198 protein-coding genes, 2 tRNA genes and 5 pseudogenes (1 of these 205 cut by a window edge) are annotated in these 227,461 nt (G+C 71.6%); 121 read left to right on the forward strand and 84 right to left on the reverse strand.

Going from position 1 to position 227,461, the window contains the following annotated elements; translation table 11 throughout:
* From BKI49_RS19170 to BKI49_RS19180, 3 genes are all read left to right on the forward strand, one after another.
* Window positions 1-374: the 3' end of a molybdopterin molybdotransferase MoeA gene (locus tag BKI49_RS19170; RefSeq protein ID WP_095935492.1), read on the forward strand. The gene continues 991 nt to the left of window position 1, outside the view; the window shows 374 of its 1,365 coding nt (coding positions 992-1,365); its start codon lies beyond the left edge, outside the window; its stop codon occupies window positions 372-374.
* 92 nt (window positions 375-466) lie between these two features.
* On the forward strand, window positions 467-1,573 hold the full coding sequence (locus BKI49_RS19175; protein ID WP_095935493.1) for a potassium channel family protein: 1,107 nt from the start codon (window positions 467-469) through the stop codon (window positions 1,571-1,573).
* Window positions 1,574-1,693: 120 nt separating this feature from the next.
* Entirely contained in the window at window positions 1,694-2,674 is a 981-nt protein-coding gene (locus tag BKI49_RS19180) for an NAD(P)H-quinone oxidoreductase (protein WP_095935494.1), read from the forward strand.
* A 195-nt stretch (window positions 2,675-2,869) separates the two neighbouring features.
* Here BKI49_RS19180 and BKI49_RS19185 read toward each other — a convergent pair whose 3' ends face one another.
* The gene (locus BKI49_RS19185) at window positions 2,870-3,574 is read right to left on the reverse strand and encodes a hypothetical protein (protein WP_095935495.1); all 705 of its coding nucleotides are present in this window, start codon (window positions 3,572-3,574) and stop codon (window positions 2,870-2,872) included.
* Window positions 3,575-3,872: 298 nt separating this feature from the next.
* On the opposite strand from BKI49_RS19185, the gene BKI49_RS19190 reads away from it, so the two are divergent.
* A complete protein-coding gene (locus BKI49_RS19190; RefSeq protein ID WP_095935496.1) occupies window positions 3,873-4,415 on the forward strand; it encodes a bacterial proteasome activator family protein in 543 nt (180 codons plus the stop codon).
* 87 nt (window positions 4,416-4,502) lie between these two features.
* On the opposite strand, the gene BKI49_RS19195 is transcribed toward BKI49_RS19190, so the two are convergent.
* The gene (locus tag BKI49_RS19195) at window positions 4,503-6,134 is read right to left on the reverse strand and encodes a protein kinase domain-containing protein (protein WP_095935497.1); all 1,632 of its coding nucleotides are present in this window, start codon (window positions 6,132-6,134) and stop codon (window positions 4,503-4,505) included.
* Window positions 6,135-6,513: 379 nt separating this feature from the next.
* Here BKI49_RS19195 and BKI49_RS19200 point away from each other — a divergent pair, with 379 nt between their 5' ends.
* Window positions 6,514-8,073, forward strand: a complete 1,560-nt coding sequence (locus BKI49_RS19200; protein WP_095935498.1) for a protein kinase domain-containing protein — start codon at window positions 6,514-6,516, stop codon at window positions 8,071-8,073.
* 140 nt (window positions 8,074-8,213) lie between these two features.
* Here BKI49_RS19200 and BKI49_RS19205 read toward each other — a convergent pair whose 3' ends face one another.
* From BKI49_RS19205 to BKI49_RS19215, 3 genes are all read right to left on the reverse strand, one after another.
* Window positions 8,214-9,218, reverse strand: coding sequence for a phosphotransferase (locus tag BKI49_RS19205; protein WP_095935499.1), 1,005 nt, complete (start codon window positions 9,216-9,218; stop codon window positions 8,214-8,216).
* Window positions 9,219-9,321: 103 nt separating this feature from the next.
* Window positions 9,322-9,849 carry a pyridoxamine 5'-phosphate oxidase family protein gene (locus BKI49_RS19210; RefSeq protein WP_095935500.1) on the reverse strand — a complete coding sequence of 176 codons (528 nt, stop codon included), beginning with the start codon at window positions 9,847-9,849 and terminating at the stop codon, window positions 9,322-9,324.
* Window positions 9,850-9,961: 112 nt separating this feature from the next.
* The gene (locus BKI49_RS19215; protein ID WP_095935787.1) at window positions 9,962-10,627 is read right to left on the reverse strand and encodes a response regulator; all 666 of its coding nucleotides are present in this window, start codon (window positions 10,625-10,627) and stop codon (window positions 9,962-9,964) included.
* Between the two features lie 413 nt (window positions 10,628-11,040).
* On the opposite strand from BKI49_RS19215, the gene pdhA reads away from it, so the two are divergent.
* From pdhA to BKI49_RS19235, 4 genes are all read left to right on the forward strand, one after another.
* Window positions 11,041-12,294 carry a pyruvate dehydrogenase (acetyl-transferring) E1 component subunit alpha gene (gene pdhA, locus BKI49_RS19220; RefSeq protein WP_095935501.1) on the forward strand — a complete coding sequence of 418 codons (1,254 nt, stop codon included), beginning with the start codon at window positions 11,041-11,043 and terminating at the stop codon, window positions 12,292-12,294.
* Between the two features lie 2 nt (window positions 12,295-12,296).
* A complete protein-coding gene (locus tag BKI49_RS19225) occupies window positions 12,297-13,277 on the forward strand; it encodes an alpha-ketoacid dehydrogenase subunit beta (protein WP_095935502.1) in 981 nt (326 codons plus the stop codon).
* A 10-nt stretch (window positions 13,278-13,287) separates the two neighbouring features.
* Window positions 13,288-14,712, forward strand: a complete 1,425-nt coding sequence (locus BKI49_RS19230; RefSeq protein WP_095935503.1) for a dihydrolipoamide acetyltransferase family protein — start codon at window positions 13,288-13,290, stop codon at window positions 14,710-14,712.
* A 316-nt stretch (window positions 14,713-15,028) separates the two neighbouring features.
* A complete protein-coding gene (locus BKI49_RS19235; RefSeq protein ID WP_095935504.1) occupies window positions 15,029-15,574 on the forward strand; it encodes a hypothetical protein in 546 nt (181 codons plus the stop codon).
* 91 nt (window positions 15,575-15,665) lie between these two features.
* Here BKI49_RS19235 and BKI49_RS19240 read toward each other — a convergent pair whose 3' ends face one another.
* Entirely contained in the window at window positions 15,666-16,562 is an 897-nt protein-coding gene (locus BKI49_RS19240; RefSeq protein WP_095935505.1) for a D-alanyl-D-alanine carboxypeptidase family protein, read from the reverse strand.
* Between the two features lie 201 nt (window positions 16,563-16,763).
* Here BKI49_RS19240 and BKI49_RS19245 point away from each other — a divergent pair, with 201 nt between their 5' ends.
* Together BKI49_RS19245 and BKI49_RS19250 are read left to right on the forward strand one after the other, a co-directional pair.
* The gene (locus BKI49_RS19245; protein WP_373557564.1) at window positions 16,764-17,495 is read left to right on the forward strand and encodes a GntR family transcriptional regulator; all 732 of its coding nucleotides are present in this window, start codon (window positions 16,764-16,766) and stop codon (window positions 17,493-17,495) included.
* Window positions 17,492-18,787: an MFS transporter gene (locus BKI49_RS19250; protein WP_095935506.1), complete on the forward strand. Its 1,296-nt coding sequence runs from the start codon at window positions 17,492-17,494 to the stop codon at window positions 18,785-18,787. Before BKI49_RS19245 ends, BKI49_RS19250 begins: the two co-directional genes overlap by 4 nt.
* Before the next feature lie 59 nt (window positions 18,788-18,846).
* Here the strand turns inward: BKI49_RS19250 and BKI49_RS19255 are convergent, their stop codons facing one another.
* The gene (locus tag BKI49_RS19255; protein WP_095935507.1) at window positions 18,847-19,671 is read right to left on the reverse strand and encodes a maleylpyruvate isomerase family mycothiol-dependent enzyme; all 825 of its coding nucleotides are present in this window, start codon (window positions 19,669-19,671) and stop codon (window positions 18,847-18,849) included.
* Window positions 19,672-19,825: 154 nt separating this feature from the next.
* On the opposite strand from BKI49_RS19255, the gene BKI49_RS19260 reads away from it, so the two are divergent.
* Complete coding sequence (locus tag BKI49_RS19260; RefSeq protein ID WP_095935508.1) at window positions 19,826-20,626, forward strand: carbon-nitrogen family hydrolase; 801 nt, start codon at window positions 19,826-19,828, stop codon at window positions 20,624-20,626.
* 35 nt (window positions 20,627-20,661) lie between these two features.
* On the opposite strand, the gene BKI49_RS19265 is transcribed toward BKI49_RS19260, so the two are convergent.
* Together BKI49_RS19265 and BKI49_RS19270 are read right to left on the reverse strand one after the other, a co-directional pair.
* Window positions 20,662-21,156, reverse strand: coding sequence for an LURP-one-related/scramblase family protein (locus BKI49_RS19265; RefSeq protein WP_095935509.1), 495 nt, complete (start codon window positions 21,154-21,156; stop codon window positions 20,662-20,664).
* Window positions 21,153-22,202, reverse strand: a complete 1,050-nt coding sequence (locus BKI49_RS19270) for a GlxA family transcriptional regulator (RefSeq protein WP_257004866.1) — start codon at window positions 22,200-22,202, stop codon at window positions 21,153-21,155. Before BKI49_RS19270 ends, BKI49_RS19265 begins: the two co-directional genes overlap by 4 nt.
* A 51-nt stretch (window positions 22,203-22,253) precedes the next feature.
* Here BKI49_RS19270 and BKI49_RS19275 point away from each other — a divergent pair, with 51 nt between their 5' ends.
* Both BKI49_RS19275 and BKI49_RS19280 read left to right on the forward strand, forming a co-directional pair.
* Window positions 22,254-22,646, forward strand: a complete 393-nt coding sequence (locus BKI49_RS19275; RefSeq protein WP_095935511.1) for a cupin domain-containing protein — start codon at window positions 22,254-22,256, stop codon at window positions 22,644-22,646.
* A gap of 29 nt (window positions 22,647-22,675) precedes the next feature.
* The gene (locus BKI49_RS19280) at window positions 22,676-24,505 is read left to right on the forward strand and encodes an NHL domain-containing thioredoxin family protein (RefSeq protein ID WP_095935512.1); all 1,830 of its coding nucleotides are present in this window, start codon (window positions 22,676-22,678) and stop codon (window positions 24,503-24,505) included.
* Window positions 24,506-24,575: 70 nt separating this feature from the next.
* On the opposite strand, the gene BKI49_RS19285 is transcribed toward BKI49_RS19280, so the two are convergent.
* The 3 genes from BKI49_RS19285 to BKI49_RS19295 form a co-directional block, all read right to left on the reverse strand.
* Entirely contained in the window at window positions 24,576-24,821 is a 246-nt protein-coding gene (locus BKI49_RS19285) for a DUF6458 family protein (RefSeq protein WP_028799315.1), read from the reverse strand.
* 126 nt (window positions 24,822-24,947) lie between these two features.
* On the reverse strand, window positions 24,948-26,243 hold the full coding sequence (locus tag BKI49_RS19290; protein WP_095935513.1) for a M18 family aminopeptidase: 1,296 nt from the start codon (window positions 26,241-26,243) through the stop codon (window positions 24,948-24,950).
* A 134-nt stretch (window positions 26,244-26,377) separates the two neighbouring features.
* Window positions 26,378-28,204, reverse strand: coding sequence for an acyl-CoA dehydrogenase (locus BKI49_RS19295; protein ID WP_095935514.1), 1,827 nt, complete (start codon window positions 28,202-28,204; stop codon window positions 26,378-26,380).
* A gap of 142 nt (window positions 28,205-28,346) precedes the next feature.
* Here BKI49_RS19295 and BKI49_RS19300 point away from each other — a divergent pair, with 142 nt between their 5' ends.
* From BKI49_RS19300 to BKI49_RS19310, 3 genes are all read left to right on the forward strand, one after another.
* Window positions 28,347-28,838, forward strand: coding sequence for an SseB family protein (locus BKI49_RS19300; protein ID WP_095935515.1), 492 nt, complete (start codon window positions 28,347-28,349; stop codon window positions 28,836-28,838).
* A 142-nt stretch (window positions 28,839-28,980) separates the two neighbouring features.
* The gene (locus BKI49_RS19305; protein ID WP_095935516.1) at window positions 28,981-29,949 is read left to right on the forward strand and encodes a pirin family protein; all 969 of its coding nucleotides are present in this window, start codon (window positions 28,981-28,983) and stop codon (window positions 29,947-29,949) included.
* 179 nt (window positions 29,950-30,128) lie between these two features.
* Complete coding sequence (locus BKI49_RS19310) at window positions 30,129-31,184, forward strand: AI-2E family transporter (protein ID WP_095935517.1); 1,056 nt, start codon at window positions 30,129-30,131, stop codon at window positions 31,182-31,184.
* Between the two features lie 21 nt (window positions 31,185-31,205).
* On the opposite strand, the gene BKI49_RS19315 is transcribed toward BKI49_RS19310, so the two are convergent.
* A complete protein-coding gene (locus BKI49_RS19315) occupies window positions 31,206-33,395 on the reverse strand; it encodes a SpoIIE family protein phosphatase (protein WP_095935518.1) in 2,190 nt (729 codons plus the stop codon).
* 154 nt (window positions 33,396-33,549) lie between these two features.
* Here BKI49_RS19315 and aspS point away from each other — a divergent pair, with 154 nt between their 5' ends.
* Both aspS and BKI49_RS19325 read left to right on the forward strand, forming a co-directional pair.
* Window positions 33,550-35,313: an aspartate--tRNA ligase gene (gene aspS, locus BKI49_RS19320; RefSeq protein ID WP_095935519.1), complete on the forward strand. Its 1,764-nt coding sequence runs from the start codon at window positions 33,550-33,552 to the stop codon at window positions 35,311-35,313.
* Between the two features lie 116 nt (window positions 35,314-35,429).
* Window positions 35,430-36,383: an intradiol ring-cleavage dioxygenase gene (locus tag BKI49_RS19325; protein ID WP_095935520.1), complete on the forward strand. Its 954-nt coding sequence runs from the start codon at window positions 35,430-35,432 to the stop codon at window positions 36,381-36,383.
* Window positions 36,384-36,451: 68 nt separating this feature from the next.
* On the opposite strand, the gene BKI49_RS19330 is transcribed toward BKI49_RS19325, so the two are convergent.
* The 5 genes from BKI49_RS19330 to BKI49_RS19350 form a co-directional block, all read right to left on the reverse strand.
* Window positions 36,452-36,928, reverse strand: coding sequence for a hypothetical protein (locus BKI49_RS19330; RefSeq protein WP_095935789.1), 477 nt, complete (start codon window positions 36,926-36,928; stop codon window positions 36,452-36,454).
* A gap of 201 nt (window positions 36,929-37,129) precedes the next feature.
* Window positions 37,130-40,342 (reverse strand): FG-GAP repeat domain-containing protein, encoded by a 3,213-nt coding sequence (locus BKI49_RS19335; protein ID WP_095935521.1) that lies wholly within the window; start codon window positions 40,340-40,342, stop codon window positions 37,130-37,132.
* Window positions 40,343-40,477: 135 nt separating this feature from the next.
* Window positions 40,478-40,843 (reverse strand): PH domain-containing protein, encoded by a 366-nt coding sequence (locus BKI49_RS19340; RefSeq protein WP_095935522.1) that lies wholly within the window; start codon window positions 40,841-40,843, stop codon window positions 40,478-40,480.
* 198 nt (window positions 40,844-41,041) lie between these two features.
* Window positions 41,042-42,757, reverse strand: a complete 1,716-nt coding sequence (metG, locus tag BKI49_RS19345) for a methionine--tRNA ligase (protein WP_095935523.1) — start codon at window positions 42,755-42,757, stop codon at window positions 41,042-41,044.
* Between the two features lie 171 nt (window positions 42,758-42,928).
* A complete protein-coding gene (locus BKI49_RS19350; protein ID WP_095935524.1) occupies window positions 42,929-44,755 on the reverse strand; it encodes a VWA domain-containing protein in 1,827 nt (608 codons plus the stop codon).
* Between the two features lie 231 nt (window positions 44,756-44,986).
* Between BKI49_RS19350 and BKI49_RS19355 the strand changes: the two genes are divergently transcribed.
* The gene (locus tag BKI49_RS19355) at window positions 44,987-47,050 is read left to right on the forward strand and encodes a PhoX family protein (RefSeq protein ID WP_095935525.1); all 2,064 of its coding nucleotides are present in this window, start codon (window positions 44,987-44,989) and stop codon (window positions 47,048-47,050) included.
* Window positions 47,051-47,177: 127 nt separating this feature from the next.
* Here BKI49_RS19355 and BKI49_RS19360 read toward each other — a convergent pair whose 3' ends face one another.
* The gene (locus BKI49_RS19360) at window positions 47,178-48,116 is read right to left on the reverse strand and encodes a LysR family transcriptional regulator (protein WP_095935526.1); all 939 of its coding nucleotides are present in this window, start codon (window positions 48,114-48,116) and stop codon (window positions 47,178-47,180) included.
* Between the two features lie 186 nt (window positions 48,117-48,302).
* On the opposite strand from BKI49_RS19360, the gene snpA reads away from it, so the two are divergent.
* Window positions 48,303-49,007 (forward strand): snapalysin, encoded by a 705-nt coding sequence (snpA, locus tag BKI49_RS19365; protein WP_095935527.1) that lies wholly within the window; start codon window positions 48,303-48,305, stop codon window positions 49,005-49,007.
* Window positions 49,008-49,121: 114 nt separating this feature from the next.
* Here the strand turns inward: snpA and BKI49_RS19370 are convergent, their stop codons facing one another.
* The 4 genes from BKI49_RS19370 to BKI49_RS19385 all read right to left on the reverse strand — a co-directional run bounded on the left by BKI49_RS19370 (window position 49,122) and on the right by BKI49_RS19385 (window position 53,703).
* Window positions 49,122-51,056, reverse strand: coding sequence for an FUSC family protein (locus BKI49_RS19370; protein ID WP_095935528.1), 1,935 nt, complete (start codon window positions 51,054-51,056; stop codon window positions 49,122-49,124).
* Window positions 51,057-51,146: 90 nt separating this feature from the next.
* Window positions 51,147-52,154, reverse strand: a complete 1,008-nt coding sequence (locus tag BKI49_RS19375; RefSeq protein ID WP_095935529.1) for an endonuclease/exonuclease/phosphatase family protein — start codon at window positions 52,152-52,154, stop codon at window positions 51,147-51,149.
* Between the two features lie 86 nt (window positions 52,155-52,240).
* Window positions 52,241-52,690 carry a DUF7144 family membrane protein gene (locus BKI49_RS19380; protein ID WP_095935530.1) on the reverse strand — a complete coding sequence of 150 codons (450 nt, stop codon included), beginning with the start codon at window positions 52,688-52,690 and terminating at the stop codon, window positions 52,241-52,243.
* A gap of 215 nt (window positions 52,691-52,905) precedes the next feature.
* Window positions 52,906-53,703 (reverse strand): alpha/beta fold hydrolase, encoded by a 798-nt coding sequence (locus BKI49_RS19385; RefSeq protein ID WP_095935531.1) that lies wholly within the window; start codon window positions 53,701-53,703, stop codon window positions 52,906-52,908.
* A gap of 74 nt (window positions 53,704-53,777) precedes the next feature.
* On the opposite strand from BKI49_RS19385, the gene BKI49_RS19390 reads away from it, so the two are divergent.
* The gene (locus tag BKI49_RS19390) at window positions 53,778-55,109 is read left to right on the forward strand and encodes an aminotransferase-like domain-containing protein (RefSeq protein WP_095935532.1); all 1,332 of its coding nucleotides are present in this window, start codon (window positions 53,778-53,780) and stop codon (window positions 55,107-55,109) included.
* Here BKI49_RS19390 and BKI49_RS19395 read toward each other — a convergent pair.
* Both BKI49_RS19395 and BKI49_RS19400 read right to left on the reverse strand, forming a co-directional pair.
* Complete coding sequence (locus BKI49_RS19395) at window positions 55,024-55,923, reverse strand: hypothetical protein (RefSeq protein ID WP_095935533.1); 900 nt, start codon at window positions 55,921-55,923, stop codon at window positions 55,024-55,026. The two genes, BKI49_RS19390 and BKI49_RS19395, sit on opposite strands and share 86 nt — an antisense overlap.
* Window positions 55,924-56,443: 520 nt before the next feature.
* Window positions 56,444-56,881 carry a hypothetical protein gene (locus BKI49_RS19400; RefSeq protein WP_095935534.1) on the reverse strand — a complete coding sequence of 146 codons (438 nt, stop codon included), beginning with the start codon at window positions 56,879-56,881 and terminating at the stop codon, window positions 56,444-56,446.
* A gap of 139 nt (window positions 56,882-57,020) precedes the next feature.
* Between BKI49_RS19400 and BKI49_RS19405 the strand changes: the two genes are divergently transcribed.
* The 3 genes from BKI49_RS19405 (at window position 57,021) to BKI49_RS19415 (ending at window position 60,192) form a co-directional block, all read left to right on the forward strand.
* On the forward strand, window positions 57,021-57,662 hold the full coding sequence (locus BKI49_RS19405) for an NAD(P)-dependent oxidoreductase (RefSeq protein WP_095935535.1): 642 nt from the start codon (window positions 57,021-57,023) through the stop codon (window positions 57,660-57,662).
* A 4-nt stretch (window positions 57,663-57,666) separates the two neighbouring features.
* Window positions 57,667-58,824 (forward strand): PP2C family protein-serine/threonine phosphatase, encoded by a 1,158-nt coding sequence (locus tag BKI49_RS19410; RefSeq protein WP_373557565.1) that lies wholly within the window; start codon window positions 57,667-57,669, stop codon window positions 58,822-58,824.
* A gap of 129 nt (window positions 58,825-58,953) precedes the next feature.
* Window positions 58,954-60,192, forward strand: a complete 1,239-nt coding sequence (locus tag BKI49_RS19415) for a hypothetical protein (RefSeq protein WP_095935536.1) — start codon at window positions 58,954-58,956, stop codon at window positions 60,190-60,192.
* A gap of 8 nt (window positions 60,193-60,200) precedes the next feature.
* On the opposite strand, the gene BKI49_RS19420 is transcribed toward BKI49_RS19415, so the two are convergent.
* Together BKI49_RS19420 and BKI49_RS35355 are read right to left on the reverse strand one after the other, a co-directional pair.
* Window positions 60,201-61,445: an amidohydrolase gene (locus BKI49_RS19420; RefSeq protein WP_095935537.1), complete on the reverse strand. Its 1,245-nt coding sequence runs from the start codon at window positions 61,443-61,445 to the stop codon at window positions 60,201-60,203.
* Window positions 61,446-61,691: 246 nt separating this feature from the next.
* Window positions 61,692-61,853, reverse strand: coding sequence for a hypothetical protein (locus BKI49_RS35355; protein ID WP_179332497.1), 162 nt, complete (start codon window positions 61,851-61,853; stop codon window positions 61,692-61,694).
* 151 nt (window positions 61,854-62,004) lie between these two features.
* Between BKI49_RS35355 and BKI49_RS19425 the strand changes: the two genes are divergently transcribed.
* Complete coding sequence (locus BKI49_RS19425; RefSeq protein ID WP_095935538.1) at window positions 62,005-63,348, forward strand: helix-turn-helix domain-containing protein; 1,344 nt, start codon at window positions 62,005-62,007, stop codon at window positions 63,346-63,348.
* 126 nt (window positions 63,349-63,474) lie between these two features.
* Here the strand turns inward: BKI49_RS19425 and BKI49_RS19430 are convergent, their stop codons facing one another.
* Both BKI49_RS19430 and BKI49_RS35890 read right to left on the reverse strand, forming a co-directional pair.
* Window positions 63,475-63,753 carry a ribosomal protein L7/L12 gene (locus tag BKI49_RS19430; RefSeq protein ID WP_095935539.1) on the reverse strand — a complete coding sequence of 93 codons (279 nt, stop codon included), beginning with the start codon at window positions 63,751-63,753 and terminating at the stop codon, window positions 63,475-63,477.
* 11 nt (window positions 63,754-63,764) lie between these two features.
* Window positions 63,765-64,166, reverse strand: a complete 402-nt coding sequence (locus BKI49_RS35890; protein ID WP_107469399.1) for a MarR family winged helix-turn-helix transcriptional regulator — start codon at window positions 64,164-64,166, stop codon at window positions 63,765-63,767.
* A gap of 286 nt (window positions 64,167-64,452) precedes the next feature.
* On the opposite strand from BKI49_RS35890, the gene BKI49_RS19440 reads away from it, so the two are divergent.
* Window positions 64,453-65,271: an alpha/beta fold hydrolase gene (locus tag BKI49_RS19440; protein ID WP_095935541.1), complete on the forward strand. Its 819-nt coding sequence runs from the start codon at window positions 64,453-64,455 to the stop codon at window positions 65,269-65,271.
* Window positions 65,272-65,370: 99 nt separating this feature from the next.
* Here BKI49_RS19440 and BKI49_RS19445 read toward each other — a convergent pair whose 3' ends face one another.
* Window positions 65,371-66,078 carry a L,D-transpeptidase gene (locus tag BKI49_RS19445; protein ID WP_179332498.1) on the reverse strand — a complete coding sequence of 236 codons (708 nt, stop codon included), beginning with the start codon at window positions 66,076-66,078 and terminating at the stop codon, window positions 65,371-65,373.
* Window positions 66,068-66,580, reverse strand: a complete 513-nt coding sequence (locus tag BKI49_RS19450; RefSeq protein ID WP_095935542.1) for a SigE family RNA polymerase sigma factor — start codon at window positions 66,578-66,580, stop codon at window positions 66,068-66,070. Before BKI49_RS19450 ends, BKI49_RS19445 begins: the two co-directional genes overlap by 11 nt.
* Window positions 66,581-66,691: 111 nt before the next feature.
* On the opposite strand from BKI49_RS19450, the gene BKI49_RS19455 reads away from it, so the two are divergent.
* From BKI49_RS19455 to BKI49_RS19495, 10 genes are all read left to right on the forward strand, one after another.
* A complete protein-coding gene (locus BKI49_RS19455; protein ID WP_095935543.1) occupies window positions 66,692-67,642 on the forward strand; it encodes a L,D-transpeptidase in 951 nt (316 codons plus the stop codon).
* A gap of 127 nt (window positions 67,643-67,769) precedes the next feature.
* The gene (locus BKI49_RS19460) at window positions 67,770-68,378 is read left to right on the forward strand and encodes a hypothetical protein (RefSeq protein WP_306453561.1); all 609 of its coding nucleotides are present in this window, start codon (window positions 67,770-67,772) and stop codon (window positions 68,376-68,378) included.
* A 92-nt stretch (window positions 68,379-68,470) separates the two neighbouring features.
* Window positions 68,471-69,022, forward strand: coding sequence for a SigE family RNA polymerase sigma factor (locus BKI49_RS19465; protein ID WP_095935544.1), 552 nt, complete (start codon window positions 68,471-68,473; stop codon window positions 69,020-69,022).
* The gene (locus BKI49_RS19470; RefSeq protein ID WP_095935545.1) at window positions 69,019-69,765 is read left to right on the forward strand and encodes a hypothetical protein; all 747 of its coding nucleotides are present in this window, start codon (window positions 69,019-69,021) and stop codon (window positions 69,763-69,765) included. Before BKI49_RS19465 ends, BKI49_RS19470 begins: the two co-directional genes overlap by 4 nt.
* Complete coding sequence (locus BKI49_RS19475; RefSeq protein ID WP_095935546.1) at window positions 69,762-71,480, forward strand: transglycosylase domain-containing protein; 1,719 nt, start codon at window positions 69,762-69,764, stop codon at window positions 71,478-71,480. The genes BKI49_RS19470 and BKI49_RS19475 overlap by 4 nt, the downstream gene beginning before the upstream one ends.
* A gap of 71 nt (window positions 71,481-71,551) precedes the next feature.
* Window positions 71,552-71,773 (forward strand): hypothetical protein, encoded by a 222-nt coding sequence (locus BKI49_RS19480; RefSeq protein ID WP_095935547.1) that lies wholly within the window; start codon window positions 71,552-71,554, stop codon window positions 71,771-71,773.
* Between the two features lie 61 nt (window positions 71,774-71,834).
* A complete protein-coding gene (locus BKI49_RS19485) occupies window positions 71,835-73,673 on the forward strand; it encodes an alkyl/aryl-sulfatase (protein WP_095935548.1) in 1,839 nt (612 codons plus the stop codon).
* Between the two features lie 169 nt (window positions 73,674-73,842).
* Window positions 73,843-73,995: a hypothetical protein gene (locus BKI49_RS35360; protein WP_179332499.1), complete on the forward strand. Its 153-nt coding sequence runs from the start codon at window positions 73,843-73,845 to the stop codon at window positions 73,993-73,995.
* A gap of 178 nt (window positions 73,996-74,173) precedes the next feature.
* The gene (locus tag BKI49_RS19490) at window positions 74,174-74,890 is read left to right on the forward strand and encodes a sigma-70 family RNA polymerase sigma factor (RefSeq protein ID WP_143658470.1); all 717 of its coding nucleotides are present in this window, start codon (window positions 74,174-74,176) and stop codon (window positions 74,888-74,890) included.
* Window positions 74,891-75,037: 147 nt separating this feature from the next.
* On the forward strand, window positions 75,038-75,562 hold the full coding sequence (locus tag BKI49_RS19495; protein WP_143658472.1) for a hypothetical protein: 525 nt from the start codon (window positions 75,038-75,040) through the stop codon (window positions 75,560-75,562).
* Window positions 75,563-75,651: 89 nt separating this feature from the next.
* Here BKI49_RS19495 and BKI49_RS19500 read toward each other — a convergent pair whose 3' ends face one another.
* Complete coding sequence (locus BKI49_RS19500) at window positions 75,652-76,482, reverse strand: hypothetical protein (RefSeq protein WP_095935551.1); 831 nt, start codon at window positions 76,480-76,482, stop codon at window positions 75,652-75,654.
* Between the two features lie 109 nt (window positions 76,483-76,591).
* Complete coding sequence (locus BKI49_RS19505) at window positions 76,592-77,011, reverse strand: ATP-binding protein (protein ID WP_257004867.1); 420 nt, start codon at window positions 77,009-77,011, stop codon at window positions 76,592-76,594.
* A 214-nt stretch (window positions 77,012-77,225) separates the two neighbouring features.
* Here BKI49_RS19505 and BKI49_RS19510 point away from each other — a divergent pair, with 214 nt between their 5' ends.
* Window positions 77,226-78,158: an FkbM family methyltransferase gene (locus BKI49_RS19510; RefSeq protein WP_095935552.1), complete on the forward strand. Its 933-nt coding sequence runs from the start codon at window positions 77,226-77,228 to the stop codon at window positions 78,156-78,158.
* Between the two features lie 58 nt (window positions 78,159-78,216).
* Here BKI49_RS19510 and BKI49_RS19515 read toward each other — a convergent pair whose 3' ends face one another.
* The 3 genes from BKI49_RS19515 to modA are packed head-to-tail and all read right to left on the reverse strand — an operon-like array spanning window position 78,217 to window position 81,130.
* The gene (locus BKI49_RS19515; protein WP_095935553.1) at window positions 78,217-79,395 is read right to left on the reverse strand and encodes an ABC transporter ATP-binding protein; all 1,179 of its coding nucleotides are present in this window, start codon (window positions 79,393-79,395) and stop codon (window positions 78,217-78,219) included.
* Between the two features lie 26 nt (window positions 79,396-79,421).
* A complete protein-coding gene (locus BKI49_RS19520) occupies window positions 79,422-80,300 on the reverse strand; it encodes an ABC transporter permease (protein WP_095935554.1) in 879 nt (292 codons plus the stop codon).
* The gene (modA, locus tag BKI49_RS19525; protein WP_095935555.1) at window positions 80,297-81,130 is read right to left on the reverse strand and encodes a molybdate ABC transporter substrate-binding protein; all 834 of its coding nucleotides are present in this window, start codon (window positions 81,128-81,130) and stop codon (window positions 80,297-80,299) included. Before modA ends, BKI49_RS19520 begins: the two co-directional genes overlap by 4 nt.
* Window positions 81,131-81,303: 173 nt before the next feature.
* Here modA and BKI49_RS19530 point away from each other — a divergent pair, with 173 nt between their 5' ends.
* Window positions 81,304-81,780 (forward strand): molybdopterin-dependent oxidoreductase, encoded by a 477-nt coding sequence (locus BKI49_RS19530; RefSeq protein ID WP_257004868.1) that lies wholly within the window; start codon window positions 81,304-81,306, stop codon window positions 81,778-81,780.
* Between the two features lie 42 nt (window positions 81,781-81,822).
* Here BKI49_RS19530 and BKI49_RS19535 read toward each other — a convergent pair whose 3' ends face one another.
* On the reverse strand, window positions 81,823-82,218 hold the full coding sequence (locus BKI49_RS19535; RefSeq protein WP_095935557.1) for a TOBE domain-containing protein: 396 nt from the start codon (window positions 82,216-82,218) through the stop codon (window positions 81,823-81,825).
* A 398-nt stretch (window positions 82,219-82,616) separates the two neighbouring features.
* On the opposite strand from BKI49_RS19535, the gene BKI49_RS19540 reads away from it, so the two are divergent.
* The 6 genes from BKI49_RS19540 to BKI49_RS19565 all read left to right on the forward strand — a co-directional run bounded on the left by BKI49_RS19540 (window position 82,617) and on the right by BKI49_RS19565 (window position 89,390).
* On the forward strand, window positions 82,617-84,737 hold the full coding sequence (locus BKI49_RS19540) for a xanthine dehydrogenase family protein molybdopterin-binding subunit (RefSeq protein ID WP_095935793.1): 2,121 nt from the start codon (window positions 82,617-82,619) through the stop codon (window positions 84,735-84,737).
* 10 nt (window positions 84,738-84,747) lie between these two features.
* Complete coding sequence (locus tag BKI49_RS19545; protein ID WP_095935558.1) at window positions 84,748-85,203, forward strand: (2Fe-2S)-binding protein; 456 nt, start codon at window positions 84,748-84,750, stop codon at window positions 85,201-85,203.
* A 295-nt stretch (window positions 85,204-85,498) separates the two neighbouring features.
* Window positions 85,499-86,005 carry a SigE family RNA polymerase sigma factor gene (locus BKI49_RS19550; RefSeq protein WP_095935559.1) on the forward strand — a complete coding sequence of 169 codons (507 nt, stop codon included), beginning with the start codon at window positions 85,499-85,501 and terminating at the stop codon, window positions 86,003-86,005.
* A gap of 11 nt (window positions 86,006-86,016) precedes the next feature.
* Entirely contained in the window at window positions 86,017-86,553 is a 537-nt protein-coding gene (locus tag BKI49_RS35365) for a hypothetical protein (RefSeq protein ID WP_095935560.1), read from the forward strand.
* Window positions 86,554-86,748: 195 nt separating this feature from the next.
* On the forward strand, window positions 86,749-88,080 hold the full coding sequence (locus BKI49_RS19560; protein WP_095935561.1) for a bifunctional glycosyltransferase family 2/GtrA family protein: 1,332 nt from the start codon (window positions 86,749-86,751) through the stop codon (window positions 88,078-88,080).
* Between the two features lie 125 nt (window positions 88,081-88,205).
* Window positions 88,206-89,390, forward strand: a complete 1,185-nt coding sequence (locus BKI49_RS19565) for a hypothetical protein (protein WP_095935794.1) — start codon at window positions 88,206-88,208, stop codon at window positions 89,388-89,390.
* A gap of 26 nt (window positions 89,391-89,416) precedes the next feature.
* Here the strand turns inward: BKI49_RS19565 and BKI49_RS19570 are convergent, their stop codons facing one another.
* Window positions 89,417-89,797, reverse strand: a complete 381-nt coding sequence (locus BKI49_RS19570; RefSeq protein ID WP_095935562.1) for a MerR family transcriptional regulator — start codon at window positions 89,795-89,797, stop codon at window positions 89,417-89,419.
* Between the two features lie 157 nt (window positions 89,798-89,954).
* Here BKI49_RS19570 and BKI49_RS19575 point away from each other — a divergent pair, with 157 nt between their 5' ends.
* The 5 genes from BKI49_RS19575 (at window position 89,955) to BKI49_RS19595 (ending at window position 95,141) form a co-directional block, all read left to right on the forward strand.
* Window positions 89,955-91,205 carry an MFS transporter gene (locus BKI49_RS19575; protein WP_373557566.1) on the forward strand — a complete coding sequence of 417 codons (1,251 nt, stop codon included), beginning with the start codon at window positions 89,955-89,957 and terminating at the stop codon, window positions 91,203-91,205.
* Window positions 91,206-91,350: 145 nt separating this feature from the next.
* Entirely contained in the window at window positions 91,351-92,064 is a 714-nt protein-coding gene (locus BKI49_RS19580) for a hypothetical protein (RefSeq protein WP_257004869.1), read from the forward strand.
* A gap of 162 nt (window positions 92,065-92,226) precedes the next feature.
* Window positions 92,227-92,472 (forward strand): ferredoxin, encoded by a 246-nt coding sequence (locus BKI49_RS19585; RefSeq protein WP_095935564.1) that lies wholly within the window; start codon window positions 92,227-92,229, stop codon window positions 92,470-92,472.
* Complete coding sequence (locus BKI49_RS19590; protein WP_095935565.1) at window positions 92,462-93,853, forward strand: NAD(P)/FAD-dependent oxidoreductase; 1,392 nt, start codon at window positions 92,462-92,464, stop codon at window positions 93,851-93,853. The genes BKI49_RS19585 and BKI49_RS19590 overlap by 11 nt, the downstream gene beginning before the upstream one ends.
* A 58-nt stretch (window positions 93,854-93,911) precedes the next feature.
* A complete protein-coding gene (locus BKI49_RS19595; RefSeq protein ID WP_095935566.1) occupies window positions 93,912-95,141 on the forward strand; it encodes a cytochrome P450 in 1,230 nt (409 codons plus the stop codon).
* Window positions 95,142-95,335: 194 nt separating this feature from the next.
* On the opposite strand, the gene BKI49_RS19600 is transcribed toward BKI49_RS19595, so the two are convergent.
* Complete coding sequence (locus tag BKI49_RS19600; RefSeq protein ID WP_095935567.1) at window positions 95,336-95,659, reverse strand: DUF6191 domain-containing protein; 324 nt, start codon at window positions 95,657-95,659, stop codon at window positions 95,336-95,338.
* A gap of 236 nt (window positions 95,660-95,895) precedes the next feature.
* Window positions 95,896-96,084, reverse strand: a complete 189-nt coding sequence (locus BKI49_RS34790; RefSeq protein WP_179332500.1) for a hypothetical protein — start codon at window positions 96,082-96,084, stop codon at window positions 95,896-95,898.
* Window positions 96,085-96,325: 241 nt separating this feature from the next.
* Between BKI49_RS34790 and BKI49_RS19605 the strand changes: the two genes are divergently transcribed.
* Window positions 96,326-97,096, forward strand: a complete 771-nt coding sequence (locus BKI49_RS19605; RefSeq protein WP_095935568.1) for a calcium-binding protein — start codon at window positions 96,326-96,328, stop codon at window positions 97,094-97,096.
* 71 nt (window positions 97,097-97,167) lie between these two features.
* Here BKI49_RS19605 and BKI49_RS19610 read toward each other — a convergent pair whose 3' ends face one another.
* Window positions 97,168-97,818 (reverse strand): TetR/AcrR family transcriptional regulator, encoded by a 651-nt coding sequence (locus BKI49_RS19610; protein ID WP_095935569.1) that lies wholly within the window; start codon window positions 97,816-97,818, stop codon window positions 97,168-97,170.
* Between the two features lie 180 nt (window positions 97,819-97,998).
* On the opposite strand from BKI49_RS19610, the gene BKI49_RS19615 reads away from it, so the two are divergent.
* A complete protein-coding gene (locus BKI49_RS19615) occupies window positions 97,999-98,769 on the forward strand; it encodes an SDR family NAD(P)-dependent oxidoreductase (RefSeq protein ID WP_095935570.1) in 771 nt (256 codons plus the stop codon).
* A gap of 298 nt (window positions 98,770-99,067) precedes the next feature.
* On the opposite strand, the gene BKI49_RS19625 is transcribed toward BKI49_RS19615, so the two are convergent.
* On the reverse strand, window positions 99,068-101,080 hold the full coding sequence (locus BKI49_RS19625) for a DUF11 domain-containing protein (protein ID WP_095935796.1): 2,013 nt from the start codon (window positions 101,078-101,080) through the stop codon (window positions 99,068-99,070).
* A gap of 475 nt (window positions 101,081-101,555) precedes the next feature.
* On the opposite strand from BKI49_RS19625, the gene BKI49_RS19630 reads away from it, so the two are divergent.
* The 3 genes from BKI49_RS19630 to BKI49_RS35550 all read left to right on the forward strand — a co-directional run bounded on the left by BKI49_RS19630 (window position 101,556) and on the right by BKI49_RS35550 (window position 104,471).
* Window positions 101,556-102,803, forward strand: coding sequence for a glycosyltransferase family 2 protein (locus BKI49_RS19630; protein WP_179332501.1), 1,248 nt, complete (start codon window positions 101,556-101,558; stop codon window positions 102,801-102,803).
* A gap of 91 nt (window positions 102,804-102,894) precedes the next feature.
* Window positions 102,895-103,080 carry a hypothetical protein gene (locus BKI49_RS19635; RefSeq protein ID WP_095935572.1) on the forward strand — a complete coding sequence of 62 codons (186 nt, stop codon included), beginning with the start codon at window positions 102,895-102,897 and terminating at the stop codon, window positions 103,078-103,080.
* Window positions 103,081-103,676: 596 nt separating this feature from the next.
* The gene (locus tag BKI49_RS35550) at window positions 103,677-104,471 is read left to right on the forward strand and encodes a DUF2637 domain-containing protein (RefSeq protein WP_218835039.1); all 795 of its coding nucleotides are present in this window, start codon (window positions 103,677-103,679) and stop codon (window positions 104,469-104,471) included.
* 578 nt (window positions 104,472-105,049) lie between these two features.
* On the opposite strand, the gene BKI49_RS19645 is transcribed toward BKI49_RS35550, so the two are convergent.
* Together BKI49_RS19645 and BKI49_RS19650 are read right to left on the reverse strand one after the other, a co-directional pair.
* A complete protein-coding gene (locus BKI49_RS19645; RefSeq protein WP_095935573.1) occupies window positions 105,050-105,472 on the reverse strand; it encodes a PIN domain nuclease in 423 nt (140 codons plus the stop codon).
* Complete coding sequence (locus tag BKI49_RS19650; protein WP_095935574.1) at window positions 105,469-105,684, reverse strand: type II toxin-antitoxin system VapB family antitoxin; 216 nt, start codon at window positions 105,682-105,684, stop codon at window positions 105,469-105,471. The genes BKI49_RS19645 and BKI49_RS19650 overlap by 4 nt, the downstream gene beginning before the upstream one ends.
* A gap of 266 nt (window positions 105,685-105,950) precedes the next feature.
* Here BKI49_RS19650 and BKI49_RS19655 point away from each other — a divergent pair, with 266 nt between their 5' ends.
* Window positions 105,951-106,172 carry a type II toxin-antitoxin system VapB family antitoxin gene (locus BKI49_RS19655; protein WP_179332503.1) on the forward strand — a complete coding sequence of 74 codons (222 nt, stop codon included), beginning with the start codon at window positions 105,951-105,953 and terminating at the stop codon, window positions 106,170-106,172.
* Window positions 106,169-106,579 (forward strand): PIN domain-containing protein, encoded by a 411-nt coding sequence (locus BKI49_RS19660; RefSeq protein ID WP_095935576.1) that lies wholly within the window; start codon window positions 106,169-106,171, stop codon window positions 106,577-106,579. Before BKI49_RS19655 ends, BKI49_RS19660 begins: the two co-directional genes overlap by 4 nt.
* Window positions 106,580-106,989: 410 nt before the next feature.
* Here the strand turns inward: BKI49_RS19660 and BKI49_RS19670 are convergent, their stop codons facing one another.
* Window positions 106,990-107,583, reverse strand: coding sequence for a malonic semialdehyde reductase (locus BKI49_RS19670; protein WP_095935578.1), 594 nt, complete (start codon window positions 107,581-107,583; stop codon window positions 106,990-106,992).
* Between the two features lie 421 nt (window positions 107,584-108,004).
* Window positions 108,005-108,576: pseudogene (locus BKI49_RS19675) on the reverse strand (CoA transferase subunit A); the annotation flags it as partial.
* A 398-nt stretch (window positions 108,577-108,974) separates the two neighbouring features.
* Between BKI49_RS19675 and BKI49_RS19680 the strand changes: the two are divergent.
* The 4 genes from BKI49_RS19680 (at window position 108,975) to BKI49_RS19695 (ending at window position 114,068) form a co-directional block, all read left to right on the forward strand.
* Complete coding sequence (locus BKI49_RS19680; protein WP_095935579.1) at window positions 108,975-110,108, forward strand: maleylacetate reductase; 1,134 nt, start codon at window positions 108,975-108,977, stop codon at window positions 110,106-110,108.
* Window positions 110,101-110,970, forward strand: a complete 870-nt coding sequence (locus tag BKI49_RS19685; protein ID WP_095935580.1) for a dioxygenase family protein — start codon at window positions 110,101-110,103, stop codon at window positions 110,968-110,970. The genes BKI49_RS19680 and BKI49_RS19685 overlap by 8 nt, the downstream gene beginning before the upstream one ends.
* A 258-nt stretch (window positions 110,971-111,228) precedes the next feature.
* On the forward strand, window positions 111,229-111,717 hold the full coding sequence (locus tag BKI49_RS19690) for a flavin reductase family protein (RefSeq protein ID WP_257004870.1): 489 nt from the start codon (window positions 111,229-111,231) through the stop codon (window positions 111,715-111,717).
* A gap of 134 nt (window positions 111,718-111,851) precedes the next feature.
* Window positions 111,852-114,068, forward strand: coding sequence for a helix-turn-helix transcriptional regulator (locus tag BKI49_RS19695; protein ID WP_095935582.1), 2,217 nt, complete (start codon window positions 111,852-111,854; stop codon window positions 114,066-114,068).
* A gap of 20 nt (window positions 114,069-114,088) precedes the next feature.
* Here the strand turns inward: BKI49_RS19695 and BKI49_RS19700 are convergent, their stop codons facing one another.
* Window positions 114,089-115,603, reverse strand: a complete 1,515-nt coding sequence (locus tag BKI49_RS19700) for a 4-hydroxyphenylacetate 3-hydroxylase family protein (protein ID WP_257004871.1) — start codon at window positions 115,601-115,603, stop codon at window positions 114,089-114,091.
* 209 nt (window positions 115,604-115,812) lie between these two features.
* Between BKI49_RS19700 and BKI49_RS19705 the strand changes: the two genes are divergently transcribed.
* Window positions 115,813-118,611 (forward strand): helix-turn-helix transcriptional regulator, encoded by a 2,799-nt coding sequence (locus BKI49_RS19705; RefSeq protein WP_179332504.1) that lies wholly within the window; start codon window positions 115,813-115,815, stop codon window positions 118,609-118,611.
* Window positions 118,612-119,421: 810 nt separating this feature from the next.
* Window positions 119,422-119,661: pseudogene (locus tag BKI49_RS35895) on the forward strand (nitroreductase family protein); the annotation flags it as partial.
* 191 nt (window positions 119,662-119,852) lie between these two features.
* Here the strand turns inward: BKI49_RS35895 and BKI49_RS19715 are convergent.
* Window positions 119,853-119,926: transfer RNA gene (locus BKI49_RS19715), tRNA-Gly, on the reverse strand.
* Window positions 119,927-120,414: 488 nt separating this feature from the next.
* On the opposite strand from BKI49_RS19715, the gene dcd reads away from it, so the two are divergent.
* The 4 genes from dcd to BKI49_RS19735 all read left to right on the forward strand — a co-directional run bounded on the left by dcd (window position 120,415) and on the right by BKI49_RS19735 (window position 123,051).
* Entirely contained in the window at window positions 120,415-120,990 is a 576-nt protein-coding gene (dcd, locus tag BKI49_RS19720; RefSeq protein ID WP_028799257.1) for a dCTP deaminase, read from the forward strand.
* A gap of 20 nt (window positions 120,991-121,010) precedes the next feature.
* Entirely contained in the window at window positions 121,011-121,520 is a 510-nt protein-coding gene (locus tag BKI49_RS19725; RefSeq protein WP_095935800.1) for a phosphoribosyltransferase, read from the forward strand.
* A 53-nt stretch (window positions 121,521-121,573) separates the two neighbouring features.
* A complete protein-coding gene (locus BKI49_RS19730; protein WP_095935584.1) occupies window positions 121,574-122,056 on the forward strand; it encodes a PH domain-containing protein in 483 nt (160 codons plus the stop codon).
* Window positions 122,057-122,265: 209 nt separating this feature from the next.
* Window positions 122,266-123,051, forward strand: coding sequence for a single stranded DNA-binding domain-containing protein (locus tag BKI49_RS19735; RefSeq protein WP_095935585.1), 786 nt, complete (start codon window positions 122,266-122,268; stop codon window positions 123,049-123,051).
* 93 nt (window positions 123,052-123,144) lie between these two features.
* On the opposite strand, the gene BKI49_RS19740 is transcribed toward BKI49_RS19735, so the two are convergent.
* From BKI49_RS19740 to BKI49_RS19770, 7 genes are all read right to left on the reverse strand, one after another.
* Window positions 123,145-124,155, reverse strand: a complete 1,011-nt coding sequence (locus tag BKI49_RS19740) for a Yip1 family protein (protein ID WP_095935586.1) — start codon at window positions 124,153-124,155, stop codon at window positions 123,145-123,147.
* A gap of 56 nt (window positions 124,156-124,211) precedes the next feature.
* Window positions 124,212-125,645, reverse strand: a complete 1,434-nt coding sequence (locus BKI49_RS19745) for an FG-GAP and VCBS repeat-containing protein (protein ID WP_095935587.1) — start codon at window positions 125,643-125,645, stop codon at window positions 124,212-124,214.
* A 94-nt stretch (window positions 125,646-125,739) separates the two neighbouring features.
* Window positions 125,740-127,176 (reverse strand): FG-GAP-like repeat-containing protein, encoded by a 1,437-nt coding sequence (locus BKI49_RS19750; protein ID WP_095935588.1) that lies wholly within the window; start codon window positions 127,174-127,176, stop codon window positions 125,740-125,742.
* A 60-nt stretch (window positions 127,177-127,236) separates the two neighbouring features.
* Window positions 127,237-128,592: an FG-GAP and VCBS repeat-containing protein gene (locus BKI49_RS19755; protein WP_095935589.1), complete on the reverse strand. Its 1,356-nt coding sequence runs from the start codon at window positions 128,590-128,592 to the stop codon at window positions 127,237-127,239.
* Between the two features lie 104 nt (window positions 128,593-128,696).
* Window positions 128,697-130,190 (reverse strand): FG-GAP and VCBS repeat-containing protein, encoded by a 1,494-nt coding sequence (locus BKI49_RS19760; protein ID WP_095935590.1) that lies wholly within the window; start codon window positions 130,188-130,190, stop codon window positions 128,697-128,699.
* 526 nt (window positions 130,191-130,716) lie between these two features.
* The gene (locus tag BKI49_RS19765; RefSeq protein WP_257004872.1) at window positions 130,717-131,994 is read right to left on the reverse strand and encodes an FG-GAP repeat domain-containing protein; all 1,278 of its coding nucleotides are present in this window, start codon (window positions 131,992-131,994) and stop codon (window positions 130,717-130,719) included.
* Window positions 131,995-132,550: 556 nt separating this feature from the next.
* Window positions 132,551-134,842 (reverse strand): (Fe-S)-binding protein, encoded by a 2,292-nt coding sequence (locus BKI49_RS19770; protein WP_095935591.1) that lies wholly within the window; start codon window positions 134,840-134,842, stop codon window positions 132,551-132,553.
* Window positions 134,843-135,170: 328 nt separating this feature from the next.
* On the opposite strand from BKI49_RS19770, the gene BKI49_RS19775 reads away from it, so the two are divergent.
* From BKI49_RS19775 to BKI49_RS19805, 7 genes are all read left to right on the forward strand, one after another.
* Window positions 135,171-136,310: an MraY family glycosyltransferase gene (locus BKI49_RS19775; protein ID WP_095935592.1), complete on the forward strand. Its 1,140-nt coding sequence runs from the start codon at window positions 135,171-135,173 to the stop codon at window positions 136,308-136,310.
* A 172-nt stretch (window positions 136,311-136,482) separates the two neighbouring features.
* Window positions 136,483-138,333, forward strand: a complete 1,851-nt coding sequence (dnaK, locus tag BKI49_RS19780; protein WP_028799240.1) for a molecular chaperone DnaK — start codon at window positions 136,483-136,485, stop codon at window positions 138,331-138,333.
* The gene (grpE, locus tag BKI49_RS19785; RefSeq protein WP_095935593.1) at window positions 138,330-138,992 is read left to right on the forward strand and encodes a nucleotide exchange factor GrpE; all 663 of its coding nucleotides are present in this window, start codon (window positions 138,330-138,332) and stop codon (window positions 138,990-138,992) included. The genes dnaK and grpE overlap by 4 nt, the downstream gene beginning before the upstream one ends.
* A gap of 33 nt (window positions 138,993-139,025) precedes the next feature.
* The gene (gene dnaJ, locus BKI49_RS19790; protein WP_095935594.1) at window positions 139,026-140,204 is read left to right on the forward strand and encodes a molecular chaperone DnaJ; all 1,179 of its coding nucleotides are present in this window, start codon (window positions 139,026-139,028) and stop codon (window positions 140,202-140,204) included.
* Between the two features lie 5 nt (window positions 140,205-140,209).
* Complete coding sequence (locus BKI49_RS19795) at window positions 140,210-140,656, forward strand: heat shock protein transcriptional repressor HspR (protein ID WP_095935595.1); 447 nt, start codon at window positions 140,210-140,212, stop codon at window positions 140,654-140,656.
* 616 nt (window positions 140,657-141,272) lie between these two features.
* Window positions 141,273-142,352 (forward strand): sugar ABC transporter substrate-binding protein, encoded by a 1,080-nt coding sequence (locus BKI49_RS19800; RefSeq protein WP_095935802.1) that lies wholly within the window; start codon window positions 141,273-141,275, stop codon window positions 142,350-142,352.
* Window positions 142,353-142,476: 124 nt separating this feature from the next.
* Complete coding sequence (locus BKI49_RS19805; protein WP_257004888.1) at window positions 142,477-142,968, forward strand: hypothetical protein; 492 nt, start codon at window positions 142,477-142,479, stop codon at window positions 142,966-142,968.
* Here the strand turns inward: BKI49_RS19805 and BKI49_RS19810 are convergent.
* A complete protein-coding gene (locus tag BKI49_RS19810) occupies window positions 142,946-143,725 on the reverse strand; it encodes an AraC family transcriptional regulator (protein WP_095935597.1) in 780 nt (259 codons plus the stop codon). The genes BKI49_RS19805 and BKI49_RS19810 overlap by 23 nt on opposite strands.
* Before the next feature lie 120 nt (window positions 143,726-143,845).
* Between BKI49_RS19810 and BKI49_RS19815 the strand changes: the two genes are divergently transcribed.
* Entirely contained in the window at window positions 143,846-145,276 is a 1,431-nt protein-coding gene (locus tag BKI49_RS19815; RefSeq protein WP_095935803.1) for an MFS transporter, read from the forward strand.
* A gap of 360 nt (window positions 145,277-145,636) precedes the next feature.
* Window positions 145,637-146,680: a helix-turn-helix transcriptional regulator gene (locus BKI49_RS19820; RefSeq protein WP_095935598.1), complete on the forward strand. Its 1,044-nt coding sequence runs from the start codon at window positions 145,637-145,639 to the stop codon at window positions 146,678-146,680.
* Here BKI49_RS19820 and BKI49_RS19825 read toward each other — a convergent pair.
* Both BKI49_RS19825 and BKI49_RS19830 read right to left on the reverse strand, forming a co-directional pair.
* On the reverse strand, window positions 146,634-147,635 hold the full coding sequence (locus BKI49_RS19825; protein ID WP_095935599.1) for a helix-turn-helix transcriptional regulator: 1,002 nt from the start codon (window positions 147,633-147,635) through the stop codon (window positions 146,634-146,636). The two genes, BKI49_RS19820 and BKI49_RS19825, sit on opposite strands and share 47 nt — an antisense overlap.
* Entirely contained in the window at window positions 147,636-148,580 is a 945-nt protein-coding gene (locus tag BKI49_RS19830; RefSeq protein ID WP_095935804.1) for a helix-turn-helix domain-containing protein, read from the reverse strand. It abuts the gene before it with no gap.
* A 380-nt stretch (window positions 148,581-148,960) separates the two neighbouring features.
* Between BKI49_RS19830 and BKI49_RS19840 the strand changes: the two are divergent.
* Window positions 148,961-149,297, forward strand: a pseudogene (locus BKI49_RS19840) (hypothetical protein).
* Between the two features lie 134 nt (window positions 149,298-149,431).
* On the opposite strand, the gene BKI49_RS19845 reads toward BKI49_RS19840, so the two are convergent.
* Window positions 149,432-149,845, reverse strand: a complete 414-nt coding sequence (locus BKI49_RS19845; protein ID WP_095935600.1) for a pyridoxamine 5'-phosphate oxidase family protein — start codon at window positions 149,843-149,845, stop codon at window positions 149,432-149,434.
* Between the two features lie 131 nt (window positions 149,846-149,976).
* On the opposite strand from BKI49_RS19845, the gene clpB reads away from it, so the two are divergent.
* Window positions 149,977-152,574 carry an ATP-dependent chaperone ClpB gene (gene clpB / locus BKI49_RS19850; protein WP_095935601.1) on the forward strand — a complete coding sequence of 866 codons (2,598 nt, stop codon included), beginning with the start codon at window positions 149,977-149,979 and terminating at the stop codon, window positions 152,572-152,574.
* Window positions 152,575-152,807: 233 nt separating this feature from the next.
* Window positions 152,808-153,338 carry a YbjN domain-containing protein gene (locus tag BKI49_RS19855; protein WP_028799227.1) on the forward strand — a complete coding sequence of 177 codons (531 nt, stop codon included), beginning with the start codon at window positions 152,808-152,810 and terminating at the stop codon, window positions 153,336-153,338.
* 106 nt (window positions 153,339-153,444) lie between these two features.
* Here BKI49_RS19855 and BKI49_RS19860 read toward each other — a convergent pair whose 3' ends face one another.
* Together BKI49_RS19860 and BKI49_RS19865 are read right to left on the reverse strand one after the other, a co-directional pair.
* Entirely contained in the window at window positions 153,445-154,644 is a 1,200-nt protein-coding gene (locus BKI49_RS19860) for a hypothetical protein (protein WP_373557567.1), read from the reverse strand.
* A gap of 183 nt (window positions 154,645-154,827) precedes the next feature.
* Complete coding sequence (locus BKI49_RS19865; protein WP_095935603.1) at window positions 154,828-156,015, reverse strand: pyridoxal phosphate-dependent aminotransferase; 1,188 nt, start codon at window positions 156,013-156,015, stop codon at window positions 154,828-154,830.
* Window positions 156,016-156,201: 186 nt separating this feature from the next.
* Here BKI49_RS19865 and BKI49_RS19870 point away from each other — a divergent pair, with 186 nt between their 5' ends.
* From BKI49_RS19870 to BKI49_RS19905, 8 genes are all read left to right on the forward strand, one after another.
* Entirely contained in the window at window positions 156,202-156,516 is a 315-nt protein-coding gene (locus BKI49_RS19870; protein ID WP_179332506.1) for a hypothetical protein, read from the forward strand.
* Between the two features lie 588 nt (window positions 156,517-157,104).
* Window positions 157,105-157,623: a DUF2617 family protein gene (locus BKI49_RS19875; protein ID WP_095935604.1), complete on the forward strand. Its 519-nt coding sequence runs from the start codon at window positions 157,105-157,107 to the stop codon at window positions 157,621-157,623.
* 107 nt (window positions 157,624-157,730) lie between these two features.
* Complete coding sequence (locus BKI49_RS19880) at window positions 157,731-159,380, forward strand: polyamine aminopropyltransferase (protein WP_095935605.1); 1,650 nt, start codon at window positions 157,731-157,733, stop codon at window positions 159,378-159,380.
* Window positions 159,381-159,447: 67 nt separating this feature from the next.
* On the forward strand, window positions 159,448-160,473 hold the full coding sequence (locus BKI49_RS19885) for an SRPBCC family protein (RefSeq protein WP_095935606.1): 1,026 nt from the start codon (window positions 159,448-159,450) through the stop codon (window positions 160,471-160,473).
* A 35-nt stretch (window positions 160,474-160,508) separates the two neighbouring features.
* The gene (locus BKI49_RS19890; protein WP_095935607.1) at window positions 160,509-161,300 is read left to right on the forward strand and encodes an aldose epimerase family protein; all 792 of its coding nucleotides are present in this window, start codon (window positions 160,509-160,511) and stop codon (window positions 161,298-161,300) included.
* A 31-nt stretch (window positions 161,301-161,331) separates the two neighbouring features.
* Window positions 161,332-161,883 (forward strand): orotate phosphoribosyltransferase, encoded by a 552-nt coding sequence (pyrE, locus tag BKI49_RS19895; protein ID WP_179332516.1) that lies wholly within the window; start codon window positions 161,332-161,334, stop codon window positions 161,881-161,883.
* Between the two features lie 231 nt (window positions 161,884-162,114).
* Window positions 162,115-163,137, forward strand: coding sequence for a class II fructose-bisphosphate aldolase (gene fbaA, locus BKI49_RS19900; RefSeq protein WP_095935609.1), 1,023 nt, complete (start codon window positions 162,115-162,117; stop codon window positions 163,135-163,137).
* A 119-nt stretch (window positions 163,138-163,256) separates the two neighbouring features.
* Window positions 163,257-164,783, forward strand: a complete 1,527-nt coding sequence (locus BKI49_RS19905; RefSeq protein ID WP_095935610.1) for an MFS transporter — start codon at window positions 163,257-163,259, stop codon at window positions 164,781-164,783.
* Here the strand turns inward: BKI49_RS19905 and BKI49_RS19910 are convergent.
* Complete coding sequence (locus BKI49_RS19910; RefSeq protein ID WP_095935611.1) at window positions 164,780-165,337, reverse strand: hypothetical protein; 558 nt, start codon at window positions 165,335-165,337, stop codon at window positions 164,780-164,782. The genes BKI49_RS19905 and BKI49_RS19910 overlap by 4 nt on opposite strands.
* 152 nt (window positions 165,338-165,489) lie before the next feature.
* Here BKI49_RS19910 and BKI49_RS19915 point away from each other — a divergent pair, with 152 nt between their 5' ends.
* The 11 genes from BKI49_RS19915 (at window position 165,490) to BKI49_RS19965 (ending at window position 178,131) form a co-directional block, all read left to right on the forward strand.
* The gene (locus BKI49_RS19915; protein WP_095935612.1) at window positions 165,490-165,903 is read left to right on the forward strand and encodes a DUF3151 domain-containing protein; all 414 of its coding nucleotides are present in this window, start codon (window positions 165,490-165,492) and stop codon (window positions 165,901-165,903) included.
* 168 nt (window positions 165,904-166,071) lie between these two features.
* On the forward strand, window positions 166,072-166,917 hold the full coding sequence (locus tag BKI49_RS19920) for a tryptophan 2,3-dioxygenase family protein (protein ID WP_095935613.1): 846 nt from the start codon (window positions 166,072-166,074) through the stop codon (window positions 166,915-166,917).
* Window positions 166,910-168,124, forward strand: coding sequence for a kynureninase (gene kynU, locus BKI49_RS19925; RefSeq protein WP_095935614.1), 1,215 nt, complete (start codon window positions 166,910-166,912; stop codon window positions 168,122-168,124). Before BKI49_RS19920 ends, kynU begins: the two co-directional genes overlap by 8 nt.
* Window positions 168,125-168,682: 558 nt before the next feature.
* Complete coding sequence (locus BKI49_RS19930; RefSeq protein WP_095935615.1) at window positions 168,683-169,618, forward strand: alpha/beta hydrolase; 936 nt, start codon at window positions 168,683-168,685, stop codon at window positions 169,616-169,618.
* Between the two features lie 471 nt (window positions 169,619-170,089).
* Window positions 170,090-170,986 carry an alpha/beta hydrolase gene (locus BKI49_RS19935; protein ID WP_373557568.1) on the forward strand — a complete coding sequence of 299 codons (897 nt, stop codon included), beginning with the start codon at window positions 170,090-170,092 and terminating at the stop codon, window positions 170,984-170,986.
* 136 nt (window positions 170,987-171,122) lie between these two features.
* On the forward strand, window positions 171,123-172,355 hold the full coding sequence (locus BKI49_RS19940; protein ID WP_095935617.1) for an acyltransferase family protein: 1,233 nt from the start codon (window positions 171,123-171,125) through the stop codon (window positions 172,353-172,355).
* Window positions 172,348-173,832: a sensor histidine kinase gene (locus BKI49_RS19945; protein ID WP_095935618.1), complete on the forward strand. Its 1,485-nt coding sequence runs from the start codon at window positions 172,348-172,350 to the stop codon at window positions 173,830-173,832. The genes BKI49_RS19940 and BKI49_RS19945 overlap by 8 nt, the downstream gene beginning before the upstream one ends.
* Window positions 173,829-174,509, forward strand: coding sequence for a response regulator (locus BKI49_RS19950; protein ID WP_095935619.1), 681 nt, complete (start codon window positions 173,829-173,831; stop codon window positions 174,507-174,509). The genes BKI49_RS19945 and BKI49_RS19950 overlap by 4 nt, the downstream gene beginning before the upstream one ends.
* Before the next feature lie 137 nt (window positions 174,510-174,646).
* A complete protein-coding gene (locus tag BKI49_RS19955) occupies window positions 174,647-175,993 on the forward strand; it encodes a sensor histidine kinase (RefSeq protein ID WP_257004875.1) in 1,347 nt (448 codons plus the stop codon).
* The gene (locus BKI49_RS19960) at window positions 175,990-176,664 is read left to right on the forward strand and encodes a response regulator (protein ID WP_095935620.1); all 675 of its coding nucleotides are present in this window, start codon (window positions 175,990-175,992) and stop codon (window positions 176,662-176,664) included. Before BKI49_RS19955 ends, BKI49_RS19960 begins: the two co-directional genes overlap by 4 nt.
* 246 nt (window positions 176,665-176,910) lie before the next feature.
* Window positions 176,911-178,131 (forward strand): cytochrome P450, encoded by a 1,221-nt coding sequence (locus BKI49_RS19965; protein WP_095935621.1) that lies wholly within the window; start codon window positions 176,911-176,913, stop codon window positions 178,129-178,131.
* Between the two features lie 73 nt (window positions 178,132-178,204).
* Here the strand turns inward: BKI49_RS19965 and BKI49_RS19970 are convergent, their stop codons facing one another.
* Window positions 178,205-179,815 carry an ABC transporter permease gene (locus BKI49_RS19970; protein ID WP_095935622.1) on the reverse strand — a complete coding sequence of 537 codons (1,611 nt, stop codon included), beginning with the start codon at window positions 179,813-179,815 and terminating at the stop codon, window positions 178,205-178,207.
* Window positions 179,812-180,750, reverse strand: coding sequence for an ABC transporter ATP-binding protein (locus BKI49_RS19975; RefSeq protein WP_095935623.1), 939 nt, complete (start codon window positions 180,748-180,750; stop codon window positions 179,812-179,814). Before BKI49_RS19975 ends, BKI49_RS19970 begins: the two co-directional genes overlap by 4 nt.
* 116 nt (window positions 180,751-180,866) lie before the next feature.
* Between BKI49_RS19975 and BKI49_RS19980 the strand changes: the two genes are divergently transcribed.
* Entirely contained in the window at window positions 180,867-181,364 is a 498-nt protein-coding gene (locus tag BKI49_RS19980) for a GbsR/MarR family transcriptional regulator (protein WP_095935624.1), read from the forward strand.
* A 554-nt stretch (window positions 181,365-181,918) separates the two neighbouring features.
* Here the strand turns inward: BKI49_RS19980 and BKI49_RS19985 are convergent.
* Entirely contained in the window at window positions 181,919-182,776 is an 858-nt protein-coding gene (locus tag BKI49_RS19985) for a diacylglycerol kinase family protein (protein ID WP_095935625.1), read from the reverse strand.
* Between the two features lie 191 nt (window positions 182,777-182,967).
* Between BKI49_RS19985 and BKI49_RS19990 the strand changes: the two genes are divergently transcribed.
* The 4 genes from BKI49_RS19990 (at window position 182,968) to BKI49_RS20005 (ending at window position 188,306) form a co-directional block, all read left to right on the forward strand.
* Window positions 182,968-184,254, forward strand: a complete 1,287-nt coding sequence (locus BKI49_RS19990; protein ID WP_095935626.1) for an adenylosuccinate synthase — start codon at window positions 182,968-182,970, stop codon at window positions 184,252-184,254.
* Window positions 184,255-184,860: 606 nt separating this feature from the next.
* Window positions 184,861-187,080, forward strand: a complete 2,220-nt coding sequence (locus tag BKI49_RS19995) for a glycoside hydrolase domain-containing protein (protein WP_095935627.1) — start codon at window positions 184,861-184,863, stop codon at window positions 187,078-187,080.
* An 18-nt stretch (window positions 187,081-187,098) separates the two neighbouring features.
* Window positions 187,099-187,557 (forward strand): hypothetical protein, encoded by a 459-nt coding sequence (locus tag BKI49_RS20000; protein WP_095935628.1) that lies wholly within the window; start codon window positions 187,099-187,101, stop codon window positions 187,555-187,557.
* Window positions 187,554-188,306, forward strand: coding sequence for a hypothetical protein (locus tag BKI49_RS20005; RefSeq protein WP_095935629.1), 753 nt, complete (start codon window positions 187,554-187,556; stop codon window positions 188,304-188,306). Before BKI49_RS20000 ends, BKI49_RS20005 begins: the two co-directional genes overlap by 4 nt.
* Window positions 188,307-188,421: 115 nt before the next feature.
* Here the strand turns inward: BKI49_RS20005 and BKI49_RS20010 are convergent, their stop codons facing one another.
* The 3 genes from BKI49_RS20010 to BKI49_RS20020 all read right to left on the reverse strand — a co-directional run bounded on the left by BKI49_RS20010 (window position 188,422) and on the right by BKI49_RS20020 (window position 191,458).
* Window positions 188,422-189,072: a hypothetical protein gene (locus tag BKI49_RS20010; protein WP_028799191.1), complete on the reverse strand. Its 651-nt coding sequence runs from the start codon at window positions 189,070-189,072 to the stop codon at window positions 188,422-188,424.
* A 162-nt stretch (window positions 189,073-189,234) separates the two neighbouring features.
* A complete protein-coding gene (locus BKI49_RS20015; RefSeq protein ID WP_095935630.1) occupies window positions 189,235-189,948 on the reverse strand; it encodes a GntR family transcriptional regulator in 714 nt (237 codons plus the stop codon).
* A 154-nt stretch (window positions 189,949-190,102) separates the two neighbouring features.
* Window positions 190,103-191,458 carry an aspartate aminotransferase family protein gene (locus BKI49_RS20020; protein WP_095935631.1) on the reverse strand — a complete coding sequence of 452 codons (1,356 nt, stop codon included), beginning with the start codon at window positions 191,456-191,458 and terminating at the stop codon, window positions 190,103-190,105.
* 783 nt (window positions 191,459-192,241) lie between these two features.
* Here BKI49_RS20020 and BKI49_RS20025 point away from each other — a divergent pair.
* The 4 genes from BKI49_RS20025 to BKI49_RS20040 all read left to right on the forward strand — a co-directional run bounded on the left by BKI49_RS20025 (window position 192,242) and on the right by BKI49_RS20040 (window position 197,117).
* Window positions 192,242-192,859: a type 1 glutamine amidotransferase family protein gene (locus BKI49_RS20025; protein WP_095935632.1), complete on the forward strand. Its 618-nt coding sequence runs from the start codon at window positions 192,242-192,244 to the stop codon at window positions 192,857-192,859.
* A complete protein-coding gene (locus BKI49_RS20030; RefSeq protein ID WP_095935633.1) occupies window positions 192,856-193,335 on the forward strand; it encodes a MarR family winged helix-turn-helix transcriptional regulator in 480 nt (159 codons plus the stop codon). The genes BKI49_RS20025 and BKI49_RS20030 overlap by 4 nt, the downstream gene beginning before the upstream one ends.
* Window positions 193,336-193,414: 79 nt before the next feature.
* Entirely contained in the window at window positions 193,415-195,457 is a 2,043-nt protein-coding gene (locus tag BKI49_RS20035; protein ID WP_095935634.1) for a protein kinase domain-containing protein, read from the forward strand.
* Window positions 195,458-195,584: 127 nt separating this feature from the next.
* Window positions 195,585-197,117 carry a substrate-binding domain-containing protein gene (locus tag BKI49_RS20040; RefSeq protein WP_095935635.1) on the forward strand — a complete coding sequence of 511 codons (1,533 nt, stop codon included), beginning with the start codon at window positions 195,585-195,587 and terminating at the stop codon, window positions 197,115-197,117.
* 141 nt (window positions 197,118-197,258) lie between these two features.
* Here BKI49_RS20040 and BKI49_RS20045 read toward each other — a convergent pair whose 3' ends face one another.
* Window positions 197,259-197,999 (reverse strand): SLATT domain-containing protein, encoded by a 741-nt coding sequence (locus BKI49_RS20045; protein ID WP_095935636.1) that lies wholly within the window; start codon window positions 197,997-197,999, stop codon window positions 197,259-197,261.
* A 276-nt stretch (window positions 198,000-198,275) separates the two neighbouring features.
* Between BKI49_RS20045 and BKI49_RS20050 the strand changes: the two genes are divergently transcribed.
* The 3 genes from BKI49_RS20050 to BKI49_RS20060 all read left to right on the forward strand — a co-directional run bounded on the left by BKI49_RS20050 (window position 198,276) and on the right by BKI49_RS20060 (window position 199,980).
* The gene (locus BKI49_RS20050; protein ID WP_095935637.1) at window positions 198,276-198,620 is read left to right on the forward strand and encodes a YbaB/EbfC family nucleoid-associated protein; all 345 of its coding nucleotides are present in this window, start codon (window positions 198,276-198,278) and stop codon (window positions 198,618-198,620) included.
* 108 nt (window positions 198,621-198,728) lie between these two features.
* On the forward strand, window positions 198,729-199,328 hold the full coding sequence (gene recR, locus BKI49_RS20055) for a recombination mediator RecR (RefSeq protein ID WP_095935638.1): 600 nt from the start codon (window positions 198,729-198,731) through the stop codon (window positions 199,326-199,328).
* On the forward strand, window positions 199,321-199,980 hold the full coding sequence (locus BKI49_RS20060; protein ID WP_095935639.1) for a DUF5063 domain-containing protein: 660 nt from the start codon (window positions 199,321-199,323) through the stop codon (window positions 199,978-199,980). Before recR ends, BKI49_RS20060 begins: the two co-directional genes overlap by 8 nt.
* Before the next feature lie 243 nt (window positions 199,981-200,223).
* Here the strand turns inward: BKI49_RS20060 and BKI49_RS20065 are convergent, their stop codons facing one another.
* Window positions 200,224-200,880, reverse strand: a complete 657-nt coding sequence (locus BKI49_RS20065) for a TSUP family transporter (protein ID WP_373557573.1) — start codon at window positions 200,878-200,880, stop codon at window positions 200,224-200,226.
* Window positions 200,881-201,331: 451 nt separating this feature from the next.
* Between BKI49_RS20065 and BKI49_RS20070 the strand changes: the two genes are divergently transcribed.
* The 4 genes and pseudogenes from BKI49_RS20070 (at window position 201,332) to BKI49_RS20085 (ending at window position 205,928) form a co-directional block, all read left to right on the forward strand.
* A complete protein-coding gene (locus tag BKI49_RS20070) occupies window positions 201,332-202,609 on the forward strand; it encodes an aspartate kinase (protein ID WP_095935641.1) in 1,278 nt (425 codons plus the stop codon).
* Window positions 202,609-203,691 (forward strand): aspartate-semialdehyde dehydrogenase, encoded by a 1,083-nt coding sequence (locus BKI49_RS20075; RefSeq protein WP_095935642.1) that lies wholly within the window; start codon window positions 202,609-202,611, stop codon window positions 203,689-203,691. The genes BKI49_RS20070 and BKI49_RS20075 overlap by 1 nt, the downstream gene beginning before the upstream one ends.
* 543 nt (window positions 203,692-204,234) lie before the next feature.
* Window positions 204,235-204,810: pseudogene (locus tag BKI49_RS20080) on the forward strand (SigE family RNA polymerase sigma factor).
* Window positions 204,811-204,893: 83 nt separating this feature from the next.
* Window positions 204,894-205,928: a hypothetical protein gene (locus BKI49_RS20085; protein ID WP_306453562.1), complete on the forward strand. Its 1,035-nt coding sequence runs from the start codon at window positions 204,894-204,896 to the stop codon at window positions 205,926-205,928.
* Window positions 205,929-206,076: 148 nt separating this feature from the next.
* Here BKI49_RS20085 and BKI49_RS20090 read toward each other — a convergent pair whose 3' ends face one another.
* Complete coding sequence (locus BKI49_RS20090) at window positions 206,077-206,952, reverse strand: SURF1 family protein (RefSeq protein WP_095935644.1); 876 nt, start codon at window positions 206,950-206,952, stop codon at window positions 206,077-206,079.
* A 142-nt stretch (window positions 206,953-207,094) separates the two neighbouring features.
* On the opposite strand from BKI49_RS20090, the gene BKI49_RS20095 reads away from it, so the two are divergent.
* The gene (locus BKI49_RS20095) at window positions 207,095-208,942 is read left to right on the forward strand and encodes a S9 family peptidase (protein WP_095935645.1); all 1,848 of its coding nucleotides are present in this window, start codon (window positions 207,095-207,097) and stop codon (window positions 208,940-208,942) included.
* A 265-nt stretch (window positions 208,943-209,207) separates the two neighbouring features.
* On the opposite strand, the gene BKI49_RS20100 is transcribed toward BKI49_RS20095, so the two are convergent.
* From BKI49_RS20100 to BKI49_RS20135, 8 genes and pseudogenes are all read right to left on the reverse strand, one after another.
* Window positions 209,208-211,334, reverse strand: a complete 2,127-nt coding sequence (locus BKI49_RS20100; protein ID WP_095935646.1) for an NAD-binding protein — start codon at window positions 211,332-211,334, stop codon at window positions 209,208-209,210.
* A gap of 130 nt (window positions 211,335-211,464) precedes the next feature.
* Window positions 211,465-211,773, reverse strand: a complete 309-nt coding sequence (locus BKI49_RS20105) for a hypothetical protein (protein WP_107469382.1) — start codon at window positions 211,771-211,773, stop codon at window positions 211,465-211,467.
* Window positions 211,774-212,160: 387 nt separating this feature from the next.
* A complete protein-coding gene (locus BKI49_RS20110; protein WP_095935648.1) occupies window positions 212,161-213,141 on the reverse strand; it encodes a CU044_5270 family protein in 981 nt (326 codons plus the stop codon).
* Entirely contained in the window at window positions 213,138-213,737 is a 600-nt protein-coding gene (locus tag BKI49_RS20115) for an RNA polymerase sigma factor (RefSeq protein ID WP_095935649.1), read from the reverse strand. Before BKI49_RS20115 ends, BKI49_RS20110 begins: the two co-directional genes overlap by 4 nt.
* Before the next feature lie 106 nt (window positions 213,738-213,843).
* Window positions 213,844-214,077, reverse strand: a pseudogene (locus BKI49_RS20120) (TetR/AcrR family transcriptional regulator); the annotation flags it as partial.
* Window positions 214,078-214,515: 438 nt separating this feature from the next.
* Window positions 214,516-214,589 (reverse strand) — tRNA-Pro (locus BKI49_RS20125).
* A 67-nt stretch (window positions 214,590-214,656) separates the two neighbouring features.
* Window positions 214,657-215,421 (reverse strand): Pr6Pr family membrane protein, encoded by a 765-nt coding sequence (locus tag BKI49_RS20130; protein ID WP_107469390.1) that lies wholly within the window; start codon window positions 215,419-215,421, stop codon window positions 214,657-214,659.
* A 247-nt stretch (window positions 215,422-215,668) separates the two neighbouring features.
* The gene (locus BKI49_RS20135) at window positions 215,669-216,595 is read right to left on the reverse strand and encodes a metallophosphoesterase (RefSeq protein WP_095935650.1); all 927 of its coding nucleotides are present in this window, start codon (window positions 216,593-216,595) and stop codon (window positions 215,669-215,671) included.
* A gap of 226 nt (window positions 216,596-216,821) precedes the next feature.
* Here BKI49_RS20135 and BKI49_RS20140 point away from each other — a divergent pair, with 226 nt between their 5' ends.
* Window positions 216,822-217,286, forward strand: a complete 465-nt coding sequence (locus BKI49_RS20140) for a GatB/YqeY domain-containing protein (protein ID WP_095935651.1) — start codon at window positions 216,822-216,824, stop codon at window positions 217,284-217,286.
* A 529-nt stretch (window positions 217,287-217,815) separates the two neighbouring features.
* Here the strand turns inward: BKI49_RS20140 and BKI49_RS20145 are convergent.
* The 3 genes from BKI49_RS20145 to BKI49_RS20155 form a co-directional block, all read right to left on the reverse strand.
* On the reverse strand, window positions 217,816-218,121 hold the full coding sequence (locus BKI49_RS20145; RefSeq protein ID WP_257004876.1) for a helix-turn-helix domain-containing protein: 306 nt from the start codon (window positions 218,119-218,121) through the stop codon (window positions 217,816-217,818).
* A 185-nt stretch (window positions 218,122-218,306) separates the two neighbouring features.
* The gene (locus tag BKI49_RS20150; protein WP_028799161.1) at window positions 218,307-218,807 is read right to left on the reverse strand and encodes a hypothetical protein; all 501 of its coding nucleotides are present in this window, start codon (window positions 218,805-218,807) and stop codon (window positions 218,307-218,309) included.
* 176 nt (window positions 218,808-218,983) lie between these two features.
* On the reverse strand, window positions 218,984-221,251 hold the full coding sequence (locus BKI49_RS20155) for a transglycosylase domain-containing protein (protein WP_095935652.1): 2,268 nt from the start codon (window positions 221,249-221,251) through the stop codon (window positions 218,984-218,986).
* Window positions 221,252-221,657: 406 nt separating this feature from the next.
* Here BKI49_RS20155 and wblA point away from each other — a divergent pair, with 406 nt between their 5' ends.
* Window positions 221,658-221,996 (forward strand): transcriptional regulator WblA, encoded by a 339-nt coding sequence (gene wblA / locus BKI49_RS20165; protein ID WP_028799159.1) that lies wholly within the window; start codon window positions 221,658-221,660, stop codon window positions 221,994-221,996.
* A 30-nt stretch (window positions 221,997-222,026) separates the two neighbouring features.
* On the opposite strand, the gene BKI49_RS20170 is transcribed toward wblA, so the two are convergent.
* Both BKI49_RS20170 and BKI49_RS20175 read right to left on the reverse strand, forming a co-directional pair.
* On the reverse strand, window positions 222,027-223,562 hold the full coding sequence (locus BKI49_RS20170; protein ID WP_095935653.1) for an ATPase BagB: 1,536 nt from the start codon (window positions 223,560-223,562) through the stop codon (window positions 222,027-222,029).
* Window positions 223,559-224,536 (reverse strand): ATPase BagA, encoded by a 978-nt coding sequence (locus BKI49_RS20175; protein WP_095935654.1) that lies wholly within the window; start codon window positions 224,534-224,536, stop codon window positions 223,559-223,561. Before BKI49_RS20175 ends, BKI49_RS20170 begins: the two co-directional genes overlap by 4 nt.
* A gap of 95 nt (window positions 224,537-224,631) precedes the next feature.
* Between BKI49_RS20175 and BKI49_RS20180 the strand changes: the two genes are divergently transcribed.
* The 4 genes from BKI49_RS20180 (at window position 224,632) to BKI49_RS20195 (ending at window position 227,457) form a co-directional block, all read left to right on the forward strand.
* Entirely contained in the window at window positions 224,632-224,793 is a 162-nt protein-coding gene (locus BKI49_RS20180) for a Sp36 family protein (protein WP_075033571.1), read from the forward strand.
* A complete protein-coding gene (locus BKI49_RS20185) occupies window positions 224,790-225,260 on the forward strand; it encodes a RidA family protein (RefSeq protein ID WP_095935655.1) in 471 nt (156 codons plus the stop codon). The genes BKI49_RS20180 and BKI49_RS20185 overlap by 4 nt, the downstream gene beginning before the upstream one ends.
* Before the next feature lie 500 nt (window positions 225,261-225,760).
* On the forward strand, window positions 225,761-226,630 hold the full coding sequence (locus BKI49_RS20190; RefSeq protein WP_095935656.1) for an NUDIX hydrolase: 870 nt from the start codon (window positions 225,761-225,763) through the stop codon (window positions 226,628-226,630).
* Window positions 226,627-227,457, forward strand: coding sequence for an MBL fold metallo-hydrolase (locus BKI49_RS20195; protein WP_095935657.1), 831 nt, complete (start codon window positions 226,627-226,629; stop codon window positions 227,455-227,457). Before BKI49_RS20190 ends, BKI49_RS20195 begins: the two co-directional genes overlap by 4 nt.
* Window positions 227,458-227,461: the final 4 nt, after the last annotated feature.

Raw genomic sequence — 227,461 nt, forward strand, 5'->3', positions numbered from 1 at the left:
TGCTGCTGGCGCGCACCAAGGAGGACCAGCATCTCGTCGGCCTGCCCGGCAACCCCCTGGCCGCCGTTTCCGGGCTGCTCACGCTCGCCGAACCCCTGCTGCGCACCCTCGCCGGACGCGTGGCCCCCGAGCCGTACACGCTGCCCCTCCAGGAAGCCGTGCACGGCCACCCGTACGACACCCGGATCGTCCCCGTGGCGCTGCGTGCCGACCGGGCCGTGCCCCTGCACTACAACGGCCCGGCGATGCTGCGGGGCATCGCGGCGTCCGACGCCCTCGCCGTGATCCCGCCGGGCGGGGCGCGGGCGGGGCAGGAGCTCGAACTCCTGGACTTGCCCTGGGCAACCGCGGGTATCGACGTGTGCGTCACATGATTCCGAGCGGGATCCGGTCCCGGTGAACGCGAGCGGCGTACAGACCTGAAGAGCCCGAGACGGGGGGCGGTTCCGATGAGACCGAACGGGGTGTGTTTCACGTGAAACTTCCGGGCCATGATGCGATCGCCCGCCAAGCGGGCGAACATCTCGTGACCCATCGGGTGAAGCTCCCGCGGAAAGTCGTGGAACGCCCGATCCGCCAGGTCGTCAAACGTCTGGCGATGGCTCTGACGCTGCTGGTCGCCACGGCGGTGATCGTCTGGGCGGACAGGGACGGCTACAACGACAACTCGGACGGCTCCGTCGATTTCCTGGACGCCCTGTACTACGCGACCGTCACCCTCTCCACCACGGGATACGGCGACATCACCCCGGTCAGCGACGCCGCCCGGCTCACCAACATCTTCGTCATCACGCCGCTGCGTGTGTTGTTCCTGATCATCCTGGTCGGCACCACGCTGGAAGTCCTCACGGAACGGACCCGTGAGGAGTGGCGGCTGAACCGCTGGAGGGCGGCCTTGAGGGATCACACCGTCGTTGTCGGTTTCGGGACCAAGGGACGGTCGGCCATCGAGACCGTCTGTGCGACCGGGCTGAAGAAGGAGCAGGTCGTGGTCGTCGACCCGAGCTCCAAGGTGATCGAGGCGGCGACGGCCGACGGCTACGCCGGAGTGATCGGCGACGCGACGCGCAGCGATGTGCTGATGCGGGCCGAGGTCCACAAGGCGCGGCAGATCATCATCGCCACCCAGCGGGACGACACCGCCGTACTCGTCACGCTGACCGCCCGGCAGCTCAACCGCTCGGCGAAGATCGTCGCAGCGGTGCGGGAGGAGGAGAACGCGCCGCTGCTCCAGCAGTCCGGCGCCGATGCCGTCATCACCAGCGCCAGCGCCGCGGGCCGACTGCTCGGGCTCTCGGTGCTCAGCCCCGCCGCGGGCATGGTCATGGAGGACCTCATCCAGCAGGGCACCGGCCTCGACATCGTCGAACGACCGGTCATAAAGGCCGAGGTGGGCAAGGGCGTTCGCGAGACGGACGACCTGGTGGTGAGTGTCGTACGGGGACACCGGGTGCTCGGCTACGACGATCCGGCCGTCGGATCACTCCAGTTGACGGACCGTCTCATCACCATCGCGCGGGCCACCCCCGGCACCCAGGTCACCCCCGACATCCGGCCGCTGCCGCGGACCTGAGCCGCCGGTACCCGGCCCGGACGGCCGGTCGGGGGCGGTGACGCCGCGCGCCGCGGCCGGTGACGCCGCGCGCCGCGGCCGAGCCGCGTCGCCGCGTTCTCGAGGAGTAGCGTCCCCCTCATGTACGCGATCACGATTCCTGAACCTGGTGGGCCCGAGGCGCTGGTGTGGGACGAGGTCCCGGACCCCGTACCCGCCGATGGAGAAGTGCTGGTGGAGGTGGCGGCCAGCGCGGTCAACCGCGCCGATCTGCTGCAGCGGCAGGGCCTGTACGACCCGCCTCCCGGGGCGTCCCCGTACCCGGGACTCGAATGCTCGGGCCGTGTCGTCGCCCTCGGTCCCGGCGTCTCGGGCTGGGCGGTCGGCGACGAGGTGTGCGCGCTGCTCGGGGGCGGTGGATACGCCCAGAAGGTCGCCGTGCCGGCCGGGCAGCTGCTGCCCGTGCCCGCGGACCTGGACGTCCGGCAGGCCGCCGCGCTGCCGGAGGTGACCTGCACCGTCTGGTCGAACGTCTTCATGGTGGCCCATCTGCGCCCCGGCGAGACCCTGCTGGTGCACGGCGGATCCAGCGGCATCGGCACCATGGCGATCCAGCTGGCGAAGGCGGTCGGCGCGAGGGTCGCGGTGACGGCGGGCAGCAAGGAGAAGCTCGACTTCTGCGCCGAACTCGGCGCGGACATCCTGATCAACTACCGCGAACAGGACTTCGTCGAGGAGATCAGGCAGGCCACGGACGGCGCGGGTGCCGACGTCATCCTCGACAACATGGGTGCCAAGTACCTCGACCGGAACGTGCGGGCCCTCGCCGCCAACGGACGGCTCGCGATCATCGGCATGCAGGGCGGCATCAAGGGCGAGCTGAACATCGCCACGCTCCTCAACAAGCGTGCCGCCATCAGCGCGACCTCGCTGCGCGCCCGTCCGCTCGGCGAGAAGGCGGCCATCGTGGCGGCGGTGCGGGAGCACGTGTGGCCGCTCATCGACTCCGGTCATGTACGTCCGATCGTCGACCGTGAGCTGCCGATGAGCGAGGCGGCGGAGGGCCACCGGGTCCTGGAGGCCAGCGGGCACATCGGAAAGGTGCTGCTCGTGACCTCCTAGCGACCACTCGGCCGCGCGGGGCACGTCACGGTGCTCGTGCCGCTCACGGAACTTGCGCCGCTCACGAGGCTCGTCCCGCAGGGCTCGGCCGTTCGGGTCACCTCCCGTTCGGCCGGGCCCCGCACGGGCCCGCCTCGCGAGGTTCCGCCATACGGGTCGGACCCCGCGCGGGGCCCCGTGCCGCGGGAGCCCGTCTCAGCGGACGCGGACCCGCAGCGCCAGGAAGGCCAGGCCGAGCCCGAGGCCGATGAGGATGAGCCCGCTGCCCAGCGGCAGGATCTCGAGCACCGGCTCGGACTCGGGCTCGGGGTGCGCGACGTTCTGCGGCTCGGACGCCGGGTCGCTTCGTGACGGCTCGGGGGCGATGCCCGCCGCCGAGCTGTCCGGGACGGCGGCCTCGGGATCGCCGCTCGGGTCCGTGTCGGAGCCGGGGTCGGTGTCGCCGTACGTGGGCTCGGTGTCCTCGTCCCCGGTGTTCCCGGCCTCGTCGGTGTCCCCCGTGTCCTCGGCGTCGGAGGGGTCCGAGGGGTCCGTGGGGTCCGTGGGGTCCGGGTCCGGACGCCCGGGGCGGACGCGTCCCTCGCCCGCCAGGCTCCCCGCGCGGGAGGAGTCGGCGCTCGGGGCGGACTTCGTGGCGCGCGGCGTGGGGGTGCCGGTGGACGCGGCGGGGTCTGCCGACCGGGACGTGGAGGCGGAGGCGGAGGCGGAGGCGGTGGCGTGCCCCGCGGGGTCCCCGGACCGGGGCGCGGAGGCGCTGCCGTCCGGGGTGGGTGCGGCGTACGGTGCCGGGCCGGGCGCGTGCGGGACGGGCGCGGCGGCGTACGAGGGGTGATGACCGGCGGCGGTCAGGATGACCAGCAGCAGTCCGGTCGTGTGCAGCGTTCGAAGCCATGGAGTCACACCGGTGACCCCCTCCCGGTACGGGTCGGGTCGCGGAAGTCGGACGGGATCAGCCTCACATGACGCGGTGCACGCGGCATCTCGACGGAGCGTGACGGTCCACCTCGGTGCATGAGCGGAACGTGGTCGCCTTCCCGCGGGAATCTCCACGGAGCGTGACCGGTGTCCGCCGAGTCACGTCGACGGACCGTGACCGTCGCACGGCGCGCGGTGGAAGACGGAGCCCGCGTACGGGGTGGATCATCCCGCGTGGGGGGCACCACCGTGATGGGGTGGAGGCGTGCGAGAGAATGGCGGCATGGAGATGCCGAGGAACGACAGGTCGCCGGAGAACCCTCAGATCCTGGTCGTCGGCCAGGACGGGATGGCTCTCGGCGGCACCGGAGACGAGGACTCCCGCGAGGTCCCGGTGACTGAGATGGTGGAACAGCCGGCCAAGGTGATGCGCATCGGCAGCATGATCAAGCAGCTGCTGGAGGAGGTGCGTGCAGCACCTCTGGACGAGGCCAGCCGGGTGCGGCTCAAGGAGATCCACGCGAGCTCCGTGAAGGAGCTGGAGGACGGACTGGCGCCGGAGCTCGTCGAGGAACTGGAGCGGCTCTCCCTGCCCTTCACGGACGAGGCGACCCCCAGCGACGCCGAACTGCGGATCGCGCAGGCTCAGTTGGTGGGCTGGCTGGAGGGACTCTTCCACGGGATCCAGACGACGCTGTTCGCGCAGCAGATGGCGGCCAGGGCCCAGTTGGAGTCGATGCGCCGTGCTCTCCCGCCCGGGGTCGGCGGTGTCGAGGGCGACGAGGACCCTCGCTCCGGCGGCCGTTCCGGCGGACCGTACCTGTAGGCACCGGCTCCACCCCTGACGAGACGGAACGGGCCCGGCACCGAAGTGCCGGGCCCGTTGCCGTGGTCGTGCGGGGCGTCGCCGGGGTCAGGCCGGGTCGCCCGAGGAGACCTTGAGCTCGATCTCGGGCATGTTCTTCGGGTCGACGTCCGTGTCGGCGGAGGGGAACTGATCCATGATCGTGTCCTCGCCGTAGGTGTTCTCGTCGACGCGGGTCACCTTCATCTGCCAGCCGGCCGCCTGGAAGCAGGACTTCACCGACTTCAGGTTCTTGTACTGGAAGTCCGGGACCTGGATCTTGTCCGGGTCGTCGTAGGCCTCCTGGGGGTCGGTGCACTTCTCCGTGTCGATCGTCTTCGACGTGTCCGGACCCTTGTGCCCCGCCACCACGGTCGGCGACTTGCTGGCGTCACCGCCGCCCTTGTTGTTGTCGTCGCTGCCGCCGTTCATCGCGATCGCCGTGATCAGGCCGCCGATCGCGACGAGAGCCACCACGATCGACCCGATGACGATGCCGCGGTTGCTCTTGCGGCCGGAGCCGCCCGAGGCGGGCGACGAGGTCTGGGGCGACAGGTTGTACGGCGGGGGCGTCGACGTGCCCTGCTGCGGGGAGTAGGCGGAGGTCTGCGGGGGCGACTGGTAACCGCCCTGCTGCGGATAGCCGTACGCGGGGGACGGCGTCGGCGCGGGGGTCGGCGTGCCGTACGGGCCGGGCTGGTACGGCGTCTGCACGGGGCCCGGAGCCGGGGTGCCCTGGTCGACGGGCGGGAAGACGGCGGAGCCGACGCCCGCGCCGCTCGACGTCTGGGCACCCGGCACGATGCTCGGCGCGACGGCGTGGAACGACTGGGCCACGCGCAGGCACTCGTCGCGCATCGACTCGGCGCTGGGGAAGCGCTCGTTCGGGTTCTTCTTCAGGGCGCGGGCGACCAGCGCGTCCACCGCCGGGGGCAGCGAGCGATTGACCGAGGAGGGCGCGACCGGCTCCTCCTGGACGTGCGCGTAGGCGATGGCCAGCGGCGAGTCCGCCTCGAACGGCAGGCGTCCGGTGACCAGTTGGAACAGCATGATGCCGACGGAGTACAGGTCCGACCGGGCGTCCACGCCGCGGCCGAGCGCCTGCTCCGGGGAGAGGTACTGCGGGGTGCCGACGACCATGCCGGTCTGGGTCATCGAGGTGACGCCGGACTGCATGGCGCGGGCGATGCCGAAGTCCATCACCTTGACGACGTTGCGCTTCGTCATCATGACGTTGCCCGGCTTGATGTCGCGGTGGACCAGGCCCATCTCGTGGCTGATCTCCAGCGCGGCCAGCACGTCCGCGGTGATCTTCAGGGCCTTGTCGGCGGGCATCGCCCCGTACTGCTGGATGTCCGAGTCGAGGACCGAGCCGAGCGGCTTGCCCTCGATGTACTCCATGACGATGTACGGGGTGGTCATGCCGTCGAGGTCGTCCTCGCCGGTGTCGAAGACCGAGACGATGTTGGTGTGCGTGAGCTTGGCCACCGACTGGGCCTCGCGCCGGAACCGCTCGCGGAACGCCTGTTCGCGACCGAGCTCGGTGTGCAGGGTCTTGATCGCGACCTGTCGGTCGAGCACCGAGTCGTACGCGAGGTGCACCGAGGCCATGCCGCCCTCGCCGAGCAGATCGCGCAGCTGGTAGCGGCCGCCGGCGACCGCACGCCCCGCGTACCGGCCCTGTGCGCCGTCCTGGCTCATGTTCTGCGTCCCCCATCGGCGCGGCGGCAGCGGCTGGTTGCTCCCGCGGTCCGTGATCGATTGTCCGGCGCGACTGCTGCGATGCGACCGGTCTTCGGTGATCGATTGGCTTATTCCCGGCCAAGTCTGCCCCAGGGCACCGACACGTCAAGTTCGGTGCCCGTTCCGTGACCGTCTGCGAAAGAAGCGTCGCGGAAGCGTTACAGCCGGCGTACGCCCGGTACACAGAATTTGCACGCGTGGACCCGCGCCGGGTTTGATGGCCGGTCCATCTCACTTTCATCCCGGACCGGCGCCTTGCGCAGAGCCTGTAGCGTGGCCCGACGGAGACCGTAACAACCACCGCGCAGACCGCGGGCAGAAACGACGGCGAGGACCGATGGCACAGCAGCAGCGCGCTCAGGGCCCGTCCGACCCCGAGGCGACTGGCGGCGGTATGTCAGATGCGCCGGAGATGTGGGGTAACGGCGGGCTGGTCGGCGACGGCCGATATCGGCTGACCCGCAGACTCGGCCGGGGCGGCATGGCCGAGGTGTTCGCGGCCGAGGACGTGCGCCTCGGACGCACCGTCGCGGTCAAGCTGCTCCGCTCCGACCTGGCCGAGGACCCGGTGTCCAAGGCCCGCTTCACGCGTGAGGCCCAGTCGGTCGCCGGGCTCAACCACCATGCGGTCGTGGCGGTGTACGACTCCGGCGAGGACGTGGTCGGCCACGGTGTCGTCCCGTACATCGTGATGGAGATCGTCGAGGGCCGGACGATCCGGGATCTGCTGATCAACGCCGAGGCCCCCGGCCCCGAGCAGGCGCTGATCATCGTCTCCGGGGTCCTGGAGGCGCTCGCCTACTCGCACCAGCACGGCATCGTGCACCGCGACATCAAGCCGGCGAACGTCATCATCACCAACACCGGTGCGGTGAAGGTGATGGACTTCGGCATCGCCCGCGCCCTGCACGGCGCGCAGTCGACGATGACCCAGACCGGCATGGTCATGGGCACCCCGCAGTACCTCTCCCCGGAGCAGGCGCTCGGCAAGGCCGTCGACCACCGTTCCGACCTGTACGCGACCGGCTGCCTCCTGTACGAACTCCTCGCGCTGCGGCCCCCGTTCACCGGCGAGACGCCGCTGTCGGTGGTCTACCAGCACGTCCAGGACATTCCGGTGCCCCCGTCCGAGGCCTCGGACGCGGCACCGCCGGAGCTCGACGGGCTGGTCATGCGCTCACTCGCCAAGGAGCCGGACGACCGGTTCCAGACGGCCGAGGAGATGCGCGGGCTCGTCCAGTACGCCCTCCAGATGCTCTACGACCAGGGCGGGCACACCGGCACCTGGAACACCGGCCCCGTCACCATGCACGAGGGTCTGCACACCCCGGCCTCCGGTTTCGCCGGCACGACGGCGCTGCCGCATCCCGGGGAGTCGGGCACCACGCAGATCCCCGCGCCGATCATCCCGCCCTACGGCGGCGGGGACGACGGTGGTTTCGAGGGGCACGGCAACCGCGGCGGCGGCCGCGGCAAGCTGTGGATGCTCGCGGTCCTCGCGGTGATCGCGATCGCGGCGGGTGTCGCGCTCGCCCTGAACAAGACCGGCGGCGAGGCGGGCGGAGGCACGGACACCACGAAGTCGCCGAGCGCCACGCACTCCCGCACGGACGACCGGTCGAGCGAGGCGCCGAGCGACGAGGCCACCGACGAGGAGACGGACACGTCCACCGAGGACTCGTCGACCACCGGCGGCGGCACCGACTACACACCGTCGTACACGCCCTCCGCGAGCGACACCGCCCAGCCGACGGACGAGCCGACGGACGAGCCGACCAAGACGACGCCGACCACCGAGGAGCCGACGGAGGACCCGACGACGCCGACGGAGGACCCGACGGAGACCGTCGACCCGACGGAGGGCGGCACCGGGGCCACCGACGGGGTGGGTCCCTGACCGTGACCGTCCGGGGCTGACCGCCCCGGGGCGAGAAGACCGTCCACGCGCGCGTGCGGCCCGGAAACGGGCGGCACGCGCGCGTTGTGTTGCCGGGGTGGCACGCGCGCGTACGGGTGCGGGGCGTCCTGGACGGCCGGTCATCCCGCGAACGCCTCGCACACGGACTCGTACTCCCGTGTCCACCACATCACCAGGGCCGAGGCCGCCGGGAACTGCGGGTCGGCACGGGTGTCCCCGCGCTCGTAGTGCCAGCGCAGCATCCAGAAGTCGTTGAGGCGCTCCCACCACACGCGGTGCACGGCGGCGGCGAGTTCGGCGGGGCCGGTGTCCGCGGCGCGCCGGTACGCGCGCGCGTAGGCCCGCACTTTCGTCAGGTCGAGCGAACCGATGGGCCGTACGAAGAAGATCACCGCGGCGCGTACCGCCTCCTCGGCGCGGGGCTGGACGCCCAGCCGGTCCCAGTCGACGATCGCGGCCGGTTCCCCGTCGCGGTAGAGCAGGTTGAAGGGGTGGAAGTCGCCGTGCACCCAGCCGACCGAACCGCCGTGCGAGGGACGGCGGTCGGCGTGCTGTTCCAGCAGGGCGCGCCTCTCCAGGAGCCGGTGCCGGGCGAGCTCGTCGAAGGCGTCGGCGGGGCGATGGCGTCGCACCATGGCGAGGAGCCGGTCGATGAGCGCGAAGGTGTCGGCGGGATCGGCGCAGGCCGCCCGTCTCGCGGGCGTGCGCCCCTGGGCCGGCATCACCCGCTCCAGACCCGCGTGTACGACGCCCAGGAGCGCCCCCAGGCGTGTGCACTGCTCGGTGCTGAGCTGGCCGCCGTGCCGGTGCCCGCCGTCGATCCACGGGTGCAGGGCGTACGCGTGGCCCCCGACCACGGCGACCGTGCGCCCGTCGGTGCCGGCCAGCGGCGGGGCGACCGGGACGCCCAGGTCGGCCAGGCGCTGGGTAGCCCGGTGCTGGCGGACGATCGCGGCGGGGTCGGCGGTCTCCGGGTCGAAGTGATGTTTCAGGAAGTACCGGCCCCGGGTGGTGCACAGCCGGTAGCCGCGGTTCAGCAGCCCCTGGTCGACGGGGTCGCAGGTCAGCGCGGAACCGGCGGAGTACTGGCGGAGGAGGGCGCCCAAGGGGGGCGCGTGAGACACGAGGGGTGGTACGGATGAGCCCGGCACGCGCCAGATGGTAGGGCACGAGCAAGGGCTCTGACCTCGCGCTTGTCACACACAGTCGTGTTCGATCACGTGAGGGTCACAGGACGTGCCGGAACTGCCGTTCCAGGCCACCGTCCGTCGAGTGGACGGTGCAGAGCTGCGGCTCGATGCCCAGGTAGACCGGCTCGTACGGTGCGCCGTCGGCGAGGGGCGGCACCGGCCCGAAGAGCTCCAGCTGGGTCGCGGTCGGCTCGACCGGCTCGCACTGCCCCACGATCTGCACGGACCACAGGGCCTCGCCGGGCAGCGCGGAGCCCACGTTGTCGGTGCCGTACGCGACGACGCTGCCGGCGCAGGCGTCCGGATGGCCGAAGCTGCGGGACATGCGCAGCAGGACGCGCCCGTCCGACACGATGTGGCGGGCGAGCGCGAGGAGCGGCAGCGCGCGCCTGCTGGTGGCCACACGGCCGTACTCGGCGCTGCCGATCAGATGCACGGCGAGGCGGTCGGCGGGGGACTGTCCGGCGGGGGACCGCTCGATGCGGGACCGCGTGGCGGCGGAAGGCTCTCCGGCGGGCTGGTCGTCGGCATACCTCGTGTCGGCGCGCCGTTCGTCGGTGGGCATGCCCCCCAATCTCCGGCACCCGCGGGCGGGGAAAAAAGAGGCGCCCGCCCCTCGTGTGGGGGCCATAAGTCCCGAACGGGCGACCGGCGGCGCGAGCCGGCCAGGTCCGCGCTCAGCGGCTGTGCTGCCGCTCCGCCTGCTTGCGGGCCACGTAGGCGGCGGCCTGCGAGCGCCGCTCCATGCCCAGCTTGGCCAGCAGGCTCGACACATAGTTCTTGATCGTCTTCTCGGCGAGGTGGAGCCGTTCGCCGATGGCGCGGTTGGTGAGTCCCTCGCCGATCAGATCGAGAATCTTGCGCTCCTGATCGGTGAGCTGAGCGAGCTTGCCGTCGTCCTTGGTGCCGCCGTCACGCAGCCGTGCCATGACGCGGGCCGTGGCCGCCGGGTCGAGCAGGGACTTCCCGGCCGCGACGTCGCGCACGGCGGAGAGGAGCTCGTCGCCGCGGATGTCCTTCAGGACGTATCCCGAGGCCCCGGCCATGATCGCGTCGAACAGGGCCTCGTCGTCGGCGAACGAGGTCAGCATCAGGCACTTGATGTCCTCGTCCCGGGACCGGATCTCGCGGCAGACCTCCACACCGCTGCCGTCCGGCAGGCGTACGTCCAGGACGGCGACGTCCGGGCGGGTGGCCGGAATCCGCACCAGCGCGTCGGCCGCGGTACCGGCCTCGCCGACCACTTCGATGTCCTCCTCGACCGACAGCAGCTCATGGACGCCACGCCGGACGACCTCATGGTCGTCGAGGAGAAATACGGTGATTTTCCCGGTTTCATGCACGGTGTCAGTGTCACACATGGTCATGGGCATTGCCCCAAGTGAACTCTTCCCGTCCCCGGGGTGGCCGGGATAACGTGCCCGTGTTCCGGCCCCTTGCAAGGCCTGTGACCAGTGCTGTGACCAGCAGGTGTTCCCCACGACTTGATGTAGTAGGAATTCCAAGTTTGAAAGTACTTGGAATTCCTACAAAAATCGCAGGTCAGGAGGGGTTTCACAGAATTGTGAAGCACTGGGTAACGTGGCTGTTGCAGGGCGCTCGCCGGGGCACCTGTCACGCCTGTTCCCGGCCGAGTGGCACCCACCCCGTGCACGGGAACCGGAACAGGCGAGCCGCTCCCCCGAGCTCGGAAAAGGGCAAGGGGGATCCCCAGCCACCCGGCAACCCCGGGGGCCGGACCGACGGAGGAGCACACGTGACCGTGGAGAGCACTGCCGCGCGCAAGCCGCGAAGCAGCGCCGGTACGAAGAGCGCCGCGAGCACCGGTACGACCGGTACGAAGAGCGCCGGCGCGACCGGCAGGAAGACCGCCGCGAGCAAGCGCACCGGCGCGGCCGCCAAGAAGTCGCCCGGCACGACGGGCGCCGGGCCCGAGCTCGTTCAGCTGCTGACCCCGGAGGGCAAGCGGGTCAAGGACGCCACGTACGACCCGTACGTCGCCGACATCACCCCCGAGGACCTGCGCGGCCTGTACCGGGACATGGTGCTGACCCGCCGCTTCGACGCCGAGGCCACCTCCCTCCAGCGCCAGGGCGAGCTGGGCCTGTGGGCCTCGCTGCTCGGCCAGGAGGCCGCCCAGATCGGTTCCGGGCGGGCCACCCGTGAGGACGACTACGTCTTCCCGACCTACCGCGAGCACGGCGTCGCCTGGTGCCGCGGGGTCGACCCGACCAACCTGCTCGGCATGTTCCGGGGTGTGAACAACGGCGGCTGGGACCCGAACAGCAACAACTTCCACCTGTACACGATCGTCATCGGCTCGCAGACGCTGCACGCCACCGGCTACGCCATGGGCGTCGCCAAGGACGGCGCGGACTCGGCCGTGATCGCGTACTTCGGTGACGGCGCCTCCAGCCAGGGCGACGTCGCCGAGTCCTTCACGTTCTCCGCGGTCTACAACGCCCCCGTCGTGTTCTTCTGCCAGAACAACCAGTGGGCTATCTCCGAGCCGACCGAGAAGCAGACCCGCGTGCCGCTCTACCAGCGCGCGCAGGGCTTCGGCTTCCCCGGCGTCCGCGTCGACGGCAACGACGTGCTGGCCTGCCTCGCGGTCACCAAGTGGGCGCTGGAGCGCGCCCGCCGCGGCGAGGGCCCCACCCTCGTCGAGGCGTACACGTACCGCATGGGCGCGCACACGACCTCCGACGACCCGACGAAGTACCGGGCCGACGAGGAGCGCGAGGCGTGGGAGGCGAAGGACCCGATCCTGCGCCTGCGTACCTACCTGGAGGCCTCGAACCACGCGGACGAGGCGTTCTTCGCGGAACTCGAGGCCGAGAGCGAAGCGTTGGGCAAGCGAGTACGCGAAGTCGTACGGGCCATGCCTGACCCGGACCACTTCGCCATCTTCGAGAACGTGTACGCGGACGGGCACGCGCTCGTCGACGAGGAGCGAGCCCAGTTCGCCGCCTACCAGGCGTCGTTCGCGGACGCAGGGGAGGGCAAGTAACGATGGCTGCGGAAAAGATGGCGCTGGCCAAGGCGATCAACGAATCGCTGCGCACGGCCCTCGACGCCGACCCCAAGGTCCTCATCATGGGCGAGGACGTCGGCAAGCTCGGCGGTGTCTTCCGGGTGACCGACGGTCTGCAGAAGGACTTCGGCGAGGAGCGGGTCATCGACACCCCGCTCGCCGAGTCCGGCATCGTCGGCACCGCGATCGGCCTGGCCCTGCGCGGCTACCGCCCGGTCGTGGAGATCCAGTTCGACGGCTTCGTCTTCCCGGCGTACGACCAGATCGTCACGCAGCTCGCCAAGATGCACGCGCGGGCGCTCGGCAAGATCAAGCTCCCCGTCGTGATCCGTATCCCGTACGGCGGCGGCATCGGTGCCGTCGAGCACCACTCCGAGTCCCCCGAGGCGCTCTTCGCGCACGTGGCGGGCCTGAAGGTGGTCTCCCCGTCGAACGCGAGCGACGCCTACTGGATGATGCAGCAGGCCATCCAGAGCGACGACCCGGTGATCTTCTTCGAGCCGAAGCGGCGCTACTGGGACAAGGCCGAGGTCAACACCGACGCGATCCCCGGCCCGCTGCACAAGGCGCGCGTGGTGCGCGAGGGCGCCGACCTGACCCTCGCCGCGTACGGACCGATGGTGAAGGTCTGCCTGGAGGCCGCCGCGGCGGCCGAGGAGGAAGGCAAGTCGATCGAGGTCCTGGACCTGCGCTCGATGTCCCCCATCGACTTCGACTCCGTCCAGGCCTCGGTCGAGAAGACCCGCCGCCTGGTCGTGGTGCACGAGGCCCCGGTCTTCCTCGGTACGGGCGCGGAGATCGCCGCCCGGATCACCGAGCGGTGCTTCTACCACCTGGAGGCACCCGTCCTGCGGGTCGGCGGCTATCACGCCCCCTACCCGCCGGCGCGCCTGGAGGAGGAGTACCTTCCGGGCCTGGACCGGGTGCTCGACGCCGTCGACCGCTCGCTGGCGTACTGAGGAGAGGGTCGTGACGACGATGACTGAGAACGCGTCGGGGCTCCGCGAGTTCAAGATGCCCGACGTGGGCGAGGGGCTCACCGAGGCGGAGATCCTCAAGTGGTACGTCCAGGTCGGTGACACCGTCACGGACGGCCAGGTCGTCTGCGAGGTCGAGACCGCCAAGGCCGCCGTGGAGCTGCCCATCCCGTTCGACGGTGTGGTCCGCGAACTCCGCTTCCCCGAGGGGGTGACGGTGGACGTGGGCCAGGTGATCATCGCGGTGGACGTGTCCGGCGGTGCCGCGGAGGCTCCCGCACCGGTCGCGGCCCCCGAGGCCGCCGCGGAGGCTCCCGTCGCCGAGGAACCCAAGTCCGAGGGCCGCAAGCCGGTCCTCGTCGGGTACGGCGTCGCCGAGTCCTCCACCAAGCGCCGCCCCCGCAAGGGCACCGAAGTCCCGGTCCAGCAGGCCGAGTTCCATGCGGCCACGGCGATCCAGGGCGAGCTCAACGGCCACGGCCAGGCCGCCAAGGAGCGCCCGCTGGCCAAGCCTCCGGTCCGCAAGCTCGCCAAGGACCTCGGCGTCGACCTGGCGACGGTCACCCCGTCGGGTCCGGACGGCATCATCACGCGTGAGGACGTGCACGCGGCGGTGGCTCCGGCCCCCGCTCCGGCGCCCGTCGTGACGGAGGCCCCGGCTCCCGTCCCGGCCCAGACGCCCGCGCCGGCCGTCGCCTACGACGCGGCGCGCGAGACCCGTATCCCGGTCAAGGGCGTCCGCAAGGCCACGGCCGCCGCGATGGTCGGCTCGGCGTTCACCGCGCCGCACGTCACCGAGTTCGTGACGGTCGACGTGACGCGCACGATGAAGCTCGTCGAGGAGATCAAGCAGTCCCCCGAGGTCTACGGCATGCAGGGGCTGCGGGTGAACCCGCTGCTGCTCATCGCCCGGGCCCTGTTGGTCGCGATCAAGCGCAACCCCGAGGTCAACGCATCCTGGGACGAGGCCAACCAGGAGATCGTCCAGAAGCACTACGTGAACCTGGGCATCGCCGCCGCCACGCCCCGCGGACTGATCGTCCCGAACATCAAGGACGCGCACGGCAAGACGCTGCCCCAGCTGGCCGAGTCGCTGGCGGAGCTGGTGTCCACGGCGCGTGAGGGCAAGACGTCGCCCGCCGCGATGCAGGGCGGCACCGTCACCATCACGAACGTCGGTGTCTTCGGGGTCGACACGGGTACGCCGATCCTCAACCCCGGCGAGTCCGCGATCCTCGCGGTCGGTGCGATCAAGCTCCAGCCCTGGGTGCACAAGGGCAAGGTCAAGCCCCGCCAGGTCACCACGCTGGCGCTCTCCTTCGACCACCGCCTGGTCGACGGCGAGCTGGGCTCCAAGGTGCTCGCCGATGTGGCGGCGATCCTGGAGCAGCCGAAGCGGCTGATCAGCTGGGCGTGACCCGGAACGCCTGAAGGGGCGCCCCTCTCCACGGAGAGGGGCGCCCCTTTGGCGTAAATGAGCCAAGCTGCGAATTCCCCTACATTTCCCGATCTTCGGCTGCCTAAGATCACCTCCGTCGGGCGGTACGACCAACCATCCGGCGCAGGGCGGGGGGAAAAGCGGGGGAAGGGCTGCGGACGTGCCGAACTCCGCGCGCCCGGCCGGGTTTTGATGATCCCGGCACCGAACCGTCATCCCGTATGTGCCCGCCGACGCGGAAATGCTGCGGCGGGCCCACTCTTACGGACGTGGGCCCTTCTCGAAAGGAATTCCCTTGACGGTCGGAAAGTCTCTCGCCACGTTCGCGCTCGTGGGCGGCGCGCTCGCCGGCGGCATCGCCTTCGCCTCGCCGGCGGCCGCCGTGAGCAGCTGCTCGGACGCGTTCACCCACCAGTTCGACATCATCTTCCCGGGCCAGAAGCCCGAGACGACGTACTACATAGAGAACTGTGCCGACGTCACCTCGGGGAAGGTGACCGCGTCGAGCAACGTCACCTGGAACATCGTCGACGACCAGGTGATCGACAACGGCAAGAGGTTCACCTCGTTCAAGATCACCACGCGGGTCGAGTCGCGCTCCGACTCGGGCGGCAGCGACACCGTCGTCTCGTCGAAGACGTGCGACTGGACGTCCCTGTTCAACAGCAACTACTCGGGCCCCGGTGAGCCCGGTCCCGCGAGCACCTGCACCGTGCCGTCGGTGACGTACAACAAGGACCTGTACTGGTCCTCGGACTCGACCGTCGTCTACGACATCGAGGGTGACGGCAAGGGCGCGATCACCAAGGATCTCTACGGCTCGCCGCTCATGCACGGCTGACCGGGAACGGCCTGACCGGGAGCGTCCGGCCGGGAACGGCGAAGGGGCCCGCCGCGTGCCGCGGCGGGCCCCTTCTCGCGCGTGTGCGGGCCTACTTGGCGAAGCCGTAGGTGAGCAGCTTCTTGGCGTCCGAGGTGCGGGCGGTGATCGAGGTGGAGGCGAGCACCGTGCCGATGACCGTCTTGCCGTTGCGGGTGGCGGCGAAGACCAGGCAGTACTTGGCCTCGGGGCCGGAGCCGGTCTTGACGCCGATGGTGCCGCTGTAGCCCGTCAGCAGGGGCTTGTTGGTGTTCTCCCAGTCGTAGTAGCGGTAGCCGCCGCTCTTGGTGGTGGCCTTCTGCCGGGTGTTCTGCGTCTTCACGATCGTCTTGAACGTGGAGTTCTTCATCGCGCTGCTGGCGAGCTTCGTCAGGTCGCGCGGCGTCGAGTAGTTGGAGCCGTGGCCGATGCCGTCGAACGAGTCGAAGTGCGTGTTCGTCAGGCCGAGGCTGCGCGCGCTCGAGTTCATCTTGCCGATGAACGACTTCACGCGGGCGGCGCGGGTCGTGCCGGTGCCGAACTTGTCGGCGAGGGCGTACGCGGCGTCGCAGCCGGAGGGCAGCATCAGCCCGTACAGGAGCTGACGGACGGTGACCTTGTCACCGACGATCAGGTGGGCCTGGGAGGCGTTGTTGGCGACGATGTAGTCGCTGTACGCCTTCTGGATCGTGACCTTGGCGTCGAGGTTCAGGTTCGACTGGGCCAGCACCACCTTGGCCGTCATGATCTTGGTGGTGGAGCCGGTGGAACGCCTGGTGTCCGCGGCCTTGGTGTAGAGGGTCGTGCCCGTGCCGTTGTTCATCACGTAGCCGCCCTTGGCGGCGATCGTGGGCGTGGTCACGGCGCCCGCGGGTGCCGCGCCGAAGGCTCCGGCCGCCAGGACGGCGCCGGTCGTGACGGTCACAGCGGCGGCCCTGCGGAAACGCGTGCCCTTAATGCCGGTAATCAAAATGAACGCTCCGAATGCGCGAAATGCCCCTGGGAGGTCGGCACATGAGAGTGCCGTCTTACGTACGGACTCGTGAGGCGCGCAAAGGGATGTACGGCGATGGGGTGGGAGTTGTGTGACCTGGGTTACACGAGAGGGTCCCGGGGTCCGCATGTTGAAACGTCCGACAGCATGCGTACGTGTTGTATCTATGATGTGCGCATGCCTTCAGCCCCGCCCGCGCCCGCCGATCCGCACGTGCACGACTCCGCCGACCGGCCCGCCGAGCGGGCGCAGCAGGACGTGAAGCAGCCCGTGAAACAGCCGCCCGCCGCCGACCGTGTCTACGCACACGTCAAGCAGGCCGTCCTGGAACGCCGTTACGAGGGCGGCACGCTGCTCACCGAGGGCGAGCTCGCCGAGGCCGTGGGCGTCTCCCGCACACCCGTGCGCGAGGCCCTGCTGCGCCTGGAGGTCGAAGGGCTCATCAAGCTCTACCCGAAGAAGGGCGCACTCGTCCTGCCCGTCTCCGCCCAGGAGATCGCGGACGTCGTCGAGACCCGGCAGCTCGTCGAGGAGCACGCTGCACGCAAGGTCCTCCCGGCCCCGCCGCGGCTCATCGCCCGGCTGGAGGAACTCCTCGAACGGCAGAAGGAGCAGGCCGCCGCCGGAGACCTGGCGGGCGCCGCCGTCACCGACCGCTGCTTCCACGCCGAGATCGTCCGCAGCGGCGGCAACGAGATCCTCTCCCGGCTCTACGACCAGCTCCGCGACCGGCAGTTGAGGATGGGAGTCGCCGTGATGCACGCCCACCCCGACCGGATCACCAAGACGCTCACCGAGCACGAGGAGATCCTCGAGGCGCTGCGCTCCGGTGACGCCGAGGCCGTCGTCGACATCATCCACCGGCACGTCAGCTGGTTCTCCAACCTGGCGCGGGGCGAGGTCCGATGAGCACCGCGACCCTTCCCGGCGACCCGCCCGGCGGGCGGCGCGCCATCGCCGTCTGGGGCATCGGTGTCGCCGTCTACTTCGTCGCCGTCATCTTCCGGACCTCACTGGGAGTGGCGGGCCTCGACGCGGCGGACCGCTTCCACGTCAACGCCTCGGCGCTGTCCACCTTCTCGATCCTCCAGCTCCTCGTGTACGCGGGCATGCAGATACCCGTCGGCCTGCTGGTCGACCGGCTCGGCACCAAGAAGGTGCTGACCATCGGCGTCCTGCTGTTCACCGCGGGACAGCTGGGCTTCGCCTTCTCCCCCTCCTACGGCACGGCCCTCGCCTCGCGCGCGCTGCTCGGCTGCGGCGACGCGATGACCTTCATCAGCGTGCTGCGGCTCGGCACCCGCTGGTTCCCCGCCCGCCGCGGCCCGCTGGTCGCGCAGCTCGCCGGCCTGGTCGGCATGGCCGGCAACCTCGTCTCGACCCTCGTCATCGCACGGCTGCTGCACGGGGTCGGCTGGACGGCCGCGTTCGCGGGCAGCGCGCTCGCCGGAGTCGTCGTGCTGGTGCTCCTGCTGCTGTTCCTGAAGGACCACCCCGAGGGCCACGACCCGGAGCCCTTCCCGCACCAGGGCGCCGCGTACGTGCGCCGGCAGATCGCCGCGTCCTGGCGGGAACCCGGCACCCGGCTCGGGATGTGGGTGCACTTCACGACACAGTTCCCGGCGATGGTGTTCCTGCTGCTGTGGGGCCTGCCGTTCCTCGTCGAGGCACAGGGACTCTCGCGCGCGAGGGCCGGCGAACTGCTGACCCTCGTCGTGCTCTCCAACATGGTGGTCGGCCTCGTGTACGGGCAGATCGTCGCCCGGCACCACTCGGCACGGCTGCCGCTGGCACTCGGCACGGTGGCCGCGACCGCGGTCGTCTGGGCCGGCACGCTCGCCTACCCAGGGGACCGGGCGCCGATGTGGGTGCTCATCGTGCTGTGCACCGTACTGGGGGCCTGCGGCCCGGCCTCGATGATCGGCTTCGACTTCGCCCGGCCCGCCAACCCGCCCGAGCGGCAGGGCACCGCATCCGGCATCACCAACATGGGAGGCTTCGTCGCCTCCATGACGACCCTGCTGGCCATCGGCGTACTGCTCGACGCGACCGGCGACAACTACCGCGTGGCCTTCGCCGCCGTGTTCGTCCTCCAGGCCGTCGGACTGAGCCAGATCTTCCGGCTCCGCGGGCGGGTGGCCCGGCGCGAACGGGAACGGCTGGTCGCCAGCCGGGTGGAGACGGTGCACGTGCCGGCCTAGACGCGGTCGGGACGTCCTGCCCCGGCCGGGGACAGCCCCGGCCGGACGGGCGGGGCCGCCTACGGGGTGACCGCGAAGTTCCGCAGGATGGCCGCCGACAGATCCGGGTCGCCCTCGGTCTTGATGCGGTCGGCGACGGCGTCGGGGTGAACACGGCCGCAGGCCAGCCGGACGAACGTCTCCCAGTCCAGGGAGAGCGAGGCGGCGGGGCCGAGGGAGGGGGCACCGTCTATCGTGCCGCGGCCGTCGGCGTCGACGCGGACCGTGCGCAGGAACTCGACGGGACCGTGGACGTCGAAGACCACCGCGGAGTTCGCGGGAGCACCGGCGTCCTTCGCGACGATCTTCGGCAGTGCCGCGAGGAGCTGGTCACGGACGATGGACGCGCCCGGGGAGTCGAGGTTGCCCGGCCGGCCCAGCGCCGTACGCAGGTCCTGCTCGTGCACCCACACGTCGAACGCGCGGTTCCGCATGGCCTGTTCGAGGGTGATCTCGGTGCCGAGGGGGCCGCGCACCTTGCTGTCGGGCTGCCTGGTCTCGTTCCGCAGCTGCCGGTTGCGGCGGATGATCGTGTACTCCAGCTCGGACGTCATCTCCGGCGCGGTGTGGTGGCGCCGCACGTCGACCTGCATCTCCATGTACCGCTGGTGCTCGTTCGTCACGTGGTACAGGTCACGGGGGAGCGTGTGGATCGGCCGAGGGTCGCCGAGCATCTCGCAGTCCAGCCCGATGACATGCGACACGATGTCGCGCACGGACCAGCCCGGGCAGGGCGTCCGCCGGTTCCACTCGCCCTCCACGAGCGGCTGCACCAGCTCTGATATCGCTTCGATGGAGTGGGTCCAGGCGTCGGCGTAGGACTGAAGGCTGGGATGCAGACTCACGGAACGGGACCCCTCGGGCGGTTGGACGCGGGCAGTGCACAGGCAGCGGGTGTCTTGGGACGCTAAGTTACGCTGCTGTGAGGCACCCCGGCAGTGCTTTCGTGTGACGATCGTAGGCCCGTATCGACGGCTCGAATGCCAGGACGGTGGTAGTGTGCGCGCCTCTCTCCTCCAGATCGACGTAAACGATGCCGAATCGGTCGAATCGCGTCGACAGCGTGTCGCGTCTCTCGTACGAGAACAAGCCGGAGCCGACCTCGTCGTGCTGCCCGAACTGTGGACGACCGGCGCGTTCGCCTACGAGGGGTTCCGGACCGAGGCCGAACCGCTGGAAGGACCCACCTACGAGGTGATGGCCAAGGCGGCGAGCGACGCGGGCGTCTGGCTGCACGCCGGCTCCATCCCCGAGCGGGACCCCGAAGGCCCCCTCTACAACACGTCCCTCGTCTTCTCGCCCTCCGGTGAACTCGCCGCCTCGTACCGGAAGATCCACCGCTTCGGCTTCGACAAGGGCGAGGCCGTGCTGATGGGAGCGGGATCGGAACTCGTGACGGTCCGTCTGCCCGAGACCGTGGTCGGCGTCGCCACCTGCTACGACCTCCGCTTCCCCGAACTCTTCCGCGGACTCGTCGACGCGGGCGCGCAGACCCTCGTGCTCCCGGCCGGCTGGCCCGAACGGCGCCGCTCCCACTGGACACTGCTCGCACAGGCACGCGCCGTCGAGAACCAGGCCTACGTCCTCGCCTGCGGAACGGCCGGCACGCACGCCGGAGTCGCCCAGGCCGGCCACTCCCTCGTGGTCGACCCGTGGGGAGAGGTCCTCGCCGAGGCCGGCGCCGGCGAGGAGGTCCTCACCGTGGACTTCGACCCCGCCAAGGTCGCGGACACGCGAGAGCAGTTCCCCGCGCTGAAGGACCGCCTGCTGGGGCTCGACCCACCCCGGCGACAGGCCTGACGCGACCGGTCCGCCCGGCCCCCGCGCGCTCCTCCTCAGTCCTCGCCACGCTCCTTCTCCGCCAGGTGGATCACGCACACCGCCACCGCGATCAGCAACGCCGGGTCGGTGTCGTCCCGTACGACGTCGACCCCGTACGTCTCACGGACGTGGAGCCAACGGCGGGAGATCTGCGCGAGGAGTTCGTTGTCGTAGTCGATGGCGAACTCACGGTCGAGGATCTTCCCGCTCACGTCGAGTTCGGTGCCGTCGACCAGCGACACCCGGTAGTGGTTGCGGAGCAGGGACAGACGCTTGCGCTTGATGGTCGCCAGCGGGTCGCCGTCCCGCTCGATGATCATCGTGTCGCGCAGGGCGAGCATCTTCTGGTGGATGTCGATCAGGACGCGCCCGCGCGTGTCCTTCAGCTCGAAGGTGTCCCGCAGACGCATGGCCTTGCCGTCGACGAGGAAGACCTTGTTGCCGCGGTCGTCCTCGATCCAGTAGTCGTCGCCGAAGCCGAGGAGCCGGTCGCGCACGAGGAATCTCATGCCATCACCGCTTCCCCGGCAGGCGGTCCGAAACGCCGCCGGTAGGCCGACGGGCTGAGTCCCGTCGCCCGGCGCAGCCGCGCCCGCAGGTTCGCGGCGGACCCCAGACCGCTGCGGTCCGCCACCACGTCCAGGCGCTCCTCCCCGCGCTCGATGAGCCGGCAGGCGAGTGCCACCCGCTCACCCGTCAGCCACGCCAGCGGGGTGGTGCCCAGCTGGGCACGGAAACGCCGGTGCAGCGTCGCCGGGCTCACCGCCGCCCGCGCGGCCAGATCCGCGACCGTCAGCGGCTCACCGAGCCGTTCCTGCGCCCAGGCCAGCAGCGGGGCCAGGGACTCGTCGGGCACCTCCGGCAGCGGCCGCTCCACGAACTGACGCTGTCCGCCGTCACGGTGCGCGGCGAAGACCAGCCGCCGCGAGACGGCGTTGGCGATCTCCGCGCCGTGGTCGCGCCGTACGACATGCAGCCCGAGATCGAGCGCGGACGCGCTGCCCGACGCGGTGAGAATGTCCCCGTCGTCCACGAACAGGACGTCCGGCTCCAGACGGACCCGCGGGAACCGCGCCCGGAAGGCATCCGCCCACATCCAGTGACAGGCCGCCCGCCGCCCGTCCAGCAGCCCGGCCTCCGCGAGGGTGAACGCACCGGAGCAGAACCCGATCAGCCTGGCCCCCCGCTCGTGCGCCCGGCGAACGGCGTCCAGCACCTCGGGGGAGCGCGGCGTGCCGGTGTCCGGACGGTTCGGCACGATCAGCGTGTCCGCCCCGTCGGCCGCCTCCAGCCCGTCCACGCCGGTGAGGGTGAAGAACCCGTCGCGCATCCGGGTCCGCTCCCCGGCGGCGCAGAGCCCGAAGTCGTAGAGCTCCCGCCCGAGTTCCGGCCGGCGCAGCCCGAACACCTCGATCGCGCAGCTCATCTCGAAGGGGTTCGAGTTCTCGTCGACGACGAGGACGACACGGTGCGCGCCCCGCACGGCGGGGGACGGGGCCCGGTCGGCGAGCGGTGCGCCTCCCGCCGGACCGGGTTGAGAGGATCGTTGCGCCATATGCGATTTCTAGCACTCGTCCGGATGCCGGGCCAGGCCGAGGATGGGTCCATGAGCAGCGACCCCGTCTCCCTGTCCGGCGCCCTGGCCTCCTTCAGCGACCTGTGGAGCCCGCGCATCGTCACCGCCGTCAACGACTACGACGTACGCATCGCCAAGGTCGAGGGCGAGCACGTCTGGCACGTCCACGACCACACCGACGAGTTCTTCCTGGTCCTGGAGGGCGAGCTGACCATCGCGCTCCGGGAGGCGGCCGGCGAACGGACCGTCGTCCTGCCCAAGGGCTCCGTCTTCACCGTGCCGCGCGGCACGGAGCACAAGCCGGTCGCCCCGCACGGCGCCTCGATCCTGATGTTCGAGCCCACCGGCACCCTCACCGTCGGCGACCGCCACGACGAGGTCCCGGACCATGTGGACGCGACCACGGGACACGCGCTGAGCTGAGTGCCGGCGCGTGGTGGCACCCTTGATCCATGAACGACTCCGCCCCGGCCCCCGCAACCCGCCGCGTCCGTGTCCGTGCCCCTGAGCTGATCGGTAAAGGCGGCTGGCTGAACACGGGTGGAAAGGACGTGACACTCGCGGAGCTGCGCGGTAAGTGCGTTGTTGTAGATTTTTGGACGTTTTGCTGCATCAACTGCCTGCACGTCCTCGACGAGTTGCGGGAGCTGGAGGAGAAGCACCGCGACACCGTGGTGATCATCGGGGTGCACTCGCCCAAGTTCGTGCACGAGGCCGAGCACCAGGCGGTCGTCGACGCCGTCGAGCGGTACGGGGTCGAGCACCCGGTGCTGGACGATCCCGAGCTCGACACCTGGAAGCAGTACGCCGTGCGCGCGTGGCCGACGCTCGTCGTGATCGACCCCGAGGGGTACGTGGTCGCCCAGCACGCCGGGGAGGGGCACGCGCACGCCATCGCCCGGCTGGTGGAGGAGCTGGAGACCGAGCACGAGGCCAAGGGGACCCTGCGGCGCGGTGACGGGCCGTACGTGGCGCCCGAGCCCGAGCCGACCGTGCTGCGCTTCCCCGGCAAGGCGCTCGCCCTGCCGAACGGGAACCTGCTGGTCAGCGACACCACCCGACACCAGCTCGTGGAGCTGGCGGAGGACGGGGAGTCGGTGATCCGGCGGATCGGCTCCGGTGCGCGCGGCTTCGTGGACGGGACGGCCGCGGAGGCCGGCTTCAGCGAGCCTCAGGGTCTCGCCCTGCTCGACGACGGCACGGTCGTCGTCGCGGACACCGTGAACCACGCCCTGCGCCGCCTGGACCTGGCCTCCGGCGAGGTCACGACGCTCGCGGGCACCGGCCGCCAGTGGTGGCAGGGGTCGCCGACGTCCGGGCCCGCGCGCGAGGTGGACCTGTCGTCGCCGTGGGACGTGGCCGTGTTCGGCGGACGGGTGTGGATCGCGATGGCCGGGGTCCACCAGCTGTGGGCGTACGACCCCGCGCGGGGCACGGTCGGCGTCGCCGCGGGCACGACCAACGAGGGGCTGGTCGACGGGCCGGCCGAGGAGGCCTGGTTCGCGCAGCCCTCCGGGCTCGCCGCCACCGCCGACCGGCTCTGGCTCGCGGACTCCGAGACGTCGGCGCTGCGCTGGGTCGACCTCGACGGGACGGTGCACACCGCGGTGGGGACCGGGCTCTTCGACTTCGGGCACCGTGACGGTCCGGCCGGACAGGCGCTGCTGCAGCACCCGTTGGGGGTGACGGCGCTGCCCGACGGTTCGGTGGCCGTCAGCGACACGTACAACCACGCTCTGCGTCGCTACGACCCGGCGACGGGTGAGGTGACCACGCTCGCCACGGACGTGCGGGAGCCGAGCGACGCGGTGCTCGTCGGGGACGACATCGTGGTGGTGGAGTCGGCGCGCCACCGGCTGACGCGGTTGCGGCTGCCCGAGGAGGCCGTGCGGGTCGAGGCGGTCGCCCACCACACTCGGCGGGCGGCCACCGAGGTCGCGCCGGGTGAGCTGCGCCTGGACGTGATCTTCCAGGCTCCGGCCGGTCAGAAGCTCGACACCCGCTACGGTCCGTCGACCCGTCTGCTGGTCTCCTCGACGCCGCCCGGGCTGCTGCGGGGCGGCGAGGGCGCGGGGACCGACCTCTCGCGCGTGCTGGAGCTCGATCCGGCGGTGCCGGAGGGCGTCCTGCACGTGTCGGCGATGGCGGCGTCCTGCGACGACGACCCGGCCAACGAGTACCCGGCCTGCCATGTGCACCAGCAGGACTGGGGTGTGCCGGTCCGGCTCACCGCGTCGGGTACGGACCGGCTGCCGCTGGTTCTCGCCGGCATGGACGAGTGAGGGGCGGTCCCGGGCCGGCCGTCGCCGGCCCGGGGCGTCCGGCCGTGTGGGTGCTCGGGCGCGTGAGTGCTCAGGCGCCGTATCCGTTGCTGTAGCCGCCCGGGTGGTGGCGCTCCTCCTCCACCACCGGGGTGGTGGGCGGCACCACGACGCGCCTGCGCCGGGCGATGCTGCTGAAGGTCGCCACCCCGATCAGTCCGACGATCATGAATATGACGCCGACGAGGTCGAGGTTGACCCCCTTCATGTTCCAGTCGGTCGCGAACGTGAGGATCGCTCCTGCGGCGATCAGGATGATGCATCCGCCCAGGCCCATGAGTGTCGCCTCCTTGGCTCGGCATCCCGGAGCAGACACGGTGTCTTCCCGGGCCCGACCCGGGTACCCGGCTCGGGCCCGGCCATGCGGAGGCGATCGCTCGTCGTGGCGGTACGGGTGGGTGAACTAGCCCTCCAGGAAGGCCACCAGGGCGTTGGCCAGGAGGAACGGGTCGTCGGCGCCGCAGAGTTCGCGGGCGCTGTGCATGGACAGGATGGCCACGCCGATGTCGACGGTCCTGATGCCGTGCCGTGCCGCGGTGATGGGGCCGATGGTGGTGCCGCAGGGCATGGCGTTGTTGGAGACGAAGGTCTGGAAGCGCACGTCGGCCTTCTCGCACGCGGCGGCGAACACGGCGCGGCCCGAACCGTCGGTGGCGTAGCGGTTGTTGACGTTCACCTTGAGGATGGGGCCGCCGTTGGCGCGGGGGTGGTGCGTCGGGTCGTGCCGCTCCGCGTAGTTGGGGTGGACCGCGTGGCCCGTGTCGGAGGACAGACAGACGGTGCCCGCGAAGGCGCGTGCCCGGTCCTCCAGGGAGCCGCCGCGCGCGAGCACCGAGCGTTCCAGCACATTGCCCAGGAGCGGTCCGTCGGCGCCGGTGTCGCTCTGTGAGCCGTTCTCCTCGTGGTCGAAGGCCGCGAGGACGGGGATGTGGTCGAGCCGCGAGTCGGCCGTGGCGACCGCGGTCAGGGCGGCGGTGCCCGCGTGCACGGACAGCAGGTTGTCCATGCGCGGGCCCGCCAGCAGTTCTCTGTCGCGGCCCAGGTAGGCGGGGCGTTCGACGGAGTGGGTCATCAGGTCCCAGCCGGTGACCTCGCCCGCCGGCAGTCCGGACTCCTCCTCCAGGAAGGCGATCAGGTCGCCCTCGCGGGGTTCGCCGAGTCCCCAGACGGGCTGCATGTGGCGCTGCTTGTCGAGCTTGAGTCCGTCGGCGGTGACAGAGCGGTCCAGGTGGATGGCGAGCTGGGGTACGCGGAGCAGGGGGCGGTCGATGTTCACCAGGCGGGTGGAGCCGTCCCGCAGCGAGAGCCGGCCCGCGAGGCCGAGGTCCCGGTCCAGCCAGGAGTTCAGCAGGGGGCCGCCGTAGATCTCGACGGCCACCTGGCGCCAGCCGTGCGCGCCGGTGTCGGGCTGCGGCTTCACGCGCAGGTTCGGGGAGTCGGTGTGTGCGCCCACGATCCGGAAGGGGGTGTGGGGCTCGGCGCCCTCCGGCACGTACCAGGCGACGATGGCGCCTCCGCGCAGTACGTACTTCCCGCCGCTCGTCCCGTCCCACGCGTCGGTCTCGGCGACCTGGCGGAATCCGGCCTTCTCCAGACGCTCGGCTGCGTTCGCCACCGCGTGGTACGGCGTCGGGCTGGCTGCCAGGAAGGACATGAGGTCGTCGGTGTGGCCGCGGTCGAAGCGGGCGGGTGTACTCATGGGTTCACCTTAACGACGCACGACGGCCCGCTCCCGGCGATGGGGAACGGGCCGTCGTAAGGGGGATGTGAAAGGCGGACACCTGACCGGAAGGACAGGTTCTGGTTGGGTGTCCGCCCGGCTCCGCGCAGGCTCTAGAACGCGGCCTCGTCGAGCTCCATCAGGTCCAGGTCCACGCCCTCGGCGAGCTTGCGCGCGCCGGTCACGCCGGGCAGGACGTTGGCGGCGAAGAACTTCGCGGCCGCGATCTTGCCGGTGTAGAAGGGCTTGTCCTTGGCGGAGGCGGTCTCCAGCTTCTCGGCGGCGACGGCGGCACCGCGCAGCAGCAGGTAGCCGACGATGACGTCACCGGAGGCGAGCAGCAGGCGGGTCGTGTTCAGGCCCACCTTGTAGATGTTCTTGACGTCCTGCTCGGTGGCCGCGAGGTCGGTCAGCATCAGGCCGACGATCGCCTCCAGCTCGACGGCCGCCTTGGCGAGCTGCTCACGGGCGGCGGAGAGGTTCTCGCCGCCGGTGCCGAGCGCGAGGAACGACTTGATGTCCTCGGCGATCGAGTTCAGCGCGGCGCCCTGGTTGCGGACGATCTTGCGGAAGAAGAAGTCCTGGCCCTGGATCGCGGTCGTGCCCTCGTACAGGGTGTCGATCTTGGCGTCGCGGATGTACTGCTCGATCGGGTACTCCTGCAGGAAGCCGGAGCCGCCGAAGGTCTGCAGCGACTGGGCGAGCTGCTCGTAGCCCTTCTCGGAGCCGTAACCCTTGACGATCGGCAGGAGCAGGTCGTTCAGGGCCTCCAGGGCGGCGGTGTCCTCGCCCGCGGCCTCCTTGAGCATGATCTCGTCCTGGACGGCCGCCGTGTGCAGCACCAGGGCGCGCATGCCCTCCGCGTACGCCTTCTGCGTCATCAGCGAGCGGCGCACGTCCGGGTGGTGCGTGATGGTGACCTTGGGGGCGGCCTTGTCCATGAAGTTGGCGAGGTCCTGGCCCTGGACGCGCTCCTTGGCGTACTCCAGGGCGTTCAGGTAGCCGGTGGAGAGGGTGGAGATCGCCTTCGTGCCGACCATCATGCGGGCGAACTCGATGATGCGGAACATCTGGCGGATGCCGTCGTGCTTCTCGCCGATCAGCCAGCCCTTGGCGGGGTGGCGGTCGCCGAAGGTCATCTCGCACGTGTTGGAGGCCTTGAGGCCCATCTTGTGCTCGACGTTCGTCGCGTACGCGCCGTTGCGCTCGCCCAGCTCGCCGGTCTCGAAGTCGAAGAGGTACTTCGGGACGAGGAAGAGGGACAGGCCCTTGGTGCCGGGGCCGGCGCCCTCGGGGCGGGCGAGGACGTAGTGGAGGATGTTCTCCTCCATGTCGTGCTCACCGGACGTGATGAAGCGCTTCACGCCCTCGATGTGCCAGGAGCCGTCCTCCTGCTGGATCGCCTTGGTGCGGCCGGCGCCGACGTCCGAACCGGCGTCGGGCTCGGTGAGCACCATGGTGGAGCCCCAGGTCTTGTCGACCGCGATCTGGGCCCACTTCTTCTGCTCCTCGGTGCCCTCCTCGAAGAGGATGCGGGCGAAGGCCGGGCCGGAGGAGTACATCCACACGGCCGGGTTGGCGCCGAGGATCAGCTCCGCGTAGGCCCAGATGAGGGACGGCGGGGCGGTGGTGCCGCCGATCTCCTCGGGCAGGCCGAGACGCCAGTACTCGGAGTCCATGAAGGCCTTGTAGCTCTTCTTGAAGGACGCGGGCACGGGCGCCGTGTTGGTCTCCGGGTCGAAGACCGGCGGGTTGCGGTCGGCGTCGGCGAAGGACTCGGCCAGCTCGTTCTCCGAGAGGCGGGTCAGCTCCTCGAGGATGCTCTTGGCGGTGTCGGTGTCCATCTCCCCGAACGGGCCGGCGCCGTACAGCTTGTCGCGCCCGAGCACCTCGAAGAGGTTGAACTCGATGTCGCGGAGATTCGACTTGTAGTGCCCCATGGCGACGGCTCCGTAAGGGATCGGCGAGGCACTGACTCCTCGCAGCTAGTTCACGTACCAACAAGTAGCTACGATGATGCTACCCGTCAGTAATAAGAATCAACCCCTGATGGTCCATATGTGGCCCACTACTCTTTGACGCATGTACGGCTATGACCAGAACGCGGGAGCCCAGCAGGGGTATGCCCAGCCCCAGGGGAACATCCCCGGACAGACGCCGGGCGGCCAGATGCCCGGCGGGTACGGCCAGCAGCCGCCGCTCTACCCGGAGCCGTCCCCGCCGTCGCTCGCGGACGCGGTCCGCGCCTTCACCACGGGCTCGATGGCCGCGGAGGACTTCCAGCAGGTCTTCGCGACGTCGAAGGTGTACTGCCCGCGCGGTGACAACCCCGGATTCCTGGCGCTGCACAACACCCAGCAGCCGGTCATCCCCATGTTCACCTCCCTCAAGGAACTGCGCCGCTACGCCGGCAAGGAGTCCAAGTACTTCGTGATCACCGGTGCCGAGGTGATCGACCTCCTCCCCACCGGCTACGGCTTCGTGCTCGACATGGAAGGCGAGCACCGCATGGTCTTCGACGCCAAGGCCGTCGAGCAGATGGTCGACTTCGCGATGCGCCGGATGTACGGATAGCCGCACGACAACCGAAGAGGGACCGGCTCCGCGAGGAGCCGCCACGCGGACGCCCGGAGGGAATGCCCTCCGGGCGTCGTTCGTTAGGGGTGGCAGAAAGTTCAACAATCAACTAACCTCGAACCACAAGGAGGTACCGACCATGCCTGCAGTGACCGTCGAGAACCCGCTGACCCTGCCCCGTGTGGCCGCGCCGGCCGACGCCGTGTCCCGCCCCGTGCTGACCGTGGCGACGGCGCCCAGCGGTTTCGAGGGTGAGGGCTTCCCGGTTCGCCGCGCGTTCGCCGGGATCAACTACCGCCACCTCGACCCGTTCATCATGATGGACCAGATGGGCGAGGTGGAGTACGCGCCGGGCGAGCCCAAGGGCACCCCCTGGCACCCCCACCGCGGCTTCGAGACCGTGACCTACATCATCGACGGGATCTTCGACCACCAGGACTCCAACGGTGGCGGCGGCACCATCACCAACGGCGACACCCAGTGGATGACCGCGGGCTCGGGCCTCCTGCACATCGAGGCCCCGCCGGAGTCCCTCGTCATGTCCGGCGGCCTCTTCCACGGCCTCCAGCTGTGGGTGAACCTCCCGGCCAAGGACAAGATGATGGCGCCGCGGTACCAGGACATCCGCGGTGGCACGGTCCAGCTGCTGAGCACCCCCGACGGCGGCGCGCTGCTGCGCGTCATCGCCGGTGAGCTCGACGGTCACCAGGGTCCGGGCATCACGCACACGCCGATCACCATGGTCCACGCGACCCTGGCGCCCGGCGCGGAGATCACACTCCCGTGGCGCGAGGACTTCAACGGTCTCGCCTACGTCCTCGCCGGACGGGGCTCGGTCGGCACGGAGCGCCGCCCGGTCCACATGGGCCAGACCGCGGTGTTCGGCGCCGGCGGCTCGCTCACCGTGCGCGCCGACGAGAAGCAGGACGCCCACACGCCGGACCTGGAGGTCGTCCTCCTCGGCGGGCAGCCGATCCGTGAGCCCATGGCGCACTACGGCCCCTTCGTGATGAACACCCGCGAGGAGCTCCAGCAGGCCTTCGAGGACTTCCAGAAGGGCCGCCTGGGGACCATCCCGGCGGTGCACGGGATGTCCGGCACGCTGTAGGCCTGACGTCCGGGGCACGCTCCGGGACGGGATGTCCGGGGCACGCTCCGGGACGGCGGGAGCGGCGGCGGCCGAGCGGCGGACGACGCGAGGGCGGCAAGGGCGGCGAGCCCTTGCCGCCCTCCCCCTTTCGGACGTCCCGGGGCGACGCCGTGGCCGGTGCGTGATCGGCTGGCACCGTGCAGCTACTCCCCGAAGGCGCCAGGAAGCTGGCCGCCTGGTGTGCCGTGATCCTGCTCGTCGCCGGCGTCGGGTGGGTCGGGATCCAGCTGTGCGGGGAGTTCCGTACGGCGGTCACCCCGGTGCTGCTCGCCCTGCTGGGCACCGCGCTGCTCGGCCCGCTGTACCGGCGGCTGCTGCGGATGCGGGTCAACCGGTCGCTGGCCGCCGGACTCACCTGCGTCGCGGTGGTCCTGATCGTCGGCGGCGCCGTCTACATCGTCGTCGCCGCGCTCATCGACACGGGCGACCAGATCGTCGCCTCGCTGAAGCAGGCCGGGAAGTCCCTCGCCGAGCACTTCGGCGCGGCCGGGACCTCGCTGGAGGACCTCGCGTCCAACTCCAAGGAACTGCTGACCAAGTTCGGCGGCACGGCCGCGTCCAACGTCATCAGCGGGGTCAGCGTCGTCGGCGAGACCATCGCCGTGGCCGTACTCGCCCTGTTGCTCGTCTTCTTCTTCCTGCGGGACTCGCACCGGGTGGCCGGAACGCTCAGGTCGCTCGCGCCGCGGGGTACCGCCGACGTCGTCGAGGCCATGGCCCGCCGTGCCTTCCAGGCCGTCGAGGGATTCATGCGCGGGACGACCCTCATCGCGCTCATCGACGCCGTGTGCATCACCGTCGGACTGCTGATCCTGCGGGTGCCGGGCGCGGTGGGACTCGGCGCGCTCGTGCTGGTGGGGGCGTACATCCCCTACCTCGGCGCGTTCATCTCCGGCGCGGTGGCGGTGCTGGTCGCGCTCGCCGACCGCGGGTTCGTCATCGCGCTGTGGGCCCTCGGCGTCGTCCTCGCCGTGCAGGTCCTGGAAGGGCACGTGCTCCAGCCGATGATCCAGAGCCGCACCGTGCAGATGCATCCCGCGGTGGTGATGCTGGCCATCACGGCGGGCGCGTCCGTCGCGGGAATCCTCGGCATGCTGTTCGCCGTGCCTCTGACGGCGGCCGGCTTCGGGGTACTGCACGAACTCCGTACGCGCTACGGGTCCGAGACGTCCGAGGCCCCCGAGGCGTCCTGAGCCCCTGCGCCGCGCCCGGCCTCAGCCGTCCTCGGCGACCTGCGCGCCGGCCTCGTGGAACTCGAACCAGATGCTCTTCCCCTCGCCCCTGGGATCCACGCCCCAGGCGTCCGCGAGGAGCTCCACGAACACCAGCCCCCGCCCGGAGGACGCCAGCTCCCCCGGGTGGCGCCGGTGCGGCAGGTCGTCGCTCGCGTCGGAGACCTCCACCCGCAGCCGCCGTCCGTCCGGGCCGCCCGCCACCTCGGCGACGATCAGCGCGTCGGTGTCGGTGTGCACCAGGACGTTCGTGATCAGTTCGGAGACGAGCAGGACCGCCCCGTCGAACTGGTCCTCTGAGGCCCAGTCGTGGAGCAGCTCCCGCAGCTGCTGGCGGGCCCCGGCGATCGCCTCGGGCTCGGCCTGCGCCACGGTCAGCATCGTGCGGCGCACCGGCGGCGGTGCGAGCGTCACGGTGTCGTCGCAGCCGCAGCCCGGTCCCTGCCGGCACAGCAGCACGACGGCGATGTCGTCCTCCCGCCGGTCGGCGAGCGGCCCGGTGGTGTGGTGCGAGGAGGGCCCGTGCACGACCTGGACGAGCGCGTCGGCCAGGGACTCCATGTCGCCTTCGTGGGCCTCCAGGGCCCGGCGGATACGGCGCCAGCCGGTGTCGAGGTCGTGACCGCCGGTCTCGATGAGCCCGTCGGTGCAGATCAGCATGGTCTCGCCCGGTTCCAGGACGAGCCGGGTCGTGGGGTAGTCGGCGTCCGGGTCGACGCCCAGCGGCAGCCCGCCCGCCGTCGGCCGCATCAGCACCGTTCCGTCGGCCATGCGTATAGCGGGGTCCGGGTGCCCGGCGCGGGCGATGTCGAGCGTCCCGGTCGCCGGGTCGACCTCGACGTAGAGGCAGGTCGCGAAGCGGGTGTCGTCGGGATCCCCGTCGTCCGCGCCGCCGCTCGACCCGTAGGTCACCGAGTCGGTGACCCCGTACAGGAAGCGTGAGGCCCGGGAGAGCACCGCGTCGGGGCGGTGGCCCTCGGAGGCGTACGCGCGCAGCGCGATGCGCAGCTGGCCCATCAGGCCCGCCGCGCGGACGTCGTGGCCCTGGACGTCGCCGATGACCAGCGCGAAGCGGCCTCCGCCGGACTTCGTCCGGGCGCTCCCCCCGGGCAGCGGGATCATGTCGTACCAGTCGCCGCCGACCTGGAGGCCGCCGCCGGTGGGGACATAGCGCGCGGCGATGGTCATGCCCGGTATCCGGGGGCCCAGCATGGGCATCATCGAGCGTTGCAGGCCGTCGGTGAGTGCCCGCTCGGTCTCGGCGGCCCCGGCGCGCGACAGGGCCTGCGCGAGCATGCGGGCGACGGTCGTGAGGACCGATCGCTCGTCGGGCGTGAAGCTGACGGGGTACGTGAAGGCCGCCATCCACGCCCCCATGGTGCGGCCCGCGACGGTCAGCGGCAGGAACGCCCAGGAGTGCCGTCCGAAGTGCTTGGCGAGCGGCCAGGAGACCGGATAGCGGTCCCGGTAGTCGTCGGGCGAGGACAGGTAGACGGCACGGCCCGTGCGGACGACCTCCGCGGCCGGGTAGTCGGTGGCCAGCGCCATGTGCGAGAAGGGGCTCTCGGCCCCCGGCTGGTGCCCGTGGTGGCCGATGACCGTCAGCCGGTCGCCCTCGGCGCCGAAGACGGCGAGTCCGTCGGGGGAGAACCCGGGCATGGACAGGCCGGCCGCGACCCGCAGCACCTCGGCCGTCGACCGGGCCTCGGCCAGCGCGCGGCCCGCGTCCAGCAGGAACGCCTCCCGCGAGCGGCGCCAGTCGCCGGTGACCGGGGTGCGCGCGGCGGCGCCCGGCGGCTGCTCGGAGACCTCCTGGAGGGTGCCGATGAGCTCGAACTCGCCGGTCTTCGGGTCCACGATCGGCTTGGAGCGGCTGCGGACGGTGCGGAGCACCCGGCCGTGCCCGTCCATGATCCGCATCCGGGCCTCGGCCAGGGTGCCCTCGGCGACGGCGAGCTGGACGACCCCGTCGATCTCGTTCCAGTCGACGGGGTGGAAATGGGAGCGCGCGCCCGCCTCGGTGAGGGTCGCCGGCTCCGCGGGCAGGCCGATCAGCCGGGCGGCCTCTGCGTCGAAGGTGACCAGACCGGCGGCGTTGTCCCAGCGCCACAGGCCGGTCGCGAGGGCGGCGAGGACATCCCCCACGCCGGGCAGGGGCTCACCAGTGCGCATGGCCCCACTGTAAGAAGAGGTGATCGCCGCCTGCCACCGAGAGTATTGGGGAGTGGCGATCCTGGGGTGCCCGGTACCCTTGGGGGGTCCGGGCCCCGGCCCAGGACGTTTCACGTGAAACAGACCCCGATCCGCGAAGACTGGATGAACGACGATGCATCGGTACAGGTCCCACACCTGCGGCGAGCTCCGCGCCTCTGACGTCGAGAGCGACGTCCGGCTGAGCGGCTGGCTGCACAATCGCCGAGACCTGGGCGGCATCCTCTTCATCGATCTGCGCGACCACTACGGCATCACGCAGCTCGTCGCCCGCCCCGGTACGCCCGCCTACGAGGCACTGGACAAGGTCTCCAAGGAGTCCACCGTCCGCATCGACGGCAAGGTCGTCTCACGCGGCGCGGAGAACGTGAACCCCGACCTGCCCACCGGCGAGATCGAGGTCGAGGTCGGCGAGGTCGAACTGCTCGGCGCCGCCCAGCCGCTGCCCTTCACGATCAACGCCGAGGACGGCGTCAACGAGGAGCGGCGCCTGGAGTACCGCTTCCTCGACCTGCGCCGCGAGCGCATGCACCGCAACATCCTGCTGCGGACGGCCGTGATCTCGGCGATCCGTCACAAGATGACGGCGCTCGGCTTCAACGAGATGGCGACCCCGATCCTCAGCGCCACCTCCCCCGAGGGTGCGCGCGACTTCGTGGTGCCCTCCCGTCTCAACCCCGGCAAGTTCTACGCCCTGCCGCAGGCCCCGCAGCAGTTCAAGCAGCTGCTGATGATCTCCGGCTTCGACCGCTACTTCCAGATCGCGCCCTGCTTCCGCGACGAGGACGCCCGCGCGGACCGCTCGCCGGGCGAGTTCTACCAGCTCGACGTCGAGATGTCGTTCGTCGAGCAGGAGGACGTCTTCCAGCCGATCGAGAAGCTGATGACCGAGCTGTTCGAGGAGTTCGGCAACGGCCGTCATGTGACGTCCCCGTTCCCGCGCATCCCGTTCCGCGAGGCGATGCTGAAGTACGGCTCCGACAAGCCGGACCTGCGCGCCCAGCTGGAGCTTGTCGACATCACCGACATCTTCGAGGGCTCGGAGTTCAAGGCGTTCGCGGGCAAGCACGTGCGTGCCCTGCCGGTGCCGGACGTCGCCGCGCAGCCCCGCAAGTTCTTCGACCAGCTCGGTGACTTCGCCGTCACCCTGGGCGCGAAGGGCCTGGCCTGGATCCGCGTCGCCGAGGACGGCTCGCTGACGGGTCCGATCGCGAAGTTCCTCACCGAGGAGAACGTCGCCGAGCTGACCAAGCGTCTCTCGCTGGCGGCCGGCCACGCGGTGTTCTTCGGCGCGGGCGAGTTCGACGAGGTCTCGAAGATCATGGGCGCGGTGCGCGTCGAGGCCGCCAAGCGTGCCGGGCACTTCGAGGAGGACGTCTTCCGGTTCTGCTGGATCGTCGACTTCCCGATGTACGAGAAGGACGAGGACACCGGCAAGATCGACTTCTCGCACAACCCGTTCTCGATGCCGCAGGGGGGTCTGGAGGCCCTGGAGACCCAGGACCCGCTGGACATCCTCGGCTGGCAGTACGACATCGTCTGCAACGGCGTGGAACTGTCCTCCGGCGCCATCCGGAACCACGAGCCCGACATCATGCTCAAGGCCTTCGAGATCGCGGGCTACGACCGTGAGACCGTCGAGGAGCAGTTCGCGGGCATGCTCCGCGCCTTCCGCTTCGGCGCCCCGCCGCACGGCGGCATCGCCCCGGGCGTGGACCGCATCGTCATGCTCCTCGCGGACGAGCCGAACATCCGCGAGACGATCGCGTTCCCGCTCAACGGCAACGCGCAGGACCTGATGATGGGCGCGCCCACGGAGCTCGACGAGACCCGTCTGCGCGAGCTGAACCTCTCCGTGCGCAAGCCGCAGCCGAAGTAGGCCCCAGCACCCGAGTGGCCCGGAACCGACGTCGGTTCCGGGCCATTCCGCGTGGCCTTGCAGAACCACAGTCCGCACCCATGCTGCTGACAGGTGGGAACCCTACGGTCCGGTTCATGACTGAGACCCAAGGACCCGCGCACAAACGGAACATGACGCGACGCAAGGTCGTCGTCGCAGGTGGAGCGGCCGTGGCGGCCGTGGGCGTGGGCGGCGGCATCGCCGTGAACGCGTTCGCGGGCGAGACGGCCTCCGGCACCTCCGCCGCGGACGCCTCGTCGAGCGCCGAGACCTGTTACACGCTGACCTCGGAGACCACCGAGGGTCCGTACTACATCGACGCGGACAAGATCCGCCAGGACATCACCGAGGACCAGGAGGGCATCCCCATGACCCTCAAGCTCAAGGTGATCGACGCCGAGACCTGCAAGCCCGTCAAGAACGCGGCGGTCGACATCTGGCACTGCACCGCGCTGGGCGTCTACTCCGGCTACGAGTCGATGGGCAGCGGCGGAGGCGGCGGCGCCCCGACGGGTGCCCCCACCGACGCACCCTCAGGGACGCCCACCGGCACCCCGACCGGCGAGCCCCCGTCCGGCGGTCCCTCCGGTGGCGGCGGCCACTCCGAACCCACCGACGACGAGCGCTATCTGCGCGGCACCTGGAAGACCGACAAGCACGGCTACGTCACCTTCAAGACCGTGTTCCCGGGCTGGTACCAGGGCCGCTGCGTCCACATCCACGTGAAGGTCCACGTGGACGGCACCTGGACCGACGCGGGCTACGAGGGCGGCCACACCTGTCACACCGGCCAGCTCTTCTTCGACGAGAAGTCGGTCCTGGCCGCGGCCGAGGTGGCCCCGTACGCGACGAACACCACCACGCGCACGACCCTCACCGAGGACACGATCTACCCCCAGAACGGGCATGCGGGCGGTCTCCTCCGCCTCGACTACAGCAGGAAGAACATCGCCAAGGGCGTCCACGCGCATCTGACGATGGGCGTCGCCCCGGACGAGACCCACGACAGCACGGACACCCAGCCGAGCGCGTCGGCGTCGGCCTCGTAGCACCGTCCGCGGAACTCGGGGCCGTCCGGGGCCGCGCGGTGCCCCGGGCGGTCCCTCACCCCGGCCGCTCAGGTGTCGTAGGTGCCGTCCCACGGCTCGCCGAAGCCGAGCCGGTCCGGGTAGAGCTCGGCCCACTCGCCGTCCTCGTCCGATCCGCTCAGCAGGCCGAAGAGCACTCCGTCGACGGTGAGTTGGAAGGGGCGGACGGCGATGTCCGTGTAGGAGCGGCGGGGCAGGCTGCGCAGCAGCTTCGCCAGGTGGATCCGGGCCTGCGCGAGGACCGAGTCGTCGCCGTCGGGATTGCGCTGCTGCTCGGCCCAGGTGCCGGCGCACCAGATCTCCGAGTCGCGGTACCGGCCCTCGACGTCGAAGGTGTGGAGCACCGTGTAGAGGCGTTTGTGCTCTTCCCAGCCGTCGTCGGGACGGAAGCCTTCAGGGAAGGCGTACGTGATCGATGCCAGGAACTGACCGTCCGCGTACCGGCCGATGGTCTCGGTGCGGTGCTTCGGCTCGTAGGCGATCGGGATGACCTCGGGGACTGCCATGGCGGAAACCATACGGGTGAGCGCGGACATGCCAGCGCCGGGGTCCACTCCGGATCCGAGGAGCGGACGGCGCCCGTTCGCTCCGGGCCGCCACCGGCGCCCGGGTGCCCCGTCACCGGCTCGGCGGGCGGGGGACGAGCGACGACGACAAGGGCGCCCGGGACATCAAGTCCCGGGCGCCCCGGCCGATGTGCGCGCCCGTCAGGAGAGGAACTTGTAGCCGCTCCAGCCGGTCGCGATCTTCGTGCGGGAGCCGAAGGATCCCTTGCCGTCACCGCTGTTGCGGTACAGGTTTCCGCTGCTGTCGCGGGAGACCAGATCGGCCTTGCCGTCGTCGGTGATGTCGCCGACGCCGACGACGGCGTTGTAGGAGCCGCCCCAGTCGCCGAACAGCTTCGCCCGGGCGGCGAAGGTGCCGTCCCCCTTGCCGTGGTAGCGGTAGAGGGTGTTGGAGGTGTCCTGGGCGAGCAGGTCGCCGATGCCGTCGCCGTCGAGATCGCCGGCGCCGACGATCTTCTTGTAGCCCTTCCAGTTGTCGTAGAGCTTCACGCGCGCGGACAGGCCGCCCGTGCTCGTCCCCTTGTACAGGTAGACGGTTCCGGTGGACGCGGTGCGTGCGATCAGGTCCGGGCGGCCGTCGCCGGTCATGTCGCCGGGCGAGGTCAGGACGTCGTACTGCGTCCAGCCGCTCGTGGCGAGCGTCGTGTACGACGTCGTCGGCTTGACGGCGGCGTTGCAGCCCGGCTTGTACAGGCGCAGGGCCCCGCTGCTCAGCCGTACGAGGACGTCGTTGCAGCGGTCGCCGTTCAGGTCGCCGAAGGGGACCGCCTTGATGGAGGTGGCCCATCCGGTGCCGGTGGTCTTGTCGCCGAACGTGCCCCTTCCGGTGCCCTGTTGGACGGTCAGTCCGCCGGAGGAGTTGAGGGTGAGCAGGTCACCCCTGCCGTCCGGGCCGTCGGGGCTGCCGAAGTCGTGGCGTACCGCGGCTCCCCTGAGCAGGAAGCCCTCGCCGGACGTCACCGTGACGGGGGCCGAGGTGCCCAGACCGGTCGCCTTCAGCGTCCAGGTGAATTCCCCGTTGGGGAAGTGGGTGCCGCCGGAGGTCTTGCCGTTCCAGTTCGCGGACAGCTGGGCGGAGACCGCGCCGCCGGTGAGCGTACGGGTGGCCCTGCCGGTCGCACCGCTCTGCACCGAGGTGAAGGTCAGCGACCAGGAGGTGACCGGGCGGGACAGCTGCCAGTCGCCGGTCCAGGCGGTGGACGCGCCCGGCTCGACGTAGCTGCCGGCCTCGCCGCGGAAGGCGGTCGTCGCGGACGGCGTGATGCCGGTGGTGGCGACGTGCGTCTGCTGGAACGAGTCGGTCCAGGCGACCAGGCCCGTGTACTCGTCGACGGTCCACCGGTAACGGCGGTCCGTGGCCGGACCGGTGCCCGGGACGTCGGAGGCGATCACGCGGGTGGCTCCGGTGGACGCCTGGGTCAGCACGAGCTGCCCGGTGGTGTGGTCGTGCCGCACGGTGAACCCGTCGCCGAGCAGCACATCGCCGGGCTGCACGGCCTTCGACGTACCGGCCTTGGTGTCGTACACACCGGCCGAGGCCGACTGGCACGACCAGTACACCCAGCGGCCCGCAGCCTGGAGTTCGCTCGGTACACAGCCGAGGCCCGGGACCGTGACCGTGGAGAGGGTCTTCTCCTCGGCCAGGCTGTAGGAGGTGAGCTTGCCGGTCGTGGAGGTGGCGCTCCACAGTGTCGAGCCGTTCAGGGCGGCGGCCCGGACCGAGCGCTTCAGCTGCTGGCCGTAGCCGAACTCGCCGACGTACTGCATCGGGGTCGAGCCACCGGAGTTGTAGACCGCGTAGCCGTCGGAGACATCGACGACGGAGCCGCCCGTGGTGCCGAACTCCAGTGTGTCGTTGGACCATTCGTCGCCGATGGCGACCAGCCGGTCGGCGTTCTCCAGTCCGCTGCCGCCCTCGTCACCGTCGTAGAAGGTGCCGAGGTACACGTCCTCGGGCGCCGTGCCGCTGTTGCCCCACATCGCGGCGCAGGTGGTGCCCGGGTACGGGCACACGGGCCGCACCGAGTCGCCGGTCCTGGGGGCGGACGCGGTCAGTTCGGTGCTGCCGTTCGTCGTGAGCGTGCGCACGGTCGTGGTGTCCGAGGTGCTGCTCGTGCTGTCCTCCGCCACGCGCAGGCTGCCGCGGCTGAGCGCCAGGCCCGTCTTGGCGTTCTCGTACGGCACCACCTTGCGCACCTTCTCCAGGCGCGGGGTGCCGTCGGCGAAGAGGCCGACGCGCTGGACCCACCAGTCCGCCGCGCCGGTGCCACCGGTGACGAGGGCGTCGCCCTCAGGGGTGGCCACCGGGTTCCCGTAGGACCGGGTCAGCAGGGTCTTCTCGGTGCCGTCGGTCAGGGACACGGCCGTGACGCCGCCCCCGGACACACCGAGGACCAGCCAGTCGCCGACGACGACGGGGACGGGCGAGCCGGCGATCTCCTTGCCCGCCACCGGGACGGTCTCCTCGGCGAGGAGGTCGCCGCGCGGCTTGAGGTGCAGTCCGGCGGACTCCGTGTACCAGCCGACGCGGGCGTCGGTGAGGACGAGTTCCGGGGAGGCGTCCAGGCCGGTGAAGACGGGTGTGAGCTGCGCGGTCGCGAAGTCGAGGTAGCCGACGGTGTACGACTCGACGTCGCCGTTCCCGTCGCGGATCGCGTAGGCCAGGAGGAAGCCGTCCTCGTCGCCGGTGCGCGCGGCGCTCACGTTCCAGGAACCCTCGGCCGGGTAGCCGTCGACCACGCGGTCGCGCTGCTTGCCGTCGACGAGGTCCACGAGGTGCAGCCGGTAGCCGTCGAGCTGTTCGCCGTCGACGACGCCGTTCCACTCGACCGTGACGAGCGTGTCCCCGTAGGTGCCCACGTAGTCGGCCGACTGGCTCAGGTCGACGGTCCGTAGCGCGCTGTTGTCCGGGCTCCACAGGGACACCGGGTCGCCGTAGGAGGCGTGCGGCAGGGCGACGGTGTCGGCGGCCTGCCCGTACATGCCCGAGGCGCAGCGCAGCTGGATGTCCCAGCAGGTGGTGGTGGTCGGCTTGTAGACGCCGGTCGGCCCCTGCACGGTGACGGTGGTGCCGTCCTCGTAGGCCGTCCACAGCAGGCCCGCGACCCCGGCCTGACGGTGCAGGAATCCGGTCCTGCCCGCGGAGAGCAGCCGGTCGGAGCGCGGGGTGTCGCTGCTCGGATCGTCCAGCAGGATCTCCGTCGTCCCCGCCGATCCGGCCGCCGCGGCGGCCAGCGCGCTGCCGGCGCCGTCCGGGGTGCCGGCGAACAGGGTGATGGTGCCGGCCGCCAAGGCGACCGCGAGTGTGGAGACGAGGGCGGCCGGGCCGCGCCGTCTCGGGGCGTGTCTGCCCACGTGAACTGTTCCCTCCCCGCGAGGGCCCCCGCCCTCGCACAAGTGTGCGGATGCTAGCAAGGGCCGACGGGGTCCTCGCGGGGAGGCGCCGTACAGGCGCAGGCGGGCCGGTCCCGGCCCGCCTGCCGGGCGGTGCTACTTCGCCACGAACTGGGTGAGGATCGCCTGGACCTCGTAGATGTCGACGCCCTTGGTGAACGTCTTCTCGATGGGCGCCGCGGTGCCCGAGACCCAGATCTTGAGTTCGGCGTCGAGATCGAAGGTGCCGGCCGTCTCCACCGCGAAGTGGGTGACGCTGCGGTACGGGATGGAGTGGTACTCCACCTTCTTGCCGGTGATGCCCTGCTTGTCGACGAGGAGCAGACGGCGGTCGGTGAACAGGATGGTGTCGCGTATCAGCTGGTACGCGGCGTGGACCTGCTCGTTCTGGCCGAGCAGGCGCGCGAAGTCCTGCTGTGCCGCCGTCGGGTCGACGGTGTGCGCGTTTCCGAAGAGTGCCATGGATGAACCCCCCACTCAGTGGACTCACTCGTCCACTCGTGTCCCAGTGAGCCAATGGCTTCACATGATCTTCGCAATGTATACCGCCCGGAGGAGAGGGAGGCACAGAGGAGGAGAGGGTTCCGTTTGTCCTGCTCCGGGGATGCGGAAGGCCCGGGAACTGCTCGTTCCCGGGCCTCGGCCCACCGGCCGCCGCTGCTACTCCGGGGCGCCGCCGAAGCGCTCCTTGTACGTCTCCAGGTCCTCGTCCGTGAGCTTGGCGAAGAGGACCGGCGGGACGGTGAACGGGGTGCCCGCGGGCACCGAGTCCAGGGACTTCGCCTCGTCCCGCGTCACCCACGCCGCCGTGTCGTCCTGGAGGGCGAACGCCGTGCGCATGGCCTTGGAGGAGGCCGGGATGAAGGGCTCGGAGACCACCGAGTACAGGTGGATCAGGTTCATCGCCGTACGCAGGGTCAGTGCCGCGCCCTCCGGGTCGGTCTTGATCTCCAGCCAGGGGGCCTTCTCCTCCAGGTAGGAGTTGCCGGCCGACCACAGGGCGCGCAGCGCGGCCGCCGCCTTGCGGAACTGGAGGGCTTCCATCTGGGTCTCGTACTCGGCCAGCAGGCCCGCGATCTCCTCGCCGAGCTTCGCCTCCGCCTCACCGGCCGCGGCGCCCGCCGGGACCTCCTCGCCGAAGCGCTTCTTCGAGAAGGACAGCACGCGGTTGACGAAGTTGCCGAGGGTGTCGGCGAGGTCCTTGTTGACCGTGGCCGTGAAGTGCTCCCAGGTGAACGACGAGTCGTCCGACTCCGGGGCGTTGGCGATCAGGAAGTAGCGCCAGTAGTCGGCGGGCAGGATCTCCAGCGCCTGGTCGGTGAAGACGCCCCGCTTCTGCGACGTGGAGAACTTCCCGCCGTAGTACGTCAGCCAGTTGAAGGCCTTGACGTAGTCGACCTTCTTCCACGGCTCGCGCACGCCCAGCTCGGTGGCCGGGAACATGACGGTGTGGAAGGGCACGTTGTCCTTCGCCATGAACTCCGTGTAGCGCACGGTGGTGTCCACGTCGTACCACCACGACTTCCAGTCGCGGTTCTCCGGGTCCTGGTCCGCCCACTCCTTCGTCGCACCGATGTACTCGATCGGGGCGTCGAACCAGACGTAGAAGACCTTGCCCTCCGCCGCGAGCTCCGGCCAGGTGTCGGCCGGGACCGGCACGCCCCAGTCCAGGTCACGGGTGATCGCCCGGTCGTGCAGGCCCTCGTTCAGCCACTTGCGGGCGATGGAGGAGGCCAGCTGCGGCCAGTCGGCCTCGTGACGGGACACCCACTCCTCGACCTCGTGCTGGAGCTTGGACTGGAGGAGGAAGAGGTGCTTCGTCTCCCGGACCTCCAGGTCCGTCGAGCCGGAGATCGCCGAACGCGGGTTGATCAGGTCGGTCGGGTCCAGGACACGCGTGCAGTTCTCGCACTGGTCGCCACGCGCCTTGTCGTAGCCGCAGTGCGGGCAGGTGCCCTCCACATAGCGGTCCGGCAGGAAGCGGCCGTCCGCCGGCGAGTACACCTGGCGGATCGCACGCTCCTCGATGAAGCCGTTCTCGTTCAGGCGGCGGGCGAAGTGCTGGGTGATGTCGCGGTTCTCGGCGCTGGAGCTGCGGCCGAAGTAGTCGAAGGCCAGCTCGAAGCCGTCGTACACCGCCTTCTGCGCGTCGTGCGCCTGCGCGCAGAACTCGTCGACCGGCAGGCCCTGCTCCTTCGCGGCCAGCTCGGCCGGGGTGCCGTGCTCGTCCGTCGCGCAGATGTACAGGACGTCGTGACCGCGCTGGCGGAGGTACCGGGAGTACACGTCCGCCGGGAGCATGGACCCCACCATGTTGCCCAGGTGCTTGATCCCGTTGATGTACGGAAGGGCGCTGGTGATGAGGTGTCGAGCCATCGCGGGCTGCTCCCAAGTCGCTACGCGGAGTGACGTCCGTCGCTTTTCGGGTCGGCGGGTCGTCTTCTGTGAACCTTGAAATCGTAGCCGACATGGGTGGGCCGCCCGCTTCCCGTTTTGAGGGGTGGGAAGCGGGCGGCCGGGTGTCGGGGGGCGCGGAGCGCTACGGCGCTACGGCCGCCAGTTCTCCAGTACGCCGTCGTAGAGCTCGGCGTCCGTCAGCTCGCGCGGGGCCGGGCCCGCGTGGAAGAAGGCCGTGTTCCCGGTCTTCAGCTTGCGGAGGTAGTCGAAGGCCTTGTTGTCGTGCTCGCCGAACGCCACGAAGGAGAAGAACACCGAAGGGTGGTCCTTCGCCGCCTCGGTGAGGGACTGGGTGGCCGGCGTCTTCGCGTCCGGAGCGCCGTCCGTCTGGAAGATCACCAGGGCGGGGAGCGGGGAGCCGGCGTCCGAGCCGTGCTTCTCGTGCTGGGAGAGCACTTCCTGCACCGCCGCGTGGTAGCTGGTGCGGCCCATGCGGCCGAGCGCCGCGTGCAGCTCGTCGACCTTGTTCTCGTGCTCGGCGAGGGTCAGTTCGCCGGTGCCGTCCAGCTCCGTGGAGAAGAACACCACGTGGACCGTCGACTCCGGGTCCAGGTGGGCGGCGAGGGCGAGGGCCTGCTCGCCGAGGGCCTGGGCGGAGCCGTCCTTGTAGTACCCGCGCATCGACGCGGAGCGGTCGAGGACGAGGTAGACGCGAGCTCGGGTGCCGGTGAGGTCCCGCTTCCCGAGGGCGGTGCCTGCCTCGTTGTACGCCGCGGTGAGGGCCGGGGCCTCGGCCTTGACGCGGGTCGCCGTGGCGGCGGGGTGCGGCTCCGCCTCGGCTGTGGGTGCTGCCGCGGGCTCTGCCTCTGGGGTGGGCTCCGCTTCGGCTGCGGGGGTGGGCTGCTCCTCGGCCGTGGGGGACGGGGCCGGCGTTGCGGGCTGGTCGGCCTCGGCTTCGCCTTCGGCTTCGTCGTTCCCACCCGCACCACCCGTGCGGGCATCCTGCTCGGGTGCGGGTCGGGCCTCGGGGGTCTTCTCGCCGTCGGCGGCCGCGGCCACCGGCTCCGGCGTCGCTTCGGCGACCGGCTCGGCCGCAGCCACCGGTTCCGGCGCAGACTCCGGCTCGGTCTCAGTCGCCGCCTCGGCCGTCGGCTCGGCCTCAGTCACCGGCTCCGCCTCGGCGACCGGCTCAGTCACAGGCTCCGCCTCGGCGACCGGCTCAGTCACAGGCTCCGCCTCGGCCGCCGGCTCGGGCTCGGCGGCGGGCTTCGCTTCCGCGACCGGCTCGGCCTCGGCAGCCGCCTCGGGCTCGGTTGCGGGCTCCGTCTCGGTGGTCGGCTCAGCTTCGGCCACCGGCTCGGGCTCGGCGGCGGGCGCCGCTTCGGCCGCGGGTCCGGTCGCAGCCACCGTCTCCGGCTCGGCTGCGGGCTCTGCCTCGGCGGTCGGCTCGGCGTCGGCCGCCGGCTCCGGCGTCGACTCCGGCTCGGCCTCGGCCGCCGGCTCGACCTCGACCGTCGGCTCGGCAGCGGGCGTCGCTTCGGCGACCGGCTCGGCCGTCGCCTCGGACTCCGCGGCAGGCTTCGCCTCGGCCACCGGCCCGGGCTCCGGCTCGGGCTCGGGCTCGACCTCGGCCACCGGCTCCAGCTCGGGCTCGACCTCGGCCACCGGCTCCGCCGCAGGCTTCGTCTCGGCCACCGGCTTCGGGTCGGTGGACGGTTCCGGCTGGGACTGCTTCGGGACCGTCACGTTGTCGAAGGCCGCCGAGACCAGGTCGTCCACCACGGACGGCTCGGGCTCGGAGGCCGGGGCCGGAATCCTCGGCTCGGCGGCCTCCCGGGCGGGGGCGGGAGCCGGCTCGGGCTCCTGGGTGGGGGCCGGGACGGCCGGAGCCGAGGCCTCTCGCGAGGTCTCCGCGTCGGCGTCACGACCCTTGCGTGAGCGGCCGAACGCATTCCGCAGGAGAGTGAGAATGCCCATGTGCGCAACCCTTCGCGTGAGTTGATCCCGTCAATCCCTGGCCAGGACGGACACGTAAGGTTAGCGGCCGCGACTGGCGATCTTGGGCAGGGGCGGACAGCCGCCGGAGCGCCGTGTCAACACCCCTGTGGCTCCCGCAGGTTCACTCTTCGTTCATGCAGTCGCCGCGTTCCTGCACACACGCCCCCTTAGCGTCACGCTCACACCAAGGGTTCGTATGGGGAGAGTAAAGTGCGCAGATCTCTGCCGTTGATCGCAACGCCCGGCTCGCATCCGGGCGGCCGGTCCGCGATGACCTGCCGGTTCCGCTGTGGTGACGCCTGCTTCCACGAGGTGCCCAACACCAGCGGCAACGCGTACGTCGGCGACGTGATCGCCGGTGCGCTCAGCCGCCGCTCGGTGATGCGGGCCGCGGCCGTCGTCACGGTGGCCACGGCGACCGGCGCGGCCGTCGTCGGCACCGGAGCTCCGCAGGCCGCCGCGGCGCCGGACGCTTCGGCGCACAAGGGCGAAAAAGGGGCGCGTGGGCTGCGTTTCGCGCCGGTCGCGCCCAACACCGAGGACGCCGTGACGATCCCCGACGGGTACCGGCAGAACGTCGTCATCCGCTGGGGTGAGCCCATCCTGCGCGGTGCTCCCGCCTTCGACCCCGAGAACCAGACCGCCGCGGCCCAGGCCGGCCAGTTCGGCTACAACAACGACTTCCTGGCCCTCCTGCCGCTGCCCGGCGAGCGGGGTCGCCAGCTCCTCGTCGCCAACCACGAGTACACCGACGAGATCCTGATGTTCCGCGGGTACGACGCGGAGAACCCCACCCTCGAGCAGGCCGAGATCGCCTGGGCCGCGCACGGACTGTCCGCCGTCGTCGTGGAGGGCGACCACCGCACCGGCAGGCTGACGGCCGTCCCCCGGCACCACCTCAACCGCCGGGTCACCGCGACCACCGAGTTCCGGCTCACCGGCCCGGCCGCCGGCTCGGACCTGCTGAAGACCTCCGCCGACCCGACCGGCCGCAAGGTCCTCGGCACGCTCAACAACTGCTCGGGCGGCACCACCCCCTGGGGCACCACGCTGCACGGCGAGGAGAACTTCAACCAGTACTTCGCCAACAGCTCCCGCGCCACCGACAAGCGGTACGGGATCGGCACGGGCGCCACCGAGCGCAAGTGGGAGCGTTTCGACAAGCGCTTCGACGTCGCCCAGGAGCCGAACGAGGTGCACCGGTTCGGCTACGTCGTGGAGTTCGACCCGTACGACCCGTCCTCCACTCCCCGCAAGCACACCGCGCTCGGACGCTTCAAGCACGAGGCGGCGACCGTGCGGCTGACGGACGACGGTCGTCCCGTCGTCTACACCGGTGACGACGAGCGCTTCGACTACTTCTACAAGTTCGTCGGCAGCAAGCGGATGCGCAGGGGCGGCTCCCGGGCCGACCGCGAGCACAACCTCTCCCTCCTCGACGAGGGCACGCTGTACGTCGCCCGGCTCACCGGCGACTCCCCGGCCGCCGACATCGACGGCAGCGGGAAGCTCCCCGCGGACGGCGAGTTCGACGGCAGCGGCGAGTGGATCCCGCTGGCGACCGCGACGGCGCGCGGTGCCGTCTCGCACGTCGACGGGATGACGGCCGAGGAGGTCTTCGTCTTCACCCGGCTCGCCGGAGACAAGGTCGGCGCCACCAAGATGGACCGGCCCGAGGACATCCAGCCCTCCCCGCACACCGGCAAGGTGTACGTCGTGCTGACGAACAACACCAACCGCGGCAAGGCGGGCTCCGCGCCCGCCGACGAGGCCAACCCGCGCAACGCCAACAAGCACGGCCACATCCTGGAGCTGACCGAGGCCCGGGGCCGCGCCGAGAGCACGCGTTTCGGCTGGTCGCTGTTCCTCGTCGCGGGCGACCCGGCGGACCCCGCTACGTACTTCGCGGGCTTCCCGAAGGACCGGGTCAGCCCGATCTCGTGCCCGGACAACGTGGCGTTCGACCCGCACGGCAATCTGTGGATCTCCACCGACGGCAACCAGCTCGGTTCGCACGACGGTCTGTTCGGGGTGGCGACCAGGGGTGACCGGCGCGGTGAGCTGAAGCAGTTCCTGACGGTGCCGACCGGCGCGGAGACCTGCGGCCCGCTCGTCCAGGACCGGCGCGTGCTGGTCGCCGTCCAGCACCCGGGCGAGGTCGACGGCGCGTCCGTCGAGAAGCCGGCGAGCGTCTGGCCCGACGGGCCCGGGAAGATCGTCCGCCCGGCGGTCGTGGCCGTGTGGCGCGCGGACGGCCGCGACATCGGGATCTGAGGGACGCCCCGGTCGATCCGGGGTGTCAGGGGGCGTATCGGGCCGCCGCCGGCCGCCTGTGCGGTCGGCGGCGGGATCCGCGGAGACCGTCCGTCGGGGCGGCGGCGGGGTCCGCGGAGATTGTTCGTCAGGGCGTCGGGACGGCCTGCTCCGTCCCGGTGGCTTCCAGCCATTCCCGGTACGCGGGTGCCTGCCGGGCGGCCTCCCAGTACGCCTCCTCCAGGTCGGGGCAGACGGCCTCCAGGTCCGCCTGCGTGCGCGCCGCGAGCAGCAGCCGTACGCCGAGGGGGTCGCCCGCGAGCGGGCGTACGGCCGTCTCGGGGCGGGACTGGGAGGTCGGCTGGCAGACCGTGACGACCTCGCCGGTCGCGACGAGGGTCGCGGCCGTGTGGTAGTCGCCGTGCAGGACGCGGGGGTTGAGTCCGGCCGTGCGCAGCATGCGGTGCACGGCGTCCCATTCGCCGTCCACCGTCGGGTCCACCATCCACCGGTCCTCGGCCAGTTCCGACAGCTGCACGACGGGGTGTGCGGCGGCCGGGTGGTCGGTCGGCAGGGAGACGAACTGGGGCTCGCGCTCGACCAGGACGCGCAGCCGAAGTCCCTCCGGGACGCGCAGCGGGGAGCCCTCGACCTCGTGCACGAAGGCGACGTCGAGCTGGCCGTCCGCGACCATGCGGAGCAGGGCGTTCGGGGAGACGTCCATCTGCAGGAGCGTCTCCTGCTGCCGGGCTCGGAGCCGGCGCAGCCAGCCCGCGAGCGCGCGGCTGGCGGTGGAGCCGATCCGGAGCTGGGGGCCGTCCGCGGCGGCGGCGCGCGCCTCGGCGACCAGGGTGCGCATTTCGGCCACCAGCGGGCGGGCGCGACCCAGGACGATCCGGCCGAGCGGGGTGGGCCGGCAGCCGGTGCGCGTGCGCAGGAACAGCGTGCCGCCGAGCTCCTGCTCGATGCGCCGCAGTTGTGTGCTCAACGAGGGCTGTGCGACGCCGAGTTGGCGAGCGGCGCGGTGCAGGCTGCCGGTGTCGGCGATGGCGCACAGTGCGCGGAGGTGCCTGACCTCAAGCTCCATGCCGTCGGAGCCTAAAGCGGAATCAAAGCTTTCACCAGACGCACAAAACCGCTCTGAAATGGGCGAGTTGGTTGATCGAGTGCGGGCTGATAGCTCCGGACTATCGCCACTTGCCATCATCACAGCCGCCTCACGGGCATCGACACTCGCCGATGACGACTTCACCCCCCACACAAGGAGTCATCAATGCGCATGTCCGCATTCGCCCGGGCGACCGCTGTCGGAATCGGTCTGGTGACCGCGTCCGCCGTCTCCCCGCAGCTCGCCTCGGCGAGCGTCCCCGCCGTCCCGAACACCGCCTCCGCGCAGGCCGGTCACACGGTCTCCGCGTACGCGGGTTCGTCCGAGGAGGCCAAGGCCAACCAGGCGTTCTTCGAGGCGGTCGTCAAGTCGGTGGCCGAGAAGCGTGCCGCGCACCCGGGCGCCGCGGCCGTCACCGTCGTCTACAACGCCTCCGGCGCCCCGACGTTCAGCGCGCAGATAGCCCGCAGCGCCCAGATATGGAACGGCGCGGTGGCGAACGTCAAACTCCAGTCGGGCTCGAACGCCGACTTCACGTACCGCGAGGGCAACGACTCCCGCGGCTCGTACGCCTCCACCGACGGCCACGGCGGCGGCTATGTGTTCCTCGACTACGCGCAGAACCAGGAGTACGACTCCACGCGCGTGACCGCGCACGAGACGGGCCACGTCCTCGGTCTGCCCGACCACTACGAGGGCCCGTGCAGCGAGCTGATGTCGGGCGGCGGTCCCGGCCCGTCCTGCACCAACTCGAACCCCGACGCCAACGAGCGCGCCCGCGTGGACCAGCTCTGGGCGAACGGTTTCGCGAAGGCGCTGGACAAGGCGCTCGCCCATGAGAAGGCGCTGAGCAAGGCGCACGCCCGCTAGTTCCGCATCAGCAGACCAGACCCACCCCCCACGGGTGCGGGCCGCCCCCTGCACGGGCGGCCCGCGCTGCTGTTTCCGCCCGGACCCGCCTCCGCGGCGCCGGCCCGTGCCCCGTCAGTGGGGCGAGGCGATCGCCCGCGCCGCCGCGACCTCCTGGCGCAGCGGTTCGAGCACGCTGTCCGGGGGACCGGTCAGGTCCGTGCGGACGGCGATGAGCACCTCGGTCTCCCGCAGCCCCGCCGACAGCTCCCGCAGCTGGAGCACGACGTGGGAGATCTCGGCGGCGGACGGCTCCGCCGCGCCCTGCCTGACCCGGACGCGCGCCGCGGTCGTCGCGTCGACGATCCGTTCGACGGCGACGACGAGCGGCCACCACGCGGCGGCACGGCGCCCGGTGGGCGGCGGTTCGGTCAGGGCGCGCTGGAACTCCGTACGGATGGCGGACAGGTCGCGGTACAGGCGGCGGCGCCGGCGGGCGCGGTCGGCGGGATCGGGATCGCCGCCGAAGGCGCGCTCGACGTACGTGGCCGTGTCGGTCACCGCGTCGGCGAGCCGGTCGCCGACCCGGGTGTGCCAGCTCTCCGGCCACAGCAGATACCCGGCGACGAGTGCGATCGCGCACCCGATGAGGGAGTCCATCAGGCGCGGGACGATGAGCCCCGTGCCCTGGTGGTTGAGGGTGTCGGACAGCAGCAGGATCACCGGGGTGATGGCGGCGGTCTGGTAGCCGTAGCCGCGCGGGGTCAGCGCCGGGACGAGCGGCGCGAGGAGCATCATGACCGCCACGTCCCACCAGCCGCGCGGCACCACCGTGAGGACCGCGGCCGCGACGACGAGGCCGGCCACCGTGCCCAGCGCGCGCAGCAGCGCCCGGGAGAAGACGGACCCGAAGTCGGGCTTCATGACGAAGGTGATGGTGAGCGCGACCCAGTAGGAGCGCGGCACCGGGACGATCGAGACGAGCACCTGCCCGAGGCCGATGCACAGGGCCAGGCGCAGGCCGTAGCGCCAGGACGCGGCGGACAGGACGACCTCGCGCCCTGCGCGTCCGGCCCGGACGCGCAGGGCGGCGGGCCGGCCGAGGCGGTCGTCGGCAAAGGCCCGGTCGGGAGCCTGGTCCGTCGCCACGTCGGCGGCGTGGCGCAGGGCGTGATCGACGGCGCGGGCGGCCCCGTTGGTGGGCTCGGGGAGCCGGAGTTCCAGGGGCCCGGAGCGGCCGGCGGCGACGGCGACGGCGAGGCGGGCCGCGGCCTCGGGGATCTCGGCGGGCAGCGGCTCGCCCTGCTGGTGGGCGGCGGGGGCGGCCTCGATGATCGGGGTGACGGCGTTCAGCTGGGCGAGCAGCCGGACGAGGTCGGGGCTGCGGCCGTGGTGGAAGGCGCGCCGGGCGAGGACGAGGTCGTAGGACTGGTTGAGGGACTGGGTGACGGCGAAGCGGGCCTCCTCGTAGCCGGCGGTCCCGCTCGCGGCGAGCAGGTCCGCGACCGTCCGGTAGGTGCTCGCGACGGCGGCCCGCTCCGGTACGCCCGACCGCAGCGGCCAGGCGAGCAGGGCCAGCAGGAGGACGAGGAGCCCGCCGCCGGACATCAGCAGGGGCGCGAGCCACCACGGTCCGGGGAGCGGAAGTCCGGCGCCGATCACGCAGTTGAGGAGGAGCAGCAGACCGGACACGGAGGCCACGGCGCCGATCGTGGAGATCATCCCGGAGATCAGCGCGACCGCGGTGACGGCGACGACGGCGGTCCAGCCGTGTCCGAACACGAGCGCGCCGACCGTGACGCCGACCGCGCCGAAGAGCTGCGGCACGGCGATGTTGAGGATGCGCATGCGGTACGCGTCCGCGGTGTCGCCGATGACTCCGGACAGCGCGCCCATGGAGGCGAGGGCCCCGTAGTCCGCTCGCCCGGTGGCGATGCCGACGGCGAGCGGCAGGGAGATCGCGACGGAGGCGCGGGCGGCGGCGGCCCGGTTGACGGACGCCTTCTGCGGTTGGAGGTTCCTGACCAGCCAGTCGGGAGGAGTGAGGCCGACGGGGAACTCGCGGGACATGTCCCCATTATGAGGGCCGGTTTCGTCCGCCTCCCGGCCCGTTCGCGCTGGTGGGGGGCGCCTCGGCCGCCACGGGTGCCGGGGTGGTGCTCAGCGGTGCCGGTGGAGGGTGAGGTCGACGACCAGGGCGCGGTGGTCGGTGCCGGTGATCCGGGGGAAGACGGCCGCGCTCGCCGAGAAGTCCTGGGACACGAGCACGTGGTCGATCTGCGCGCCGAGCGTCGGCGTGGTCCTGGCGGGCCAGCTCGGGGTGCGCGGGTCCCCCGCGAGGCGGGCGCCGTCGCGCAGCCCGGTGTCGAGGATGCGGCGGAACGCGGCGTGGTCCTGGGAGGCGTTGAAGTCCCCGGCGACGACGGTGGGACCGTCACCGGCCGCCGCGTAGTCGCGCAGCTCGCCGAGCTCGCGCCGCCAGACGCCGAGCTGGCCGGGGAGCGGAGGCATCGGGTGGGCGAGCTGGAGCCGTACGTCGTGCCCGCGTACGTCGGCGACCGCTCCGGGCATGCCCATGGTGCCCCGCACGCCGTCCGCGGCCTTCAGCGGGAACCGGCTCATGATGACCGAGCCGTCGGACCCCGCCCCCTCGACGGCCTGCCGGTACGGGTAGTCCCCTCCGCTGCCCCCGAAGGCGTCCCGCAGGGCCCGGGAGCACACGTGCTCGCACTCCTCCACGAACAGGATGTCGGGCTTCTGCCGCCGTACGGCGCCGATGAGCGAGTCGGTGCCCCGCCCGAACTGCACGTTGGAGGTCATCACCCGCAGCTCCGCCAGCGGTGTCCCGCCGGGCTCGCTCGTCCTGCCGTACGGCTCGACGTACCAGGCGACGGCCCCCAGCACGACCACGCCCCACACCATCCCGATGCGCCAGCGCGCGAGCAGCGCGAGCAGGAGTCCGAGTGCGGTGGGGGCGAGCAGCCAGGGCAGGAACGCCAGCAACTGCGGCACGGGCGTGATCCCGTCGCTGTCGGCCGCCCGGCATCCGACGACGGCACTCACCGCGGCCAGCAGCAGCCCGGACGCCCAGGCGGCGGCCCGGCGCCCGGTCCGGCGCGTGCCTTTGGGCGCCCGGGGGTCCGTCCACTCAGCCGTCGCAGTGTCCACGTCCCGGCCTTCCCTCGTCCGCGTGGGTGCCCGAATCCTCCCTCAAAGACGGGGTGCCGCGGTGCCGGGTTGCCCGGAAGGTCCGCTCAGGCGGTCCTGGGCGAGTCGCCTCCCGTCGCCAGCGCCCACATCACGAACACCGCGATGCCGATGGCGATGACGGACCAGACGGGCTCGTAGGGCAGGAACATGAAGTACTCGATCATGTAGAGCGCGGCGACGGCGATACCGACGGCGCGCGCCCACTCGTGGCCCTTCAGGACACCCCAGCCGGTGATCGCGACGATCACGCCGATGACGAGGTGGATCCAGCCCCAGGTGGTCAGGTTGAACTCGTAGACGTAGGTGCCGATGCGGGCGTACACGTCGTCCTTGGCGATGCCCGTGATGCCGATGAGGATGCCCAGGATGCCGCCGACCAGCATCAGGACGCCGGCGAAGAGGGTGCCTCCCGAGTGCCATCCCGAGCCGCGGGAGGGCCCGTCGGCCGGGCCCGGGGCGGGCTTGGGGCTGAGGGGCGCGGTGTTCTGGGACATGGGGTCTCCTCGGGGCCTGGAGTGTCACTCGCAGGTTCGCCCCGGGGGACGGGGGCCGCATGCCCCGCTGGGCCGGACGGGTGACGATTCGGGGCCCGCGCCGGGCCGGTCCCCGCGGCGGGGGAAGGCCTCGCGCCGGGCCGGTCCCGGACAGGGACGGCCCCCGGCCTCGCCGGTACGGCCCCGCACCGCACGGGCCCCCGGGTCCTGCCGGTTCAGTCGTCGATCCGTGCCAGGAAGTGCGCGAGCGCGCCGTTGAACTCCTCGGGCCGCTCCAGGTTCGGCAGGTGCGCGGCTGAGCCGATCACCTGGAGCGTGGAGTCGGGGAGCGCCGCGTGCATCGCCTCGGCGTCACGGACGGGGGTGTACTCGTCGTCGGCGCCCACCACGACCAGCGCCGGGACGGTGACGCGGGTCAGCAGTTCGCGGTAGTCGGGGCGTTCGGCCCGGCCGCGCAGGGCCGCCGCCGCGCCCTCGGGCGGCGTCGACACCATCATGCGGTGCACATGCGCCGCCACCTCGGCCTCGGCGTACGGGGCGACCATCTTGTACAGCACCTCGTCGGCGTATCCGCGCATGCCCTCGCGCAGCAGCCGGTCCGCCGTCGCGTTGCGGGTCCTCCTGCCCTCGGGCGTCTCGGCGGCGGGGAAGGTGTCCGCGAGGACGAGTCCCCGGACGCGCTCCGGGAAGGTCCGGTAGCACTCCATGACGATCTGGCCGCCCATGGAGAGCCCGCCGAGGACGAACGTGGCGATGCCCAGCTCGTCCAGAAGTGACGAGATGTCCTCGGCGAACGTGGAAAGGGGAGTGAGGGCGGGGTCTGCGGGAACTCCGGGTTCCGACGGGGACGCGCCGTAGCCGCGCAGATCCGGGGCGACGACCCGGCGGGAGGGGGAGAAGGCCGCGATCTGCGGGGCCCACATGGTGTGGTCGAAGGGGTGGCCGTGGATCAGGACGAGAGGCGCCGTCGAGGAGGCGCCCCCTTTGTCCTCGTAAGCGAGGAAGGGTGCCATGGCCACGACCCTAGGCGCGGCCAACTCCTCGGTGCAATAAGATCTTTGCTCTCGGTGCAATGTGGAGGGGCCGCATGGAGGACTACCGGCGCATCGCCGACCGCGTCGCCGCCGACATCACGGCCGGTCGGCTCAAGCCCGGCGAACGGCTGCCCCCGCAGCGGGCGTTCGCCCGCCGGCGCGGGATCGCCGGGTCGACGGCCGGGCGGGTGTACGCCGAACTCGTCCGGCGCGGACTGGTCGTCGGCGAGGTCGGGCGCGGCACCTTCGTACGGGCCTCCCCCGCACCCTCGGGCCGCGCGCTCGCCGAGCCCGCCACCACCGCCCGGGTCAACCTGGAGCTCAACTACCCTTCCGCGCCGGGCCAGTCGGAGCTCCTCGCCGACGGACTGGCCCCGCTGCTGCGCCCCGACGTGCTCACCGACGCACTGCGCACGGCCCCCGCCACCGGCACGGCCGCCGTCCGCGAGGCCGCCGCGGCACTGCTCGCCACCCCGGGCTGGCGCCCGGCACCGGACCGGCTGGCCTTCGCCGGCAACGCCCGCCAGGCCATCGCCGCCGCACTCGCCACCCTGGTGCGCCCCGGGGGCCGCGTCGGCGTCGAGTACCTGACCTACCCCCTGGTCAAGGAGATCGCGGAGCGCCTCGGCATCACCCTGGTCCCGCTGGCCATGGACGACGAAGGCCTGCGCCCGGAGGCGGTCGCGACCGCCCACCGCTCCGCGCCGCTGTCCGCCGTGTACGTCCAGCCGACCCTGCACAACCCGACCTCGGTGACGGCGGGCGGCGAGCGGCGACGTCAACTCGCGTCCGCGGCACGGGACATGGACCTCCCCCTGATCGAGGACCGCATCTGGTCCTTCCTGCACAACGGCTCCCCCGACCCGCTCGCCGCCCATGCCCCCGAGCGCACCTACGTCGTCGACGGCCTCTCCAAGCGGGTCGCCCCGGGTCTGACGGCCGGCTTCCTCGTCGCACCGGAAGGGCGCGTCGGGCAGGTGGCCGCCGCCCTCCGCTCGGGTGGGTGGACCGCGAGCCGGTTCGCCCTGGAGGCGGCCGTGCGCTGGATCGGCGACGGCACGGTGGACCGCCTGGTGCGCGCCAAGCGGGCGGACGCGGCGAGCCGTCAGCGGCTCGCGGCCGAACATCTCGCGGGCTTCGCCGTGCGCGCCGACCCGCAGGCGTACTACCTCTGGTGGGAACTGCCGTCCCCGTGGCGGGCGGACACCTTCGCGGCCGCGGCGGCGGAGCGGGGCATCGCGCTCACCCCGGGGCCCGCCTTCACGGTCCCGGTGCTCGGTACGCGGGCCGAGGACTGCGTCAGGCTCGGACTCGCCTCGACCGCTCCGCGGGAGCTTGCGGGGGCGTTGCGGACCCTCGCCGGTATCGCGCGTACACCCCCGTGAGCCCCGCTGCCAGCGCGACGGCGAGTCCGAGGGCGAGGAGCAGCCAGGACACCAGCCGGAGCGTCTCCGTGAGTGCGTCGTACACCGCGCCCGCGGCCAGCGGCGACACGTCGGGCGGCAGGTCGGCGAGGGTCATCCGGCGGCCCACGGTGATCGCCGCGCCGAGCAGCGCGGCGCCCAGCGCGGTGCCGAGCCCGGTCGCCAGGAGCGCCCGGCGGCGGCGCACCGCCACGAGGATGCCCGCGAGGGCGAACCCGACGGCGCCCACCGGCAGCCAGAACGCGGCGACTTCGAGCACGTGGAACCCCTTTCGCAACTGGGCCAGATCCTCGGCCTCGAGCACGGTGACCTCGGTGTGCTCGACGGGGATGCGGTTCGCCAACGGCATGTGGTCGTCGGCGAGTCGGCGCTTGACCTGCTCGGTGACGGGCGCGAGGTCGACGGTCACCGGCCCCGCGCGGTCGTCGCGCAGCGCCTGCATCACGGCGTCGTGCGCGGCCATGCTGGCGGCCTCCCACGCCGTGCGGTACGCCTCGGTCTCGGTGAACGAGAGCACCGCGTCCCGCACGAAGTGGTTCACCGGCCCCTGCAACCGCGGCCGTACGTGGACCTCGCGCAGGATGCCGTCCGTGACACCGGCGGCGATCGCGTCCCGTACGTCGCTGTCGGCGGCGAGCGGTGCCACCGTGGCCCGGTACCGGCCGGGGTCGCCGAGCCCGTACATCGCCCAGGTGGACAGCGCGCCGAGCGGCGCGAGCAGACAGGCGAGGAGGATGAGCACGGCCGACAGGGAGCTCCGGACACGTTGGGACACTCCTCCAGGCAAGTCCTCCCGGGCGCGTCACGCGAGCGGTCTGCCTGCAAATGGGCGTATGTGACAAGCCGAAGGGGGCTCCGCCCAGGTCACCCGGCCCCGGCCTTCGCCGATACGCCCGCGCGAGCACCGCTTGCACCCTGGTGAACCGCAGGGGGCACATGGCCCCCGGGCGCTCCGGTGGAGGCCTCACCCGAACGGGTGTTTCCTGGGAGAGGAGAAGGAGGCCGAGATGCGCGACACCCGGGCCCTGCGGGTTCCTGCCGCAGCCGCCGTGTGCCGCGGCCCCGTTCACGGGCGGCCTCCCGACCGTCGTGGCGGGCAGCACGGCGGCCGCTTTGGACCGTGGAGCCGGACGGGTCCATCTCCGGCTCCACCACGGGCTCCTGGGACCGGGGTCCCAGGGGGTAGGTGAGTGAGTGAGGGAGACGCACGAGACCCCGGCTGCTGCCGGGGCCTCGTGCGCCGTGCGTCGTCGGGACGCGTGGGCAGTGTGTTCGTCGGACGGACCGTCACGCCGTCACTCGACGCGATGTCCCGCCGCGTCCTCGTGCGTGTAGTAGCGGTAGAAGGCCCCGAGGAACACGGCGGCCCCGGCCACCAGGCCCATCAGCGACGACGACAGCACCGACGCGTTGCTCTGGCTGAAGAGGAAACCGACCGCGCAGCCCGCGAACGCGCCCCACACCACGGCGTGCAGTTCCCGCTTCATCAGCGGTGCCAGCCTGCTCACGCCCATGAGGAGCGCCGCGAACACGATGGCGCACACGAACCCGAACAGGACGTTCCAGCCGGTGATCGGGCCGCCGTAGCGGGTGATGGCCGCGGCCCAGTAGCCGTAGACGAGCCCGAGCGCGGCGGGCACCGCCCACCGTGCGATCGCGTGCGTGCGCTCCCCGAAGACGTCGGGGGTGTGTGGTGTCCCTGAGGCGGGTGACACAGGTGCCGCTTGAGCCATGGGAACACTCCTCTCTCTCCTCGCCCCTGCCTTCCAGAGCACACCTCGCCCCGGTGCCTGGCAAGTCGGAGGACGGCCTTCGTCACCGCCCGATTTCGCCGGGATGCGGCCCTTGCGCCGGCGTGCTTCGCTGAGCTGCATGAAGCTCGTACTTTTCGGTGCCACCGGGATGGTCGGCAGCCGTATCGCCGCCGAGGCGTCCGCGCGCGGGCACCGCGTCGTGGCCGTGAGCCGCTCCGGACAGTCCCCGATCCCGGGGGTCACGGCGACGGCCGCCGACGCGTCGGACCCGGCGAAGGTGGCCGAGCTGACGGCGGGCGCGGACGCGGTGGTCTCCGCCTGTGTGCCGCCGCGGGACGGATCGGAGGCCCGCGAGCCCTTCCTCGCGATCAACCAGGCCCTGGTGGAGGGCGCCGGCGCGGCCGGAGTCCGACGGCTCGTGATCGTCGGCGGCGCCGGCAGCCTGGAGACCCCCGAGGGCCGGGCGATCGTCGACGAGCCCGGCTTCCCCGAGGCCTACCTCACCGAGGCCCTCGCCCACCGCGACGTGCTCGACTTCTACCGCGCTCTGGACGACGACGCCGTCGACTGGACGTACGTCTCCCCCGCCGCGGAGATCGCCCCCGGTGAACGCACCGGCACCTTCCGTGTCGGCGGCGACCGGCTGCTCACCGACGCCCACGGCAACAGCCGGATCAGCGCGGAGGACTACGCGATCGCCGTCGTCGACGAGCTGGAGAAGGACGCCCACCCGCGCGCCCGGATGTCGGTCGCGTACTGATCAGGTGGCCGGCCGCAGCCCCGCGGAGCAACCACGGACGAGAGCCGGGCCGCCCGACGCCGTCCAGCGGCAGTCACTGCTGCGCCTGCACGGACGCAGCGTCGCCTGGATGCCGCCGCTGCTCCTGCTCATCGGCATCGCCGTGTTCGACTGGAACAGCTCGGGCGAGTTCCGGATCATCTCGTGGATCGTGCTGGTGCCCGGCATCGCGGCGGCGATCTGCGGGGTGTGGGGCACGGCGGCGCTCGCGGTGCTCTCGCTGGCCACCTACATCGGTGTCGACACGTCCTGGCCGCACCAGTACCAGACAGGCCTGCCCGACTTCATCCTCGTCGCCCTCGGCAGCATGCTCGCGGTCCTCGCCTGCGCGGTCCGGGTCCGCGGCGAACAGCGCATGCTGCACATGCGGGACGTCGCCGAGACCACCCGGCGCACGGTGCTGCGCCCGCTCGTGCCGGGCTGGGGCGGCCTGGACCACGCGGCCGTCTACCTCGCGGCGGACAGCGACGCCCGCGTCGGCGGGGACTTCTACGACATCCAGCCGGGGCTGCACGGCACGCGCGTCCTGCTCGGCGACGTCCAGGGCAAGGGGCTCGGAGCGGTGGAGGCGGCGGCCGCGCTGCTCGGCACGTTCCGGGAGTCGGGGTACCACGAACCCCTGCTGCGCACGGTCGCCGACCGGCTGGAGGTGCGGATGCTGCGGCACGGCGACTACACGTCCGCGCTCGGCCGCCTGGACGGCGACCGCTTCGCGACCGGAATCCTGATCGGAATCCCGCCGGACGTCACCGACAGCGTCGAGGTCATCAACTTCGGGCACGAACCACCGCTGGTGGTCACCGCGGACGACGTGCGTCAGCTGCCGCCGGGCGACGGACTGCCGCTCGGGCTGAGCGAGCTGGGGCAGGACGCGCCGCCGCTGATCGAGGTCCCGCTCGCGCACGGCGAGACGCTGCTGCTGGTCACCGACGGGGTGACGGAGGCGCGCGACGCGAGCGGCGCCTTCTTCCCGCTGCGCGAACACGTGGCCCGCGCCCTGACCGAGGACCCGCGCACCGCGGACCCGCACCGCCTGGTCCGGTTCGTCCGCGACGGCACGCTGCGGCACTGCGGCGGCCGGCTGGCCGACGACACCACGATCTTCGCCGTGCGCCGCCGATAGCGCCCGCGACCGGACGCGACCGGCCCGCGGAACCCGCGCACGGGCGGTGCGTTCGCCCTCCCGCCGTCCCCGCTTTGCACGCGCAGCGGTTACGGTGCTGCCGTACGTGATCGATGGGGAGGGGAATCTGTGCCCGGAACCGTGCTGCTCCTCGCGGCCTCGCCGGTGGGCAAGGGGTGTCTGGTGGACGCGGCGTCCGTGCTCCCCGTCCTGGCCGCGGTGTCTCCCGCCGTGCTGTCCGGCAGCGACACGGCGAACGTCGTGGAACTGGCCGACCCGCTGGAGCCGCAGGCCGTCCTGACCCGGCTGCGCGCGGCGGCGGCCTCGCCCGGCCCGCTGACGGTCTTCCTCACCGGCCAGCTGCAACTGGACCGCCGCCAGCGCCTGCCGCACCTCGCCCTCGCCCGCACCACTCCGGCAACGGTCCGCTACACCGCCTTCCCCTGGCACTGGATCACCGAGGAACTCCGGCTGCGCCCCGCGGGTACGACCACGCTCCTCGTCGACCTGCACGCCGACGCGGAGACCTGGGACCACCTCGCCGCCCGCCCCCTGACGGCGGGCCCGTCCACCGCGCTGTACGGCCGGATCGCGCCGCCACCGCCCCGCCGCAGCGTGGCGGCTCCGGCGTACATGAGGGCGGCGGCCACCGTCCTGCGCAGCGGTCACCGGCCGCCCCTCGCCGCACTGCACCAGCAGGCGCTGACCCGGGCGACGGGCGAGGAGGCCCGGCCGGGGCCGCCCGACATCGTGCTGACACCGCAGGCGGTGGCGCGGCCGTGGCACGGTGCGTACGGCGCCGCCGACGCGACGCCCGTGGCCGCCGTGCCCCCGCCCCTGCCGGCCGTCCCGCCCACGGCTCCGCCGACCGGCGGCTTCCGGCCGGTCGGGCCGCCCGCCGCGGCCTCCGCTCCGGGGGGCGCCCACACCGTGACCCCGGCGGGTCCCGACCCGCACGAGACCATCACCGCCGCCGTCCAGGCCGGCCGGCACGGCGAGGCCGAGGCGCTGGCCGGGCGGTGGGAGCAGGAGGCGCTGCGGACGTACGGGCCCGCCTCCGAGCAGGTGCTGCACTGGATGGAGGTGCGCGCGGACCTGGCGATGTTCGCCGCGGACCCGGAGCGCAGCTGCCGCACCTGGCTGGCGGTCGCGGACGCCCGGCTGGGCGCGGGCGAGGCTCCCGACTCCCCGGCGGTGGAGTCGGCCGTGGACCGGGCCCACCACCAGTGGGGTCTTGTCGGCGACGCGGTGCCCGCCCGTGAACTGGGGTCCGCGCTCGCCGAGTTGAGACGGCGGGTGCCGGGCCGCCGGCAGGGGGCGCTGGACCACGTACGGCAGCAGCTCCGCCAGCTCCAGACGCAGGCCTGAGGAGCAGGTCAGGCGACGTTCAGCGACGTCAGCGCCCCCGACACCAGCGTCCGCACGCCCGGCGCGACCACGGACAGGTCGGGGGCGAACAACGGGCTGTGGTTGCTGGGCACGGCGGCGAGCCGGTCCATCAGGTCGCCGCCGCCCGGAGCCGCGTCCCACACGTCGGCCGGGGTGCTCGTCACGAACCAGTAGGAGTACGGGAGTTCGCCCACCGCGAGCCGGTCGAAGTCCTCGCTGCCCATCGCCGGCCCGGGGTCGAGGACCGTCCCCGCGCCGAAGACCTCGGCGTGCACGGCGGCGACGCGGCGGTCCGTGTCGGGGTCGTTGACGGTCACCGGGAAGCTGCTGCCGACGGTGACGTCGGGTTCGCGGGGGCAGCCCGCCGCCGCGCACTCGCCCCGCGCGACACGGCGCACGGCGGCGATCATCCGCTCGCGGACCTGCTGCGACTGTGTGCGCAGGTTGAGGGACAGCCGCGCCTCGGACGGAATGATGTTGTGCCGGGTGCCCGCCTCGATCCGTCCGACCGTCAGGACCGCGGACTCGCGTGCCGCGACCTCGCGGCTCACGACGGTCTGGAGCCGGGTCACGAGGTACGCCGCCGTCACCACGGGGTCGACGGTCGCCTCGGGGCGCGAGCCGTGGCCGCCGGCCCCGTGCACCACGATGTCGATGTCGGTGGAGGCGGACATGATCAGGCCCGGCGAGTGCGCGTACAGACCGGCGGGGCCCGGCGCGACGTGCTGGGCGAGCAGGACGTCCGGCCGCGGGACACGCTCGTAGAGGCCGTCCGCGAGCATCCGGGCCGCGCCTTCCCCGGTCTCCTCGGCGGGCTGTCCGACCAGCACCAGCGTGCCGCTCCAGGTGTCGCGTCCGGCGGCGAGCGCGTCGGCGGCGCCGGCCAGCCAGGTGACGTGCAGGTCGTGACCGCAGGCGTGCATGACCCCGTCCGTCGTCGAGGCGTACGGCAGGCCGGTCTCCTCGGCGACGGGGAGCGCGTCCATGTCGGCGCGGAGCAGGACGGTGGGGCCTTCGCCGTTGCGCAGCACACCCACGACTCCCGTGCCGCCGACACCGTCGTGGGTCTCGTACCCGGCCCGGCGCAGCCGCCCGGCGAGCCGGTCCGCGGTGCGGTGCTCGCGCAGGGACAGTTCCGGATGGCGGTGCAGGTCCCGGTAGAAGTCCTCCAGGTCCGGGACCGGGAGGTCGGCGGTGAGGTCCAGCGCGGTGCGGGCGGCGGGAGAGGTCACGGGATCAGCGTAGCCACGGAGGGCGGACGTGGGTGGGGAGTGCGTCATGAGCGGGCCGGGGGCGGAGCGGCGGTCACCGGACGGCCACCGGCGGGAGAGCGGCGGGTCACCGGGGCGGTGTCGTGGTCGTCCGGCGGCCGCCGGCGGAAGGGGGAGTTCCGTCGACGGCCGCCGTACGTGCCGCCCCAGGGCGGCGGGCACCGGGGTGGACCGGGTTCCCAAGGGGGGGCGGGACCCGGCCGGACCTCAGCGCCCGGTCTGTGCCACCGTCGACAGCACGTGCTGGGTGGGGCGGGGCGGTTCCGCCGCCCGCGCCGGGCCCGCGTTCGCGGCCGTGACCAGTGCCGCCACGGCGACGACGGCCGCGCCGAACCCCCTGGAGTAGCGCGCGAAAAGACGTCGGAGCACGGCGACCTCGCAACAACAGCAGCTTATTAAGCAGGCTTAATCCGTCGCTTAACGTAGGGGCTGCGGGCGTCAAAGAGCAAGAGCCGCCAGGAGGTTGGACAATAGTCAGGAGTCGTCCGAATGTAAGTCGACTTAATGGCATGCTTAATCCATGGCGGAGCGCGACGACCCGGAGATCATCGGGCGCAGGGTGCAACAGCTGCGTACGGAGCGCGGTCTGACGCAGAAACAGCTGGCGGAGCCCGCGTACACGCCCGCCTACATCTCCACCCTGGAGGCGGGCCGGGTGCGGGCCTCCGAACCCGCGCTGCGGCACATCGCCGAGCGGCTCGGCATCGCCTACGAGGAGCTCACGACCGGGCGGCCCGCCCATCTCGCCACGGATCTGCGGCTGCGGCTGACCGACGCGCAGCGCACGCTCGCCACCGGAGAGGCCGAGGTCGCGGCGGAGCAGTACGCCCTGCTCCTCGCGGAGGCGGACGCGCACGGGCTCGTCGCCGAGCAGGCCGCCGCGCTGCTGGGCCTCGGTGAATGCGCCCTGGAGACCGGCGATCTGGCCACCGCGCAGGAGCGTTTCGAGGAGTCCGAGCGCCGCACGGGCGACGCACCGCTGCCGCAGCGCGTGCCCGCCGTGCGCGGGCGGGCCGTCTCCCACTACCTGGCGGGCGAACTCCGCTACGCCTGCTACCTGTTCGAGTCCACCCTCGACGAGCTCAACCGCACCGGACTGCACGACCCCGACGCGCTGCTCCTGCTCTACACGGGAGTCATCGCGCCCTACATGGACATGGGCGCGCACGCCCGGGCCGCCCAGGCCGCCGAGTTCGCGCTGGCCCTCGCGCCGCAGGTCGGCGATCCGGCGCTGGTGGCGCGGATGCACCGCTCGGTGGCCCGCACGATGATCGCCGAAGGGCGCATCGCCGAGGCCGACGTGTCCCTCGCCAAGGCGGCCGAGCTCTACCGCCAGCTCCAGATCCGCACCGAACTGGCCAACTGCCACTGGATGCGCGGATACCTGTACGCGCAGAACGGCGAACTGGAGCGCGCCGAGGCCGAGTTGCGCGAGGCGCAGGCGATGCTCTCCGCCAAGCGGGCCGCCCTCTACACCAGTCAGGTCGCCGTCGAGCTCGCCGACGTACTGCACCGGCGCGGCAAGTCGGAGGAGGCCGCCGCCCTGCTGCGGGAGGTGCTCGGCGACCTCAGCCCCGAGCGCGGAGCCATCCACTCGGCCGCCGCGCACCGGCTCCTCGGCATCATCGCGGAGGACGCCCGGGAGACCGAGGCGGCCGAGGAGCACTATGTGCGCGCGATGAGCCTGCTGGAGCGGGCCGGGGCGGCGGGGGACCTGGCCGACCTGTGCCGGCTCCTCGGCGACCTGCTGCGCCGCACGGGCCGCATCGAGGCGGCGCTCGACGCGTACCGCACCGGCCTCGGTCATCGCACCGCGCCGGGCACGACGACCCTGGGCCCGGCCCCGGCGCAGCCCCCGCTCTGACCTCCCGCCGACGGCTCACGCGCCGGGCGGGCGCTCTCGGAGCGGGGTCGCGCGGGGCGGGCGCGTCCGGGACCGGCTCGGGGCGGGCACACCCGAAGAGCGGGGTCGCGCCGGCCGGCGGGCCGGTCACCCCATGCGTTCCACCGCGTCCTTGGCCTCCTTGAGGTCGGCGCCCGTGGCCTCGCGGTAGGCCTTGATGGCCTGGATCTTCTTGCCCTCCCGCAGCAGCGCGGTGACCTGCGGCAGCTCCGGATCACCGGCGTGCACGCCGAGGTGGTCGAGGATCAGGTCGAGCTTGCGCTCGACGCGGGCGATTCGGCGGTCGGTGCGGCCCAGCTTGCTCTCCAGTCCGGCGAAGCTCGCGATCATCAGCGCGGCCACGAGGAAGAGACCCGTTATTTCCATGGGCACCGATCCTAGGACCCCTCGTCCCGCAGGCCGACGCGGCGCAGCAGTCCGAGCAGCGTGGCCCGTTCGTCCTGGTCGAGAGGGGCGAAGGAGGCGGTGAGGACGTCCAGCGTGATCGTGCGCCCGGCGGCGAGGACGCGCTCGCCGTCCGCGGTGAGGCGGTGCTCGATGCGCCGGCCGCGTCCGGGGCGGCGCTCGACGAGGCCCTGCGCGGCGAGCCGGCTCGCCAGGGTTCCGAAGGACTGGTCGCCCTGGAAGGTGGCGACGGCGAGTTCGTGCGCGGAAGCGCCGGGCGCCCGGGCGATGGCGCGCAGGGCGTCCCACTGGGCGAGGGTCGTGCCGGCCGCGGCGAGGCGGGTGTCCAGTGCGCGGTGATGCCGGTACTGCGCCTCCTTCACCGCGCGGCCCAGCTCCTCGAGGCCGACGGCGTCCGCCGGGCCGGAGACGTCGGACGTGCCGAGAGTGTCGGACGTGCCGAGAGTGTCGGACGTCCCCCGGGCGTCCGACGCATCCGGGACGTCCGGGACGTCCGGGACGTCCGTCCGACGTGAGGCGTGCGTCGGTTCCGGGGCGTCCGTCGGGTCGGCGGGACCGCCGGTGCGGGCGGCGGATGCGTCTGGCTGCGCGGTCATGTCCGGCATTCTAGTGCAGCGAATACGGTTGCTTATATAAGCATGCGTAGATACCTTGTGCCGTATGGCTGACACCACGACACGGACCGTGTTCCCGCGCCCCGACCTCCCGCTCACCCTCACCGAGACCGGCCCCCGCGACGGCCGCGTCGCGCTCGTCCTGCACGGAGGGAGCGGGCCCGCCACCGTCGCGGCCGTCGCCGCGCACCTGGCCGGCGAGCGGCACATGCGGGTCTTCCTGCCGACCCACCCCGGCTGGGACGGAACCGAACGCCCCGACTGGTTCACCGGAGTCGACGACCTGGCTCTCGCCCATCTGCACTGGCTCCGCGACGAGGGGCACCGTGACGTGCTGGTCGTCGGCTCCTCGATCGGCGGCTGGGCGGCCACCGAGATGGCCTTCCGCGACGACGGCGCGGTCATCGGCTCCCTGGTCCTGATCGACGCCGTCGGCGTGGCCGTCCCGGGGGAGCCGGTCCGCGACATCTTCGGCCTCACCCCGGGCGAGCTCGCCGCGTACGCGTTCCACGACCCCGCACGGCATGCCGTCGACCCCGCCACGCTCACCGCGGAGCAGCTCGCGGCCCGGCGGGCCGACATGGAGACCGTGCGGCTGCTGGCCGGCGACCCGTACATGCACGACCCGAAGCTGCTGAACCGGCTCGGCCGCGTGCGGACCCCGGCCCTGGTGCTGTGGGGCGAGAGCGACCGCATCGTCACGCCCGCGTACGGGCGCGCCCTCGCCGCGGCCCTTCCCCACGCACGGTTCGAGACCGTGCCCGAAGCCGGGCACCTGCCGCACCTCGAACAGCCCGCCGCCACGTTCGCCGCGCTGGACGCGTATCTCGACGCCCTTTCCGGTGACCGCGCGAAGACCGACTAGCGCCGCCCCGCGGCTTCCGGCCTTCGACCGCCCGCGGGGCCACCGGCCGGCCGCCCGGACCGCTGCCGCCCGGCGCCCGTCGTCCGCCGCCCCGAGGGCCTAACCGCCCGAGCCGAGGCCCGTTCCCGTGCCGGTGCCCGCGTTCGCGTCCTGACCTGCCGTGGACCGGTCGGCGGTGGACCTGGGCGCCGACCCCTCGATGTCGATCACCGCACCCAGCTTCACCTGCTTGTACAGCCACGCCGCGTCGGCCGAGCGCAGGCCGATCCAGCCCGTCGTGCGGTCGTAGTTGCCGGGCGCCTTCTCGTCGTAGGCGATGGCGGCGATGTAGTTCGCCGAGCCGCCGGAGGAGGACAGTTCGATCACCCAGGACACCTTGAGGTCGTAGTCCGACTCGAGGCCGACCGTGGTGCCGGGCATCACCTTCGTCGCGCTCTTGGCGGTGACCGTCATCCGGCCCGTCGCCGTGGGCCGGAGCTCGGTGCCGGAGGTGACCGGCAGGACGCGGCCGGCGACCTCGATCTGCCGCCGGGACAGGTCGACCGTGGCGTCGGGCGTCGCCGGGAGGCTGGGGGTGCCGGTGGGGCTCGCGGCAGGGGCGGGCCGCTGATCCGTGCCGCCGCCCAGGTCGACCGCGACGAGCAGGGCGAGCGCCGCCGCGGCGGAGACGGAGGCGGTCGCCACGACCGTACGCCGACGGCGTCGGCGGCGTACCGCCCGGCCACGGATCTCCGCGCCCGTCAGCACCGGGTGGGTCTCGCCCTCGGCGGCCAACTCGCGCAGGTTCGAGGTGAGTTCATCGGACACGGTCGTCCTCCCTCTCCTCCTCGTCCGTCGAGTCCGCCGAGAGCACCTGGGCCAGTGCCGCCCGGCCGCGGGACAGACGGGCCTTGACCGTGCCCACGGGAGCCCCGGTTTCGGAGGCTACCTGCTCCACGCTCAGGTCGCACAGATGGTGCAGGACCAGGGCCATCCGCTGCGCCTCCGGCAGGGTGCGCAGCGCGGCGACCAGAGCGGTGCGCTCCGGATCGGGTCCCGGGGTGTGCTCGGGCGGCGGAGTGCGCCGCACGAGTTCGAGCCAGCGGCGCGCACGGCGCCAGCGGCTCACCGCGAGCCGCATCGCCACCGTCCGTATCCACGCCTCGGGCGCCCCGTCGGCGAGGAACTCGCGCCGCCGGTCCCAGGCGCGGACGAACGCCTCCTGGACGACGTCCTGCGCCTCACCGTGGTCCCCGGTGAACGCGTAGAGCTGACCGGTCAGCCGGGGGAACGCGGTCGCGTAGAACGCGTCGAACTCTTCCTCGGTCATGCCCCCCGCCGGAGTTTCCGGAATTTCCGCGGCCCGATGCAACCCGGCCGTCCCTGCCGTGCGTACAGGTCCCGTACGTGGCACATCGAAACACACCACAGGGGGATCACGATGACCACCGGAGTCAGGGGGCGCCGGCCGGGCCGCGCCTGGGGGGCGGCGGCGCTGGCCGTGTGCGCGCTCGCGCTGGCCGGCTGCTCGGGGCGGGCCGTGGCCGACGGGAGCGGAGGCACGGGGACGGGCGCCGGACCGGAGGCCACCACGACCGTCAACCCGCAGCGGCAGAAGGGGCATACGGCCACGCCGAAGCCGCTCAAGTCGCTGCCGGGCGCGCACGTCAACATCGTCGACAGGCAGACCGTCGGTGTCGGCATGCCCATATCGGTGACCTTCGACGGCGCCGTACCGACCGTCGAACGTGCGGACGTGGAACGGCAGTTGAAGGTAACCGCCGATGTCGAGGGCTCGTGGAGCTGGGTCAAGGACCGCAATCTGCTCGACGGGCAGCGCGTCGACTTCCGGCCGCGCACGTACTGGAAGCCCGGCACGGAGGTCACCGTCCGGGCCGGCGCCGGGATCACACGGCATTTCACGGTGGGCCGCTCCCTCGTCGCCACGGTCGATGTCCGCACACACTCCATGACGGTTGAGAAGGCCGGTACGACGCGAAAGGTTCCCATCACGGCGGGCGCACCGGGCATGGAGACCTGGAACGGCACCATGGTCGTCTCCGACAAGGCGACCAAGGTCTTCATGAACTCGCAGACCGTCGGCTACGGCGACGCGTACGCGGGTTACTACTACTACGCCGTGCACCTCACCACCTCGGGCACCTATCTCCACCAGAACCCGAAGGCCAACACCTACGCCGGGCACCAGAACGTCACCCACGGCTGCGTCGGACTCGCCACCGACGGCACCGCGAAGCGCTTCTACGACGAGGTCATCCCCGGCGACGTCGTCAAGGTCGTCGGCTCCAAGGACACGGTGGCCGTGGGCAACGGATACGGCGACTGGAACCTCGGCTGGGAGCAGTGGAAGGCGGGCAGCGCGCTGTCCTGAGACCGTGCGGGAAATTTCCCGCCGGGTGTCATCCGGCGTACGGGCCAACGGAGTTTGGACGAGTGGAGAGGCGCCCTCCGACCGTTTCACCGCCGCACGTTCCTCATATCGCAAGGAGAGTCCGTCCATGACACGGATGCAGAAGTACCTGGCCGCGACCGCCGTGGCCGTCGCGCTGGTCGGGGCGCCCACGGTGTCGTACGCCGTCTCGCAGGGGAAGGCGGCGTCCGGCACCTCCACCCATTCCGCGGCGCGGGCCGAACGCGCCACCGCCGTCCGGCCGGTCGCCGAGGCCGCCGCCAGGAAGGCGCCCACCGCCCGGATCGTCGCCCCCGGCGAACATGTCGCCGTGGACGGCGGCGCGGAGATCTGGCTCACGGCGGAGGGCAAGCACTGGACGACGGCCGGCGACCCCGAGCCGCAGTTCCGCAGTGTCGTCGACGGCAACGTCGACCTGACCCGGCCGGGTGTGTCGATGCAGGCCGAAGGCGACGCCGAGGGCCGCTACTTCCTCTCCGGCCTCTACTACGGCGGCAAGGGCACCGCGTCCCGCGTCACCGTCGAGACCAAGGCCGGCACCGTGCACGGCAAGCTGCTGGAGCTCGCGGGCAAGCCCGGCTGGGGCGTCTGGTACGCCACCGCCCAGGCCCCGGCCGACGGCAAGGGCGATCCCGACTTCCTCGGCAACGTCACCGTCCGCGACACCAAGGGCCGGATCTACGCCCAGCTGAAGTGAGCCCGGTGGTGCGGGAGAGCCGGGTTGTTCAGGTCTCGGCTCCCCCGCACCGCCTCCACCCCCACGTACCCGACACCGAGGGACCGCCGGCCGTGCCGCTCACCCCCACCGACGCCTCCCAGGACTCCGCCGACGACGGCGACTTCGCCGCGTACGCGACCGCGGCCTGGCCCCGCCTGGTCCGCACCGCGCACATGCTCACCGGGGACTTCCACGAGGCCGAGGATCTCGTCCAGACCACGCTGGCCAAGGTGTACGCGCGCTGGCGGCGCATCCCGCGCGACGACGTCGACTTCTACGTGCGCCGCTCGCTGGTCAACAACAACATCAGCCGGGTGCGCAAGAGACGTGTCGTGCAGCTGCTGATGCCGTTCCTGCCCGAGCGGGTGGACGAGAGCGAGCCCGGCCACGCGGAGACCGTCGCCCAGCGAGCGGCCCTGGACGAGGCGCTCGCGCACCTGTCGGCGCGGCAGCGCGCCGTGATGGTGCTGCGCTACTGGGAGGACCTCGGCGAGGCCGAGACGGCCCAGCTCCTCGGCTGTTCGGTCGGCACCGTCAAAACCCATGCCCGGCGTGGCCTCGAGGCCCTTCGGGCCCACCCCCTGTTCGACGGCCGACACCCCGTTTCCGGAGCCCGCCCATGAACCACCCGTTCCGTTCCCCGCGCCCGCCGGCCGAGGCCGAGCGGCTGCGCGAGGCGTTCGCCGAAGCCGCCTACGACGTCACTCCTTCCGTGGTTCCGCTGGCCGCCATCGAACGCGAGGGCCGGCGGCGCAGGCGGCGGCGCGGGGCCGCCGTGCTCATGGCGGCTTGCGGTGTGCTGCTGGTGCCGCTGGCCGTGGTGGTGTTCCGCACGGGTGCGGCCGGCGAGCCGTCCGCACCCAGCAGCAGCGTGCGCCCGCCCTCCCCGACGGCCGGCACGGCGAGCCCCTCGCCCTCGGCGCCCGCCGGGAAGGTGCGCGTGGTGGCGCCCGGCGAGCGCGTGACGGTCTCGCCCGGCACCAGGATCTGGCTCACCGAGGACGGCAAGCACTGGACGGAACCGGACGCGCCCGGCCCCCAGTTCCGCAGCGTCAGTGACGGCAACCTCGACATGAGCACCCCCGGCATCACCCTCCAGGAGTCGGGACAGGGCGACGGCTACTTCCTCTCCGGCATCTTCCACGGCCCGGGAGAGCCGGCCCGCGTCACGGTCACCACGTCCGCGGGTGACGTCGACGGCACCGCGCTCGTCCTCGCGGGCAAGCCCGGCTGGGGCGTCTGGTACGCGCAGGTGAGGGTGCCGAAGTCCGCCACGCCCGACGGCAGCATGACCGGCGTCACCGAGCGGGTCACGGTCCACGACTCGGCGGGCCGGGTCATCGCGACCCAGGACTTCACCCCGTGAGCGCCCCGGGCGGCTCCGCCGGGACGGAGCCGGGCGCCGTCGTGGCGGGGCGGGCGCCCCGGCCGGCGCGCACCCGCGTCGCCCGGTTCCTCCGCGCGCGCCGGATCCGGGCCCGACGCACCCGTGGCCGCCGGCTGCGCCGGGCGCTGATCGCGCTGGCCGTCGTGTTCGCCGCGCCGGCCGGGGCGGCCGTGGTGGCGTACCGGCTGACGGTGATCCCCGAGCCGCATCCCGAGACGGCGATGCAGAGCACGGTCTTCGTGGACAGCCACGGCGGCTACCTGGGCCGGCGCGGCCCGGTCGACCGCCAGGAGGTGCCGCTCTCCCAGGTGCCCCGGCATGTGCAGGAAGCGGTGATTGCCGCGGAGAACCGTTCCTTCCGTACGGACAGCGGGGTCTCGCCGAGCGCCGTCGTCCGCGCCGCGTGGTCGACGCTGAGCGGCGGCGGACGCCAGGGCGGCTCCACGATCACGCAGCAGTACGTGAAGAACGCCCTGCTCAGCCCCGAGCGCTCACTGTCCCGCAAGGCGCGCGAGGCACTCATCGCCGTCAAGCTGGACCGCACCCGCTCGAAGGACGAGATCCTGGCGGGCTACCTCAACACCGTGTACTTCGGCCGCGGCGCGGCCGGCGTCCAGGCCGCCGCGCGCAACTACTTCGGCGTGGACGCGCAGGACCTGAGCATCGGCCAGGGCGCCGCGCTCGCCGCCGTGGTCAACATCCCCTCGTACTACGAGAGGGCGGGCTCCGACGCGGCGGTGACGGCGAAACTCGAACACCGCTGGGAGTGGGTGCTGGACGCGATGGCGGACAGCGGGGCGATCACGTCCGCCCAGCGCGCGGCGGCCCGCTTCCCGGCGTTCCGTTTCTATCCCCCCGGCGCCACGGACGGCCAGCGCCAGTACCTGATCGACGTCGCCGCGAAGGAGGCCGCCGGCCGGCTCGGCATCACCCAGGACGAACTGGCCCGCGGCGGCTACACCGTCCGTACCACCTTCGACCTCACCGCCCAGGACGCGGCGTCCGAACAGATCGCCGGCCTGCCGCCGGGCAAGGACACACGGCTCCACACGGCCGTCGTGGCGCTGGTCCCCGGCGACGGCGCCGTACGCGTCCTGTACGGCGGCGCGGACTACGCCCGGCAGCCCTTCAACGACGCGATCGCCGGAGCCGTGGAGGCGGGCACGGCGCTCGGACCGTTCGCCGGGACCCGGCTGAGCGCGCCGCTCAGCGGCCTCCCGCGCGCCGCCGCACCGACCCCGTACCGGCTGGCCGCCGCCTATGCCACGGCGGCGGCCCGCGGCAGCTACGCGCGGCCCTACACCGTCGAGCGGATCACCCGCGCGGGACGCACCCTCTACGCGGCGCGCCCGCACACTCGCACCGCCATGGACCCGTTCTCCGCGGTGCTGGTCACCAAGCGCATGGCCGCCGCCTCCGGCGTTCTCCCGGCCGCCTTCACCGGCGGCGCCGGGACCCGCACCCTGTGGCGGACCACATACGACGACGGCCTCGCCGTCACGGCCGCGCTCTTCGCCCGGTGCCCCGCCCGCCATGGGCACACGGCCCGCACGGCCCAGTTGCCCGCCGGGGCCGGCGACCTCGCCGTACGCGTCACCACAGAGGTCCGTGACCGGCTGGAACAGTCGTCCCCGGGGGCGGCCCACACCCCCGTGCCGGCCTCCCCGGCGTGGGGCAGCGGCCCGGTGCCGTGACCGGAGGTTCGCGCGATCGAGACCTTCACGGCCCTTCCGTCCCCGTGCGGCACGGCCATACTGGACGCACGATGACGAAATCCTCCGCGCCCAGGCGCCACCTGCCCACCAGCCCCTTCGCCGCCCCGGTCGTCCCCGTGGCCAAGGAGTTCAGCCTCGGAGACCGCGTCTCCCACGACCAGTACGGCCTGGGCACGATCGTCGGCGCCGAAGAGGGCATCGCGATGCTCGTCGACTTCGGTGCCCAGCGGGTTCGCGTCCTCAGCCCGTACGGCCGGATGGACCGGCTCTGACCCGCCCCACGAACGGCCCACACCGCTAGCCGCCCACCAGGCCGGGACCCACGCTGGACGCATGACTGCCCCGGCGCGTGACGACCTGCCCTTCGACGATCTCACCGACTTCGAGAACGCCGACCGGGGATTCATCGCTGCGCTCGTGCCGGGCGTCGTGCGGGACGCCGAGGGCGGGGTCGTGCACGACGCGGACGCCTACGCGTTCCTGGAGGACGACTGCCCGGACACGGCGCACCCCAGCCTGTGGCGGCAGGCCCGGCTGTGCGCCCGGCAGGGCCTGTACGAGGTGACCGAGGGCGTCTACCAGGTCCGTGGCCTCGACCTGTCGAACATGACCCTCGTCGAGGGCAGCCGGGGCGTGATCGTCATCGACCCGCTGATCTCCGCCGAATGCGCCGCGGCGGCCCTGGCGCTGTACCGGGAACACCGCGGGCAGCGGCCTGTCACGGGACTGATCTACACCCACTCGCACGTCGACCACTTCGGCGGCGCCCGCGGGGTGCTGCCGCACGGCACCGAGGACGGGGTGCCCGTGCTCGCCCCGGAGAACTTCCTGGAGCACGCGGTCAGCGAGAACGTCTACGCCGGCAACGCGATGCTGCGGCGCGCCACTTTCGTGTACGGATCGTGGCTGCCGACAGGACCGCGGGGACAGATCGGCACCGGCCTCGGCACGACCACCTCCACCGGCACCGTCGGCCTGGTGGCGCCGACCGTGGACATCACCCGCACCGGCCAGACCGAGGTCGTCGACGGCGTACGGATCGTCTTCCAGCCGACGCCCGGCACCGAGGCGCCCGCCGAGATGAACTTCCTGCTGTCCGAGCAGCGCGCCCTGTGCATGGCCGAGAACGCCTGCCACACCCTGCACAACGTGGTCACCCTGCGTGGCGCCCCGGTCCGTGACGCCCGCGTCTGGGCCCGCTACCTCGACGAGGCGATCGACGTCTTCGGCGACGCCTACGACGTCGGCTTCGCCTCGCACCACTGGCCGACCTGGGGACGGGACAACGTCGTCAGGTTCCTCGGCGAGCAGCGGGACCTGTACGCCTACCTGCACGACCAGACGCTCCGCCTCCTCAACCAAGGCCTCACCGGCACCGAGATCGCCGAGGAACTGCGCCTGCCGCCCGCCCTGGAGACCGCCTGGCACGCCCGCGGCTACTACGGCTCCGTCAGCCACAACGTCAAAGCCGTCTACCAGCGCTACATGGGCTGGTACGACGGCAACCCCGCCCACCTGTGGGAGCACCCGCCCGTCGAACTCGCCCGGCGCTACGTCGACGTGGCGGGCGGCCCGGAGCGGACGCTCGCCAAGGCCCGTACGTACGCCGAAGCGGGCGACCTGCGCTTCGCCGCCACCCTGCTGCTCCATCTCGTCTTCGCCGACCCGGAGAACACGGCCGCCAAGGAGGAGCTCGCCACCGTCTACGAGCGCCTCGGGCACGGCGCCGAGAACGGGCCCTGGCGCAACATCTACCTGACCGGCGCCCTGGAGCTGCGGGAGGGCCCGGCCGCCAACGAGGTCGACACCTCGGGCACCGAGATGGCGTCCGCGCTGACCGTGAGCATGCTCCTCGACTCGCTCGCCGTCCGCATCGACGGCCCGCGGGCCTGGAACGATCACATGACCCTCGACTTCGTCGTCATCGACGAACAGCGCCGCCACCGCGTCAACCTGCACCACGGCGCCCTGACGCACCGCGGCATGCCGGTCCACCACACCCCGAAACCGCACGCCGGCCTCACCCTGATCCTCACCCGCCCCGAACTGATCGGAGTCCTCGCGGGCGAGGGCCTGGCGGGCATCGAGACGGACGGCGACCCCGAACTGCTGACCCGCCTGCTCTCCTACACCTCGGACCCCGACAGGGCCTTCCCGATCGTCACACCGTAGGAACCGGCCTCGGGCACGGCCCGAACACACCCCTGGGCGCGGGCGGTTCCCCTCAACTCCCTTCACTGGCCGACTTCCTGCCATGAGAGGGCGATCCGAGGTGCCCGGGACAGTCGTGAGGTCCGATGCGCCGTCCCTCTTCTGCGGTCCGACGAGATGTGGAGTGCACATGAGCAAGGAGAAGGCGACGACCGCGCTGCTGGTGGTGCTCGTGTTCGCGGTGGTCACCTGCCTCGCGTTCTCCGACCCGGCCTTGGGAGGCGCCCTGAGCGTCGGCGTCGCGGTCGCGGCCCTGGCGTGGAAGATGCTCCGCGCCAGGTAGCGCGGCGGCACCACGAAAGGTCTCCGGTCCTCCACGGGCCGGGGACCTTTCGTCGTCTCCGGGGGCACCGTCGAACCCCCAGCTGCATTTCGGCGAGGCCTCCCCCGCGGCGGGCACAACCGCACGACTCCTCCTGCAGCAGGGCATCAACTACGCACCAGGCAAAGGAATGCAGCCCATGACCGCAGGACCCACGACGCGCGGGGGGATGGGCGACTCGTCACCCCCCGAGCGTGCTCCCTCATCGGCTACGGAGGCCGGTCAGGGCGCGCCGCCGCCGATCTTCCGTGCCGGGGCCGTGCCGCCGGCGGAGGAGAAGGCGGTGCTCCCGCACCAGGTGTCGCCCACCGAGCGGGACGAAGCAGTGGAGGTCGCCGCTCAGCTCCGCACGGAGATCAGCAAGGAGCTGTGGGACCACCGCGACCGGCTGCGCAGGGCGATCCACTCCCAGGGCTACCGCGACCCCGACCTGTCGGACATCGAGGTGCGCACTCAGGTCCGGTACTACAAGGCCCGGATGAACCCGGCCTTCCAACTCAAGCACGGTGACCCGTGGCCGTTCCTGGCGAAGTGCTTCTCCTACGCCCGGCTCGACTTCCACCGTGCCGAGAACCGCCCCGAGCGGCCCGAGGACCCGGAGGAGCTGCCGCAGCCGGCCGCCGACTCCGAGATCGACGGGATCACCGTGCGGGAGGCCGTCGACGCGTTCCTCGAACGGCACGTGCCCGACGACGGGCAACGCACGGTGTGGCTCATGACCTACCGGGACCGGATGGGACCCGTCGCGATCGCCGAGGAACTCGGGATCGACCGGGGCACCGTCACGGCCCGGCTCAACCGGGCCCGGGCCTTACTGGAGGCCCTGCCTCCCGACGAGCTGGATCACCTGCGCTAGGCGGACCCCCTCTAGAGACCACGGAGCCCGACCCGCTCCGTGGTCACGGGAGGAGGCCCGACGGCTTCCGCCGGTTCCGCGGTGGGCCACACCCGCCGCGGTCGCCTGGCTGAGAGACAGCCCGGCTCAACTGAAATGAAGGTTCACATGGAAATGGAGAGGAAGGCGCGGGGGCGCTCCACCGCTCACGAGGCACTCGTGGAGCTGCTCCGCGAGCAGCGTGCGGCGGATCCTCTGGCCGGACCGGCCCCCACGCCCGACGAATGGGCCGTCCACATGAGCATGGTCGCGGAGCGTGCCGCGATCGCATCCGACGACGACATGGACCTGTGCGCCTACGGGGAGGACTCGGGCAACACCGAGGAGGCGGAGGAGGAGCCGGCGCCCACACCGCGTCAGGCGTCGTCCGGAGCTACACGCGTCCAGCGGGAGCAGCCCGCCTCCGGGCCCGCCCGGTCGCTCCTGTTCTCCGCCCTGGCCGGTTTCGACGTCGTCGTGGTCGTCGTGCTCCTGGCCGTCGGTGTGTCCGTCGTGACAACGACCGTGATGGCCGCCCTGGTGGGGGCGGCGGCCGTCGGTCTGGCACTCGCGGGGCCGTGGGGACTCGGCGGCAACGGCCGCCGGGCGCCCGACCGGTCGGCGCTGACGCCGGATGCGCTGCAACAGCGGTAGTCCGGCGCGAACGCGGCCGTGCAGCGGCCGTCGTGGGACCGGCCCGATCGGGGGATCGGGCCGGTCCCACGTCTTCGTGCGGGGCGGTGTCAGCCCTGGGTGGGGGCGGGGGACTTGCCCGCGAGGACGTCGCTCAGGCGGGAGGCGCCCGCCTGGACGGCCTGGGTCGTGGAGTTGCTCTCGGCGCCCTGGAGGCCGCCGTTGGTCAGGGACAGCGCGCTGTCGCCGACGCGGACGGCGGCGTAGTCCAGGGTCAGCGTGGTCGGTTCGCCCTCCATCGAGCCGTTCATCGTGATCTGGAGTCCCTGACGGGCGTCGGCGACACCGGGCAGAGACATCTCGATGACCTGGACGGTCTGCTTGCCGCCCTTGGCGTCGACCGCCGTGAACTGGTCGCACTTGTCCGGCAGGGTGCCCAGCCACTTCAGGTTCGCGTCCACCTCCGACTGCCCGTAGGAGGCCACCTGGTAGCGCATCTGCCCGTCGTTGTCGCTGTCGTCGAAGCCGGTGTTCGCGTGGGCGCCCGTCGGAGCGCCGAGCAGGTTCTCGGCGTACAGGCCGTCGAGCAGCTTCTGGCAGTCGGCGGCATTGGCCTTGTTCGTGACGAACGACTGCTGGTCGACCTTGCTCTTGAGCAGCGTGTCCCGCCAGGCCGCGGCGCCCTTCGATGTGCTCCACTGCGACCCCAGGTCGCTGTTGGTGATCAGAGCGGCCTGTGCCTCCGACTGGCTGAGCGTGCGCACGGAGGGCGAGGCCCCCGGAGACTCCTTGGCACTGAGGGAGGCGGTGGCGCCCGTGCCGCCGGACTCGTCGCTCGAACACGCGGCGGTCGCCAGCAGCACGCCCGCGGCCAGGGCGGAGCCGAGGACGCGGGAGGAGCGGTGGCGGGCGGAGGCGGTGCGACGGGGCGGACGGTTCATGGCGGGAGGCCTCCGGAGGACGCGGTGTGTGTCCCCTCCACGCCACCACCGGCCCGGCACTCCCACCAGCGCACCGGGCCGTCCGGGTGAGCCGCCCACGCGGCCGCGGTCAGACCGCCAGTACGGCCCTGACCGTCTTGCCGCCGAAGCCGGTGCTGACGACCTCCAGGCTGTGGGCGAGCTGCTGGACCATGGCGAGCCCGCGCCCGCTCTCCGACTCGGTGTCGAGCAGACCGACGCGCGGGCGTCCGGGACTGTCGTCGTGGACCTCGACGGTCACGTGCCCGTAGCCCAGTTGCAGACGCAGCCGGCAGCCGGTGCGGCCGTGCCGTACGGCGTTGGCGACGAGCTCGGAGGCGATGAGCGTGGCGTCGTCGACCTGGTCGGCGGTCGGCGGTGCCATCGGCGGCCGGGGCGCGGTGAGGAACGCCGACGTCAGCCTGCGGGCCCTGCCTGCCGAGACGGCCGCACGCGGCAGTGCGTACTCCACGCGGGCGGTCGGTCGGACGGTGCGCTGGTGCGCACGCATGACGGACACCTCTCTTCCCCTCCCAGGACGACGAGCACCCGGCGGCTCCATCCCCGCCGGCCGGGACCCGCGCGACACGGTGCGCGGCCGGTCCTGCCCCCGGGTGATGCCCATCCCCGGTGATCCGCAACCGGCGTCGTACGTCACAAACCCGCCAAGTGCCTCCTCGGCGAACCACCGGTATGAGTCACGCATGTCTGGAAAGGTGTGGCGCATGCCGACCCTTCAGAGAAAGCTGCTAGGTCTGCTCCCCCGGATAGGGGTGCGGGTGCTGGATCTCGGTTCGGGCGCCGCGGTGCTGTACCGGCGCGGTGAACGCACCCGCGTGCCGATGGGCCGGGGAGCCGATCTGGTGCTGCGCGGCAGGGCCGAGGGGTGGAGGAGCGTGCCGCTCGGCGACAGCGGGGCGCGCCTCGTCCTCGACGAGACGCAGGCGGCGGCCGACGAGCGCCGGTTCCAGCTGGCGGCCGCGTCCTACCTGTGCGGCCAGCACGTCACCGCGCTCCTCGACCGCTACGAGGTGAACTGCGTCCTCGACGTGGGCGCCAACGCGGGCCAGTACGGACGGCAGTTGCGCCGCCTCGGCTACACCGGCCGGATCGTCTCCTTCGAACCGACGGCGGAGGCCTTCGCCAAGCTGAGCGAAGCCGCCGAGGAGGATCCCGACTGGTGGGTGTACCAGGTCGGCCTGGGGCGCGAGGACGCCACCCGGTCCATCCACGTCGGCTGGAACACGATGAACTCCCTCCTCCCGCCCAGCGATTACGGCAAGGACCGCTACAAGCGGTTCGCGAAGACCCGTACCGAGGAGATCGAGATCCGTCGTCTCGACGGCATGATGGACAAGGCGCTCGCGGGGCTCGGCGACCCCCGTCCCTATCTGAAGATGGACACTCAGGGCTACGACCTGGAGGTGTTCGCGGGCGCGGGCGACCGTGCCGGGGAGTTCGTCGGGATGCAGTCCGAGGTCGCCACGCTGCGGCTGTACGAGGGCAGTCCGCGCATGGGCGAGGCGATCGCCGTGTACGAGGGCAGCGGCTTCGAGATCACCGGCATGTACCCGGTGTCCAGGGAGGCGGCCACCGGGCGCGTGGTGGAGTTCGACTGCGTGATGGTGCGCGCGGCGGCGGTACCGGCCGCCGACTAGCGCCCTGCATGGGTGAGGACGGTCGACTTCTTTGTCCGGGGTGTGTCCCGGTGGCCGGCTACGCCGGATACGCGTGCGTCTGCGCCGCCTTCACCGTCGCCCAGACCGGCGCACCGGGACGGAGGTCGAGTTCCGCGGCGGCGACCGTCGTCAGGTCGGCGGCGAGCGGGAGTTCGCCGGTGAGGTCCGCGCGGATCTGGTCGCCGTGCGTCTCCAGCCCGCCGACACGGCACTGCCACAGATTGCGGGCGCTGGAGCCGGTGGGGCGGTCGCGGTGCAGGGTGACGGCGCTCGGCGGGAAGGCCACGAACACCGGTCCGCCGAGGTCCTCGGTCGTGGTGATCTCCGGGCCCGCGTCGAGCCGCACGGTGTGGCCCTCGGCCTGCCCGCGGTAGAGATTGAGGCCGACCAGCTGGGCGATGTAGTCGGTGCGCGGGTGACGGGCGATGTCGGACGGTGTCCCCTCCTGGACCACCCGGCCGTGCTCGACGACGACGAGCCGGTCGGCCAGCACCATCGCGTCCAGCGGGTCGTGGGTGACCAGGACGGCGACGGCCTCGAAGTCGGCCAGGTGGCGCCGGAGCTGGGCGCGCACCTCCAGCCGCGTACGGGCGTCGAGCGCGGCGAGCGGCTCGTCCAGCAGGAGCAGCCGGGGACGGATGGCCAGCGCGCGGGCCAGGGCGACGCGCTGGGCCTGACCGCCGGACAGGCGGCGCGGCTTGGCGCCGGCGTGGTCGGCCAGGCCCATGCGGTCCAGCCAGGCGGCGGCCTGCGCCCGCGCCCGCGCCTTCGGCACGCCCTGACAGCGGGGCCCGAAGGCCACGTTGTCGAGCGCGGACAGGTGCGGGAAGAGCAGGTAGTCCTGGAAGACGACGCCCACCGGGCGGGATTCGGTCGGCGTACGGTCCAGCGCGGCACCGTCGAGCCGCAGTCGTCCCCCTTCGGACAGCGGGGTGAGGCCGGCCAGCGCGCGCAGTGCCGTGGTCTTGCCGGCGCCGTTCGGCCCGAGGAGCGCGACGACGTCTCCGGGCGCGGCGGTGAGCGCCACGTCGAGGTGGAAGGATCCGCGGTGCACGACGAGCCGGGCGTCGAGGCCCTTGTCGGAGCCGGAGCCGGAGTCGGGGCCGGAGCCGGAGCCGGAGTCGGCGTCGGAGTCGGAGCCGGGGCCGGACTCGGGGGCGTACCCCTTGTCGGGGCCGGGGCCCTCCTCGCCCGCGGCACGCGGTGTGTCCGTCATGGCGCCATCATCCGTCGTCCGGTCCCTCATGACGCCGCCGTCATCCAGCGGTCGCGGAGCCCGGCGAGGACCGCGATGGACACCGCGAGCAGGACCAGGCTCAGCGCGATCGCGGCGGCCGGATCGCTCTGCAGCGCCAGGTACACGGCCAGCGGCATGGTCTGCGTACGGCCGGGGAAGTTGCCCGCGAAGGTGATCGTCGCGCCGAACTCGCCGAGTGCGCGGGCCCAGGCCAGTACGGAGCCCGCCGCGATGCCGGGTGCGATCAGCGGCAGCGTGACCCGGCGGAAGGCGGTGAAACGGGAGGCGCCCAGCGTCATGGCGGCCTCCTCGTAGCGGGGATCGGCCGCCCGCAGCGTGCCCTCCACGCTGATGACGAGGAACGGCATCGCCACGAACGCCTCCGCGACGACCACGCCGGCGGTGGTGAAGGGCAGCGTGATGCCGAAGGCCGACTCCAGCCACTGCCCGACGACGCCGTTGCGCCCGAGGGCCAGCAACAGTGCCACACCGCCCACCACGGGGGGCAGGACGAGCGGCAGGGTCACCAGCGCCCGGACGAACCCGCGCCCCGGGAAGTCCGTGCGGGCCAGCAGCCAGGCGAGGGGCACACCGAGGACCAGGCTCACCGCGGTGGCCGCGGTGGCGGTGATCAGCGACAGCTGGAGCGCCTGCCAGACCTCCGGACTGGTCAGCTGCTCCGGCAGGCCGGCCCAGGGAGCCCTGACGAGCAGCGCGACCAGCGGGAGCAGCAGGAAGGCGAGGCCGACGAGGGCGGGCAGCAGCAGGGGGAGCGGCGCACCGCGCCGCGGGCCGGCCCCGGCGCGCCGCCGCGGCCCGTCCCCGCGGGTGTCGCCACCCGCGAGCACGTCGGCCGCGGCATCGGCCTTGCCCGGCTGCGTCACGGCTGGAGGAACCCGGCGGCGGTCAGCGCCTTCTGGCCCTCGGCGGACTGCACGAGCTCGATGAACGCCTTGGCCGCGGCCGCGTTGGGCGCGTCCTTGAGCAGGGTGATCGGGTAGTCGTTGATGGCCTTGGCCGACTCGGGGAACTCCACGCCCTCCACCTTGTCACCCGCCGCCTTCACATCGGTCTTGTAGACGACGGCCGCGTCGGCCTCCTTCAGCTCGACCTTCGTCAGGGCGCTCTTGACGTCCTGCTCGTACGAGACCGGGGTGAGCTTGAGGCTGCTGGCGTCCAGCGCCTTCTGCGCGGCGGCGCCGCACGGCACCGTCTTGTCGCACAGGACCACCTTGAGGCCGGACTTGGTGAGGTCCTTCAGGGAGGCGACCTTGTCCGGGTTGCCGGGCAGGGTGGCGATCTCCAGCTGGTTGCGCACGAAGGTGGACGGGGTGCCGACCGCGTCGCCCTTGTCCGTCACGATCGCCATGGTCTTCGGGCTCGCGGCGGCGAAGACGTCCGCCGGGGCGCCGCCCGTGATGCTCGCGGCGAGCGTGTCGCTGCCGCCGAAGCTGAAGGTCACCTTCGTGCCCGGGTGCTCCTTCTCGAACTCCTTGCCCAGGGCCGTGAAGCTCTCCTTGAGGGAGGCGGCGGCGAAGACGGTGACCGTGCCGGAGAGCTTCGGGGAGGACGACGCGGACGCGTCGGACTTCGTGGAGTCCGAGCCGGGGTCGTCGGAGGAGGAGCAGGCGCTCAGGGCCAGCAGCGCGGCGGCACCGACGGCTGCGACCTGCAGAGGTCGGGTGCGGTGGGTCCGGCGCGCGGATCGGGTCATCACGGTTCTACTCCCTCGTGGCTTCAGGCAGGCATACGCAGATCATACTTACGCAGATACCAGTCGGAAGTCTCCTGTCGCATCGCATGAGCAATGTGATCGGCGATGGGATGTACGCATGTGCGTTTGTACGGGTCCTCCTGCCGGGTACGGTCCTCCGGGAGGTGGTGCCCGTGAGCCAGTCCGCGACCCAGCCACCCGCTCCCCCACTGGCGGAGCTTTCCCTGACCGGAGATCTCGCCCGGCCCGTCCGGCTGACGGTGCCCGACCTGCTGGCCTGGCCGCAGCACCGGGTCGGCGTCAGCTTCGAGTGCGCCACCAGCGGTGTGCAGCACCACCGTTTCGCGGGCCCGCTGCTGCATGACGTCCTGCGGGACGCCGGGCCCGGCTTCGACCCGGCCCGCCGCAAGGACCGGCTGCGCTTCCTCATCGCGGTGACCGGGGCGGACGGCCATCACGCCCTGCTCACGTGGGCCGAGATCGACCCCGACTTCGCACACGCCCCCGTGCTGCTCGCGGTCGGCATCGACGACACCCCGCTCGACCGGGCCGGTCCCCAGCTGGTGCTGCCGCAGGACCGCTGCGGCGCACGGCACATCAGCGGCATCAACGCGATCCGCGTGGACGGGCGTTACCCGTCCTGGGCGTAGCTCCCTGCTCCCGTCCCCCGTCGCTGCGGAGACGGCGGTGCCTCACGTGCGGTCGATGTGCACGTTGGTCGACTTGACCCGCGCGGTGGCCTCCACGCCGACCTCCAGGCCGAGTTCCTCCACGGCCTCCCGGGTCAGCAGGGAGACCAGCCGGTGCGGGCCCGCCTGGATCTCGACCTGGGCCGCGACGTCGCCGAGCTTGACGGCGGTGACGATGCCCGGGAAGGCGTTGCGGACCGAGGTGTGGGAGACGGTCCCGTCCTCCCCGCCGGTCTGCGCGAGTTCGACCGAGAAGGCGGCCAGGTCGCGCCCGTCGATGAGCCGCCGCCCGCCCTCGTCCCGGTGCGTGGGCACGCGCCCGGCGTCCGCCCATCGCCGGGCGGTGTCGGGGCTGACGCCGAGGAGCCGGGCTGCCTGGCCGATGGTGTAGGACTGCATGCGCGCCAAGATATCCGCCGCCCCCGCGGTCGGACGCGCACCGGGCCCCGGCGACGGCCGCCGGATGCCGGGTGCGGTCTCGGTGCGGGCGGGCGCAGGCTACGCCTGACCCCGGAGCGCACGCGTACGTCCGGTGCCGTCACGCCGGCGGCGGCGGGCGGCCGGCGGCGGAGAGTGGACGGTGGCGGAGAGTGGACGGTGGGGCGCGGCGGACAGCGGACGGTGCGCGGCGGCCGGACCCGGTGGCCGCCGGACGCAACCTCTCGCCCGGCTCGCGCCTCCTACCAGTCGTACGCGTGCCCGTCGTGCGCATCCCGGTCGTGGACCTTCCGTCGCGCGGAACCGGATGCCCGGAGAAGGAGCGTCAGTTGGCCCGTCCGCTGTCCCGCCGGAAGTTCATGGTCTACTCGCTGGCGGCGTCCACCTTGACCGTCGCGGCGCCCCTCGGCTGCGACGCGTCCTCGGCGGAGGGCGCCGAACCCTCCGGAGCGGGCACGGGCGGCCCGTCCGACGTGCTGGTGACCGGCACCGACGAGGAGATGCTCGTCCTGGAGGTCACCGCGGCCAACAGGGTCGTCGTACGGCTGCCGCGCGTCGAGGTCGGCCAGGGCATCACCACCGCCGTCGCCATGATGATCGCCGAGGAGCTGGACGCCCGGCTCGCCGACGTCGACATCCCGCTCGCCGAGGCCCGCAAGGAGGGCAACCAGTACACCGGCGGCTCGAACTCCGTCTCGTCGCTGTACGACCCCGCCCGCGCCCTGGCCGCCACCGCCCGCGCCAAGCTGGTGACGGCCGCCGCCCGACGGTGGCACCTCGCGCCGCGTCTGCTGCGCACCCGGGACACCATGGTCGTCGCCCCCGACGGACGCACCGCCACCTTCGGGTCCCTGACGGCGGCCGCCGCGGCGATCCACCGGCCCGCCGTGCCGGCCGAGCCGAAACCGGCGTCCCGGCACCGGGTGATCGGGCGGCCGACCACCCGTGTCGACGCGCGGGACATCGTCACCGGAAAGGCGGCCTACGCCGGGGACCTGACGGTGGCCGGGGCGAAGCCGACCGTGGTGGCCCGGCCGCCGACCCTCGGCGGGAAGCTCGTCTCCGTCGACAGCCGGGCGGCCCGCGCGATGCCGGGCGTCCGCGCGGTCGTCCGGGCCGCGGGCGGTGTCGCCGTCGTGGCCGACACCTTCCATCACGCGTTCCGGGCCAGGGACGTGCTGCGCATCACCTGGGCGCCGGGCCCGCTCGCCGCCCTGTCCGACGACGCGGTCCGCGCCCGGCTCCGCGCGGCCGTCCCGTCGCTCGGCACGCCGCTGCTCGGAACCCGTCAGGTGACAGGGGAGTTCGAGTTCGCCTTCGTCTCCCATGCCCCGATGGAGGTGCTGACCGCGGTCGCGGACGTGCGCGCGGACCGCGCCGAGATCTGGTTCTCCTCGCAGACGCCGACGGACGCGCGCGACACGATCGCCTCCGCCGTCGGGCTTCCGGGTTCGAAGGTCAGGGTCCATGTGATGCGGGGCGGCGGCTCGTTCGGACGGCGCCTGAACTACGACGCCGCCGTGGAGGCGGCCCTCGTCTCCAAGGCCGCCGGCCGGCCGGTGAAGCTGATGTGGAGCCGCAACGACGACATCCGGCACGGCCGGATGCGCCCGGCCAGCCACCACCGCATCCGGGCCAGTCACGCCGGCGGCCGGGTGGTCGCATTCACCCACGTGACGGCGTCGGTGAGCGAGGTGTTCGAGGAGTCCGGCTTCGCGGTGCGGGGCGGGCGGTCCGGCGCGGTGCGCGCCGCCTCCCGCGAGGGGCGGACGCCGGAGGCCGGCCCGCTGCCCAGTGACAGCGGCCTGTACAATTTCGGCCGCGTCAAAGGGGAATCCGGCTCCGTCGAACTCGCGATGCCGCTGGGCGCCTGGCGGTCGGTGGACTCCGGGACGATGCGCACCGCGGAGGAGATCGTCGTCGACGAGATCGCCGCGAGCCTGGGCGAGGACGCGGTCGCGTTCCGGCGCAAGACGCTCAGGAACAAGGCGGTCCGGGCCGTCCTCGACAAGGTTGCGAGCGCCGGTCACTGGGGCCGCGCCCTGCCCCACGGCAGGGCGCAGGGCGTGGCCGTGCACGAGGAGTACGGCTCCTGCGTGGCCTGCCTGGTGGAGATCGACGCCACCGACCCGGACGAACCGCGGGTGACCCACGTGGTGATGGCCGCCGACGTCGGAACGGCCGTCAATCCGCGCGGACTGGAGGCCCAGCTCATGGGCACCGCCGTCGACGGGATCTCCACGGTGCTGCGGGCCGGACTGCACATCGACCGGGGCGCCGTCCGCGAGGGCAGCTTCGCCGACTTCCACTACGCCCGCCAGCGGCACGCCCCGCTGCGCTTCGAGGCGCACATCATGCCCTCCACCGGAGCCCCCGGCGGCGCCGGTGAACTGGGCGTCCCGGCCGCGGCGGGTGCCGTGGCCAACGCCTACGCCCGTGCGACGGGCACCCGCCCCCGCCGCTTCCCCCTCACCTTCTGAGACGGTGCCGATGCCCTCCTACTCCTTCGTCCTCAACGGGAAGCCGGTCACCGTCGACGCGCCGGCCGACATGCCGCTGCTGTGGGTCCTGCGCGACCTGCTGCACGTCACCGGGCCCAAGTACGGCTGCGGGGTCGGGGTCTGCCGCGCCTGCACCAGCCACCTCGACGGCGCCGAGATCCAGCCCTGTGTCGTCCCGGTCGCGGACTGCCGGGGCCGCGAGGTCACCACGATCGAGGGGCTGGCCGACGGCGACACGCTCCACCCGGTCCAGCAGGCCTGGATCGACCACGACGTCGCGCAGTGCGGCTTCTGCCAGCCCGGGCAGATCATGGCCGCGGTGGCCCTGCTGAAGCGGACGTCCAGCCCGACGGACGCCGACATCGACCGGATCGAGAACGTCTGCCGCTGCGGGACGTACTGCCGTATCCGTGAGGCGATCAAGAGCGTCGGCCCGGCTTCCTAGCGTCCGGGTTCGCGGCCCGCACACCCTTGCCGCCCGCGCACCCTTGGATCGCGGCCCGCGCGCTCCTGTTCCCCGGCCCCCGCACCGTCGTTCAGCGGTCCGCGAGCACCCCGATGCGCCGTGCCCGCACCCTCGTTCAGGTGCGCCGCGGCCCGGCGCCCCGCCCGCCCCGTCACCCGCGTGACCCGGATCACAGCGAACGAGTGCATCGCGGGGCGGGGGCCAGTGTCTTTATCCCTGGTGCAGGGAGCTGGATCCCTGGTGGGGGAGCTGGCGAGAGCGGGGGACGATGCGGATGGAGCAGGCCCGGGCCGACGGGTTCGACGGGTTCGTGGCAGCCCGCTGGTCGGCGTTGTTCCATCTCGCGCGGCTGCTCGTCGGAGGCGACCGGCACCGGGCCGAGGACCTGCTCCAGGAGGCCCTCGTCAAACTCTGGTTCGTCTGGCCCAAGATCGCCGACGAGGCCCCGGAGGCGTACGTCCGCACGGTCCTGGCACGCGCGGCGGCCCGCTCGGCCCGCCGCCGCTGGTGGGGCGAGAACCCCGTCGCGCAGGTGCCCGAACGGCCCGAGGACGGTGACGTGTCCGCCTCCGTGGTGGAGCGGTCGCGGCTGGAGGCGGCGCTGGCCCAGCTGCCGCCGCGGCAGCGCGCCGCGGTGGTGCTGCGCTACTACCAGGACCTGCCCGAGAAGCAGGTCGCGGAGGCGCTCGGGTGCCCGGTGGGCACGGCCCGGTCCCATGCGTCACGGGGTGTGGCGCGGCTGCGCCGGCTCCTGGCCGATGTCATCGAGCCGGTGGGGTGAAGGGGAGTCCGATGGATCACTTCGAGCGGGAACTCGCCCGCATGATGCGCGACTCCCAGGAGCACGCCCCCTTCGAGTCGCAGCACCAGGTCCGACTGCGGGACGGCGTCCGGGCGCGCCGCCGAGCACGCGCGGCCCGCAGGGCCGTGGGGTCGGTCCTGGCGGTCGCGGGGCTGGGCATCGGCCTGTTCCTGCTGCCCCGCGACCACGGCCGGGACCAGCCGCAGGGCCCCGTCCCCCGGCCGATGACGAGTCCGTCGTACCCGTACACGACCCCGTCGCCGACGCCGGACGTGTCGCCGAGCGAGACCCCCTCCTCGACCGCGACGAACACCGCGGGGCCCGATGAGGAGACCTCCGGACCGCCCCCGTCGGCGACCTCGACCGACGGTTCGGCCACGGTGACCCCGGACCCGACGACGACCACGACCAAGGCCGTCACGCCACCGCCTTCGGCCACGAACCGGCCGAGCCCGCCGGTCAGTCCGACGACCACGCCCTCGACCGTCGAGTCGTCGGCGCTCGAAGGCTCGGCCGACCCCGGCTAGCGGCCGACACCTCCGCCTTCGACCGCCGGCCTGCCGGCTCCCGACCTCCGGCCCGCCTTCGGGCCCCGACCACTGACCGGCCCCCCTTCCGTGATCGCGGCTGCGCCGTCGACGACCTCGGCACGCTCCGCGACAGAAGACAGATACGGATCGATCGTGACAAAAGCAGGGACGACCGCCTTGACGGACCCCCTCATGAGCCGCCCCTCCGGGGACCGCCGGCACCCGGACCGCGGTGTCACGGACCGCCGTGACCGGGACGCCCGCCCCGCGGACCGGTGCCCCGCGGACCGCCGCCCCACGGACGGGCTGCCGCTGCGGACGCCGGTGCCCGCGCACCACCGGGAGCCCGTCCTCGACGTCGTCGTCCCGGTGTTCAACGAGGAGAAGGACCTGGAGCCGAGCGTGCGGCGGCTGCACGCCCATCTGCGCGAGACGTTCCCGTACCCGTTCCGGATCACCGTCGCCGACAACGCCAGCACCGACGCGACCCCGCGGATAGCGGCCCGGCTCGCCGCCGAACTGCCCGAGACGGAGTGGCTGCGGCTGGCGGAGAAGGGTAGGGGCCGGGCGCTGCACACCGCGTGGTCGCGTTCGCCCGCCCCGGTGCTCGCCTATCTCGACGTGGACCTGTCCACCGACCTGTCGGCGCTGCTGCCGCTGGTGGCCCCGCTGATCTCCGGGCACTCCGACATCGCCATCGGCACCCGCCTGGCCCGCGGTTCGCGGGTGGTGCGCGGACCCAAGCGCGAGGTCATCTCCCGCTGCTACAACGTCCTGCTGCGCTCCACCCTCGCCGTCGGCTTCTCCGACGCGCAGTGCGGGTTCAAGGCGGTGCGGCGTGACGTCGCCGAGCGGCTGCTGCCCCTGGTGGAGGACTCGGGCTGGTTCTTCGACACCGAACTGCTGGTGATCGCCGAGCGGGCCGGGCTGCGCATCCACGAAGTGCCCGTCGACTGGGTGGATGACCCCGACAGCCGGGTCGACATCCTTTCCACGGCGCTGGCCGACCTGCGCGGCATCGCGCGGATCGGCCGGGCCCTGGCCCGCGGCACGCTGCCCACGTCCGGACTGCGCCGCGGCCCCGACGGGGGAGCACGGGGCGCGCTGGCGGGCCAGTTGGCGCGCTTCGCCGCCGTGGGCGCGGTCAGCACCGCCGGTTACGTGCTGCTGTACGCGCTGGTGCGTCCGGCGGCCGGGGCGCAGGCCGCCAACGCGCTGGCGCTGCTGGTCTGCGCGCTGGCGAACACGGCCGCCAACCGGCGGCTCACCTTCGGGCTGCGCGGCCGGGGCGGAGCCGTCCGCCACCAGGCCAAGGGACTCCTGGTGTTCCTCGTGGGCCTGACCCTCACCGCGGGCTCGCTGGCCGCCCTGCACCGACTGGCGCCCGGGGCCGCGCACATGACCGAGATCGTCGTGCTGGTCGCCGCCAACCTGGCCGCGACGCTCCTGCGTTTCCTGCTCTTCCGGGCCTGGGTGTTCCCCGTCCGGTCCCGCCGAGACCGGACGGGAGCCGAGGGCTCGTGAACCGCACCGCGCAGACGGCCTCGCCCGTCACCGGCGGACGCCCGCACCCCGTGACCGCGGGCGCCGCCGAGGCCGTACCCGCGTACGAGCCGGCACCACGGCGGCCGCGGACCGAGCGGTGGAGCCTGCTCGTCCGCCGTGCGGCCGGCCGGTACGGTCCCGTGCTGGCCCTGTACGGGACGCTGAAGCTGACCGGCTTCTCCGTCTTCATGTATCTGCTGCACTCCGCGGGCGACTACCGGACCAAGAACCCCCGTTTCGGCGGCGGCGCCCACCCCTGGGACGTGCTGGCCAGCTGGGACGGCTGGTGGTACCAGCAGATCGCCGCGCACGGGTACGACCCGGCACTCGTCCCCGTCCCCGGAGCCAGGGGACTGATCACCCTCGAAGGCAACTCGGCCGCGTTCTTCCCCCTCTACCCGGCCCTGATGCGGCTCGTCTCCGAGTGCACGGGCCTCGGCCTGTACGGCGCCGGGATGCTGGTGTCGGTCGTCACCTCGTTCGTCGCCGCGCTCGGCATCCACGCGGTCACCGCCCGGATCGGCGGACCCCGTGCGGGGCTCGCCGCGGCCGGACTCTGGGCCGTCTGGCCGGGCTCGGGCACGGAGTGGTCGGGCTACTCGGAGTCCCTGTACGTCGCCCTCGCCGCCTGGGCCTGTCACGCCGTCATGAGCCGCCGCTGGCTCACGGCCGGGTTCCTCACCTGTGCCGCCGGGCTCACCCGTCCCACCGCGACCGCGCTGATCGCCGCCCTCACGGTGGCCGCGCTGCTCGCGCTCGTGCGCCGCCAGGACGGTGTCGCGCGTCCCGTCGCCGCCGTCGCCGTCGCCCCGCTCGGCCTCGCCGGCTATCTGGCCTGGGTGGGCCACCGCATGGGCGACTGGGGCGGCTACTTCAAGCTCCAGACCGGCGCCTGGGCCCACACCTTCGACTACGGCCGGCACAGCCTCGACGTGTTCGGTTCGGTCGCGGTGGGCCATTTCGACTACCTCTTCGCGTTCCCCTTCGAGGACGTCATCGGCGTCGCCGTCGTCCTGGCGGTCCTGCTGCTGATCCCGCTCCTGATCCGGCTGCGTACCCCGGTGGTCCTGGTCGTCCACACCGTCCTGACCGTCGCCCTCGTACTGGGCAGCCAGCAGATATTCGGCAACATCTCCCGCTATCTGCTGCCGGCCTTCCCGCTGTTCATCCCGCTCGCCCTCCACCTGCGCCGCCTCGCGCTGCCCCTGCAGATCACGCTGCTCGGCATCGCCGCGGTGGCGTCGGGGTCGTACGCGGGGTACGTCCTGTTCGAACTCGGCGTCCCGTAGGCCGTGTTCGGGCGGGGAACGGATCCTCAGCCGCCGCCCGCGCCGACCGTACCGGTGCGCACGGCGTCGAGGTAGTCGGCGACGGCGTCCCTGTTGCGGGACAGGCAGCGGATGCGCGCGGTCATGCGGTCGAGTTCGCGCTCCAGCGTGGCGATCGTCTCCGGGGTCGCCTCGGGTATCTCGATCGTCCGGGGCCGCCCGAGACAGGGCAGGATCTGCTTGATGATCCGGGTCGGCAGCCCCGCGTCGAGCAGCCCCCTGATCTGCAGGACCCGGTCCACGTAGGCCTCGGCGTAGTCGCGGTAGCCGTTGGCGCAACGGTCGGGGACGATCAGTCCCTGCTCCTCGTAGTAGCGCAGCAGCCGGCGAGGGGTGCCGGTGTGCTCGGACAGCTCGCCGATGCGCATGTGACTCACCTCATGACGGACCGGGTTGACCCTCACATCAGTGTGAGGGTTTGACCATACCCGCATGTCGACTTCCCAGCGGAACCTGCCAGTTGAGCCCCATGAGCACCCCGGGCCCGCCGCTCCGGCGGAGCGTGCCGCTCCTGCCGATCCCAGCGTGTCATCCGGGTCCTCGGCTCGGCCCGGCTCCTCCGTCCGGCCCGGCTCCTCCCTCCCGTCCGCGCCGTCCGCGCCGTCCGCCCGGGGCGAGGGCGACCGGCTGCCCCTTTCGCCCCTGCTGGCCCTGGCCACCGCCGCGTTCCTCGGTGTGCTGACCGAGGCGCTGCCCGCGGGCGTGCTGCCCGAGATGGCCGGGGACCTGTCGGTCGGCGAGCCCGCGATGGGGCAGGCGCTCACCGTCTACGCGATCGCCACGGGCGTCTCGGCGATACCCCTGTCCAAGGCGACGGCCGCATGGCGGCGCAAGCGGCTGCTGCTGGCGGCGGTGGCGGCCTTCGCCGCCGCCAACACGGTCACGGCCCTCTCGTCCGACTACGCCCTCACCATGGTGTTCCGGTTCGTCGCGGGCATGGCCGCGGCCGTCGTGTGGGCCGAACTGGTCGGCTACGCCCGCCGGCTGGCACCGCCCCGGCTGCGGGGCAGGGCGATCGCGATCACCATGGTCGGCATCCCGCTGGCTCTGTCCCTGGGCATCCCCGTGGGGACGTTCCTCGGCGGAGCGTTCGGCTGGCGCCTGACCTTCGGCCTCGTCACCGCGGTCGCCGTCGTCCTGGTCGGATGGATCGCGGCGGCGGTCCCGGACCACCCCGGGCAGCCGCCGGAGCACCGGGCGCCCGTGCTGGGAGCCCTGCGCCTGCCCGGGGTGGTGCCCGTCCTCTTCGTGGTCGCCACCTATGTGCTGGCCCACAACATCCTCTACACGTACATCGCCACGTTCCTCGACGCGCACGGCATGGGGGACTCCCGCGACACCGTGCTGCTGGTCTTCGGCATCGCCTCCCTGCTGAGCATCTGGGTCACCGGAGCGTGGGTCGACCGGCGACTGCGGGCGCTCACCGTGGCGGGCGCCGCCCTGTTCCTGGCCGCCGCCGCACTGCTCGCGCTGCTCGCCGGTCACACCGCCGTCGTCTACGCCGCCGTGGTCCTGTGGGGGCTGGGCTGGGGCGGCGTCGCCACCCTCCTGCAGACCGCGGTGACCGACGCCGGGGGCGACCGGGGCCAGGCCCTGTTGGTCACCACCTGGAACTCGTTCATGGCCGCCGGCGGGGCCGTGGGCGGTCTGCTGCTCGACCTGCGCGGTGCCGGGGCCTTCCCGTGGAGCGTCCTCGCGCTCCTCGTACCGGCGTTGCTCGTCGTGGCCGGCGCCCGGACGCACGGCTTCCCCGCCCGGCGGCCGGGCGGGTCCTGAACCCCGCGGCCCGGGCCGGAGCCGCGCCCGGCACGCCGGGCCCGTGGCGCCGTACGTGTGCCGTTCGGCCGTCTCCCGGTGGCGCCGCCGTCCGGGAGACGGCTTGCTGGGTGCCGGGGACCGGATCGGAGGAGGCGAGCGGCGCATGCAGACAACGGGCCCGGGGGGACGGTCGTCGTCGGGGCGGACCCCTCAGACCTCGCGGGCGGCCGGGCTCCAGACGCCGAGGGCGGCCGGGCTCGCCGGGATCGTGTTCGCGCTGCTGCTCGCCGCGGCCATCGTGCTGATCCGGCTGGGGATTCCCGAGGGCGCCGACGCGGTCAGCCCCCAGGGGTTCAGCGACTCGGCGCGGCGCACCGCCGTACGGACGGCACTCGCCCTCGTGCCGTTCGCCGGCATCTTCTTCCTCTGGTTCCTCGGCGCCGTACGGGCCCATGTCGGGGAGGGCGAGGACAAGTTCCTCGCCACCGTCTTCCTCGGCAGCGGGCTGGTCTTCACCGCCACCATGTTCGGTGCCGCCGCGGCGGCCGGGGCCGTGCTGTCCACCGCACATCCCGCCGGCCCCACCCCCTCGCTGCCCACCTGGGACTTCGGCCGTCACTTCGCCTACACCCTGATGATCGGGTACGCGATGCGGATGGCGGCGGTCTTCACCTGCTCCCTGTCGGTGATCGGGCACCGCCTCGGCGTCCTGCCCCGCTGGCTCACCGTGCTCGGCTTCCTCACCACCCTGACGCTGCTGTTCGTCTCGTCGAACGTCCCGTGGGTCGAACTGGTCTTCCCTGCCTGGTCGTTGGTCATCGGCGCCTACATCTTCGTGGTGGCGGGCCGCAGCGCGCGGATCCCCGTGGCGGACTGACGCCCCGGGCCCGGTGTCCTCACCCGATCGGCCACTCCCGGCGGGCGCGGGACCCGCCCGGCTCCCAAGCTGACTTGCGGGAGATGACCGGGACCCCGTCCCCGGGCGAACGCCGAACAGGCGGTGCGCAACGGACCCTGCCGTCGAAAGGTCGAAGCGTCGATGAGGCTTGTCGTCGATCTCAACAAATGTCAGGGATACGCGCAGTGCGCGTTCCTCGCGCCGGACGTCTTCGCCATGCACGGCGAGGAGGCGCTGGTCTACAACCCGCGGGCCGAGGAGGAACAGCGCGAGAAGCTGGCGCGCGCCGTCGCCGCCTGCCCCGTCCAGGCGATCACGGCCGACGGGCTGCACGGCGCGGGCGCCGGGTCCGACGAGGCCGCCCGGGAGTCGTCCGATGCCCACTGACTACCTGGACCGGTTCAGGCGCGAGGGCCGGATCGTGATCGTGGGCGCCTCGCTCGCGGGCCTGCGGGCCGCGGAGACCCTGCGCGCCGAGGGCTTCACCGGTTCCCTCACCATGATCGGCGACGAGCCCTACGACCCTTACGACCGGCCGCCGTTGTCGAAGGCCGTCCTGCTCGGCAAGGCGTCCGCCCTGCACACCGACCTGCCGCGGCGCCGGGAGATCGACGCGAAGTGGCGCCTCGGTGTCGCCGCGACCGGTCTCGACATGACGGCCAAGCGGGTACGGCTCGCGGACGGGGACGAGGTCGAGTACGACCGGCTGCTGATCGCGACCGGCGTCCGCGCCCGGCCCTGGCCGAAGGAGTCGGAGGCGGACCTGGACGGTGTCCTCCTGCTCCGCACCCGGGACGACGCCGCCGCCCTGTACCGGCGGCTCAAGGCCGGCCCGCGCCGTGTCCTCATCATCGGCGCCGGGTTCGCCGGGTCGGAGGTCGCCTCGGCCTGCCGGGAGATGGGCCTCGCGGTCACCGTCGCCGAACGCGCGGGCGCGCCCCTGGTCGGCGCCCTCGGCGGGGTGATCGGCTCGGTGTCCGCGGAGCTGTACCACGAGAACGGCGTGGACCTGCGTACCGGCGTCATGGTCACCGGACTCGAGAGCGACTCGGTGGGCCGGGTGAAGGCCGCCCACCTCTCCGACGAGAGCGTCGTCGAGACGGACCTCGTGGTCGTCTCGCTCGGCTCGATGCGCAACACCGAGTGGCTGACCGGGTCGGGGCTCGGCGCGGGTCCCCGGGGCATCGCCTGCGACGCGGGCTGCCGCGCCTTCGACTTCCGCGGCATCGTCACCGACGACATCTTCGTCGCCGGCGACGTCGCCCGGTCCCCGCACGCGCTGTTCGGCTACCAGTTCCTCTCGCTGGAGCACTGGGGCAACGCCGTGGCCCAGGCGGAGGTCGCCGCGCACAACATGATCAGTTCCAGCGCCGAGCGGCGTCCGCACCTGTGGGTGCCCGCCTTCTGGTCCTCGCAGTTCGGGGTGAACATCAAGTCGGTCGGTGTCCCACCGATGGGCGAGCAGATCATGATCACGCAGGGCTCGCTGGCCGAGCGCAGGTTCGTCGGGGTCTACGGCTATCAGGGACGCATCATCGCCGCCGTGAGCTTCGACAACACGCGGTGGCTGGAGTTCTACGAGCGGCAGATCGAGCGGGGCGCGCCGTTCCCCGTGGAGTTCGCGACCGTCGACCGCCGTCCCGAGGGCCGGCAGCCGGTCGACGCCGCGTTCCCCGACCCGTCCCTGCCGACGCACGGCCCGACCGTGACCCTCAGCGGTTACTCGCCGTCCGACCGGCAGCTGGTCTTCACCCCGGCCCGCCACTGACCGGAGTCCCGCCACCGCTCGACGTCCCCACGGACCCGCACGCCCCCGAGGACCACTCATGTCGCAAGCCCCGCTCCTGCGCCAGATCACCGACTACGCGAACCGCGCCGACCCGTATCCGCTGTACGAGGAGCTCCGCAAGACCCCGGTGCTGCACGAGGAGGAGGGCGGTCCGTACGTCATCAGCTCGTACTGGGACATCGAGAGCCTGCTCCACGACCCGCGGATCAGCTCCGACTTCACCAACCTCGCCGTCGCGAGCGAGGACGAGCTGTCCGGGCCGGAGGCGACGGGGCTGCCGCCGAGCTTCATCCGGCTCGACCCGCCGGAGCACGACCGGCTGCGGCGGATCGCCAACAGCTCCTTCGGTCCCCCGCACCGGCCCACCCGCATCGACTCCATGCGGGGTGAACTCGCCCAGATCGTCACCGACCTGATCGACGGGTTCGGGGACGCGCGGAAGATCGACGTGGTCGACCAGTTCGCGTACCCCTTCCCGGTGACCGTGATCTGCCGGCTGCTCGGCGTGCCGCGCGAGGACGAACCCCGCTTCCGCTCCTGGGTGGACCCGATCGTGGCGGGCCTGGACCCCGACACCCGTACGAGCGCCGAGTCCATGAAGACCGCGCAGGAGGCCCGGCTCCAGCTCGGCATGTACCTGAACGGGCTGGTGGAGCAGCGCGCCAGGGAACCGCGCGAGGACATGCTGTCCGACCTGGTGAACAGCCACGGTCCGGACGGCGCGATGACCACGATGGAAGTGCTCAGCACCGCGGTGCTGCTGCTCATCGCCGGTCATGAGACGACCGTCAACCTGATCACCAACGGCATGCTCACCCTGCTGCGTCACCCGGAGTACCTCCGGCGGCTGCGCGACGACCCGGGCCTGTCCGTGAAGATCGTCGAGGAACTCCTGCGCTACGAACCGCCGGTGCAGCTCGTGCCGCAGCGCACCTGCATCGCGGACATCGAGCTGCGCGGGGTCACCATCCCGAAGGGCTCACGCATCTGGCTCGTCCTCGCCGCGGGCAACCGGGACCCGGAGCGGTTCCACGAGCCCGACCGCTTCGACCCGGACCGCGAGGACATCCAGCACCTGGGCTTCGGCAGCGGGATCCACAGCTGCTTCGGCGCACCGCTGGCCCGCCTGGAGGCCCAGATCGCGCTGGCCGAACTGGCCCGTCGGCTCGACAACCCGCGTCTCGTCGAGGACCCGCCGCCCTACCGCCCGAACGCCGTCCTGCGCGGCCCGCGCCACCTCGAGATCACCTTCGACGCCCTGCGCTGAATCGGCCGCCCGCGCCACCCGGCCGGTTCGCACTGCGGCCCCGGCCGGGACATGGCGCGCGTTGCGGTCCTGCGGCACCGGTCGGGGAGCGGCGCCCACTGTGACATCGGGCGGCTCGCGCTGTGCCGGCGGCCGGTGCCCGACCCCCGCGTGGTCGCGCGTGCGACGGACGCCACCGCCTTCGGTCCGGGGCCCTACCCCCGACCCGCGTGCGGCATCCGTACGACCGCGACCCCTCCGTCCAGGTCCACCGTCGTGCGGTGGGGCGGCGCCCCGTCCTCCTCGTCGTCCCGCATCACCAGCGAGGACCGCCGCTCCTTCAGCTCGTCCTGCTTCCCGGGCGACAGGCTCGCGTGCAACTGCTCGAAGCCGGTCGCCGATATCTGCCCCTGGCGTGCCCCGTTGCGCCACGGCAGCAGCCCGGCCCGCCCGGCCCGAAGCAACAGCTGGTCGGCGAACGCCACGGCGGTCAGCGCGATCACCAGCCCGGGCAGGGTCATGAGGACGGCGAATTCCATGCCGCAAGTATCCGCACGCGTGGGCCGATGCCCAGAGGGTCCGTACGTTTCGTCAAGGGGACCGGCCTCGCCCGGACAGGTGCCCAGGGCACGGAGTTTCCGGCGGATCGCCGCAACCGCTGTTCTCGCGCACCTTCGAGGGTCCTGGGCGAACGCCGTCCAAGGGTGAGGTGCGCGGCGCGGTCGCCGACGCGGTCCGGCGTGGGCCCGCGGTGATGTCGAAGAGCGGCGGTGCCCTACCGCTTCAAGCCCCGGTACCGCCGCAGCAGCTCCGTGATCCGCTCGCCGTCCGCCGCGCCGTTGAGCTCGGTCAGCAGGTCGTCGGGGCACAGCTCGTACAGGTCGCCCCAGAATCGGCGGCCGCGGTTGTCCCAGATCCGGTAGCCGCCCGGCACGCCCCTGGCCACGTAGCGTCTTCTGCTCACGGTCCCCCTGTTCTCCGGGCCCCTGGTGGCCCGAAATCGGCAGGATAGGGGGACGGGGGCGCGGACACGACACGATTTCGGGGCGGGCGGCCGGAGGTCCGGGGCGCTGCGGGCAGGCGCAGGTCAGGAGCGCCGCGCGGTGCCCGGGACCGGGTGTACGGACGCTTTTCGGTGTCCCTTACAGTTCGTTCACCAATCGGGCGCCTGCCGGGGGCAACAGGCCTCATTCCTAAGGGATCTCATGCGTAAATTCGCCATCGGCGCCGTTCTGTCCGGTGCGCTGGCAGCCGCCGCCGTCGCGGTTCCGTCGGCTCACGCGGACACCGTGGTGGGCGACACCAAGGTGTCGAACGTGGTGGTGAACGGCGGCAAGGACGTCGCCGTCGGCACGACGAACAAGGTGACCTTCAAGGTCACCTTCACGGCCTCCGATCCGGCCGGTGTCACGTCCGGACAGACGTACCTCTACCACGGCACGTGGAGCGACCCGGACGCCTTCTGGACCCAGGACTCGGACGCGGGCACCACGTGCACGTCGGGAACGACGGTCACCTGCACGTCGACGTACACGATCGTTCCCGAGTACGACCTGCACTACAACGCCCTGGCCGGCACCTGGCACATCGGCGCGTACGCGAAGGCCAAGGACGGCGACTCGGCGAAGAAGACCGACGTCGGCACGTTCCACGTGCAGCGCTACTCGAAGCTCACGGTCAACGCCTCGCCGGAGCCGGTCGCCAAGGGCAAGGCGATCACCGTCGCGGGCAAGCTGTCCCGGGCGAACTGGGAGGACCACCTGTACCACGGGTACACCGGACAGCCCGTCAAACTGCAGTTCCGCAAGGCCGGCAGCAGTACGTACAGCACGGTCAAGACCGTGAACAGCGACAGCTCCGGAAACCTGAGGACCACGGTCACCGCCTCCGCCGACGGCTACTGGCGCTACTACTTCGCGGGTACGAGCACCACGCCCGCGGCCAAGGCCACCGGCGACTACCTCGACGTGAAGTGAGCGGGTCTCCCACCGCGGCCCGCTGACCCGGCCGTCGTCGCCGTCGGCCACGCCGGCGACGACGGGGGCCGTCAGGTCGGCCCCGCCCCGGCCTTCCCCTCGGCTCCCGTCGTGGCACCCGACTCGGCCCCGCTCGCGCGCAGGTGCTCGATGCCGGTGTCGAGCGCCGCCCTCAGATGGGTCGAGTCGCCCGTGGACATCATGATGGTCACGCCTCCCTGGATACCCGCCAGCAGCGCGGCGGCCGTGCGGTCCACGTCGAGGGCCGCGGGCACGAGGCCGTTCGCCTGGAGGGCGCGCATGCCGTGGGCGAGCTGCCGCTGCCACTGGCGCATCAGCTCGGTCACGATCGCCCGTGCTCCCGGGCTGGACCGGCCGACCTGGAGGAACAGGGCGCCCAAGGGGCAGGAGTCGCCCTGGCGTTCGTAGCGTTCCACCACGACGTCCCGCCACTGGCGCCAGGCCTGCCACGAGTCCAGGCATCCCAGGTACGGCTGCTGGTCCTCCAGGACGCGGTCCGCCTCGAACCGGGCCACGGCCAGCAGCAGTTCGCTCTTGCCGTCGGGGAAGTAGTGGAAGAGCTGGCTCTTGCTCGTGCCGGTGCGGCTGCGGATGTCGTCGAGAGTCGTGACGGCGACACCCTGCTCGCGCAGCACCTGCGCCGCCCCCTCGACGATGCGGGCCCGGGTGGCGCGGCCCTTCGCGGTCGGAGCATCCGACATCGGCCTCACCCTCCTCTCTCGGCTGGACGGCTATGGACCGACGGGTCCATTTTACGGCAGGAGGGCCAGGCTCCGCGGGTCCGGAGCCGCCCCTGAGGGACCCCTCCCAGTCTGGACTTGCTGGTCCATTTTTTGCGACGCACAGTGGTCCGCACACCGCGAGACAAGGGAGAGCGCGTCATGGCTGAACGACTGCGGAACAAGACGGCGCTGGTCACGGGCTCGACCAGCAATATCGGGCAGGCGATCGCCGAGGCGTTCGCAGCCGAGGGCGCCCATGTCGTCGTGTCCGGGCGCCATCAGGAACGGGGTGCGCAGGTGGTCGAGGGGATCCGGGCGGCCGGCGGCCGGGCCGATTTCCTGGCGGCGGACCTCGACGGCAGCGCGGAGGCTTCCCGGGATCTGGCCGACCGGGCCCGTGCGACCCTGGGCGGGCGGATCGACATCCTGGTGAACAACGCCGGCATCTACCCGGCCCCCGGCACCACCGACACCGACGAGAAGACGTTCGACACGGTCTACGGCGTCAATGTGAAGGCGCCGTTCTTCCTCACCGCCGCCGTCGCCCCGGCCATGGCGGAGTCCGGCGGCGGGGTGGTCGTCAACCTCGGCTCGTGGATCGCACGCCTGGCCGTTCCCCTCGGCGCGCTCTACAGCTCCACCAAGGGAGCCATGGAGACGCTCACGCGGGCCTGGGCCGCGGAGTTCGGACCGATGGGCGTGCGCGTGAACGCGGTGTCGCCGGGTGTGATCCTGCCCCCGGCCCCGGAGGGCGCCGAGCCGCATCCCGGCGAGATCATGATGAAGGGCACCCCGGCCGGTGGCGTCGGCACGCCGGACGCCATCGCGCACGCCGTGGTCTGGCTGGCCAGTGACGAGGCGGCCTTCGTGCACGGGACCGTGGTCGACGTCGACGGAGGCAGGACGGGGGTCGCGGTCGTCGCCGCCTAGCGGAGGATCCGTTCTCCTCGCGCCTCGCGCCTCGCGCCTCGCGCCTCGCGCCTCGCGCCTCGCGCCTCGCGCCTCGCGCCTCGCGCCTCGCGCCTCGCGCCTCGCGCCTCGCGCCTCGCGCCTCGCGCCTCGCGCCTCGCGCCTCGCGCCTCGCGCCTCGCGCCTCGCGCCTCCGTGGCGCCGTACCCCGAGGCGTCGGCGGCCTGTGGTGGAGGAACCGACGGTCCGCCACCCTGTGCACGCCGAAGGCCGTCCCCCGTACCGGTGACGGCCTTCGGCGTAAGCCCTCCTGTGGTGATCAGGGGCAGCTGATCCGGGTGTCGCCCGTGTCCGCCGTGCAGGTGTCCGTGCCGAAGCCGCCGTTGGCGGTGTCGTTGCCGGAGACGTTGTCGACGGCGTCGAGGTTGTCGTTGCCGTAGTTGCCGAGCAGGTTGTCGCTGCCGGGGCCGCCGTTCAGGGTGTCGGTGCCGTAGCCGCCGTCGAGGCGGTCGTTGTCGTAGTTGCCGTACACGGTGTCGTTGCCGAAGCCGGCGTTGACGGTGTCGTTGCCGCCGAGGGCGCAGATCACGTCGTTGCCGTAGGTGCCGTTGATGGTGTCGTCGCCGCTGGTGCCGATGATCGTGCAGCCGCGGTTGTTGTTGACGGTGGTCGTCGCCGTGGCGGAGTTGTTGCCGGGGACCGGGTCGGTCTGGGTGGCGCTGATCGTGGCCCGGTCGGAGAGGGTGCCACCGGCCCGCGGCTCGGTGGCGATCTTGACCGTGGCACTCGCTCCGGGGGCGAGGGTGCCGAGGGCACAGTTCGCCGTGGTGGCGGTCCGGGTGCAGGTGCCCTGGGTGGTGGTCACCGAGGTGATCGACGCGGCCGGGCCGCCGAGCGTCTCGGACATCTGGACGCCGGTGGCGGAGGCCGTGGTGCTGTTGTTGGTCACGGTCACCGTGTACGTCGGCCGGTCGCCGATGCTGACCGTGGCGGGGCCGGTCTTCTTGACCGCCAGGTCCACCCCGGGCGGGGGCGGCGGTGTGCCGGCGACCTGGTAGCGGGTCAGGGCGAAGTCGGTGTTCGGACCGCCCTGACCGGCGGCGACGATCTTTCCGTCGGACTGGAGCGCCACGCCGCGGGCCTGGTCGCTGCCGCCGAGGTCGGTGGTCACCAGGCCGCCGGTGCCGAAGCCGCTGTCCGGGCTCCCGTCGGTGCCGTACCGCAGGACCGCGAAGTCGCCGCCGGGCCCGTTGTTGCCCGCCACGACGATCCTGCCGTCGGACTGCAGCACCACGTCCTGGGCCCCGCCGCCACCGGGCGTGAGGACCCGGCCCGCGGTGCCGAAGGTGGTGTCCAGGCTGCCGTTCCCGTTGTAGCGGGCCAGTGCGAACCTGCCGCCGCTTCCCCCGGCCGCGACGATCCTGCCGTCGGACTGGACCGCCAGCCCCTCCACGGACTCGTAGTCGCCGAAATCGGTGCGCTCGATGCCGTCACCGCTGAAACCGGTGTCCGGGGTGCCGTTGGCGTTGTAGCGGATGAGGACGAAATCGAAGCGGGTCGTGCCGACTTCACCTCCGACGACGATCTTTCCGTCGGGCTGCAACACCAGGGTGCGGGCATCGCCGCCCTCCTCCAGCGATCCCGGTGACGGGTCGGTGGTCACCATGCCGCCGGTTCCGAAACCCGGGTCCAGGGCGCCAGTTGTCAGGTAGCGCGCCACGGCGGCCCGGCCCCCGGAGTAGCCGGCGGCGACGATCTTGCCGTCGGGCTGCAGCGCCACGTCCATGGCCTCGGTCGGGCCGGAGAAGTCGGTGAGCACCCTGCCGTTGGTGCCGAACGACGTGTCCACGCTGCCGTCGGCGTTGTAGCGGGCCACCGTGAACCAGCAGCAGTCCTCGAAGTCCCGCCAGCTGGTGCCCACCACGACGATCTTCCCGTCGGGCTGCACCGCCACGCCGTGGGCCTCGTCGTACTGGCCGTTGTCGATGTCGGTGGTCACCTTGCCGTCGCCACTGAAACCGGTGTCCGGGGTGCCGTCGGCGTTGTGGCGGGCCACCGCGAAGTCGCCGTCCGACGAGCCGACGGAGACGATCTTGCCGTCGGGCTGCACCTTCACGTCGTCGGCGTAGTCGGTGCCGGCGAAGTCGGTGAGGACCTTGCCGTCGCCGCTGAAGGCGGGGTCCAGGTCGCCGGGGGCGGCGGCCGCGGTGCCGGGCAGGGCGAGGACGAGCGCCAGGCCGGTGGCCGCCACGAGCCCGGCCAGGACCGACCGTGACCGGCGGCGTCTTCCCCGGTACTCACGCAGCGCCGGCCGCAGATGAGAGATCAGCATGGGCCGCAGCTTCGCGGCGGACGTGCGGCCTTCCGTCCGTCGCTGGGCCGCGTTGCGCTCACTGGACGCCGAAATCCACACCCGGGGGTGAGGACGCACGCCGGCGGCGGTGCAGGGGTCCGGCACCCGGAGCGGCCTCCGCACACCGCACGAACGCGTCGGCCGGCCGGCAGGAACTCCCCGGCGCACAGGGCAAGTTCGACAAGCCTGCCCGCTTCAGCACGCGCCCCGCCTTCACCACCCGATCGCGTTCTTGCTCCACCACCCTCCCCTGGGCTGCCGCGCGCCCCGCCGTCACCCTTCCGGGACCGTGACCCGCGCCTCGACAATGGCCGTTCGTGCCGCCGCTCGTCGCAGTGGTGGTGTCTGCTCCGTGCCGGGGGAAACGGCACCGGGCGGCAGTGGGCAAGGGGGCGGCCCGAGGGCCGGCGAGGAAAGAAGCGGCAGCCATGCCGCGGGGGGCAACAACCACATCATGTCGGACTACATGACCACCGCCGGACACTCGGGCGCAGCGGCGAGGACGTCGTCAGGTCCCTCGTCCACCGGCGAGAACCACGACCGCGGCCGATCCGACCACGGACACAGAGGCCGACGCGCGCACCGCACCCACCGGCGACGGCTGGTGACCCAGGGAGCGGCCGCGCTGATGGAGACCGCCGTGATCCTCCCGGCCCGCGACGAGGAGGACGGCGTACTGCCGGCGCTGGAATCACTGGCCGCGCAGAGCACACCGCCCGACCTGATCGTGGTCGTGGTCAACAACTCCTCCGACCGGACCGAGGAGTTCGCCCGCGAGTTCGCCGGCCGTCCCGGCGTACCGCGCACCGTCGTCTTCAACCTGCCGGACAACCCGCACAAGAAGGCCGGCGCCCTCAACCACGGCATCGGCTGGCTGAACCGCGTACCCGGCGGACTCGCGGCCGCCGCGAAGTACCTGCTGGTCATGGACGCCGACACCAGCCTCCACCCGAAGTTCCTGGAGCGAGCGCGCAATGTCATGGCCTCCGACCGGCGCGTGGGCGGACTCAGCGCGACCTGCCTCGGCCGCACCGGTCTGTGGAAGAACCTCTGGCAGCGCTACCTGCTGGGCATGCAGATCATGGAGTACGGCCGCTATGCCCGAGGCCGCTACCGCTTCGGCATCCACAGCATGTCGGGCGCCGGCTCCTTCTACCGCACCGAGGCACTGCTGAGCATCCTGCGCTGGCGCGGCGAGGTGTTCTGGGAGGACCACGCCAACCTCGTGGAGGACTACGAGACGACGCTCGCGCTGAAGGAAGCGGGCTGGAAGGTCACGGCCAACCAGCACTGCATCGCCTACACCGACCTCATGCCCACCTTGCGTGAACTGATCGGCCAGCGGGAGCGGTGGGGACGCGGCACGGTCGACACCCTGCGCCGCCGCGGCTGGACGAAGCACACGTGGTTCTCCATCACCAGCATGGTGCTCGGCTTCGCCGGCTTCCTCTACACCCTGGGCTGGCTGGCCACCTGGACCGGCGTGATCGCGAGCAAGGGCTTCGTCCTGGATCCCGTCTGGTTGTGCCTGGTCGCCTTCTGGATCGCGTACGCCGCCTTCCGCACCCGCCACCTCGGCTGGAAGGGCGTCCTCGTCGACGTCCTGATGCTGCCGGGTCTGGTCTTCTCCACCGTGCGCGCGTACTGGTTCGTCACCTCGGTGGTGAAGTCGTACGCCACCGGTGTCTCCGCCTGGAAGTGACCGGCACGGCGGCACCCACGCGTTCTCGTCACCTGATGCACATGCCCCACCCAGCAGATGCGACCGACAGGTCGCCGAGAGGAAGAAGATCATGAACTACCTCAGCGGCACCGGCACCGGAATCGTCGCCGGAGCCGCCTCCCTCGCGGCCACCGGCACCTCGTCGACCACCCACCTGATCATCGCGGCCAGCCTCGCCCTGGTCCTGGGCGGCCTGACCACCTACGCGGGGGCCGTCCGCCGCCGACGCCGCGACGCCAGCGCGGCCGGCCACTGAGTCACGATCCGACGACGCTGTGGGCGGGGTCTTCCTCGAGCAGGAAGCACCCGCCCACCTCTGGTCCGCGCCCACCGTCGCTGTACGTCGCCCCTCGACGTCACGCTTTGAAGGTCATTACAACGACTTCTATTTCCGGCGCAAGAAGATTTTAGAAGACAACCCGTTCGACTCATGGCGTGCGGATCGATGTGCGGGTGGACATTAATGAAGAAATGCTCTCCTCAACGTTTCCCCTGCCCTAGGGTCACTCATTTGCCGCGCATCTGGAGGAGTGTGAGCGGCGTTAGCGGGATATGACGAAAGCAAGGCCTCATGGCATGCCTCGCTGCGACACGGGGGAGGGTAAACCGCTCGTGACCCGTGACGCGAAAGCGGAGAAATACGCTTACGTGACTGGTGTGGCAAACTCGGCGCTCGTGCCGCGTAACGCCTTGCGTGAGCGTGACGCGCGAGTCAAAGTGCAGGTCGGTGAGTCACTGCTCCGCGAGTTCCTTGTGCTGCTGGAGGCGCTTCAGGAGGAACTGGATCAGCGGTGGAACCGTCAGGAAGAGTTCGACTGCCACGCGGACCGTGCGTAAAGGGGGCGCATTTCTGTGAACCGAGAGTATGCGGATCCCTCCTTTGCGCAGCATGAATGGTATTCCGACGCATACTCGTATGGGTCGGGTGCCGGCTGGCACGACACCCCTGTCGATGCCTTGCATCCAGGGGCACCATTGGTGATGCCCCCCGACTCGGGCTGGGACCCGGTCGAGGAACTCGCGTACCTCTTGCAGGAGGCCGTTCCGCCGGAGCCGGCGGCCGTTCCGGCGGAGCCGGTGGCCGTGGTGCCGCCACCGCGCAGCGAGTCGGCACCCGGCGTCGACTTCAGCGACCCGATGGAGAATCTGGCGAAGATCACCGCCCAGCTTCCGCCCATCCGGAAGTCCTCTGCCGCGCATCGGAAGATTCGAGTCAGAAGACCCCGAATCAAGTGGTTTCGAACGGGCAGCCTGGTCATCCTCGCATTCATTGCCGTCATCGTGGCGATGGTCAGCGTTTTCGGTGGCATGGCGGCCTACGCGCCTCTGCAGAGCATTTCGTCCGACTCGAGCAACGGGACGATCCCGCAGTGGCCCATTCTCGTGTACGGCCCCTGGATGGTGGCCTCTCTCTCCATCCTGCGGACCGCCTTGCATCGGCGCCGGGCCATGCACTCATGGTTCATCGTTCTGCTGTTCTCCTCCGTGGCGATCACGTTGTGTGTGGCTGAGGCCGACAAGACCCTCACCGGTATCGCCGGAGCCGCCCTGCCCGCTCTGGCGTCCCTGGCGTGCTTCCAGCAGCTCGTCCGGCAGATCACCTTGACCCTGCCGCCGCGGCAGGCGTCACGCCGTCACCGGCAGTAGCGCAGACCCGGCCGGGGCAGGACCGCGCGGTGCGGGCGGCCTCCACCAGTAGTGAGCGTTGTGACGCGGTCGGTCTGTCGGGGATCGAAGTCGTGTGCGCGGGCCGGAAGTTCGATGCCCTGAATAGGGTGATCCGGACGGTCGGCGTTCCGGCGCGCACCCGGCATGCGACGCGTGTTCGCAGCGGACAGCGAAAAGGCTCGGGTCGATGACCTGGGCCTCTTTCATGGAGCGGGTGACGAGAATCGAACTCGCGCTCTCAGCTTGGGAAGCGACGGCGCTTGGGCGGCCGGACGGTCGCTGACCTGCGCTGATTCGGCGTGCTGGCACGGTTGCGCGGGCCTGATCACACCGCTGTTGACCGTAGTTGTCCGCTGTTACGGGCACGCTATGGGCACGGGGCGCGAAGACCGGTGGGCAGAGCGCGTGCACGGAGGGGCACGGTGTTGGCCGGGGCTCGGTCGGACGTCCAGTTGGGTAACGCCTTCGCGTGTGCACAGAGCTTGGGTGAAGCCCGTTCTACGTTGCAAGGCCGGCGGTCGCGGCATGCTCGGAACGGCCGACGCTCGCCGTTGGTTTCATTTGCCGGCTTCGGGGCCGTACCACTGGAGTGCCTGGCCGGTGACGGCGGCGATGCACTCGAAGTCCCGGTCGCGGTGCAGCAGAGTGAGCCCCTGCAGTTCGGCCGTGGCGGCCACCACGAGGTCGACGGCCCCGGCGCTGCGGTGCTGTCCGCGTTGGGTGAGGATCTCCTGGACCTGCCAGGCGCGGTCGTAGGCGCGGTCGTCGACAGGCACCCAGCCGAAGAGCAGGCGCATGTTGTCGATGCCTTGTGCGCGGTCGGCGGCGGAACGTGCGCTGTAGAAGAACTCCAGCTCGGTGATGGGACAGGTGGCGATGAGCCCGGCTGCTGCTGCCTGGTCCCACCCGAACTGCTCGGCGTCGCCGCGCAGCAGGCGGGCAAGCGCGCTGGTGTCGATCAGGTATTGCGCGGCGTTCACCGGCGGAAATTCCCCTTGTCCTCGAAGAGGTCCAGGTCAAACGCACCCTCGGCGGCCGCGGCCCGCAGACGGGTAAGCGCCAGAGCGCGCCGCCGGTTCTCCAGCACTTCGCGCAACGCGGTGTTCACTGTCTCCTTCTTGGTGCTGGTGCCCAGAGCCTGGGCCACCTCCGCTACCAGCTGATCGTCGAGGTCGATCACGGTTCGACTCATCGGCCAACCTCCCTTGATATCATTGCTGTCATCTTTTATATCCTAGGTGATGTGTGACAGGTCGGTCCAACAGGGCAGGACGATCAGCCAGGCGTCGCGGGGGGCGCGCGGCGCTTCGCGCCGACCGACGGGCATCGCCTGCCGGACTGATCTGGAGTGTCCGTTGCGATTGCACATCTGACGTTCGGATGTGGCAGATGTGGCGTCGTCAATGTTGGTGACATACTCTTCTATGTACATCACCAACATTTCGTAGGGGGGCTCGTATGTCTGTGACCCAGATCGACATCGATGATGACGCCCTGGAGCGCGCCATGTCTCTGGCCAAGGTCAGGACCAAGAAGGAGGCGGTCAACCTGGCTCTGCACTTCTACGCCGAACAGCAGGAGCGTGCGGCGCGCATCAGCCGTCACTTCGAGCGTGCGCGTGAGTGGGGTGCCGTCGAGGACGCCGAGCGCCTGCACCGGGCGGAGAAGCACAGCCGGTGATCTACTTGCTCGACACCTCCGGCCTGGTCCGGCTGCTCCGCGAACCAAAACTGCAGTCGGCCTGGTACGACGCGATCGACGCCGGGGCCGTCGCATCCTGCTACGTGCAACGCACCGAGTTCCTGTACAGCGCCCGGAACGGTCGTGAGTACGACGAGATCGCGGAGATGTTCACCGACCTCTATCCCGACGTGTCGGTGCCGAAGAACGCGGGGCGTTGGATCAGCGCGGTGCAACGCCGTACGGCCCAGGCCGGGGAGCATCGCAGCGCCTCGGCGGTGGACCTCGTCATCGCCGCCACCGCCGCCCACCACGGCCTGGCTGTCCTCCACGACGATGCCGACTACCGGGCCATTGCCCGACACGCATCCGACTTGCTCGAACACAACGTGCACGACATCGCCTGAGGCGCGTTCCCCCGTTGCGCGTCATGGAACGGCTCGACGCCGGCACCTGCCCTGGTGTTGTCCGACCTGACCGAGACCCTGGCGCAGAGCCTCCTGGCCACCGCCCTGACCGGCGAACAGTCCCGCCACACCGGCCTGGCCCGGGGTCAAGGCGCGAGCGGGACTGCGGGCGTCGTCCAACATGCGTTGGCCGATGGCTGGTCGAGGAGCGGCCAGGGCCTCCCAGGTTTGGTCGTTGAGGATGCGTTCGGCGTGCTGGGGGAAGGGTACGAACGGGCACCAGGTCGTTCGGCGGAGTGTCCTGCCGCTGCCGCCATCCCGTCGATCCGCAAGGTGACGTCCTCGGCCGCGGCATAGGCGAACACGTCCTCCAGGGTCCCCAGCCGGATGCCACAGATGCGCGCCCGGCGTCACACAGTGGTGACGACCTCGTCGTAGGCCAGGCGCGGGCTGCGCGAGAACCAGGCGGCATCTCCGGGTGTGCCGATGTTGACCACGACCAGTACGGAGTGCTCGCCGTCACCGAAGAATTCCTTGTCGATCCCCTCGGCGTCGAATCCCGTCATCGGGCCGGCCGCCAGACCGGCGGCGCGGACGCCGACGATGAAGTAACCGACCTGCAACGCTGCATTGAGCGCAGCGGACCTCTCCCGCACCACGCGTTCGGCGAAGAGCAGGTCCTTGGCCTGCGGGAAGTGCGGGAACTGGGTCGGCAACTCCTCATGGAACTCGTTGTCCGCGGCGAGGATCGCGACCAGCGGGGCGGTGGCGGTCTTCTTCTGGTTGCCCTCGGCGAGATGCGGCACCAGCCGCTGCCGCGCGTCGTCGGAGCGGACCAGGACGATCCGCAGCGGCTGCTGGTTCATCGAGGTGGGGCCGTACTTGACGAGGTCGTAGATGGCCCTCATCTGTTCGTCCGTCACCGGCTCATCGGTGAAGGTATTGGCTGTCCGGGCCTCTCGGAACAGAAGGTCCTGGGCGGTGGGGTGGAGTGCGAGAGACATGACGCATCCCTGTTTCGGTAATGGTGGATGGTGTGCGCAGAAGAGTCGGGCGCTGACGCCCGGCCGATTCACGGCGGTGTTGGTGCGCCTGCGACTCGGGCGCGTTCGACGGGGACGCCGCCTGGACCGACGGCTTCGAAAAAGCCGGCGTCGACGCGGCCGCGCCCTGCGGTCCGCTGGCATCGCGATCAGCTTCGGGCAGGCACCGGCCAGGGGCATCGCCTATTCGAGCGATCCTTGCTGCTGGATGGCCAACCGGAGCGTGCCACAAAGAAACCGGTCTGGATGAACCCCGCGATCCCTAAGGCTGATGGCCCTTCACCTGATCGTCCGGGGCGAGCAGCACAGGGTGGTGCGGCGTGATGTCGAAGTGGATGCGGTGGGCTGGACGCGCGGGGCGGGGGATGGCATGGATGTGTCCGCCCCGTCCGCTGGCAAGGCATGTCTTCCGGGCGGTGGACTTGCTGAAGACGAGGTTGCCGTGCTCGTCGCCCTTCGTGGCCCGCACCAGCGCGAAGTCGGTGCGGATGCCGCGCTCCAGCACGTACCGGGTGCCGTCGAACTCGCGGACCTCCTTCGGCGGCGAGGCCGGCGCCACGCCGCCCGAGCCGTCGTAGCGCCAGGGCAGCCCGCCGTCGGCGACCTGCGTACCCACCCCGGCCGGGGTGTAGAAGGCGGGGATCCCGGCGCCGCCGGCTCGCACTGAGGGATCAGCTCGACCTGCAGCTCACCGGCCGGATACTGCCGGGCGAACTCCTTGTTCGCGCCGATGTACGACCCCGTCACACGGGCGATCCGCCCGGCCCCGAGTAGCACGGCCAGGCCCGACTCCATCGCCCCGCAGTTGTTCGAGACCACGCTGAGCCCCGACACCCTGCGCTCGAACAGGGCCTGGATCAGCACATCCGGCACACCGCTCAACCCGAACCCGCCCACCGCCGCCGACGCACCCTCCGGCAGATCCGAAACAGCCTCCAAAGCCGTGGCGACCACCTCATCCGTCTTCCTTTATTCTGCCTCTCAACGATGTGGACCCATCGGACGCTGTTTTTCGTGACGCAGCATCAAGAATTCGGCCGGGCTCTCCAATATCGTTGCGGACGTCGTGGGAATTGCGGGAGCGGATTTGCCGCAGACCCGCCCGCCTCCTCGCGTCGCGTCCCACCCGTCAGACACGTGCTTCCACGCTGCAACGCCTGGGCATCCATCGGCATCCCGCAGATGAGGGATATCGCATCCGATCCACAGGCCGCTGGGTCGGTGCACGTCGCGCGAAAAGGGTATTCCCGCGCCGATCCGCGTTATCACTCACAGATCTTATTGACGCACATCATCCGAGTGTCGACGCTTTCCTCCATGAATACAGGAGTGGTAGGACCGAGGAAATTCTCATGAAGACGTTCGTGCACCGGGGACAGATCACCAAGGTGGTCTTCGGCAGCGGTACGCGCGGCCGCATTCCGCAAGAAGCCGATGCTCTCGGATGCCGCCGGGTGCTCATCCTGTGCACCCCTGGTCAAGTGGAGCAGGCGGCCCAGATGCGCGACCTGCTGGGTGCCGCAGCAGCGGGAACTTTCACCGAAGCGGCTGCGCACACCCCGGTCGACGTCACGGAGAAGGCGGTCGCGTACGCCAGAACCGTGGGAGCTGACTCCGTGCTCGCCCTCGGCGGTGGATCGACCATCGGCCTGGGCAAGGCCATCGCCGTACGGACCGGTCTTCGGCAGCTGGCGCTACCCACCACCTACGCGGGCTCGGAGATGACGCCGATCCTCGGAGAGACCGAAGGCCGCAGGAAGACGACCCGACGGCTGCCGGAAGCGATGCTCGACACGGTGGTGTACGACGTCGACCTGACGCTCACACTTCCCATGGCGACATCGGTGGTCAGCGGCATCAACGCCATGGCGCATGCCGTCGAGGCCCTCTATGCACAGGACCGGGACCCGGTCGCCTTCCTGATGGCCGGTGAAGCACTCGACTCCCTCATCCGATCCCTTCCGGTCGTCGCGCGGCGTCCGGACGACGTAGCGGCGCGGGCGGATGCGTTGTACGGGGCGTGGCTGGCGGGCACGTGCCTCGGCACGGTGGGCATGGCCCTGCATCACAAGGTGTGCCATGTGCTGGGCGGCACGTTCGGGCTTCCACACGCAGAAACCCATGCCGTCGTCCTGCCGCACGTGGTCGCCCACAACGGGCCGGCGGCCCCGGAGGCCATGGCGCGCATCGCGCAGGCGCTGCGGGGGGACGAGGCCGCGAGCGGTCTCTTCGACTTCGCCGGGAGGCTCGGCGCCCCCCGGGCGCTGCGGGACCTCGGCATGCCGGAATCGGGGATCGAGCAGGCGGCCGAACTCGTCATGAGGGACGGCTACTGGAATCCGCGACCAGTGGACCGGATCGCTGTCCGCGCCCTGCTGACCCGCGCCTGGGCCGGGGAAGCGCCGTCGGCCTCACCGGGCAACGAAGATCCTCAATCCGACTCCGTCATCGAAGCCTCGACCACAACGGGAGCACGCCATGCGTGATCTGACCAGCGACACCATCACCGAGGCCGTGATCTCGACCATGCGGGACACCAAGGACTCCCGCCTCGCGGAGATCATGGAATCGCTGGTGCGGCACGTCCACGCCTTCGTCCGTGACGTGGAACTGACGGAGGAGGAGTGGGCCCGGGGAGTGGACTTCCTGACTCGCACCGGGCAGATGTGCACCCCGACGCGCCAGGAGTTCATCCTGCTGTCCGACGTGCTCGGTGTCACCATGCTCGTCGACGCCCTGAGCAATCGACGCCCTGCCGAAGCCACACAGAACAGCGTCCTCGGCCCCTTCTTCAGGGACGACAGGCCGCAGCCTCCCGACGCCGCCGACATCTCTGGAGGGTTGCCCGGTACCCCGCTGTTCTTCGAGGGACGAGTCGTCGACCGTGAGGGAGCGCCAGTGGCCGGCGCGGCGGTGGACGTGTGGCACAGCGACGCGGAGGGCCACTACGACGTGGATGTGCCCGGCCGGGTCGACCCGGCCATGCGTGCGCTGTTCCGGACCGAGGAGACGGGACACTTCAGCTTCCGTTCCATCCGCCCATCCAGCTACCCGATACCCGGTGACGGCCCGGTCGGCGAGATCATGGGCGCGACCGGCCGGTCGCTCATGCGTCCCGCCCATGTGCACCTGCTGATCGAGGCTCCGGGATTCCAGCGCGTGACCACCATGCTGTTCCCTTCGGACGACCCGTATCTGGATGCGGATCCGGTGTTCGGGGTCAAGGACTCGCTGGTCGCGTCCTATGACACGTACGCGGCCGACTCCGGGCCCAGGCGCGGGCCGACCGACCAGCCGTACACGGTGCTGCGCCACACCTTCGTCCTCGAACTCCTCCCCGCGGGCTGAAGCGTCACCCCCGCCGCGTAAGCAGTCGGCTGTCTGCACGCCATGAACGAGGGCCGGCGCGCGACTTGACCCGGAACTCGGCGAAGCACGATCCGGCCACCGCACGCCGACCTCGCGTACGTCACAGGGCAGCCGCCTGCCTCCCCACCCCGCTCGAACGATCAAGCCCGCCAACGCACCCAGCAGGACGGTGAGTTCATCCAGCGCCCTGCGCAACAAAGGTTGACGGCCCTTCCCGACTTTCACGGAGGTCCTGCGATGACTGAAACCCTTGACATGACCGTCGATTTCCGAGCCACGATGAGCCGGCTCGCCACGGGTGTCAGCGTGATCACCACGTGCTCCGGAAGCACGCCCATCGGCATGACGGCGAGTGCCGTGTCCGCCCTCTCCCTGGACCCGCTCCAGCTGCTCGTCTGCATCGGCAACCACCTGTACACGCGGACCGCGATCGCGGAACACGGCCGCTTCGCCGTCAATGTCCTGGGCGAGGACAGCGAGCACCTGGCGCGGAACTTCGCCGTTTCCAAAGCGGACAAGTTCGCGGGCGTCGAAACCTTCGACGACCACGGCGTGCCGGTGTTGAAGGACGCCATCGCGACTGTCGTGTGCGACGTCGCCGAGGCGCTCCCCGGTGGCGATCACACCATCTTCGTGGGTGACGTCCGCCAGTGGGCACACAAGGCAAACTGCCGACCGCTGGTCCACTTCGCGGGCGGCTTCGGCACGCTCAGGGCTGCGCACTAGGCCTGGCGGCAGCGGTCCGAACCAGGCCGCCTGGCCCGTGACCGGCCGGCCACCGCCCCCGATGTCCGGCTCCTGCGAGGCGAGCTGTGGACGTCGGGGGCTCCGCTCGTTTCGACGACCCCACGGAAAGTGTGATGACCAGCTCCGTTGCGGCATTCAAGCTGCATCCTGCGACCCAGCCCCCGCATCTTCTGAGCCGCCCCCGTCTGCTGCGCCGGCTTGACGCGGCGACCGAGCCCGTCGTGGTGCTCTCCGCGTCGGCCGGCGCCGGCAAGACGGTGCTCCTGACCGAGTGGTCGCGCCGCCTGGTGGCTCGCGGAGAGTGCGCCTGGCTCAGCCTGGACGCCTACGACAACGCCCCGGGCCGGCTCTGGTCCTGCATCCTGCGGGCGCTGCACCAGGTACTGCCGGATCTGCCCGCCCGCCTCGACGACGACGGGTGGACGGTCGATGCGTGGCTCGAGGAGATCCTGCCGAGTCTGGTGAGCGGACTGGGCGCGCAGAGGCCGCTCACGCTGATCCTCGACGGACTGGAATCCATCACGGACGTCGACGCGGTCCGCAGCCTGGGGGACTTCCTGGCAAGGCTTCCCCACGGATTCCGCATCATCGTGTCGACCCGGCACCTCCTCGGAAGTCCGCTGCCGGCTCTGCGCGCCCGAGGTCTGGTTGCCGAACTCGACCAGCACGACCTGGCCTTCACCCCTGAGGAAGCACAGGCCGTGCTCACCGGTCTGCTCGGATCCGCTCCGAGCGCGGAGACGTCGAGCGCGCTGTATGAGGCCACCGAGGGATGGGCGGCGGGGCTGTGCATCATGGGGCGCGCTCTCGCCCGCTCCGTGAACGAGTCCGATATGGACAGGGAGTTGGCCCTCGGCAGGCAAGCGGTCTCCGAGTACCTGGCCGGCGAGGTCCTCTACCGGCTCACCACCGAGCAGCGCGAGTTCCTGCTGCGGACCAGTGTCCTCGACGAGCTGAGTGCCGGACCGTGCCAAGCCCTCGCCGGGGAGCAGGCAGGCGTGGTGCTGCGTGAACTCGCGCGGACCGTGCAACTGCTCGTGCCCGCCGCCGATCCGTCGGCGTACCGGCATCACCGAGCCCTGTCTTCGCTGCTGTCCGACGTTCTGATGTCCCAAGGGCCGGACACTGTCGTGTCCCTGCACCGGTCGGCGGCTCAGTGGTACGCCCGGCGGAGGGAGACGACCGCGGCCGTACGGCACTGGGTGCGGGGCGGCGATGAGCCCGCGGCCGTCGCGTCGGTCCTCGACGGCTGGGAGGAGGCGGTCTCGGCAGGCCGTGGTGCGGAGGTCTCGCATTGGCTGGACCTCTTGCCGCCCCGCATGGTCGCCGCCGACGGGAGATTGTGCGTTGTGGCGGCGATGGCAGCCCTGTCGGGGGGAGCCCCGGAAACAGCCCGGCGCTGGCTGGATGTGGCCCAGCTCAGGCACACGGGACCGGAGACGGTCGGCGAAGGCAGCACGGTGTCCGATGCGGCAGCCGTCGCTCAGGCCGTGGCCTGCTGTCTGAAGGGCGAGGTGCTGACCGCCGACCGTCTCGGCGAATCCGCCGTTGCGGGCACCATGCCGTTGACTTCCTGGCGTGCCCTGGCCTGTACCGCCCGGGGTACCGCTCTGCTGTGGACCCGCCGTTACGGGGAGGCAGAGGCGCTGCTCGGCGAGGCGACCCGTGACGCACACGCCGCCGGGCACGGTTTGGTGCTCGTCCGCGCGCTGGGTTTGCGGGCGGTGTGCGCGCTGCTGGCCGGACGGCACGAGCAGGCGCGCGTTCTGAGTGACGAGGCCCTCCAGGCGGCCGCGACGGCCGGTCTGGGCGGGCACTTCGTCGCCATGTCCGCCTACATCGGCCGGGCCGGCGTACTCCTCGAAGAGGGAGACATCGATGGGGCCGAACGGGTTCTGGCCGACGCGGAAGCGGTGCTGGCGGGCTCGCCCCGGGCCGGAAGCGAACCCCAAGTACGCGCCCTGTGCCACGTCATGCGGGCGCGGCTGGAGAAGGCGCGACACAACACGGACGCGGCCCGGGAGGCCCGCGAGGCGGCCGAGCGGGCGGCGGCCCGGTGCGAGTCGCCAGGGGCACTGACGGATCTGCTCGGCCGAGTCGGCGAGGACACGGTCGTGACGCCTGCCGCGCCCGGTCCCCAGGACCTGTCGCTGGGGGAGCGCCGAGTGCTCCGCGCCCTGTGCGGACCGCTGACGCTGCGGGAGATCGCCTCCGAGCTCTATGTGTCCCACAACACGGTCAAGACACAGGTACGGGCCATCTTTCGCAAACTCGACGCGCACGACAGGGGCGCAGCGGTCGCAAGGGCCCGGGAGCGCGGTGTGCTCTGACCCGGGCCCTCGAATTCTGCTTACTTGGCGTCCTGGCGTCGGGCGTAGTCCGCCTGAGCCGTGTACGCGGTCTCCTTCTCCTCCTCCACCTTCTCGATGCCGCAGACCTTGCGCGCGAGGTCCGCCATGATGCCGCTCGGGGACATCTCGGCGCGCTTCATGGTGAGTGTGCGGATGGCCAGCAGGGGCGTTCCGTTGAAGTTCTCGAAGGTGCTGATGCGGTCGCCCCAGTCGGACAGGAACAGGTCGCGGATCACGCGGCTGATCTTCAGCCGGTCATGCGGCCTGCCGACCGGTCCGGTCTGCAGCGCCTCCAGCCACGGCCGCAGTTCGGGCCGCTGCCACTGCCCCTCGGTCGGGAAGATGAGCGAGGCACGACCGGCCAGGTCGACGATCTCGTGGGCCATCTCGGCGACGTTCTCGAGGTAGTACGCCCGTCCGAAATCGAACATCAGGACGTTCGGCTTATAGAGGCCGCCGGGAGTGTGGAACCCTTCCTCTTCGGAAGCGATCACATGTGCCTTGAGCGTCTGGTGGAAGCCGGCGAACCGGGAGATCCGGGTCTGGACCGGCGGCAGCTGGTAGGTGCCGATGTGCTCGGTGACCAGCAGGGCCAGACCGAGCATCAGCTCGGCGCGCACCATCTGCCGGACCAGGGCCTGGTAGTGCAGCCAGTCGAAGACGCGTTGCGGGTACAGCGACGCGTGCTTGGGGTTACCGATGTGGAACACCTGGTTCCAGGGGATGAACACGTCCTCGAACACGATGACGCTGTCCAACTCGTCACCCTGGGAGGCGAGCGGGTGCTCGACCTCCTCCCCGTCCCGGACGTTGCTCTCGCGGCAGATGATGGTGACGCCGGGGGTGTTGGGCTTCACCGCCCCGAAGATGATCTGCTCCGGCAGAATGCCGGGGCGGTAGAAGACGCCGATGTGGATCCAGTCACCGAAGGCCGCACCGGTGCCGATCGCCTTCACGCCCCGCACGGTGATGCCGTCGTCCGAGGTGCCGACCACCTGCAGGGCAGGGGACTCGGCCTGGGCGGAATCGCGTGAGCGGTCCGTCTGCGGGTCGACGAACGCGGGCGTCGTGTTGAGGTCGCCCTCGCGCACCAGGTTCCAGAAGTCGAGGATTCCCTTGGTCAGGTCCCTCCCGTCGGTGCCGACGGCCTGGCTGCTCCAGGGCTCCGGGTCGTCGACGTAGGTCAGCAGGACGTAGTTGTTGACATCCGGGGTACGCGGGGTCGCCCCGCCACCCGTTTCCCGCAGGACCGTCTCCATGTAGCGCCGCTTGCGCTTCAGGTCCTCCTTGGAGCGGTGCTGGAACCACGTCATGGACCGCCGGACGCCGTCCTCGTCCACGAACGTCATGACGTCCTGGAGGTCCGGGCGGTGGTGCAGGTCGTAGAAGTCCGCGAGGCTCCGGGCGTACGCCCGGGTCTTGGGGTGCGTGGCCACGTTGTCGACGAGTTCGTCGCCCACCCACACCGTGCGGCCGTCGTTCAGTGCTGCCAGGTATTCCTTGCCTGTACGCACGTTGTGCTCCTCTCCAGGGGCAATCCGGATGGCACGGAGCATGCGTCGCGGCAGGGTGAGACCACGGCGCACAGCCGGCAATCACCCGGGTGAAAGCGGCGATCTCCGGGGGAGCGACGTTGAGGGCGGATGCGGCCGTGCGCCATGCTTCCCCCATGAGCAGCACAGACCCCGCCGACGACCAGGCCGGTGGGCGTGGGAACCAGGCCATGACCGGGCTGCGCCTGCGGGGACGGGACCGCGAGATCGTGGTTGTCCGTGAGGCCCTGGACGCGATTCGTGGCGGACGGAGCGCCTGTGTCGTCGTGGAAGGCGCGTCTGGAGTCGGCAAGAGCCGGTTGCTCGCGGAGCTGGACGGGATGGCGCGGCGGTCCGGGTTCGATGTGGTGTCGATACGGGCCGATGTGCTCGACCAGTACGCGGCAGGAGCCGCACTGCTGTCCGCGTTGCAGTCCTCCGACGGTTCCAACCGAGCCGCCGCAGCCACCGACGACCAGCGGCTCTGGCTGCTGGACAGCATCACGGACGCTCTGGAGGACCGGGCTCAGCGCGCCCCGGTGGCCGTGCTTGTGGACGACGCGCAGTGGGCGGATCCGGCCACGCTCTTCGTGCTCCGCACCCTGCCTGGACGACTGGCCGCCTCGCGGGTCCTGTGGGTCCTGGCGGTCCGGTCGGACACCGAGCGACCGACCGTGGCCAGGGTGCGGGAGGACCTCGAACGCCTCGGAGCCCGATGGCTGACCCTCGGCCCCCTGCCACAGCAGGAGCTGCAGTACATCGCGGCCGATGTCCTCGGGGCGAGCCCGTCACCCGGTCTGGCCAGGCTCCTGCGAGGCGTCGGGGGTAATCCCTTCCTGGCGATTGAACTGGTGCGCGCTTTCGCCGACACGGATGCCGTCAAAATGGAGGCGGGCGAGGCGAGCCTCCTGCACGACGGCATCCCCATCACTTTCCGGCGGAGTATCGCCGGACGTCTGGACCGGCTCCCGGAAGACGCCGTGCGCCTGCTCCAGATCGGGTCGGTCCTCGGTCGCGAATTCGACCTGGGCACGGCGGCCCGAATGCTCGACAGGCATGTCGGCAGCCTGCTGGCCGGCGTCGAGGCCGCCCTGAGCGCCGGTCTGCTCTCGGCCGACGGCCCGCGACTCGCCTTTCGTCACGACCTCATACGGCAGGCCGTCCACGAGAACCTGCCTCTGGCCGTACGGACCGCTCTGCACCGGGAGGCAGCCGACAGTCTGCGTGTCGTCGGTGCACGATCGGCCGAGGTGGCCTGGCACGTCGTCATGTCGGGCGGCCCGGTCGACGACGATGCCGTGACCACACTGTCCACCGCCGTACGGGAACTGTCCTCGTCGGCCCCCGACGCGGCTGCTGACTTGGCTCAGCGGGTCGCCGGACTGCTGCCCCCGCAGGACCGGCGTCGCATCTCCCTGCTGACCGACGCCGCCAAGTACCTCGGCCGGACCCGCCGGGTTCACGAGGCGCTCGACCTGGTCGACGCCACTCTGCCGGAAGGTCTTGAGCCACTGCAGGAGGCATACCTGCGCGTGGTGGCCGCCGAGATCCACCAGGCCGCGGGCGACGACGCCGCCGCGATGACACACCTCCAGCAGGCCCTGGACCTTCCCGCGCTGCCGCCTCACGTGCGCGTCCGGCTGCTGAAGACCAAGGCGACGGGCCACGTGTACCTCGGGGACATCACCGCTGCCGAGCAGACCGACACCGGCCTGGTCGAGGCCGCCTACCAGAGCCACGATCCGGCCGTCGTCGTCAGCGCCATGGTGTTCCAGTCGCAGACATTCTTCTACCGCGGGCACCTGGCCCGCGCCCTCGAGCTTGCCGAGGAGGCCACCCGACGCGCCGGCACCCAGTCCGCCGCGCTCTACCTGCGGCCCCCGCGGATTCCGGCGCTGTGGCTGGCCACCGTGCTGACCAGCACCGACCGGCTCGCGGACACCGAGCGGATTCTGCGGGAGGGACAGCGCGAAGCGGAGGCGCTGGGCCTCGGCTGGTCACTTCCCCACTGGCATGCCGCCCGTGCGTGCGCACTACTCGAACAGGGAGCGCTGGACGACGCGGCCGTGGAGGCCGAGGCCAGTCTGATGGTGGCGGACGAGCTCGAGATCACTCTGCCGAATCCGCAGGCCCGCTCCGTGCTGGCATTGGTGGAGATCAGACGCGGTGACCTCGCCAAGGCCAGGGACCACCTCCGCGCCGCGGAAACCGGTTCCGGCACGAAAACGCAGCGATACGGTCCTTGGGTGTCTCTGGCGCGCGCCGGTCTGGCGGACGCGGAGGGCGAAGACGGCGAGGCGGCGGCGGCACTCACGGGAAGCTTCGCAAGCCGTGAGCCGACGCGGCTGCTTGCGGTACCTCTGTCCCACTGGCCCGGGATCGTGCGCATCGCGCTTGGGGACGAGGACCCTTCGGTCGCACAGGCCGTGTCCGGCGCACTGCGCAGCCTGACCGCACGGGACGAGAGCCGGCAGATCATCGGGGCGGTCCGCGCCCACGTGGACGGCCTGCTCGACCGCGACCCGCGTGCGCTGGCGTCCGCCATCACCGGCTACCGGAACACCGGCAGGCCGTTGGCCCTGGCGGCGGCGTGTGAGGACCTTGGCGAGCTCATGGCGGCATCGGCCGATACGACGCCGGCGATCCCGTACTTCGAAGAAGCGGGTCAGCTGGCGTCGGCCTCAGGAGCCAGGCGCGATCAAGAACGGATCAGGCGGCGCCTGCGCCAGCTCGGCGTGCGCACCGCCCCCGTGCGGAACCACACGGCCGGCCCCCAGGGGTTGGGAAACCTGACCGAATCCGAGCAGAAACTGATCCCGCTCGTCGTTCAGGGCCTCACCAACCGGGCCATCGCCGACCGGCTCTACGTGTCCGTGCACACCGTCAACACCCACATGAAGCACATCTTCACCAAGCTCGGCATCAACTCGCGGGTCGAGCTGACCCGGCTGGCAATCGAGCGGGGCACCAGCGCCGACGCGGCCGACTGAGCGGTGCACCCACCGCGAGGCACGGCGGCAATGATCCCTTGAATGGGTGACGCCCGGCTCCGGCACCGCCCGTGATGCTGGATGCAACGGCGTGGCCTCCGGCACGGCACCGTCATTCGCCCCGCCGGACCACGACGCACTCGACGCCATCAGTGAGTTGATCACAATCGGGCGCTTCAGCGACCGAGTCGTGCCGCTCGCGCACACCCGCGCCGCGTACGAGGCGCGCTCGAAAGGAGCACTGGCGTGGCAAGGCCGTCGCCCATGTCGCCGACCGATGGTCAAGCGCAGCCCAGAGCGGTCGGGCTCGGCGCTCCTGCCGGCACCGAGCGCGGATACCGTGGCCAACTCCGGGCTGCTGTGACCGCGAGCGCGGCCCCGCACGGATACACACTGGCACTGTGGACCGCCACCGCGGTGACGTCGTCCGAACAGCGCGCCCCAGGGGCAGCTGAAGTCCTGGCGCTCCTTGCCGGCGCGACGCTCGCCTTCGTCGCGTCGGCCGCTGCCGCCCACGGAACTGCCCCCATGACGCCGGACTCGTCCGCCCACGCCGGCACGCGGATCTGGGCGGCCTTCCATCTGCCCATGGCGGCTTGCGCCGCGCTGGCCAGCCTGCTGCTGACACGGTGCTGCTCAGGGCCCCTCTTGTGGGGGCTGGTCGGCACGACCACGACTGCCGTGTACCTACTGGGTGTCAGCGCCCAGTTCCTCTGCTTTGCAGTTCGCCATGACACCCAGCAGACACAGACACTCACCCACCAGAGGTTCACCACCCCCCTCGCGCTCGACCCCGCAGCCCAGGACCTTCTGTTCCGGCAGGCGGGGACCGTCGACTCCTTCGCCGACGAGCCAGTAACGGACGATCAGATCGAGGCCATCTACGACCTCATCAAGTACGCCCCCACCTCGATGAACCAGCAGCCTCTGCGTATCGTGCTGGTCCGATCCGCCCAGGCGCGCGAGCGCCTGGCCAAGTACCTGTCCGAGGGCAACCGCAACAAGACCGCGGCAGCCCCGCTCGTCGCCGTCCTCGCCGCGGATCATGAGGTCTGACGTACGCGCAAGTGGTCACCACCGTCTGATCCAAGGGCGACGGTTGGTCGCCGTGAAGGTCGAAGACCCGCCGGCAACCCCTTCGATTGGGCGCTTCGCCTCGACTTGGGGCGCGGAGGGCACGCCACCCTCAAATTGGACTAGACAACAAACAAACCCCAGACCACTGGCCTGGGGTTTCATCATGGAGCGGGTGACGAGAATCGAACTCGCGCTCTCAGCTTGGGAAGCTGATGTTCTACCATTAAACTACACCCGCGTAAGACGTCGGTTGAACCGGTGTCCAATGCTCGCTCACTGTACCCCATGCCTCGCCCCCGGCGCTGAAGCCGCGGGGCCCGGTCGCGTTTTCGGGGGGTGGATGCGGCTGCGGGCGGCCGGAGTTGGGGCGTACGGTGGAGGCGTGGGGGAGGGCCCGCGCGGGACCGGAGTGCCGCCTGGAGGGCCGTCCCTTTCATCCCGTAATGTGGCTTTCGTCGTCAGTCAGACGCGCTCTTGGGGAAGGGACTCTGAGGACTTGATGGAGCACACCGTCGTCCGTTGTGCCGAGGGGCACGTGTTCAGCACCGCTTCGTTCCCGATGCAGCAGGCCGAGCGGCTCGGCCCCGGCCGGCTGGTCCGGTGCCCACGCTGTGCCCGGCTCCGCAGTGTGGTGCCGGTCGCACTGGAGAAGCGGTAACGAGCAGGACGGGCGCGTGGCGTCATCACGATTGTGGTGGCTCCGCGCGCCTTGCGTATCCTCAGGGCGTGCTTCTCTCAGACAAGGACATCCGGGCCGAGATCGACGCCGGGCGGGTGCGGATCGATCCCTACGACGAATCCATGGTGCAGCCGTCGAGCATCGACGTGCGGCTCGACCGCTACTTCCGGGTGTTCGAGAACCACCGCTACCCCCACATCGACCCGTCGATCGAGCAGACCGACCTGACCCGGCTCGTCGAGCCCGAGGGCGACGAGCCGTTCATCCTGCATCCCGGGGAGTTCGTGCTCGCCTCGACCTACGAGGTCATCTCCCTGCCCGACGACCTCGCCTCGCGCCTGGAGGGCAAGAGCTCGCTCGGCCGGCTGGGCCTGGTCACGCACTCCACCGCCGGGTTCATCGACCCCGGGTTCTCGGGCCACGTGACCCTTGAGCTGTCCAACCTCGCGACGCTGCCGATCAAGCTGTGGCCGGGCATGAAGATCGGGCAGCTGTGCATGTTCCGGCTCAGCTCGCCCGCCGAGTTCCCGTACGGCAGCGACCGGTACGGGTCCCGCTACCAGGGCCAGCGCGGGCCGACGGCGTCCCGGTCCTACCTGAACTTCCACCGGACCCAGGTGTGAGCGGCGAGGACGTGAGCGAGATCAGCCCCGTACGGGAGAACCTCACCTACGAGCAGTTCGGCAGCGCCGTCCGCGAGCTCGCCCAGACCATCGCCGACGACGGGTACGAGCCGGACATAGTGCTCTCGATCGCCCGCGGTGGCGTCTTCGTCGCCGGAGGGCTCGCCTACGCCCTCGACTGCAAGAACATCCACCTGGTGAACGTGGAGTTCTACACCGGCGTGGGCACCACCCTGGACATGCCCGTCATGCTCGCGCCGGTCCCCAACGCGATCGACTTCTCCGACAAGAAGGTCCTGATCACCGACGACGTCGCCGACACCGGCAAGACGCTCAAGCTGGTGCACGACTTCTGCGTCGAGACCGTGGCCGAGGTCCGCAGTGCCGTGATCTATGAGAAGTCCCACTCGCTCGTGAAGTGCGAGTACGTGTGGAAGCGCACCGACGACTGGATCAACTTCCCGTGGAGCGTCTTGCCTCCCGTACATAGGTCCGGCGATCCGGCAAAGATCAACAGGGAAGCTGTCTGACCTGCATCACCGCAGCCCTGTCGGCCCGGGGGTTCTGGTGCCAGACTCCCGCTGTGACCGGTGAAGACGAGCTGACTCTGCGTTGGTGGACCAAGCGTGCGCACGGGGTGATGGCGGCGCTGACGGTACTCGCGGTGGGATCGGCGATCGCCCTGTCCCACAGTCGGCGCGAGGCGCCGGCGGTCATTTCCGCGGTGGTCATGGTCGTGGTGCATCTCTGCTGCGAGATATGGGGCTTTCAGCGTCGGCTCGTGGCCGATCGGGAAGGGCTGCGATTCCGAACCGTCCTGCGGTGGCGGCAGCTGGCCTGGACCGAGGTCGCCGGAATCGAGCGGATGCAGGTGGAGTGGGCGGACAGCGCACGGAGGGGCGACTGGCTGAGGGCGGTCGCGGTGCTGCGCGACGGGTCCAGGGTGCCGCTTCCGCTGCCGTACGGAACGACGCAGCGTCGACATCCTTACGAGGAGGAGATGCTCGAACTCCGGGCCGCGTACGAACGGTTCGCAGGACGGCACGACGGGTCACGTGGAATCTGACGGCAGATCTGTCACCGACCCCGGACGCGACGCCGTGCGTTCGCGGGCCCCGCGAGGGAAGCGCTCGGACCTGCGCGGGCGGCGCGCACCGTACGGGTGCCCGCGCTGACGGGGTTGTGCGGCGGAGACGTGCGAACAACGGCGTGGTGAACCGTTGGCCAACGCCGTAGGCTCCCTCTGGACGATCAAGACTCCCTGGGGGGACATCCATGCGCACAACCACGCGCCTCGCCTTGCTCGGCACCAGCGTCGCGTTGGTCGCCACCGCGATCAGTGCCACCGCCGCCCAGGCGGAGGACGGCGGCGCGGGCGACATCACGATCGACAAGGTCGTCGTCAACGGTGGCAAACCGGTCGTCGTGGGTACCACCAACGTGGTGTCCGCCAAGGTCTCCGTGACCGCGTCGGACGATTCGGGCATCGCCGAGACCACGTACATCAGCGCCTCCGGTCCGAAGCCGAACTTCGCGCAGATCTGGTACGACGACGGCGACATCACCTGTGTCAAGGCGAGTGCCACCACGTCGACGTGCACGGGCACGCTGACGTTCGACCCGCAGGCGACGACGGGGTTCGTCGACAACGGCGCGGCGGCCACCTGGAACCTCGCCACGCTGGTCTCCGCCAACGACTACGACTACATCCACCGGGACGCGGCCACCACGTTCAAGGTGCAGCGCTACTCGAAGCTGACGGTCAACGCCTCCCCGGAGCCGGTGAAGAAGGGCAAGACCATCACGGTCACCGGCAAGCTCTCCCGGGCCAACTGGGAGGACAACCTCTACCACGGCTACACGGGCCAGTCGGTGAAGCTGCAGTTCCGCAAGAAGGGCAGCACCACCTACACCACGGTGAAGACGATCAAGTCCGACTCGACGGGCAACCTGAAGACGACCGTCACCGCCTCCACCGACGGCTACTTCCGCTACAGCTTCGCGGGCACGGCCACGACCCCGGCGGTCAATGCGACCGGCGACTTCGTGGACGTCCAGTAGCCGACAGCGGTCGGCTGCGCGGGCACATGAGTGAGGGGCTCCCCGGGTGATCCCGGGGAGCCCCTCTCCCATGTGTGCGTGGGGTCCGGCCCGCTAGAACGTGCCCAGCTTGACGATCGACAGGATCGCGATGAGCTGGATCGCCGACGCGGCCAGGGCCTTCGGCCAGGGCAGGTCGTGGGAGCGGCTGACCATGAGGGTCAGCAGGGCGCCCGCCCCGATCCAGGTCGCCCAGCCGAGCAGCTGGACGAAGGAGGCGTCGCCGCCGAAGAACATGGCGACGACCAGACGCGGGGCGTCCGTGATCGACATGATCAGCATGGACAGGCCGACCGTGGGCTGCCAGGCGCCGTCGCCGCCGAGCTGGCGGGCCAGGGTGTGGGTGACCACGCCCAGGATGAAGGTGCTGATGACGATGGCCACGGCGGTCGTCAGGACGATCGGGACGGCGTTCGAGAGGGTCGCCTCGATCGCGTCCTTGCGCGCGCCGTCGAAGCCGAAGACGGCGATCAGACCGTAGAGGAACGTCACGATGAGGGCCGGGCCCCACATCGTGTAGTCGCGCATCTGCAGGAAGGTCTGGTTGGGGGCCGTCACGATGCCCTTGAGCAGGTCCTTCCAGTGCAGCCGGGGCCCGATCGGCGGGGCCGCGGCCTGGCCGGCCCGGTAGGTCTCGCCCTGGCTGTAGGGGTCCTCGCCGATCGAGAAGGCCTGGGTGTGACCGGGGCTGTTCGCCGCGTACGGGTCCGGGCCCTGCTGGGGGTGTCCGTCACCGAAGTACTCCGGCTCGCCGTGGCCGCCGTGGGCCTGCGGCCAGCCGCCCTGCTGACCGCCTCTGTACTGCTGGCCGCCTCTGTACTGCTGCTGGCCCCCGTACGGCTGCTGCGGCGGCGCAGGCGGGTAGCCGTACGGCTGCTGCCGGCCCTGGGGGCCCTGCTGTCCGTACGGTGCTTGGTGTTGTTGCGGGCGCGCCTGCGGGGAACGGTTGTCCCGGGCGCCGCGTCCGATCCTGAATCCAGCCACGTATTCGAACGTACCTGGTCCCGGGGATCGACGTGCGCGAGCCGGGGCAACGGGCCCCGCATTGGGGCCGACCTGTGACATCCCTTAGGGGGATCGACGGGCACCCCTTACGGGCCTGCCTGCGGCTGTTTCCGGGGCTACCCGAGCATCTGCCATCCGAAGTGCGGGTACCCGGACGTGGACACCCCCACGGCCGACGGCCCGAAGCTGACCGCGCTCGGCGTGGTGATGCCGGACGTCGCGCCACGCAGGCTCCACAGTGCTCCGTCCGCGCTGTTCTCCCCGTCGGCGCCGATGGACAGGTCGGCATGGCCGTCACCGTTGAGGTCGGTGAGGCTCACCGACGAGCCGAAGTGGTCGTTGTCCTCCGCGGCTCCGGGCACTCCGACGGTGTCCTGGGAGAAGGACTGCGTGCTCGACGTGGAGAGGCCGGCGGGTGAGCCGCGGAGCAGCGTGACGCTGCCCGTCAGATCGGCGGAGCCGATGGTCTCGTAGTCCGCGGAGACGGCTGCGTCGGCGTAGCCGTCGCCGTTGATGTCACCGAGTGAGATGGCCCACCCGAAGTAGTCGCTCGATTCGTCCGCTCCAGGCACGCCAGGCGTGTCCTGGTCGATGGTCTGGGCCGGTTCGACACCGATGCCTGTGGGGCTGCCGAGGTGCGTGCTGATGGAGCCGCCGAGGCTGTCGATGCTGTCGCCCCAGAAATCGCTGGTGACGATGTCCGCGTAGCCGTCGCCGTTGATGTCCCCGATGGTTGCGCGCACGCTGAACTCCTTGAGCACACCCTGGTAGATGAGCCCGGAATGTGAGCCCAGATATACCAACGTGCCGTCGTAAGCGGTGTGCTCGTCGGCGTACACGCCGGTCACGGTCAGGTCGTCCGCGCCGTCGCCGTTCACATCGCCGGAAGCGAGTGAGCGGGCGCCGCGGTCGCCGCCGGTGTTGATGGGTGCGGTGATCTTGTACTTGGACGCCGCCCCGGAGGTCTTGGTGAAGCCGCCCTGGTGGACCCAGATGTCTTTGCCGTTGCTGCCGGCTGCGAGGTCGGCCTTGCCGTCGCCATTGAGGTCGCCGACGGCGAGGGACGTTCCGAACGCGTCGTGGGCCGTGGGCGCGGAGTCGGGGACGGCCCGGCCTCCGGAGAGGCCGTTCTTGCCGCCCCAGACGATCACGGCCGTCCCTCCGTCGACGTCGCTGCCGACGTCCTCCCCCGCGGCGCCGACCACGAGGTCGGCGTATCCGTCGTTGTTGAGGTCGCCGGAGGCGAGGGCGACGCCGAACTCGTCGCCCTTCTCCGCCGTGCCGGGGACCCCGCTGGTGTTCTGGGTGAGGACCGTGCGGCGGGAGGCGCTGATCCCGGACGCGGAGCCGTAGTCGACGACGACGGCGCCCGCGTGGGCGGTGCCGCCCACGGTGGCGGACGGCGCGCCGGTCACCAGGTCGCGGTACCCGTCGCCGTTGAAGTCGTCCGCGTACTCGGCCGGGGCGGCGGAGGCCGGGACGGGCAGGGCCAGAGGTGTGAGGCCTGCCGTGAGGAGGGCGGCCAGCGCTACCGAAGTGCGAATGCGCATCAGGTCAGTTCTCCATGTGAACCATACGGATCATGTCAGCCGGGTGGGCCGTCTGGGCCGTGCGGGCCCGGTGGGTCCGCACGGCCGGTGCGGGTCAGCCCGCGAACACGTTCCCGAAGTAGGCGAGGCCCGAGGGGCCGCCCAGGGTGGTGCTGCCGAAGGACTTGGAGCCGGTGGCGGTGGTGCCGGAGGAGGTGGACTTGAAGAGCCAGACGGCGCCGGCGCCGCCGTTCTCGCCGCGGGCGCCGACCGCCAGTTCCGCGCGGCCGTCGCGGTTCGTGTCGGTGAGGAAGACCTCGTCGCCGAAGTAGTCGTCGGCCTCGGCGGTGCCGGGGACGTTCGCGGTGTCCTGGGAGTACGACTTGGAACCGGTGCCGGTCAGGCCGGAGGCGGAGCCGCGCAGGACGGTGACCTGGCCGGCGTGCCGCTTGGAGCCGAGGGTCTCGCTGTCCGAGCCGATCACGACGTCGGCGTAGCCGTCGCCGTTGGTGTCGCCCGAGGACAGGCTCCAGCCGAAGCCGTCGCCCTTCTCGGCGGTGCCGGGGACGTTCGCCGTGTCCTGGGTGATCCGCACCGGCGTGCGCGTGCCGAGGCCGCCCGACGCGCCGTACGTCACCGTGATCGCACCGCCGAGGCCGCCGTCCGGCTCGGAGGCGGACTTCTCCATGAAGTTGCCGGTGACGATGTCGCCGTAGCCGTCCTTGTCGACGTCGGCGATGGTGGCCGTGTAGCCGCCCGCCAGCTTCTTGCCGAGCTTCGGGCCGGTGGCCGAGCCGGTGTAGAGGACACTGCGGGTGCGGTTGCCGCCGGTGCTGGTCTCCTCCAGGCCCATGACGAGGAGGTCGGTCTTCCCGTCGCCGTTGACCTCGCCCGCGACGAGCTTGTCCGGGTAGATCGTGGTCTGCTCGACGGTGTCGATGCCGATGAGCGAAGCGGCCTTGCCGGTACGGGAGATGGGGCCGCGGAAGATGTTCAGGGAGGGCGACGAGTTGTTGCCGGCGGCCAGGTCGGTGTGGCCGTCGCCGTCGAAGTCACCCGCCGCCAGGGCCCAGCCCAGTTCGCTGCGGTACTGCGGCAGCGGCGAGGAGATGTCGGTGCCGGACTTCACACCGTCGGCGCCGCCCCACAGCACCGTCAGCGCGCCGAAGTCGTCGGTGGAGCCGATCCGCTCGCTGTGCACGCCGACGACGATGTCGGTGTAGCCGTCGCCGTCCATGTCGCCCGTGGTCAGCCGGTCGCCGAAGTAGTCGGAGGACTCCGGGGTGCCGGGGATGCCCGTCGTGGCCTGGCTGATGATCTGCCGCTTGGAGGTGTCCAGACCGCTCGCCGTGCCGTAGACCACGGCGACGTAGCCGGCGCCGGCCTTGCCGGAGATCTTGGCGATGGGCGCGGCGATCGCGAGGTCGCGGTAGCCGTCGCCGTTGAAGTCGCCGGACAGACCGGAGGGCGCGGCGGCGGCCGTGGTGGCGGGCAGTGCGGTGAGCAGGCCGGTGGTGAGGGTCGCGGCCAGCAGGAGGGTGCGCTTGCGCATGGGGTTCCCCGTTCGAGAGGAGGAGGGCCGGGCCGTGGGCCCGGCGCGGGAGGACGGAGGTCAGTCGAGGACGCTGCCGCCGAAGTCGGGCAGGGTGAGGGCGCCGCTCGCCGTGGGGACGGTGGAGGTGCCGCGCAGGACGAGGGCGTCGTCCCCGGTGCCGACCGTGAGGTCGGCCTTGCCGTCGGCGTTCAGGTCGCGCAGCCGCAGCGCGCGGCCGAAGGCGCTGTCGGAGGGGGCCGCGCCCGCCACCGTCTGCGGGATCCAGGAGGAGCGGGCGCCGTTGAGGCCGCCGGAGCCGCCGCGGAACAGGTGGACGCCGCCCTGGTCCTCCATGCCGTCGACGTCCTCGAAGGGGACGCCGACCGTGAGGTCCGCGTAGCCGTCGCCGTTCGCGTCGGCGGCCGAGACGGCGTACCCGAAGTTGTCGCCGGCCTCGGGGGTGCCGGAGACGCCGGAGGTGGCCTGGGTGAAGGTGGTCGAGCCGCTCGGCCCGGAGGCGGTGCCGCGCCAGACGGTGACCGCGCCCTTGCTGCTGCTGCGGTCCGGCTGGCCGAGGGCGATGTCGCCGTAGCCGTCCTTGTCGAAGTCGCCGACGGCGGCGCTGGTGGCGTCGCTGTCGAGGGTCTTGGAGGCGCCCGAGGTCAGGCCGCCGGAGGAGCCCTTGAGGAACCAGACACGGCTGGCGACACTGCTGCCGGAGAACTGGGCGCCGAGGACGACCAGGTCGGCCTTCCCGTCGCCGTCGACCTTGCCCGCCGCGAGGCCGTAGGAGTACCAGCCCCCGTCCGTCTTGTCGATCTTGCTGACGGTGCCGTGGGAGCCGGACCTGGAGAAGGAGCCGCGGTACAGCCAGGCCTCCTGACCGCCGATCACCGCGAGGTCGGGCGAGCCGTCGCCGTTGAAGTCGCCGGTCGCGAGGTCGGAGCCGAAGTGGTCGCCGGCGCCGGACTTCGGGGTGAGGTTGGTGCCGCCCGACAGTCCGGAGCGGGAGCCCCAGACGACGGTGACCGTGCCGCGGTACTGCGCGCTGCCGACATGTTCGGTGGGGTTGCCGACGACGAGGTCCGCGTAGCCGTCCTTGTCGAGGTCGGCGCTGGTGAGCGACTCGCCGAACATGTCGTCCTCCTCGCCGGTGCCGGGCACGCCGGGGCTGTCCTGGTGGACCACCTGGGTGTGCGAGGTGTCGAGCCCGTGCGCGGTGCCGTACGTGACGACGACGGCGCCGCCCTGCCAGCCGCCCGCGCCCGAGATGCCGCTGTAGGCGTGGGCGTAGGCCAGGTCGCGGTAGCCGTCGCCGTTGAAGTCGTCGTAGTGCTTGGCGACGGCCGCGCCGGCGGGGGTGCTCAGGGCGAGCGGGGCGAGGCCCGCCGCGAGGAGGGAGGCCGCGAGGGCGGCCGAGGTGCGTCTGCGCATGACGGAGCTCCAGGAAGGAGCCGGGCCCGTGCGCACACGGGCCCGGCGAGAGGTACGACTACGGAGAGGCGAACTGCAAAGGACGAACTGCGCGCCGGGGCAGGTCAGTCGGCGAACAGGGCGCCGAACTGCGGCGTGCCCGTGGTCGAGACGCCCGAGGTGCTCGGCGAGACGGTGCGGGAGCCGCTCGTGGTGATCGTCGTGCCGTTGGAGGGCAGGTAGGTCACCGCTCCGTTGGCGCTGTTCTCGTACGAGCCGACGACCAGGTCCGCCTTGCCGTCGCCGGTCACGTCGTCGAGCTTCACGTCGGCGCCGAAGAGGTCGCTCTTCTCGTCGTTGCCGGGGACGCCGGCCGTGCTCTGCGCGAAGGCCTGGGCGCCGGAGGACACCCTGACGCCGCTCGCCGAGCCGTACAGGACGGTGACCATGCCGGTGTTGGAGACGCCGTCGATGTCCTCGTTCGGGGTGCTGACGACGAGGTCCTGGAAGCCGTCGCCGTTGACGTCGCCGAGGTCGAGGTCCCAGCCGAAGCCGTCGTCGGTCTCGGAGGTGCCGGGCACGCTGCCGGTGTCCTGGGTGATGCCGGAGGTCGAGCCGGGACCGGAGGCGGTGCCGTAGGTGATGTTCACCTTGCCGCCCTTGGCGGAGTCCGGGATGGCGGTGCCGTCGTCGAGGGTGCCGTTCCAGGAGGCGCCGCTGACGATGTCGCCGTAGCCGTCGCCGTTGATGTCGCCGACGGCCGTGATCATGCCGGTCTTCAGGGTCCGGGCGGAGGAGACGCTCAGGCCGGACGCCGTGCCGGGCACCCAGTAGTTGGTGTTCCAGCCGGTGGACGTGGTCGTCTCGAAGCCGTCGACGATGAGGTCGGTGCGGTTGTCGCCGTTGACGTCGCCCGCGGTGAGGCTCAGCGGGCCGTACGGGTTGTCGTTGGTGCCGGACTCGATCGGCGGCTTGATGGTGGTGCGGCCGCCGGGGGTGCCGGAGGTGGTGAAGCCGCCCTTGTAGACGTAGATGGTGGCGGAGGAACTGCCGACGGCCAGGTCGGCCTTGCCGTCGCCGTCGAAGTCGCCGGCGGCCAGGTCCTTGCCCCAGTAGTCGTGGGAGGAGGCGGCCGGGTCGGGGACGTCGACGCCCTTGCCGGTGAGGCCGCTCGCGGAGCCCCAGAGGATGGCGAGACCGCCGCCGTTGGTGTCGGTGCCGACCTTCTCGTTGGGGGTGCCGACGGCGAGGTCGTCGTAGCCGTCGCCGTTGAAGTCGGCGTACGCGAGTTCCGAGCCGAAGGCGTCGCCGGCCTCGGCCGTGCCGGGGACGCCGGTGGTGTTCTGGCTGATGGTGGAGCGCTTGGCGGAGGACACGCCGGTGGCCGTGCCGTAGAGGGCGATGACCTGTCCGGCGCCCTTGTGGCCGCTGACGTAGGCGGTGGCGGCGGAGGTGGCGATGTCGCCGATGCCGTCGCCGTTGAAGTCGGCCTGGGCGACCTTCGTCGAGTCCGCGGCGGATGCCGTCGCGGCCGAGAAGCCGAGCAGACCGCCCGTCAGCGCGGCCGCGGTGGCCGTCGCGAGGGCGAGACGTCGGTGGTGCGCGTGGCGCTTGTGCATGCGGGTTCTCCTGCGGCATGCGGGGGATGTCTGGCGGACATCCACAGTCGATGGGGGCGTACCGCTCGCGTTCTCCTGGAGTTGTCCGAGGGTTCGCGTGGCGGTCGGCGAACAGGAGACCCTTCGAGGGGCGCAAGGGTTGTACGTGAGTTCGGTTAATTTTCGAGGCGGGTGAGGGAATGGGGGCGAAAGGGATTTCCGGTGGTCCGGGGGTGTGGGAGCGGTTCCGCCGGACGCCGTGAACGCGCCGGGGTGGTGGGCTCGGCGCGAGGTCCGACGGGGGCCGGGCACGTCCCCGAGCCCGGGTGTCGGGTCGGGGTCTCGGACCGTGTCGCGGACCGGGTACCGGGGAGGCCGGAGGCCCGGGTGCGCGGGCGGGGCTCAGGCTGCCGAACCCCCGTCGGCCCGGCGCCGGTTCGGGCGTATGCCGTGTCGCCGGTCCGGCGCCGACCAGGAGCCGCCGTCCCTGACGCCGTGGTCCGTTGCCGGAGCAAGGCGGATGCGTTCCCGCGGGTGCGGGGTCCGCTCAGGAGTCCATGCCGAGGAACTCGGAGCTGGAGAAGGTGACCGACGGCTTCGCCGACAGCAGGCCCTTCTCGGTGCCCGCGAACACGGCGACGGTGTCCCGCGTCTCGCCCGGGTACGTCCGTACCGCCAGGTCGTCCCGCCCGTCCCCGGTGAGGTCGCCCACGGCCAGCACCCGGGTGGTGCCCCGGGCGGGCGGCCGCACCGTGACCATGCCGGTCGCGCGGAGACCGGCCGTACGGCCCCGCAGGACCCGAAGCTCCGTACCGCTGGAGACGAGTTCGCTCAGTCCGTCCCCGTCGAAGTCGCCGGAGTCGAGCACGGAACCCGGAGTGGCCAGGCTGCCGCGGGCGGCGGTCGGGAGGTCGTAGCGCAGTGACGTTCCTCCCATCGAACCGACCGCCGCGTCGAGGGCCTTGCCCCTGCCGAAGCGGCCGAAGGCGACGTCGATGCCCTCGGGCAGGACGACGCCCGTGCGGGTGGGCCCTGCCGGGCCGCCGAGGACCACCGCGGACTTGGCGGCACCGTCGGCCGCGCGGACGAGGAGGTCGTCGTAGCCGTCGCGGTTCACGTCGGCGGCCGGTCCGGTCGGCACATTGCCGGGGGAGGCGAGCGGCTTGCCCGCCGCGCGGGGTGCTCCCTTGCGGCTGAACGGACCGCGCAGATAGCTCAGTTGGCCGTCGGAGGCGTGGGTGACGAGGTCCTGGGCGCCGTCGCCGTCGAAGTCGCCGCACACCGGCTGGTCCGGCCAGTCGTTGCCGAAACGTGCCTGCGCGGGGATGTCCAGCTTGACCGCCTTGCCGGTGAGGCCGGCGGAGGAGCCGAAGAGGATCTGGAGCGGGACCGGGGGCTGACCCTGCCCGTCGTAGGGCGGGTCCGTCGACACGACGAGGTCGGTGAACCCGTCCTTGTTCAGGTCGCAGCTCGCCTCCGCGTCGAACACGGCGGGCAACTGGCCCTTGGTGGGGGCCGCCCGCTTCGCCGGGTTCAGCAGCTGCCGTGCGCCCGGGGCGAGTCCGTGGTCCGTCCCGTAGACGATGCCGATGCCCGCGTCGTCGCTGTGGCTCTGGTCCTTGACGAGGTCGTTGAGGACCAGGTCGCGGTGGCCGTCCCCGTTGAAGTCGTCCGCGACCTTGCTGCCCTTGCCGCGCGGAACGGGGAGCTGGGCCGGGGCCTTGGCCACGGTCGCCGGCTCGTGCCGGTCCGACGTGGCGTGGTCGTCCGAACCGAGCCCCGCGCAGCCCGACAGGAGGAGGGCGCAGCCGACGCCGGCCGCCACCGCGGCCGTGCGTATGCCGCTGCCGCCGCGACGTCCGCCGCGGACCGTGTTCCGGCCGCCGCTCCTGCTCCCGCTTCCGCGCCCGCCTCTTCGCCCGCGCACCATTCACCCCGACCGAACCGTCGACAACAACCTGCACATGATGGCCTTGTCGCGGCGGGGCGGTAAGAGCGGGGGCGTGCGGGATCGGTCACCCCGGGCCGACAACGGCCGGATGTCATGGGCCGGCGGTGCCCGGACGGGCCGGATCGGGCGGACGGGCCGGGTCCCTGCGGACGGGCCGGTCCGGGCGGACCGGCCGTGGCGCGTCACCGGAAGCGTGCTCCCGCGGTCCCGCCGGCCGTGAACTCCCGGACGGCCACGGGGAGGTGGCGGGCGCCCCCGTCCCGTGTCCGGGTCCTCGTGCCGCCTCTGCCGCCGACGGCGAGGCCGTGCCGGCCCGCGGGGACGAGAACACCCCATGTCCTCCGGCCAGGCCGGAGGACATGGGGTGCTTCGTGGTCGGGCTGTACCGCTTCACCGGCCCGGTGCCGTCGCACCGCCGCCGGTCACGGCCCTACTTGACCGGCTCGGGCTCCGGCTCGCTCTCCGACTCGGCCTCGCCCGCCGGGGGCTCGTCGTCCACCGGCGTCCTGACGGACTCGAGGAGCAGCTGGGCGACGTCGACGACCTGGATGGACTCCTTGGCCTTGCCGTCGTTCTTCTTGCCGTTGACCGAGTCGGTCAGCATGACGAGGCAGAACGGGCAGGCGGTGGAGACGATGTCCGGGTTGAGCGACAGGGCCTCGTCGACACGCTCGTTGTTGATGCGCTTGCCGATGCGCTCTTCCATCCACATGCGGGCGCCGCCGGCGCCGCAGCAGAAGCCGCGCTCCTTGTGGCGGTGCATCTCCTCGTTCCTGAGGCCCGGGACCTTGCCGATGATCTCGCGCGGGGGCGTGTAGATCTTGTTGTGGCGGCCCAGGTAGCAGGGGTCGTGGTACGTGATGATGCCCTCGACCGGGGTGACGGGGACGAGCTTGCCCTCGTCGACGAGGTGCTGGAGCAGCTGCGTGTGGTGGATGACCTCGTAGTCGCCGCCGATCTGCGGGTACTCGTTGCCGATCGTGTTGAGGCAGTGCGGGCAGGTGGCGACGATCTTCTTCGCCGACCTCGGCTTCTTCGACTCGGGCGTGACGTTGCCCTCGTCGTCCATCTCCTCGCCGAACGCCGTGTTCAGCGCCATGACGTTCTCCATGCCGAGCTCCTGGAACAGGGGCTCGTTGCCGAGGCGGCGGGCGGAGTCACCGGTGCACTTCTCGTCGCCGCCCATGATCGCGAACTTGACGCCCGCGATGTTCAGCAGTTCGGCGAAGGCCTTGGTGGTCTTCTTGGCCCGGTCCTCCAGGGCGCCGGCGCAGCCGACCCAGTACAGGTACTCGACCTCGGTCAGGTCCTCGATGTCCTTGCCGACGACCGGCACCTCGAAGTCGAGCTCCTTGAGCCACTCCAGGCGCTGCTTCTTGGCCAGGCCCCAGGGGTTGCCCTTCTTCTCCAGGTTCTTGAGCATCGTGCCCGCCTCGGACGGGAACGCGGACTCGATCATCACCTGGTAGCGGCGCATGTCGACGATGTGATCGATGTGCTCGATGTCCACCGGGCACTGCTCGACGCAGGCGCCGCAGGTGGTGCAGGACCACAGGACGTCCGGGTCGATGACGCCGTTCTCCTCGGCGGTGCCGATCAGCGGGCGCTCGGCCTCGGCGAGGGCCGCGGCGGGTACGTCCTTGAGCTGCTCCTCGGACGCCTTCTCCTCGCCCTCCATGGTCTTGCCGCCGCCGGCCAGCAGGTAGGGGGCCTTGGCGTGCGCGTGGTCGCGCAGCGACATGATCAGCAGCTTCGGGGAGAGCGGCTTGCCGGTGTTCCAGGCCGGGCACTGCGACTGGCAGCGACCGCACTCGGTGCAGGTGGAGAAGTCCAGCAGGCCCTTCCAGGAGAACTGCTCGACCTGGGAGACACCGAAGACGTCGTCCTCGCCGGGGTCGGTGAAGTCGATCGGCTTGCCGCCCGAGGTCATCGGCTGCAGGCCGCCCAGCGCCGTGCCGCCGGTCGCCTCACGCTTGAACCAGATGTTCGGGAAGGCCAGGAAACGGTGCCAGGCCACGCCCATGTTGGTGTTCAGCGAGACCACGATCATCCAGATGAACGACACGCTGATCTTGATCATCGCGACCAGGTAAACCAGGTTCTGGAGCGTGCTCAGGCCCAGCCCCTTGAAGGCCACCACCAGCGGGTACGAGGCGAAGTACCCGGCCTCGTAACCCTCGACGTGGTGCAGCGCGCCCTCGAGACCGCGCAGCGTGTAGATCGCCAGACCGATGGTGAGGATGACGTACTCGACGAAGTACGCCTGACCCGCCTTGGAACCCGCGAAGCGGGACTTGCGGCCCGGCCGCGAGGGCAGGCTCAGCAGCCGGATCACCATGAGGACGGCGATGCCCAGCACGGTCATCGCGCCGATGAACTCGGTGTACATCTCGAACGGCAGCCAGTCGCCGATGACCGGGAGCACCCAGTCGGCCTGGAAGAGCTGGCCGAACGCCTGGGCCAGGGTCGGCGGCAGCGTCAGGAAGCCGACGGCGACGAACCAGTGGGCGACGCCCACGATGCCCCAGCGGTTCATCCGCGTGTGACCGAGGAACTCGCGTACCAGGGTCACGCTGCGCTGGTAGGGGTTGTCGGTTCGGCTGCCGGCGGGCACCGGCTGACCCAGTTTGAAGTACCGGACGAACTGGCCGATGGCGCGTGCGAGCAGCGCAACGCCGACCACGGTCAGGACCAGCGACACGATGATCGCGGCGAGTTGCATTTGGGGGCTCCTCGGGCCTGCGAGGTGTTGCTCCGAGTGTGCACTCGAAGTGATTACTAAGCGGTAACTTATGCAGTCCGTCTGAGACTACCCACTTCTAGCGCCGCACTGTAGCCAGGAGTGCGGTGATCTGCGTCGCTGAGGGTTGCCTGAACAGGCGGTGTCACCCTTCCCCGCTCCGGGGCCCGGCGCCGCAGGTGCGAGGCGGTGGCGCCCCTCCCTGTTCCGGTCGCGAGGCACCCGGCCCGTTCCGCCGTTCGCGGGGACACGTGACGCCCCGTCGTGCTAATCACACGATACTGTGACAAGACGGCATAAATTTCTCGTCGTGTTGTACGGGATCGCCGCCGCCACCGCCGCCCTGCTCCTGACCGCCGCGCTCGCCGCGCTGCTGCGGACGATCGCCCTGCGCCTCGGGGTGGTCGACCGACGGCGGGCCCGGCCGGTCGCCCTGCTCGGCGGGGTGGCCGTCATGGCCGGCACCGCACTGGTCGCCGCGGTCGGGGACTGGACGGACGTCGCCCCGCTCGGCCCGGAGGCCGGCCGGCTGCTGGTCGCCGCGCTCGGGCTCGCCGCGCTCGGGCTGGCCGCCGACCTGTGGCCCGTGCCGCTCGCCGTGCGGGTCTGCGCCGTGACCGCCGCCGCCGCGCTGACCGTGCCCTACGACGTCCTCGGGCTGCCCGCCGGACTGCTGGCCGTCGCCTGGATCGTGTTCGTCACACACGCCTTCGGCTCGCTCGACCACGTCGACGGGCTGATGGGGACCGTCGGCGTCGTCACCGCCTTCGCGCTCGCCGGGTGCGCGGCCGCCGAGGTCATGGACGGGCTCGCGGCACTGCTCAGCGTGCTGGCCGCCGCCCTCACCGGGTTCCTGATGCACGGCTGGCACCCGGCACGGATCGTGCCGGGGCGGTGCGGCTCGCTGTTCGCCGGGTTCGTGCTGGCCTCCGCCGCCGTGCTGGTGCACGCCGAGCGGGAGGCGGGCCCCGGGATCGCCGCCGGGTTCGCGCTCACGGCGCTGGCGACCGCCGACGCCGTCCTCGTCCTCTTCTCGCGGCGTCGGGCCGGACGCCCGCTGCTGCGCCCCGGTCCCGACCACCTCGGCCACCGGCTGCGTCGACTGGGGCTGACCCCGCAGGGGTGCCTGGTCGTTCTCGGCACCGCGGCCTTCGCGGCGGTGCTCGTGGGCCTGCTGATCGACCTGGGCTGGGCGGACGCGGACGCCGCCTGGTGGGTGGCCGGGGCCGCCGCGGCCGTCGTCGCCGGGTTCGCCCTGCGGCCCGTGCGTGATCCGCGCGGCGCACGGGAGAGGCGCATGGCGCGCGGCGCGCGGGAGACACGCATGGCGTGGCAGACCCGCCGGACGCGGCCGGCCCGCCCGGACCGTGTGCCCGCGCGACCCTCGGTCCCCTCGCCCGGGGGTCCCGCGAGCGCCGGACGGGATGAGAATCCGTACGCCCGTGTCTGACGGAGGCCATGCCGTCGACCCGCTACCGTACGGAGAAACCACAGGTCAGGACTCTCCTGCGTGTAGGGAAGAGATAAGAGTTGAGTGTCCTCGACTCAGCTCTGTTGACCCAGACGCGAGGGTCATGCACACTTGAGTCCGTTCCACTCAAGTCATTGCTGGAGGAATCGAAATGGCACGTGCGGTCGGCATCGACCTGGGCACGACTAACTCCGTCGTCAGCGTTCTGGAGGGCGGCGAGCCCACCGTCATCACCAACGCCGAGGGTGCCAGGACCACGCCGTCCGTCGTCGCCTTCGCGAAGAACGGTGAGGTGCTCGTCGGCGAGGTCGCCAAGCGCCAGGCGGTCACGAACGTGGACCGGACCATCCGCTCCGTGAAGCGTCACATGGGCACGGACTGGAAGATCAACCTGGACGGGAAGGACTTCAACCCCCAGCAGATCTCCGCCTTCATCCTGCAGAAGCTGAAGCGCGACGCAGAGGCCTACCTGGGCGAGAAGGTCACCGACGCGGTCATCACCGTCCCGGCGTACTTCAACGACTCGGAGCGTCAGGCCACCAAGGAGGCCGGCGAGATCGCGGGCCTGAACGTCCTGCGCATCGTCAACGAGCCCACGGCCGCCGCCCTGGCGTACGGCCTGGACAAGGACGACCAGACCATTCTCGTCTTCGACCTCGGTGGCGGCACCTTCGACGTGTCCCTCCTGGAGATCGGTGACGGCGTCGTCGAGGTGAAGGCCACCAACGGTGACAACCACCTCGGTGGTGACGACTGGGACCAGCGCGTCGTCGACTACCTGGTCAAGCAGTTCCAGTCCGGTCACGGCGTGGACCTGTCCAAGGACAAGATGGCCCTCCAGCGCCTCCGCGAGGCGGCCGAGAAGGCCAAGATCGAGCTGTCCTCGTCCACCGAGACCTCGATCAACCTGCCCTACATCACGGCGTCCGCCGAGGGCCCGCTGCACCTGGACGAGAAGCTCACGCGCGCCCAGTTCCAGCAGCTGACGGCCGACCTGCTGGAGCGCTGCAAGACGCCGTTCCACAACGTCATCAAGGACGCCGGCATCCAGCTGTCCGAGATCGACCACGTCGTTCTCGTCGGCGGCTCCACCCGTATGCCCGCCGTCGCCGAGCTCGTCAAGGAGCTGACCGGCGGCAACGAGGCCAACAAGGGTGTGAACCCGGACGAGGTCGTCGCCATCGGCGCTGCCCTCCAGGCCGGTGTCCTCAAGGGTGAGGTCAAGGACGTCCTGCTCCTCGACGTGACCCCGCTGTCCCTCGGTATCGAGACCAAGGGCGGCATCATGACCAAGCTCATCGAGCGCAACACCACGATCCCGACGAAGCGCTCCGAGATCTTCACGACGGCCGAGGACAACCAGCCGTCCGTGCAGATCCAGGTCTACCAGGGCGAGCGCGAGATCGCGGCGTACAACAAGAAGCTCGGAATGTTCGAGCTGACCGGTCTGCCGCCGGCGCCGCGTGGTGTCCCGCAGATCGAGGTCGCCTTCGACATCGACGCCAACGGCATCATGCACGTGACCGCGAAGGACCTGGGCACGGGCAAGGAGCAGAAGATGACCGTCACCGGCGGCTCCTCGCTGCCGAAGGACGAGGTCGACCGCATGCGCCAGGAGGCCGAGAAGTACGCGGAGGAGGACCACGCCCGCCGCGAGGCCGCCGAGACCCGCAACCAGGGCGAGCAGCTCGTCTACCAGACGGAGAAGTTCCTCAAGGACAACGAGGACAAGGTCCCCGGTGACGTCAAGACCGAGGTCGAGGCGTCCGTCGAGGAGCTGAAGGCCGCGCTCAAGGGCGAGGACACCGCCGAGATCCGCACGGCCACCGAGAAGGTCGCAGCCGTCTCGCAGAAGCTGGGCCAGGCCATGTACGCCGACGCCCAGGCCGCGCAGGCCGCCGGCGGCGCCGAGGGCGCCCCGGGTGCCGAGCAGGCCAAGGCCGACGACGACGTCGTCGACGCCGAGATCGTCGACGAGGACCGTAAGGACGGTGCCGCGTGACGGAGGAGACCCCGGGTTTCGACGAGAAGCCTGACGTCCCCTCCGGCGCCACCCCTGACGACGCCGAGCCGAAGGCCGCCCCCGAAGAGGGGGCGGCCCCGGCCGGGGACGCGGCAGCAGCCGACCGGACGGTGGGCCTGACGGCCCAGCTGGACCAGGTGCGCACGGCGCTCGGCGAGCGCACGGCGGACCTCCAGCGGCTGCAGGCCGAGTACCAGAACTACCGCCGCCGGGTCGAGCGCGACCGGATCGCGGTCAAGGAGATCGCCATCGCGAACCTCCTGACCGAGCTCCTGCCCGTGCTCGACGACATCGGCCGCGCGCGGGAACACGGCGAACTGGTCGGCGGCTTCAAGTCGGTGGCCGAGTCGCTGGAGACCGTCGCGGCGAAGATGGGGCTCCAGCAGTTCGGCAAGGAGGGCGAGCCCTTCGACCCGACGATCCACGAGGCCCTGATGCACTCGTACGCGCCGGACGTCACGGAGACGACGTGCGTGGCGATTCTGCAGCCGGGGTATCGCATCGGCGAGCGCACCATCCGTCCCGCGCGGGTGGCCGTCGCCGAACCCCAGCCGGGGGCCCAGACGGTCAAGTCGGACTCGTCGGAATCCGCGGAGACCGCCGACGACAAGGAGAACGGTGGCCCGGACGAGGGCTGACGTTGAACGCATGAGGAAGGAGGGACGTCGAGGATGAGCACCAAGGACTTCATCGAGAAGGACTTCTACAAGGTCCTCGGCGTCCCCAAGGACGCCACCGAGGCCGAGATCAAGAAGGCGTACCGGAAGCTCGCCCGCGAGTTCCACCCGGACGCCAACAAGGGCAACGCCAAGGCCGAGGAGCGCTTCAAGGAGATCTCCGAGGCCAACGACGTGCTCGGTGACCCCAAGAAGCGCAAGGAGTACGACGAGGCACGCGCCCTCTTCGGCAACGGCGGCTTCCGGCCGGGTCCCGGCGCCGGTGGCGGCTCCTTCAACTTCGACCTGGGCGACCTCTTCGGAGGCGGCGCCCAGGGCGGAGGCACAGGGGGCTTCGGCGGCGGCATCGGCGACGTCTTCGGGGGCCTGTTCAACCGCGGTGGCGCCACCACCGGCACCCGTACGCAGCCCCGGCGCGGCCAGGACATCGACACCGAGGTCACGCTGAGCTTCACGGAGGCCGTGGACGGCGCGACCGTACCGCTGCGCATGACCTCACAGTCGCCCTGCAAGGCCTGCTCGGGCACCGGCGACAAGAACGGCACGCCGCGCGTGTGCCCGACCTGTGTCGGCACCGGCCAGGTCGCGCGGGGTTCGGGCGGCGGGTTCTCGCTCACCGACCCCTGCCCGGACTGCAAGGGCCGCGGCCTGATCGCGGAGCACCCCTGCCTGGTCTGCAACGGGTCGGGGCGCGCCAAGTCCTCCCGGACCATGCAGGTCCGTATCCCGGCCGGAGTCAGTGACAGCCAGCGGATCCGGCTGCGCGGCAAGGGCGCTCCCGGCGAACGGGGCGGCCCGGCGGGTGACCTGTACGTCACCGTCCACGTCGACGCCCACCCGGTCTTCGGCCGCAAGGACGACAACCTCACCGTCACCGTGCCCGTCACCTTCGCGGAGGCGGCGCTCGGTGGAGAGGTCCGCGTCCCGACGCTCGGCGGACCGCCGGTCACCCTCAAGCTGCCCCCGGGCACGCCCAACGGCCGCACCATGCGCGCCCGCGGCAAGGGCGCGGTCCGCAAGGACGGCACCCGGGGCGACCTCCTGGTGACCGTCGAGGTGACGGTCCCCACCGACCTCTCGGGCAAGGCGCGTGACGCCCTGGAGGCGTATCGCGAGGCGACCGCGGATGAGGACCCGCGGGCGGAGCTGTTCCAGGCCGCGAAGGGAGCATGAAAGAGATGGACGGTCGTCGACGCAACCCGTACGAAATGACCGAGGAGACCCCGGTCTACGTCATCTCGGTGGCGGCCCAGCTCTCCGGACTGCACCCGCAGACACTTCGCCAGTACGACCGCCTGGGCCTGGTCTCGCCCGACCGCACCGCGGGGCGGGGCCGGCGCTACTCGGCCCGCGACATCGAACTGCTGCGCACCGTCCAGCAGTTGTCGCAGGACGAGGGCATCAACCTGGCCGGCATCAAGCGCATCATCGAGCTGGAGAACCAGGTCGCCGCGCTCCAGTCCCGCGTCGCCGAGCTCCAGTCGGCCCTGGACGGCGCGGCCGCGGCGATGCAGCAGCGGGAAGCGGCCGTCCACGCCTCCTACCGCCGTGACCTGGTCCCCTATCAGGAGGTCCAGCAGACGAGCGCACTGGTGGTGTGGCGCCCGAAGCGCCAGCCCGAGTAGGACAAGCACCACGAAGGGGCCCGGAGGTCGAACCTCCGGGCCCCTTCGCGTCGTTCCCGCCGGGGCACGGCGACGGGGTGGTGCCCGGCCGCCCGGTCGTCCGTCTTCTTCGGTGTGCCCGCGAATGCCGTGTTCACAGAGAACTGCCGCTTGTGGGCCGGATAGGGCAATTCATCGCGGCGGCGGCGTTTGCGTCCGCAGAAGTGAACGGACCGCCCGATGTGGCGGGTGCGGGGGCGAAGGGGTCGCGGACGCCGTCTCCCCGGCCGGTTCCATGTGCTCCTCCGGGCCGTTCCGGGCCGTCGAGGGCGGGTGGATTTCCGGCCGATCAGCGCCCCTGACCACGGCAGTTGGCCGTGCGGACGTGGACGACAGAAGGTGAAGCCGAGGGGATTGGTGGAAGAGAGGGCGTACCCTCTTCCCATCGTGTTCACTTGGGGAACACAGAACGCCGTTGCCATCTCGTTAAGTGGTTACTCCTTGACGCTGAGGTGATCGCCGCGTTGGCTTTCAGCCACCTGGGTCGCAATGCTGCAACCTCGCCCGGAAGGCACCTGATGTGAACACTCGTACCACCCGTCTGCGTCGTACCGTCATATCCCTGGCCTCGTCCGCCATGGCCGTCTCACTCGCCGGCTGCGGCGTCGTGGACGGAATCGGCGGCGACGGAACCAAGGCCAGCCCCTCGAAGGGCGACGACATCACGGTGGGCCTGCTCCTCCCCGAGAAGGAGAACAGCCGTTACGAGAGGTTCGACTACCCGATCATCAAGGAGACGGTGGAGAAGCTCACCAGCCACAAGGGCACGGTGACCTACGCCAACGCCCAGCAGGACGCGGCCAAGCAGAACGACCAGCTCCAGCAGATGGTCGACGACAAGGTCGACGTGATCCTCGTGGACGCGGTGGACTCCAAGGCCATAGCCGCCGGTGTGAAGAAGGCCAAGGACGCGGGCATCCCCGTCATCGCCTACGACCGGCTCGCGCAGGGCCCCATCGACGCGTACATCTCCTTCGACAACGAACTCGTCGGCGAGGTCCAGGGCAAGGCACTGCTCCAGGCGGTCCAGGACGAGAGCGGCAGCGCCACCTCGAAGAAGATCATCATGATGAACGGGTCGCCCACCGACCCGAACGCCGCGCAGTTCAAGGCAGGTGCCCTGTCCGAGCTCAAGGACAAGGTTGTCATCGCCAAGACGTACGACACCACGGACTGGAACCCGGTCAACGCCAAGGCCAACATGGAGAAGGCCATCACGGCCGTCGGCCTCGACAACATCGCGGGCGTCTACTCGGCCAACGACGGCCTCGCGGGCGCCGTCATCGACGTCCTGAAGACCGCCGGCGTCAGCAAGGTCCCGCCGGTCACCGGCCAGGACGCCGAGCTCAACGCGGTGCAGCGCATCGTCAAGGGCGACCAGTACATGAGCGTCTACAAGTCGTACCCGCAGGAGGCCAGCGCCGCCGCCGAGATGGCCGTGGCGAAGGTCCAGGGCCGGTCGATCGAGTTCGACGCGCTCACCCGCGACAAGGTCGACAGCCCCACGAACAAGGGCATCCCGGCCCAGCTCGTGCCCGTCGTCGACCTCACCAGGGCGAACATCGACGACACGGTGATCCAGGACGGCATCTACACCGTCAAGCAGATCTGCACGGCCGCGTACAAGGCGGCGTGCAACTCCGCCGGCCTCAAGTAGGGCGACGGCTGAACCGATCCGGGCCCGTGGGTGTCTCACAGGGGGACCGCACGCCGTGGTGCCGTCGTGGACCCGGCGCCGTGCGGTCGTCCCGCCGTCGTCCCGCTGGAGGCACCCCGTGGCCATGATCGGCCTGTTCTGGATCACCGAGGAGAGCGTGTACCTGGGCGCCGAGCCCGAGGGGCACGCACGCGGTGTGCGGCTCACGGCCGAGGGGATCCAGGCCGTGGGCACGGACCAGCAGGCCTTCTGGCCGTGGCCGCAGGTGCGCGGTGTCGCCGTGCACTACGCCCCGGTGCGGTCCAGCACGCGCTGGCTGGTGAACAGCGTGGCCGACACGGTCATCGACCTGGCGACGGGCGGAGTCGACACCCCGCCCGCCTTCGAGGTCCACGTCCGCACCGACACGGAGACGGCCGAGCTGACCGTGTACGGCGCGGCCGTCGGCGGCTACGTCCAGTCCGAGTACGAGCTCTCCGTCGACCTGCTGGAGCGGCTCGTGGACGGCACGGCGGACGTGGACCGACTGCTGGAGTGGGGACGCACGGACGGCGCCGGAGCGACACCCTGGCGCCCCGCCCGCGAGGCCCTGCTCAGGAGCTGGGCCTCCGGGTGACCGCGGCCCGCCGGGCGTCCCGGCCGTGGGCCCCTGGCGTGCAGCCGAAGGCCCGGCGGAAGACCTCGATGAAGGCGCTCGCCGAGGACCAGCCGCAGCGGTGCGCCACGGTGGTGACCGGGACGCCGTCGGCCAGCAGCCGCAGGGCGTGATACAGCCGCGACTGGGTGCGCCACTGCGGGAAGGTCATGCCCAGCTCCGAGCGGAAGAGGCGGCTGAGCGTGCGTTCGCCGGCCCCGGTCGCGGCACCGAGTTCGGCCAGGGTGCGCGGGTCCGCGGGGTTGTCGTGGACGAGAGCGCAGACCGCCACGAGACGGGGGTCGGCCGGAGCGGGCAGCCGCAGCGGCTCCTGGGGGGAGGCCCTCAACCGGTCGCGCAGGACGGCGAGAAGACGGCCCCGCTCGGCACTCGTGTCGCCGGGCGTCCGGGTGTACGCGCGGATCAGCTCGCGCAGCAGCGGGCTCACCGCCAGCACCGTCGGGGTGTCCAGGCCCAGCGGGTTGTCGTCGGCCGGCAGGCCCACCAGATGCAGTTCCAGGTGGCCGTGGGCGCGGTGGGCGTGCACGGTCCCGGCGGGCACCCAGATGGCTCGGGTGCCGGGCGCGAACCAGGTGCCGGCGTCCGTGGTGACCGCGAGGACACCGGAGCCCGCGTAGACGATCTGGTGTTCGTCGTGCCGGTGCGCGTCGATGCGCTCCCCGGCGGCGAGGACCTGCGCCCGGGTCGGGGCGACCGGCGTGTGGCGGATGTTCGGCACAGGACGGCAGGTTATCGAAAGCGCGACAGCCGGGTCCTCGCCCAGGGTCGAGGGGTGACGAACCGACAGACCTCCCGCGGGCCGCGGTCCGTGCCCGGCGCCCGAGGGCCCGTGGCCCTGATGTCCCTCGGCCACGCCTGCGTGGACGTCTACCAGGGGGCGGTGGCCGCACTGGTGCCGTACTTCGTCGCGGAGCGCGCCTACACCTACGCCACCGCGTCCGGCATCGTCCTCGCCGCCTCGCTGCTGTCGTCGGTCGTGCAGCCGCTGTTCGGGGCGCTCGCCGACCGCTGGGCGATGCCGTGGCTGCTGTCGCTGAGCGCGCTGCTCGGCGGTGCGGGCGTCGCGCTGAGCGGGGTCGGCGGCTCCTACGCGCTCACCCTGGCCGCGGTCGCCGTGTCCGGGATCGGCGTGGCCGCGTACCACCCGGAGGCCGCGCGGGTGGCGCGCCGGGTGAGCCGCGGCAGCCACACCGCGATGAGCTGGTTCTCCCTGGGCGGCAATCTGGGCTTCGCCGCCGCCCCGCTCGCCGTCTCCGCGGTGGTCGCCGCGGGCGGCGGTCTGCGGGCCACTCCGCTGCTCGTGGCGCCCTCGCTCGCGGGCGCGGTGCTGTGCGCGGCGGCCGTGCGCGCGGCCCGGCCCGCCCCGACGGCGGACGCCGTCGGCGAGGTCTGCGGAGCGGTCCCCGGCGTGGTCTCCGGTGCGGCCCCCGACCCGGCCTCCGGTGCGGCCCCCGACCCGGTCTCCGGTGCGGCCCCCGGCGAGGTCTCCGGTGCGGCCCCCCACCCGGTCTCCGGTGCGGTCCCCGACCCGGCCTCCGGTGCGGTCTCCGGAGCGCTCCCCGACCTGGCCTCCGGTGCGGTCTCCGGTGCGGTCCCCGGCGTGGTCTCCGGTGCGGCCCCCGACCCGGCCTCCGGTGCGGTCCCCGGAGCGCTCCCCGACCTGGCCTCCGGTGCGGTCTCCGGTGCGGTCCCCGACACCGTCTCCGGCAGCAACGACTGGCCGTCCTTCCTGCGCCTCTCCGGGGCCGTGGTCTGCCGGTCGGTCGTCTTCGTCGGGCTCGGCACATTCATCTCGCTCTACGCGTCCCGGCGCGCCCCGGGCGGTGAAGTCGCGGGCACGACGGCCCTGTTCGTGCTCTACCTCGGCGGCGCGGCGGGCACGCTGGCCGGGGGACGGCTCGCCACCCGGTACGGCCGTGTGCGGGTCGTGCGGTGGTCGTACGCGCTGACGGGCCTCGCCGTCGCGGGGGTCGTCCTCGTCCCGGGGCCGCTGCTCCACCTCTTCGTCGCCCTCGCGTCGGCCGGCCTGTACGTGCCGTTCTCCCTGCACATCACCCTGGGCCAGGACTACCTGCCGACACGCATGGGCACCGCGGGTGGGGTCACCCTGGGCCTGACCGTCAGCGTCGGCGGCCTCGCGAGCCCCCTCATCGGTCGTCTGGCCGACGCCACGTCCCTGCGCACCGCCCTGCTCCCGCTGATCGTCCTGCCCGCCGTCGGCTGCCTCTTCCTGCGCCGCCTGCGGGAGCCGGCGGCGGCCGGCCCGTGACGACCGGCACTGCCCGCGGACCGTCGTGTTCAAGCCACCCGTGCGCGCCGCGCCGGGTGCGTCGGTGAACCCCGTGATCCGCGCGCGCAGCGGGAACTCCCGTGCAGAGAGCGCGGATTCAGCCATGTGCGGACCGCCGACGAAGTCCCCGTGGGTCCGCGTGCGGCCGCGGACTCCACCACCGACAGCTTGTTGCAGGGGCCGGTGGCTGAGGTGGGGACGTTCCGTCATCAAGGCGGGCGAAAAGGCGTGTGCGGACGGTACAGCCGTGTTGCGATGCCGGTCCGCTCCGCGCATAGTTGCGCTGCGGAAGGCGCGAAGGCGGCCTGCCGCAGAAGGGGCTGGAGCCAGGGGTGGGAGATGGCCGGGCACGGGACGGACATGCATCCGCACGGCGCTGACCGACTGTGCGAGGCCGGCGACCGGGTGTACTCCCGGGCTGTGCGGCGCGGGCGTGTGCCCCGTGAGGACGCGGAGGCGGTGCCCTGCCTCCTGGAGCTTGCGCTGCTGCACCCCGACCCCGACGACATGGGCTGGCTGGTGCCGACCTCGCCGCAGGAGGTCATGACCCGGCTGCTGCGCGGGGTCTACGAGGAGGTCAACGCCAGCCAGGCGCGCGTCGGCGACGCGGTGTCCGCCTTCGAGTGGTACGCGGGGCTCGGCGGACGGGTCCAGGCGCCGGCCGAGGGTGTGGCGATCCGCGTCCTGGACGGGCTGCCGCGCATCCGGGCCGCCATGGACAAGGCGACCGAGGAGTGCACGAGCGAGGTTCTCACGGTGCAGCCGGGCGGCATCCGGCGTGAGGACGAGTTGTCGGAAGGCCTGCACCGGGCGCTGGAGATGCGCCGCCGGGGCGTGCGGATGCGCGACCTGTACACGCATGTCGCCCGGCACGGCCAGGGCCTGCTCAACTACATGGAGCTGATGGGCGATTCGGCGGAGGCCCGCACGCTCGACGAGGTCGTCGAGCGGCTGATCCTCTTCGATCGCAGGGTCGCCTTCATCCCGGCGAACCCGGATCGCACGATCGCGCTGGAGCTGCGTCACCCGGCGCTGGTGGACTACCTGGTGACCGTGTTCGAGCGGTTGTGGCGGCTGGCGATCCCGCTGGCCTCGCCGCTGCCCTCGACGGGGATCGAGGGCATCACCCACCGGGAACGCTCGATCGCGGCTCTGCTGGCGGAGGGCCACCAGGACGCGGTGGTCGCCGAGCGGCTGGGCATCAGCGTGCGGACCTGCCGGGCGCACATCGCCCGGCTCTCGGAGACCCTGGGCGCGGCCAGCCGCACCCAGCTCGGCGTCCGCATCGCCCAGGCGGGCCTGGACGGCCCGCCGCGCTCTCCGGAGCTCCAGACGGTCACTGCCCCTGGACTTTCTGCTCCAGAATCCCCGACCGCCCGATGAGGTAGCCGAGTTGGGCCCGGCTCTCGCTGCCGAGGAAGGCCGCGAGCTTGGCGATGTGGACGCGGGCGGTGCGGACGTTCATACCGAGGCGGTCGGCGACGACGGCGTCGGTGTGCCCTTCGACGAGCAGGCTCGCGATGGCGCGTTGGCGGGGTGTGACGCCGTCCACGGAAGGCCGTTGGGTCGCCCGTGGATGCATGGGGACAGCCAGGTGCCAGAAGCGGTCGAAGGTGGTGACGAAGTGCTCGACGAGGGCTGGGTGCCGGACTTCCAGGCCGAGCGTGTTGTCCTTGCTGGCCGGGATGAAGGCCACGGTCCGGTCGATGACGATCAGCAGATGGATGACCTCGTCGAGAGTGCGGGCCTCCACGTCCCCCGTCAGCCATTCGTACCGGGCAAGGACGGTGGGCGCGTGCCGCAGTGTGTGCTGGTAGAGCGTGCGGATGCGGCCGCCGCGGTCCAGGAGCGCCTGGTCGCGCCGTATCGCCCGGTCGTGGATCTGCGGGGGTGGGCCGACGTGCGAGACATACGGCTGCACGGTGAGGAGCTCGGTGGCGTCGGACATGGCCTGCGTGATGGCCAGGTTGATCTGCTCCTTGCCGCTGAGAAGGCTGATCGGCGGCGCCTCGGGCGCCGTGCGGACCCCCTCGATCCGCATGAGCTGCTCGAACACCTCGGCCAGCCGCTCCTCGCGCCGCCGTTCGTCCGCGATGCGATCCCCCACCAGGCGTAGCTGACGGTGCAGGGCGACGGCGGGGGAGATCGGTTCCATCCAGAAGGGGTCCCCGACGTGCGGGTGCAGGAGGCCGAGGTCGACGAGGCACGGCACGGCTCGGGCGTCCTCGCCGGACACGCGTCCTTCGCGCAAGGCCCGCGTGTACACGGCCGTGCCTGCCTCGCACAGGTCCTCCAAGCCGTGCGGCCGGTGCCCCGTCGTCGATTCCTCCGTCGGCATTCAGTGATCCTGGTCCAGGATCCCTGACTGCGCTATCAGGAAGCCGAGTTGGGCGCGGCTGCCGCTGCCGAGAGCGGTGGCCAGCTTGGCTATGTGGGCACGGCAGGTGCGGACGTTCATGCCCAGGCGGCGTGCGATGGCCTCGTCGACGTGGCCCTCCACCAGGAGTTTGGCGATGGAGTGCTGGATCTCCGTGATGCCGTCGGGGGCGGTTTCGTAGGGGGCGCCGGCGTTCAGCGGGACAGCGCGGTCCCACATGAACTCGAAGACCTTGATCAGATAGCGGACGAGTCCGGGGTGCCGCAGTTCCAGGGCGACCTGTCGGTCGTCCCGGGTGGGGATGAAGGCGACGGTCTCGTCGCAGATGATCAGCCGCTCGACGAGTTCGTCGATGGTTCGGTACTCCACCTTGCCGTTGGAGAACTGATCGACGTAGGCCTGTGTCTCGGGGCTGTAGCGGGCCGTGTGCTGGTAGAGGGTCCGGATGCTCACCCCGCGCTCGGTCAACGGCCGGTCGCGTTCCAGCCCTTGGACGAGTGTGTGCTCCAGGCGGCGGCCGCTGGGCTGGACCGTGAGCATCTCGTTCTGGCACTGTGCCGTGGCCAGGTCGAGTGCCGCGTTGATCCGGTCGAAGCCTTCCAGCACGGTGATGGAGTGCGTGGTCGCCGTGGCCTGCGCACTGAGCGTCATGAACGGCTCGAATGCATCGGCAAGTTCGATCGACAAGCGCCGGGCTTCGGTGATCTCGTGCTCTATGGGGTTGAGACGTTGGGCCAGGGCGATGGACGGTGGTACGGGACGCAACCAGTTGGCGTCGTCGGGATCGGGGTGCAGCAGCGCGAACTCCATCAGGCAGGGAGCGGATTCCACGTCTGCGCGGGCGATCCGTCCCGTGCGCAGAGCATTCGCGTAGAGACGGCTTCCGTCCTCGCACAGCTGGGTCAGCGCATGGGGATGTATCCCTCTAGTCCCATTTGTTGCCAAATCTCCACCCCCCAGGGTCCTGAACGTGCAGGAACATGATGCATCGATTGTGTGGCCATGACGTGCCCGAATGAGCCATCGTCGTAGACGACGGGGGAAGAGGAGACCTTCAAGTGAGGACGAAGCCGACTATGCGTAAGAGAATGCTTCGCTCGATGCTTGTCGCCGCCTTCTCCGCCGTCGTGGCCTTCGGAGCACTGAGTGGCCTTGCCGGTACGAAGGGTGACAGTAGGGCGGACAGTACCTGGGGCCCGTCGGTGGCATCCGCCGCCCGCGCGGGTGACAGCACCTGGGGTGTGGGTTCTCCCACCAGCGCAGATGACAGCACATGGGGCTGACTGATGACGACTCCTCCCGACGACCGCTCGTTCCGTCGCGAAATGGCCACGGCCTACCGCTCCGGCTGGCACTTCATCGACCTGGTCACCGCCATCCCCCACAGCGGTGACTCGTTGATGGTGACCGTGTTCGGAGAGCCCGTGGTGGTCACGCGGGACGAGGACGAGGACGTACGGGCGTACCGCTGTCTGCGACGGCCTCGGGGGGGCGCCGCAGCCGGTGCGGTGCGCCATCCGATACGGAATGATCTTTGTGAACCTCGACCAGCGCGACCACCGACTGGCCGAACCGGATGAGCCGGACGTACAGACCATTGCAGCCACCCCCCGCAGTGCCTGACGCGATTCCCCCGTCGTAGTAGATCGCTCAGGTACTTCCCCCCGCAGCGGCGTCACCGTGACCTGAACACGGTGACGCCGCTGCAGTTTCACGCGAAATCTCCTGGTATCGACGGGTACCGACAGAGGCCGAAATCAGCCGCGCCCCATCGCCGAGGTGAGCACGATCTCGATGACCACGCGTGACGGGTTGGGCGACGGGGTGCGTCCGTAGCGCTCCGCGTACCGGCGTTCCGCCTCCGCGATGCGCGCCGGCTCCACCGACACCGTGGCCCGGCCCTCCAGCGTGGCCCAGCGGCGGCCGTCCACCTGGCAGACCGCGACGCGCGCCCCGTCCGCCCCCGCCGCGAGCACGTGCCGCACCTTGGCGCTGGATTTGTTGGCGATCACCCGAGCGAGACCGGCGCCGGGGTCGTATGTCACTCCGACGGGCACCACGTGCGGTCCGCCGTCGGGCCGGAGCGTGGTGAGCGTGCACAGGTGTCGTTCGCGCCAGAAGCTGAGGTAGGCGGCGTCGGGCTGCCGCGGGTCCACCGGATACGAAGCCATGAGACCCGAATCTACTTCCCCGGCGGGGTCCGCTCCGCTTCCGCCACCATCCTTGAGTGGAATGGACTCAACTTTGTGTACGCTGGAAGGGTCAGGTAGACGGTCGGGCAGACCAGGAGGAGAAAGCGAACGTGGACGCCGAGCTGACCAACAGGAGCCGGGACGCGATCAACGCGGCCAGCAGCCGTGCCGTGTCCGAGGGGCACCCGGACCTCACCCCCGCCCACCTGCTGCTCGCTCTGCTGGAGGGGCAGGACAACGAGAACATCGTCGATCTGCTGGCCGCCGTCGACGCGGACCAGCCCTCCGTCCGCTCCGGCACCGAACGCGTCCTCGCGGGCCTGCCCAGCGTGACCGGGTCCACCGTCGCTCCGCCGCAGCCCAACCGTGAACTGCTCGCCGTCCTCGCCGACGCCGGCGAGCGCGCGAAGGAGCTCGGGGACGAGTTCCTCTCCACCGAGCACCTGCTGATCGGCATCGCCGCGAAGGGCGGCCGGACGGGCGACGTACTCTCCCGGCAGGGCGCCAGTGCCAAGAAGCTCCTTGAGGCGTTCCGGAAGACCAGGGGAGGGCGCCGGGTGACGACTCCGGATCCCGAGGGCCAGTACAAGGCGCTCGAAAAGTTCGGTACCGACTTCACCGCCGCGGCGCGCGAAGGGAAGCTCGACCCGGTCATCGGCCGGGACCAGGAGATCCGCCGCGTCGTGCAGGTGCTGTCGCGCCGCACCAAGAACAACCCGGTCCTCATCGGTGAGCCCGGCGTCGGCAAGACCGCCGTCGTCGAGGGACTCGCCCAGCGGATCGTGAAGGGCGACGTCCCCGAGTCGCTCAAGGACAAGCGGCTCGTAGCCCTGGACCTCGGCGCCATGGTCGCGGGCGCGAAGTACCGCGGCGAGTTCGAGGAGCGGCTGAAGACGGTCCTCGCCGAGATCAAGGACTCCGACGGGCAGATCATCACCTTCATCGACGAGCTGCACACCGTCGTCGGCGCGGGCGCCGGCGGCGACTCCGCCATGGACGCGGGCAACATGCTCAAGCCGATGCTCGCGCGCGGTGAGCTGCGCATGGTCGGCGCGACCACCCTCGACGAGTACCGCGAGCGGATCGAGAAGGACCCCGCGCTGGAGCGCAGGTTCCAGCAGGTGCTGGTCGCCGAGCCGACCGTCGAGGACACCATCGCGATCCTGCGCGGCCTGAAGGGCCGGTACGAGGCCCATCACAAGGTCCAGATCGCCGACAGCGCGCTGGTCGCCGCCGCGACCCTCTCCGACCGGTACATCACCTCCCGCTTCCTGCCCGACAAGGCCATCGACCTGGTCGACGAGTCCGCCTCCCGGCTCCGCATGGAGATCGACTCGTCCCCCGTCGAGATCGACGAACTCCAGCGCGCCGTGGACCGGCTCCGGATGGAGGAGCTGGCGATCGGCAAGGAGACCGACGCCGCCAGCAAGGAGCGTCTGGAGAAGCTGCGCCGCGACCTCGCCGACAAGGAGGAGGAGCTGCGCGGCCTGACCGCACGCTGGGAGAAGGAGAAGCAGTCCCTCAACCGCGTCGGTGAGCTGAAGGAGCGGCTGGACGACCTGCGCGGCCAGGCCGAGCGCGCCCAGCGCGACGGCGACTTCGACACCGCGTCCAAGGTGCTCTACGGCGAGATCCCGGCCCTGGAGCGGGACCTGGAGGAGGCGTCCGAGGCCGAGGAGGAGGCCGCCAAGGACACCATGGTCAAGGAGGAGGTGGGCCCCGACGACATCGCCGACGTCGTGGGTTCCTGGACCGGCATCCCCGCCGGACGGCTCCTGGAGGGCGAGACGCAGAAGCTGCTGCGTATGGAGGAGGAGCTGGGCCGCCGGCTCATCGGCCAGACGGAGGCCGTGCGGGCCGTGTCGGACGCCGTGCGGCGCACCCGTGCGGGCATCGCCGACCCGGACCGCCCGACCGGTTCGTTCCTCTTCCTCGGCCCGACGGGCGTCGGCAAGACCGAACTGGCCAAGGCCCTGGCCGACTTCCTCTTCGACGACGAGCGGGCCATGGTCCGCATCGATATGAGCGAGTACGGCGAGAAGCACAGCGTCGCCCGGCTCGTCGGTGCCCCGCCCGGCTACGTGGGGTACGAGGAGGGCGGCCAGCTCACCGAGGCCGTGCGTCGGCGCCCGTACGGCGTCGTCCTGCTCGACGAGGTCGAGAAGGCGCACCCGGAGGTCTTCGACGTCCTCCTCCAGGTGCTGGACGACGGACGGCTGACGGACGGCCAGGGACGCACGGTCGACTTCCGCAACACCATCCTGGTCCTCACCTCGAACCTGGGCAGCCAGTTCCTGGTGGACCCGATGACCTCCGAGGAGGAGAAGAAGCAGCAGGTGCTGGAGACCGTGCGGCTCTCCTTCAAGCCCGAGTTCCTGAACCGGCTCGACGACCTGGTGGTGTTCTCCGCGCTCGACAAGGAGGAGCTCAAGCGCATCGCCGGGCTCCAGATCGACCGGCTCGCCAAGCGGCTGGCCGAACGCCGGCTCGGCCTGGAGGTCACCGAGGCGGCCCTGGCCTGGCTGGCCGACGAGGGCAACGACCCGGCGTACGGCGCGCGCCCGCTGCGCCGCCTCGTCCAGACCGCCATCGGGGACCGGCTCGCCCGGGAGATCCTCGCGGGCGAGGTCAAGGACGGCGACACGGTCCGCGTGGACCAGTTCGGCGCGGGTCTGATCGTGGGGCCGGCGACCGGCAAGACTCTGTGACCCTTCCGGGGGCCCACGACGCGTGGGCCTCCGGGCCTACGAGGGCGGTGTCCCCGTCCTCGTACGCCATGCCCGCCGCGCCCCGCTCCCCATGTTCATGACCGGAACATGCCGGCCCGGGGCGGGGCAGTGTCCGGATCTTGTCAGCCACCGGCGGAAGGACCGGCCAGGGGTTGCCACTCCCCGCCCCGGATGGGAGAGGATGACAGCATCCGTACGAAGGGAAATACACGGTGAGCATCGACCCGTCCTCGATTCCGAACTTCGGGGGCCAGCCCGAGCCGCAGCCCCAAGGGCCGGCGGGCCCCGTGGTCCCGGATCAGGACCTCGTGAAGCAGCTCCTGGACCAGATGGAGCTGAAGTATGTCGTCGACGAAGAGGGTGACCTCGCGGCGCCGTGGGAGCAGTTCCGTACGTACTTCATGTTCCGCGGCGAGGGTGACCAGCAGGTCTTCTCGGTGCGGACGTTCTACGACCGGCCGCACCAGATCGACGAGAAGCCCGCGCTGCTGGAGTCCATCGACGACTGGAACCGCCGCACGCTGTGGCCCAAGGTCTACAGCCACACCCACGACGACGGCACCGTCCGCCTGATCGGCGAGGCGCAGATGCTGATCGGCACCGGCGTCAGCCTGGAGCACTTCGTGTCCTCCACGGTCAGCTGGGTGCGCGCCGCCATCGAGTTCGACAAGTGGCTCGTCGAGCAGCTCGGCCTGGAGCAGGAGATCAACGAGGCGGACAAGCCCGAGGACGGCGAGGAGTAGTCCTCCGGCCCCTCCTTCGGCCCGCCCGCTGCGTCCGGCCCCTGTGGTCCGGGCCCGGGGCACGCTCCCCGCGCCCGGCCCCGACGGGGCACGCCTGCCGGCGGCCCTACAGCGGCGTGTGCGCGAGCACCACCAGATACGCGCCGTACGCGAAAGAGAGCCCGGCCAGGGCGCCGACCACCACGGTCGCGTGCCAGGGCCGGGCTCTCGCCGTGCGCACCAGCGCCCGCGCCAGCGGCAGCAGCAGCGGGAAGGCCGGGAGCAGGAAGCGCGGTTTCGACTCGAAGAAGCCGGAGCCGCCGAGGGCGATCAGCAGCAGGACGCCGCTGTACACGATCAGCGGCAGCGGTGCGCGGTCGGCGATCAGCAGCGCGTACAGCACCGTGGCCGCTGCCACGATGCCCAGCGTCACGGGGAACACGAAGCGGTCGCCGTCCAGCAGCAGGTGCTTGACGAAGCGGAGCGATCCCTCGCCGAAGTCGAAGCGCGAGCCCCACAGCCGCTGCACCTCGAAGTAGCCGCGGAGCGGATCGCCCCGGCGGCGCCCCACCCACAGCACGTAACCCACCCAGCCCAGCGGTGCGAGCGCGGCGCCTGTCCACAGCCTGTGGGGAACTTTCCGCGCGCGCAGCCGCCAGACCTCGTACGCCGCCGCCGCGAGGACGGCCGCGGCCACCGCGAAGCCGTTCGGCCGGGACAGCCCCGCGAGCGCCGCCAGCACGCCCGCCCACACCCAGTGCCCGCCGAGCACCGCGTACAGCGACCAGGCGGCGAAGGCCGTCAGCACGGGCTCCGTGTACGCCATCGACAGCACCACCGAGTGCGGGAGCAGCCCCCAGAGCAGGACGACGGCGGTGCCGACCGCGCGCCCGTACAGCCTGGCCCCGATCGCGTACATCCCGCAGGCGGCGGCCCCGGCGGCGAGCCACGACACCAGCAGGCCCGCCGTGGACGCGTTGAGCGGGGTCACGGCCGTGACGCCGCGTACCAGCGCGGGGTACAGCGGGAAGAACGCCAGGTCGCTGTGGACGACGGTGGGACGGAAGTAGAGCGTGCGGCCGTACCCGTGCGCCGCGATCCCCAGGTACCAGATCGAGTCCCAGGACCGTGCGAGCAGGACGATCGGGTGCCTGCCGGTGGCCCAGGCCGTCGCGGCGAGCGCGAGGATGCCGGTGAGGCGCGCGGCGGCGAACAGCCCCAGCGCGGTCATCGCGGCGCCCGGCAGGCTGGGCGCGAGGCGGGACGGTCGGGCACGGTCCCCGGGCTCCGTCAGAGCCGGGCGAGCGAGGGTACTCGGGTGGGTCACACCGGAACTGTGCGTAACTTACGGGGCATTTGCGAGCTTTGCTCGGCTGTGCGGGTAGCGTTCGTGGGGCTCCGGCGCGCCGCCCGCACGGACGGCGCCCACGGTGCTAGAGCGGTTCCGGACGCGCTGCGGCGCCCCATTCCGCCGCCTCGGGCGGGGCGGGCCGAGCGGGCGGCACCGGGCTCACCACGCGGCCTTGAGCCGCTTCGCCGCCTCCTCCAGCACCTGCGTCTGCTTGCAGAACGCGAACCGCACGAAGGGCGCTCCCGCCTCCCGGTGGTCGTAGAAGACCGCGTTCGGGATCGCGACGACACCGGCGCGCTCCGGCAGGGCGCGGCAGAACGCGAAGCCGTCCGACTCGCCGAGCGGCCGGATGTCGGTCGTGATGAAGTACGTGCCCTGCGGACGGAAGACCTCGAAGCCCGCCTCCGCGAGACCCGCCGCCAGCACGTCCCGCTTGGCGAGCATGTCCGCGCGGAACGCCTCGAAGTACGAGTCCGGCAGCGCCAGCGCCTCGGCCACGGCGTACTGGAACGGCCCCGACGCCACGTAGGTCAGGAACTGCTTCGCCGACCGCACCGCGCCGACCAGGGCGGGCGGCGCCGTCACCCAGCCCACCTTCCAGCCGGTGAACGAGAACGTCTTCCCGCTCGAACCGATCGTGACCGTCCGCTCGCGCATGCCCGGGAAGGACGCCAGCGGTACGTGCTCGGCGCCGTCGAAGACGAGGTGCTCGTACACCTCGTCCGTCACCACCAGCAGGTCCCGCTCCACGGCGAGCTTCGCGATCTCGGCGAGCTCCTCGCGGGTGAGCACCGTGCCGGTGGGGTTGTGCGGCGTGTTGACCAGCAGCAGGCGCGTCCGGTCGGTGACGGCGTCGCGCAGCTCGTCGAGGTCGAGACGGAAGCTGCCCTCGTGCGGGCGCAGCGTCACCGGCACCCGGGTCCCGCCCGCCATCGCGATGCACGCGGCGTACGAGTCGTAGTACGGCTCGAACGCGATCACCTCGTCGCCGGGCTCCAGCAGGGCGAGCAGCGCGGCGGCGATCGCCTCCGTGGCCCCGGCCGTCACCAGGACCTCCGTGTCGGGGTCGTACGACAGTGCGTAGCGGCGCTCCTGGTGCGCGGACACCGCCGCGCGCAGCTCGGGCACGCCGGGCCCCGGCGGGTACTGGTTGCCCCGTCCGTCCCGCAGCGCCCGCACGGCCGCCTCCCGGATCTCCTGCGGACCGTCCGTGTCGGGGAAGCCCTGACCGAGATTGATCGAACCGGTACTCACCGCGAGCGCCGACATCTCGGCGAAGATCGTCGTTCCGAACTCGGCGAGCCGGCGGTTGAGGAAGGGGCGTTCGCTGGAGGTCATGCCGGTCATCCTGCGCCCAAGCTCTGGAGTTCCTCAACTCTGCTTTGGCCCGCCGGGCGCGGGGGCATCCCCCTCTCACGCACGACAGCGGCACCTGGAACGACACGAAGCGACAAGAGAAGCGAACAAGACAACAGATCCGGGAAGCACGGCCCACGGGGGGCCTCTTCGGGGGAACGAAAGGAGGGTGACGCCATGGTCATCGGCATCATCCTGGCGGTCGTCTGCATCGTGGTCGTCGTGGCCTTCATGGCCACCGACCGCAGCCAGAACAAGGTGGGGCAGGTCAACCTCTCGAAGAGGGGCCGCCGTTCACGCCGTGGCTCCTCGGGCAGCGGCAGCAGCTGGTGGGCCGGCGGGGCGGGCGGTGTCTCGTCCTGCGGCAGCGGTTCGTCCGGCGGACACCACGGCGGTCACTCGTGCGGTGGCCACTCGTCGTGCGGCGGGGGCTCGTCCTGCGGAGGCGGGTCCTCGTGCGGCGGCGGGGGCGGATGCGGAGGAGGCAGCTGACACGGGGCAGCTGAGCTCCCTTCGGGGGAAGCGCATCCGCAGCACGCGAACGTGCCCGTCGGCCGGCAACGCCGACGGGCACGTCCGCGTCGGGGGGGCAGGCGTCCGTGCCTGCCGGGCAGCGCCGCCGACGGGCACGCCCGTGTCGTGAGAGACGCGCCGTCGCCCGGGAGGGCACGGGCCGCGCGCCGTGGCACGCCGGGGGTACGCGCGCACGGCATATGCGACGGCGCGCCGAGAGGGGCGGATCCGGCGGACCCGGTCGCGTACCGGGGGCGGCTTCCGGCAGACGCGGGCGCGCGCCGGGCGCACGCCGTAGTTGAACAGTTGAGCTGTGGAGCCCTCGGGGGGATGGAAACCCCACGAAGTTGGGTAAAAACGCTGTGGTGGCGCCACAGTTCATGATTCCCTCTAAATCACCAACGCAGCCCTGGGCCTACAGGCCTGGGACGCCCGTGGGACCGGTCCTTCTCCCCTTCAGGTCCGTCCTTCGGGCGTCCTCCTGACCGGGCTGGCCGGGCCGTTCCCCCGGTGCCGACCGGGTGCGCCGGAACCCCACCTCTCTTTGCGTGCTAGCGGAGCCGACCCATGCTCACGACCCTGAACACCTCGTACACCGACACGCGCGCGGCCGACCTCGCCTGGGCCCTCGGCCGCGAACCGCTGCCGGCCCTGGCCACGCTCGACCTCGAACTGGAAGGGGTGGAGCTTCAGTTGAGACTCCTCGGCGCGTCCCACCAGGTGCTCCTGGAGGAGGAGCGAGGCCGCTGTTCCGAGACCGTCGCCTGCATCCCGGGCAGCAGCACACCCCTTCCGCTCGGCGTGGCCAAGCGGATCAACGACTGGGAGTACGAGTTCGCGGCCCGCGTCGAGGTGCTGTCGCCCGGCTCCTTCGCCGGCCGCGCCCAGGAGTTGCTGGCCCTCGTCTCCGACCACCCCCACGGCCTCGCGGGCGTCTTCCCCGGCAGCCCGCACGCCTTCACCGCCATGCTCGCCCAGCGCCACGAGGGGCAGATCCACTGGCGCACCTGGCACGCGTACCCGCAGGACGGCCAGTTGGTGGCGACCCGCACCAGGGTCGGAGTCCGGGTGGCGGCGGCGTTGTGACCGCGCGAGCCGGGAGCGGCGCCGGACGGACAGGGTGCCACAAAGCGCCGCGGTTCCACACGTGTGGGTGACGAGGCGTAGTGGCGGCGTGACGTAGCGTTCCCAGCGTGATCGATCCGCACGCGCCAGCTCCCCCCGGCGCGCCGCCGTCCTGGGGCGTCCAGGGCCAGGCGCGGCTGCCGGTCCGCCCGGGCATCGGGAGGTTCCTCGTCCTCGCCGGTGTCTTCGTCTGCGCGGCGTGCGGACTGGTGTACGAACTCGAACTCGTCGCCCTCGCCTCGTACTTGATCGGCGACTCGGTCACCCAGGCCTCCGTCGTGCTGTCCGTCATGGTCTTCGCGATGGGGATCGGCTCGCTCGCCGCGAAACGCCTGCGCCCGCGCGCCGCGGCGGGCTTCGGCGCCGTCGAGGCGGCCCTCGCGCTGATCGGCGGGTGCAGCGCGATGGCCCTGTACGCGGTGTTCGCGTGGACCGGCGGCTGGGGAGGCCTATGGGCCGACGGATGCCGCTATCTGCTGGTGGCCTTCTCCCTGGCCATCGGTCTGCTCATCGGCGCCGAAGTCCCCCTCCTCATGGAGCTGATACAGCGCATCCGCCGCCAGGACCCGGGCGGAGCGGTGGCGGACCTGTTCGCGGCGGACTACGTGGGCGCCCTCGTCGGCGGACTCGCCTTCCCCTTCCTGCTGCTCCCGATGTTCGGCCAGCTCACCGGCGCCCTGCTCACCGGCATGGTGAACGCCGTCGCGGGCGGCGCCCTCGTCCTCGGTCTGTTCCGCCGGGACCTGACCCGCCGCGCCCGCTGGACCCTGCTCGTCGTCAACGTCACCGTCCTCGGACTCCTCGCCTCGGCCGCCGCGCTGGTCGACGACTTCGAACGGGCCGCGCGGCACGCGGTGTACGGGGCGGACGTGCGCGTCGCGCTCCGCACCGGCGTCCAGGAGGTCGTCCTCACCGGCGGCACCCACGGCCGCCCCCTCCACCTCTTCCTCGACGGCCGCCTGCGGTTCAGCGGCCGCGACGAGAAGCGCTACCACGAAGCACTCGTGCACCCCGCGATGAACGGCCCGCACGCGCGCGTGCTCATCCTCGGCGGCGGCGACGGCCTCGCCGCGCGCGAAGTGCTGCGCCACCCCGGGGTGCGCAGCGTCGACGTCGTCGAACTCGACTCCCAGGTAGTGCGGTTGGCGCGCTCCGACCCCGCCCTGTCCGCCCTCAACCGGCACGCCTACGACGACCCGCGTGTGCACGTCGTCACCGCCGACGCCTTCCGCTGGCTGCGCTCGGCCCCCTCCACGTACGACGTGGTGATCTCGGACCTCCCCGACCCGGGCATCACCGCGAGCACCAAGCTGTACTCCCAGGAGTTCTACGGACTCGCCCGCCGCGTCCTGGCCCCCGACGGCCGCCTCGTCGTGCACGCGGGACCCGTCTCCGCCCGCCCCCGCGCCTTCTGGACCGTGGACGCGACGATGCGCGCGGCCGGTCTGCGCACCACCCCCTACCGCGTGAGCGGCCGCAACTCCGGCTTCGCGGCGGGCCCCGACCGCGCCCGGGGCGGCGAGCCCGGCGCACCGGGCGACTGGGGCTTCGTCCTGGCCGGCCGGACGGCCGTGCCCCTGCGGCTGCCGTCGGACGGCCCACGGCCGCGCACCCTCACCCAGGCGGGTCTGACGGCCGACGCCCGCGCGGTCCGGCGCACCCGGGTCGGCCGCGACCTGCCGCCGTCGGAGCTGGTGCACCCGCGGTACGCCGACTGAGGAGCACGTGGGGGAATCCGGTGATACCCGGGTGCGTTCCGCGCCGTGCTGGGTAGGCTCGGCAGACATGGAGCATGAGGTGTTCGTTCCGGTTCCGCCCGAGCGGCTGAGGGAGGCGCTGGCCGACCCCGCCCGGGTGGCCCGCGCGGTTCCCGGTCTCCAGCAGGACGCGGGGACGCCGCCCGTCTCCGGCCGTCTGAAGGTCCGCGTCGGCGGCCACAGCATCACCTATCGCGGCAGGCTCGCCGTCACCCCGCAGGACGACGGGTCCTACGCCGTCGAGGGCGACGCGAGCGAGGTCCGCGGCGGCGGCTCCGTGAAACTCGCCCTCACCGCACGCCTCCGTCCCGCCGACGGCGGTACGACGCTCGCCTTCGGCGGCACGGCCACCGGCGACGGCCGCGTGGCGGAGCTGCCCGCGGACGCGGTGTCCTCGGCCGGCACCCGGCTGCTGAGCCGCTTCGCGGAGGGCCTGGCCGCGGGCCCCGCCCCGACGGCGGCCGCGGAACCGGAGCCGGAGCGGCCCACCGGGCCCGCCGCCGGGCCGGAGGCGGTCACGGACGCGCCGCCGGCCGCCGCGAACGGGCCGGCCGGCCGGCCCGAGCCCGATTCCGGAACCGCGCCCGAGCCCACGCCCGAGCCCGAATCCGCGCCAGAGCCCACGCCCGAGCCCGAATCCGGACGCGCGCCCGACGCCGCCGCCTCCGACTCCACACCCGACTCCGCTCCTGACTCCTCTCCCGCCTCCGGTTCGGTCTTCGAGACGGAGGTGCCGCCCCCGTCCCTCGACCCGCTGAACGACGACGACCTCCTGGAAGGGGAGTTCGTGGGGGAGGAGTTCGACATGGAGGAGGACGGCGAGGACGTGCTGGACGGCGAGGACGCCATGGCCGAGGCGGCGCACGCCCGCCGGACGATGATCGGCCGCAGCGCCGAGGAGGTGGACCACGCTCCCCCGCGCGGCCGGTACGCGCCGGTCCCGCCCCCGGAGGCCACCGCCGCCCGGGCCACCCTCCGCTGGGCCGCCCCGGCGGCCGCCCTCGCCCTGGCCTCGGCCATCGCCCTGACCCGGGCCCTGCGCAAGCGCCGTTGACCACGAGGGGCCCGCACCCCAGTAGGGTCAACTCCGTGAGTAACGAAGACATCACGCTGACCGCGGGCGACGCGGAGGCGACCGTGGCGCCGGCCAACGGCGGACGGATCGGAAGTCTGCGGATCGGCGGCGTCGAACTGCTGAGGCAGGGCGCGAAGTTCGGGTGCTTCCCGATGGTCCCGTGGTGCGGACGCATCCGCGACGGCCGCTTCCTCGACGGCGCCACCGTACGCCAGATGCCGCTGAACTCCCCGCCGCACGCCATCCACGGCACGGCCCGCGACGGCGCCTGGCGCACCGCCCGCGCGGGCAAGGACGAGGCCGTGATCACCTACGACCTCGTGGAGCCCTGGCCGCACCCCGCGCGCGTCACGCACGCCGTCACGCTGGCCGAGGACTCCCTCACGCTGACGATGTCCGTGGAGACCTACGGCTCCTCGTTCCCCGCCCAGATCGGCTGGCATCCCTGGTTCAACCGCAGCCTCGACGGCGGCGACGACGTCCGCGTCGACTTCGCCCCCGCCTGGCAGGAGGAACGCGGCGACGACCACCTGCCCACCGGCCGGCGGACCGAGCCGAGGCCCGGGCCCTGGGACGACTGCTTCGGCATGCCGGGCGGTGTCGACGTGACGCTCACCTGGCCGGGGCAGATCGAGCTGAAGGTCGCCAGCCGCGAGGAGTGGGTCGTCGTCTACGACGAGCAGGAGGCCGCCGTCTGCGTGGAGCCGCAGACCGGGCCGCCCAACGGCCTGAACACCCTCCCCCGCCTGGTCACCCCCATCGAGCCCCTGGAGGCGACCACCACCTGGAGCTGGCGGCGCCTCTAAGCTGGCGGACATGAGTGACGTCAACGCAGCAATGCCGCCAGGCACACGCGGCGAGCTGCTGCAGCAGATCAAGGACAAGGCCGTGGTGCACGGCAAGGTGACCCTCTCCTCGGGTCTTGAGGCCGACTACTACGTGGATCTGCGCCGGATCACGCTGGACGGCGAGGCCGCCCCGCTGGTCGGGCAGGTGCTCCTCGACCTCACCGCCGACCTCGACTTCGACGCCGTGGGCGGGCTGACCATGGGGGCCGACCCGGTGGCCGCGGCCATGCTGCACGCCGCCGCCGCGCGCGGGCGCAGGCTCGACGCCTTCGTCGTGCGCAAGGCCGCCAAGGCGCACGGGCTGCAGCGCCGGGTCGAGGGCCCCGAGATCAAGGGGCGGCGCGTGCTCGTCGTCGAGGACACGTCGACCACCGGCGGTTCCCCGCTGACCGCGGTCGAGGCGGTCCGTGAGGCCGGCGCGGAGGTCGTCGGCGTCGCCACGATCGTCGACCGGGCGACCGGCGCGGCCGAGAAGATCGAGGCCGGCGCCGGGGTGCCGTACCTCTTCGCCTACTCGAAGGACGAGCTGGGCCTCGACTGAGGCCCGGCACCGGCATACGCTCGCGGTCCCGCGCGACGGCCGGACGGACCCCGCCGGCGGCGGGGTCCCGCGGCTCGGTCCCGTATCCCGGACAGGGTGTCTCAAGCATCCGGCCAAGTCTGGAAAGATGGGGACGACGATGACGTCGCCCCCCTAGGTCAGGGCCGTAAGCACCAGTCCCTACGTACCGCACCAGCCGTACGCAGACCCGCACATACAAGGAGCGGACAGATGCCCATCGCAACCCCCGAGGTCTACAACGAGATGCTCGACCGGGCGAAGGCAGGCAAGTTCGCCTACCCGGCCATCAACGTGACCTCGTCCCAGACCCTGCACGCTGCGCTGCGCGGCTTCGCGGAGGCCGAGAGCGACGGCATCATCCAGATCTCCACCGGTGGTGCGGAGTTCCTGGGCGGCCAGTACAACAAGGACATGGTGACCGGCGCGGTCGCCCTCGCCGAGTACGCGCACATCGTGGCCGCCAAGTACGACATCACCGTCGCGCTGCACACGGACCACTGCCCCAAGGACAAGCTGGACGGCTACGTCCGTCCGCTGCTCGACATCTCCGCCGAGCGCGTCGCCAAGGGCGCGAACCCGCTGTTCCAGTCGCACATGTGGGACGGCTCCGCCGAGACCCTCGCCGACAACCTGGCCATCGCCCAGGAGCTGCTCGCGAAGGCCGCCGCCGCGAAGATCATCCTCGAGGTCGAGATCACCCCGACCGGCGGCGAGGAGGACGGCGTCAGCCACGAGATCAACGACGAGCTGTACACCACCGTCGAGGACGCCCTGCGCACCGCCGAGGCCCTCGGCCTGGGCGAGAAGGGCCGCTACCTGCTCGCCGCGTCCTTCGGCAACGTGCACGGCGTGTACAAGCCCGGCAACGTCGTGCTGCGTCCCGAGCTCCTCAAGGACCTCCAGGAGGGCGTCGCCGCCAAGCACGGCAAGGCCGACCCGTTCGACTTCGTCTTCCACGGCGGCTCCGGCTCCACGGCCGAGGAGATCGCCACCGCGCTGGAGAACGGCGTCGTGAAGATGAACCTCGACACCGACACCCAGTACGCCTTCACGCGTCCCGTCGCGGACCACATGTTCAAGAACTACGACGGCGTCCTGAAGGTCGACGGCGAGGTCGGCTCCAAGAAGACCTACGACCCGCGCACCTGGGGCAAGCTCGCCGAGGCCGGCATGGCCAAGCGCGTCGGCGAGGCCTGTGTGGCGCTGCGTTCCGCGGGCACCAAGCTGAAGTAGCGGGCGCGCGGGAGCCCCGCGGCGGCCGGACCACGGCCGCCCGGGTCCTTTCGCGGCAGTACCGCGCGGCCGGGCCCGGCACCTCCCACGGTGCCGGGCCCTTCCGTATCCTCCGAGGTATGGCTGCGCCTTCGCAGAAGAGTGCACAGGAGACGCCGGGAACGGGACCGGACGTACGGATCTCCTCGACCACGGGCAAGTGGATCCTGCTCACCACCGTCCTCGGCTCCAGCATGGCGTTGCTGGACTCGACGGTCGTGAACGTGGCGCTGCCGCGCATCGGCCGCGACCTGGACGCCGGACTCACGACCCTCCAGTGGACCGTGAACGCGTACATGCTGACGCTGGCGGGTCTGATCCTGCTGGGCGGGTCGCTCGGCGACCGCTTCGGGCGGCGCCGGATCTTCGTGCTGGGCGTGGTGTGGTTCGCGGCCGCGTCCCTGCTGTGCGGGCTCGCGCCGACCGACACCGTGCTCGTCGCCGCGCGCGCCCTGCAGGGGGTCGGGGGAGCGTTGCTGACCCCTGGTTCCCTGGCGCTCATCCAGGCGTCCTTCCATCCCGACGACCGGGCCCGGGCCGTCGGGCTGTGGTCGGGCTTCGGCGGCGTCGGTGCCGCCGTGGGCCCGTTCCTGGGCGGCTGGCTGGTGGACGGTCCCGGCTGGCGCTGGGTCTTCCTGCTGAACGTCCCGGTGGCGCTGCTGTGCGCCCCGATCGCGCTGCGGCACGTCCCGGAGTCGTCCGACGAGCGCGCCCATCAGGGCTTCGACGTGCTCGGGGCGGCTCTCGGCGCCCTCTCGCTGGCGCTGGTGACGTACGCCCTGATCGAGGCCCGCAGCGGGTCCGTGGTGGTCGCCGTGACGGCGGTCGCGGGCGTGGCGGCGGGCGTGGCCTTCGTGTTCGTCGAACGGCGGCGGCCCGACCCGATGCTGCCGCTCGACATCTTCGCGTCGCGCCAGTTCACGGCGGTCAATCTGGTGACCCTGTGCGTGTACGCGGCCTTCGGCGGTTTCTTCTTCCTCACCGCGCTCCAGCTCCAGGTGGTGGCGGGGTACTCGCCGCTCCAGGCCGGTACGGCGCTGCTGCCGACGACGGTCCTGATGCTGCTGTTCTCCGCCCGCTCGGGTGAACTGGCCCAGCACATCGGGCCGCGCATCCCGCTCACGGTGGGGCCGCTGCTGTGCGCGGCGGGGATGCTGCTGATGCTGCGGGTGGGCCCCGACGCCTCGTACGCGGCGGACGTGCTGCCCGCGCTGCTCGTGATGGGGGCGGGCATGGTCACCCTGGTCGCGCCGCTGACCGCCACCGTCCTCGCCTCCGTCACCACCGAGCGGGCGGGCCTGGCCAGCGGGATCAACAACGCGGCGGCCCGCGCGGCGGGCCTGATCGCCGTGGCCGCGCTGCCGCTGCTCGCCGGGATGGGCCCGGAGGCCTACCGCGAGGCGGACGCCTTCAACGCCGCGTTCCGGCGTGCGATGCCGTTGTGCGCGGCCGTCCTGGTGGTCGGGGCGGTGCTGGCCTTCGCGACCGTACGGCGTCCGGCGCCCGGCTGCCGACGGCCAGAGTGCCTCACCCACGGCTCCGTCACGGCGCCCCCGCTGGAGCCCCGGCGAGCGGCCCCGGACCCTCCCGTCCCGGGGGGCGCCTAGGCCATCCGGCGCTGGTCCAGCTTCGTGACCGTGCCGGTCTTGTCGATCGTGTAGGCGAAGTACATCCGGCTCGCGGTCGCCGCAGCGTCGGCCTTGTCCAGGAAGGTGCGGACGTCCATCGGCTTGTTGACTTCGGTGTCGTAGAGCGGATGGTTCACGGTGATCTTCGCCGTCGCGGAGAGCGGTATCTCGTGCTTCGGGCCGATCGTGTGCCAGACGGGCATGTCGATTCTCGGGCAGGACCAGGTGCCTTCCTGGACTTTCAGATAGGCGCGGTCGCCCTCGGTCCGCACGCCGGGCAGCAGCATGAGGTCGATGCCCTTCCAGCCCTTGCAGGCGGGGTCCTTCGCGGTGGCGGACGCCGTCGCGGAGGGGGCGTCGGACGCGTCGGCGGAGGGGGAGGCCTCGGCGCCGGCCGAGGCGGTGGACGACGGGGACGCCGCTCCCTGCGCCTCGTCCTCCGGCTGGCAGGCGGTGGTGGCCAGCAGGGCCGCGGCGGTGAGAGCGCCCAGGGCGCCGGTCCTGCGCAGCCGGGCAGCGGTCGTCGTACGCATGTGGTCCCCCGTCGTCGTCACACGTCCCCGTGCGCGCGTTGTCGTGCGCACGATCAGTTCGGGCGTGATCGCAGTGTGCCCGCGGAACCCGTCGTTCCATAAGGGCCGCGGGCGACCGTTACCGATCACGGACAATGCAGCAGACTGAACCCATGACGATTCACGAGAACCTCCTCGGGGGACCGCCCCCGACCCACCTCCCCGACGACCCGGAGCCGCGCGAGCTCCTGGCGAACGGCACGCCCCCCGCCGACGTCGCCGCCAAGTACCCCACCTCCTCACTCGCCTGGGCGCAGCTCGCCGACGAGGCGTACGAGCGGGGCAGCGTCGTCGAGTCGTACGCCTACGCCCGCACCGGCTACCACCGTGGCCTGGACGCCCTGCGCCGCAACGGCTGGAAGGGCCACGGCCCGGTGCCCTGGGAGCACGAGCCGAACCGCGGCTTCCTGCGCGCCCTGCACGGCCTCGCCCGCGCCGCCCAGGCGATCGGCGAGCAGGAGGAGTACGAGCGCTGCAGCCAGTTCCTGAAGGACTCCTCGCCGACGGCGGCCCAGACCCTGGGCTAGCCCCGGAACCCGGCCCGCGGCCGGGCGGGTGCAGGTCCGCCTGGTGTGACCAGGCGGACCTTGCGGTTTCGGGGCACGATTGTGGAGGATGCCCGGTGGGGACCGGGGCCCCCGTGTCGGTAACGGCAGGGGCGGACCGCTACCCGGAGCACATTGCAGGAGACAGCGATGTCCCATCAGGCTCAGCCCGTCGAGGCCACGGAGCCCGAGACCCCGCATCTCGACTTCCAGGGAACGACTCCGTACGAGGACTACGTCCAGGCGGACGTCCTGACCCACCTCCAGCACACCCTCTCCGACGACCCCGGAGAGATGGTCTTCCTGGTGACGACCCAGGTCATGGAGCTGTGGTTCACCGTCATCGTCCACGAGTGGGAGACCGCGGCGAACGCGCTGCGCGAGGACCGGGTGCCGGTCGCCGTCGCCGCGCTGAAGCGGTCCGTACGGGAGCTGGAGGCGCTGAACGCGTCCTGGCGCCCGCTCTCCCAGCTCACCCCCGCCCAGTTCAACGCGTACCGCTCCGCCCTCGGCGAGGGTTCCGGCTTCCAGTCCGCGATGTACCGCCGGATGGAGTTCCTGCTCGGCGAGAAGTCCGCGTCCATGCTGGTCCCGCACCGGGGTGCGCCGCGCGTCCACGCCGAGCTGGAGAAGGCCCTGCACGAGCCGAGCCTGTACGACGAGGTCCTGCGACTGCTCGCCCGGCGCGGGCACGCCGTCCCGGCATCCGTGCTGCAGCGTGACGTCTCCCTCCGCTACGAGCCGTCCCACGACGTCGAGGCCGTGTGGACGGCCCTGTACGCGGGCCCCGAGGACGACGAACTCGCCCGCCTCGGCGAGGCGCTGACCGACGTCGCCGAACTGGTCTGGCGCTGGCGCAACGACCATCTCGTCGCCACCCGCCGCGCGATGGGCGCGAAGGCCGGCACGGGTGGCTCCGCCGGCGTGGCCTGGCTGGAGAAGCGCGCCCAGAAGAACGTGTTCCCCGAGCTGTGGACGGCGAGGTCCCATGTCTGAGCCGCGCGGCAACGCCGTGCAGTCCGAGCCGAGCGCACGAGCCGCACAGCTGGACGCGGCCGACGAACTCGCCGGACTGCGCAAGAGGTTCGTGCTCGACGACGCGGTCTACCTCGACGGGAACTCGCTCGGCGCGCTGCCGGCCGACGTCCCCGCCCGCGTCGACGACGTCGTCCGCCGCCAGTGGGGCGAACTCCGTATCCGCTCCTGGGAGGAGAGCGGCTGGTGGACGGCGCCGGAACGCATCGGCGACCGCATCGCGCCGCTCGTCGGGGCGGCCCCGGGCCAGATCGTGGTCGGGGACTCCACGAGCGTCAACGTCTTCAAGGCCCTGGTCGGAGCCGTCCGGCTGGCGGGCGACGGCCGCGACGAGATCGTCGTCGACGCGACCACCTTCCCGACCGACGGCTATATCGCCGCGTCCGCCGCCCGCCTGACGGGCTGCGAGCTGCGCCCCGTGGAACCCGCCGAGGTGCCCGGCGTGCTGGGCCCGCGCACGGCGGCCGTCCTCCTCAACCACGTCGACTACCGCACCGGCCGGCTGCACGACCTGCCCTCCCTCACCGCCGCGATCCACGACGCGGGGGCGCTCGCGGTCTGGGACCTGTGCCACAGCGCGGGCGCCCTGCCCGTCGGCCTGGACGCCCACGGGGTGGACCTGGCGGTCGGCTGTACATACAAGTACCTGAACGGCGGGCCCGGTTCGCCGGCCTACCTGTACGTCGCCGCCGCCCATCAGGACCGCTTCGACTCGCCGCTGCCCGGCTGGAACTCCCACGCCGAACCCTTCGGCATGAGCCCGGCGTACGCCCCCGCTCCGGGCGCGCTGCGCGGCCGGGTCGGCACCCCCGACATCCTGTCGATGCTCGCCCTGGAGGCCGCGCTCGACGTGTGGGACGGCGTCTCCGTCGACTCCGTCCGCGCCAAGTCGCTGGCCCTCACGGACTTCTTCCTCGACTGCGTCTCGCAGTACGTCCCCGAGGGCCGGGTCGAGTCCCTCACCCCGCCCGCCCACGCCGACCGCGGCAGCCAGGTCGCCCTGCGCTGCGCCGACGCGGGCACCGTGATGAAGTCCCTCATCGAGCAGGGCGTGATCGGCGACTTCCGCCACCCCGACGTCCTCCGCTTCGGCTTCACCCCTCTGTACGTGGGCTTCGCCGACGTGGAGAGGGCGGCACGGGTACTGGGGCGGACGCTGGGGGCGTAGCCCGTCCGGGCCGGGGGCACGTTTCAGCCCGTCGCCTGGGCGCCGGGCTCGTTCCTTGAGGCCAGGGCGGCAGATTTCAGCCCGTCCGGCGCTTGAGGACGAGGCCGTCCAGGCCGTTTTCCCAGGCCCGGGGCGACGGGCTCGTCGCCTTGAGGCCGGGGCGGCAGATTTCAGCCCGTCCGGCGCTTGAGGACGAGGCCGTCCAGGCCGATCGGGGGTCTGGGGGCGAAGCCCCCAGGTGTACGGGTCGGGCAGGGGCGGAGGGGGCGAAAACCCCGCTCCGGCCCCCGCCCGACGACCTCGCCCCGCCCCGACGAAGGCCCACCCTCGCGAAGGTCGCCCCCCGGGGACCCCGCCCCGCCCCGACTGGGGTCCACCTCGCGAAGGGCGCCCCCGGCGACCCGCACAGGCCCCCGGACACCCCCGGCCCGCCCGCACCACCCTCACCGAGCGTGACAACCCCATGTCGACGCACGTCACCGGCCTGATACCGTCCCCGCCAACGGCCGAATACTCCCCTGGTCCGCCAAAACCGTTTCACCCTTGAGAGGTTGGAGCATGCAGGACGACGCCGGCGCAGAGCGCGAGTCAGCCGCCCAGCGCGACGCAGCGGAAGAGGCGTCAGCCTTCTCGCACCCGCCCGTGGACCCCGACATCACCGTCGCGTACGGCGACCACCCCGACCAGGTGATCGACTTCTACACCCCGCGCGAGCCCGACCCGTCGGTCCCCGCCCCCCTCGTCGTCGTCCTGCACGGCGGCGCCTGGCGAGCCCCGTACGACCGCCGCCACATCACCCCGTTCGCGGACTTCCTGGCCCGCCGCGGCTTCGCCGTGGCGAACGTCGAGTACCGGCGGGGCGCCGCGATCCCCGCGCAGGGCGGTCCGGCGGACGCGGGCCCCGGCGGACCGGGTCCGTCGCAAGGCCCGGTGGCGGGCCGCTGGCCGGACACCTTCGACGACGTGGCGGCCGCGCTCGACGCCCTGCCCGCCCTGGCCCGTGAGGCGCTCCCACAGGCCGACCTCCGGCGCACGGTGGTCACGGGCCACTCGGCGGGCGGGCACCTGGCGCTGTGGGCCGCCGCCCGGCACGTCCTGCCCGCCGACGCGCCCTGGCGCACCGACGGGCCGGCCCCGCTGCGCGGTGTCGTCGCGCTCGCGCCGATCGCGGACTTCCAGGTGGCGGAGAAGCTCGACGTCTGCGGCGGAGCCTCCCGTCAATTCCTCGGCGGAGAAGCCAAGTTCGCGGAACGACTGCCCTACGCCGACCCGGTTCTGCTGATGCCCACCGGCATCGCCACCACCCTCGTCCAGGGGCGTAACGACATCGTGGTGCCGCAGGCGGTCGCCGAGTCGTACGCCGACGCGGCGGCCAGGGCGGGCGAGGTGGTGGGCCTGACGCTCCTGGAGGACGTCGGCCACTTCCCCCTGATCGACCCGGCCGCGGACGCCTGTGCGGTGGTGGCGGAGGAGATCGCCCAACTGGCCTGGTGATCCGACCGTGGACGGGCCGCCCCGGCGGCCCGCACGGCACAACTGGCGTCACACCACGCATATGTGACGCACCATCACGCACCCTCGGCGCCACCCCCGGTCATACCCGTAATACCTGAGAGCTACCTCCCAGGTGAGCTCCCCAGCGGGACGCCGACGACACGTCACGATCCGTAACTTCCCCTTCGAGGACGCCCGAAGCACGGGCACCCCGAAGGGAAGGACACCATGGGATTCCGGGCGAGGCGGAGCGGGACGGGACGATCACCCAACGCGCGCCCTCAGCCTGCCCGGCCGGGAGACCCGCGCTCCCCGCTTGCCGATCCCCCGGACGCGAAGCCGTCGCTCGCCGCGCCGTCGGACACGAAGCCGCCCCCTGCCGTCCCGTCGGCTGCGAAGCCACCCCTCACGCACCGACTCCGACTCGGACTCCGGAGACACCTGCGCCGCACCCTCCTCGCCGTACTGGTGATGGGCGCCGTCGTCGTCCCCGTGTCCGCCGCCTCCCGCCCGCGGATCCCCGCCCCAGAGCCCGTGGACGTAGCGCCTCTGACGCCGGCGACGCTGGACAGGGCGTACGAGGCGAACCGCGCCAACGCCGCGGAGGCGGCCCGCATGGCCGCGGGTCACGGCGATCGCAGCCGCGCCGCCGCGGACCGCGCCATGGCCGCACCCTCCCGCCACTTGCTCTCCTTCGACGGACGGGGGCCGGGGCAGGCGGTCGAGGTCTTCGGCGACCTGGCCCGCGCCGACCGGGTGGCGGTCCTGGTCCCGGGCTCCGACACCACCCTGGAGACGTACGACCGCTTCCGTGCCGGGGCGCGCGCCCTGCACCGTGACGTCGGCCCGGGCACGGCCGTCGTGGCCTGGCTGGGCTACGAGACCCCGGGCACGGTGAGCACGACGGTGCTGACGACGGCCCGGGCCGGGAAGGCGGCCCCTCGACTGCGCGGCTTCGTCCGCGAACTGCGGGGCATCGTCGGTGAGTCGGCGCACGTGTCCCTGCTGTGCCACTCGTACGGCACGGTGGTCTGCGGCAGCGCGGCCAGAGGCCTGGACACGGACGAGCTGGTCCTCCTCGGCAGCCCGGGCACCGGTGTCGACTCGGCGGCCCGGCTGCGCACGTCCGCACGCGTATGGGCGGCCCGGGGCGCGGACGACTGGGTCGCGCACGTCCCGCACACCCGGGCGCACTTCTTCGGCACGACCGTCGGCTTCGGCAGAGACCCGATGAACCCCGCCTTCGGCGCCCACGCCTTCGCCGCGGGCCGCGGCGGGCACAGCGACTACTTCAAGCCGGGCTCGGTGTCCCTGGACAACCTCGCCCGCATCGTCCTCGGTGACACCTCGGAGGTGACCCGTGCGTGAGTCGACCCTGCGTGAGCCCCACGGCCGGAAGGGCACACGACCGGACGACCCCGGCGACCGCGGCACAGCGACGGGAGTCCGGGGAGCTTCGGAAGGCCAGGAGACGACAGGCGCACCGGGGACGCCAGGGACGCCGATGGCACCGGGCGCGCGGGGCAGGGTCCGCCGGACACGACGGGCGGCGGTGGACACCCTGCGAGGCGGCGTCCGCCGCATCGACGAGGCGACCCCGAGGGATCGGGACCGCGCCGTCGACGCCCTGCGGGCCCTGGCGATCCTCGGCGTCGTGCTCGGCCACTGGCTGGTGACGGCCCTCGTCGCGGACGGCGGGGCCCTGCACGCGGCGAGCCCGTTGCAGCGCATGCCGTGGCTGGCCCCGATCTCCTGGATCTTCCAGACGCTCGCCGTGTTCTTCCTGGTGGGCGGGCATGTGGCGACGAAGAGTCATGCGTCGGCGCGGACGCGGGGCATGTCGTACGGGCGGTGGCTGCGGGCCCGGCTGGGACGCCTGTTCAGGCCGGTGGCCGCGGTGCTGAGCCTCTGGGCGGTGGCCACGGCGTGCCTGCTCGCCGCGGGCACGGACTACGGCACCGTCCACACCCTGGTGAAACTGGCCCTGTCGCCACTGTGGTTCCTCGTGGTCTTCGCCGGACTGACCGCGGCGACACCCCTGTTGACGAGGATCAACCCGCTGTGGCCGCTGGCCGTCGTGCTCCACGTGGACCTCATTCGCTTCGGCCTGGGCGGCCCCTCGTGGCTCGGCTGGGTGAACGTGGTGGCGGGCTGGCTGGTGCCGTACACCTTGGGCGCGGCCTGGACACGCGGTGAACTGGACCGACGGCGGGCGGGCCTGCTGCTGTTCGCCGGTGGCGCCGCGGCGACGGCGGCGCTCGTGGCGTGGGCGGGCTATCCGGCGTCGATGGTCGGTGTGCCGGGCGCCGCGGTCTCGAACCTGAACCCGCCGACGCTCGCGGTGGTCACCTTCGGCCTGGCCCAGTGCGGCCTCGCGCTGCTGCTGCGTGAGCCGCTGCGCCGGGCGATGCGACGCCCCGCGGCCTGGGCGGTGACAGCCTTCGTCAACCTCTCCGCGATGACGATATTCCTCTGGCACCAGACGTCCATGATGGCGGTCACCGCTCTGGGGCTGCGGGCGGGGCGGCTGGCCGGCCTGCACACCGTGCCCGACGGACTGGGCTGGGTCGCGGCCCGGCTGGCCTGGCTGCCCGTGTTCCTGCTCGCGCTGACCGTCTGCTGGTCCGCCTTCCGCGTCCACGAGCAGGGGCCGCGCCGTCGGACCGGCCGACCGTCCCGGGTCGTGCGGGCCCACGACCTCGGTCAGGGAGGAGCGAAGGGAACGCCTCATGCCTAGGGTTGATCAGGTGACGAGCGAGGAGCACCGGGCCGTGGACGACGACCCCTCTGTGCCTCCTCCACCCCGCCCGGCGGACCCGGCGAAGCCGTCCGGCACGGATACCGATCCTCCTGGCGGACGCACCCGCTCACGCCGCCTGCTCGGCACGGGAGTTGTCCTGCGTTCGGTCCTGGCCGACCTCGCCTCGCCGGCGGCCGCCCCGCTGCCCCCGCTGTCGCGGCCGAGGTGGCTGCGCCTGCTGCCGCACGTCGTGGTGTGCTGGCTCGCTTTCGGGCTCGCGTTCGCGGCGTCGGCGGAGCTGAACGAAGGCTATGGACTGGGTCTCGCGCTGAGCGCGGTGACCGGTGCCGCGCAGGGTGCGGCGATGGCCCTCGCCCTGTGGCGGCCCGTACCGGCCCTGTGGCTGTCGCTGGGCGCCACCGTGCTGGCCGCCACGGCCGCCAGGTCGCACATGGTGACGAGCTTCCCGGGCCCGCGGCCGGACTGGCCGTGGAGCGCACTGGCGATCATCACGCACGCCTTCGTGCTCTTCCTCCTCGCCCTGCGGGTGTCCGCGCGCGTCGCAGTCGGCGCGCTGTCGGTGACCGTCCTGGTGACCTACTTCCTGCAAGGGCTGGTCGGCGGCACGGTCTACCGGTCGACGGGGGTACTGGCGGTCGTCGTGTTCGCCGCGGTCGTCCTCCTCGGCACCGCGCTGCGGGGCCGCCGCGAGGCCCGTACCCAGCTGGTCGAGCAGGCCTCGCTGACCGCGGAGGAACGGGCCCGGCGCACCCTCCTGGAGGAGCGCAACCGCATCGCCCGCGAACTGCACGACGTGGTCGCCCACCACATGTCCGTGATCTCCATCCAGGCCCAGGTCGCGCCCCATCTCGTCGAGAACCCCACCGACGAGCTGAAGGAGAATCTGGAGGGCATCCGGCAGAACGCGCTGGAGGCCCTGACCGAACTGCGCCGCGTCCTCGGTGTGCTGCGTTCGGAGAACCCCGAGGACCCGTACGGTCTCGGCGCGGGCACGGGCGCGGCGCCCGACTCCCCGCAGCCCACGCTGGACCGTCTCGACGCCCTCGTGGAGAACACGCGCGCCGCGGGACTGGTCGTGACGACGGAGATCACCGGCGAACAGCTTCCCCTCGCGCCGGGCGTGGAGCTGTCGGCGTACCGGATCGTCCAGGAGGCGCTGAGCAACGCCCTGCGGCACGCGCCCGGTTCCGCGGTCCACGTCGAGCTGTGGCACTTCCCGCGCGGCCTCCAGGTGCGTGTCGTCAACTCGCGTCCCGCACACCCCGCACCACCGTCCCCCGGTGCCGGGCACGGCCTGCTCGGCATGAGGGAGCGGGCCGCGATGCTCGGTGGCACCCTCGTGACCTCGGAGACGGCGTGCGGCGGCTTCGCGGTGGCGGCGTTCCTGCCGCGCCACGGCGTCGCCGTCCCGCTCGACGATCCCACCGCCCCTGAGGGAGAAGAGACTTCATGACGACCGCGAGCGGCACCATTCGCGTACTGATCGCCGACGACCAGCAGATGGTCCGGCAGGGCTTCACCGTGCTGCTCAACACCCAGCCGGACATCGAGGTGGTGGGTCAGGCGGTCGACGGCCTCGACGCGATCGCCAAGGTCTCCGAACTCGCCCCCGACGTCGTCCTGATGGACATCCGCATGCCCGAGCTGGGCGGCATCGACGCCACCCGCCGCATCACCGACGACACGCCCCGGATCAAGGTGCTGGTGCTCACCACCTTCGACCTCGACGAGTACGTGTACGACGCCCTGCGCGCCGGCGCCTCCGGTTTCCTGCTCAAGGACGCCTCCGCCGACCAGCTGGCCGAGGCGGTACGCGTGGTCGCGGCGGGCGACGCGCTGCTCGCGCCGGGCATCACCCGCCGCCTCATCGCCGAGTTCTCCCGCCTGCACGCCGCACCGCGGTCCCCGCTCAAGCAGCGCGTGGGCGAGCTGACCGAGCGCGAGACCGAGGTACTGGCCCACATCGCCCAGGGCCTGTCGAACGCGGAGATCGCCGACCGCCTGGTCGTGGCCGAACAGACCGTGAAGACCCACGTCGGCCGCATCCTCGTCAAGCTGGGCCTGCGCGACCGTACCCAGGCAGCAGTCTTCGCCTACGAATCGGGCCTGGTCCGCCCCTCGGGCTACTGACCCCGCAGCCAGCCGAAACCCCCAGCCCCCACCCCCAGCCCCGGCCCACCGACTACCCGTAGTACCTGAGACGGACCCACAAGGACCCTCCTCACAGGGGACGACCACGCACCCCCCACCGTCCTACCGTTTTGAACGTGACCGAGACGACCCAGACGCAGATGACGCCGCCGGGCAGGGCCAAGCCCCGCAGCCCGGAGTTCAGGCTGGCCGCGGACGCCCTGCGCGGGCTGCGCCAGGACCTGTTCCACGACGCCTTCGCCTACCGCCCGCTCCCGCGCATGCGAGTGGACGGCCCCGTCACCCGCCGCCTGCCCCAGGGGATACGGCAGTACGCGGTCTGGACGCCGCACGCGGCAGTGGCGGCGATCGGCCTGGTGGCGATGATCGCGGCCACCGCCGAAGGCGACGGCCGCGGCGGAATCGGCCTCCCGATCTGCGCCCTCCTCGCCCTGCTCCCGGTCCTGGCCACACTGATCCGCCCCGTGGGCGCCTTCTGGTTCTCCCTCGCGGCAACCCCCGTGGCCGCGGTGTTCAGCGACTCCTGGAGCGACTGGCCGTGGATGCCGGGCGCCTTCGTCGCCCATGTGTCGGTGCTGACGGTCGTGGCCCTGCGCTCACGCCCTCGCACCGCCGCATGGATGTGGCTGCTCACCGCCGCGTACGGACTGACCGCGGAGACCCTCTTCGGCGCGGGCCACTTCAGTGACAACACCATGCCGCTGCTGTTCGTCTCGGCCCTGGCCCTCCTGGTCGTCACGGTCCTGCACATACGACGCACGGCGGAGCAGGAGGTGACCGCCCAGCAGTCCGAGACGGCACAGGAGCGTTCCAAGCGTGCGCTGCTGGAGGAGCGCACGACTATCGCCCGGGAGCTGCACGACGTCGTGGCCCACCACATGTCGGTGGTCGCCATCCAGGCGGAGGCCGCCCCGTACCGCGTGGAGAACGCCCCGCCGGAGCTGGAGCAGGCCTTCCGCACCATCCGGGAGAACGCGGTGGCGGCGCTCACCGAGCTGCGCCGCGTACTGGGCGTGGTCCGCGCCGAGGACTACGAGGCCCCGGACGCCCCGCAGCCCACGCTCGCCGACCTGGACGCCCTCCTGGCGAATGTGCGGGAGGCGGGTCTGACGGTGGACAAGGTGGTCACGGGCGCGGTGCGCGAGCTTCCGCAGGGCGTCGAGCTGTCGGCGTACCGAATAGTCCAGGAGGCCCTGAGCAACGCGCTGCGGCACGCGCCGGGCGCGGTCGCCCGAGTGGAGATCGGCTACGTCCTCGGCGGGCTGGGCCTGCGTATAGTCAACGGCCCCGCACCGGCGACGAGTCTGGAGAAGTCCACGCACGGCGCGGGGCACGGCATCACCGGCATGCGCGAGCGGGTCACGATGCTGGACGGTGAGATGACGACGGGCGGCACGGACGACGGGGGCTATGAGGTCACGGTGTTCCTGCCGGTGCCGGCCGCGGAGGAGGAGACCGGATGACGGACGGCCCCATCCGGGTCCTGATAGCGGACGACCAGGTGATGGTCCGCGAGGGCTTCTCCGTCCTGCTGGGCGCGATGCCGGACATCGAGGTGGTCGGTGAGGCGGTCAACGGCAGGGAGGCGGTGGAGCGGGTCCGTGACCTGGCGCCGGACGTCGTGCTGATGGACGTCCGCATGCCGGAGATGAACGGGCTGGAGGCGACCCGGGAGATCGTCGCCGCGGACAGTTCCGCGAAGGTGCTGGTCCTGACGACGTTCGACCTCGACGAGTACGTGTACCAGGCGCTGCGCGCGGGGGCCTCCGGCTTCCTGCTGAAGGATGCCTCGGCACGCCAGCTCGCCGACGGGGTGAGGGTGGTCGCGTCGGGGGAGGCGTTGCTGGCCCCGTCCGTCACGAAGCGGCTGATCACCGAGTTCTCCAGGCTCGCGGACGCGCCCCGGCTTCCGGCCACGGCGCACGCGGCGTACGGGGATCTGACCGAGCGGGAGACGGAGGTGCTGGTCCTCATCGCCCAGGGCCTGTCGAACTCCGAGATCGCGGAGCGTCTCGTGGTCGCCGAGTCCACGATCAAGACCCATGTGAGCCGCATCCTGGTGAAGCTGGGGCTGCGCGACCGTACCCAGGCGGCGGTGTTCGCGTACGAGGCCAGGCTGGTCACCCCCAGGTGACCCGCTCGCGGAACTGCCCTGCCCCCACCGAGCCGCGCCGCAGCCCACAAACCTGAGCGCCCCCAAAGCCGCCCTGCCCACTCCACGGCTGCCCTGCTCCGCTCGCAATGCCGCTCCGCCCCCCCGAAGCTTCTCCGCCCCACTCGCCATGCCGCCCTGCCCACTCCAAAGCCGTCATGCCTCCCGAGGTCCCCCCGAACCAAGACCCCCCTGTTCAGAGCGCTCGTGCCGGGCTAGCGTCCGTTCATGGCAGCTTTGGAGATTCCGCAGTCCTTCGACCCGTGGGACCAGGCGTTCGTGGCGGACCCGTACCCGGCGTACGAGGAGTTGCGGGCGCGCGGCCGGGTGCACTACTACGAGCCCACCGACCAGTGGCTGGTGCCGCACCACGCGGACGTGTCGGCATTGCTGCGGGACCGCCGGCTGGGCCGGACGTATCAGCACCGGTTCACGCACGAGGACTTCGGGCGGACGGCGCCGCCGCCGGAGCACGAGCCGTTCCACGTGCTGAACGACCACGGGATGCTGGACCTGGAGCCCCCGGACCACACGCGTATCCGGCGGCTGGTGTCGAAGGCGTTCACGCCGCGCACCGTGGAGCGGCTGAAGCCGTATGTGGACCAGTTGGCGGGTGAGCTGGTCGAGCGGCTGGTGGCGGCGGGCGGCGGCGATCTGCTGTCCGATGTCGCCGAGCCCCTGCCGGTGGCGGTGATCGCGGAGATGCTGGGCATCCCGGAGTCGGACCGGGCGCCGTTGCGGCCCTGGTCGGCGGACATCTGCGGGATGTACGAGCTGAACCCGTCCGAGGAGACGGCGGCGAAGGCGGTGCGCGCGTCGGTCGAGTTCACCGAGTATCTGACGGAGCTGATCGAGGCGCGCCGCAAGGAGCCGGGGGACGATCTGATCTCGGGTCTCATCGCGGCCCATGACGAGGGCGACCGGCTCACCGAGCAGGAGATGATCTCGACCTGCGTGCTGCTGCTGAACGCGGGGCACGAGGCGACGGTCAACGCCACGGTGAACGGCTGGTGGGCACTGTTCCGCAACCCGGGCCAGCTGGCGGCGCTGCGCGCGGACCACGGATTGATCCCCCGGGCGGTGGAGGAGCTGATGCGTTACGACACTCCGCTTCAGCTCTTCGAGCGCTGGGTGCTCGACGAGATCGAGATCGACGGTACGACGATCCCCCGCGGGGCGGAGATCGCGATGCTCTTCGGGTCGGCGAACCACGACCCGGCGGTCTTCGCGGCGCCGGGCGATCTGGACCTGACCCGCACGGACAACCCGCACATCTCGTTCAGCGCCGGTATCCACTACTGCATCGGTGCGCCGTTGGCCCGTATCGAACTGGCGGCGTCCATGGGTGCGTTGCTGGCGAAGGCCCCGACGCTGGACCTCGCCGAGGAGCCGTCGCGGAAGCCGAATTTCGTGATCAGGGGGCTGGAGTCCCTGAGGGTGCAGGTCTGACACCGTCGCCCCGCGCGCCTGCACGGGTGAGTGTCCGTGCAGGCGCTCAGGAACGCGGGGACTCAGCGCCGGCTCAGGTGCTCAGGTCGCGCCGGCGGAGACCGGCAAGGCCTGTCGCCGTGGCCGCGGCGGCGATCCCCGTGAGGACGAGCAGCGGTGTCCAGGCCATGTCGCCGCCGGGCAGCTTGGGGAGATGCCCGAAGGGGGAGAGGTCCATGACGGTCTGCGGGATGTTCAGGGCAGGGCCGATCCAGCCGAGCAGGAGCGCGAGCCCGGCGGCACCCCAGGCCCCGGGGGCCAGGAGGGGGGAGAGGCCGTACAGGAGGGCGGCGAGTCCGCCGAGGGTCCAGATCGCGGGGAGTTGGACGAGGCAGGCGCCGAGGATGGGGCCGAGTTCGGCTCCGTAGCCGAGGGCGAGTCCGAAGCCGCCCAGCAGCATGATGAGGACGCTGCCGCCGAAGGCGATGGTGAGGTGGCCGAGGGCCCAGCGCAGGCGGCCGACCGCGTTCGCCAGCACCGGTTCGGCACGCTGCGAGGTCTCTTCGCCGTGCAGTCGCAGTACGGAGGAGACGATGTAGAGGGCGGCGACCATGCCCAGCATGTTGACCATCGTGGCGAGGAAGGCGTCCGTGATCCCGCTCTGTCCGCCCATCCGCTCGATGATCTCGCGGGTCTTGTCGTTGTCGCCGACGAGGTCGGAGGCTCCCTTGGTGATCCCGCCGAAGGCGGCTCCGGCGGCGAGGAATCCCAGGCTCCAGCCGAGCAGGGCGCCGCGCTGCAGGCGCAGGGCGAGCGCTCCGGCCGTGCGGAGGCGTCCCGTGGCGGGGCCGGGCCGGGTGGGCAGGAAGCTCATGCCGATGTCGCGGCGGCCGGCGAGTTCGTAGGCGACGGCGCCCTGTACGAGGGCCGCGGCGGCGAACAGCAGGAGCACCCACCAGCGTTCGTCGGCGAAGGAGCGCAGTTCCTCCAGCCAGCCGACGGGTGAGATCCAGGTGAGTACGGACGAGCCGTCGGCGGTGGCGGAGTCCCCGGCGGCCTTGAGGACGAAGGCGGCGCCGAGCAGCCCTCCGGTGAGCCCTTTCGCGAGCCGTGCGCTCTCGGTCAGCTGGGCGACGATCGCCGCCATGGTGGCGAAGACCATGCCGACCCCGGCGACGGCGAGCCCCAGCGCCAGTGCTCCGGGACCGCCCTGTCCGGCGAGGCCGCCGGCGATCAGCAGGGCGAGGGCGCCGTTGGCGACGAGGGCCGCGAGCAGCGCGGCGGTGAGCGGGGCGCGCCGTCCGACCATGGCGGACGAGATGAGTTCCTGGCGTCCGGTCTCCTCCTCGTCGCGGGTGTGCCGGACGACGATGAGCAGGCTCATGATCGCGGCGAACACTCCGGCGTAGCCGCCGATGCGCCAGGCGGTGAGTCCGCCGAGGGTGTCGCTGAACACCGGCCCGTAGGTGGCGCGCAAGGAGCTGTTGGTGAGCATCTGCCGTGCCACGTCGGCGCGTTCGGCGGCGGTGCCGTAGATGGACTTGAGGGAGTTCGGCATGGAGACGACGAGCAGGCCGATGACGCCGACCCACAGCGGCATCATCAGGCGGTCGCGGCGCAGCGCGAATCTCAGCAGGGTGGCGGTGCCCGCGAGTTGACGGGACCCGCCGGGCCGGGTGGCGAAGCGCGCGGTGGCGGTGGTCATCGGGTGACCGCCTTCGCCGACGTCGACGTGGACGTGGGGGCGGTCTCGGTCGCGTCGTCCTGGTAGTGCCTCAGGAAGAGTTCTTCCAGGGTGGGGGGTGTCGAGGTCAGCGACCGTACGCCCGAGGCGGTCAGGGACCGCAGGACGGCGTCGAGCTTGTCGGTGTCGACCTGGAGTTTGACGCGCAGGCCCTGGACGTCGAGGTCGTGGACGCCGGGCAGGTGCGCGAGCCCGTCGGGCGGGCCGGCGAGTTCGGCCGTGATGCTGGTCCGGGTGAGGTGGCGCAGGTCGGCCAGGGAGCCGGTCTCGACGGTGACGCCCTTGCGGATGATGCTCACCCGGTCGCAGAGCTCCTCGACCTCGCTGAGGATGTGGGACGACAGCAGAACGGTGCGGCCGCGGGCGCGTTCCTCCTCGACGCAGCCCTGGAAGACCTCTTCCATCAGCGGGTCGAGGCCGGAGGTGGGCTCGTCGAGGATCAGCAGGTCGACGTCCGAGGCGAAGGCGGCGACGAGGGCGACCTTCTGGCGGTTCCCCTTGGAGTAGGTGCGCCCCTTCTTGGTCGGGTCGAGCTCGAAGCGTTCGATCAGGTCGGCGCGCCGGGCCGGGTCCAGGCCGCCGCGCAGCCGCCCGTACAGATCGATGACCTCGCCGCCGGACAGGTTGCGCCACAGCGTCACGTCACCGGGGACGTAGGCGACGTGCCGGTGGAGTTCCACCGCGTCGGCCCACGGGTCGCGGCCCAGCAGCTGTGCGGCGCCCGAGTCGGCGCGGAGCAGGCCGAGCAGGACGCGGATGGTGGTGGACTTCCCGGCGCCGTTCGGGCCGAGGAAGCCGTGCACCTCGCCGGCCTCGACTTCCAGGTCGAGGCCGGCCAGGGCGTGGGTGCTGCCGAACGACTTGTGCAGTCCGGAGACGGTGATTGCCTTCGTCATGTTTCAGAACGTACGCTTCTTTCAGAAATTTGTGAAGTTAAGGAAGAGTAGAAATGCCGGATACACTGAGTGGTGGTGCGCGGCCGGCGGGGGACGAGCAGGGGAGATGATCCGGGATGACCGAAGCCATGGCGGGCCGGCGGGACGCGGGGGCGGTCTCCGAGTTCGTCGAGAGCTTCGCGGCGCAGCTCGTCGAGGCCGGCATGCAGCGGATGCCCGCCCGTGTCTTCGCGGCCCTGCTCTCCTCCGACACCGGCGCCCTGACCTCCGCCGAACTCGGCGAACAGCTGCAGATCAGCCCGGCCGCGGTCTCCGGTGCCGTGCGCTATCTCGCCCAGCAGCACATGGTCTCGCGCGAGCGTGAGCCCGGCTCACGGCGCGAGCGCTACCGCGTGCACAGCGACCAGTGGTACGAGGCGATCACCAACCGGGAGGCGGTCCTCAAACGCTGGCAGTACGCCTTGCGCGACGGCGTCGACCGACTCGGCGCCGAGACGCCGGCGGGCCGGCGGATCGCCGAGACCCTGGCGTTCTTCGACTTCATCGACGGCGAGATCTCCCAGATGATGGACCGCTGGCGCGCCCACCGGGAAAAGCACTTCGGCAACGGTTGAAGCCCACCGGCACCCCGCCTCGCCCGCAATGACCGCACCCCGGACGCACCCGCACCCGTAAGCCACCCGGGACTGGACCGGATCGGCCTGGACGGCCTCGTCCTCAATCGCCGGACGGGCTGAGGGGTTGCTCTCTGCCCTCAAGGCGGGACGGAACTGCCGCCGGACCGGACGGGAGCTGCCGTCGGGCGGGCCGCTGGCTGGACCTCAGCCCCCCTCGCACCCGCAGTCGCGCTCTCACCGAAGGGGCCGTGCCGGTGAATCAAATGCCCGTTGCGGACAGCACCACGCACCCACTGAGGCCCTACCAGCACCGCCCCGCACAAGGGCTGCAACGGGCGGATCACCGGCACGGACCCGACCCACCCACCGGACAGACGGCGACCCACCCACCGGCCGGTCGGCGACCCACCCACCGGACACACGGCGCCCACCCACCGGACCGGAGGCAACCGACCCACCCACCGGCCCGGCGGCAAACCCACCGGACCGACCGGTGGCGACAAGACCCACCCATCGGCCCGGCCGCCACCCACCGGCAGACCCCCCGACCTCTACGGGAACCCCAGCGGCAGGGTCAGCCCCCACGCCTCCTCCCGAACGGTCCACGTCCGCGTCCGCACGGGCCCGGACACCACCGCGTCCGCCCGGTACCGGAAGTCCGCCCCCGACACGGTGACCCGCCGCCCGAACGCGCGCAGCGGGACGACGGCGGCCCCGTCCGTGGCGGGCCGCACCTCCACCTCCGCACCGCCGGGCCCCCCGGGCGTCACCGACACCGCCTCCACCGGCTGGTCCAGATCGACGACCGTCACCCCGTCGACCTCGACCCGGAGCCGGGTCGCCCCGGGCCCGGGCATCGCAGCCGTGCGGGCGGGCCGCGAGGCGAGCGTGCGGACCAGTGACTGGCAGGTGCGCAGCCAGGCGTGGGAGGCCGCCTCCGGGGCGACGCCCGCCGCCGTGGGAACCGGGGCGGGCGCGGACGGGATGCGGAGCGTGCCGAGGACGACGCCGTCGCTGTCGTCCACGAGCAGGTCGAGCCGCCGTTCGGACCCGTCGAGCACGGCCCGCGCCGCGGCCACCGCCCCGGTGGGCACGCCGAGGGACCGCGCGAGCGACAGCACGCCGCCGACGGGCACCATCGACAGCGCGCACACCCCCAGCTCGCGGCGCCGGTGCAAAAGGGACACCGCGCGCATCAGGGTACGGTCGTCGCCGACCACCACGGGCCGCCGCGTGCCCCTGCGGGCCAGTGCGCGGGCGAATTCCTCGGGCCCGTCCGGCAGGCACACCTTCGTCGCCGCACCCGCGCTGAGCACGTCTTTCGCGATCCGTACAGACTCGCCGTCCGTCCGACGGGCGACCGGGTCGATGACCACCAGGAGCTGGTCGGAAGCCGCCACCTCGGTCATGCCTCGCTTCCTCGGGTAGCATCTTTGTGCAAGAGCCCCTTGCGCTATTGCGCCAGGGGCTTCGTCTATTCCGGGGCATCCGGTCCGACGGTCGCGGCCAAAGGAGGTCGCCGGCGTACGCAGCCGTACCGAAAAGCAGCCGCGTACGTCCCCGACCTTGGACATGCCCCGCCCGGAAGGGGTGTACGCCTGTGCCCGCACTTGTGCTGCTCGGTGCTCAGTGGGGTGACGAAGGCAAGGGAAAGGCCACCGACCTGCTCGGTGGATCTGTGGACTATGTGGTGCGCTACCAGGGCGGCAACAACGCCGGCCACACGGTGGTCGTGGGTGATCAGAAGTACGCCCTGCACCTCCTCCCTTCCGGGATCCTCACGCCGGAGTGCACGCCGGTGATCGGAAACGGAGTCGTCGTCGACCCGTCGGTCCTGTTCTCCGAGCTGAACGGACTGAACGAGCGCGGCGTCGACACGTCCAAGCTTCTGATCAGCGGAAACGCCCACATCATCACGCCGTACAACGTCACCGTCGACAAGGTGACGGAGCGCTTCCTCGGGAAGCGGAAGATCGGCACGACGGGGCGCGGCATCGGGCCGACGTACGCGGACAAGATCAACCGTGTCGGTATCCGCATCCAGGACCTGTACGACGAGTCGATCCTGACGCAGAAGGTCGAAGCGGCTCTCGAGGTCAAGAACCAGCTGCTCACCAAGCTGTACAACCGTCGCGCCATCGAGGCGGGCCAGGTCGTCGAGGAGCTGCTGGGCTACGCGGACCGGCTGAAGCCGTACGTCGCGGACACCGTCCTGATCCTCAACGAGGCTCTGGAGCAGGACAAGGTCGTGCTCTTCGAGGGCGGCCAGGGCACGCTGCTGGACATCGACCACGGCACGTATCCGTTCGTGACGTCGTCCAACCCGACCGCGGGCGGCGCCTGCACGGGCACGGGCGTGGGTCCGACGAAGATCAGCCGGGTCATCGGCATCCTCAAGGCGTACACCACCCGCGTCGGCTCGGGTCCGTTCCCGACCGAGCTGTTCGACGAGGACGGCGAGGCGCTGCGCCGCATCGGTGGCGAGCGTGGTGTGACGACCGGCCGTGACCGGCGCTGCGGCTGGTTCGACGCGGTCATCGCCCGCTACGCGACGCGCGTGAACGGCCTGACCGACTTCTTCCTCACCAAGCTGGACGTGCTGACCGGCTGGGAGGAGATCCCGGTCTGCGTGGCGTACGAGATCGACGGCAAGCGCGTCGAGGAACTGCCCTACTCCCAGACGGACTTCCACCACGCGAAGCCGGTCTACGAGACGCTTCCGGGCTGGTCCGAGGACATCACGACGGCCAAGACGTTCGCGGATCTGCCGAAGAACGCGCAGGCGTACGTGAAGGCGCTCGAGGAGATGTCCGGTGCGCCGATCTCCGCGATCGGTGTCGGTCCGGGCCGCGACGAGACCATCGAGATCAACTCGTTCATCGACTAAGGCCCCTGGGCCCTTCACGGGTCCGTACGGCGTTCGCACGCGCCCCCGGTCGGCTTCGGCCCGCCGGGGGCGCGTCGCGTTTCCGCCGAAGCCGACCACACTCCACCCGCCACCGTCCCGCCGTTTTCGTCACCAACCCCCCGCCACCGACCACACCCCACCCGCCACCGTCCCCCCGTTGCCGTCACCACCCGCCCCGCCACCGACCGCACCCTGCCGTCCCCTGCCGTCCCCTTCCCTCACCGACCGCGCCCTGCCGTGCCCTTCCCTCACCGCCTCCCGCCACCGACCGCACCCTGCCGCCCCCTTCCCCCACCGAAGGCCCCGTCACCACCGCCCCGAGCGCGGCGTAATTGCGCCGACCTGCCCCAACTCCCGTACTTTTGCTTGTCTTTGGTGATCAAGCTGTGGCTATGGTGATCGTCACGCGCCCGGCGCCCGCCCACCGGCGGCCGGGCGCACGGTGACCGACGACCGGGGGGAACGGTGTCGTCCGGGGGGTCGCATCGGCATGCCGTGATGTCGGCGGTCGCGGACGCCTGCCCGGCCGCGCTCCTGTCCGCCACGTCGAACGCCGTCCGACCCCGAGACGGAACAGGAGCCCCCGTGGCCGACGAGATGGTGCGCAAGGCGCAGCAGTTCATCAACGGTGCCTACGAAGGCAAGCTGGGCATCGACCGGATCCCCGAGACCGGGGTGACCGGCTGGACGACGATGTTCGGCCTCACCCGTGCCCTCCAGTACGAACTGGGGATCACGAGCCTGTCGGACACCTTCGGCCCCACCACTCTGTCCACGCTCACGTCCAAGTACCCGACGCTCAACAGCGATACGGTCCCGTCGGCGAACTTCGCCCGCATCATCCAGTCGGCCCTCTACTGCAAGGGATACGACGGCGGCGACATCGACGGGACGTACAACTCCCGCGTCTACGCCTCGATCACCCGGCTGAAGCAGAACATGGGCGTGGACTTCACCTACCCCGGCGGCAACCTGGTGCCCAAGGTGTTCAAGGGCCTGCTGAACATGGACGCCTACGTCACCGTCAACGGCGGCTCGGACAGCATCCAGGCCGTGCAGAGATGGCTGAACGGGCAGTACGTGACCCGCAAGGACTTCTTCATCATCCCCGCGGACGGCCACCACTCGCGCGACGTCGCCAAGTCCATGCTGTTCGCCGTCCAGTACGAGCTGGGCATGGCCGACGGCACGGCCAACGGGGTGTTCGGCCCCGGCACCCAGAGCGGTCTGAAGAGCCACACCGTGGCCACCGGGGACTCCGGGCCCTGGGTGCAGCTGTTCTCCGCCGGCATGGTCCTCAACCACCGGCCCGTGTCCTTCGGCGGGACCTTCACCAGCGGTCTGGCCTCGGCCGTCTCCGACTTCCAGTCGTTCGCGAAGCTGCCCGTCACCGGCAAGGGCGACTTCTCGACCTGGGCCTCCCTCCTCGTCTCCTACGGCGATCAAGCGCGCAAGGGCGAGGCCTGCGACGGCGTCACCCGGATCACCCCGGCCCGCGCGGCGGCGCTGAAGGCCGAGGGCATCAAGTACATCGGGCGCTATCTCACCAACCCGACCGGCGGGAAGCCGTACGAGAAGGCGATCCAGGAGGGCGAGCTCCAGACCATCGCCGACGCCGGGCTGCGCTGTTTCCCGATCTACCAGACCTACGGCCGGGACGCCTCGGACTTCAACTACATCGCGGGCCGCACCGCCGGACAGGCCGCGGTCAACGCGGCCCTGGACCACGGCTTCAAGGCCGGCGCGAGGATCTTCTTCGCCGTCGACTTCGACGCCCTCGACGAGGACGTCACCTCCAGCGTCCTGCCCCACTTCAAGGGCATCGAGGACGCGATAGCCGACGACGGCAACCGGTACGCGGTCGGTGTGTACGGGCCGCGCAACGTGTGCACCCGCGTCTCCGAGGCCGGCCACGCGACCGCCGCGTTCGTCTCCGACATGTCCTCCGGTTTCTCCGGGAACTTCGGCTATCCGCTGCCCGAGAACTGGGCCTACGACCAGATCGTCACCCGCACGGTGGGCTCGGGCGACGGGGCGATCGAGATCGACAACAACATCGCCTCGGGCCGCGACACGGGCCAGGGCTCCTTCAACGCGCCGCGCACCCAGAAGCCCGACACCCGCCTCGACGACTCCGTCCTCACCGCCATGCAGACGGACGTCGGCAAGTACATGGAGTCCCTCGGCTACCCGCTCGACGGCGGTACGCGCAGCTACCAGCACTGGAAGTGCTTCCAGTCGACGGTGGTCGACCACGACGCGCTCATCACGAGCCTGTCGAACAAGTACAACCTGCGCAAGGCACTCATCCAGACGTCGGCGTACTGGGAGATGCGGCACATCGAGCCGCTCGACGAGGCGGCCTGGGAGGCCACGATCCTCGCGTACAACACGACGGGGAAGTTCATCAAGGACTCGTCCACCGGTATCGCCAAGCAGCGGGCCCTCACTCTCGTCGGCGCCTGGAACCACTGCCTGACCAAGGGCTACGCGACCGGACGGCCGATCCTCGACCCGTCGAGTGACGACGACAAGTACTCGATCTGGAAAAAGGCGCACGACGACGAGGAGTTCGCCCTCACCAGCGTCTTCATGATCGACATGTGGGACATCGACGGGAAGCCCGGCGGGGACGACAACTCCCCCGCGATGCGCTCCCCGCGCCTGGACTACAACGACTCGGAGATCTACGACGTCCTGCGCCGCTACCAGGGCCCCGCGGAGCCCGCGTTCAGCGAGGCGAAGAAGCGGCTGGGGCTCTACTACGTGATGGAGAAGTACAACGCGATCTCCCGGAACCTGTGACAGAGAGCGGAGCGCCCCATGTCCGGAGACCAGCCGTACGCCGGCCACGACGGCACCGTCGTCCTCCTGCTGACCCTGGCCGGACTGGTGGCCACCCCGTGGCTCCTGGTGCGCGGGGTGCGGCTGCTGGTCCGCGCGAGGGCGGCCCGGACGGCGACGGCGGCCCTCGGGTCCGCCGCCGCACTGGCGTGGGCCGCGGCGCTCGGCATGTACACCTGGGGCGTTCTGCACCTGGTCCTCTTCGACGACCAGGACCGGTCCCGGGCGTGCAACACGGCGGTCGGCGACCGGCGACTCACCGGATACGACCCCTCGTTCATCCCGCTCCACTTCGGCTGCCGTACCGGTGACGGACACACGGTCGAAGCGGTCATCCCGTCGTACATCAACCCGGCAGTGACCGTGCTGGGGGTGTGCGCCCTGGCGCTCACCCTCGCCGGATTCGCGACCGCCCGACGCAAGGAGGAAATCTCATGACGGCGAACCTGCCGCGACGCACCGTGCTGCGCCGCGCCGTCCTCATGGCCGCAGGCGCCACGGCCGGATCACAACTGCTCGCCACCCCTGGATACGCGGCGGACCACAGGCCCGACCCGGCCAAGTTGCGCGAAGCGGTGAAGAAGGCCCAGCAGCGGGCCGACGAGCGGAAGGCCCACGTGCTCAACGGCCTTCGCTCGAAGAACGGCTGGGAGATGGAGAAGGTCGTCGACGACCGCGGCAACATCTACACCAGACCCGTGACGGGCACTCCGGTGGACGTGCGGGTGCGCATGGGAGACGTCGAGACCGTCCTCGTGCACGTCGTCCGCCGCTTCCACTACGAGATCGACGCCCTGCGCAAGGGCGACGTCGTCGGCTGGCGCACCCCGGGCTCGGTGCGCAGGGGACTGGCCGAGTCCAACCAGGCCTCCGGCACGGCGGTGCAGATCCGGCCCGGCTCCTACCCCTTGGGGGTGCGCGGCGGGTTCTACCCCCTCCAGGAGCTGGTGATCCGCGACATCCTCGCGGACGCCGAGGGCGTGGTCCGCTGGGGCGGCGACGACCGCAAGCCGGACGAGTCGCTGTTCTCCATCGACGTGGGCCCGGGCGACGCGCGCCTGACCGCGGTGGCGGAGAAGATCCGCCGCTGGGCCGAGACGCCCGGTCTGGGCTCGGGTGTGCTCGTCGATCCGCTCCAGCCGCGGCGCCGCAAGGCCGCGAAGCGGCTCGCCGCCCAGCAGGTCTGACCGGTGGGCCGCGGGCCCGGTCCGCACCCTCACGGGTGGGGCCGGGCCCGTGCCCGTGGCTGTCGCCCGGACCGGGCACCGCCGGCACCCCGCGGCCCGGTCCGGGCGTCGGCCGCTAGCTGAAGATGATCATCGACCCCTGGGCGAGGCTGCGGGTCGCGGCGGCGTGCAGGCCGAGCCAGACGTGGCGCTCCCGGGCGAAGGGGCTGGCGTCGTAGGGCGCCGGCGCGGCCGGCTCCTCCAGCTCCGTGGGCGCCGCGGGCGGCTGCGGGGCGGCGGGCGGGTTGGCCGGGTCGATGCCGATCGACGGGGCCACGAATTCGAGTTCGCGCAGCAGCGCGTGGGAGGAGCCCAGGGGGCCGCCGCCCGCGAGGAGTTCGTCGTTGGCGAGTGGGTGCGGGAAGTCGACGGGGACGTAGGCGCCCGCGTGGTCGTAGTGCCAGACCAGGTGTGACTGCTGGGCGTTGGTCTCGAACATCTCCAGCAGCTGTTCGTAGTCGCCGCCGAGTTCGTCCACCGGGGTGACCGCCAGACCGCACATCTGGAGCAGGTAGGCGCGGCGCAGGAAGTGCAGCGCGTCGTAGTCGAAGCCGGCGACCGGGGCGACGTCGCCGGACAGCCCCGGCATGTACGCGTACACCGGGACGGGTGGGAGTCCCGCCTCGGCCAGCGCCTTGTCGTAGAGCGCGAGTTCCTCGGCGAAGGGGTTGTCGGGGGTGTGGCACAACACGTCGACGAGCGGGACCAACCACAGGTCACAGGCCAACAGACGGCTCCTCTTCCTCGGGTGCACGGTGGTCAGGGCAGCGTAATGCGCGCGGCGGTCCTGGGAAGGCCCCGGTGCACAACTGGGGTTTCCGGTGGCCGGGGCGCGCGGTGCCGCCCCGGGCCGCGTCCCCAACCCCCCGATCGCCCGCGGGGGCCCTCCTCAAACGCCGGACGGGCCGTCGTCTGCGGTCAGGTGCTCGATGAGGGCCAGCGAGTGTGCGTTGTAGGCCACGACGATCGCCTGGGCCGTGTCCGCGTCGCGGCGGGCCAGGGCGTCCACGAGCTCCGTGTGCCCGGCCCACAGGTGGCCCCGCAGGTCGGCGACCCGGCGCAGGTGCTGGACGGTGCACACCCAGGACTGGACGCGCAGCCGGTGCAGGAAGTCGGCGAGGTAGGGGTTGCCGAAGAGGCCGCTGAGTTCGCGCCAGAAGCGGAGGTCGTAGCCGATGAGGATGTTGAGCTCGCCGGCGGTCGCGGCGCGCTGGGCCTCCTCGCCGCGGCGGCGCACGGCGGCCAGCGCGGCGACGGCGCGCTGGTCGTCGAGCTGGCGCAGACCACCTGCGACGAGGCTGCGGAACATGCCCTCGGTGACCAGGCTGCGGGCCTCGATCATGTCGCGGTAGTCGTCGGCGGAGTACTCCTGCACGCGGAAGCCGCGGTGCTGGTCCGCCTCCAGCAGACCCTGCGCCGACAGGTCTACCAGGGCCTCGCGCACGGGGGTGGCGGAGACGCCGTACTGGTCCGCGATCTCCTTCACCGTGAACGCCTGGCCCGGCTGGAGGCGGCCCGCGAGCACCTCGTCGCGCAGCGCGTCCGCGATCTGCTGCCGCAGGGTGCTGCGGGTCACGGCGCCATTGCCGCCGATGCCGGGCATGGTGTCTGACTCCCCCATCGCGTGGATGTGGTGGTGGGTCTACTCGCGTATCACTACGAGCAGGACACCTTACGCGGTGGAGGGGCCGCAGACGCCGAACCCCCGGCCGGGCTCGACAGCCCGGCCGGGGGTCGGAAGGTGACGGGATCGCGCTCTACGCGGTGTGCTCGTCCGCCACGGACAGCGCCTCGTCCAGGGCCGCCAGACCCTCCTTGGCCTCGGCCTCGGAGATGTTGCACGGCGGCACGACGTGGGTGCGGTTCATGTTGATGAAGGGCCACAGGCCGCGGGCCTTGGCCGCGGCACCGAACGCGGCCATCGGCGCGTTCGCCTCGCCCGCCGCGTTGTACGGAACCAGCGGCTCCCGCGTCTCCCGGTTCTTCACCAGCTCCAGCGCCCAGAAGACACCGGTGCCGCGCACTTCGCCGACGCTCGGGTGCCGCTCGGCGAGCTCGCGCAGCGCCGGCCCGAGGACGTTCTCGCCGATGGCCGCGGCCTGGTCGACGATGCCCTCCTCCTCCATGACGTTGATCGTCGCGACGGCGGCGGCACAGGCCAGCGGGTGCCCGGAGTAGGTGAGCCCGCCCGGGTAGGGCCGCCGGGCGAAGGTCTCCGCGATGGCTCCGGAGATCGCGACACCGCCGAGCGGCACGTATCCGGAGTTCACGCCCTTCGCGAAGGTCATCAGGTCGGGCGTCACACCGAAGTGGTCCGCGGCGAACCACTTGCCGGTCCGCCCGAAGCCGGCCATGACCTCGTCCAGGACGAAGACGATCCCGTACCGGTCGCATATCTCGCGCACACCGGCGAGGTAGCCGGCGGGCGGCGTCATGATGCCCGCCGTGCCCGGGACCGTCTCCAGGATCACCGCGGCGACGGTGGCCGGCCCCTCGAAGGTGATGGTGTCCTCGAGGTGCTGGAGCGCCCGCTCGCACTCCTGCTGCTCGTTGTCCGAGTAGAAGGGGCTGCGGTACAGGAACGGCGCCCAGAAGTGGACGACACCGGCGGCGGCGCTGTCGCTGGGCCAGCGGCGCGGGTCACCGGTGAGGTTGATCGCGGTCGAGGTGGCGCCGTGGTACGAGCGGTAGGCGGAGAGCACCTTCGGACGGCCGGTGTGCAGCCGGGCCATCCGCGTGGCGTTCTCGACGGCCTCCGCGCCGCCGTTGGTGAAGAAGATCTTGTCCAGGTCGCCGGGGGTGCGCTCGGCGATCAGCCGGGCCGCCTCCGAACGCGCCTCGACGGCGAAGGCGGGTGCGAACGTGGACAGGGTTGCGGCCTGCTCCTGGATCGCGGCGACGACCTTCGGGTGCTGGTATCCGATGTTGGTGAAGACGAGCCCACTGGTGAAGTCCAGATACCGCTTGCCTTCGTAGTCCCAGAAGTACGACCCCTCCGCGCCGGCGACGGCGAGCGGGTCGATGAGCTCCTGCGCGGACCAGGAGTGGAACACGTGCGCGCGGTCCGCGGCCTTCACGGCGGCACCGACCTGAGGGTTGGGCTGAGGGGTCATGCGCCGAAGCGTAAATGTCCACGGAGTGGACGCGATATCGGCGTCCTGTCTGCCGCCGGGGGCATTCCGCGACAGTCTGTCGGGCTTGACCACGCCGCCGACTCCGCTGCCGCCGCCATTCCGTCCCCCTGAGCCGGCGTGGATCGGCCTGGACGGCCTCGTCCTCAATCGCCGGACGGGCTGAGGGGGGGCGCCCTCTGCTCCCAGGCGGGACGGGGCGGGGCCCACCGGATCTCGTAAGGCACCCGGACCTGACCCAGATCGGCCTGGACGGCCTCGTCCTCAATCGCCGGACGGACTGGGGGTGGCTCTCTGTCCTCAAGGCGGGGCGGGGGTAGGTGGTGGCGCCCGGGTGGGAAGGGACGCACCGGCCCCCGTGAGGCACCCGGAGCTCAGCCCGATCGGCCTGGACGGCCTCGTCCTCAATCGCCGGACGGGCTGAGGCACTGCCCTCAACCCCGACAGGTCCAATCCCTGGGTCTTGGGCGCAACCCTGATCTCACCCGCGGTCGCCCTCTCACGGAAGGGGCCGTGCCGGTGCATCACATGCCCGTTGCGGACGGCGCCATGAACCCACCGCACTGGCTCGCCGGACCAGACAAGGGCTGCAACGGGCGGATCACCGGCACGGCCCCGACCCACCCACCGGACAGACGGCGAGACGGTCCGGCAGCGAGGCCCCAGTCGGCAGCGAGGCCCCGGCCGGCAGCGAAGCCCCGAGTATTGACAGCATGCTGTCCAATTGACAGCATGCTTACATCGAGCAGAACCCGAGGAGGAGCCATGAGCAGCACCCCGCGCCAGCCCGTCCACCTCGCCGTCTACGACACCTTCGCCGACTGGGAGACCGGCCACACGACCGCGCACCTCGCCCGCGCCGGCTACGAGATCCGCACCGTCGGCCCCACCCGCGAACCGGTCACCACCATGGGCGGGATCCGTATCCTCCCCGACCTCGCCCTCGACGAGCTCCGCCCCGAGGACAGTTCGCTGCTCGTCCTCACCGGCGCGGACCTCTGGGACTCCGGCGACGACCTCGCCCCCTTCGCCCGCACGGCACGCACGTTCCTCGAAGCCGACGTGCCCGTGCCCGTGGCCGCGATCTGCGGCGCGACGGCGGGACTCGCACGCGAGGGCCTGCTCGACGACCGCGCCCACACCAGTGCCGTGTCCTTCTACCTCGCCGCCACCGGCTACGCGGGCGCCGAACGGTACGTGGACGCCGACGCCGTCACCGACGGCGCGCTCGTCACCGCGGGCCCCACCGAACCGGTCGCCTTCGCCCGCGAGGTGTTCCGCCTGCTCGGGGTGTACGAGGGCGAGGTCCTCGACGCCTGGTACCGGCTGTTCCACGACTCCGACGCCGAGGCGTACGCCGTCCTGGAAAAGGCCGCCCGGTGAGCCGGGAGCACCAGGACCTGCTCAGCCGCAGCGCCCTCGGAGTCTTCCGCCTGAACGGTCAGTTCCTCTCCGTCGCCGAGGAGCTCGCCAGCCCGGCCGGACTGACCGCCGCCTGGTGGCAGGTGCTCGGCGCCGTGCTCACCGAACCGCTCCCGGTGTCCGGGATCGCCCGGGCCATGGGCATCACCCGGCAGAGCGTGCAGCGCATCGCCGACCTGCTGGTGGACAAGGAGCTGGCCCGGTACCTGCCCAATCCGGCCCACCGGCGCGCCAAGCTGCTCTCCCCGACGGAGTCCGGCCGCGCCGCGATCGCGCGGATCGGCCCCGGGCACGCCGCCTTCGCCGACCGGCTCGCCGAGGCGTTCGGCGAAGGAGGGCTGGCCGAGGCGGTACGCGTCCTGGAGCGCCTGTCGACGGTCCTCGACGAGCTCGCCGCGAACGTCACGGAATCACCACGCGCTGTTACGGAACCGTAGACACCGCCCCACCCACCTCCCCGTACGACCGGATTATCCTCGGTCTGTTGCACACACACGGGGGAAGGTGGGCGCGGGCATGGAGAAGCTGGGGGCGGGGGATCCGCAGCGGATCGGCGCATATCGGCTGCTGGCTCGGCTCGGCGCGGGCGGGATGGGGCACGTGTACCTCGCCCGGTCCGACCGGGGACGCACCGTCGCGGTCAAGCTGGTGCGCGAGGAGCTCGCGGAGCAGGAGGAGTTCCGGGCCCGCTTCCGGCAGGAGGTGCAGGCCGCACGACGGGTCGGCGGGTACTGGACCGCCCCGGTGCTCGACGCGGACACCGAGGCCGTGATCCCGTGGGTCGCCACCGGCTACGTCGCGGGGCCGTCCCTGCAGACCGTCGTCGGCCACGACCACGGCGCGCTGCCCGAGCGCTCCGTCCGCATCCTCGCCGCCGGCCTCGCGCACGCACTCCAGGACATCCACGCCGCGGGCCTCATCCACCGCGACCTCAAGCCGTCGAACGTCCTGGTCACCATCGACGGCCCCCGCGTGATCGACTTCGGCATCGCGCGCGCCCTGGAGACGGTGACCGACGGCGGCCTCACCCGCACCGGCGCGCTCGTCGGCTCACCCGGCTTCATGGCGCCCGAGCAGGTCCGCGGCGACCGGGTCACGCCCGCCTGCGACGTGTTCTGCCTCGGCTCGGTCCTCTCGTACGCCGCCACGGGCGCCCTCCCCTTCGGGGCGGCCAACAGCGGGGTGCACGCGATGATGTTCCGCATCGCGCAGGAGGAGCCGGACCTCGAAGGCGTGCCCGAGGGGCTCGCCGACCTCGTGCGCGACTGTCTGCGCAAGGACCCGGCCGCCCGGCCGAGCCTCGCCCAGGTGCTGGAGCGCACCGGCGCGGAGGACACGGTCTCGGACGGCCGCACCCGCGACCCGTGGCTGCCGAGCGCGTTGGTCGCCCAGCTCGGCCGGCACGCGGTGCAGCTGCTGGACACCGAGAACCCCGACGACGGGCAGCCGCAGATGCCCGCCCTGCCGGCCGGAGCGCCTCCCGTGCCGCCGGCTCTGCCCGCCGCGCCGCCGCCCGCCGCGCCCCCGGCCCCCGACCTGTCGAAGGCACCGCCCGCACTCCCGCCCGCACAGCCGGCCACCCCACCCCATGCTTCGCCCGAGGCCCCGCCGGAGCACGCCCCGGCCGCGGCCGAGGAGGGCGCCACCCCGCCCGCACCCGGGCAGCCCGCCCCGCTCGACCACCTGCCGACGATGGTGGCGGGCGCGGGCCCGACGCCCCCTCCGGCCGCCCCGCCGGCCACCGCGCACCCCGCGTACGGCTATCCCCAGCAGCATCCGCAGCAGCACCCCCAGCCCACCGGCCCCGCCGCGCCCCACCCCGGGTACGGCTATCCGCAGCAGGGCGGCTGGGGCGGACAGCCGGCCCCGTACGGCGCGACGCCTCCGTACGGGCCGGGCGTCGCCTCGCCGTACGGTCCCGGTGACGCGACGCCGCCGTACGGACCGGGCGGCGCCCCGCTGCCGCCCGAACCCCCGCGCAGAAGCGGCCGGTCCACCGCCCTCCTGATCGTCGTGGCGCTGGTCGTCGCGCTCGGCGCGGGCGGCAGCGTCTACGCGCTGATGAAGGGCACCGGGGGCGACAAGGACCACGACGACGCCAAGGCGTCGGCGTCCGCCTCCGGCGCGCCCACCACGCCGGGCCCGAGCACCACGGAGCCGTCCACGGCCTCCCAGTCGCCCAGCGCGCAGGAGTCGACGGACGGCACCATCCCGGACGAGTTCCTCGGCACCTGGAACACCAGCATCGACAACGCGACGGGACACAACACCCGCCGGCTCACGATCCAGCAGGGCAAGGTCGGGGACACCGTGCTGTCCCTCGTCGCGGACGGCCCGGCCGGCAGCGGCACCTACCACTGCGTCTTCGAGGCCAGGCTCGCCGAGGAGCCCTCCGCGGGCGGCCCTCTGGAGATCAGCGCCTCCGACGTCACCGTCGGAGAGCCGGCCACGTCCTGCTCGCCGGGCGCGGCCTCCGAGGTCACCCTCCTCTCGGACGGCCGGCTGCGCCGCGTGAACAAGGACTCGGGCGAGGCCCTGACGTACACGAAGGGCGGCTGAAAGCGCCCTGGGAAGGGCCTCCAACTCGCTTGACGTGAAACCCCGTTGAAGTTCACCTCGCGTATGCCGGGGGTTCCCGGGCCAGGTCGTACCGTGACCGGACGACAGGCTCGGGGGAGTGGCTCACGTGGAGTGGCTGAGCGCGGAGAACGTCGTGGCCGTGGCGACGGCCGTCGTCGGCATCGTGGCCTCCGCCGGCATGGTCTGGTACGAGCGCCGGGTGCCGCGCCGCAAGAGGATCGGCTACCGGGTGCAGATGGACAACCCGATAGGCGACGACGTGCGTTCGGGCCGCGCCAACGTAAGGCTCGGGCTGTTCGACGAGACACCGGGCATGACGGACGCCACCCTGGTGCTGCTGCGCATCGAGAACGACGGCTCGCAGAGCATCGCCGGGGACGACTACACCAGTCGCGAACGGCACGGCCTGACCGCCGTGTTCACCGACCGGACCATCCGCGGTGTGTCCGTCACCCAGCCGCCCGGCACCGACCACCTCATGGACCACTTCACGCCGGCCGCGGGCCTCAGCTACGAGGACGGCGTGCTGCGCATCCCGCGCGTGCCGCTCAACCGGGGTGAGCACTTCAAGCTGCTCGTGCTGCTGTCCGGCGGGGACGTGGGGCGCGGGATCCGGCTGATCGGCGGGCTGCGGGACGGCGAGGTCAGCCCCAACCGCAGCACCACTCCCGACGATCAGCCGCCCCTGTTCAGCCGTGCCGCCCGGCTGATCACCGTGCTGCTGACGGTGTGCGTCGTCACGCTCGCGCTGATCGTCGTGCTGCGCGACGACAGCCCGCCCCCGATCGGCTGCGAGCGGGGCACCCTCAAGGTCACCGGTTCCACCGCCTTCGAACCGGTGATGCGGGAACTCGCCGAGAAGTACGAGGAGGACTGCGCGGGCGCCACCGTCACCGTGGACCCGCACGGCAGTACGGCCGGCGTACGTGAACTCGCCGCGGCGGGCGCGAAGTCGGGCAGCGGATCCCCGGCCGTCGTCGCCCTCTCCGACGGCCCCAAGCCGAGCGGTTTCCCGGAGCTGCGCGAGAACCGGGTCGCGGTCTCGGTCTTCGCGCTCGTCGTCAACGACGACATCGGGGTCAAGAACCTCTCCCTCGCCGACGTACGGCGCCTCTACCGCGGCGAGATCAGGAACTGGAAGCAGCTCGGCGGGCCCGACCGGCCCGTCCTGCTGGTCAGCCGTGACGCCAACTCCGGTACCCGGCAGGTCTTCCAGCGGCGCGTGCTCGCGCGGGGCGAGATCGCGAACTCCTCGCTGGACTGCGTCCACAAGGACGATGCGACCGCTCCGGTCGTGCGCTGCGAACTCGACTCCACCGAGCAGGTGCTGAGCACGGTCGCCCGGCTGCCCGGGGCGATCGGCTACAGCGAACTGAACAACGCCACCGGCCGCCGTGGCCTGCACCAGCTCACCCTGGACGGCCACACCCCGTCCGTGGAGGCGCTGGAACACGGCTCCTCCGCGTACCCGTACCGGGAGATCGAGTACGCCTACACGTTCGGCCAGCCGCCCGCCGACTCCCTCGCCTCCAGCTTCCTCTCCTACGTCAGCCGGGGCAGCGGCCAGGACGTGATCCGCACACACGGGCACCTGCCGTGCGGGACACCGGTGGGACTGCGGATCTGCGGCGAGGGCTGACGGCCGACGCACCCGACCTTGCTCGGCACCCCCGACACTCCCCGGCGACCCGGCGACCCGGCGACCCGGCGACCCGGCGACCCGGCGACCCGGCGACCCGGCGACCCGACCAGGGTCAGGTGCCCACCCGGATCCGGAGACCTAACGGGGCTCCGGAGGCCGCTGCCGCGGCATGTTCGGCCGCGCGCCCGGAGGCAGCGGGGTGCGCCCCGGAGGCACCGCCTCGGTGCGCGGCGCGCCCGACAGCGACGACTGGATCCCCATGGGCGCCGAGCCCGTCCGGAACTCGACCATCCAGTCCGCCGTCTCCGCCCGCACCAGCTCCGTGACGTCCTCGCAGAACCGCCGCAGCACGCCGAGACACCGCTCCGCGGCCTCTCCGGCCGTCCCCTCCGTCGGCCCGAGGACCTCCCGCACGCTCTCGGACGCCCAGTCGAACTGGAGTACCTGGAGCCGCCGGTGCACGGCCTGGGCCGTGGCCACGTCCCTTATCCACCCCGAGGTCACCCCGAAGAACCGGTCACCGGCCACGCACGCGACCCCGAGGAGCAGCGCCAGATAGCCCCAGGGGGCGACCCCGCCCACCACCCCGGTGAGATCGAGCAGCGGAGCGGCCGCCCCGGACACGGCCCCGAGGGCCGCCCCGCAGCGCAGCACCCGCGCCCCGCGCCGCTTCCACACGCGGTCGGACAGGTACCAGGAGGCCGTGTCGAGCGCGCCGCGCTCCACCCACCGGTACAGCTCGTGGAGCCGCTCCGCGGGTTCGCCCCAGTCCCCCAGCGGGAACGGCCGGCCGGTCAGATCGCCCGGCACCAGCTCGGCCGCCCCGTCGCCCCGCCCGTCCTGGGGCGGCCCCTCGGGCTGCATCTCCGGCTGACTCACCCGGCACTCCCTACTGACGACGGTGACGGCAGTGACGACGGCGTGTGACGTCGTGTGACGCCTGGTGCAAAAGCGCCGGACCCTTCCTACCTCCCAATGGGTGGCGATGGACCGGGTTTCATCGCTTTTCCGCCCGGAAGTGGGTCTTGATCAGGTATAGGACTCCCGACGCTCTCACTCGAAAGAGTGCTTGGGCGACGGGCCCGTCGAGCACGTAGGCTCAAGCTGGACAGGAAAAACGGTCCACTCAGCCGTACTCGAAACCAGGAGCTGATCGTGATTCCCGGTGGTGGCCAGCCCAATATGCAGCAGTTGCTCCAGCAGGCCCAGAAGATGCAGCAGGACCTGGCGAACGCGCAGGAGGAGCTGGCGCGGACGGAGGTCGACGGCCAGGCGGGCGGCGGCCTGGTGAAGGCGACCGTGACGGGCTCCGGAGAACTCCGCGGCCTGGTGATCGACCCGAAGGCGGTCGACCCCGAGGACACGGAGACGCTCGCCGACCTGATCGTCGCGGCCGTCCAGGCGGCCAACGAGAACGCCCAGACGCTCCAGCAGCAGAAGCTCGGCCCGCTCACCCAGGGCCTCGGCGGCGGCAGCGGCATCCCCGGCCTGCCGTTCTGAGACCGGCGTGCCGTTCTGAGGCTCGGCCTGCCTTTCTAAGACGGGCGGCAGCCAACTACCGTACGCACAGGGACGAAGCAGGATTCAGGAACCAGGAAAGGCAGTCCGTTGTACGAAGGCGTGGTCCAGGACCTCATCGACGAACTGGGGCGGCTCCCCGGCGTCGGTCCCAAGAGCGCGCAGCGGATCGCCTTCCACATCCTGCAGGCCGAGCCGACGGACGTGCGGCGCCTCGCGCAGGCCCTCATGGAGGTCAAGGCGAAGGTCCGCTTCTGCGCGACCTGCGGCAACGTGGCGCAGGAAGAGCTGTGCAACATCTGCCGCGACCCGCGCCGGGACCTCTCGGTGATCTGTGTGGTCGAGGAGCCCAAGGACGTCGTCGCGATCGAGCGGACACGCGAGTTCCGCGGCAGGTACCACGTGCTGGGCGGCGCGATCAGCCCCATCGAGGGCGTCGGCCCCGACGACCTGCGGATAAGGGAATTGCTGGCCCGTCTCGCCGACGGCACGGTCACGGAACTCATCCTCGCCACCGACCCGAACCTGGAGGGCGAGGCCACGGCCACGTACCTCGCCCGCATGATCAAGCCCATGGGCCTCAAGGTCACCCGCCTGGCCAGCGGCCTCCCGGTGGGTGGCGACCTGGAATACGCGGACGAGGTCACGCTCGGCCGCGCCTTCGAGGGGAGACGACTCCTAGATGTCTGACGCCACGCTGCACGCGACCAGTCAGGACCCCGACGACTTCGTGGTCCAGATCGCGGACCAGGTAGAGAGCTTCCTGGTCGCCGTCACCGAGGTGGCCAAGGGCGACGAGCCGGACTCGGCCGTGCCCTTCCTCCTCCTGGAGGTCTCCCAGCTCCTCCTGGCCGGCGGCCGTCTCGGCGCACACGAGGACATCGTCCCCGAGGAGCGCTACGAGCCCGATCTGGGCCCCGAGCCGGACGTCGACGAGCTCCGCGAGCGCCTCGCGGTGATGCTGGAGCCGATCGACGTGTATTCGGAGGTCTTCGACCCGTACGAGCCCCGCAAGGCGCCGGTCGCCTGCCGGATCTCCGACGACCTCGCCGACGTCATCACCGACCTCCGCCACGGCATGGCCCACTACCGCGCGGGCCGCACCACGGAGGCCCTGTGGTGGTGGCAGTTCTCGTACTTCTCCAACTGGGGTTCCACGGCCTCGGCCTCCCTGCGCGCCCTTCAGTCCGTGGTGGCGCACGTGCGCCTGAACCAGCCCCTGGACGACCTGAACGGCCTGGACACCGACCAGGATCTCGGCGACGACGCGCTCGCCGAGGAGGCCGGCAAGGTCATGGTGGAGGAGATCGCGGGCCCGCTGGGCCTGCGCCCGGTCAAGTAGCGACAGCCGCCCGTGACGGCGGTTCGTCGTGCCGCCGGCCGACCGAGACGCCGATCGGCCGTGACGGCGGTTCGTCGTCACGGCGGCGGGCAAAGACCGAGGCCGGCAGTGTCGGCAGCGGGTCGTGACAGCCGTCGACGCTGACGGCCGGCGCCCGTGACAGCCGTCGACCCCGACAGCCACTCGCTGCGACCGCGGTAGGCCATGACGGCGGCCCGCCCGTGCGGGCCGCCGTCGGCGTCGTCACCGCAGCTCCCACAGCCCCTTGCCCAGCGTCGTGACCCCGCCGGCCAGCGCGAGCCCCAGGACCAGGAGCCGGGCCCGTCTCTCCGGCAGCCATCGCGCGAGGGCCCGTCCGGCCAGGGACCCCGCGACCATCCCCGCGATCGCGAGCGCCCACACCGGCGGGCCGAGCCGCGGCACCCCGTTCGCGGCCACCGAGAACGCGTTCACCAGCACCCCGTAGAACTGCGCGTTCGGCACGAACTCCCGTACCGTCCAACCCGCGTTGACGGCGTACAGGGACACCGGAGGGCCGCCCACCCCGGCCGCCGAGTTCATGAAACCGCCCAGGGCCCCCGCGGCCACCGCGCCCCCGCCGCCGCGCAGGGCGGGCACCTGGGCGCCCCGCATCACGAGCGCCACCGCCACCGTCACCAGCGCACCCATGCAGGCGAGCAGCGCGGGTTCGGGGAGCCGCCGGGCCAGCCAGGTCCCGGCCGGGACGGTGCACGCCGCCGCCGCGCACAGCGGCACCATCGCGCCGAGCCGCACCCGCCGCCAGCCGCCCGCGAGTCCGACCACGCTGATCACGCCCGCCGCGCAGTTCGCGAGGACGACGCCCTCGGCGGGACCGAGCAGCAGCACCAGCGCGGGCACGGCCACCAGGGCGAAGCCCATGCCGGTGAGCCACTGCACGCCCGACCCCAGCAGCACGATCCCGCCCAGCAGGAGACTGTCCGCCCAACCACCACCCGTCACGCCCGACAGCGTCTTCCCGCGGGCACCGCGCGATCAACACCCGTGCAGGCCCGGACATCGCCCGGGAGGCCCGGACATCGCCCGACAGGGGCGGACGGGGCGCCGCGGACGGCCGGATCGCCGCCCTCCCGTGTGACACGGGGCACTTTCCGGAGTGGCGCGGCCGACCTGCGGGCAGGTGCCGTGTCGGAGCGGCCGGACCCGCCCCGCCCGAGGAGCCCTGACGACTCCGTCGGTCCGTTGGTCCGAGTGATCACGTCGTGAGCGGGACATCTCACGATGCGATATCTCGGAGGGGAAATCCGGCCGCTCGTTAAACTGAGCCGACCGCAGTTGTGCGGTGCAGAGACGGATTGAGCGAGGAGCGCACGTGGGCCTTGTCGTGCAGAAGTACGGAGGCTCCTCCGTAGCCGATGCCGAGGGCATCAAGCGCGTCGCCAAGCGGATCGTGGAAGCGAAGAAGAACGGCCACCAGGTGGTCGTCGTCGTTTCCGCGATGGGCGACACGACGGACGAGCTGATCGATCTCGCCGAGCAGGTATCTCCGATGCCCAGCGGACGAGAGTTCGACATGCTGCTGACCGCCGGGGAGCGGATCTCCATGGCCCTGCTGGCGATGGCGATCAAAAACCTGGGCCACAGCGCCCAGAGCTTCACCGGCAGCCAGGCAGGTGTCATCACCGACTCGGTCCACAACAAAGCGCGGATCATCGACGTCACGCCTGGCCGTATCCGTACGGCCCTCGACGAGGGCAACATCGCCATCGTCGCCGGCTTCCAGGGCGTCTCGCAGGACAAGAAGGACATCACCACCCTCGGCCGCGGCGGCTCCGACACGACCGCCGTCGCGCTGGCGGCGGCCCTCGACGCCGAGGTCTGCGAGATCTACACCGACGTGGACGGCGTGTTCACCGCCGACCCGCGCGTGGTGAAGAAGGCCCGGAAGATCGACTGGATCGCCTTCGAGGACATGCTGGAGCTGGCGGCCTCCGGCTCCAAGGTGCTGCTCCACCGCTGTGTGGAGTACGCCCGCCGCTACAACATCCCGATCCACGTGCGCTCGTCCTTCTCCGGACTCCAGGGCACCTGGGTCAGCAACGAGCCGATTCAGCAAGGGGACCGCAAGGTGGAGCAGGCCATCATCTCCGGTGTCGCGCACGACACCTCCGAGGCCAAGATCACGGTGGTCGGCGTTCCGGACAAGCCGGGCGAGGCCGCCTCGATCTTCCGCGCCATCGCCGACGCCGAGATCAACATCGACATGGTCGTGCAGAACGTGTCCGCGGCCTCCACCGGCCTGACGGACATCTCCTTCACCCTTCCCAAGACCGAGGGCCGCAAGGCCATCGACGCCCTGGAGAAGGCGAAGACCGCGATCGGCTTCGACTCCCTGCGTTACGACGACCAGATCGGCAAGATCTCCCTCGTCGGCGCCGGCATGAAGACGAACCCGGGTGTCACGGCGGGCTTCTTCGAGGCGCTGTCCGACGCGGGCGTGAACATCGAGCTGATCTCCACCTCCGAGATCCGCATCTCCGTCGTCACCCGTGCCGACGACGTCCCGGAGGCCGTCCGCGCCGTCCACACCGCCTTCGGACTCGACTCCGACAGCGACGAGGCCGTCGTCTACGGAGGCACCGGCCGCTGATGGCCGGGTCCGTGGGACCCAAGAGGTCCTTGGCGCCGACGCTCGCGGTCGTGGGAGCGACCGGAGCGGTCGGCACGGTCATGCTCCAGATCCTGTCCCAGCACGCGGACATCTGGGGCGAGATCCGCTTGATCGCCTCCCCGCGCTCGGCCGGCCGCAAGCTGGCCGTGCGCGGCGAGGAGGTCGAGGTCGTGGCGCTGTCGGAGGAGGCCTTCGACGGGGTCGACGTCGCCATGTTCGACGTACCGGACGAGGTGGCCGCCCAGTGGGCGCCGATCGCCGCCGCCAAGGGCGCGGTCGTCGTCGACAACTCCGGAGCCTTCCGGATGGACCCGGACGTGCCCCTCGTCGTCCCCGAGGTCAACCCGCACGCCGCGCGCGTGCGTCCGCGCGGGATCATCTCCAACCCGAACTGCACCACACTCTCGATGATCGTGGCCCTGGGTGCGCTGCACGCCGAGTTCGGGCTGCGTGAACTGGTCGTCTCCAGCTATCAGGCGGTCAGCGGCGCCGGCCGGGCCGGCGTCGAGACCCTGCGCCAGCAGCTGTCGCTCGTCGCCGGTACGGAACTGGGCACCAGCCCCGGTGACGTACGTCGGGCCGTGGGCGACAACACCGGGCCCTTCCCGGAGCCCGTCGCGCTGAACGTGGTGCCGTGGTCCGGGTCCCTCGCCGAGGACGGCTGGTCCTCGGAGGAGATGAAGGTGCGCAACGAGTCCCGCAAGATCCTCGGACTGCCGACGCTGAAGGTGGCCGTCACCTGCGTCCGCGTACCCGTCGTCACCACGCACTCACTGACCGTCCACGCCCGCTTCCAGGGCGAGGTCACCGTCGCCAAGGCGCGGGAGATTCTCGCCACAGCGCCGGGGGTCGTGCTGTTCGACGATCCGGCCGCCGGGGAGTTCCCCACCCCCGCCGACGTGGTGGGCACGGACCCGACCTGGGTCGGCCGCGTCCGCCGGGCTCTGGACGATTCGACCGCACTCGAACTGTTTGTGTGCGGGGACAACTTGCGCAAGGGTGCCGCATTGAACACCGCTCAGATCGCCGAGCTGGTGGCGGCGGAGATCATCGGGGCGTAGGTTCTGCCTTCTGGATGTGCGCGGGTTCCGCAAGGTTCTGCGTCCTGGACGTCCGGCAGCCGGAATCTCGGTGGCCGTCGGGGGATTCATTTGTAGGATCTGTGTGAGTTCGGTGAGCGGACTATGGTCCGACCACTTGAATCCGCCCCTGTTGGCGTCCGAAGATTTTCCTCCCCGTTCTCCGCAACCGCGCGGAGGGCGGGGAGCGTCTTTGCGCTCGCCATTCAGGGGCGTCCGGGGGCGGCACGGCACATGGGGCATAGGGGAAGAGCTGGTACGCATGAGGGCATTTAGTGCACTGTCAGGCGCGCTGAGAGGCGTCCCGGCCGGCGGTCCCGCAGGCGCACCAGGGGGTGCTCCGGAGGGTCTGCTTCCGGCCAGTGTGCCGACCGACGCGAATGTGACGCCTGTCGCGTACAACCCTGCCGGGGGGACGCGTGTCAAACAGGCGTGGCAGAGGTACTCGACTTCACCGCGGTCCAGACGAGGGGCACAGCCCTGCGTCCACCCCGCCGACTCCGCAGCCCCGGCGCGCCCGGCGGCATGCCGGTGATCGCGCCCATGCCCGCAGCGCGGCCCGCCCGCATACCGAATCAGCGTGACGGCTCCGACGACAGCTTGGCCGCCGGTACCACCGTCGACCATCTGACCGAGACCTACCGCGCCCACTACCGGTCGCTCCTGGGCCTCGCGGCGCTCCTGCTCGACGACACCGCCTCCTGCGAGGACGTCGTCCAGGAGGCCTTCATCCGGGTGCACTCGGCGCGCAAACGCGTCCGCGACCCGGAGAAGACGCTCGCCTATCTGCGGCAGACCGTCGTCAACCTGTCGCGCTCCGCGCTGCGTCGGCGCATCCTCGGCCTCAAGCTCCTGTCGAAGCCGATGCCCGACATGGCGAGCGCCGAGGAAGGCGCCTACGACCAGCTGGAGCGCGACGCGCTGATCAAGGCCATGAAGGGGCTCTAGCGCCGTCAGCGCGAGGTCCTGGTCCTGCGCTACTTCGCGGACATGACCGAGGCCCAGGTCGCCGACACGCTCGGCATCTCGCTGGGCTCGGTCAAGGCGTACGGCTCCCGCGGCATCGCCGCGCTCCGCATCGCCATGGAGGCCCCGGCATGAGTGGGCACGACGAGCGGTGGAGCCCCGACGAGAGTCGGCGCCACGAGCACGAGCACAAGCAATCGCACGCTGGGAACGGAACTGTGAACCACGGCCCCGACGGACAGTCCGACGAACATACGGGCGGACAGGGACCCGACGGGCTCGGCTCCGACGAACTGGCACTGCGCCGGCTGCTCCACCAGGCCGTCCAGGAGATCGAGCCCACCGACGGCACCCTCGACCACCTGCGCCGTGCCGTTCCGGCCAGGCGCGCCCGCAAGCGGCAGGCCGTCGTCGGCATGGCCGCGGCCGCGCTCTTCATCGGCACCGCCATCCCCGCCTTCGTCCACGTCTCGAACTCCGCCGGATCGAACGCCGACCCGTCCATGGCGGGCAACGCCTCGCACGCCCAGGGCGGCACCGGCCAGGGCAAGGACGCCGACGGCCACGAGAAGGCGACGGGCGGCTCCTCCGGCACCTCGAAGGACAAGGGCAAGGAGGGCGGCAAGAGCACGCCCGGCACGGGCAAGAGCACCGGCGGCGGCGCCACCACGGGCGGCGTCGACCCGACGGCCTCGGCCGCGACCACGCCCGCCTGCACGACCGAGCAGATCGGCGGGGCCACCAGCGCCGTCGGCGTCCCGGACTCCACCGGCGCGGTCTACGGCTCCTTCACCTTCTCGAACGTCTCCGCCGCCAGCTGCACGCTCACCGGCGCGGGCACGGTGAACGCGTCCGCCGCGGGCGCCGCGGACCCCGCCAAGGTCGGCGTGTCGACCCATGTGGCGGGCGACGCGGCCACCGGGCTGCCGGACCCGTCCACGGAGGTCGCCTCCCTGGTGCTCCAGCCGGGCGCGTCGTACGTGGTGAAGTTCGCCTGGGTGCCCTCGGAGACCTGTCCCACCACCTCGGAGCCCTCACCTGACCCGACGCCCACCGAGGGCGCCGGCGACACCGGCAGCACCGGTACGACCGACGGTGGCGGCGTCGCGCCGCAGCTCGTCACGGAGGACGGGGTGGCCGACGGCAGCGTCGCCGTGTCCAACACGGCGACGACGGGCGGGGCGACGGCCTCCACGACCGTCTCCAACGCCTGCGCGGGCACCGTCTACCACACGGGCGTCCTGACGTCCTGAGCGACGCGGACGGCGCCTCGCGCCGCTGCCCCCTGCTCTTGCCGCGAGCCGTCCCGTGCCGTGAGGCCCGGTCCCCGGGGCCGGGCCGTCCCGGGGCCACCACTGCGGCGCAGGGCGGTCCGAGGGCCCGGACTGCCGCCCGAAGGACTCAGGCGGTCGTCGACGACGAGGCCGGAGCGCCGCCCCCGGCAGGGACCCCGCCCTCCCCGTCGATCCCGGACTCGATTCCGTCCCCGGACCCGGACTCCGACCCGCTGCCGGCCCCTTCGGGGACGATGCCCAGCTCGGCGTCCCGCGCGAACTCGACCTCGCGGCGCAGCAGCCGGAACCACATGAAGACGACGAAGCCCGCGAAGACGAACCACTCGCCGGTGTAGCCGAGGTTCTGGAACGCCTTCAGGTCCAGGCCGGTGTTCTGCGGAGCCGCCGCGGGCACCGCCTTCATCCCGCCGTCGGCCTTGTCGAGGGTGATCCACGCCTCGTAGACCTTCTTGTACGGCACCAGGTTCACCAGCGACGCGGAGCTGATCGCGCCGGTCTGCCCGGCGGGAAGACCACCGGCCGAGCTGACGCCGTTGGACCCGGGGCTCTCGGACGCCTGGAGCGCGCCCGTCACGGTGACCTCACCCGTCGGCGCGGCCGGCGCCTTCGCCGGGTCCGCGTCACCGGGCAGCCAGCCCCGCACGACGGGCAGCGCACCGCCGTCGGTCCGCAGCATGGTCAGGACGTAGTACCCGCGCTCGCCGTCCAGCTCACGGCCGGGTACGAGCAGTTGCCTGCCGTACTGCCCGGTCGCGGTGGCCTGCTTGCCGGACGTCGCCTTGTCCACGGGCAGCAGTTCGGCCAGCGGGCGGGGCGACGAGGTCCCGGCCTCCGCGGCCAGGTCGCTCGCCGTCCGATGGTCGGCGACCCGGTCCTCGAACCGTCCCAGCTGCCATGACCCCATGAAGACGCAGAAGGGGATGGCCAACAGCACGAAGACGTTGATCCCCCACCAGCGGGGCGTCAGCAGGAACCGGTACACGCCTTCCAAGGTACGGGGCCCGTGCGCACGGGCGGGCCGCGGGGTCGCCGCCACCGGTCCCGTCGGCCCCGGCGAACGGGGTTTGTCCACAGGCTGGGGACCGCGTCGGCGAAGACCCCGCCCGGCCAGGCACTATGGGGCCATGACTGAGAGCAGCAGGTCCAACGAGCAGCAGACCGCCATGCCCGACTGGGAGAAGCGCTTCAGGGCGCCGCGGGTGTCGCTGCCGGACTGGGCGGAGGACGCCCCGCACCGCTCCCTGTTCGTCTCGAACGCGACGGGGACGTACGAGCTGTACGCCTGGGACCGCGCCACGGGAGAGCAGCGCCAGGTCACCTCGCGGGCGAACGGCACGACGGACGGAGTGCTCTCGCCGGACGGCGAGTGGATCTGGTGGTTCGACGACAAGGACGGCGACGAGTTCGGCATCTGGCGCCGCCGCCCCTTCACCGCCAAAGCCCCCGAGAGCGCCGGCGGCGACCCGCAGGCGCGGCCCGACGAGCCGGCGGTGCCCGGTCTCGACCCCTCGTACCCGGCCGGGCTGGCCATCGCCCGCGACGGGCGCACCGCCGTCGTGGGCCGCTCCACGGACGAGGACGGCTCCACCATCCATGTGGCGCGCGCCGGCGAGACCCCCGTGGAGATCTACCGGCACCGTGAGTCGGCCGGCGTCGGTGACCTCTCGCACGACGGCTCGCTCGTCGCGATCGAGCACACCGAGCACGGCGACGCGATGCACTCGGCGCTGCGCGTCCTGCGCCCGGACGGATCGACGGTCGCGGAGCTCGACGACACCAAGGGCGGCACGGTCGAGCTGGGCCTGGAGGTGCTCGGCTTCGCCCCGGTCGACGGGGACGGCCGGCTCCTCATCGGGCACCAGCGGCGCGGCCGCTGGGAGCCGCTCGTGTGGGACGTGACCACCGGCGAGGAGACGGACCTCGGCCTCGACCTGCCCGGAGACGTGGCCGCCGAGTGGTATCCGGACGGTTCCGCCCTCCTCGTCGCCCACAGCTTCGAGGCACGCAGCGACCTGTGGCGGTACGACCTCACGTCCCGCGAGCTGACCCCGGTGCCCACCCCGCCCGGCACCGTGTCCGGCGCGACGGCCCGCCCGGACGGCACCGTGGAGTACCTGTGGTCGTCGGCCGCGGAGCCGTCCGTGGTCCGCTCCACGACCGGCGAGGTCGTGCTGGACCCGCCCGGCCTGAAGTCCCCGGGATCGGTGCCCGTGGAGGACTTCTGGGTGGAGGGCCCCGGCGGCCGCATCCACGCCCTCGTCCAGAAGCCGGCCGGCACCACCGGCCCAATGCCCACGGTCTTCGACATCCACGGCGGCCCGACCTGGCACGACAGCGACTCGTTCGCGGCGGGCCCGGCAGCCTGGGTCGACCACGGGTACGCGGTCGTCCGGGTCAACTACCGCGGCTCCACGGGCTACGGCCGCGCGTGGACCGACGCCCTCAAGCACCGCGTCGGCCTCATCGAGCTGGAGGACATCGCCGCCGTCCGCGAATGGGCGGTCACCTCGGGCCTCGCGGACCCCGACCGCCTGATCCTCACCGGCGGTTCCTGGGGCGGCTACCTCACCCTCCTCGGCCTCGGCACCCAGCCCGACGCCTGGACCCTCGGCATCGCCGCCGTCCCCGTCGCCGACTACGTCACGGCGTACCACGACGAGATGGAAGCCCTGAAGGCCATGGACCGCACCCTCCTCGGCGGCACCCCGGAGGAGGTCCCCGAACGCTTCGAGGCGTCCTCCCCCCTCACCTACGTCGACGCGGTCAAGGCCCCCGTCTACATCTCCGCGGGCGTCAACGACCCCCGCTGCCCCATCCGCCAGATCGACAACTACGTCACCCGCCTCGCCGCCCGAGACGCCGTCCACGAGGTCTACCGCTACGACGCCGGCCACGGCTCCCTGGTCGTCGACGAACGCATCAAGCAGGTCCGCCTGGAACTGGACTTCGCCCAGCGCCATCTGACGGACTGACGACACCGCCCCGATCCGGCTCACCCCGGTCCCGGCGTGGGCCCGCGGCTCCCGGCCCGTCTCCATGAGGGCTGGGGGCACGTACCAGCCCGTCCGGCGCTTGAGGACGAGGCCGTCCAGGCCGAAGCGGGGGTCTGGGGGCGGCAGCCCCCAGGGCAACGGGACGGGTAGGGGCGGAGGGGGCGAAAACCCCCGGGCGGCGCCACCCACACGGCACCCCGGGAAGCCCGTGAGGGCCCGCGGCACTCGGCTCAGCCCGAAGGACCTACGTGGACGCCCGCTCCCGCCCCCGCCGCCCCAACAACTCGGCCAGCCCTCGCCGCGTAGCGGCAAGCACGACCCGGTCCTCACCCCGCAGCACGTAATCGGCAGGAAGATCCCACACGAGCCCGGACCCCACCCCGGCCCCCCGCCCGGCCGAGGCCACCCCGGATCCTCCGGAGCCGGAGCCGGAGCCGGAGCCGGAGCCGGAGCCGGAGCCGGAGCCGGAGCCACCAGACCCCCCAGACGCTCCACCGCTTCCAGACCCCCCAGAGCCGCCGGAACCCCCAGAACCCCCAGAACCCCCAGAACCCCCAGACCCCGTACTCCCGACACCCGTGGCCCCCGGAGCCCCGGGAGCCCCCGCCCTCCGATCCCTCACCCCCGTATCCAGCGCAAGCACCCGCCACGCCCCCGCCCGAAACGCCTCCCCCACGGTCCGCCCCTCCAACTGCGGATGCCCGCCCACATCCACGGCGGCGAAGAGCAGTACCCGCCGCTCGACGGGAATCGCCCCGAGAATCTGCCGCCCCATCATCGCCCCGGCGAACGCGGGCGCCGCCAGATGGGAGACGCTCCGGCTCCGGGTGAGGGCGCCGGGATGCGCGGCCCGCAGCGTGCGGTACACGGCGGTCGCGAAGTCGTCGTCGTACAGCCGCAGCACGACCCGCAGATCCGGCCGCACGGTCCGCGCGTACAACGCGGCCTCCAGGTTCATGGTGTCCACGCTGGTGAGCGCGAGCAGCGCATCGGCGCGGTGAATCTTGGCGGCCTCCAGCACACCCTCCTGGGTGACGTCGCCGAGCACCACGGGCACCCGCAGCCGCCGCGCCAGAGCGAGCCCGCGCGCCTCGGGGTCGGCCTCGACGCACACCACGGGGATGTGCAGCTCCCGCAGTCGCGCCAGCACACGCGTGCCGATCTTGCCGACGCCGAGCAGCACCACGTGCCCGGAGAGCCCGCGCGGCGGCCGTCGCAGCGCCGACCCGCTGCGGAACGTACCGAGCGCCTCCAGCACGGCGGCCAGCAGCACGGGCAGCAGCAGCAACCCGACCAGCCCGGAGAAGAGCTGGAGGATCTGCCGCCCCACCGGCTGCCCGACGGCGGGGTCGTTGATGGCGAAGAGGTCGAGCAGGGTCAGATACGTGGCCTGCAGCGGGGGTTCGCCGGTGACCACCATCGACGCGACGGCGAGGCCGACGACACAGGCGACGAGTCCGGCGAACGACCACCGCAGCCGACGGGACAGCAGTGAGCCGAAGGGCACGACACTGCGCCCGGCGGGCAGCGGGGGACCGGAGTACGACACGTTCTCCAGTACGACGGTGGCGCGCCCGGTCGCGGCGGCCACCGCCCGCTCGTCGGGCAGGAGTTGAGGGCCGTGCGCGCCGCTGCCCTCGGAACCGTCGGCGCCGGCCGGGTCGTTGGCGGTCGCGGACAGGAGGGCCAGCGTGCACAGCCCGGGGTCGGCGACCTGTCCGGGCCCCGGGGGCGGCCGTTCGACCGCGCGCAGCATCAACCCGTCGGTCTGGACGACCTTGCTGGTCCCGGCGAGGGCGGTCGCGGCCAGCGCGGGCGCGGCGGTGTCGGCGTCGGACAGCACGGTGACGGTGGTGGCCGCGTCCAGCGTGTCGCCTGCGCCGTCGGCCCCGGCGTCCGCGTCGGCTCCCGCGGTGGCCAGCGCCGACGCCTGGTCGAGGAGGGCCTCGATGTGCTGGCCGAGGCGCCGGTTGTAGAGGCGCAGCACCAGCCGGATGCGCGGGTTGAGCCGCCGGGCGGTGAGCGCGGCCCGGATGTTGGTCTCGTCGTCGTCATAGACGAGCGCGAGCGCGACGGCCCGCTCGACGCCCGCCTCGGTGAGTACGGCCTCGGAGACTTCGGCGGCCTCCAACAGTCGCCCGGAACCCGCCGGTTCGGCGCTCCGGGTCCCGTTCCCCTCCCCGTTGCCGGAGGCCCGGTTCACAGCGGCGGTCACCCGGTCGAGGAGCGCGGTGGCCCGCGCCCGCCCGACCACGGGCGGCCGCACACTGCGCTGGGTGCTCGGCACGACGAGCGTCACCGGCTCGCCGTACACCCCGCGCAACTCGGCGGCCAGCCGGTGGGCGAGGGCGTCGTCCCCGGCCACGACCATGGGCGCGACGCCGTCGACCGACGCACTCTGAGACGGAAGATTCACGAAGGAGAAGACTGCCCTACCGGGACAGCCGGTTCCACAGCACCGCCACGGGACCGGCGCCCCGGACCGGGCCCGTGGGGGAGTACTACAGCACGACGATCACGAAACCTCCGTGGTGGAAGAAGGAGCCTTGGTCGAAGCGGTGGTCGAAGCGGTGGTCGAAGCGGTGGTCGAAGCGGTGATCGAAGCGATGGTCGAAGCGGTGGTCGAAGCGGTGGTCGAAGCAGCCTCCGCCCCAGCCGTTCCAGCCGTCGCCGCACCAGTTGGTCACCTGGGTGTGGACGGCGGGGGTTGCCGCCATGGCCGTCCCCGTCGTACCGACCGCGGCGCCGCCGACCGTCAGAAGGCCGACCGCGGCCACCGCGGCCAGGCGCCTCGCGCGTTGTGCTCGCATGATGGATGCACCTTCCCTCCATCGTCCCGCGCGGCTCTCGGCCGCACGAGATCGACAGCCGCAGCCGCAGGGCCCGATCGGCGTGGTGGCGGACGTCGCCCCGCACGGACGAGGAGCGTGCCTCACAGACAGATCCCCGCCGCACGTGAACGGGCGGACCGGGACGTACCCCGGGGCTGCGGCTCTCCTTATGGGTACGACGAAGCCGCCCCTTTGGATTGCCCCCGGCACATTCCCGCGGACCGGCGTCCGAGACCACGGCGGCAGACACACGCCGGGAAACCCTCACAACGAATCAGAGGCTCCGTCTCGTATGAGAGGAAGCCTCTGACCTGGTACTGCACTGTCGGGGTGGCGGGATGTGAACCCACGACCCGCCGCCGGATGTCAGGGGCGGTCGCCCTTGTGGTCGACGACTCCCGTGGCCAGGAGCGCGTGCTGGAACATGAGGTCGCCCGCCTTCCAGGGCCGGTCAGGGGTGTCATCGGCGCCCGGGAACGTGTCCTTGTAGTCCTTGACGACGATCCATCGGTCGCCGAGGTACTGGTACGTGCGCGGGTCGATCAGGATCTCGCGGCGGACCTTCTGCCCCTTCTCGTCGTGCCCGACCGCGAGGGCGTCCCGGCCCGCGAGGTCCCGTACGAGATGGTCGGTGACCTCGACGCCGGGGACCGCGGCCAGCGCGCGGTACAGCTTGGCGAGCGCCTGCGGCGGGATGGGCTGGGACGCGAACAGCACACTCAGCGCACCCATGTCCTGCTCCCCCTCGGACTCGGGGCTGCCCTTCCCGGACGGGTAGTAGGCGCGGACCTTCTTCAGCACGGCGGCCGGGTCGTCCGGCAGCTCGTCGAGGAAGCGGAGCCGTTCGCGCATCGAGCGGTCGTCGCCCTCCTTGCCGTTCTCGAAGCGCGGGTCCGCGTACCGCGCCCAGTGCTCCTGGGGCTCCGGCTTCGGCTCGGGCTGGGCGGCGGCGCTCTTGGGCCAGACTTCGGGACTGGCCGAGAGCTTCTTCACGTAGATCCACTGGCCCGCGTGCGGCGTGGACGGCGGATCAGCCCGCTCCATCGTGGACGCGGCCCGCTCCAGCACCTCCTTCACCGAACCCGACACCGTCCGCGTCCCAGCCGGCACCGTTCGCTCCGCACCACTGTGGCCGCCCCCTCCGAGGCCGGAGGCCAGCACGGCCACCGCGGTGAGCGCGGCGGCGGCCCCGACCGCTGCGAGCCGCCAGTCGGCCCGCAGCCTGCGTCCCCGGCCACGCCCCGCGGCGCTGCTCAGCCGGTCCCGACCCTCGGCGAGCCGTGCCCGGTCGGGCTTCGGCGCCCCGGCCCGGAACTCGCGTACGTCCTTCATCTCGTCCACGTTCACGGCCGGACCACCTCCGCCACTTCGCCCAGAAACGCCGGGTCGGCACCCAGCGCGGCCCGTACCTTGCGGCGGGCCCGGTTGAGCCGGGACCGCACGGTCCCGACGGGTATGCCGAGCGCCTCGGCGACCTCCTGGTAGGTCAGGTCGGCCCAGGCCACGAGCAGCAGCACATGCCGGTCGGCGGCGGACAGCGCGGCGAGCGCGTCCGCGAGCGGGGCGCGGTCGGCGACCAGGTCCGCGGTGTCCTCGACCCAGCCGGCCGCGACGGGGTCCTGGCCGGTCCTGGCCAGCGCCCGCAGACCGCGTACTTCCTTCCGGCGCTGCTTGCCGATGAGGTGCGCGGAGATCCCGTACAGCCAGGGCCGGGCACTGGCCCGCGAGGTGTCGTAGCGGGCACGCACCCGGAACGCGGTCAGGAACGTGTCGGCCGTGACGTCGTCCGCCGCGTGGTCGCCGAGGCGCCGGGCCGCGTACCGGTGGATGTCGGGTGCGTACCGGTCGTAGAGCCGGGCGAACAGCTCCGGATGTTCCAGGGACTGCGCGATGACATGGCCGTCGCGCTCGTCGCCGGGGTCGAGCGCCGGTGGTCCGGTCACGGGTCCTCCGTCAGCGGGTGGGGTCGAGCGTGTCACCCGTTGTTCCCCGCTGCCCCGCGAAGAGTTCACGGGCCGCACAGGATTTTCTCAGGGAGCGGGCGCGACCCTACGGGATCAGCCGCGCCATCATCCCCCGTGCGTACCCGGCGTCGTACACCCCGCCCGTGAGCAGCACCTGCAGCGAGATCCCGTCCATGAGCGCGACCAGGGCCCGTGCCGTGACGGGATCGATGCGCTCGGCGAGGGCGTCGGACAGCCCCTGGCACCACTCGGCGGCGACGGGGCGCAGCGCGGGATTGCGCAGCGCGGCGAGGTACAGCTCGTATTCCAACCCGGGGCCTGGGACGCGTTCGAGGTCGGGTGAGAACCCCCTCGCGCAGATCGAGGGCGTCCTGGACTCGCCCGGCCTTGCTGGAGGAGACGGCGAGGTTGCTGCGGGCGGTAAGAGTGTCGGGATGGTGGGGCCCAGCAGGCTGGCCCTTGACGGCCCCGGGACGGCCCAGGGCGAACTGCCGGCCGGGGCACGCCGATCACAGGGGTCCGGACGGGCATTCAGTTGAGACGTCGCCGGTCAGGTCGCTCCCTGGTGTGGACGGCGTCCGGGATGCCGTGGGTGGTGCTGGCGGTCCCTTGCGGGAGGCGACGACGCGAGGGTGACCGGGATCTCGAGGAGGTGAAATTCCAAGATCTTCTCCCGGATTTCTCCCCACAGACTCCGGAAACCGGTCAGGGGCCTGACCCGCGATGCGGATCAGGCCCCTGAACTGGTACTTCACTGTCGGGGTGGCGGGATTTGAACCCACGACCTCTTCGTCCCGAACGAAGCGCGCTGCCAAGCTGCGCTACACCCCGATGTCACTGCTTGTCGCGGCGACGACGTTTACTTTAGCCCACCGGTGGCCTGAGACGAAATCCGGTTTTACGGGCGTCGCGCGCGGGGGCGGACCGGGTCGGGGCGCAGGTGGTCCACGGCGATGGTGACGAGGGCCAGGGCGTAGAAGCCGAGGCCGAGGATGGCCGTGTTGCCGAGGATGCCGACGTAGCCGTGCCGGTCCACGTCGACGAAGGGATAGAGGTAGCGGTCGGGCGTGCCGGGGGCGAGCATCGCGCCGCGGATCAGGGAAAAGACCAGGTAGAAGAGCGGGTAGAGCACCCAGGTGGCCGCGTGGCGCAGCGCCGTCCGGCCCGGGTGGGTCAGCAGCAGCCAGTCGGCGATCACGACGATCGGCGTCACCGTGTGCAGGAGCTGGTCGGCCACCCAGGGCCATCCGGTGGGGGCGCCGGCCTCCCCGGTCATGGAGAAGCCGCCGGGCCGGTCCGTGAGGATCAGGTGGTACACCAGGCCCGTGATCACGATGTAGAGGAGTGTGGCGCCCGTCACCGCACCCGACAGGGGACGGCGGGCCGCCCAGGCCCGCCGGGCCGAGACCGCGAAGGTCACGGCCACCAGGATGTTCGCCTGGATCGTGAAGTACGCCAGGACGTGGAGTGCGCTGCCGGCGAGCAGGTCGATCGTCACGCCCGCCGCCGCGACAAGGGCCACGAAGATGCGGAAGGCGGTCGCCCGCGGGCGGCGGGTGGGTGCCACCACCGCCGTCGCGGGGACGAAGGACGAGGTGATCGGCGAAGCGATACCCGGTATCGCGGGGAGATCGGGTATGTCCCTGGGTATGGGGGCGGTCATGGCCCCACGCTAAGGAGTCCGGACGAATCAGGCGATATGGGTCGTCCGGGTGGGTTACCTGCGGGCGAGGAGGCGGGGCCGATCCCGGCCCGCACCTCTTCGCCCGTGTCCGGCTCGTCGAGTGGGAGTCACCCCGAGCGGCAAGGCGCCCCGGTCCCAAGCGGCAAGGCGCCCTGGTCCCGAGCCGCAAGGCGCCCTGGTCCCGAGCCGCAAGGCGCCCCGGTCCCGGGGCGCCCCGCGACGACCGCTACCTGCGCTCCACCAGAGTCAGCAGCGACGCCTCCGGGGGGCACGCGAAACGGACCGGCGTGTAGCGGCTCGTGCCGCAGCCCGCCGAGACGTGCATGTACGACGTACGGCCGTCCGCCGTGTGCGTGGACAGGCCCTTCACACGGTCCGTGTCCAGGTCGCAGTTGGTGACGAAGGCGCCGTAGAAGGGGAGGCAGATCTGGCCACCGTGCGTGTGGCCGGCGAGTATCAGCGGGTAGCCGTCGGCGGTGAAGGCGTCGAGGGCGCGCAGGTACGGGGCGTGCACCACGCCCATCGAGAAGTCGGCCGACTCCGACGGTCCACCGGCCACGCGCGCGTAGCGGTCCCGCTTGATGTGCGGGTCGTCCAGGCCGGTCAGTTCGATCTCGGCACCCTCGACCTTCAGCGACCCGCGGGTGTTCGTCAGGTTCAGCCAGCCCGCCGTGTCGAAGCCGTCGCGCAGGTCCTCCCACGGGTTGTGGACGGCGCCCACGACGGGCTTGTTGCCGTTCAGGCCGTGGCGGCCCTGGGTCTTCTCGATCAAGTAGCGGGCGGGGTTGCGGAGTGTGGGGCCGTAGTAGTCGTTCGAGCCGAAGACGTACGCCCCCGGGAACTCCATCAGGGGGCCGAGGGCGTCCAGGACCTCGGGAACGCCTTCGGGGTCGGACAGGTTGTCGCCGGTGTTGATGACGAAGTCGGGGCGCAGCCCGGCCAGGGACCGCAGCCAGCGCTGCTTCTTGCGCTGGCCGCTCACCATGTGGATGTCGGAGACCTGGAGGATGCGCAAGGGCCGCATCCCCGCCGGCAGGACCGGCACCGTCACCCGCCGAAGGCGGAAGGACCGGGCCTCGAAACCGGCCGAGTACAACAGACCGGCGGCGCCCACCGCCGTGATTGCCAGGGGTACTCCGTATCGCGCGCGCATACGTCCATCGTGTCAGACCCCTGCGGGCCTTCGTGCCCGCAGGGCTCGGGGCGCGTCCCCGCGGGGCGCGGGGTGCGCCGGGCGCGTCCTCGGCAGGACGCGAACTCCTCGCGAGGTCCGGGGACGCGGTCGCGCGAGGGCACGGGACGCGTCCTGCTGAAGGCACAGGACGTCCGCTCCGAAATCAGCAGGCGACCCGCACACCGCACCTGCGACAATCGACGGCATGACCACGCTCAAGTCGAAGCTGCAGGAAGACCTCAACGCCGCGATCAAGGAGCGCGACGAGCTCCGCTCCTCGACGCTCCGGCTGACCCTCGCCGCGATCACCAAGGAGGAGGTCGCGGGGAAGACCAAGCGCGAACTCTCCGACGACGAGGTGCAGAAGGTGATCACTCGCGAGGCGAAGAAGCGTCGTGAGGCCGCCGACGCCTTCGCTCAGGGCGGGCGCGCCGAGTCGGCCGAGCGGGAGAAGGCGGAGGGCGAGGTTCTCGCCGCGTACCTGCCCAAGCAACTGTCCGACGACGAGCTCCAGCAGATCGTCGCCCAGGCGGTCGAGGAGGCCAAGGCGGCCGGTGCCGAGGGGCCGCGCGCCATGGGTCAGGTCATGAAGATCGTGAACCCGAAGGTGGCCGGTCAGGCCGAGGGCGGCCGTGTCGCCGCCGTCGTGAAGAAGCTGCTCGCGGGCTGAGGGCCCGCCAGGACGGGCCTGCGGGTGTCGAGTTCACCCGCTGCCCGTACTCCGGCAGAAGGCCGGAACGCCCTCGTGGGGCGACAGCGGAACGGGGGTGGTGGCCTCCGCGGTGCGGCGGTCACCACCCCGTCGGCAGGGTGATGTCCCACGGGGCGAAGAGGTTTCCCTGCGGGGCGTACATGGACCGACGTTCCCGGTGTGGTGTCCCGCTCCGGAGTCGGCATGCGGCTCGGGCGTCGTTGCCCCTGCTGGACGTCATCGGTCCGGCCGGACGTCGTTGTCCTGACCGGACGTCGTTGTCCTGACCGGACGTCGTTACGTCGTCGTCCCGATCCGGCGTCGATGACGGCTCGTCAGGATCCGGCGTCGGTGGCGGCTCGTGGCGCCGGTGTCCTGTTCCGGCGTCGGCATGCGGCTCGGACGTCGTTGTCCCGGCCGGACGCCTTGTCTCGCTCGGCGTTCTCTCCAGCGCACGCTCCCGTCGTGCGCGTCCGTGAATGAGCCGGCGGCACTGCCCGTCGCGGGGTCAGCCGACCCCCGCCCGCAGGGCGCCGTCCGTCACCCGGGCGGTCAGTTCCCTCGGCTGTGGCGGCCGGCGGGACGCGCCCACCAGCAGGCCGAGTTCCTGCGCCCGAGCGCCCAGGGCCACACGGCCATTGGCTTCGAGAAGTTCCATGAGTCGGTGCACTTTGCGCTGTATCGTGCGGTGACCTACTCCTAAATGCCGGGCGATCGATGCGTCGTTCAGCCCCGCATACAGCAGGTTCAGAATCTTCTGGTCGTTGGCTTCTATTCTCGGTTTATTGACGTCAAGTTCTGGCGTAACGGTCAATTCGCCTTCCCCCCAAGTAGCAGCAGTGGATCACTGCATCTGGTAGGGCAAGTCTAGGAACCGCTTGTGAGCGCGAACAGCTGAATAAATCTCACCAAAGACTGTTAACGGGGCGAGCGGGATGACGTATTTGCGCCATCCCCGCTCGCTTTGGCTTCATCCGTACGTCGGACGGCCGGGCCGGCTCAGTACCACGGCGTGCACGACTCGTCGCCCGACGGGTCCTCCACGCAGGCCCGCATTTCGTAACCCGACGGGTTGTAGTACATCGGCGTGCGTGTGTAGTAGTAGTTCGTGCCCTCGGGGACCTTCGCGGTCCAGCCCGAAGCGCCGCCCTTCTTCTCACCGAGGCGCCAGTAACAGGTGGAGTGGCTCTTCGTGCAGCGCTGCACGTACACGGTGTACTTCTGCTCGTCCGAGCCGCTGATGTACCACAGGCGGCCCCAGCTGTACTGGTCGCCGTCCGTCTTCCCCCAGCGCAGCTCGTACATGAACGACCCGCCGAGGTCGTACGGGCCGTAGGGGCTGACCGGACCGGTCTGCCAGGTCTGGACGTTCGGATCGTGACCGTCGCAGCCGAAGTTGTCGCAGGTGGCGGCCGCCGCCGAATTCGGTACCGCGAGGGCGAGGGTCAGGGCGCCGAGCAAGGCGCTGAACGTGACACTGAGCCGCGATCTGAGTTTCATGTCCCCTCCGGACGGGCTGGAAAAACAGCAAGGGCACCCTCAAGGCGGGGCCGGAGGTGAATATGTCACGGCCTCCGCCGAGAGAGTGCCCTTACCGGGAAGCTGACGTAATTACGCCGGACGCTTCAGCCGCAGGTCAGCCGGGGGATGCGGGGTGGACCGGCGGATATGGGTCATCAGCGCTGACCGCCGTTTCCGTTACCCCTGCCGGTGGTGCCCTGAATCCATCCCTCGGGAATGGAGAAGGAGGGCGTGGGGAACGTTCCGCCGTTGGTCAGGCCGCCGAGGGGGTCCCCATTCCCGCCGTTTCCGTTTCCGTGGCCGTTGTCGTCGTCGTTCCCGTCGTGGTCCCGGTCCTTGTCCTTGTCCTTGTCCTCGTCGGGAATGTCGACCAGGTTGAAGGACGGCGAGTCCTTGCCGACCAGGGCGCCGGTCATCAGGTCCCGCCAGATCGGGCCGGGAACCTGTCCGCCGTAGACCTTGTCGCGGTAGACGCCGCCGATGCGGATGCCCCGCATCTGGACCTTCTGGGTGGCGCTGCCGACCCAGACCGCGCCGGACAGGTTCGGCGTGTAGCCGACGAACCAGGCGTTCTTGCGCTGGTCCGTCGTACCCGTCTTACCGGCGTTGGCACGGTCGGTCAGACCCGCCTGCTGACCCGTACCGGAGTCGACCACGCCGCTCAGCAGGGTGTTGATGGTGTCCGCGGTCTTCTCCGACATCGCGCGCGAGCACGTCGACTTCGGCACCTCCAGGGACTTCTGCGTGCCGCCGATCTTCTGCGTGATCGACTCGACGGCGATCGGCGTGCAGTACATGCCGCGGGAGGCGAAGGCCGCGTACGCCGTGGCCATCGTCAGCGGGGAGATGCCCTTGGCGCCGAGGGCGATGGAGGGGACCTCGGGGAGCTTGTCGCCGTTGCCCTGGACGACGCCGAGCTTGTCGATCTGCTTCATCACCGGGCACAGGCCGATGTCGGAGATCATCTGCACGAAGTAGGTGTTGACCGACTTGGCCATCGCCTCCTTCAGCCGGTACGGACCGACCTCCGAGGCGTCCTCGTTCGGCACCTGCTCGTTCGCCTGGTTGGTCCACGGCTTGCTGCTGCACGTCTGCACGGGGCTGGGGTACGGCATCTTGTTCGGCGACGAGTACTCCTGCGTCGGCGGCCGGCCCTGCTCGATCGCGGCCGCCGCCACGAACGGCTTGAACGTCGAACCGGTCGGGAAGCCGTAGTTGGAGCCGCCCATGCCGTAGTCGACCGAGTAGTTGTACTCGGTCTCGTTCTTCCCGTAGCCGTACGGCTTCGACTGGCCCATGCCGACGATCTTCCCGGTGCCCGGCTCGACCAGGGTGGCCGCCGCGGCGACCTTGTCCGACTTGTAGACGTGGTCCTTCAGCGACGCCTGGACGGACTCCTGCGACTGCGGGTCCAGGGTCGTGCGGATCGTCAGACCGCCCTGGTTCCAGATCTTCGCCCGCTCCTCCTTCGTCTTGCCGAAGACCGGGTCGGTCAGGAAGACGTGCTCCACGTACTTGCAGAAGAAGCTGGCGCCCTTCGCCGCCGTGATGCAGCCGTTCTTCGGCTTGCTCACGTGCAGCTCGATCTTCTTCGCCTTGGCCGCGTCGGCCTCCTGCTGCGAGATGTCGTGCACCTCGGCCATGCGCTGGAGCACGGTGTTGCGGCGCTTGATGGCCTCCGCCTCGTCGTTGACCGGGTCGTACCGGCTGGGCGACTGGACGATGCCCGCGAGCAGCGCCGACTCCTGGAGGTTCAGCTCCTTGGCGGGCTTGGAGAAGTAGCGCTGGGCGGCGGCCTCGATGCCGTAGGCCTGCTCGCCGAAGAACGTGATGTTCAGGTAGTTCTCGAGGATCTTCTTCTTGCCGAGCTTCTCCTCCAGCTGGATCGCGTACTTGAGCTCGCGGATCTTGCGGCCGAGGGTCTGCTGGGTGGCCTGGGCGACCTTCGTCGGGTCGTCGCCGGCCTCCTCCACGAAGTAGTTCTTCACCAACTGCTGCGTGAGGGTGGAGGCGCCCTGGGCGACCCCGCCGTTCTGCGCGTTCTGGTTCACGGCGCGCAGGATGCCCTTCAGGTCCACCGCGCCGTGCTGGTAGAAGCGGGAGTCCTCGATCGCGACGATCGCCTTCTGCATGTACGGCGACATGTCCTTGAGGTCGACCACCGTGCGGTCGCGCGAGTAGACCGTCGCGATCTGGCCGCCCTTGTTGTCCAGGATCGTGGTCCGCTGACTCAGCGCGGGACTCTTCAGGTTGTCGGGGATCTCGTCGAACCCTTTGACGGAGCCCTTGGCCGCGAGACCGAGTGCGCCCGCGGCGGGCAGTGCGATTCCGGCCATGACGGCGCCCGCGAGCACGCTGACACCGAGGAACTTGGCGGCCTGCTGCGTAGGGGACAGACCACCGCCCGAGCGCTTCTTTGGCATGAGGGCAGCCTACGTTCTCATTCGCCGGACACACGTATATGCCTTGGCCTAAGCTGCTCTCAACTGTCACAGCAGTGCGGCCACGTATCAATACGTCCGGCGACCCCGAATCGTTCCGGAGGTTCCCCGATTTCTGTGGGGCGCGTGTCCGACTCCGCCTTGTGTGTCACCTGGCGTCCGTTGTGACTCAACTGAAGTGTCCCGGTTTGCTGGGATTGTCGCGCATGTCCCCAGCTCACTCCCCCGGGTGATCTGCCGCTTACGCATAGTCCGTTCGGGCCATTCAAGATTGGGCCCGAAGGGGGTGTTGCGCTGTGCCCACCTTCCGTAACGTCCTCAACTGGCGGCGGTGAATATGCCGCTGCCGCCGTGGGGGAGCCTCGATTCGGGAGAGGACGGCGCCGGTATGGGCTGGGTAACCGACTGGAGTGCGCAGGCGGCCTGCCGCACTACCGATCCGGATGAACTGTTCGTTCAAGGAGCAGCGCAGAACAGGGCCAAGGCAGTGTGCACCGGGTGTCCGGTACGCACGGAGTGCCTCGCCGACGCGCTCGACAACCGCGTCGAATTCGGCGTGTGGGGTGGCATGACGGAGCGGGAGCGCCGCGCGCTGCTGCGCCGCCGGCCGACCGTCACCTCGTGGCGTCGCCTGCTGGAGACCGCGCGTACGGAGTACGAGCGCGGCGCGGGCCTGCTGCCCCTCGACGAGGAAGAGGTGTACGAGCGCTACGCCGCGGTGGGCTGAGGGGTCTTCCCCTCGGGTCGCCCCGGATACTCAGCTTTCGGGCAGCTCCGGCCGATTGGCCGCGAGTCGGTCCCCGATGTTCCGCAGCCCGGCGAGGTCGTGCACGTCGCCCGGAAGTGCCGCCACTTCGGCCACCGCCACCTCGGGGTGGAGCGCGGTGAACCGGTCACGCGTGCGCTGCTCGCGGGAGAGCAGCTGCATGCGCTCGGCGTGCAGCCTCAGCAGGCCCGCGGTGAGCTGGTCGACGGTTCGGGCCGTGCCCTCCGCGTCGGAGCGGGGCTCGCCCGCCGTGGTGGTGGTCGGATCCTGCGCTTCGGCCGTGTCGGTCTCGTCCTGCGCGTCGGCCGTGCCGTGTGCGCCGGCCGTGTCGGGCGCGTCCGGTGTGTCCTGTGCGTCCGTCCGGTCCCGGGAGGTGCTGTCCGTGGCGGCGGTGTGGTCCGTGGTGGTCCCGTCCGTGGCGGCGGTCCGGCTCGGGGCGGGTTTGTCCGTGGCGGCGGGGGAGCCTTCCTCAGAAGCCGGTGCTGCGGAAGCGGAGGGTTCTGAACTGTCGTACGTGTCGGGAGAGTTACGAAGTCCAGCCTTCCCGTCCCCCTGATCCACAATGCGGGCGTCGTCAAGATTTTCTGCAGCCTCGGAATCAAGATCTTCCGCGGCGGCGAGCGCCCGCTCCGCGGACAGCCGGGCGGCGCCGCTGCCGTGCACCCGGTTGAGCACCAGACCCGCGAACGGCATGTCCTCCGCGGCCAGCCGCTCCACGAAGTACGCGGCCTCGCGCAGCGCGTCCCGCTCCGGGGCCGCCACCACCAGGAACGCCGTGCCGGGTGCCTGGAGCAGCTTGTACGTGGCGTCCGCCCGCGTACGGAACCCGCCGAACGTGGTGTCCATCGCGGCCACGAACGTCTGCACGTCCTTGAGGAGCTGCCCGCCGAGCAGCTTCCCCAGGGTGCCCGTCATCATCGACATCCCGACGTTCAGGAACTTCATGCCCGCCCGGCCGCCCAGCTTCGCCGGCGCCGTCAGCAGCCGGATCAGCCGCCCGTCGAGGAACGAACCCAGCCGCTTCGGGGCGTCCAGGAAGTCCAGCGCCGAACGCGACGGCGGTGTGTCGACGACGATGAGATCCCACTCGTCCCGCGCCCGCAGCTGCCCCAGCTTCTCCATCGCCATGTACTCCTGCGTGCCCGCAAAGCCCGCGGAGAGCGACTGGTAGAAGGGGTTGTTCAGGATGACCGCGGCCCGCTCCGGGTCCGCGTGCGCCTCGACGATCTCGTCGAACGTGCGCTTCATGTCGAGCATCATGGCGTGCAGTTCGCCGTCGCCCTCGATGCCCTTCACCCGGCGTGGAGTGTTGTCCAGCGAGTCGATGCCCATCGACTGGGCGAGCCGGCGCGCCGGGTCGATGGTGAGCACGACGACCTTGCGGCCGCGCTCCGCGGCGCGCAGCCCCAGGGCCGCCGCCGTGGTCGTCTTGCCGACACCGCCCGAGCCGCAGCACACCACGATGCGGGTCTGCGGGTCGTCGAGCAGCGGATCGACGTCGAGGACGCGGGCGGGGTCCAGACTCATGACATCCCTTGCTTCCGCAGCTGTGCGGCCAATTCGTACAGGCCCGCCAGATCCATTCCCTCGGCGAGCAGAGGCAGTTCGTGCAGCGGCAGGCCCAGCTCGGCCAGGACCCCGCGCTGCTCGTGCTCCAGGGCGTACCGCTCGGCGTACTCCTCGGCCTGCTCCAGCAGCGGGTCGACGAGCCGCTCGGCGTTCCCTCCGCGGCGTGCTCCGCCCAGACCGGCCGCGGACAGGGACCGGGCGATCGCCGTGTGCGGGGCCGCGCGGGTGAGCTCCAGGTCGGTCGCGTCGAGGACCTGGGGCCGCACCATGTTCACGATGATCCTGCCCACCGGCAGGTTCGCGGCGTGCAGCTCCGCGATGCCGTCCGCGGTCTCCTGGACGGGCATCTCCTCCAGGAGCGTCACCAAGTGGACGGCCGTCTCCGGGGACTTGAGGACGCGCATCACGGCCTGTGCCTGATTGTGTATCGGGCCGATCTTGGCGAGGCCCGCGACCTCGTCGTTCACGTTCAGGAAGCGGGTGATGCGGCCCGTGGGCGGGGCGTCCATGACCACGTAGTCGTACGTGAACCGTCCGCTCTTGTCCTTGCGCCGTACCGCCTCGCACGCCTTGCCGGTCAGGAGCACGTCACGCAGGCCCGGCGCGATGGTGGTCGCGAAGTCGATGGCGCCGAGCTTCTTCAGGGCGCGGCCCGCGCCGCCCAGCTTGTAGAACATCTGGAGGTAGTCCAGGAGCGCCAGTTCCGGGTCTATGGCGAGGGCGAACACCTCCCCGCCGCCGGGAGCGACGGCGATCTTCCGCTCCTCGTAGGGCAGCGCTTCTGTCTCGAAGAGCTGCGCGATGCCCTGTCTGCCCTCGACCTCGACGAGGAGGGTGCGCTTGCCCTCGGTCGCGAGGGCGAGCGCGAGGGCCGCGGCCACCGTGGTCTTGCCGGTACCGCCCTTGCCGCTGACGACCTGGAGCCTGCTCACGTATTCGAGCCTAACCAGTCCGCCGCCGGACTACGCAGGAGGCTGTGGACAACGTGTGCGCGAGGGGTGGACCGGCAGGGGCTACAGTCGGCCACATGACCAAGTGGGAATACGCAACCGTGCCGCTGCTCGTCCATGCCACGAAGCAGATTCTGGACACCTGGGGCGAGGACGGCTGGGAGCTCGTCCAGGTCGTGCCCGGGCCGAACAACCCCGAGCAGCTGGTGGCCTACCTGAAGCGGGAGAAGTCGGCATGAGCGGGACCGTCGAGTCGAAGCTCGCGGAGCTCGGGCTGAGCCTGCCGGACGTCGTCCCGCCGCTGGCCGCGTATCAGCCGGCCGTGCAGTCCGGGGTGTACGTGTACACCGCGGGGCAGCTGCCGATGGTGGACGGCAAGCTTCCCGTGACCGGGAAGGTGGGGGCCGAGGTCACGGCCGAGGAGGCCAAGGAACTGGCCCGCACGTGCGCGCTGAACGCGCTGGCGGCGGTCAAGTCGGTCGCCGGCGACCTGGACCGCATCGCGCGGGTCGTGAAGGTCGTGGGCTTCGTGGCGTCCGCTGCGGACTTCACCGGGCAGCCGGGTGTCCTGAACGGCGCGAGCGAGCTGCTGGGCGCCGTGCTGGGCGACAAGGGCGTGCACGCGCGTAGCGCGGTCGGTGTGGCTGTTCTGCCGCTGGACGCTCCTGTGGAGGTCGAGATCCAGGTGGAGCTGACGGCGCCGTAGCTGTGGCTGTGGCTGTGGCTGTGGCCGTTTCGCCCTCGGTCCGGTGGGTGGGTCGGGTCCGTGCCGGTGATCCGCCCGTTGCAGCCCTTGTGTGGTCCGGCGATTCAGTGCGGTGGGTTGGTGGCGCCGTCCGCAACGGGCATGTGATGCGCCGGCACGGCCCCTTCGGTGAGAGGGCGACTGCGGGTGTGGGTGGGGCTGGGGTCCAGCCGTTGGCCCGTCCGGCGGCAACCCTCGTCCCGTCCGGCGTCAGCTCCTGTCCCGTCCGGCCTTGAGGGCAGAGAGAGTCGCCTTTCAGCCCGTCCGGCCTTGAGGGCAGAGAGCCACCTTTCAGCCCGTCCGGCGATTGAGGACGAGGCCGTTCAGGCCGATCGGGGGTTCGGGGGCGGAGCCCCCGGGGTGCTGGGTCGGGTAGGGGCGGAGGGGGCGAAAGACCTGGTGGGCGCCCGCTGGGGCGAGAGGCACTCGAACATCCGCCCGGCTCGGGATAGCCTCCGGCCATGGCGAATGGGCAGTGGTATCCACCGGAGTGGCCAGAGCGGATCCGCGCGCTCGCGGAGGGCACCCTCACACCGGTGCCCCCCAGACGCGCGGCCACGGTCATGCTGCTCAAGGACACCGACACCACCCCCGTCGTGCACATGCTCCGCAGACGCGCCTCCATGGCCTTCGCCGCCGGCGCGTACGCCTACCCGGGCGGCGGCGTGGACCCCCGGGACGACGAGCACCAGATCCGCTGGGCGGGCCCCACGCGCGCGTGGTGGGCGAACAGACTGGGCGTGGACGAGACCTCCGCCCAGGCCGTGGTCTGCGCGGCCGTGCGGGAGACGTACGAGGAGGCGGGCGTCCTGCTCGCCGGGCCCACCCCGGACACCGTGGTCGGCGACACGACGGGCGACGAGTGGGAGGCGGACCGCGCCGCCCTGGTCGCCCGCGACCTGTCCTTCGCCGAGTTCCTCGACCGCCGCGGTCTCGTGCTCCGCTCCGACCTGCTGGGCGCCTGGACCCGCTGGATCACCCCGGAGTTCGAGTCCCGCCGCTACGACACGTGGTTCTTCGTGGCCGCCCTCCCGGAGGGCCAGCGCACCCGGAACGCCTCCACGGAGGCCGACCGCACCGTGTGGATCCACCCGGCGGACGCGGCAGCCTCGTACGACAAGGGCGAGCTGACCATGATGCCGCCGACCATCGCGACCCTGCGCCAGCTCGTCCCGTACGGCACCGCCGCCGACGCCCTCGCCGCCGCACCCGAACGCGATCTGACGCCCGTCCTGGCCAAGGCCCGCCTGGAGAACGGCGAACTGATCCTCGCCTGGCCCGGCCATGACGAGTTCACCAAGCACATCCCGACCGGTGGAGCCTCCGCATGACCGACGCAACCGCCCTCCCCGGCCAGCCCCGCGGCGGGGTCGAGTCCGGTCCCGCCACCGCGCGCGCCGTCAACGTCCTGGCCCCGAACGCGTCCGCCATGACCCTGGACGGCACCAACACCTGGATCCTCTCCGAGCCCGACTCCACGTCGGCGGTCGTGGTCGATCCCGGCCCCCTGGACGACGTACACCTGCGGAACGTCGTGGACACGGCGGAGAAGGCGGGCAAGCGGATCGCGCTCACCCTGCTCACCCACGGGCACCCCGACCACGCCGAGGGCGCATCGAGGTTCGCCGAGCTGACGGGCACTGAGGTGCGGGCGCTCGACCCCGCGCTGCGGCTCGGCGACGAGGGGCTCGGACAGGGCGACGTCATCAGCGTCGGCGGCCTCGAACTGCGGGTCGTGTCGACGCCCGGCCACACCGCCGACTCGCTGTGCTTCCACATCCCCGCCGATCGGGCGGTGCTCACCGGCGACACCATCCTCGGGCGCGGCACGACCGTCGTGGCCCACCCCGACGGCCGTCTGGGCGACTATCTCGACTCCCTGCGCCGGCTGCGCTCCCTGACGGTCGACGACGGCGTCCACACCGTCCTGCCGGGCCACGGGCCCGTCCTCGAAGACGCCCAGGGCGCCGTCGAGTTCTACCTCGCGCACCGCGCCCACCGGCTGGCCCAGGTGGAGACGGCCGTGGAGAACGGCTACCGGTCGCCCGCCCAGGTCGTCGCCCACGTGTACGCGGATGTCGACCGTTCCCTGTGGCCCGCTGCGGAGCTGTCGGTGCGCGCCCAGATGGACTATCTGCGCGAGCACGGCCTGATCTGAGAGC

The organism is Streptomyces sp. Tue6028 (assembly GCF_002300165.1).
GTDB lineage: Bacteria > Actinomycetota > Actinomycetes > Streptomycetales > Streptomycetaceae > Streptomyces > Streptomyces siamensis.

What these genes read in the sequence shown, in the direction of transcription:
- BKI49_RS19815 (WP_095935803.1), top strand. Translation starts at nt 143,846, where the DNA reads ATGTCCCTCGGCCACGCCTGCGTGGACGTCTACCAGGGGGCGGTGGCC.
- BKI49_RS19845 (WP_095935600.1), bottom strand. Translation starts at nt 149,845, where the DNA reads ATGGCTTCGTATCCGGTGGACCCGCGGCAGCCCGACGCCGCCTACCTC.
- BKI49_RS19630 (WP_179332501.1), top strand. Translation starts at nt 101,556, where the DNA reads ATGTCGGACTACATGACCACCGCCGGACACTCGGGCGCAGCGGCGAGG.
- BKI49_RS19605 (WP_095935568.1), top strand. Translation starts at nt 96,326, where the DNA reads ATGCGTAAATTCGCCATCGGCGCCGTTCTGTCCGGTGCGCTGGCAGCC.
- BKI49_RS19450 (WP_095935542.1), bottom strand. Translation starts at nt 66,580, where the DNA reads ATGACCGAGGAAGAGTTCGACGCGTTCTACGCGACCGCGTTCCCCCGG.
- BKI49_RS19500 (WP_095935551.1), bottom strand. Translation starts at nt 76,482, where the DNA reads ATGAACCGTCCGCCCCGTCGCACCGCCTCCGCCCGCCACCGCTCCTCC.
- BKI49_RS19590 (WP_095935565.1), top strand. Translation starts at nt 92,462, where the DNA reads ATGCCCACTGACTACCTGGACCGGTTCAGGCGCGAGGGCCGGATCGTG.
- BKI49_RS19950 (WP_095935619.1), top strand. Translation starts at nt 173,829, where the DNA reads ATGACGACCGCGAGCGGCACCATTCGCGTACTGATCGCCGACGACCAG.
- BKI49_RS20075 (WP_095935642.1), top strand. Translation starts at nt 202,609, where the DNA reads ATGGCCGGGTCCGTGGGACCCAAGAGGTCCTTGGCGCCGACGCTCGCG.
- BKI49_RS19360 (WP_095935526.1), bottom strand. Translation starts at nt 48,116, where the DNA reads ATGGAGCTTGAGGTCAGGCACCTCCGCGCACTGTGCGCCATCGCCGAC.
- BKI49_RS19440 (WP_095935541.1), top strand. Translation starts at nt 64,453, where the DNA reads ATGGCTGACACCACGACACGGACCGTGTTCCCGCGCCCCGACCTCCCG.
- BKI49_RS19515 (WP_095935553.1), bottom strand. Translation starts at nt 79,395, where the DNA reads ATGACGGACACACCGCGTGCCGCGGGCGAGGAGGGCCCCGGCCCCGAC.
- BKI49_RS19695 (WP_095935582.1), top strand. Translation starts at nt 111,852, where the DNA reads ATGACCAGCTCCGTTGCGGCATTCAAGCTGCATCCTGCGACCCAGCCC.
- BKI49_RS19870 (WP_179332506.1), top strand. Translation starts at nt 156,202, where the DNA reads ATGGTCATCGGCATCATCCTGGCGGTCGTCTGCATCGTGGTCGTCGTG.
- metG (WP_095935523.1), bottom strand. Translation starts at nt 42,757, where the DNA reads ATGGCTCGACACCTCATCACCAGCGCCCTTCCGTACATCAACGGGATC.
- BKI49_RS19740 (WP_095935586.1), bottom strand. Translation starts at nt 124,155, where the DNA reads ATGTCACAGGTCGGCCCCAATGCGGGGCCCGTTGCCCCGGCTCGCGCA.
- BKI49_RS19485 (WP_095935548.1), top strand. Translation starts at nt 71,835, where the DNA reads ATGACTGCCCCGGCGCGTGACGACCTGCCCTTCGACGATCTCACCGAC.
- BKI49_RS19940 (WP_095935617.1), top strand. Translation starts at nt 171,123, where the DNA reads ATGGCACCGGGCGCGCGGGGCAGGGTCCGCCGGACACGACGGGCGGCG.
- BKI49_RS19545 (WP_095935558.1), top strand. Translation starts at nt 84,748, where the DNA reads ATGCCCTCCTACTCCTTCGTCCTCAACGGGAAGCCGGTCACCGTCGAC.
- BKI49_RS19920 (WP_095935613.1), top strand. Translation starts at nt 166,072, where the DNA reads ATGTCCCATCAGGCTCAGCCCGTCGAGGCCACGGAGCCCGAGACCCCG.
- BKI49_RS19650 (WP_095935574.1), bottom strand. Translation starts at nt 105,684, where the DNA reads ATGAGTCGAACCGTGATCGACCTCGACGATCAGCTGGTAGCGGAGGTG.
- BKI49_RS19210 (WP_095935500.1), bottom strand. Translation starts at nt 9,849, where the DNA reads ATGCCCACCGACGAACGGCGCGCCGACACGAGGTATGCCGACGACCAG.
- BKI49_RS19595 (WP_095935566.1), top strand. Translation starts at nt 93,912, where the DNA reads ATGTCGCAAGCCCCGCTCCTGCGCCAGATCACCGACTACGCGAACCGC.
- BKI49_RS19705 (WP_179332504.1), top strand. Translation starts at nt 115,813, where the DNA reads ATGACCGGGCTGCGCCTGCGGGGACGGGACCGCGAGATCGTGGTTGTC.
- BKI49_RS19190 (WP_095935496.1), top strand. Translation starts at nt 3,873, where the DNA reads ATGGAGATGCCGAGGAACGACAGGTCGCCGGAGAACCCTCAGATCCTG.
- BKI49_RS19945 (WP_095935618.1), top strand. Translation starts at nt 172,348, where the DNA reads ATGCCTAGGGTTGATCAGGTGACGAGCGAGGAGCACCGGGCCGTGGAC.
- BKI49_RS19180 (WP_095935494.1), top strand. Translation starts at nt 1,694, where the DNA reads ATGTACGCGATCACGATTCCTGAACCTGGTGGGCCCGAGGCGCTGGTG.
- BKI49_RS19690 (WP_257004870.1), top strand. Translation starts at nt 111,229, where the DNA reads ATGACTGAAACCCTTGACATGACCGTCGATTTCCGAGCCACGATGAGC.
- BKI49_RS19295 (WP_095935514.1), bottom strand. Translation starts at nt 28,204, where the DNA reads ATGGGGCACTACAAGTCGAATCTCCGCGACATCGAGTTCAACCTCTTC.
- BKI49_RS19400 (WP_095935534.1), bottom strand. Translation starts at nt 56,881, where the DNA reads ATGGCTCAAGCGGCACCTGTGTCACCCGCCTCAGGGACACCACACACC.
- BKI49_RS19610 (WP_095935569.1), bottom strand. Translation starts at nt 97,818, where the DNA reads ATGTCGGATGCTCCGACCGCGAAGGGCCGCGCCACCCGGGCCCGCATC.
- modA (WP_095935555.1), bottom strand. Translation starts at nt 81,130, where the DNA reads ATGACCCGATCCGCGCGCCGGACCCACCGCACCCGACCTCTGCAGGTC.
- BKI49_RS19585 (WP_095935564.1), top strand. Translation starts at nt 92,227, where the DNA reads ATGAGGCTTGTCGTCGATCTCAACAAATGTCAGGGATACGCGCAGTGC.
- BKI49_RS20150 (WP_028799161.1), bottom strand. Translation starts at nt 218,807, where the DNA reads ATGAAACTCAGATCGCGGCTCAGTGTCACGTTCAGCGCCTTGCTCGGC.
- BKI49_RS19735 (WP_095935585.1), top strand. Translation starts at nt 122,266, where the DNA reads ATGCGCACAACCACGCGCCTCGCCTTGCTCGGCACCAGCGTCGCGTTG.
- BKI49_RS20195 (WP_095935657.1), top strand. Translation starts at nt 226,627, where the DNA reads ATGACCGACGCAACCGCCCTCCCCGGCCAGCCCCGCGGCGGGGTCGAG.
- BKI49_RS20180 (WP_075033571.1), top strand. Translation starts at nt 224,632, where the DNA reads ATGACCAAGTGGGAATACGCAACCGTGCCGCTGCTCGTCCATGCCACG.
- BKI49_RS19570 (WP_095935562.1), bottom strand. Translation starts at nt 89,797, where the DNA reads ATGCGCATCGGCGAGCTGTCCGAGCACACCGGCACCCCTCGCCGGCTG.
- BKI49_RS19280 (WP_095935512.1), top strand. Translation starts at nt 22,676, where the DNA reads ATGAACGACTCCGCCCCGGCCCCCGCAACCCGCCGCGTCCGTGTCCGT.
- BKI49_RS19560 (WP_095935561.1), top strand. Translation starts at nt 86,749, where the DNA reads ATGAGCCGCCCCTCCGGGGACCGCCGGCACCCGGACCGCGGTGTCACG.
- BKI49_RS19340 (WP_095935522.1), bottom strand. Translation starts at nt 40,843, where the DNA reads ATGGCACTCTTCGGAAACGCGCACACCGTCGACCCGACGGCGGCACAG.
- BKI49_RS20100 (WP_095935646.1), bottom strand. Translation starts at nt 211,334, where the DNA reads ATGGTCGTGGCCGGGGACGACGCCCTCGCCCACCGGCTGGCCGCCGAG.
- BKI49_RS20185 (WP_095935655.1), top strand. Translation starts at nt 224,790, where the DNA reads ATGAGCGGGACCGTCGAGTCGAAGCTCGCGGAGCTCGGGCTGAGCCTG.
- BKI49_RS19285 (WP_028799315.1), bottom strand. Translation starts at nt 24,821, where the DNA reads ATGGGCCTGGGCGGATGCATCATCCTGATCGCCGCAGGAGCGATCCTC.
- BKI49_RS20005 (WP_095935629.1), top strand. Translation starts at nt 187,554, where the DNA reads ATGACGGCGAACCTGCCGCGACGCACCGTGCTGCGCCGCGCCGTCCTC.
- BKI49_RS19250 (WP_095935506.1), top strand. Translation starts at nt 17,492, where the DNA reads ATGAGCACCGCGACCCTTCCCGGCGACCCGCCCGGCGGGCGGCGCGCC.
- BKI49_RS19685 (WP_095935580.1), top strand. Translation starts at nt 110,101, where the DNA reads ATGCGTGATCTGACCAGCGACACCATCACCGAGGCCGTGATCTCGACC.
- BKI49_RS19350 (WP_095935524.1), bottom strand. Translation starts at nt 44,755, where the DNA reads ATGGGCATTCTCACTCTCCTGCGGAATGCGTTCGGCCGCTCACGCAAG.
- BKI49_RS19195 (WP_095935497.1), bottom strand. Translation starts at nt 6,134, where the DNA reads ATGAGCCAGGACGGCGCACAGGGCCGGTACGCGGGGCGTGCGGTCGCC.
- BKI49_RS19325 (WP_095935520.1), top strand. Translation starts at nt 35,430, where the DNA reads ATGACTGAGACCCAAGGACCCGCGCACAAACGGAACATGACGCGACGC.
- BKI49_RS19290 (WP_095935513.1), bottom strand. Translation starts at nt 26,243, where the DNA reads ATGAGTACACCCGCCCGCTTCGACCGCGGCCACACCGACGACCTCATG.
- BKI49_RS20190 (WP_095935656.1), top strand. Translation starts at nt 225,761, where the DNA reads ATGGCGAATGGGCAGTGGTATCCACCGGAGTGGCCAGAGCGGATCCGC.
- BKI49_RS19455 (WP_095935543.1), top strand. Translation starts at nt 66,692, where the DNA reads ATGACCACCGGAGTCAGGGGGCGCCGGCCGGGCCGCGCCTGGGGGGCG.
- BKI49_RS19965 (WP_095935621.1), top strand. Translation starts at nt 176,911, where the DNA reads ATGGCAGCTTTGGAGATTCCGCAGTCCTTCGACCCGTGGGACCAGGCG.
- BKI49_RS19980 (WP_095935624.1), top strand. Translation starts at nt 180,867, where the DNA reads ATGACCGAAGCCATGGCGGGCCGGCGGGACGCGGGGGCGGTCTCCGAG.
- BKI49_RS19330 (WP_095935789.1), bottom strand. Translation starts at nt 36,928, where the DNA reads ATGGCAGTCCCCGAGGTCATCCCGATCGCCTACGAGCCGAAGCACCGC.
- BKI49_RS20035 (WP_095935634.1), top strand. Translation starts at nt 193,415, where the DNA reads ATGGAGAAGCTGGGGGCGGGGGATCCGCAGCGGATCGGCGCATATCGG.
- BKI49_RS19935 (WP_373557568.1), top strand. Translation starts at nt 170,090, where the DNA reads ATGGGCGCCGTCGTCGTCCCCGTGTCCGCCGCCTCCCGCCCGCGGATC.
- BKI49_RS19680 (WP_095935579.1), top strand. Translation starts at nt 108,975, where the DNA reads ATGAAGACGTTCGTGCACCGGGGACAGATCACCAAGGTGGTCTTCGGC.
- BKI49_RS19580 (WP_257004869.1), top strand. Translation starts at nt 91,351, where the DNA reads ATGCAGACAACGGGCCCGGGGGGACGGTCGTCGTCGGGGCGGACCCCT.
- BKI49_RS35365 (WP_095935560.1), top strand. Translation starts at nt 86,017, where the DNA reads ATGGATCACTTCGAGCGGGAACTCGCCCGCATGATGCGCGACTCCCAG.
- BKI49_RS19795 (WP_095935595.1), top strand. Translation starts at nt 140,210, where the DNA reads ATGGACGGTCGTCGACGCAACCCGTACGAAATGACCGAGGAGACCCCG.
- BKI49_RS20065 (WP_373557573.1), bottom strand. Translation starts at nt 200,880, where the DNA reads ATGGGCTTCGCCCTGGTGGCCGTGCCCGCGCTGGTGCTGCTGCTCGGT.
- BKI49_RS20105 (WP_107469382.1), bottom strand. Translation starts at nt 211,773, where the DNA reads ATGCGAGCACAACGCGCGAGGCGCCTGGCCGCGGTGGCCGCGGTCGGC.
- BKI49_RS19805 (WP_257004888.1), top strand. Translation starts at nt 142,477, where the DNA reads ATGATCGGCCTGTTCTGGATCACCGAGGAGAGCGTGTACCTGGGCGCC.
- BKI49_RS19635 (WP_095935572.1), top strand. Translation starts at nt 102,895, where the DNA reads ATGAACTACCTCAGCGGCACCGGCACCGGAATCGTCGCCGGAGCCGCC.
- BKI49_RS19670 (WP_095935578.1), bottom strand. Translation starts at nt 107,583, where the DNA reads ATGTCTCTCGCACTCCACCCCACCGCCCAGGACCTTCTGTTCCGAGAG.
- BKI49_RS19770 (WP_095935591.1), bottom strand. Translation starts at nt 134,842, where the DNA reads ATGCAACTCGCCGCGATCATCGTGTCGCTGGTCCTGACCGTGGTCGGC.
- BKI49_RS19825 (WP_095935599.1), bottom strand. Translation starts at nt 147,635, where the DNA reads ATGCCGACGGAGGAATCGACGACGGGGCACCGGCCGCACGGCTTGGAG.
- BKI49_RS19975 (WP_095935623.1), bottom strand. Translation starts at nt 180,750, where the DNA reads ATGACGAAGGCAATCACCGTCTCCGGACTGCACAAGTCGTTCGGCAGC.
- BKI49_RS19750 (WP_095935588.1), bottom strand. Translation starts at nt 127,176, where the DNA reads ATGCGCAAGCGCACCCTCCTGCTGGCCGCGACCCTCACCACCGGCCTG.
- BKI49_RS19600 (WP_095935567.1), bottom strand. Translation starts at nt 95,659, where the DNA reads ATGGAATTCGCCGTCCTCATGACCCTGCCCGGGCTGGTGATCGCGCTG.
- dnaJ (WP_095935594.1), top strand. Translation starts at nt 139,026, where the DNA reads ATGAGCACCAAGGACTTCATCGAGAAGGACTTCTACAAGGTCCTCGGC.
- fbaA (WP_095935609.1), top strand. Translation starts at nt 162,115, where the DNA reads ATGCCCATCGCAACCCCCGAGGTCTACAACGAGATGCTCGACCGGGCG.
- BKI49_RS19550 (WP_095935559.1), top strand. Translation starts at nt 85,499, where the DNA reads ATGGAGCAGGCCCGGGCCGACGGGTTCGACGGGTTCGTGGCAGCCCGC.
- BKI49_RS19430 (WP_095935539.1), bottom strand. Translation starts at nt 63,753, where the DNA reads ATGGAAATAACGGGTCTCTTCCTCGTGGCCGCGCTGATGATCGCGAGC.
- BKI49_RS20130 (WP_107469390.1), bottom strand. Translation starts at nt 215,421, where the DNA reads ATGACCGCCCCCATACCCAGGGACATACCCGATCTCCCCGCGATACCG.
- BKI49_RS20060 (WP_095935639.1), top strand. Translation starts at nt 199,321, where the DNA reads ATGTCTGACGCCACGCTGCACGCGACCAGTCAGGACCCCGACGACTTC.
- BKI49_RS19315 (WP_095935518.1), bottom strand. Translation starts at nt 33,395, where the DNA reads ATGCGCACTGGTGAGCCCCTGCCCGGCGTGGGGGATGTCCTCGCCGCC.
- BKI49_RS19470 (WP_095935545.1), top strand. Translation starts at nt 69,019, where the DNA reads ATGAACCACCCGTTCCGTTCCCCGCGCCCGCCGGCCGAGGCCGAGCGG.
- kynU (WP_095935614.1), top strand. Translation starts at nt 166,910, where the DNA reads ATGTCTGAGCCGCGCGGCAACGCCGTGCAGTCCGAGCCGAGCGCACGA.
- BKI49_RS19490 (WP_143658470.1), top strand. Translation starts at nt 74,174, where the DNA reads ATGACCGCAGGACCCACGACGCGCGGGGGGATGGGCGACTCGTCACCC.
- BKI49_RS20155 (WP_095935652.1), bottom strand. Translation starts at nt 221,251, where the DNA reads ATGCCAAAGAAGCGCTCGGGCGGTGGTCTGTCCCCTACGCAGCAGGCC.
- BKI49_RS19800 (WP_095935802.1), top strand. Translation starts at nt 141,273, where the DNA reads ATGGCCGTCTCACTCGCCGGCTGCGGCGTCGTGGACGGAATCGGCGGC.
- BKI49_RS19245 (WP_373557564.1), top strand. Translation starts at nt 16,764, where the DNA reads ATGCCTTCAGCCCCGCCCGCGCCCGCCGATCCGCACGTGCACGACTCC.
- BKI49_RS19755 (WP_095935589.1), bottom strand. Translation starts at nt 128,592, where the DNA reads ATGCGCAGACGCACCTCGGCCGCCCTCGCGGCCTCCCTCCTCGCGGCG.
- BKI49_RS19535 (WP_095935557.1), bottom strand. Translation starts at nt 82,218, where the DNA reads ATGCAGTCCTACACCATCGGCCAGGCAGCCCGGCTCCTCGGCGTCAGC.
- BKI49_RS19820 (WP_095935598.1), top strand. Translation starts at nt 145,637, where the DNA reads ATGGCCGGGCACGGGACGGACATGCATCCGCACGGCGCTGACCGACTG.
- BKI49_RS19270 (WP_257004866.1), bottom strand. Translation starts at nt 22,202, where the DNA reads ATGGCGCAACGATCCTCTCAACCCGGTCCGGCGGGAGGCGCACCGCTC.
- BKI49_RS19460 (WP_306453561.1), top strand. Translation starts at nt 67,770, where the DNA reads ATGACACGGATGCAGAAGTACCTGGCCGCGACCGCCGTGGCCGTCGCG.
- BKI49_RS19370 (WP_095935528.1), bottom strand. Translation starts at nt 51,056, where the DNA reads ATGTCCCGCGAGTTCCCCGTCGGCCTCACTCCTCCCGACTGGCTGGTC.
- BKI49_RS19865 (WP_095935603.1), bottom strand. Translation starts at nt 156,015, where the DNA reads ATGACCGGCATGACCTCCAGCGAACGCCCCTTCCTCAACCGCCGGCTC.
- BKI49_RS19970 (WP_095935622.1), bottom strand. Translation starts at nt 179,815, where the DNA reads ATGACCACCGCCACCGCGCGCTTCGCCACCCGGCCCGGCGGGTCCCGT.
- BKI49_RS19480 (WP_095935547.1), top strand. Translation starts at nt 71,552, where the DNA reads ATGACGAAATCCTCCGCGCCCAGGCGCCACCTGCCCACCAGCCCCTTC.
- BKI49_RS19745 (WP_095935587.1), bottom strand. Translation starts at nt 125,645, where the DNA reads ATGCGCATTCGCACTTCGGTAGCGCTGGCCGCCCTCCTCACGGCAGGC.
- BKI49_RS20025 (WP_095935632.1), top strand. Translation starts at nt 192,242, where the DNA reads ATGAGCAGCACCCCGCGCCAGCCCGTCCACCTCGCCGTCTACGACACC.
- BKI49_RS19875 (WP_095935604.1), top strand. Translation starts at nt 157,105, where the DNA reads ATGCTCACGACCCTGAACACCTCGTACACCGACACGCGCGCGGCCGAC.
- BKI49_RS19910 (WP_095935611.1), bottom strand. Translation starts at nt 165,337, where the DNA reads ATGCGTACGACGACCGCTGCCCGGCTGCGCAGGACCGGCGCCCTGGGC.
- BKI49_RS19960 (WP_095935620.1), top strand. Translation starts at nt 175,990, where the DNA reads ATGACGGACGGCCCCATCCGGGTCCTGATAGCGGACGACCAGGTGATG.
- BKI49_RS19510 (WP_095935552.1), top strand. Translation starts at nt 77,226, where the DNA reads ATGCCGACCCTTCAGAGAAAGCTGCTAGGTCTGCTCCCCCGGATAGGG.
- BKI49_RS19655 (WP_179332503.1), top strand. Translation starts at nt 105,951, where the DNA reads ATGTCTGTGACCCAGATCGACATCGATGATGACGCCCTGGAGCGCGCC.
- BKI49_RS20140 (WP_095935651.1), top strand. Translation starts at nt 216,822, where the DNA reads ATGACCACGCTCAAGTCGAAGCTGCAGGAAGACCTCAACGCCGCGATC.
- BKI49_RS19300 (WP_095935515.1), top strand. Translation starts at nt 28,347, where the DNA reads ATGTACGGCTATGACCAGAACGCGGGAGCCCAGCAGGGGTATGCCCAG.
- BKI49_RS19885 (WP_095935606.1), top strand. Translation starts at nt 159,448, where the DNA reads ATGGAGCATGAGGTGTTCGTTCCGGTTCCGCCCGAGCGGCTGAGGGAG.
- BKI49_RS19930 (WP_095935615.1), top strand. Translation starts at nt 168,683, where the DNA reads ATGCAGGACGACGCCGGCGCAGAGCGCGAGTCAGCCGCCCAGCGCGAC.
- BKI49_RS19540 (WP_095935793.1), top strand. Translation starts at nt 82,617, where the DNA reads ATGGTCTACTCGCTGGCGGCGTCCACCTTGACCGTCGCGGCGCCCCTC.
- BKI49_RS20095 (WP_095935645.1), top strand. Translation starts at nt 207,095, where the DNA reads ATGACTGAGAGCAGCAGGTCCAACGAGCAGCAGACCGCCATGCCCGAC.
- BKI49_RS19380 (WP_095935530.1), bottom strand. Translation starts at nt 52,690, where the DNA reads ATGTCCCAGAACACCGCGCCCCTCAGCCCCAAGCCCGCCCCGGGCCCG.
- BKI49_RS19615 (WP_095935570.1), top strand. Translation starts at nt 97,999, where the DNA reads ATGGCTGAACGACTGCGGAACAAGACGGCGCTGGTCACGGGCTCGACC.
- BKI49_RS20020 (WP_095935631.1), bottom strand. Translation starts at nt 191,458, where the DNA reads ATGACCCCTCAGCCCAACCCTCAGGTCGGTGCCGCCGTGAAGGCCGCG.
- wblA (WP_028799159.1), top strand. Translation starts at nt 221,658, where the DNA reads ATGGGCTGGGTAACCGACTGGAGTGCGCAGGCGGCCTGCCGCACTACC.
- BKI49_RS35360 (WP_179332499.1), top strand. Translation starts at nt 73,843, where the DNA reads ATGAGCAAGGAGAAGGCGACGACCGCGCTGCTGGTGGTGCTCGTGTTC.
- BKI49_RS19200 (WP_095935498.1), top strand. Translation starts at nt 6,514, where the DNA reads ATGGCACAGCAGCAGCGCGCTCAGGGCCCGTCCGACCCCGAGGCGACT.
- dnaK (WP_028799240.1), top strand. Translation starts at nt 136,483, where the DNA reads ATGGCACGTGCGGTCGGCATCGACCTGGGCACGACTAACTCCGTCGTC.
- BKI49_RS20135 (WP_095935650.1), bottom strand. Translation starts at nt 216,595, where the DNA reads ATGCGCGCGCGATACGGAGTACCCCTGGCAATCACGGCGGTGGGCGCC.
- BKI49_RS19225 (WP_095935502.1), top strand. Translation starts at nt 12,297, where the DNA reads ATGGCTGCGGAAAAGATGGCGCTGGCCAAGGCGATCAACGAATCGCTG.
- BKI49_RS19385 (WP_095935531.1), bottom strand. Translation starts at nt 53,703, where the DNA reads ATGGCACCCTTCCTCGCTTACGAGGACAAAGGGGGCGCCTCCTCGACG.
- BKI49_RS19265 (WP_095935509.1), bottom strand. Translation starts at nt 21,156, where the DNA reads ATGAGATTCCTCGTGCGCGACCGGCTCCTCGGCTTCGGCGACGACTAC.
- BKI49_RS19915 (WP_095935612.1), top strand. Translation starts at nt 165,490, where the DNA reads ATGACGATTCACGAGAACCTCCTCGGGGGACCGCCCCCGACCCACCTC.
- BKI49_RS20000 (WP_095935628.1), top strand. Translation starts at nt 187,099, where the DNA reads ATGTCCGGAGACCAGCCGTACGCCGGCCACGACGGCACCGTCGTCCTC.
- BKI49_RS19625 (WP_095935796.1), bottom strand. Translation starts at nt 101,080, where the DNA reads ATGCTGATCTCTCATCTGCGGCCGGCGCTGCGTGAGTACCGGGGAAGA.
- BKI49_RS19405 (WP_095935535.1), top strand. Translation starts at nt 57,021, where the DNA reads ATGAAGCTCGTACTTTTCGGTGCCACCGGGATGGTCGGCAGCCGTATC.
- BKI49_RS19760 (WP_095935590.1), bottom strand. Translation starts at nt 130,190, where the DNA reads ATGCACAAGCGCCACGCGCACCACCGACGTCTCGCCCTCGCGACGGCC.
- snpA (WP_095935527.1), top strand. Translation starts at nt 48,303, where the DNA reads ATGCGCATGTCCGCATTCGCCCGGGCGACCGCTGTCGGAATCGGTCTG.
- BKI49_RS19425 (WP_095935538.1), top strand. Translation starts at nt 62,005, where the DNA reads ATGGCGGAGCGCGACGACCCGGAGATCATCGGGCGCAGGGTGCAACAG.
- BKI49_RS19505 (WP_257004867.1), bottom strand. Translation starts at nt 77,011, where the DNA reads ATGCGTGCGCACCAGCGCACCGTCCGACCGACCGCCCGCGTGGAGTAC.
- pyrE (WP_179332516.1), top strand. Translation starts at nt 161,332, where the DNA reads ATGCCGCCAGGCACACGCGGCGAGCTGCTGCAGCAGATCAAGGACAAG.
- BKI49_RS19390 (WP_095935532.1), top strand. Translation starts at nt 53,778, where the DNA reads ATGGAGGACTACCGGCGCATCGCCGACCGCGTCGCCGCCGACATCACG.
- BKI49_RS19905 (WP_095935610.1), top strand. Translation starts at nt 163,257, where the DNA reads ATGGCTGCGCCTTCGCAGAAGAGTGCACAGGAGACGCCGGGAACGGGA.
- BKI49_RS19495 (WP_143658472.1), top strand. Translation starts at nt 75,038, where the DNA reads ATGGAAATGGAGAGGAAGGCGCGGGGGCGCTCCACCGCTCACGAGGCA.
- BKI49_RS19275 (WP_095935511.1), top strand. Translation starts at nt 22,254, where the DNA reads ATGAGCAGCGACCCCGTCTCCCTGTCCGGCGCCCTGGCCTCCTTCAGC.
- BKI49_RS20015 (WP_095935630.1), bottom strand. Translation starts at nt 189,948, where the DNA reads ATGCCCGGCATCGGCGGCAATGGCGCCGTGACCCGCAGCACCCTGCGG.
- BKI49_RS19985 (WP_095935625.1), bottom strand. Translation starts at nt 182,776, where the DNA reads ATGACCGAGGTGGCGGCTTCCGACCAGCTCCTGGTGGTCATCGACCCG.
- BKI49_RS20170 (WP_095935653.1), bottom strand. Translation starts at nt 223,562, where the DNA reads ATGAGTCTGGACCCCGCCCGCGTCCTCGACGTCGATCCGCTGCTCGAC.
- aspS (WP_095935519.1), top strand. Translation starts at nt 33,550, where the DNA reads ATGCATCGGTACAGGTCCCACACCTGCGGCGAGCTCCGCGCCTCTGAC.
- BKI49_RS19305 (WP_095935516.1), top strand. Translation starts at nt 28,981, where the DNA reads ATGCCTGCAGTGACCGTCGAGAACCCGCTGACCCTGCCCCGTGTGGCC.